The following is a 230,686-nucleotide window of genomic DNA, read 5'->3' on the forward strand; positions in this document are numbered from 1 at the left end:
ACCTATTGCACCGTTGTTTTCTTTTGAGCATCAATTTCGTAATTCGGAGTGGAATGTTGATGTCATTTTACCTCAGCGCTTCTTTATAAAAAGGCCTTTCCTACGCAATGGCAGGATTTCTCTTGGAACTGAATTGAATAGTGAAAACTACTATATCAATTTTAACAACAACGCTTTACAGGGCACTTATGAACTCAATCAGTTTGAATTGCGTTCCGGAGTAACATACGAGTATAGTCTGTATAAATGTCTTGTAGGAAGTTTTAGGTGCGGAATGCTAAACGTTGTCAATTCAAGGGTCACAAAGCGGGGCGAGAAGACAAGCGAGTATGTCATTGACTATAAACAGGATCCACAATATTATTTCAATGTAGGGTTTTCATACAACCCCTTTTAATATAAAGCATTTTTTCCTGTAACGTGTATGTCAGGTGGTTTCTTAATACCTAAACTAAAATTAACCAGATAAATAAAATACAGTAGTAAACAAAATAGAAATAAATTATATGGGCAAATATCGGATCTTTATGTTTATTACCCTGATCTCTTTCACTCTGAGTGCACAGGAACATTGGACATTGAAACAATGCATCGAATACGGGTTAAAAAATAACAGGAATAATACAATATACGCGAATCAGAAAAAAGCTGCTGATGCAAGGGCTAAAGAAGCACTCGCTGAATACTTGCCAAAGATTGCCTTGACAAGTACATTAGACGACAATTTAAGGGTACAGGAGACTATTATCCCGGCAGGCATCTTCAGTGATCAGGACATTAGGGTTGCATTTACCAAGAAGTTCCAGGCCAATAATACTGCCCAACTGGACCAGGTAATTTACGACCAGTCCTTATTAACCGGTTTAAAAGCAAATAAGTACAATAAGGAGCAGGCGCAACTGAATTTGAAACAGACCCAGGAGTCAATCATCTATAATATAAGCAGTGCCTATTTTCAAATTAGTGTGTATAGGGAACAACTCGAACTATTAATCGCAAATAAGGAAATCTACCGCAGGCAGATGGAAATATTCCAGCTGCAGGTAGATAAAGGAGTCACCCTGCAAAAGGACCTGGATAAGGTTACCGTAGATTATAATAATAATTCTTCTCAGATACGTGTAGCAGAAAGTAATTTAAAGCTTGCGGAAAATGAGTTAAAATTTGAAATGGGTTACCCTATCGAAAATACATTAATAGTAGATACCATTGACAGTGAAAAAGTTCCCCAAATAACCAGTAAATTAACTGATAATGCCTTTTCACCTTCTAAAAAAACTGAATTTCAATTGTCTGAAAATAAAATCAGGCTTCTTGAAATAGAGGCTAAACGAATTAGGCATGAAGCCCTTCCCAAATTATCTGCCTATGCGAGGTATGGTGCTTTAGGTTTTGGCGATACAGTGGGAGAGACCTATCGGGAACTCTCGATGTTTTCAGCAATTGGCCTGAAGCTTAATATACCTATACTTGATTTCTACCGCCGGGGTGCCCAACATGACCAGGCGGAAATTGAGCGGGACAATGCCCAGGAACAGTTGAAGATTGATGAAGGAAGATATAAGGTAGATTACCAAAACGCACAGACCAAGATTGTTGAAGCGCAGACTAATGTGGAAAACGACCGCCGGAATGTGACCCTGGCCGAATCGGTACTGCAGACAACCGACCTTCAATTTCAAAAAGGGGTAACAAATCTTACAGACTGGCTCAATACCCAGAGTTCTTTAAGGACAGCCCAAAATAGCTACCTAAACTCACTATACAACTTTTACCTTGCTACACTGGACCTTGAGAAAGCTGCCGGCACACTTACTGAATTTTATAACTCACTATAACTTAAATGAAAAAGAAAACGATTATCATAATTATAATAGTAGCAATTGTTGGACTGATCATATTTCAGCTTGCGAATAACAAAAGTAAGATCAACGAGAAAAACAAGCCCGTTGCGGTTGGTGATATCAGTATTCCGGTAACTGTTGCGCAGGTGAAATTGCAAAGGCAGGATATTAAAATAATTAAAACAGGTTCGCTGGCCCCTTTTAAAGAGGCAACGGTATTAGCCCCTGCCAATGGAAACATCCTTAAGTTGTCATTTGCTTTAGGGGACCAGGTAAAAAAGGGACAGTTACTCGCAGTAATTGATACTAAGGTACTTCAATTGGACCTGCAAAAGTCAGAGAGTAACGTAATAAAACAACTACAGGATTACGAAACCTACAGTGAGCTTTTGAAAGGTGGAGCAGCAACAAAGGAGAAGGTCAATGAAATAAGGCAAACCTACCAAGATGCCTTAAACCAGTCACAACAGCTAAAAAGGCAAATTAGTGATGCCAGTATTAAAGCATCGACCACAGGGGTAATTGCGACTAAAAAAATTGAAGAGGGTGTATATGTAACCTCTGGCGCAGAGATTACTACTATCGTTAACCTTTCACAGGTGAAAGTTCAGGTGAACCTTACCGAAAGGGAGGTATACCAAGTAGTGGAAGGACAGAAAATAAAGATTACTACTGATATTTTTCCGGACAGGATTTTTGAGGGTACTATATCTTACATAAGTCCTCGGGCAGACCAGACCCACAATTATCAGGTTGAAATTATAGCCGCAAATACGGGGGGAGTACAATTGCGCCCGGGAACATTTGTATATGCTGATTTCTCCCGCAAAACATCAAAGGATATTATAGTTATACCCCGTGAGGCACTTATCGAGAGTACAAAGGACGGTAGCGTATATGTTACTAAAGATGGTAAGGCTGTATTGCGTACAATTACTACAGGCGCAGACTTCGGAAACGGAATTGAGGTATTGACAGGACTAGAGCCCGGAGAGCAGGTAATAACCTCCGGACAGATCAATTTAAAGGACGGGGCGAAAATAAATATATCAAAGTAAACACTATGTCAATAACTGAAATTGCAGTAAAAAGACCGTTACTGATTGTGGTAATTTTTACCATCTTAATTCTTTTCGGTATACAATCGTACCTGTCATTAAATTATAAACTATTACCCACCATAGAAATTCCCACAATATCTGTAAGTACAATATACCCGGGTGCATCAGCGGGAGAAGTTGAAACCTCAGTGACCAAAAAGCTAGAAGACGCATTTTCATCTGTTGAAGGGCTTGATAAAATCAACTCTACATCACAGGAAAGCTTGTCCCAAATTACCATACAGCTTAAAAGTGGTACCAACATTGACCAGGCCGAGCGTGATGTACAAAGAAAGGCAGACCAGGCATTGAATGACCTCCCTGAAAATTCTGAGCGCCCTCAGGTAAATAAGGTTAACTTAGAAGAAACCCCTGTAATAAGCGCCGGCGTCACCGCAGAACTGCCGCCACGCCAACTGTACGATATGGTGGATAAAAATCTCAGGCCCCTGTTGCAAAATGTTAGTGGTGTAGGTGCCGTTAATATCATTGGTGGTGATGAGAGAACCGTAAAAATAAATATATTCCAGGATAAGCTGAAGGGATATGGCCTGTCTATAACTCGGGTCAGCCAGGCTGTGAACAGTGCCAACCTGTCTTTTCCTGCGGGAAACCTTGAAACCAAAAGCCAGCAATTATCAATACGGTTTGATGCAAACGTTACCTCTGTCGATCAGTTGCGTACCATTATTATCAGCCAGATACCCGGCCAGGGTAACATATATTTAAAGGATATCGCCGAGGTAGTAGATGCTACAGCAAAAACTACCGCTATCAATCATATCAACGGCATACCATCAATTGGAATCCAAATCATAAAGCAGACGGATGCCAATGCGGTGGAAGTAAGCGAACAGGTCAAAAAGACCTTTGAGTCAATCGAGGAACAGTACAAGTCGAAAAAATTCAAATTTAATATTGCTTCCGATCAAAGTGAATACACCCTGCATTCGGCTGATGCTGTCATGGAAGATCTCTTCTTGGCAGTGCTAATTGTGGGAATTGTTATGATGGCTTTCCTGCACAGCTTCAGGAGTTCGATGTTCGTACTTATTGCATTGCCTTCGTCAATAATACCAACATTTATTGCCATGAACCTCTTTGGGTTCTCCCTGAACTTAATGACATTAATGGCCATGTCATTAGTGGTGGGCATCCTTGTAGATGACTCAATTGTTGTGCTCGAAAATATATACCGCCATCTTGAAATGGGTTCCGATAAACGCACTGCTGCACTGGATGGGCGTAACGAAATTGGATTTACTGCTCTGGCTATTACACTTGTAGACGTTGTTGTTTTCCTTCCCTTGGCATTATCAGGAGGTATTATAGGCGCCCTATTGCAGGAATTTTCTCTAGTGGTTGTAATCTCAACCTTAATGAGCTTATTTGTTTCTTTTACCATCACACCCTTGCTGGCCAGCCGCTTTGGTAAAATTGAAGTTTTGTCCAAGGATACACTCTGGGGACGAATCAATCTTAAATTTGAGCATTTTATAGATGTTTTAAAGGATGACTATGCCTGGTTACTGGAAAAGGCATTGCGACGAAAAAGGTGGCTGCTTTCAGGTACAATTTTAATGATTATTGGTTCTATAGCCCTAGTAGCAACAGGATTTGTCGGTGCAGCTTTTATACCGCAGTCCGATCAGGGAGAAATAATGATCAGCCTTGAGCTTGAGCCATCAGCGGCAATATACCGCACAAATATGATTACCCAGCGTGCAGAAAAAATAATAATGAAAGACAGCCTGGTTAAAAACGTATTTTCGAATATAGGTTTTGTATCCGGCGGTGTGGCCGGAGCAACGGGTACAGCTAACCTTGCCGAAATTTTAGTAACATTAGTTGATAAGGGTGACCGTCCAATTTCTGCCGAAGAATTCGGTATTGAACTACAGCGCAAACTGAGTGAGGAAATACCCGGGGTTAAAATCAGTGCTGCACCCACGTCTATTGCAGGTGGCGGTAACCAGGCTCCGATACAGGTTGCAATTAAAGGCGTAAACCTAAAAGACGTGCGCTCGGTCGCAGAACAATATCAGAAAGCGATTGCAACCGTCCCTGGGACACGTTTTGTGAAACTATCGGTGAAAGACAGGAAACCCGAGGTTCAGGTAAATTTAGACAGGGAAAAAATGGCGCTATTAGGTCTCAATGCCAGCCAGGTAGGTGCTGCCCTACAAAATGCATTTAGTGGTAATGATGAAAGCCAGTATAAGGAATCCGGGAATGAATATGATATCTTAATTGGCTTTGACGAATATAGTAAAACCAATATTGATAATGTACGTAACCTTCCCTTCGCTAATAATGACGGGCAGTCATTCGTGCTGGGCCAGTTTGCAGAGGTACGCCAAGGGCTAGGTGAAACTACGCTTCAACGAATAGACCGCCTTAACAGCATCACAGTTGAGTCTGCAATCGCAGGAAGGCCATCAGGAAGTGTAACAGCAGATATCAGGGAAAAAATTAAGTCTATAAAGCTACCGCAGGGAATCAGTGTCGAACATTTGGGAGATGCTAAAAATCAAGGTGATGCATTTGGAAGTCTTGGCCTTGCGTTACTTACCGCAATAGTCCTGGTATACCTTATTATGGTAGCGCTGTACGAAAATGCTATTTACCCTTTTGTCGTATTGTTTTCAATTCCTGTAGCCTTAATTGGTGCATTGCTTGCCTTGGCACTCTCCTACGAGACGCTGAATATATTCTCTATCATCGGTATAATCATGCTCTTAGGCTTGGTTTCAAAAAATGCTATTCTAATCGTTGACTTTACAAACCAGCTAAAATCTGAAGGGTATGGTGTTAGAGAAGCATTGGTAGAAGCGGGTAAAGAAAGGTTAAGGCCTATACTTATGACAACCTTGGCAATGATATTGGGTATGTTGCCTATAGCCCTGGCAAGCGGATCTGGCTCAGAGGTCAAAAACGGCATGGCGTGGGTCATTATAGGAGGGCTTACAAGCTCTATGATCCTTACGCTTTTTGTAGTTCCATCAATGTACCTAATCATAGACGGACTGCGAAACCGTTTCTCTAAAAAAACTGTAACTATTAATAACCATCATAAGTAAAGTGATATCATTTTACAAAGTATTTAAAAGTCAATTCTGATTAGTGCACTAATTGGAGATAGTAAATTTTATTAAATCCTCTAACGCCAACCCATGAATAATACCAAGCAAACAAAATGGAATCAATTTATCCCATTGGCATCTGTATTTTTTTTCTGGGGATTCGTTGCCGCCAGTAACGACATCCTTATTCCCGTATTTCAAAAGGCATTTAACCTGCTACCATGGCAAAGTCAATTGGTATCATTCGCCTTCTATGTTGCCTACACTATCGGATCGATTATTTACATAGTTGTTTCAATCTTTAGCGGCAAAGATGTTATTGAACGGCTGGGGTATAAAAATTCTCTGGCACTGGGGCTAGCTGTTTCTGCCATAGGTACCATTTTGTTTTATCCGGCTGCGGAACAGGGTTCATTTGTGATTTTGCTATCAGGCCTTTTTATCGTCGGACTTGGTTTTTCTCTGCAGCAAACTGTCGCAAACCCTCTAGCAATTGCACTTGGCCCTACGAGTACAGGTTCTCAAAGATTAACACTGGCAGGGGGGATTAATAATTTTGGAACTACTATTGGCCCCCTCGCAATAAGTTACGCAATCTTTGGAAAGGTGTCATCGGCAAGCTCCGGAATAGACATTAATACCGTAAAGTTACCTTATTTAATCTTAGGGGTAGCTTTCTTAACCATAGCCGTTTTACTTAAGTTCTCCTCATTGCCAACGCATCCCGACGTTTCTGCTGTAGAGGTAAACGATAAATACCCCGGCGATAAAAAGACGGCTTTACACTACCCACAGTTAATCATGGGTATGGTAGCTGTATTTTTATATGTTGGGGTAGAAGTTTCTACAGCGAGTAACCTGCCGTCATATCTGATAGAAAAATTAAATTTTGATGAGAGCGCTGTCAGCCCTTATATATCATTATATTGGGCCAGCATGATGATAGGCCGTTGGGGAGGTGCTGTCGGAGCTTTTACAACAAACGCAGTGTTACAATATATTTTTAAAATAGTTGCGCCGTACCTTGCTTTCGGAATTTTTCTTGCTGCCAATGCACTCATGGGTTATGACATCGCACCATTTTACGTATATGCTTATATAATTGTAGTATTAATTGTTGCCGACTTTATCAGTAAGGGTAATCCGGCAGTAATGCTTGGAATCTTTTCAATACTAGGTATAATTGTAACGATTATAGGAATGGTCAGTAACGGCATGATAAGTGTATATGCATATACAAGTGTAGGGCTATTTTGCAGTACATTATGGCCGTGTATTTTTACACTTGCTGTGGCTGGTCTTGGGAAGCGAACAACCCAAGGAAGCACGTTACTCATTATGATGATTATGGGTGGCGGTATAATTAGCTTATTACAGGGGTATGTTGCAGGAATTGTTGGTATCCAACTAAGTTATATTATGGGAGTATTATGTTTTGCATATTTAGTGATATATGCCTTTGTGGTAAAGAAGATACTGAAAGATCAGGGAATCATTTATAATAAAGTTAAAAGTGGTGGACATTAAATATATCTAAACTGGACTGCAAATTTGTTGTTCTAAGCCTGTTTTATTCTAAAACTCTTATAAAATTTAAATTTTAGGTTGTAACTATATAAGTACTGTATTCATCCTGCAATAATTAACTTCAGGTTTGATTGCAGGAGACTTATCGATAGCAGGAAGTCACGGACCTTGATAAATATGTTCAGTTTAAGAAAAAATGAAAACACTTCCCTTACAAATAAAGCTTCGACATCAATTCCACTTCATACAGAGTGCCTACTAAGTGAATATTCAGAATTTACAATTGAGCAGTAACTGATATTTTCAGTATTATTAGAATGAGACAATTAAGTGTATAAATCACACTATAACGTTATAGTATAAATTCTTCACAAAAAACACCTATTAGTCATATTGACGTAATGATTTTAATTGTTTTTATATATTATTATGATTTTTAAATAAAAATTTTGATATAATACTTTTTTATATCAAAATAATTTTTAAAACCATACAATACTCATACCTTTACGTCTATAGAACGCAATGCTTTTTAGCTGTAACCTTAACTCTCTAATTAAAAAAAAATGACAAAAATTACTCTTAAAATTCCTCTGTTTTTAGGTTGTCTACTGTTTCTAAACAATATTGTCGTAGCTCAGACCGTCAAGGATTCCCTGACGACCGTTGTGCAGTCAGATTCCTTGATAAAAAATAAAGAAGAAAAAAACAGGAATGTGATGCTCAATGCAGATAGCAACAACGGCCCCAGGAATGTGAATATCGGCCTCCCGTTTCAGGGGGACATAATCATATTGGAAAATGACCTACCTGTAGTATATACATTCCAGCCACAAATTCCTACTACTGTCTGGAGATATGACAACAGTCTCGGTAAAATGGGATTATTATCATTTGCAGAGGGTGCTTTGATTTATGGTAAAGTTGGTTATGCTGTTAACAGCTACGACCGTGAGGCCGGAAAGAAATTTCGCGGCTATGCTTCCTTCTATACCAATAGTTGGGGGTCGTACCGATATGACGCAACACTTACCGGTCCCATTGGCGAGAAAGGCTGGGGCTACACAGTAAGTATGTTTCAAAACTATGACCACTACAATGGCACAAACTACATGTACACGCAATGGGGTGACCGTACTTCGATATTTAAGGCTGGTATTTCTAAAAAATATAAAAACGGAAATATCCGGGTGCTTTGGAAACATTCTGTGTCCAAGCCAATATTTAGTACATATTACCCATTAACATATAAAGGTAATGGAAAAACGGAACCACTTCCAAATTTTCAACTTGGACAAGACAGTTACCTAATAGGTGACGGAAATGTGCCTTACTACGATGCAAACACAGGGGCTCCCGGAATGATAAACATGGACAGCGATATAGCAAGTAAATATATTGCAAATACTTTTTATCTTACAGGAAACCATAAGTTCAATAATGGTTTAAATATGACCTACTCTTCAATGTATATGGATGCAAAAGCACCATTTACCATACAGTTCCCTATAAGCCTACAGATCCAGGACCCAGACCAACAGGCGGCAAACGGTTCAATTTTCCAGATTCATAATAGCAATACGGTGTATGACGGATCTGTACAACTTGTTTCCAATACATTCGTACCACAATCTGATATTACAACAATTACAACAAGGCTAGAATTTACAAAACAGCTTGGTAAACACGCAGCGCGTTTAGGTTTTACGCAGCAGTACAACGATTTGCCTATACAATTTAATAACGGCGTTTATTATCAAACTGTAGAACCAAACCCTAGATTACTAGACTTCTACGTTAATGTAGCGCCCGGTACAAATTATCAGGTTACCAACGCTTTTGGCTTACTTCCGTCTGCGGGTATCGGGGATTATGTACACACCAAAGTACAAAAATACGCCATTTACGGTTCAGACGATTTCTCTATTAATAAATGGTGGGATCTTGGCCTTGGCGCAAGGATTGAACTGCAAAATGATAAGGAAGAGCATAATCAATATATCAATCAGTTCATTAACGACAGACCGCTGATAAAACAGGATTTTAATAATAATTGGAACAAAGTTTTCATTGCAAGTACAGTCATCAAGGCAACTAATAAATTTGGTTTTTTAGGTGATATAACATATAACGAGTTTTATAACCGTTACTGGGATTACAGATACAAAGATGCCAATGGTAATCCAATTGCGGAGCCTGGTTCGGCAGAGGGCGCTCTCCCTCTCAACGATTTAGCGTTAAAAGGCTCAATAAAAGTTATAAATTATGGTGGGGGCATTTATTTTAATTATGGCAATGCTTTGAGTATTGTTTCTAAAGTCACTAAAATATCAAAGAGCAATAACACTACTACGGCAGATATAACCAATCCTGCCAATCCTGCAGAGCGGGCAAAATTTAACCCTCTATTCTATGATATTGAAACAATTGGATGGACTACAGATATCGTTGCAAACCCTTTTAAAGGTTTTAATGTTCATTATCTCCTAACCCTGCAAAATCCAAAATATAAAAATTATTCTTATAGTGCGTTTGGTGTTAATTATAACATCAGTAACAACATTATACCGGAACTTTCAAAAGTACTAATGGAATTTGACCCTAGTTATACTTTTATGGATAACAAGCTACGCGCATGGATAAGTTTTCGCTATTTTGGTAAGCAGTATGCTAACCAGACCAATGCGTTTTTCTACAAGGGTTGGGTTGAAAATTTTGGAGGAATTGATTATCGTGTAAGCAGAAACATTGATTTCAAATTACAAGTAACCAACTTTTTGAACCAAGAGGGTGTAAAAGGTGCAATACAGGGTGCTGATCAAATTACAGATGCTACGCCATTTGTAAACAGGAAAGTGGCAGCAGGTGCAATTCGTCCACGTACATTAGAATTTACAGTTAATATCAAATTCTAGGCAACTATAAAATTTCATTATCTTACATAAAGATGAATTAACGATTCCTTCTGAAGTAACTCGGGAGGAATTGTTATTCATATTAATTTGCTACAGGATTATTAATTAATTTAAAAAATACAACTAAGCATAACCATGGTAAAATTTTTAACGCTTTTAGCTTTTTGCTGTTTTCAATTAGCTTATCCCCAACAGCCCTTATATAAACAAGCTGAAATCCCCATAGAGAAACGCATTAAAGATCTTCTAAAGCGGATGACCGTGGAAGAAAAAATTTTGCAGTTAAACCAGTATAAGTTAGGGGCTAACACAAATATAAATAATATTGGAGCCGCCAGTAATGAAATCCCTGCTGGCATCGGTTCATTAATATACTTTGGTGGTGACCCTGAATTCAGGAATCAAATACAAAAAAAGGCAGTCGAGGAGTCACGTTTAGGTATCCCGATACTTTTTGGATATGATATCATACACGGTTGCCGTACATTATATCCTATTCCATTGGCACAGGCATGTTCATGGAACCTAGATTTGGTAAAAACAAACAGTAGCATGTCTGCTAAAGAGACGGTGCTTAGTGGTGTTGACTGGGTATTTTCGCCCATGATTGACGTTTCTAGGGATCCTCGATGGGGACGTGTGGCAGAAGGATATGGTGAAGATCCCTATGTGAACGCTGTCTTTGGTGTAGCAACAATTCAAGGATATCAGGGGACAAGCCTTTCCGATCCCTATTCTGTAGCTGCATGCCTTAAACATTATGTGGGTTATGGAATGTCTGAAGGAGGACGTGATTACCGATACTCTAATATATCAAAGCAGTCGCTATGGGAAACTTATCTTCCATCATTTGAAGCAGGGATCAATGCTGGTGCTGCAACCGTTATGAGTTCATTTAATGATATTAGTGGAATTCCCGCGACAAGCAATTACTACACGCTGACAGAAATATTAAAGAAACGATGGAAGCACGACGGATTTGTAGTCTCAGACTGGAATGCAATTGAACAACTTATAAATCAGGGCGTAGCTCAGGACAAGAAAGAGGCAGGAATGAAGGCTTTTTTGGCGGGTGTTGAAATGGATATGATCGATAACATATATTTAGAACATTTTAAGGAATTGCTGGCAGAGAAAAAAATATCGATACAGTCAATTGACGAAGCAGTTACGCGCATCTTAAGAGTAAAGTTCAGATTAGGACTTTTTGAAAACCCATATACAACTATAATAGAAAAAGAAAAACGCTATTTGCAACCAGAAAGTATTAAAAACGCTGCCAAGCTTGCAGAAGAATCTATAGTATTGCTAAAAAATGAGAATAATATTTTACCTATTTCTCCACTGTTAAAAAAAATTGCACTTGTAGGCCCAATGGCTAAAGACAAGCAAAACCTAATGGGATCATGGAGTGGATATGCAAAGTCAGCTGATGTTGAGACTATATTTAGTGGAATGGAAAAAGAGTTTAGTAATAAAGCACAGCTAAACTATGCAAAGGGCTGTGATTTTGACGGCGATGATGAGTCGGGGTTTGAAGAAGCGATTAAAGTAGCAAATCAGTCGGACATCATTGTTGTATGTTTGGGTGAAAGAAGAGTTTGGTCAGGAGAAAACGCTTCAAGATCTACGTTATCGTTGCCGATAATACAAGAAAAATTGGTCGAAGAGTTAAAAAAAACAGGAAAACCAATTGTGCTTATTTTATCTAATGGGCGCCCTATAGAGTTGGAAAGACTGGAGAAATTTTCAGATGCGATACTGGAAATATGGCAGCCAGGTGTAGCTGGAGGAACTCCTGTAGCCGGCATTGTATCTGGGAGAATTAACCCATCCGCTAAGCTAGCAATTACTTTTCCACTGGTAACTGGACAAATACCAACTTACTACAACATGCGTCCAAGTGCAAGGGAAGCTAAATTGGGAGCTTATCAAGATAAGCCTACAGAACCATTATACTGGTTTGGGCATGGTTTAAGTTATACTACATATAAATACAGCGAAGCCACGCTATCATCTCCTCGCATTAAGCCATCAGAAAAACTTACAGTGCAGGTCAAAGTTACCAATACCGGGGATGTTTCAGGTAAAGAGAGCGTCTTGTGGTACATTTCAGATCCGGTGTCTTCAATATCAAGACCTTTGAAAGAACTTAAATTTTTTGAGAAGAAAGAAATCCCGGCAGGTAATGAAGTTGTGTACACTTTTGAGATTGATCCAAATCGCGATCTTGCCTATTATGACGAAGAAGGACATAAAATTTTAGAACCAGGTATTTTTTACGTTCATGTTGACGACCAGAAAATCAAATTTGAACTTTTAAAGTAATACTTATGATTAAATTGGTTTGGACTCTTTCAAATGACTCATCATTTAAAAAGTCCAAACCGGTTGATCAGGTAATAAAAATACCTTCACTTAATGCAGATTTGTATGCCGCTTTGTTAAACGCGTACAGGTAGGGCGATCTGTGGCCAGGGGTATACCTGACCTCGTCTAATTTCACAATGATATCCTGGGACAGTAATTTTCTTGCAAAGTTACGGTCGTCCATTTCTTTGCCTAAAATAGTCTGGTAAAGCACCCTGATTTCAGGCAACGTAAATTTTTCGGGAAGCAATTCTAAACCAATTGGAAAGTGATAAATATTGTTTCGCAATGCTTCCAATGCTTCAGCAATTATCTGTGAATGGTCATAGAGTAGAGCTGGCAGGTTATTCACATCCCACCAACAGGTTTCCTCATCCTGGGTGTTGCCATTGATTACTACTTTAGAAAACTCAGTAAGTGTATAAAATCCAACAGTTGCAATTTGATCAAAAAGCCAGTGTGTATGGTCAAATTTGATTCCCGTAAGGGCAGTTAATGCCTCAGGGGTGATATGAGGATCAATATTCCGACCGGGCTCGCTAAATATTTTAAACTGTTTCAGGAACAGATTACTACTAATACCAGTACGCTGAACCGCTACCCGCATTGCAGCTGATTCAACATTTTCCGTTTTTTTGATGTAGCCTCCTGGAAGCATCCACGGTTCGATATAGGGATTGCGGATAAGAAGCACTTTTAGCTCTTTTTCGTGATACCCGAAAATAACATTATCGACAGCCAGGTTACTTAAATAATCTTTATTGCTTTGAGTAAAAAACTCATAAACATGGTAAAGCTTGTGGGATTTATTGATCATAAAACAAATTTATGACTTTTTAGTCAAAATAACGAACTGGGCATTTACCAGTATTGAAAATCCCGCTCCTGATCAATCTATAAATATCTTGTTTCGCACTATGCTTTGTCAGGATAAAGTAAAGTTTGATCCATTAATTAATTTAATTGCTATTTGAGTAGACAAATCAAGAAAATAAAATATCTTTACGTCATTATAACTAAAAGGTTTTTCCTGCTTAAATTTTTAAATTTTCTTTACTATAAGGAGAAGTGATGCCATTTTTTGCCGGTTCACTTTTTTGTTATATCAATTCACGTATCAACTATTTTATTTGTAAATGAGAAATTATACTCCGTTAATGAAAGTTATGTTTTGTTCGTTGCTATTGGGTACTTTGCAACTTAGTGCCCAAACCATGTCCAACGAATGGGAAAACCCTCAGGTTTTTGAAAGAAATAAAGAGACCGCACGTACTGGTTTTATAATTAAGGAAAGTAACGGTACTGACTCGAATCTTATAAATCAAATTAGTCTTAATGGAGATTGGAAATTTAGCCTGGTTAAAACTCCGGCAAAGCGCCCTGCTGATTTTTATACGAAATTATTTGACGATTCTAAATGGGCCACTATACCTGTGCCTTCAAATTGGGAGCTGCACGGTTATGACGTCCCGATATATACAAACTATAAATACCCATTTCCTGCAAACCCTCCATTTGTAGATAATGGCTACAATCCGGTTGGCAGCTACAGGACAAAATTTAAGGTCCCTGCCAATTGGAGTGAAAAGGAAATCATACTCCATTTTGGATCAATTAGTGGATACGCTACTATATTTATCAATGGTAAAGAAGCCGGGATGACCAAGGCCTCAAAAACCGTTGCGGAATTTAATATCACACCATTTTTAAAAGATGGAGAAAATCTGCTGGCGGTACAGGTATTCCGCTGGCATGATGGAAGTTATTTGGAGGATCAGGATTTTTGGCGTTTAAGCGGTATTGAACGTGATGTCCAACTGATTGCATTACCGCATCATAGTATTTGGGATTACGAGGTGATTGCTGGTCTTACAGACAGTTATCAAAACGGAAAACTTACCGCAAAAGTAAATTTTAAAGACTTTAAAAAAAACACTATGCGTTTAAGTAAAGTAGATTTTGAGCTTACTGATCCGCAGGGCAAACTTGTTAAAACAATATCGCAAGAATTGAAAGCCGGAGAAACTGAAATGAATTTTAGTCTATCGCTAAAAGATGTTCAGAAATGGAGTGCGGAAAACCCTCAACTTTATACGTATAAAATTAAATGGGAAACGCGTAAAGGAGTTTTCGCGTCGATTAGTGGGCGCACGGGATTCAGAAGTGTTGAGATTAAAAACGCGCAACTATTGGTTAATGGCAATGCTATCATTGTGCACGGTGTTAATGTGCATGAACATGATCCAGTCCATGGGCATGTACCCAATAGGGAATTAATGCTAAAAGATGTTGCATTAATGAAGCAACACAATATTAATACAATCCGCATGAGCCACTATCCGCACGACCCTTATTTATACGAGTTGTGTGACCAATACGGTTTATATGTAATCGATGAAGCAAATCTTGAAACGCATGGCATGGGTGCGGAATTGCAAGTCAGCTTTGATAAAAGCAAACATCCGGCATACCTCCCAGAATGGTTTGCGTCCCAGACAGACCGCATTAAAAGAATGGTAGAGAGTAATAAAAACCATCCCTCAGTAATTGTCTGGTCAATGGGGAATGAATGCGGTAACGGACCCGTGTTCTATGATAATTATAAATGGCTGCACCAAAGGGATCCGGGAAGGGTTGTGATGTTTGAACAGGCCGGGGAAAAGGAAAATACTGATATTGTCGCGCCAATGTACCCCACAATCAAAAGGATGATAAAGTATGCCAATGCAACCGTTGACAGGCCTTACATAATGTGTGAATTTGCACACTCGATGGGAAACAGCACAGGTAATTTCAAGGAATACTTTGACATTGTAGACTCAAGCCCACATATGCAGGGAGGATGTATATGGGACTGGGCTGACCAAGGCATCAAAGCAAAGGATGAAAATGGGCGTGATTATTGGGCATATGGTGGGGACTTAGGTGGAGCCGACCTTCAAAATGACCTTAATGGCTGTGCCGATGGATTAGTTAGCGCCGACAGGATTCCTGAACCGGCCCTTGAGGAAGTTAAAAAAGTGTATCAGGATATCAGGTTTGAATTGCAGGACGGTAAGGTACTAACAACAAAAAACCGTTATTTTGACACCTCCCTAGAAGCATTTAATTTTAAATGGGAGCTGATAAAAGATGGTGAAAAAATTCAACAGGGAAATTTTAAAGGTACAGCAGCTCCCAGGAATATTCAAAGTAACATACTCCCCTTTGAAGATTTGGATAACATCGGGGAATACTTTGTAAATATTTATGCTACCACAGCAAATGCTACAGATATGGTACCACTGAACCATGTGGTAGCAAAAGAGCAATTTTTTATCAAAGGAAACTATTTTAAAACTCAAAACATTTCAAAGTCAGTTGAGGGACGCTTTAGGTATAAGCAGGATAAGAGTTCCTTAACTTTTGAAACGGACGAAATAACTGGAGAATTTAACCTTCAAAGCGGGATTCTCCAAAGTTATAAGTATAAAAACGATAAGGTACAACCAATAACAAGTTTTCCAATCCCTTATTTCTGGAGGGCACCCACCGATAATGATTTAGGAAGTTACTCAGACAAACATTTGGGAGTCTGGAAATTTGCACATAAAGACCCCAAGGTTGTTAGTGTTTCCGTAGATCAGCAGAACAATGACGGTTTATCAATTACTGTTAACTATTTATTATCAGATTCTGCCGTACCCTACCGACTTACATATCTCTTAAAGACTGATGGAGGAATTAAAATAACCGCACATATAAATACAAAAGGTATGAACCTTCCTGAACTTCCCCGATTTGGCATGCGAATGGAATTATCCGGAGACTATAGCAATCTATCGTATTATGGGCGTGGTCCTTTTGAAAACTATTCCGACAGAAATACTGCTGCCTTTATTGGTGCATATAATGATACAGTGGCCAATCAGTTCAACTGGAATTATGTGCGTCCACAGGAGTGCGGTTATAAGACGGATGCCAGGTATATTTCCCTAATGGATAAATCAGGAAATGGCCTAAAAATTATCGGTGCACAGCCTATTAGCTTTAGTGCCCTTAATGTTTCAACCGAAAATTTGGATGTGAACAAAGATGGCAGGTTAAAACACATCAGTGATATCCATCCAGAAAATAAGGTCTTTTTACATATCGACTCCGCACAGCGCGGCCTCGGAGGTGACAATAGTTGGGGTGCACAGCCCCACGCAGAATATAGACTTGATAGTGAAGAATATACATACTCCTATATAATAAATTTATTGCCAAAAAAATAGTACGTGCAGTACGATATATAATTGTAAAGTAAATACGGCATACATCATGAATATTGAACACTCTATCGTTTTAGTGAAATATTTAAATTTTTTACAATGTATAATTACATTTAATCAAATTCAAGGCTAAATATTCATATTTAATTGAAATTATTGTAAAAATGTATAGATATTTTGACAATCTAAACTAAAATTTTTGAAATTAATAAAAACAATGTATCTTTACGTTATATTAACGAATAGCTTTTATGCGATTTTATTTTAACTATTAATAACTAAGATTTAGTACTATGAAAAGATTTTCATTATTTATTGGCTGCATTTTTATGTTTATGCTTTCACTAAGCGCTTCGGCACAGTCGAAGAATTTTTTTACCGGTAAATGGAATGTTTTGGTTGAAGGAACTCCTCAGGGTGATGCAAAGATGATTCTTGTCTTCGAAGATAAAGACGGGAAACCAAGCGGGTACATACTCGACCCCGCCACCAAAAAAGAAGTCAGCAAGCTTAATAAGGTTGAACTAAAAGGGGATACGGTTTCAGTATATTTTACATCGCAGGGTTACGAAGTCTACTTATTCCTGGAAAAGGAAAATGAGCACAAGGCAAGTGGCAGCATGATGGATATGTTTGATGCGACAGCTGACAGGATAAAAGAATAAAAATAAACGGGCCGCTCTTGCAGCCCGTTTTTTATAACGTTGTATTGACATAGCCATAGCATAAAACGCATATAATTCGTGCTATCATCATTATTTATATTCATCGCTGAGTGCGTTTTTTCATAGTCAACTCTTTTTATCGATCCATATTGCTGTTTAATATAAACCACTATTTCTAAAGATTTTTATGAAATATAAACTACTACGTTTAACATGTGTCGTAGCGTTGCTATTTTCCATTCATATGCAGGGGCAGCTAAAGAAAGATGCTCAGAAACAAATGGATACATATGTATCCTCGTTATTGAAAAATATGACCCTTGAAGAAAAACTTGGGCAACTAAACTTAGTTACACCTATCGCCAGGACCGGGCCTTTTGCTACTAAGAATGCATCTGATAAAATGAAGGACGGATCCGCAGGCAATATTTTTGGTCTGCATGGGAGTCCTTCCAGCATCCACATGCGGCTCGCCCTCAGTGAAAATTCTAGATTGAAAATCCCGCTATTATCAGGTTTGGATATTGTTCATGGATTTAAAACAGTATTTCCTATACCATTAGGATTATCATGTTCCTGGGATCCTGCACTCATCGAGAAAACAGCAAGAATTGCTGCGGTGGAAGCCTCTGCATTAGGATACAACTGGACATTTTCGCCCATGGTTGACATTACCAGGGACCCACGCTGGGGAAGGGTTATGGAAGGCTCAGGTGAGGATCCTTACCTTGGTTCGCTAATTGCCAGGGCTATGGTGAAAGGCTACCAGGGCAGTGACTTAAACGATGATACTTCACTTATTGCGTGTGTAAAACATTTCGCACTTTACGGCGCGCCGGAAGCAGGCCGGGACTATAATACAGCGGACATGAGCAGGCTAACAATGTATCAATATTACCTGCCCCCTTACAAGGCAGCGGTTGATGCCGGCGCAGGAAGCATCATGGTGTCGTTCAACGATATTGAAGGCATCCCTGCAACCTCCAATAAGTGGCTGCTAACCGACCTATTGCGAAAGGAATGGGGCTTTAAGGGTTTTGTTGTAAGTGATTTTAACGGCATTCAGGAGCTAATGAATCACGGGGTAGCGGCAGACCTTAAAGAAGCAGCAGAATTATCCCTTACAGCTGGTGTAGATATGGATATGGTCAGTGAGGCGCTAATAGCCTCGCTAAAGCAATCTGTAAAGGATGGCCATGTGAGCATGGATCAAATTAATGCCGCATGTAGAAGGGTTTTGGAGGCTAAATATAAGCTAGGCCTCTTCACTAATCCTTACAGGAATTACGACCCCGCAAAAGCCGATCTTGTATCGCTTACAGAAGAGAACCGAAAAGTCGCAAAAGATGCAACCTTAAGGTCTATCGTACTTCTCAAAAATGATAAGGCTACCCTCCCCCTGAAAAAAAACGCGAAAATCGCACTGATAGGCCCATTCGCAAATAACCAGAACGAAATGTTTAGTTCCTGGACTTTAAAAGGTGATGTTCCAAGTGTCGTTACAATTTATGAAGGACTTAAAAAACAAAATCCGGATATTACCTATGTACAGGGTACACAGGTCAGCGGTGACCCTGGGTTAAAACTAAAAGGAGAACCATTTGATGCTGCCCTGCAAGAAGAATTAGTTGCAGCAGCAATGAATGTAGCCAAACAAGCTGATGTGATCGTGGTTGTTCTGGGAGAATCAAGTGCCATGTCAGGAGAGGCACGCAGCCGGACCGATCTCTCGTTGCCGAATTGCCAGAGTGAACTCTTAAAGCGCTTAAAAAGTATTGGGAAACCCGTTGTCCTGCTGCTTGTAAACGGAAGGCCCATGACATTAGCAGATGATTTACCGTATGCAGATGCGGTACTGGATATTTGGCGCCCAGGTACAGAAGCAGGCAGTGCAGTTGCAGATATTTTATTCGGGGCGTACAACCCCACAGGGAAATTGACCATGACCTTTCCACGCAGCGTAGGCCAGATCCCCATTTATTACAATACTAAAAACACCGGAAGGCCATACACCGAAGGGACTGAAGGCTTTTTTTCAAGCTATATCGACCAGTCCAACACCCCCCTCTATCCTTTTGGATACGGCTTAAGTTATACTAAATTTATTTACGGTGCCATTACACTCAACGCTTCAGTGCTCAAAGGAAATAATGCTAACCTCACAGCTAGTATTACTATCACCAACAGCGGCAGTTATGCAGGTGAGGAAACGGTGCAGTTGTACATAGCTGATCCGGTGGCCTCAGTATCAAGGGCAGTAAAGGAATTGAAAGGTTTCCAGAAAGTGTTTTTGCAGCCCGGAGAAAGTAAGAAAGTTAACTTCACGATCACTACGGAAGAATTGAAATTTTTCAATAGCGATTTAAATTGGGATTGGGAAAGTGGAACTTTCCTAGTCTATATAGGGGGCAATTCGCAGTCGTGTGAAAAAGCAGAATTTGTCTGGAAGAAATAGTTCAAAATAATATCCTAAACGATGATTAAAAAATTACTGTTCATTTTTGCCGCAATCAGCCTCCAGTGTGGCTATGCGCAACAGAAAGCATCTAAAACACTAATACGCGAATATACTTTTGATAAAGACTGGCTATTTTTCAAAGGAACAGTTAGTGATGCTCAAACAATATCGTATCAGGACAAAAGTTGGAAAAAGGTTGAGTTACCCCATGACTGGACGATAGAAGACCTTCCCGAACAGAAAAATGACTCTGTCGTTGGTCCATTTAAACGGACTACAAACTCTCTCACAACGGGTTACACAATTGGTGGGACAGGTTGGTACAGAAAACATTTTAAAACCTCTGAACTAGATAAGGGTAAAATTGTCAGCATCTATTTTGACGGTGTTTATAATAATTCTGATATATATATCAATGGTCAACACTTGGGCAGGCACCCTCACGGATACACCGCTTTTTATTACGATATCACGCCCTATTTAAATCCACAAGGTCAGGATAATGTCTTGGCTGTATGTGTCAGGAACGAAGGCAGTAATTCCCGTTGGTATAGTGGCTCAGGATTATACAGGCATGTCTCGCTAATCAGAACGGATTATGTGCATGTAGCTCCGTGGGGAATCGCTATAACAACGCCAAGGGTAAGTAACAATAGTAGCGATATTGCTATGACAACTGTAGTAAATAATTATGGGGGTGCTCCGGCAGATATTACAATTCATTGTACTATACTCGATACGGGAGGGAACAAAGTTTCAGAAAAAGTTAAAAGCCTCGCGATTACAGGAAATGGAACCGGAAATACCAGCTTCGTCTGCACCGTTGACAGGCCTGAATTATGGTCAGTTGACAGGCCATATCTCTACAAAGCAGTTACAGAACTAAGGGTTGGAAAAAAGGTTATCGACAAAGTAGAAACACCTTTTGGTATCCGCAGTATTTCTGCTAATGCCAAAACCGGTTTTCTGCTTAATGGCAAGAAAGTTATTTTAAAAGGAGGATGTATTCATCATGATAATGGTCCTTTAGGTGCCGCTGCGATAGACAGGGCTGAGGAGCGGAAAATAGAACTGCTGAAACAAAATGGCTATAATGCGGTGCGTATGAGCCATAACCCCCCTTCAAAAATCATTCTTGATGCCTGCGACCGCTTGGGCATGCTTGTAATTAACGAAGCATTTGATCAGTGGGAAATACCAAAATCGAAAGATGATTACCATTTGAATTTTAAGGAATGGTGGAAAAGCGATTTGAGATCCATGATTTACAGGGACAGAAACCATCCCAGTATCATAATGTGGAGCATAGGCAATGAGATTACCGAGCGTGTGGATACTTTAGGTCTTAGAATTACAAAAGAACTTGCACAAGAAACTAGGCGGCTTGATCCCACACGCTTTGTAACGGAAGCACTTTGCGAATATTGGGAGCCGGCAAATAAAGGAAAAGATTGGAGCCTTACGGCTCCGGCCTTCGAACTGCTGGACATTGCTGGGTACAATTACCTATGGCAGAAATATGAAGCTGACCATAAGAAATTTCCAGAACGCATAATTGTTGGTGCAGAAACACTGCCAAGTGCCGCTCTGGCTAACTATACTATGGCCGAAAAGTTTCCATACGTAATAGGTGACTTTGTCTGGACTGCTTTTGAATACATTGGTGAAGCCTCTGTAGGCAATACCATCTACGACTCAAAAAAAAGAAAAAGGCCCGTATTAGGATGGCCATTTTATACCTCCGGATGTGGCGACCTCGATATCACAGGACAAAAAAAGCCACAATCGTACTACCGCGATGTCGTATGGCGAAACAAGCCCATCGCGATTCAGGTGCACAGACCAATCCCTGAAGGTAAGGTTGAAAACATAAGCCGATGGGGATGGCCTGACGAAATACCAAGCTGGAGCTGGGCCGGGCACGAAGGCAACCCCTTCGAGGTAAGGGTCTTTTCCAGGGCCCCGCTTGTAAAACTACTGCTCAACGGGGAGGTAGTTGGGGAACATATCATGCGCGAACAGGATAGTATCACTGCCACATTTACTGTTCCATACAAAGCAGGTGTGCTAAAGGCCGTAAATGTAGAAAATGGCCGTGAGACCGCTGAAATTATACTAAAGAGTACAGGCGCGCCTCATCACCTGCGCCTGAATGCTGACCGCAGTAAAATATATGCCAATCGTAATGACCTTTCATACGTAACTTTGGAAATTCTGGATCATGAGGGCAATGTAATCCCTGAAGCTGCGGTAGATGTCGAATTCTCTATTGAAGGTGGTGGTGAAATTGTCGCAGTCGCAAATGGGAACCCCAGGGGTGTAAGGAGTTTTAAATCCTTTAAATGCACAACATTTCAGGGTAAGTGCCTTGCAATTATAAGGCCTTTTGAAAAAAAGGGAAAGATAATATTGCATGCAAGCGGTAAAGATATTAAAGAATCAAAAATATCTATTACAGTCAATTAAATTTATTCAGGAACAAACATATCACCATAAGCCTACCACAGGAATTTTGGCATGGGCTTCGAACTTCTAATTCAATTATGCTATGACAAAAATGTCTTCTTTAAAAAGCAGGGGCCTATTTGCTGTCGGTTTTCTAGCTATACTATATAGCCTAAATGCACAGCACGTATTTTTTAAAAATATATGGCCGGGCAAGATAGATTGTAACGCCGGGCAGGGAGATGCGCCCTTGCAGAATACGGTGTTGCAAGTGCAGGTTAATGACACTACAGAGCGTTTTATAATATCCGATAAAATTAAGTTTCGGGATTTTAATAAAAATGGTAAGTTGGATGCCTACGAAGATTTTAGAAAACCTGTTTCAAAAAGAGCAAAAGATCTTCTCTCCAAAATGACACTTGAGGAAAAGATTGCGCAGCTTCAATGTACATTTAATAAAAAAACCAAGATCTTCCCAAATAACACTTTTGACCAGGATCAGGCTAAATTACGCTATGCGAATGGGCTGGGCGGAATTCTAAGAGCCAGTGATGGGGGATCTATCGATACACCCGATAAAGATCCGAAACCCAAAGAACTGGCAATGCTAACCAACCAAACGCAACGTTTTTTTATTAATCAGACGCGTTTAGGGATTCCCGTTGTTTTTGTCGAGGAAGGCCTCCATGGCATGATGATGAGAAATGGCACACTATTCCCGTCCTCGTTAGGGATGTCGAGCTCATGGGATGAGGATCTGACAAGCGAGGTATTTGCAACTATTGCAGCGGAAGCAAGGGCTGTTGGGGCTCACACAGTGTTAGGCCCGGTTATCGACCTGGGCCTCGATCCACGTTGGGGGCGTACTGAGGAGACCATGGGAGAAGACCCCTACCTCACGGCGCGCATGGGAGTCGTAAAAGTAAAAGCACTACAGGGTAACGCGGCCTTACCGGACAGTAGCCATGTAGCATCAGTATTAAAGCACTTTGGTGCCCATGGAGATGGAGAGGGTGGTGGAAATACCAGTCCTATAATAATATCAGAGCGGCAGCTTAGGGAAGTGAATTTCAAACCCTTTGCCGCTGCCATAAAAGAGGGCCATGCAATGGGGATTATGCCAAATTATAACGAAATTAATGGGATACCTGCACATGCAGACCCTTGGCTACTCACTGTAGTTCTCCGCAAAGAGATGGGGTTCAAAGGGCTGGTGATCTCAGATTATAATGCAACCCAGGAAATTTTCGACATGCACCATATAGCCGCCGATACCTTAGAAGCAGCAGTTAAGGCAATACGTGCCGGTGTGGATATGGAACTAACGGATAATGTAACCTACAGGCAGTTGCCAAAAGCAATCAAGCAGGGGAAAATCGCTATTGCTGAAGTGGATAAGGCTGTCCAGCAGGTCCTGGAGCTTAAATTTTCTTTAGGAATCTTTGAACACCCCTACATTGACTTTAGCACTTCCGATATAGTAGGGAGTGATAAACACCGTGAAACTGCCCTTAAAGCAGCCAGGGAATCCATGGTGCTTTTAAAAAATGAAAATAATGTGCTGCCCTTCAACCGTAAAAAATATAAAAAGATTGCCATCATCGGTCCAAATGCAGATCAGTGTATATTAGGTGGATACTCAAAAGCACCGGTAGTACAGGTTACCCCATTACAAGCGATAAAGGAAAAATATGGTAATGATGTAGAGATTGTCTACGCGCTAGGATGCAGGCTGGGTGTTCAAAAATCCAAATCGATATATGCCGCGGTAAAACTTCCTACAAACGAAGAAAATGCGAAATTGACTGCTGAAGCAGTTGAAGTAGCCAAAGGGGCTGATGCCATAGTGCTAATGCTTGGAGGTAACGATAAAATATCGCGCGAGGCAGTAGCAACCGGCATTGGAGGGGACCTTACCAATTTAGACCTTCTTGGAGGCCAAAATAATCTGATCAACGCGTTAAAAGCATTAAATAAACCCACAGCGGCTTTTGTATTTAGCGGCCCCCCTATTGCATTTGAAAATCTCGATGAGTCCGTCCCGGCGATCGTACAGTGCTGGTACCTGGGCCAGGAAACGGGCTATGCGGTGGCAGAAACGCTTTTTGGCGATAATAATCCCTCAGGCAAATTGACCATTACAATACCCCGCTCAGCAGGCCATCTGCCCGTATATTATTACCAAAAACCCTCTTCAAGGGTCAGGGGATATAATCTTTCAAATCCAAAACCGCTGTATCCATTTGGACATGGACTGAGCTATACTACATTTGAATACACCAAGCCGAAACTATCGGCAAATTCAATAAAACGAGGGGAAAATGTAACCGTTTCCTTTGATGTCAAGAATACAGGAGACCGTAATGGTGATGAAATAGTGCAACTTTACATCAGGGACGAGGTAAGTTCTGTGACCAGGCCCCTTAAGGAACTTAAAGACTATACCAGAATTAGCTTATCTCCCGGTGAAATCAAGACCGTTACTTTTACAATTAGTCCTGATAAATTGTCCTTTTTTACTTCTGATTTTAAGGAAATAGTAGAGCCGGGAGATTTTACGATTATGGCGGGCCAATCCTCAGAAAAGCATCAGACAGTGCGGCTTACCGTCAAATAAATCCTCAATATCTGGAATAGTATTTGTAAAGTAAAAGAATCGCTATTGCCAATTTATAGTTACGCTCCTGTGTCGCTCCGCTGCAAAACGGCTGTCTTTCCTATTATGAAGTTCTTCAGTCGCTTTGAAACAGATATATTTTTTTTCATGTTTCAATATGGATACAACCTTATCCGTTACGGATACATTTTATCTCATTGTCAATCCGAAATTTGTACCATAATTAATACGACAAAAATGAAAAAGACAATTTTTATTACCGGAGCATCTTCCGGACTTGGCAAAGCCACCGCAAAGCTGTTTCATGATAAAGGATGGCATGTAATTGCGACCATGCGCAACCCAAATCAGGAAACAGAACTTAATAGCTTGGAAGATATAACGCTGCTGCCGCTGGACGTCACTAATCCTGAACAGATTACAGAAACCGTAAACAAGACTGTAAAAGAGCATAACGTTGATGTTGTGTTTAACAATGCGGGGTATGGATTAATGGGTTCACTTGAAGCATTAACGGATGAACAGGTGCTAAGGCAAATCAACACCAACCTATTAGGGGTAATACGGGTAACCAAGGCATTTATTCCGTATTTTAGGGAAAAGAAAAGCGGCCTGTTTATAAGTACAACCTCCATGGGTGGCTTCCTGACTTTTCCATTGCACAGCCTGTATCATGCAGCTAAATTTGGTATTGAGGGCTGGTCTGAAGGTATGTCATTTGAATTAGGGCTGCACAACATTCGCATTAAGACCATAGCTCCGGGCGGGATAGCAACTGATTTTTTAGGGCGTTCGCTCGATACAGCTTCGCATTCCGGATACAAAGATTTGGAAGACAAACTCTTTACCATTGTGAATGCAATGATGGACGCTGCCGCAAAACCCGAAGATATAGCAACAGTGATTTATGAAGCTGCTACCGATGGTAAAGACCAGATACGCTATATAGCAGGCCAGGATGCTAATGCTATGTATAAAAGGCGCCTTGAGATAGGCAATGAAGCCTTTAGGAAAGAGATAAGGGAGCAGATTTTAGGGAATTAAAATATTTTTCAGGGAAGCATAGTGTTGCTACCCGGCTATAAAGCATAACAGACGTATGGTTACCATTAATTCTGTAACGGAATTTCACCGTTTGGTGGGTTTGCCCGACCCGCTGCACCCGCTTATAAGTGTTTTTAACGTATCTGAAATACAGGTTGAAGACACGAGGATATGGAAACAGTTTAACCTGAACTTTTATTGTATATCGCTTAAAAAAGGGGTTGACAGTAAAGTGCGTTATGGTGGGCAGTACTATGATTATGACAAAGGTGTTATGACCTTTATTGCGCCAAAACAAGTACAGTCGGTAGCTATCCCTCATGCCGAAATATTGGGCAATATCGCCGGAAATGGCTACACATTGGTCATCCATCCGGATTTGTTATTCACCTATCCGATTGCCGAGAACATAAAGCACTATGGTTTTTTTTCTTATGAAGTTAATGAGGCCTTGCATCTTTCGGAAAAAGAAGAGCGCTACATAGCTGATATATTTGAAAAAATAAGGGAAGAGTACACCCACATAGACCGCACCACACAGGATATTATTATAGCGCAAATAGAGCTCCTGCTTAACTATAATTAGCTTCGTATACTATGGATAGCGTGCCCTTTTGCTCGTCGAATAAAAGATTATTTATCAGGGCTCGCACATCATTGAGCTCCGATTCAGTATAGGACCTCCCTGATTTTAAAAAAAATTCTAAAAGAGAACCTGTAAAGATATCATAATGGTTCTTGTTTTTACTTTTCTCATTGCTATCTGCCCGTTTTAAAATATATTTTGGGGTTTTACCCTGCGCTCTATTTAAATCTTCAAGTGTCAGGAGGTCTTCCTTGTAGCTAAATAAAAAGCTATAAGCTGTGTAATACTTAAATTTCAATAGTTTAAGGATAAAATAATCTTGGAATAGGACCTCGTTTACAACTGCATTGTAATCAGGAATAAAACTGTTCATAAACCGCTCAACATCGCGGATATTCCGAAGTGAGGCAGTTACGTTTCTGAGAGTTCCCAACTTGGCGAGCAATTTATACCGTTCAATGAAAAAAGCGCTTATTTCTCTTTCACTACTGGGAAATGCCCCGGTTAGTATCTTAATGACATGACCGTGTATCTGTTCAGTAGTGGCAGGCAATATTTCAACTTCGATTTGGAATATTTTATCCGAAAATGTGTTTGCCTTTGGAATGCCATACCGTTCCAATGATTCAACAAGATAGTCTCTGTCATAAGCAACAACATACGTAAATGAGTCAAATCCGGCAGTATTGCGTATAAGTTTAAGAGTCTCAAAGATTTCATTGGGCTGGAGCCGATCAAAATCATCTATAAAGATATATACCCGCCTGTTTAGTTTTTTAAGTAAATTATTAAGCAGGTTAAACCGTTCAATAAGACTTAAATCCAAGATCAAATCACTACCCTTGAGTAGCGCATCAGCAAAATTGTTCTTATGAAGACCTACTACATTATGCGCATATTCCCTTACTGTTCTGGCGATGTTAAGGCTGTATCCCTCAAGCGACTTTTCAAGGGTCTTGAAAAAATCTTCTACAATGGAATCTATCGATATGTTTAACCAGGGGTTGAAATCGATTATTATATTTCTATCATTACCCTCCACAATCGATTCCTTAACCATATAAAAAAAAGAGGTTTTACCACTTCCCCATTCGCCTACGACACCCACGGCTAACGATTCAGAAGCTTTGTAGTTTCTAATCTCCACAGACAGTCTCTGCGCGCGTGATGCCCTGCCTAAAACATCTTCGCTTTTGCTCTTGATTGGGTTAACTGCTGAAAAAGATCCAGCGGAGCCCGCTAAAGGCACTGATGCTTTGCTCTTAAAAAAAGAAAAAAGCTTCAGTAAAATTGGATGGGCAAGCAAAAATAAAAATACATCGGTATACTTTAAAGAATCGATGCTATAAAACGGTCTGAAAAGGTTGGTAAGGGTACAGAAACGGAAATAAACGTAGAAAAACAAACCAATGGTACACATGACAACATGGCTTCCCTTCACATAATAGCCTTTCCTAAATTTAGTGATTAAAGAAACAATCACATAAATGGCAATTCCAAAAAAAAGTCCATCAGCAAATACCGAGCTTGTAAATTTACTTAATATCGGATTAGCAATATAATCAAGATATATCCTCGTGAGTGCATCAATAAACAATAGAGCAGCTAAGGAAAATAATAGGGGATATTTCAGCTCACTAAGTAAACGAAACAGGCGGGACTTAACCGATGTAAGTAAATTATAGTATCTCATAAAGCACAGTTCTATTGTAAGAATTGCTGATAACGTTAAGGCAATATCCTGATCCTGAGAGAGCGCCTGCAATTCAAAAGAATAACAAAGATATTAAAATTGCAATGCCCGCTGGAACTCAGTTATCGGGTGCAATATCGGAAATTATTTAGGTTTAATGATTTACAATATTGGCATCCTATCGCTGTTTTTAAAGAAAAATAGTACTTTTATAATAAGACATGATATTGATGCAATACACAATTACACCATATACCGCGGGAATCGAAAAAGTAATCTTTGACCAGATCGATGCCGCCAGAGAATCTGTCTATATAGCCGTGGCATGGTTTACCAACAGCCGTATAAAAGACAAACTAATAGAGGTAAAGCCGCAAAGGCCTGCGTTGCGTATTGAAATACTAGTCTACGATAATCAAGTCATGCTGTTTAACGAAAGAATAAAATTCAAAATTGATTTGGGGAACCAGGAATTCACTTACCCTATTAAAAAAATCAACTTCAGGAATGGACAATTGTCAGAGACGAAAATTATTTTTTATTTTTATCGCGATCAGCCCTATCTATATGATTTTATTACCGATGACCTCAATGAAAACAATAAACTCGTACTTGAACAATTCATCGTAAAGCTACGAAAGATCGTAACGGGTAAAGATTTGGAAACTCTCATAATAAGTAGACCCGAAATCATTATTGAAGACTATATATGGATAAGCAATTTCCTTCCTTTTATTACAGACAAATTTGTTGAATCTTTCTTTGCTGACCTGCCTATTCTCGAACCGACAAACCTATTTCACTGGCCTCAGTAATCTGGCGCTCGGCTAACTGTAGCTGTGCCAAGAGATAGGTTCCGAACTCCCTTGTCAGGCGTATTTTATCTGCTCCCTGCATTAAGCTGCCGAACGTATTTTACCGCTTGGAGTGATGTCGAAAAGTTTTTTATTGAGCACATTTAGGCGCTGTTGGGATATAGTTAGGTTTGCAGCTGCCCAGTTACCGCCATAAACAGGTGTAAGATTTTCCGCAAAGACAAAATAGGGCCATCGATCATCTGGCAACTTAGTATTATCACTTTCAGACGACACACGATAAGCTGCTAAAAGGTTAAGGTGACCGACTGCATAGCAAATTAAGATGTCATTTTTTTTGACTCCTGCCGGATTTCGTGCAAAATGCATTTTATCTTCTGTCCGGTCATAATTCCAGTCGGTAGGTATCGGGTTGCTTGACACGCCAATAGGCTTCAGCCAAAATGTTGCACTTTCTGATACCCCAATCGGCTGTCGCTTTAGTTTTAAAAGAGATTCAAGATTTAATTCGATGCCACAGTATGGCTGGTCAGGCATGGGATTCTCCTTTATCTTGAGTAGGCATTCATCAATAAAACTCTCACCTACAGGTTCGTGCAGCACTTTATTTGATATGCCTTCCTTAATTTTAAGTATATCGTCTTTGTTAGACAGCGCGTTTCCCCATTCATTATTCTTCATTAGCCCAAGCCTCGTAAAATTAGCAGATGTGACAATCGCCTTGAGGCTACCGTCGGTATAATCTGCAATATAGATTTTGCCGTGTAGTGAATTTTCTATTAAGATAGTAATTGTAACACCTGAATGACGGAGCTTATCATACAAACTCTTTAAATACCGGACTTTTGAGTATTGAAACCTGTCGTAACCCATCATAGTTGTAACAAAAGTTATATGCTTAAGATTTCTGAAAGTCTCAAATGGCATCAGGTCGGAAAATTGTGTTATAAAAGGGCTGATAACTGTAACTTCTACGGCGTCCTTGAATAACTCTACAATATGAAAATGATGATTTTTCGAAGTCAGGTTATTTACGATCATAATAATTTGTTTACTCTATTAAAATATTGACAATTAGGATTAATATTTTTACCGCTTGAATTCATTCGGTTTATGCTTGCTTATTCGACCATTTGAAATCAATTTTTACTAAAAAATTTAAATTTACAATTTCAGAATCTTGTCTTTTACAAAAGACCTCGCTATTTCCATATCTCGAGAATTTAAGATACCTTGTTGTAAAACTTCATTAACCCATTTGGGACCATGCCCTCCAACATTTTTATTAAAAGCTTCAATTTCACCTATTTCCAGTATTAAAATACCAAGCTTCTCAAGTTGAGACTGTACGCGATTAAATGCTGATGTAATTTCACCTGCCGGGAGATAAAATCTGCCAGAGGATTTTGCCTGTTTCCACGCAGACGGCTGTTTTATTAAACTTTGCAATTCTTTAATTGTATCTTGCGGAACATCCCTTTCCGTCATTTTAGATAAAATAGTTTCCAATTTCTTCTTGAACTCCTCGGTCTTTAAGCTGACTATTTTTTCATCAATCCCTTTCTTAACTTTCTTTACATCTTCTTTAATTTCATCAAAATTACCTCCCAATTCTTCATACATCTTGCGTAATGGATTTTCATTCTGGTAGAGATCAAAATCTCCAATTATAGTGAGAGGAACATTTAATGCTTTTAAAGCCTTAATAATTACCGGAAATCTCTCTTTACCGCCAGCTGGTACAAATAATATATCAGGAGATGACAATTTATAATCATCCGTAATAGCACCAGTTAAAGCACTATAGAAACGGCAATCTGAATCACTTTCTACTAGAACAACTCTTTTGTGAAATAATCCATCAAGTATATTAGAATGTCGAAGCAAAGTGTCGTTCCAGACCTTCACTATTTCTGAATTTTCTAAGACATGAATATCATTTGTATTTCCCATACGTTGTATACGAACAATTATTAAGCGTTCAGAGGCACTGTCCAAAAGCCCTTTAAGAAAATGTTCGCTATGGGTCGCCGCTAATAGTTGTTTACGAGAATTCGTGGTCTGTGCTATCATCTGACCGAGAAGAAAACTCTGTGGAGGATGTAAAAATGCTTCAGGCTCATCAACAAGGTTAATAGAAAAATTCTCGATAAAAAGACTCAGAAATACTCCCGCGAAACTTTTCATTCCATCCCCTTGCTCGTGAAGAAACGGTAATTTTCGCAATTCCATCTGATATTGCTTAGAAACTCTGTCATTTTCTGTAGAACTAGTTGGTGGAGTACCGACATGAAGTGGTACAGAAGCACCATAGCCATGATTAACAATGATATCTTCTCCAAAAGCGGCTCTGAAAAATTGTGAAAAAGTTCTTTCTTTTTCTTGATCTTGTTTTAAGTCATGTATAGGATGAGTTTTTAGTTCAGTCATAATATCAATATTGCCCGCAGGTGCTACAAGGTTTAATCTACCAATTGTGTCATGCTTTTTTAGAAAAAAATTAGCAACAGCTGGTGCTCCAACCTTATTATTTCCGCCAATTAAGCTTGACCAATAACTCTTTAAAGTCGTTGCATCCATCCCTGAATTATAATCATGATAATACTTATAACCACCATCTTTTAGTCTATGCTCAATTCTTTTAAGAAAATCCTCTGCACTTCCCTCTGCTTTGATTACAATATTTTCGATGATCTTGGAGGACTGGTTGCTACCATTGGAAGTTTTTTCAATTTCTTTAAGAGCTAAACTTTTTCCACTATTATTGGGCCCGACAAAAAGAACTACCGAATCTTTCTTTAACTGAATTGTAAGACCTGTTTTGAATATAATTTGACTTATAAAAATGTTTGCTGTCATGACAAATGTTAATTAGATAGTAAGTAAAAAATAACCAAAATGAGATAAATGGTGATTTCACTAAAGATTAAGATACTAAATTATCAAATTAAAAGGAAGTGCAAATACAAAAGCTAACTTCTTTAAATTTCAGAGGAAGCAATTTATTAAAATTAAATTTTAAGATCGCCCTCTTGCAGTGAATCAAAGATTTTAGCAAAATCAGAGAGTTTGAATCCCATAGCTTCTATAATTGATACCAAAGTAGAACTTGCTGGAGTTGTTTTAGCATTAAATATGTTGGAAACAGTCGCTTTTCTGATATCAGCAATGTTAGCAATCTTGTTGTAACTGCTAACATCATCATCGTGTTTACCGTCTACCTTTTCAATTTTCTTCTTTTTTTCTAAAAGATATTGAAGGGTTACGGCAATTTTAATCTTGATATGTTCTTCAAGTTGCTTTTCCACGACTGCAAGTAACTATTTTAGAAATAATTAATCGGTACGCTTTGGCGTACCGATTAATTATTATATATTTGAAAATCCACTTAAATAAGTAGGAGAAAAAGTTTATTTTTGCGAAACTTCTTATAATATATATGAAGCGTTCGCTTGGAGTCTCGTTTCCGAAAACTGCTAATTTAAAGACACGCGAGATGACTAAGTGTAAATGCTCACGCCATACGGCGTGGGCTCACTTATTCGTGTGTTGGTTCTTAGCAGTACCGCGGAAACGAATATGTTGAGTTTAAACCCACGCCTCCTTTTTAGGAACTACACTCGCTGATTCTAAGCAAACCGTTTCTTGGTTTCGCAATTCATTTGATTTTTTGCCATAATGGTCCTAAGATAGTCCTGCGCCCAATCCGTCTGAATTCACATTGGGTTAGTAACCTTGGAGGGAAAGGTGCAGGATGTTTTAAATTAAACCGATTGTTGAATAAATACCTGAATTGCGTATGGGGAAGGAAAATCTACAGACTTACTATACTATTTAACAAGAAAAGCCTTCTGATTTCTACTTGGCGGTCGATCACAGAAGGCCGTATGCGACTAACAAAACAATTGTTTTATTAACCTTTACCAATATTATGAAAATTTACATATTGGGCAAAGGCAGGGAGTGTATTTTTTATTTTTTAATAATCTTTCTCCCCGCTACAGTAAATGCCCATATAACAACACATCCTCTTTTGTTTGCAGTAGTGCAACAGGAAACCCAAGGCATCATCACCGACGCCACAGGGCCGCTACCGGGTGTATCGGTCTCCATTAAAGGGACAACCACCACAGCCCTCACCAATACAGAAGGCCGTTTTGCAATCCATGCCGCCCCCGGCGATGTGCTTCTGGTGCAGCTTTTGGGATATGGCCGGATCGAAATAACGATAACCGGGTACGACCTAGGCACCATTGTGCTGGAACCGGAGGCCACAAGCCTTGAGGAAGTTGTTGTAAATGCCGGGTATTACAGCGTCTCCCAAAAACAAAGTACCGGCAGCATATCCCGTGTTACAGCCAAAGAGATAGAAAAGCAGCCTGTAACAAATGTCCTGGGCGCCCTGCAGGGGCGTATGGCCGGGGTAGATATCGTGCAGAATACCGGGGTGGCCGGTGGGGGGTTTAACATACAAATACGCGGGGTAAACAGCCTGCGCCCGGAAGGCAATGCCCCACTCTACATTATTGACGGGGTACCATACGCCTCCCAAAGCATGGGTGATAGCAATACCTCAAATATCATCCAGGGCTCGCTTAGCCCCCTTAACAGTATAAACCCTTCGGACATTGCCAGCATAGAAGTGCTCAAAGATGCCGATGCCACGGCCATCTATGGCTCACGGGGGGCCAACGGCGTTGTCCTGATCACTACCAAAAAAGGACACGCCGGCAAGACCGAATTCAACCTTGGGGTCAGCAGCGGTTTTGCAGGCGTTTCGCACTTCATTGACATGATGGACACATCGCAATACCTCGCCATGCGCGCCGCAGCATTCGCCAACGATGGGGTCACCCCCTATCCGGCTGCCGCCTACGACATCAACGGCATCTGGGATCAGGAGCGCTACACCGACTGGCAAAAAGAGCTCATTGGTGGCACGGCCACCTATAACGACCTCACAGCCTCAGCCTCCGGTGGAAGCGGGCAAACACAGTTCCTTGCCTCGGCCTCCTACCATAATGAAACAACCGTTTTTCCCGGCGATTTTAAATACCGGAAAGGCAATTTCAGGGCTTCGGTGAACCATACCTCGCAGGACCAGAAGTTCACCCTTGGCTTTAGCGCGGGATACACAGCGCAGCAAAACAACCAGCCCGGTACCGACTTTACAAGGACTTCCCTGCTTTTGGCACCCAATGCCCCGGCATTGTACAATCCTGACGGGACCCTTAACTGGGAGGGCAGTACCTGGACCAATCCATTGAGCAACCTCGAAAGTAAATATATCGCTACTACGCAGGACCTCATATCCAACATGACCCTGAGTTATAATATCGTGCAGGGGCTTTCCCTAAAAACCAGTTTTGGCTTCAGCGACACGCGCACGAGGGAAACCAAAACACTGCCCTCTACTATGTACGACCCGGCGTGGGAGGCTACTAGTGAGTTTTCTACATTATACCTTAACAATGCACGCAGGAGTTCATGGATTATAGAACCGCAACTCAACTGGACGCAATCCCTTGGCTCGGGAACCTTAAACGTGCTTTTGGGAAGTACTTCCCAAAAGCAGGCCGACAGTCAACTCGTACACATGGCGGAAGGTTTTACATCCAACGCCTTGATCTATAACCTCTCGGCGGCAACATTGCTTTTTGCCTTGCGCGATACTGAGACGGTATACAAGTACAACGCAGGATTCGCACGGGTGAATTATAACTGGAAAGAGAAGTACTTTATCAACCTTACCGGGCGCAGGGATGCCTCAAGCCGTTTCGGACCAGAAAGGCGTACTGCAAATTTTGGCGCTATCGGTGCGGCATGGATCTTCAGCCAGGAGGCACTGCTAATGGATAATGTGCATTTCCTAAGTTTTGGGAAATTGCGCGCAAGCTACGGAAGCAGTGGTAACGACCAGATTGGGGACTACCAGTATCTGAATACCTACGGGATTGGCAGCAGCAACTACTCCGGTGTTGTCGGGCTGAACCCTACAAGGTTATACAATCCGGATTTTGGCTGGGAAAAAAACACAAAATTTGAAGCCGCCTTGGAGCTGGGTTTCTTAAATCACCGGATTTTTGCTACCGCAAGCTGGTTTCGCAACCGCTCATCCAGCCAACTGGTGGGCATACCGCTTCCCGCCACAACAGGCTTTAGCGCCCTGCAGGCCAATCTGGATGCAACCGTAGAGAACAGCGGTCTTGAGCTCACCCTCCGCGCCGTTAATATCGACACCGCTTCCCTGCGATGGGTCAGCAGCATAAACCTCACTGCGGCAAACAATAAGCTTATTGAGTTCTCTGGCCTTGAGGCATCTACTTACGCCAGTCAATACGTCATTGGGCAACCCCTTAATATTGTCCGGTTATACAAATACACAGGTATAGATCCCACTACAGGGTTGTATACCGTTGAAGATGTAAACGGTGACGGGGCTATTACACCGACCGAGGACCGGCAAACCATCCGCAACCTGAATCCCCGTTTTTTCGGTGGGCTGCAAAACCAGCTTACCTATCACAACTGGCAGTTGGATTTTCTTTTACAGTTTGTAAAAAAGGACGCGTATAAGGCTGAAACCCAGTTAGGTGCACCCGGTAGCTTTTCCAACCAACCTGCCGCCATGGCCAGAAGTTGGCAATCGCCCGGCGATACCGCCCCGTACCAGCTTTTCACTGCAGGATACAGTGGCCCGGCTGCTACGGCCTACAGTAATTACATGATCAGCGACGGGGCCATTACCGATGCCTCGTTTATACGCCTTAAGAATATTTCAGTTTCCTACAAGATACCCGAAAAATGGCTCAGCGGTCTGCAATGCACCGCGACCCTTAGGGCCCAAAACCTCTTAACAATTACCCCATACAAAGGTGCCGATCCCGAATTTGCCATTATAGGTTATTTACCGCCACTGCGCACCATAACCGGCGGGCTTCAATTTACTTTTTAAACATTCAAACCATGAAAAAGATTAAGATACGAAACTACCTGAGCCGCACAGCATTGCTTTTAGCGTTATGCCCGATACACACCGGTTGTGAAAGTTTTACCGAAGTAGACCTCCCGTCCAACCAGCTCACCGCAACAGTCGTTTTCCAGGACCGTGCGACAGCGAATGCCGCCCTTGCAGCTGTGTATGCGAAAATTCGGGATACGGGCTTCCTACGCGGGGGCACTAACGGTATCGGCAGCAGAATGGGGTGCTATACGGACGAGCTCGACTTTTACGCGGGAGCCACCGACAACACCAGCACCTTCTACACCAACAGCATACTGCCGACAAACTCTGACATTACCGGTTGGTGGGCTGATGCCTACCAGATCATCTACAGTGTAAATGCTATAATCGAAGGTACAGATGCCTCCCAGGCACTTTCACAGCAGGACAAGCAGGTATTAAGCGCAGAGGCGCTTTTTATACGGGCCTTATTACATTTTTACCTGGTAAACCTATATGGTGAGATTCCATATATCACCACCACAGACTATCGCATCAACATGCAGGCCACCCGTATGCACCAGCAGGAAATATATGAACGCCTGGAGGCAGACCTTATCGAATCCGTGCAAAATTTACCGGAAATATACACAAACCCGGAAAAGACACGCGCAAACAAGGCCGTGGCCCGGGCATTACTCGCCCGGGTCTACCTCTTTAGCCAAAATTGGGAGGCAGCAGCCGATACGGCATCGCTTGTAATAGCAGACCCTTCCGCTTTCTCAATCCCGGATGACCTCGATACAGCGTTCCTTAAAGAAAGTACCGGTACGATATGGCAGCTCACACCTGCCGGTGAGGGGCAGAATACAGAAGACGGTGCACATTACATTTTTACAACAACCCCTCCCCCAACCGTAGCCCTTACCCCTGGATTGGTTGCAGCTTTCGAGCCAGGCGATCTGCGAAAGCAACATTGGATCGCAGAAATGGGGGAAACGGGTAACCTTTGGTACTATGCCAGCAAATACAAACAGCGCGGGCTCACATCCGTTTCCCTGGAATACCAGATCGTTTTACGTCTTTCAGAACAGTACCTGATTCGGGCAGAGGCGAACCTGATGTTGGGTAACATCTCCCAGGCAAGGCAGGACCTTGACGTTATACGGCAAAAAGCAGGGCTTGCCCCTACAGCGGCGCAGTCGCAGGGACAGCTCCTTGCTGCGATACAGCAGGAACGCAGGGTTGAGCTCTTTACCGAATACGGCCACCGCTTTTTTGATTTGAAACGTTACGGAATAATTGACACGGCGCTAACCGGGGTAAAGCCGGGATGGGATACTACCGATGCCTTACTACCACTGCCGCAAAACGAATTACTACTCAACACGCACTTAGCACCACAGAATCCGGGATATTAAAATGAAAAAGTTCATAACAAGGCCCTTGCAGGGCATGATTTTTAGTTGTGTAATGCTATTGGGCATAGGCACAGTACCTGCTCAGGAGAAACCATGTCTGACCCAGGATGATTATTCCCTCTGGGGGACGACCCAACTTTACGGCGCATCGGACGATGCCCGATGGGCTGCGTACCACACGCGCTTTGAAAACGGGAAGGATACCCTCACCCTACAGCAGACCCAAACCGGTAAGAGGTACCATTATCCGCAAGGGGCATCCGTGCTTTTTGCCGCTGGCGGGCTTGCCCTTGTGCGTGATGCGCTGGCAACGTTATACCTGAAGCACCTGGATAGCGGTTCCCAGCAAGCCTTCAAAAATGTAAAATCATATGGGCTAAACGCGGATTCTTCCCACCTTTTTATGCTGCAAAACGATACCTTGTCGGTTATACGGTTAACTACCAACATCAAAAGGGTAATACCGGGCGTAACGGCATACACCTATAATACTACGGCCGATGCTCTGGCATATACGGTAGGTCTCTCTAATCAAAACCAGGTAGGAGTGTTACATCTCTCGCCAAAGGGGTCTACTAACCCCATAATTGCTGCCGAAAGCACCGGGCATGTATTTGCCAACCTGGTGTGGTCCAAACGTGGTGGGGAGATCGCATTTGAACGACATCCACTCAATGTGAGAGGTAGCGGAACTAAAGGTACAATAGGTTTTTACCACCTCAAAGGCAAAGCATTTTTTGAATTTGATGCGGCACGGCATCCGGATTTTCCAAAGGATAAAATAATCTCATGCACATTTCTAAAGCCGTTATCGATTTCCGATGACGGCTCGAAAGTGTTCTTTGGCATCGTAGCCGATACAATTGAAGAGGGTAACCCAATCGTTGATATCTGGAATACAGCGGATAAATTCATACATCCGGCGAAAGAAGAAATCCGGAACTGGGATGCTGTAGCAAAAGTAGCCGTGTGGTGGCCCGCGACCGGCCGGTTTTATACCCCGGTCCACAACGATCCTGCAACTATACTGACCGGTGACCAAAAGGCTGTGTTGAGCTTTGACCCGGGGCAATACGAACCCCAAAATAATTTCAGGGGGCCCGTGGATATTACACTCACATTTCTGGAAACGGGAGAGCAGAAAAAAATCTTGGAGAAATGGGCCTACAGTCCTCCTTATTTGCAGGTGTCGCCCATGGGCAGATGTATATTGTATCAGAAAGGAAACCATTGGTGGGTATACGATATTACCAAAGACACGCACCGCAACCTGACGTTAGCTGTAGCGGATTCCGGACCAGGCTCGGGTCACCAGCGCGCAGGTACACCTGCGTTAGGGTTCGCGGGCTGGAGCAGTGACGATACGGCTGTCTTTGTATACAGTCCTCTCAACATTTGGAAGCTGGACACAGATGGCAGCAGCGCCATCCGTTTAACAAAAAGTAACGGGGCCTCCATCTTCAGGTTTGCCTCAAAACCCGAGGGAAAGGTTAACATGGATGGTTATGCACCTCAGGTTATTGATACCGGTGGGCCCATAGCGGTCAAAGAATACGCACACGCCTATACCTCATTCTACACATGGCAACAGAAGAAAGGGCTCACGAAGATAGTAACCGAAGCCGGAGAAATCGCGAATGTAATTCCGTGCAAAACAAATAAAAGCTGGATGTATGTTTTTCACAATTATCAGGTAGCCCCAACAGTGCGGTTAACGGGTAAACATACCCCAAAAACCGTTTATAGCAGTAATACCCAACAGGAGCATTTCGCGTGGGGCCGTGCAGAACTAATTGGTTATGAAGATTCTTCAGGAAACAAACTAAAGGGTATCCTTTATTATCCTGCAGGTTACAACCCGAGCCGGAAATATCCGATGGTCGTCCACATTTATGAAACACAATCCCATGGCTTTTTTGATTATATCAATCCATCGCTTTACAACCACACTGGTTTTAACATAACAAACCTCGTGGCGCAAGGGTATTTTGTATTGCTACCGGACATTACCTATCAAATAGGAGATCCGGGATATAGCGCCTTAGATTGTACACGAGCAGCAGTCCAAAAAACATTTGAAACTGTGCCTGTTGAGCCCAACAGGGTTGGGCTTGTAGGCCACTCGTGGGGAGGTTACCAAACCAACTATATTATTTCAAAAACCGTGATGTTTAAAACCGCTGTGGCAGGGGCTGCCATCACAGACCTCAGGTCGAATTACTTCACGGTGGCATGGAATAATTATATACCTAATTATTATCAATCCGAGTCGGATCAGGTACGCCTAGGAACTGGGTATTATGATAATCCTGAATTGTATATAAAGAATTCGCCCCTCTCCAGTGCGGACAAAATTACCACGCCTTTACTTTCCTGGGCGGGAAAGCAGGACAAGCAGGTGGATGTCAACCAGACTATCCAGCTTCATATGGCGCTAAGGCGGCTGGGGAAGAGAAACATTATGCTATTGTACCCACACGAGCGGCATGTGCTGATGCAAAAAGAGCATCAGGAAGACCTCACGTGGCGCACCGAATCCTGGCTCGCCCATTATCTTAAAGGGGAAGCCGAGCCTTCATGGTGTAAAGCAGATAAACTTAAATAATGGCAAAGCAGCTCCTATAGGGAAGCTGCTTTGTTTTTAATCCTTTAAGGGATTTTATGCAGCTCAACGGTGCATCGGCCGGCGGCCGTCTTGCCCCAAAGTTGTTGCCCAAAATAAGGGCCACTTGCGCTAACCGTACAGATTGGTCCTGCTTCCACCATACAATCGGTCTGGTTGTTACAGACAGTGCCCAGGTCATTACCTTTCACAAAACCGGGCTGAACGGTAATAAAGGCTTTCGGGCTTTCTGCTTTATGTTGTGTTGCATACGCCCCGATGGTAGCGATAGCCATAGCAGCAATCGGAACCAGATTTTTAATAGATAATTTCATAATATAACGATTTAAATTATGGCTTACTCTCTTAGCAGGTTTTCAGCCTTCCCCCTGATACCGCGCAGTATGTCTTCATTTCTTTTTAATTAATTGCTGTTGGGTTTCATGAATGCCCTTTGGCAAAAGGTATTTTACGATATGGGTTCCTATAAAACCGTAAAATACTCCTTGGTGTATGTGAAAACCAGTAAGCTTTTTACCATCAATATCATAGATGTAAAAGCTTTGTAAGTAGGCGCCATTGCGAAGGTCATACACATCGATGACACTCGCCTGACGCCACATTTCTCCAGGCTCAAAACGACCCCTTACGTCAGAATTTACAAAGAGGTGGTTGCCCGAGAGTGTACAGGATTTGTTTACCACAGCCGGGGGTAATGCGAATTTCCGCTCATTTCGGCTCTTTACATAGGTTAACTTTATGTTGGCAATCTTAAAGGTATCAATTGTAGTAAAGCGCCTGGGCGAAGTAAGCTCGGGACCGGTTAAAATTATGCCATTCCTATATCTGTAGACATAGGCAAACGTGCCGGAAGCAGGGTCAAAAGCAAAGGTGCCATCGACATCGAAATTACCATCTACCTGTTTCTCAAGTAAATTTGTAAATAACGCCTCTCTGCCGGCGTCTCCCAGCAATACCTTTCCTATGGCACCCTGGCCGTCCGCCTCATTAATGGTTTTGGTTACAAGGCTAAGCGAATCAATAAATTCGAAATATGAAAAAGGGCGCTTCCCACGCCAACGCAACGCAAGGGTTGGGTTACCAAGCTTACCCCTGTATACAGCCGGAACACTCCCGTCGACAGCGTAAAATGTGGAGTCACGGAATTTGAGGTGCAATGCCTGTAAAGGCAACGAGTAATCATCCAGTTTGAGTAAGAAACGTTTCGTCGGTTTTAGATTATAGTTCAGCTGTGTCACTAACAAAGGGTTCGTGTTATTTCCAAGATAAATAAAGGAACTGTCAGCGCCTACCCAGTAATACGAATTAAACGACAAATCAGTGTCGGAAACCTTCCGCGCATCATAAGGGAAGCGTCTCACAAAGTTGTTATGATAATGACTGAGGTTTTCTGAGTACAGATACAGCGCAACGATAAAAGACACCGATAATGCACTTAACAAAATTAGTTTTGTAACAAGAAGTACTTTTTTGGCCTCGGGCAGCTCCGCAAACACAATCCCGATAATTGCCACTGCTACATAGCAGAGATTAAAAATTATATGTTGCTGCCAGCTTAACTTCTCCAGGATACCGCCACAAGAACACGGAACAAAAGCAGCGTACTTCAGGACAATGTAGATATAGGCCGAGAACATCACCATAAGCGATAACGAAGCGTAAAGACCAAATCTTCTAAATTTAGGTATCAATAGTACAACTGCAAGCAGCAACTCGGCCAACGGCACCACGTAAGAAATCACACCTGCAAAACTGCCAAGTATTGGTGACTGCCCAAGTTGGACTTGGAAATTTTCGAAGTCCAATAACTTGCTCACAGCCGCATATACAAATAGGACAATGTAAAAGATGGATGTAGTAAATACTATGGACCTGTTATTATATTGAAGGTTCATGGTTAAGTTTTTTGCTAATTTCCTTCTTTAATAAACTCAACCTATTGCAATTCAGGAATTAAAAAAGTAAATACGGGAATTATTTACCGGTTTCCCGTATTATAGCAGGGTTGCTGCCAAACTGTTTTCGAAATGCCCTTGCAAAGGTGGAATAATCATCAAAGCCACTTTGGCGCGCAACCTCTAAAAGTGCCAGGTCGCTTCCGATAACAAGCACATAGGCGCGCTTTAGGCGTTCCTGAATATAGCATTGGTAAATACTGGTACCCATCCGTTTTTTGAAATCCCTTTTGAGCTCGAATTCATTAGTCCCAAATTGCCGGGCCAATGCCTGTGTCGTAGGGAAAGGGCCATCGCGGTGGGCCAGGATCAAATCGTAGACCTTTTGCACTGTATCATGCTGCTTTGGGCGGTCTTTTTCTTTTAACTTGTTGCTAAATAGATGTAAGGGCTTAAGGCCGAAGAGGTTTACCGCAAACCGCTGCTTACCGTAATGTACCGGGGTTAAAAAACAATCCGCCTGCAAGGCTACCCCCCTATTACTTTTAAACCTTAACACTAAAAGCTCGCCCGGAGAATCCGTTTTCTCATCCAGCACCGATACTGCCTTATTAAACTCCTGCTGCGAGGTTTTGTCCAGCAGAGCGACAAAATCATTCCTGTAAAGGGACACTTCCGAGCATCCGAGAAATAATGCTGCTCCACTGGTAAGGCCACGGATTAAAAAATCCCCATCAAGAAGGAAAAGGCCGTTTTGGACAAAGCCATACTTCTTATGGGGATTTACAAAGGCCTTATGAAGCACAAGGCTACGCAGCTCCTCGCCAAGTAGTGCCGCTAATAGGCTTTCGGATTCCGGGCGGGCAAACTGATCGCCTTCAATGGCTGACGCACCGCCTGCCGTAACTGCCAACCGTGCATTCCACTGCCCGAGTGCCAACTCAATAAGAAACCGTAGCAGGGTATTTCCTGATGTTATATTTTCCGCTTCCATACTGCTTCTATTTGCGCAGTACGCTAACAGCAGGCTTTCAAAAGGCAGAAGCGACTTGTGGCAATTCCACTTAATTCAAACCTGTTTTTTAAGCCATAGGCTGTCTTTACGTGCTGCATCGATTACAATCCGCAAGGGTAACAATAAGGTGGTTCGAAGAAAGTGTAATTCAGGAGTAATTAAGGGTAATTCGGGATTTTTAACCCGACTGGTTTACATTGATGAATTTGGCATTAAACTCAACCAGCGACGATTTCTCCAGGAACGCCCCGCCAAGTTCTTTAAGCCCCCTGAATAAATCCCCATCAATGTGTTTGAGTAGTTCCGAGGCCTTGGATAAATCCGGCAGGCTTAAAATGTGGTTGAGTACCAGGAGTTGTTTCCTGGGGATTTTCATGTCAATTCGAACCGCATCTTCCATTCCCGGTGCGCTTAAAAGTGTATCGTACACACGCGCTCTTTCTTCTGCATTCATAACGATCATGTTTTAGTTAATATCTTCATTACAAAGTTACTAAACCTTTACCAAACGATCCCCGATGAAATTCAGCGGGGATTGGAAATCCGAAAGCCTCCGCCGTAACTTTGTTATTGTTGTCACGAATTCTTGGGGATTGTAAGAAATGAACAAAGTACCACTAGGCATTGCCGACGGGATTTAAATGCACTACCTGCTACTGTTTCGAATGCGTTGTTTTTAAAGGGCGATGGAGGTTTCTGAGGATACCTTCTTTGAGGTTTTTACTGCACGTATGTTGCCTGAAACCGGAACGGCGCTCAGGAGGGCTTTTTTTGGGATTGCAGTTTTTTTTCGCAATCGGCAAGATGTCCGGTTGTGATACAACCGTGAATCTTGCTGCCCTTTACTCGGAACTCGTGGGCAGTGGACTAAATGATGTAGATAATGATGTTTACGAAATGAAAAAGATATATTATGAAAGAGAAAAACACCATCACGCGAAGCCGCTGGATACACCTGCGCCTGCGACCTGAAGAACACGAGAAACTAATGCAAAAATACCACTCTACTACGTGCCGGAAAGTAAGTGAATTTGTAAGAAATTGCCTTTTTGAAAAACCGATAACAATACTACAGCGCAATGCTTCTTTAGATACCGGGCTACAGGAACTGACGGCGTTGCGTGAGGAACTTAGGGCAATTGGCCAAAACCTCAACCAGGTCACACACAAGGTCAATGCCAACCCACTGCTCGCCACAGATTCTAATTGGCAGGCGTCCTTCACTGTGCAGCGGCAGTCGTTGGATTTCAAGATTGAGGAATTGCTTACCAGTCTGAATACACTCGCCCAGACATGGTTGCTGTAATTAAGACTGGCGTTTCGCTTTCCCGTATTCTTCGCTATAATGAAGACAAATTGAGTAGCGGTGCCGCAAGGTTATTAGGTGAAAAAAATTGCCCGTTCCAGGGAGGTGCAGTGGGGCTGATGACCAAACTTAACTTCATGGAACGCATGGCCGCCCTCAATAGCCGCGTGACACGCAAAAGTGTACACATTTCACTAAATTTTGCGCAAAACGAGGAAAAGCTTTCAGACATAAAGTTATTGGAAATTGCCGCAGAATACATGGAACGGATCGGCTTTGGCAACCAGCCTTGGCTTGCCTATCGCCATTTAGACGCGGGCCATCCGCATCTGCACTTGGTATCACTGAAAGTACGCCCTGACGGCAGCCGAATCGACATGCAGAATATTGGGCGCAACCAATCCGAAACCGCGCGCAAAGCAATCGAAAACACCTATGGCCTCACTCCCGCTGAAAATCAAGGTCAATTGCATTCGTACAGGCCAGATCCTGTCAGTGCTGGCAGGCTTCATTATGGGCAGCGGCCTACCAAGCAGGCCATTGGTAATGTACTTCAGTTTGTCTTGCAGAAATACCGATTTACCTCCCTTGCAGAACTAAATGCAGTTCTTGGGTTATATAATGTAAAGGCCGACCGTGGTAAAGCCACCTCCCGAACGTACGTTTCCGGTGGCTTAATGTACCGTGCGCTAGGCCCTTCAGGCGAGCCTTTGGGTGTACCGCAGAAAGCCAGTACATTTCATTTCGCGCCTACGCTGGGTAAACTAGAACAATTGTTTAAAAATTCAGAGGCTCACGCTATGAAAGGACAGATGCATACAAGGGCTGCTGTTGACGCAGTGTACCTTCGGGACCGGCCCAAAAACCTTTCCGCTTTAATGGAACTGCTAAGGCCTGCCGGAATTGACCTTGTACTTCGGGTAGCAACCACCGGCCAGGTGTACGGCGTTACATTCGTAGACCATACGAACTACTGCATTTTCAATGGGAGCACCCTGGGCAGAAAATACAGCGCTAAAAGCCTTTCAGACCGATGCAACGAAAACCTGCGGGACTCTGCCCTGGGGCAGCAACCCTCGGCCGCGATAGGCACGAAGCATCCCGCTGGCGGGGAGGCCTCGTTGCAGACACACTCATCGCATAGTAGGCCTAGTGAAGGTACTACTCCAAACATCGTAAACCAGTTACTAAATCCTGAAAGCATTCAAGAGTACACATCAGGGGAATTTAAAAAGCAGAAGAAAAGGAAAAAAAGGCGTTAAAAATGCCCGAAACAAAAAATATTTATACAATGGGAACAGGAGAAAACGAACAGGCACTGCGTAAGATCGCAGACCTTTCAAGGATTATAAGCATCACATTTTTACTCTTGCATTTTTATCATGGATGTTATGTGTTTTTTCACCAAATGGGTTGGTATGCTGGGATTACCAATAGCATACTGAACCACATTAGCCAAACGGGACTGTTTAAACATTATAGCACTGCAAAAATAGCTGCATTACTATTCCTTGTGATCTCACTACTGGGTACCAAAGGCAGGAAAGATGAAAAGATGGACTACAAGCGTCCCTTGAAGTATATAGCCATCGGCCTACCTTGCTTCTTTGGAAGTGTGTTAATGAACTATGTAATTGCTACACCAAATGCGCTTGCTATTACCTACATGGCATTAACCATTTTCGGCTATATCTTTATCCTCACAGGTTCGGTATGGCTAAGCCGCATCCTTAAGGACCGACTTGACGACGGCGATGTGTTCAACAGCGATAATGAAACATTCCCACAGGAAGAGCGCCTTTTGGAAAATGAATATTCCATCAACCTACCGGCTATCTATAAGCTGCAAAAGAAAAAAAAGAAGTCCTGGATCAACATTATTAATCCCTTCCGTGGATTAATAGTTTTGGGCACACCCGGTGCAGGTAAAAGCTACTTTGTCATACGACATGTAATTACCCAGCACCTCCGCAAGGGCTTTACCATGTTCGTATACGATTTCAAGTTTGATGACCTTTCGCGCATTGCCTACAATGCATGGCTACAAAACCGGCACCACTATCCTAAGGAATGCAGCTTTTATCTCATCAATTTTGATGATCTTGCCCGCTCACACCGATGTAACCCTTTAGAGCCTTCAGGAATGACCGACATAACAGATGCGGCAGAATCAGCCCGGACAATCTTACTGGGGCTCAACCGTGAATGGATAAAAAAACAAGGGGACTTTTTTGTGGAATCACCAATTAACTTCGTTACTGCAATTATCTGGTACCTGAAGAAATACAATGGTGGCGAGTTCTGCACTTTACCGCATGTCATTGAATTGATGCAGGCAGAATATAACGATCTCTTTACCCTGCTACGCAGTGACAAAGAAATTGAAGTGCTCATCAACCCTTTTATCAACGCGTACGTGAATAATGCTATGGAGCAGCTGGAGGGACAAATTGCTTCTGCTAAAATTGCAATGGCGCGGTTATCGTCTCCACAGCTTTATTATGTGCTTTCCGGCAACGATTTTACCCTTGACATCAACAATCCCGAGGCCCCTAAGGTGGTGTGCATGGGTAACAACCCGCAGAAAATACAAATATACGGTGCCGTACTATCCCTTTATGTGTCGCGTTTGGTAAAACAGGTCAACAAAAAAGGCCAGCTTAAAAGCAGCCTGATATTTGATGAATTCCCAACACTGTATCTTAATAACATGGACAGCCTTATAGCCACAGCGCGTTCCAATAAGGTTGCCACATGCTTGGGCATTCAGGACTTTAGCCAGCTAAGGAAAGATTATGGGAGGGAACAGGCCGATGTAATCGTAAACATAACAGGAAATATTATATCAGGACAGGTTAACGGGGATTCGGCAAAGCAGCTCTCGGAACGCTTCGGGAAAATTATGCAAAAACGGCAGAGTCTTTCTATTAATAGTAATGATGTTTCGGTTAGTAACTCCCGCCAGCTTGATAGTGCCATACCGCCGTCAAAGATCGCCAAGCTGAGCTCCGGTGAATTTGTGGGTATCGTTGCAGACGAACCGGATCGCCCAATTGACCTCAAAGGATTTCATGCCGAAATACAAAACGATCACGAAGCCCTTAAGAAAGAGGAACAATCCTATCGTGATATTGAGCCGGTCAGGAAGATTACAGTAGAACAGGTACAACAAAGTTACCTGCAGGTGAAGCAGGATATCCGCGAGGTGATCGACAGCGAAATACACAGGTTAATGAATAATCCGAGTTTAAGCTGGATGATCGTGAAAAAGTAAATTGATGGATGATTTTTAAAATGATATTAATTTATATTTGTGATACTTATAGATAAACCAACATGGCAAAAAAACAGTCTTCAGAAAGTACCCCTCAGGAATATATGGAATTAGCGATTGCTGTAATGAATAAATCTATACAGGAGCCAAGGTCTGATAAAGTTAGCCCAAAAGTTGGCGCGGTACTGATCAAAACCGATGGTATGGTTGAAACAGCATCACGCGGTGAACTCCGCCATGGCGACCACGCAGAATTTACGCTTCTTGAGCGAAAGAACCGGAGCACCAATCTTGATGGGGCAATACTATATGCAACACTTGAACCTTGTGCTCCGGGAGCGCGTAAACATCCAAAGTTATGCTGTGCAGAACGGATTGTGAATGCAAGAATTAAAAAAGTCTATGTAGGTATTGAAGATCCGGACCCTACGGTGGATAGAAAAGGCATAAAATATCTTCAGGATCACGGTGTCGAAGTGGAAATGTTTGATCTGGCTTTTCAAGAGCAAATTAGGCAGGAAAACAAACAGTTTATAACTGAAGCCGAAGAACGGGCCAAAAAAGTTAAGGAGCCCTATCAGCCAGTACTCCTTTCAGAAAAAGAAAGGGCTGAAGTTAATGCCGATCTTGATGACCTAAATGAAAATGAAATCAACAATTTTATCAACCAGGCAAGGATTGATGTCCAATATGGCACTCCCTCCTTCTTCAAAGTATTTCAGCAATTAGGATTGGTAGATCAGCATGACGGTACCTATATCCCGACAGGTTTGGGCATATTGCTTTTTGGAAAGCATCCGCAGCTACTTTATCAAAATGCCACAATACGTGCTACCTATAAAACTACGGGAGGAAAAGAGCAAATAGAGAATTTCAATGGCCCTCTTGTGAGCCAGACAAGCCAGGCTATGGAGTGGTTTGAAAGGGTAATCGGCCATCAGGTAAATCGCAATAATGCCCAAAGGCAAATGGTTCTTGATTATCCTGGAATTGTTATCCGTGAAGCATTAAGTAATGCTGTAGTGCATCGGGATTACGATTTGGCAGGTGCACCGATTTTTTTTGAAATTAGCGATGATGCTATTACAATTAAAAGCCCCGGAGAACCAGTACCCCTCTAAAATTAGATCAGATTCAGGACTTTACAGCCCCATCATTAAGCCGAAATCCTAAGATCATGTATATCTTTGACCAACTCGGATTAGTGGAACAACGTGGCTTGGGTTTTCGCTCCATAAAAGAATTACCCTTGCGGCATAACCTTCCTTTACCGGTTGTTACCTACAATGCACCGTACATGGTCATGACGTTCCCAAGGAATACGGAGGCACTGCGTAAAGCCATCCCCAACCGTGGCCTTGATGAACTAACTGCTTCGGAATTAAAGGGTTTTGAATGGCTCCGAACACAGGATGAAATTTCAGCCAGCCAATACGCAGAGCACATGGGTTACAGCCAGCGTACCGCCAATAGGCACTTGAGTTCCTTTATAGAAAGAGGCCTTGTGACGACTAATGGCGATAGCAATAACTCTAAGAACCTTAAATATATCGCTGTTATATAAGTAATTTATTTTCCGCAAACAAGATGCATTTGCGACACGATCTTGAGAAAGATGATGCAGATTTGTGCTAATGCTGTAAGTGCCGATAATCTGCGACATGATAACACACAAAATGATTAAGATTTTTGAATTTCAGGCAATTATAATTCAGTAGATTATTATAGAAATAAAACAACACCAACAAACGAACTGCGACATGTACCAGGACATAAAAGCGCAGGTAGAGTACCAATAGCATGTCCTGATAACCATCCGCGACATGGTGCTGCATAAGATTATACTATACTTTAAATTCCAGATACCATCAATTTACCTGATAGTAAATCCGATAGAGGTAACATATCAATAAAAAAAGGAACTGCGACATGAACTGGGAAATGATGTCGCAGATATATTAAAAATAGTAATTACAGATAATAATCCGCGACATGATGGCGCACAAGTTGGCGCAGATGCATAAAAACCTATAGTAGCAATATTACCGACAGAGAGCTGGAAAAAGATGTAAAATTAATATCCGGCAGTAAAATATAAACATTAATAAGTAACTGTAAATGGAACCGGCACCAAAACGAAACAAAGGGTCACAAATAGACGATGCTGAATTTGACGGGCTTATCAAAGTTTTGGAAGACACTTTTTCCCTTACCTGGTTAAAGCAAAACAACGGCAACCCTGTGCAAAATCTCTGGCAGAGGACAGACAACCTTGCCAGCAATGAATTAATCACTCTGGCTACGGCGATACAGAATTTAAATCAAATTGATGCAAATTGGGTGAAGGGACAGGTTAAGCATGTTAAGGGTAAAGACGCCAATAATTACCGCGGGGCACTCTTTGAGTTGAATTGCCTTAACATCCTCCACAGTGAATTACATCCTGTAAAACCGGCAGTGCGGAATCAGGCAGGTTACGATGGGATACTGCAGGGAAGCCATGAAAACTATCGTGTGTCTATCAAAAACTATGGTAAGTCAACTTTTCAGAAGCAGTTTCAAACCCAGGCCAAGACCATGGAAAGCATGATGAAAATCCTGCTGAAAAAATACAATTACCCACCGTCGCACATCATTTTAGATTTCCCTGACGAATATCCCGAAAAAAAGCACTGGAAATTATTAGAAGATAATATGGATCGTATATTCAAAAGCCAAAGGACCTCGAAAGAACCTTTCTCGGCATTTGTTGAAGCCATAGACCCGGCACTTCCACAAGGCCCTGGGAATATCCGTACCTTATTCCTGATATTTATCTACCCAATAAAACATCCGGCTCAACCATTTCATCCACATTATACCAGCTATACGGTAATGATATCTGGGGCATATCATGCCAATGAAGAAAAAAACCTTTTCAGCAAGCTTGAGGATGCCTGTATCAATCTCACCAGACACGCTGTAACGGAGGATGCCCAAACTCGGAACAGCCTTTTTCTAAGGCTGCCCGAAACGGTTTCCCTTGCCAAGTGCACCGAGTGGCTTGATAATTATTTTGCAACGTACCCTACAAAACCAATCAGCATGGTTATACTTTATCAACCTGTAGTGGCTACCGACCTCGCTAATAACTCTTCGGACATCACCCATTGCGTAAGTTTTTACCATCGCAATACATACCAGCCCCAAAGCAGGTTTACATTCCAGATACCTATCGGTAAGGTTAGTAACAAGTCGACCGACCTTATATATGTTGCTAATTACCCGGATGGAAAATCGGAAACGGTCGCGTTGACAAACCGGTATGTATACCAGCACGGAGAACATTTCGTTCAGATGACACAAAAACCGGACGGCAGCCTGGCTGCGGATATCAGTTATCCGGCGGATGGGGTTACAACGAATGTCATCGTACAGCTTCCCGGACAAAAAAAAGCCGCAATTATGAAGGGGAAATTTCCGCCATCCAATGAGTTATTGATTTTGTAATTGAAATCAATTCGAAAACCAACTAATAGTAATTGCAATATAAAAACTGATTATTCAGATCCTGCCAGCGATGCAAAAGCGAAAGGCAGCTCCAGCCCCAAGCCCGCCCAGGGCAAACGCATCATTCTTTGATTAGTTTTTCGAGATAATTGTTATCCCATCCTGCTTTAAGGCGTTTTCCTTTTAAACCTACTTTGGCTGTTTTTTCATTTTTCAGTAAGTTAAGGGCTATTTTGGTTAATATTGATAAGTTTTGCGCGGCATTGTCTTGCCTCTTTCTACTTTGATCTTCCATAAACGCTACATCCAGGCTCCAATGCAACTTGTTTTCAATGTTCCAGTGTGAGCGAATAATATATTGAAATTCTATTGCCGCCACAGCCAGGCTTGAAATGTAATACCGGATGGCTTTTTCTATAGGTTTATCACTGTTTTTAAATTCACGTGTGCTTTCTATTTTGATTATCGATTTTAGTTTAGCCCAATGTGTTTGGTCTTCAATGTGTTGAAAATCATTTATGACACTGCATTTTCGGGTTTCTATACGACCATGCCCCAAATCTGTATCTTCAATAACTTCCATTGCCTTTGAAAATCTAAACTCATCTTCAATATTTTCAAACAGTTTTTCTTTATTCTTTTTTACAGCCAGGACATAATCGGCTTCTTTTTCTATAATCATTTCAGCAATAGTCTTTTGGCAGCCCATCGCATCAATGGTAACAATACTGTTTTGTAAACTTAAAGCTTCCAGTAACTCTGGGATGGCTGTAATTTCATTACTCTTTTCATTAACCTTTACCTGGCCCAATACTAAATTGTTATGGCTGGCCCATGCACTTACCATATGAATGGGCGATTTTTTGCCTTGGACTTTCGCACCGCGTATGGTTTTACCATCAATGTTTACAATTTCCTTTACATCGGTAACTTTTATTAGTTCGCTAACCCACTCGGTGAAACAACGTTCAAAACAATTGCTGTCAATAGCACTGATTACCCTGTTAAAAGTATCATGAGAGGGAATCCCATTCTTCAGGTTCAGGAATTTAGAGAGCCAATCAGACTTTGCCTCGCAATATTCTTCGATATTATTCCAGGTATCCGCCCCACAAATCACCGCAATAATTGCCATAACAAGGATGTCATTCAAGTCATGAAGTTTGCTTAAATCACGCCTATTGTCTTCTATCTGCTTAAAAATACTGAATAACTTGTTTGTCATAAAAAAATCGTATATCACATTGAAAATCAATATAATATACGAAAAAATAAAATCACAAACAAATATATGTCAAGCTTTTACATGTATTAAAGTGCGATATAAATGATGCGTTTGCCCTGCAAGCCCGCCAGAAATGCTAATAAATCCCAACCCTTTTTCCAGCGATCATCAAAAAGGTAACTAACCGTATCTTAAAAATCTGGGGCTAAATGATGATTGATTTATTTGCATACAGGTGGTTTTGTAAGACAAGTAAGTTTACGTTCTTAGGTTCGTTATACATGTCGTATGCATTTTTCTATCGGAGGATTGTAGGAGAAGAAAGCCCGGAAAGTCCAAAATAAGGGAATTAAAATTATTTTAAACATCGTGAGTACCTGCAAAAATTGAAGTTTATATCAAATTTTATCCTGTATTAATTTGGTTAGCTTCTGAAAAAACTTGATGACGTTTTGAGCGTAGCGGTCGTTAAGTGTTTTTGATGAAATCTCAATTTCATACTCTTCATTTTCTTGCATAGGTTCATGTACATTGTCAAATAAACGATTGATTTCCGGTATTGTTTCAATCAGTCGTAGCATTTCTTTGTCTTTCAATGTATAGTGACCGTTATAATGAACAATTTGGTTGCGTAACTTTCTCATGTCATTTAAAAAACTCCAAAAAGGTTCTAGATCCCGAAAATTTATATTACATAGTTTGCTAATATATATTTTACCCCGCTCCAAATCGCTATTGCCTTTTAAATCGTCAATATCAAACGGTGATTCAAAAAATAATTGCAATCTTTTACAAAGCCCTTTCATATGCTTTTCTAAAACAACCTGTGTCTGGATTATCAGGTAATAACGTATGCGATTAGGAAATTCGCTGTCGTAATAAAAAAGGTCAGTGCCATGTGCCTCGTCGAATTTTCGGAACTCAATATTGTACTGTTCAATATCCTCTATTTCGTCGATGCTATCGTAGATTGTATTAAAATGAGCTTGTTTCTCCTCAATGTTGGATTCTATAAATGTTTGCATTGCCAGATAATTTTCTAGCTTCACCGTTAAATCGGCTTCAAAGAATTCGCAAAACCTGATGAATTTTTGTTTTTTATCAGTATTTCCTGCTGTGGCACTCATGTTTATAGGTTGGCTAATAGTTTAAAAATAATAGAAGTGCTTGTATTGGTAATATTAAATCTCGGAATACTTGTCGCCAAGAATGAAGCGGTTAGATTTTGTAAAGACAGCTTTAGCATAATCATGAAGGTCGAAGTCCAATAGCTCCAGCGATTCACTGTCGAACTTATCGCTGTTTAAAGTAAGTATATATTGAAATTTGCTTGTATCTTGAGAGTATAGATAATTAAGACTTCGTAATAATGTATCTTGATCAACGTCGAAAATATTGTCGTGAATAAGAAGATTAGGATGTTTTAGTTTAGTATTTTCATTCAATAAAAGTGCCAGATCGTAGATAAAGACTTTTACCCTTTCAACGCTGTGACTGCCACCATAATCAATAGTCATGTTGAACCTGACAATATCCTTATAAGTATCTTTGTTAACGGTCACAATATCAAAAGAACAACCTCGATTGCCCATTATGTATTCATGAATATCAGATATAGTCAAGTTAAAACTTTTGACTTTATCTTCATTTTCAACAATACATTCATCTATTTTAGTAACTAACTTAGACTTGTTGGCTTTTTGTCTGTTCTTGTCAAGGTTGTTAGCATCATAGTTTTTAAGCTGTGTCCTGATTAGGCTTGACTCTTCGCTTCGCTGATGGTAAATAGCCAAACTTTGCTTTAAATTTTTGAAAACCCCCTTTTTATCGAAAACATTTAATATTCCCGCCCTTTCGTCGTCCAAGGCTCGGATATCACTATTTACTTGTTTATGTTTAGAAATAAGGCTTTTAAGCTTTTCATCAATTATATGATTCTGAAAATTTTCTATTTTTGTTTTAAACTCGTTTACTTCATCGAACGATTTTTTTAATTGTTTACCCAATCCATCTTTGAACTGCTCATATATAAATAAAACGTCTTCCTCATCTATTTTTTCGACTACTGGCAAGGAGCGTATTTTTTTTATACTGAGTTTAAGAAATGTGTGCTCTGCTCGCAAACTGTCCAGTGCGGTATCAATATCTACAAGTTGATTTTCGATTGCGTCAAATGATTCAAAAGTCTTCAATTCTTCTAACTCATCCTCCAGTTTTTTAAGCTCACCGTCCATCGAGTTAACTTGTGCACGAACATCGCTCAGGTTTCTAAGTCCATTATGTGTAAGACTACTTCTCAGTTGGCTTATTATAGATGCCAAACGCTCAATTTCCCTGATGGTTATCTTAGCGAGACGATAGGCAGCGATATCAAAATCGAGTAAATACAAGGTTGGCGCAAAATCGGGTGGTATTCTGCTCTTAGTGTCAAAATAGCTAACGATATCCTTGAACTCAGAACGTTCGTCGCGGATAGATGGGTTCATTAGTTCCCTAAAAGACGGATTTAAATTTATATTGGATTCGTCAGTGTAGTATAAATCATTCAAATAATACAATGCATTGTCTAAAGTATCAAAGGTAGTTCTATTTCCATTTACGATTATTTCAGGGCGGTCCGCATTTTTAATAGATCTTAAAATGGTTAACTCTTTACCATGGATGGACATATCCAAACAGATAAGGGTATCAGGCGATAGAACATTTCTTGGGATTTTTAAAACCCTACTTCCGTCTTTTTTACGTAACAAACAAAAATTAATAAACTCAATCGACATCGACTTACCTACACCATTTGTCTTATTTGAAGAGCCGTCGCGTTCACCCAAAATGAAATTTAAGCCCGTATCAAAATAGATTGGCTTGGTATTCTCAGGATAGGTATATAATTTTTTTAATTTAATCATTTATGTAAATGTAAGGCTCTTCAAAATCGACTATACCAGCAGCATATAAAAACATTAGGGAGTAATGCAGTTGTTCGCCATTCAGCAAATTTTCTCTCTTCAAAATGCCAGCAATATCGTAGATAGAAATTTTACGCTCCTTTCTCATACTTATTTCCTTAAGTATTAGGTATCCGATATAGACTATTGAGTGCCTGATATGCTCATCTTTTGAAATTATACCCATAGCGTATTAATTTGGAAATACATTACACCTGATCAATTGATGCAACAGGTAAAACTTAATTGCCATCTCATCAAAGTCAAGTCCATCATCAGAACACAATTTTTTAAAAAAGTCACATAGGTTTTCCAGTGCCTCTTCGGGGTTATCATTGCTGCTTTTCAGGTACTTTCTGCTAATATCTTTAAGATAGGTGCCAATTTTTCGGATTTTTACGGAGGAAATTTCCGGACTTTCTTGTATGACCTCCAATGCGTATGCGTATTCGATGTAAAGTTCGGAATAAAGATTCTTTAAAAAGGGCGCATAGTCCTTAAATCTTTGTTCAATTTTATATTCCGGGTCTGGTTCGGCTTCTGCTTCATACGCTTTGTGATTATCTTCATTGCTTAAGATGTCGATTAAGCACATTATCGTATTTATCTCGTTAGGCTTGGAAGTTAATTTACTACCATAATATTTTTGAATCAATTCGTTACTAAGCCATTTTTCGATATCCTCTAATTGCCCGAGGTCATCTATACTTGAAATTATACTTATAATGTACTTCACGTCCATTACGTCTTTATCCATATCAAACGAAAAATCTGCATGTGTAATGATATCGTTTCTCTTAATTCTGCTTTTGATTATTAAGATTTTGAGGGTATTATACTTTTCAAAAAGTTTCTTTTCATTAAAAGAATTGACTGTTTCTAAAATTTTGCTTTTAGAATTATTAGAGGTGACCTGAAAGGCAATCTTTCTCCCAGCATCGGCAAGGTCTATTACAGCCGCATTTGGTTCTGTGATATTTACATTAACCAAGTCGTAACTAAAGATTTTATTAAGCAAAATTTTATAAAATTGCTCTGCATGTACATTTATATCCTGAAGATTTAATTTACTTCTTAATTCAACCTCTGTTTTTAAAACAGCAAAGTGGCTGGTAATGCTCTTTATAATTGATTCGCGGTTTCTCATTAATTATTGTCTGGCTTGGTGTTTCAAAATTAACGATTGAAACTTCTTGATAGCGAATATTTTATTTTTTTTGTAAATTTTTTAGAGGTTGCTTCATAATTTCGTACAGCGCGATTAAGCATTATAAATGTCATCAATCTAATTATAAAAACAGCGCCTTGATATTGTATTAAACTTTAAGTATGGTATAGGAAGTGAGCCGGGTTACAAACCGCTATTTGTTTAAAGTCGGCATCACACAGGTGTTCAAGGGATTCTGCCAACATATTCTTTTCCGACTTGTGGTTACGTACCACATAAAAATCAGTCCCAAAGAGCACTTTTTCCCGTAATAACGGATTGAGCAATGTTTGCCGGAGCAAGGGTTGGATTGCATTGTTGTGGATGATGTAGCTCAGGTCGGCGTAGACATTATCATACTGTAGCATCATACTGCATATTATAGAATACCAATCGGTATACTTCCAAAGCTGCTCTATTTTACCTGGCTTTGGAAGTCCTTTTGTGTTGGTTCTGAAACGTATGCCAATATTGGGGTACTTGACAAGGGCGTTACAGTACTGGTCCCGGTCCGATTCAAGGAACTTTGTCCACTCATCGTCACCGCCAAAATGCCCAAAACACACTTTCAGGTGGCTCAGGTTATGCTGTATTGTTTTTGCCTTCTCATCGTAACCAAAAAGATCACGGATGCGCTTGTCTTTTGCTCTTCCAACAAGCTTCGCCAGGAAGAACTCATCAAGGAGGCACAGGAAATTCAACGGGTGCGTAAAATTATTTATGAACTCACTGTTCTTGATCTGGCCAAGCATCAAAGGGGTTTTCTCGTCTGCCTGCGTAAATACCGGGTGGTAGTCCCACTCTTTTTTCTTTGTACCACGGTAAAATATTGTACCGCGTATACAGTGTGTCATAATAGGTAAACCCTTATCGGCAGCAAATTTCCACAAGGGCAATAGTACTTCATCGAAGGGGTAGTAACCGAGTGCCGGATAAATTTTGAAACCACTAAACTGCTCCCCTTCAATATAATCTTTTATAAAACATGGTTCTAGTACTACTTGGTTAGCGACCACCTTATAATCAAATTGTTTTGCACCTTCTTCAACCATACGCCTGGGATCCGCAAAAACAAATGGAAAAACGGCATCAGGCTTACTTTCTTTAATTTTTGAAAGCTTTGCCATTTGTGTAGCATAGTCCTCCTTGCTTTTTCCTGCATCCATATACCCCATATCCATAGGCAGTACAACAAATCCGGTGCCGACGGGGTACTGGTCCTGTAATTTTGTAAAAATACCACTCTGCCCCTGATAGGCAGCGAAACGGCCAATATTAATGTACCTACTGGCTAATTCCTTAGTTTTCTTACCGGGCAATATCCCCAAGAAAGACCATATCCTCTTAAGGACAAAGAAGACCAGGTTACGGCCGGCTTTGTAGAAAAGTAAAAACAGGAATACAAATACAACAGCAACGGCAGGTGTAGCACCACTGTATAAAAGGTGCCGGTCTATCAGCCAATTTTCTATTTCCTTCAAAAAAACAGAAAGGCTGCCCGAAGGCGATTCAACCACCGACAGCCAGCCTGCTATAATGAAAAAGACCTGCAGGCTTAAAAACAAACCTATCATGAATACTAAAATGGAAAGTATTTTACTACGGGCAATGAACATCTTGAAAATGTAGAGCCTTTTTGCAGCCAGTTTACCCAAAGTTCCAAACCGGTAACTCTTAAGCTGCCCGTAGTAGAACCTGAAAGCACTGACAATCAGATTCACAGATACCAGATAATAAAAAGGCCATGGCAGGAATGTCTTTGCAATATATGGCGGCACATGGTCTCCTGTAAATACATGAGTATGGCAATTGATTATTCTGTTGTAAGGTAGGTGTTTTTTAGTCATATCGCGAGATGTCTGCGTAAATAATCGCCTGTAGTCTTAATGTAAAGGGCGTGTCAAATTAACAATTTTTAACAATTTAAAAAATACCCATTAGTAGGTATTTTTTATGGTAGTACACTACCGGATAATCTTTTAAATATCAACATGGCTGCCCGCAAGCGCCGGGCTTTCCGCTGTATCTGCCTGTAGGCAGGATGCCGCTACACTCCCTGGCAGTGTAGTGATTGAGGAACCGCGGTGCATTAAAAGGACATTTCCCTGTAAGAAAAGGGGCAAAAAGGGCAGCTAAGTTATCAGGATTTTTCACTCGGGTGGCCCTTAATGGCTGCGCCACCCCCACAAGGGGGGACTTATACCCCCCCGAGTGAAAAATCCTGCTGGCCACTTGCTTTCTTTTTTCCCCTTTTTTCTTTTGGAAAATGTTTATGGGTGGGATTTGTGAAGAAATCGTATTGGATTGTACAACTTAAATACAAGCGTATGGAAATTACTGGAAGGCTGACACGCGACGCAACAGTGCGGGCGGTTGGCGAAAAGGAGGTGGTAAATTTCTCGGTAGCGGTAAACAATACCTACCGGGATAAAAGCGGGGAACGAAAAACCGACACGGAATACTTTAACTGTTCCTATTGGATAAGCCCGAAGGTAGCGCAATTCCTTACCAAAGGCAGTGTGGTGCAGGTATCGGGATGGCTGAAGGGTCGTGCCTATACAACCAGTGATGGGCAACCCAAAACATCATTGGATTTACGGACAGACCGTATCATTTTCCACGGTAGTGGGCAGCCACGTGGGCAGCAGGATACAGCAGGCATAACCGTAAACGAAGCGGAAGTGATAACACAAGGCGAAGAACACGATGACCTGCCTTTTTAATACAACTAAGCTATGGAAACACCATTTAAAACCTATACCGCCCTGCTGTGCCACGATAAGGGCAAAGTAAAAATAAAAACGGTAGCCCAAAACCCGGGGCAGGCGGTAGCAATTATTGCAGCAGCCGAAGGCTGCCCACCACAGGCGGTGGTACTTATCTGACATTATAAACTATTAAAAAACTGAAATCATGGGACATAATCTTAATTTCAACGTGCAGACAGGGGAATACTCATTCTTCAGCGTGCAGCAAAAGGCATGGCACGGGCTTGGGCAAATCGTAAGCGACTACCCCACAAGCGCAGAAGCGATTGCATTTGCAGGGCTTGATTACGAAATCGCCAAAGCCCCCAACACCCACAATTTGCCGAGCGGCAACAGCATCCAGTCCAAAAGCAGCTTCTTTACCTACCGTACCGATAACGAGGCGGTACTCGGGGTTGCTGTGGGCAAGGACTACCATATCGTACAGAACCGTGAGGCATTCGCCTTTTTTGATGCCATTGTAGGCGGCGGGGATGCTGTCCTGTATGAAACCGCAGGGGCACTCGGGCAAGGGGAACGCATCTTTATAACCGCGAAACTGCCCGGCTATATCCGTGTGGGCAGTGGGGACGATATTACCGAAAAGTACATTTTCCTGACCACGGCACACGATGGCTCGGGGAGCATAACCGCTGCCTTTACCCCCATACGTGTAGTGTGCCAAAACACCCTGAACGCAGCACTCAAAGGCATGGCTAATGTGGTGCGCATCAAACATACCGCAGGGGCAAAGCAGCGATTGGAGGATGCCCACAAAGTAATGGGGCTTGCCGATAGCCTCAGCACACAACTGGAAGGGATATTCAACAACTGGGCGAATATTAAGGTAAGCGATGCGCAAGTACGCAAACTCATCGAACTGGCATTATGCCCGAACAAGGAAACTTTTGACCTGCTCAAAAAAGGGGCGCAGGACGAACTCTCTACCCTTTTTAAAAACACGGTGGACAGTGCGTTTTCCTATGCCATGATGAGCGACACCCAACAAACAGCAACTACCAAAGGTACGTTGTTCGGGGCGTATAATGCCGTAACGGGTTACTACCAAAATGTACGAAGCTACAAAGATGGGGAAGCCAAATTGCAATCCCTCATACTGGGAGGTACAGCACAGGGCAAGGCACAGGCAGCCTTTAACCTGTGCGGGGAATTTGCACAGGTCGGGGCTGATATTTTTAAATTCAATTAAATAAAAGGGCGGTTGCCTACGGGCAACTGCCATAAAAAAAATACTATGGCAAACTGGTGCAGCAACAGGGTAGCCTTTACCGGGAACGGTAATGCCCTACAGCAACTACACAAATTATTCCTGTCCATGCAGGAAAGGGAAGAAACGACAGGGAATGGTCAACTTCCTGATTTTATTGACACCGAGAACAGGTACTTCTTTAACCTGTACTACAACGAAGGCGATGTAGGGATTTTTGAATACGAAACACGTTGGTCGCCCAATACCGAAGTAATCAGGCTTATTGCAGACCGCTACGGGCTTGGCGTGCGCCATGAGTATGAGGAAGCAGGTAATTGCATTTATGGGGTAACCGAGTACCGAAATGGACAGGAAACCGAAACCGACCTCGACTGGGCAGATTTTGACCGCTATGAATACCATGAGGATGAAGGGGTGTATTATTTCGAGGGCGAAACCTACGAAAGTGACTATGAGATTTTGGAAATCTTATTACAACGAAAGCTACAAACGCAAAACGCATCGTGATGAAAGCACTGGAAAAATTAAACAATGTAGAAAAAGGCAGGCTGCTCGCAGGGTGGTTCCCTGAACTATTGCCTGAACTCGTGGATACCATAAAAGGGACGCAGCAGTATTTGGCAACCCATGAAACAGAAGTACGGGAGCAATGGGACAACGGCTTCTTTAAGCCGAACTTTTGGCTACGGCTTGCTGCTGATGTAGGCAGGGCTATTGATACAAATGGCAAAAAACTGGCGAAAAGCCCACGCCTTTTTGCCGATGAACTCTTTGATGGATACAATGCGCTCTTTACAATTGACTGCATTGACAAATACAAATTTGCCGTGCAAAACGTGAAATTTACCCAAGCGGTACGCCTGCTCTTTGACAGGGGATAATAACTACCCCCTGCCTTTTGGCAGGGGCATAAAACATACAGCTATGGAAGCTAATTTTTTTAAGCAGCTTGCGGGAATTGACTTTGCAGGCAGTGTACAGATAACCATTGCCCACGGTATTCAGGGCAGCCTAATTGTATCGGTACTGGTACGGAATGAGGGATGCAGCGACAGCGCAAAAAATCTTATACGCCCCATGAACCTGCGGGGTACAGCGGAGGATATTGACGAAAAATTCTTTGAATATATTGCCGCACCCCTTGAAGCCGCTTCAACGCTGATGGTCGAAATGCAGGGTTATATGCAGCATCTTGACACTGTGAAAAAACAGTCGGCAATGGAAAAGGAAAAAGGCGACAAAGAAAAAAAGGAAGCCGATACGAAGGAAAAGAAATACAGGGAAGCCATCGAAAGGTCGCAAACCCTTGAAGGCGAAGGTAAGTTCCGTGATGCCTATTCTAAAGTACCTAACCCGCAGGACTACCCTGAACATGCTTTGGAAATCAAAGAACGAAGGTCTGCCCTTTCAGCACGTTTTGACGAGGGCGGCCTATTCGATAGCGGCAAAACGGAGAACACATAACTTAAAAACGCATCACTATGTTACTGGCAACACCATTAGAACGGGTATTCATACTCAAAGAAAACGGGCAGGACATTCTCCTCCCTGACCCTGAACCGGCATGGGCAGCAGAGCGTGTCCTGAATTTCTATTCAGCGACCTACCCCATACTGACCACGGCAAAGATAACCGCACCCGAAATTAAAGATGATACGGTACAGTATCGTTTTGAAAGCGTCATGGGTACAAAAGGATAACGATAACAGATAATACTATGGACTATGCAATCGCACATTATAACAAAGGCAGCCACGCCCGAAGAAAAACAGCAGGCAGCCCTGCACAAGAACCTCGGGGAGTTTTTGGTTTTTATGAAACGTCCCAAAGATGCGCAGCAACAACTGCGGGATACCCTCCAACCTGTCCCGGTAGCGCAGCTGCCGATGGTTTTCTAAGGGCGGTGTTTCCTGCTACCCTGAAAGAAAATAAAACGATGCGGGACAGCAGGGAAATAGCCCGTATTGGCAAAGGGTTCTGTACATCACTTGCGCAGCTTACAGCCCATTATGGGATTGCCCTGCCCTTATCCGAACCATTCCATTACCCTGAAACCATTACGACACTCCTGCCCCTCTTACAGGAAACCCTTAAAGGGGAAGTTAAGGATTTTTACAGCCTGCGTTTGGTACAGGCCAAACCTATCGCTTTCCTTGTAAGTGAAGAACGGCACAGCACCGGACAGTCGCTCTACTATATCCCTGTAGTACCGATTTATAAAATGCTGCGAAGCAAAAGACATAAAAAGGCAGGGATATTACTCCTATCGGTATGCTCATGGCTTTACCGCATTGTGGACGTACCCTATTACAGGCAGGAAAACGCCTATCTCTATTACCAGTATGATATGATTAAAGACTGGGTGGAGCAGGATACCGATAATGAATATGAAGGGGGAGAAAAACAGGACTTATACACCGCAATAACGATTGGCGACCATATAGAAAAGAAGTTGAGCAATGCTGCCAACCTTGAACAATTTACCTGCCGGCTAAATAGTTTCAGGGCAATGGACGATGTAGACCAGGAATGTTTTGTTGTCGCCACCCAGGCGCATGCCCTGTTTTCCCAATACCCCAACGAAAGCATCTTCCGCAATACGCCTTTCAGGGAAGAATCAGAAGATGATTATTATGACAATGAAACGATTAGCATGGACAAATACATAAGCTTCTCTGCCGATACCAAAGGATGGCTTTTTGACACCGTTGCCGACACCGTAAACAATGAGTTTAACGAATGTGGCGAGATAGAAGAACCAACCTTAGTAAAGTGCTTCAACGGTACTCCCACAACAGGTTCGTTCGATTTTGAACGCAGGGTATTTAACCTTATGGACAGGCTTTGCGATATACTCTACAACTATAAAATGCAATGACTATGGAAACCCTAACCGATATTACCGGAAACTTTACACAGCACTATTTGCCAAAATGTGCGCTTGTTTTCTACGAAACCGACACCGAGGAAAAACAGTGTTATGTAGAATACTACGATATGGACGCTACGGGGCAACCCCGTAACGCACACCCCCTTTCGGTTTTGGAAACGGAAAGGCTTCACGCCTGCCTCGAAACGCAAGCCCGCGCCAAACAGGCATTTTTAAAGCCCGATGGGCTATTGTCCCAAAATGTCCTGCACATTGACCCCAGTGGGGGAAGTGTGATGTGGTACACAAAAGCCCGGATACGCCCGATGTTTTTTATCCCCAAACTCGGCATCCCCAACGGCAAAGCACACACCCCTGCCCTGCTTTGGAAGGCAAGCCGTGAAGGGGTAGCACTATACGGGCTGTCTTCCGACAGAGTGCCAAACATAAATACACCTCTCTACCACGCCCCATTTTTCAATATTTATAAAGGTGGCAGGGTGTGTATGGGTACAGTAGATGTGGCCATAAAATCCTCAGCTTCGCTTGAAGAGTTCATCGAAGCGTGGGAAAACTGTTTTTTTAACAGCTATTTCAGCCACCTTTTGGACAGCTACAATCCTGTAAAAGGAAACTGTGTAAGCCTGTGGAAAAGGCTTATACAATCAGGGGATGCTTTCCCGAAATCAGAACTGGTACGAAACAAAATGACACTTAAAAACCTATTGCCATGAAAGCGGAAAAAACAAGGGTACATTTTACCCACCAAAGCCTTATCAATCCCTACAACCCCGTTAGCGTGAACCTCATCGGTGCAGGGGGTACAGGCTCAAAAGTGCTTACCGCACTCCTTGAAATGAACCACAGCCTTATCGCTCTTGGGCATCCGGGTTTGCAGGTGCGGCTGTGGGACGATGATATCATATCCGAAGCCAACCTTGGGCGGCAACGTTTTGCCGCCTGCGAGGTCGGGATGTTTAAATCCGTAGCACTCATCAACCGTATCAACCGGTTTGCAGGCACAGCGTGGAAAGCCGAAACCGTGAAATTTGAACGGGACAAAAACCAAAGGCTCCCTGAAAATACGGATGCCACGTTATACCTCTCGTGCGTGGACAGTGTGGCAGCACGTTTTGAAATTGCAGCGATACTTAAAGGAAATACGGCACGCAGCTACAATCAGCCGCTATACTGGATGGATTTCGGGAACAGCCATAAAACAGGGCAGGTCATACTCTCCACAATAGGAAAACTACAGCAGCCTGACTCAAAAAAACACGAGCCGGTTCGTTACCTCCCTTTTGTGACCGATGAATTCCGTGATGTTTTACAGCAATCAGAAACAAATGACGACACACCAAGCTGCTCCCTTGCAGAAGCCCTGCTGAAACAGGACTTGTACATCAATGCTGCCCTTGCACAACTCGGATGCAGCCTTTTATGGAATCTCTTCAGGGAAGGCATGACCCCCTACCGTGGCTTTTTCCTGAACATAGCGGATTTCAGGACGCAACCGTTACAAGTATGACCACACTACCTATCAGGTGGCAGTGTATTTAGACCACAGGGATATAAAGCCTTTTCATAAAAACATGACCTTTGGCAAATAATCATCTATAATAGTATCTTTAAGCCCAGTAAGTAACTAATATAGCACTATGCAGTTTTTAAAACCAAACAATATTTCGGGCGAGATTATGAACCTCTTTGACGAAGCTAAGGAAAAGGTAGTCATTGTTTCCCCTTACTGTAAATTTGACAAATGGTTTAAGCTCGTAGCAAAGATTAAAAAGCTCCGCGAACGTAATATCGAAGTCGAATTCTACATCCGCGATAACGAAAAGGAAGCATACGACCAGGTTATGGAACTGGGCATTACGCCCATAACGGTCGCAAACCTGCACGCCAAGCTTTATTTTAATGAAAATAAAGCCATTGTTACTTCCATGAACCTACTTTTAAGTTCAGAAATAAATTCAATAGACATCGGCTACTTAACCGAAAGCCACAAAGAGTACAACGAAATTACCGACTTTTATGCAACCTACCTTAAAAAACAGGATAGCCCACTATCAAATGATTTTTACACTGACTGGCGCGAACTTCTCAATACACAGCTTGCCTCCCGGTTTTCAAGGGTAAGGATTTACGAAAATGAAGGGGTAATTCAGGTAAAAACATCTTCAAATACGTACGAAATATTTGTATGGAATAACAACAGGCGAAATATCCTGCGTATTTGCGGCATCGTGTCGGGAAAGGAATTCGAGTATGCGAATACCATAAAAAATACGCTCGGCACCGATATCTTTAGCGTTGAACTGCAACCAGCAACACAAGGTTACAATACCATTTGGGCGACTTCAAAAAAGGAATTGCGCTCAGTAACTATTAATTTTCTTGAGAACCATGACACACAGATAGTTGTCAATACCATAGTTGAATTTATAATTAAAGTTGAGGATATTAAAGAATACTGTTACCTCAACAGAAAAACACTATAAGCCTTTAAATACATCATACAATACCGACAGTACTATGGGAACGATAATGCTCGCCAGTACCCATTTCATGGCGTTTCTTTTTTTTATAGTTGTGCTGAAATGGTGTGGCCCTGTCTGTAGTTCCACGGCAGGCCATAAAGAATCAATATAGCTGCTAAGCTTAAAAGCTAAAACGAAGGAAGTAGCTGGTCCCAAGAAAACAAGCATCTCCCCGAGCCACTGATTGCCCACATGAAAAAATGTTTTAGACCCAAGCCTGAAGTATTCAATATTAAAAGCAACCAACAGGGACAAAATGAAGAATCCTTTGTAATAACTGTTGACTTTGAGCTGGCTTTCCGACCCTTTAACAAGGGCAGTCAAACGGCTTAAAATCCCATTAACCCATGTCGAATCTTCACCGCTGACCATAATAAAATTTTCCGAATTTTCATTCTTAACGGAATGTACAATCTGTATTTCAATACTCCTGGAATTGTCCAAGGTATAAAACCGCATTGCTACCTTGTGGATATTATGGTTGCCGACAACCTCAGTATCCTTGAAAATTACGCTCGATGCACTTTCAAAAGAAGTGTCACCGCTGGCATCAACACTATACATGAGGTAATAAGAAATATCACGGGCTGACGATGCCTGTACCTCCAAGTCAATTACCTCCGACAGCGCAGTAATAGTTGTGTTTGTTATCCTTTTAAAACTGAAGACAACCTTCCTTTTTTCTCGTATTAATGGGTTCATTGAATGATCATTTTAACAAATGTAAACAAAGTCCTGTTCTGAAATATGTAGTGTCACCCTTTTAATTAGTATGTTATCCCGAAACTACACTTTAGCTTATCTTTACTTTGCGTAAGTTTTATCACTATTTTTGAAATAGCATTCAAAATTTTACAGCGTACAGATACTTGCAGTTAACTCCTAATAGTAAAATTCCTACTGCCATTATTTTTTGCAATATTTAAAGTTAAATTCCTCCTCATTACCATGGGCAATTTTACAGAGGCAGCATTACGGGATTATCTCGCCGCGCAACTAAACATAATCGAATTTGGGCTAACCCTCCTTGAAAAAGAACATTATCTCCGGAATGTTTCCGGAGCAAACGGCTATATAGATATACTGGCAAAAGACCTCCTTAATAATTATGTTGTAATTGAGATTAAACGCAGCCAGCAGTCTTCAAGGCAGGCAATTCAGGAGCTTCTAAAATACATTGCCTTACTCAAACAGAATTATCACGCCAGGGATAGTGAAATCAGGTGTATTATAATTTCAACACACTGGGACGAATTGTTAGTACCATTCTCTGAACTACATTATCAAACTACACTTGATATTAAGGGACTAAAACTAAAAGTAGACGAATCCTTTAACGCCTTGAGCTGCTGTAAGCTCCCCCAAAAATAGTACAGTTTAAAAGTAGAATTTTTATTAACTTTAAACTGTAATTATGAAGACTAGTAAATTTAATCCCACCCAGATCGCCAAGATCCTCAAAGAGTTTGAATCGGGCAAAGATGTTGATACCATAAGCCGTGAGCATGGAGTCAGCAAAGCTACTTTTTATAAATGGCGGCAGCGTTATGGCGGTATGGAAGCCAGCGAACTTAAGCGGTTAAAAGCCCTTGAAGAGGAAAATGCCAAGCTTAAGCGTATGTATGCCGACCTTGCCCTTGAACTGGACATGGCAAAATATATCATCGAAAAAAAGCTTTAAAGCCTTGCCATAAAAGAACCATTGTAACCGACCTGGCTTGTGTTTACCCTAACGGCAAAAGCAAGGCTTGCCGTCTCTTACAGACCAGCCGGAGCAGTTTATCGTACCTCTCGGTAAAAAATGATACAGGTCTTATTGAACGCCTTGAAGGCTTTGCAAAAGACCATCCCCGCGAAGGCTTTTGGAAGTGCTATTACCGCCTGCGCAATGGTGGTGATAAGGTAAACCATAAACGCCTGCACAGGGTGTATAAGCAACTTGGGCTTCCGTTACGCAGGAAGGTAAAGAAACGCCTGCCTGCAAGGGTTAAGGAAGCTATAGTTATACCTGAGAGCTTTACCCACACCTGGAGCATCGACTTTATGAGCGACAGCCTGATGGGCGGCAGGAAGTTCCGCAGCTTTAATGTAATTGATGACTATAACAGGGAAGTTTTGTTTATTGAGACAGATTATTCTTTGAAGAGCAGCCGCATAATATGGGTTTTAAAACACCTCACAAACCGGCATGGCAAGCCAAAACGGATACGAATGGACAACGGGCCGGAATTTGTTGCTAAATTGGCTCAGGAATGGAGTGCTATAATGGATATTGAGTTTAAGTATACCCAGCCTGGGAAACCTACACAGAACGCCCTTATAGAACGCTTCAATAAAACCTACAGGGAGCATGTGCTGGATGCACATCTTTTTGAGAGTATCGATGAGGTAAGGGATATCAGCCACCAATGGGTGGAGGACTATAACAACCACCGGCCTCATGATGCCCTGGGGGGAATCAGCCCGAGCGCCTATAGAATAAAAAACAATACAGTTGATGGGCTTCGTTCCGCTACGGCTACGCCTTCACTACACTCAGCCCATCAACTGTTAGAAACATAAGATTGGAAATAACAGTATTTTTTATACTTTTAAATCGTACTAAAAAAGGGAAGCCTACACATTACCTAAGATATAATCAACCAGCCGCTGCGCAGTGATGAATTGGCCACTTAATATAACCTCTGCTTTAAACTGTAAAATCTTATTGGTTAACGTATCAAGGTAGAAATTTAACGTCCTTGCATCTTCCTTATTACCAATTGCCCTACAGGCTTCCTGGTCCCATCTCCTTACATCCCACTTCTGCTTAGTGGATGTTTCCTTTGCAATTCCATCTACGGTAATCCTTAGCTGGATAATCCTTTGTAAGGATTCATTTTTTGGCTTCTTTAGAAAGAAAGTCAATCTAAAACTGTTCTCTAACATAATTCAACTTTTTAATTAAACATAAAGGTCGAATTATAATGTTTTCAAATCAAGTCGTTAAGCAGCTTTACATGTTGAAAATCAAATTGTTACATCAATTTCTGTGGCACTTTTTTTAAGAAAAGTAAAGTGCCACACTTTTGCCATGGTATAAATGCCATCTTTTACAAATTTTGCCATAGCAAAGCCAAACAAAAAATCCTGAAAAACAGCCGTTTCTCAGGATTTACACCTTTTTTAAGGAAGTAAGATGCTCTAAATAGAGCTTCTGGTGACCCCATCGGGGTCGAACTTCCCTATAAAAGCCTTGTAAATCCTGGCTTTTTCAACATGTCAATTTCAAAAGTGCCACAAAAGTGCCATTAAAATGCAAAAGGCCTATTTTACTGGTGCTTCCACCGTAAAATAAGCCCCTGTGACTTCATCGGGATTCGAACCCAAATCTTCAGAACCGGAATCTGAAATTCTATCCATTGAACTATGAAGCCAATTTTTGTTTCAGGTTTCAGGTTTAAAGTTACTTACTCAATCGAAAAACTGTACGATACAAATCTCGAACTTTCAAAAACTTTAAACCTGAAACTTTAAACTAAGCCAGACTCTTCTTAACAAGTGTAGATATGGTTTTACCATCGGCGCTGCCTGCAAGTTCTTTGCTGGCTATGCCCATAACTTTACCCATATCGGCCATGCCGCTAAAGTTATTCTCAGCAATGATTTTCCTGATAACCGCCTCAACTTCCTCTTCAGAAAGCTGTGCCGGAAGGAACTTTTCTATCACGGCAGCCTGTGCAATTTCCGGGTCAGCCAGGTCCTGCCTGTTTTGTTGTATGTATATAGCAGCACTGTCTTTACGCTGTTTTACAAGCCTTTGAAGCAGTTTTATTTCTTCTTCCTCAGATATTTCTTCTTTCGCTCCACTTTCTGTCTGTGCCAGTAGTATTGCTGATTTAATAGCCCTTAATGACTCCAGGGCAACGGTATCTTTTTCTTTCATGGCTGTTTTCATAGCATCCATGATCTGTGTTTGCAAACTCATAAGCAGTGATTTAAAATGTGGCACGAAGATAAAAAAAATAACCCGAAAATATCATGATATTTTCGGGTTAAGGTTCACATTTGGATTAGTTAATCTACGTTATCATGCAGGAAAGAATTGTTCGACCTTAATTGCAGGTCGTTATTGCTATCCGTCCCTAATGAAAGGCGCGATTTACTGTTATCAGTACGTGAGTCATGCAGGTCTATCCCCATCCTTTTGTAGGCAGGCTCCTTTTCATACTCATCAATTTTTGCTGAATTGTTGTGGAATTTATAGTTAAACTCCTTCATTTTCCTTCTACGCTCTTCAGCCCTCATCCTTAGCGTTTCCTCAATGGTAAGCTCTACCGGAGAAGCCTCATCTACCATAGGTGTAAACCTTGCCGGTTGCGGTACTGCTTGTGGCTGCTCCATACGTGGCTGCTGTACTACAGGCTCCTCTGCCTTAGGTGTAACCGGTGCAGCAGGCGTTGCCGGTGCAAGAGTATCCCTAAAGGTAAAGTTAAGCGCTTCTTCTATAGGCTCAGGCATTTTAGCCGCAGGCTTAGAGTTAAGCAGTTCATTCTCTTTTTCAAGGTAATCTTCAAGAGAGTAACGTATAACGCCTGTTTCATTAAGCTCTGTAACCGGTACTACCTGTACAGGCTCTTTAACTGTAATGTCGCGCATTTCGTCATTAAGCGTAAACAGCAATTTCTCTTCGCTGCGTGCATTATCTGCCGAAAGGTCAAAAGAAAATGCAAACTGCTCCTCTTTTTTCTCTACAATTACAAACTCAGGATCTATAACTACGATATCCCTTATATCTTTTACCACAGGGGCAACATAAGTAACAGGGGCAAGCGTTTCTATTACCGGGGCTACGATCTCAAAAAACACGTCAAGGTTGTTAATGTAGTCTGAAGTGGGCAGAACCTCAACTTCAGCTACCGGCTTTTTTTCCTCAACCTCCTCCTCAAGCGAAAACACGATTTTTTCTTCAACAACCGGCTCCACCCTCACTTCTGTTTTCGGCTCTGACGGAGCTGAAAAATCAAAAGACGGAACTATTGGCCTTTGTGTAAGGTCGCGCACCATTTTCTGGTCTTCCTCCAGGGCGTGAACGATCTTTTTAGGTTCAGTATTAACTATTTCGTTTTGCTGCTCTACGTTAAAGCCTGTAGCAATAATGGTTACCGCTACGGCATCGCCAAGGCTTTCATCTTCGCCAACACCCATAATGATGTTTGCGTTGTGGCCTGCTTCGCTTTGTATATGGTCGTTGATCTCGCCTATCTCGTCAATAGTGATCTCTGTAGTACCAGATACGATAAGCAATAGTACGTTTTTAGCACCTGTAATTTTATTATCGTTAAGCAACGGGCTGTCCAGTGCAGATACAATAGCATCTTTAGCACGGCTTTCTCCGTTAGACAGTGCACTACCCATTATAGCAGTACCACTGTTGCTTAGTACGGTCTTGGCATCTTTTAAGTCGATGTTTTGTGTGTAGTGGTGTGTAATAACCTCTGCAATACCACGAGAGGCCGTTGCCAACACTTCATCTGCTTTAGAGAAACCGGCTTTAAAGCCAAGGTTACCATACACTTCCCTAAGCTTGTTATTATTGATAACAATAAGAGAGTCTACCTGCTTGCGTAGGCGTTCTACACCCAGCAATGCCTGCTCGCCACGTACCTTGCCCTCAAACTGGAAAGGAATAGTTACAATGCCCACTGTAAGGATATCGCGCTCCCTGGCCAGCTGTGCAATTACCGGTGCGGCACCGGTACCGGTACCACCACCCATACCTGCTGTTATAAATAACATCTTGGTATTGGTATCAAGCATTTTCTCTATATCGTCTATACTTTCAAGTGCAGATTGTTGCCCTACTTCAGGATTGGCACCTGCGCCAAGGCCTTCTGTAAGGTTAACCCCCAATTGAATTTTATTTGGAACCGGGCTGTTTTGCAGCGCCTGGCTGTCTGTATTGCATATAACAAAATCTACGCCTTTAATTCCCTGCTTAAACATGTGGTTTATCGCGTTGCTACCGCCACCGCCTACACCAATAACTTTGATCACGTTTGACTGGTTCTTAGGCAGGTCAAACGAAATACTTCCAAATTCTGCGTTCATCATAATCAACGGGTTTTATTCTGCGTTATCTAAAAAATCTTTAATCTTATCTATATACTTGTCAAAAAACGACCTCTTTACCTTCTTTTCAGTAGATTCAGATGCCCTTTCTGTTTCCCTTGCCACCGCTACAGTTTCAAGTTCAGGTTCAGCTACCGGGGCCACCGGCTCAGCCACAACCGCATTAACTACAGGCTGAGGCTGCTGCCTTACAGGTGCCTGGTAAACCGGTTTTTGCAATTCTACCATTGGCGTAGCGCTAAGGGTATTGTTGCGCAGGCTGTTCATTACAAGACCTACTGCCGTAGCAAATAACGGGCTTGAAATTTCTTCGCCCGATGCGCCCGCAAGGTGCTCGTTAGGATAACCTATACGGGTATCCATACCGGTAATGTATTCTACAAGTTGCTTTATGTGCTTAAGCTCTGCACCACCACCTGTAAGTACAATACCTGCTATAAGTTTTTTGCGCGGGTCTTCATGCCCGTATGCTTTAATTTCAGCAAATACCTGCTCTATGATCTCTACCACGCGTGCATGGATGATCTTAGAAAGGTTTTTAAGCGATATCTCTTTTGGCTCGCGACCGCGAAGACCCGGAATTGAAACAATTTCGTTGTCTTTGTTTTCACCTGGCCATGCAGAACCAAATTTTACTTTTAAAAGTTCAGCCTGCTTTTCAATAATAGAGCAGCCCTCTTTAATATCTTCGGTAATTACATTACCACCAAAAGGAATTACTGCTGTATGGCGAATGATGCCATCTTTAAAAATAGCAAGGTCTGTAGTACCACCACCTATGTCGATAAGCGCTACACCAGCCTCTTTTTCTTCCTGGCTAAGTACAGCATCGGCAGATGCCAATGGCTCCAGCGTAAGGCCAGAAAGGTCTAAGCCTGAACTTTTGATGCAACGGCCCACGTTACGGATGGATGAAGCCTGCCCCACTACTACGTGGAAGCTGCTCTCAAGCCTGCCGCCATACATGCCTATTGGTTCTTTAATTTCGTTTTGTCCGTCTATTTTAAACTCCTGCGGGAGTACATGTATAATTTCTTCACCCGGCAGCATTGCAAGTTTGTGCACCTGGTTTATAAGCATATCAATATCAGCATCGCCAATTACCTCTTCAGGATTGTTCCTGCTTATGTAATCGCTGTGCTGTATACTGCGTATGTGCTGGCCGGCTATACCCACCACCACATCATTAATACGGTAACCGCTGTTTGTTTCTGCCTCCTGTATGGCCTGCTGTATGCTTTGTATGGTTTGGGTAATGTTATTTACCACACCCCTGGCCACACCCAGGCTTTTAGATTTCCCTATACCAAGGATCTCCAGCTTGCCGTACTCATTTTTCTTGCCTATCATCACAACAATCTTTGTCGTTCCGATATCCAGTCCTACTGCAATGCTCTCTCTTTCCATATGCTTCATTTTTTGGTGCCCACCACCTGTTGCGTAAACTTCAGGTTAATTGTTTTGTAATTTTCTGTCAACGTATCCTTAATCGCGTCCTGCAAAAACGCCTTGTAATTTTTAAACTTCCTGTCGATATTTATCGGTTTTCCAAAGACAACCTCAAAGTCATAACCCCGTATATCCATCATTATGTCTCCCCAAGGCATAACGGCCAGGCCGGTGATATTCTTCTTTAAAAAATCGTCATCATAAATATAATTCAGCAACTCGCTCAGTCTTTTTTTATCCGTTCTGTCGATGCTACCGGACACAAGCGGAACCCGTGCCGTTTCGCTTTCGCTAAGAGGCATTTCATTCCCTTTATAATCTAGATAGTACGATTTAGAACCGCTGAAAATTCTGGCTACAGGCTTTTTCTGGACAACAATGGCTGTAAGTTTACCGTCGATTGTAGCGTAAACCTCTGCCTTGTCGACCATAGGATTTGTGTCGATACTTTTTTCCACCTTATTCAAATCTAGCTGAACTTTCTTTATGCCCGTAACTGTGTCAAAATTTTGTTTCAACAACTTATTAACGTCCTTCTTTGTAATAAAATTCTCATTATCTACAAACACAACCTCTGCCTGTTTTATCTTTCTTCCCTCATTGCGTATGCCCGAAAAAGAGTACAGGAAAACTGCTACTCCTACAATCAGGAAAAGGCGAATGTTTGTCCAGTTAAAATTTTTCATTTAATACCGCTTTAATTTCAGGAACCATCTCTCCTATATCGCCCGCCCCTATGGTTATAAATACCGTAGCATCGCTACCTTTTAAAAGTGGCAGCAAATGCTCTTTACTTACCAGTTTTTTGCTCGGGTTCTCTATCATATCCAGCAGCCACTGGCTGGTAATGCCCTCAATGGGCTGCTCCCTTGCCGGATAAATATCCAGCAACACTATATTTTCAAACTTACCCAGGCTCTTTGCAAAACCTTCGGCAAAATCGCGGGTGCGGCTAAACAAATGCGGCTGAAAAACCGCCAGCACCTTTTCATCAGGGTACAACTCGCTTACCGCCTGGTACACCGCGTCTATCTCTGTAGGATGGTGTGCATAGTCATCTATATACACCAGCTCTTTTTCTTTGATCTGGTAACTAAACCTGCGCCTTACTCCCTGAAAGCTTTCCAGCGCCGCTTTTATAGCATCGCCTTCAAGACCGTAGGTCTTAGCCATAGCTAACGCCAGTGTGGCATTAGTAAGGTTATGGTGGCCCGGAAGCCCAAACCTTATATCAGTTATTGTATCATCCGGAGTGGCTACATCAAACACATACCATCCATTATCTATACGGATGTTTTGTGCTGAGAATTGCCCTTTACCCACGCCAACAGTTACACCATTTAACGGAAGGCCATCTACTACAAACAACTGTTTTTTATCTTCTACCTTATCTGCAAATTCCCTGAACGATGCCTCTATCGAAGCTGTATCGCCATAAATATCTAAATGGTCTGCATCCATTGATGTGATGCAGGCAATATCCGGGTGCAGGTGCAAAAACGAACGGTCAAATTCATCAGCCTCTGCTACGGTCACCGTCTTGCCGCTACCTATAAGGTTTGTATTATAACCTTCTACAATACCACCTAAAAACGCTGTAACATCTACGCCGCTTTGGTGTAGTATATGCCCCAGTATGCTGCTTGTGGTAGTCTTACCGTGTGTGCCAGCTACCGCAAAGCAAAAAGTACCTTTTGTAATGATACCAAGCACTTCTGCACGCTTTTTAACCTCAAAGCCATTTTGCAGGAAATAGTTCCATTGCAGGTGGTTTTTAGGTACGGCCGGGGTTACAACAACCAGCGTATTTTCTTTATCAAGGAATGGAAGCCCTATAAGCTCTACCTTATCGTCAAAATGGATACTGATACCTTCTGCCTTTAACTCATCGGTAAGATGGGTGGGTGTTTTATCATACCCGGCTACATTTTTACCAATGAAGGTAAAATAGCGTGCCAGGGCACTCATGCCGATGCCACCGATACCAATAAAATAGACGTTATGTATTTTTTCTAGTTCCATACTTTGAGACTTTGAGACTTTGCTACTTTTTCAGCAGCTTTACAATCTCTTCAACTATATCATTTGTGGCATTTACCTTTGCCAGCTTTTTCATATTCTCTCCCAGTTTTTGCTGCTTTTCTTCGTTAGCGATCAAATCGCCAAAAAGCGGCTGGAACTGCGTATCCAGTTGCGACTCCTTAAGCATTAATGCCCCGCCTTTGTTTACAATGGCATCTGCATTTTTTGTCTGGTGGTCTTCGGCTACATTGGGCGACGGGATAAACAGTGTTGGCTTACCCACAATGCACAATTCTGAAACCGATGACGCGCCTGCCCTTGAAATCACGATGTCTGCCGCGGCATATACCAGATCCATCCGGTCTATAAAAGACAACACCTGGATTCCATCTTTATCGCCGTGGTGACGGTATTCTTCAAAATAGAACTTACCACACTGCCAGATGATTTGTACATCCTGCGCCTGTAGCCATGTAAGCTCTTTTGCAATAAGCTGGTTAATGCGGCGCGAGCCAAGGCTGCCACCCAGTACCAGTAGTGTTTTTTTATTCGGGTCGAGCCCAAAACGTGCTATACCTTCTTCTCTTTTACCCTCAGTATCCATCAAATCCTGCCTTACAGGGTTACCCGTAAAAACGAGTTTTGATGCCGGAAAAAAACGTTCAAGGTTATCATAAGCAACGCATATTTTCTTTGCGAATTTAGACAGCCACTTGTTGGTAATGCCCGGATACGAGTTTTGCTCCTGTATAACTGTTGGCACTCCCATGCCTGCTGCTGCCCTTAGTAACGGACCGCTGGCAAAACCGCCTGTGCCTATAACCACATCGGGTTTAAATGCTTTTACAATCTTTCTCGATTTTATAAGGCTGCTTACCAGCTTAAGCGGAAACATGGCATTATCTAATGTAATTCTGCGTTGTATGCCCGCTATCCACAAACCCTCTATCTTGTAACCGGCCTGCGGCACCTTTTGCATCTCCATTTTATCGCTGGCCCCTACAAATAGTATCTCACTATCAGGAAAACGAACTTTAAGCTCATTAGCAATAGCCACCGCCGGGTAAATATGCCCGCCTGTACCACCACCGCTTAATATGAATTTTTTGTTTCCCATGATTTGCAAAGTAACTGAGCAGCAAATTTTCAAAGTTTAGCTACACAGGTCTATTATCTATTATCTTTTTTCTAACTGTTTTATCAAAAAATCTATTTTCCCATTACCGCCCGCATAGGGTTAGCTGCGTCTTCTATAGAATAAGCTGCCGGTTCTGCTATGCCCAGAGCTTCTGCTTCCTCGCGTTGTTTTTCGCGAAGGATGTGTTCATCTATCAATTGTTGCAGGGCGGCTTCACGGTCTTCTTTCTCCTGAAGCTCCTGCGCTACTTCTTCTTCTTTTTTAGTAACACTAATGATGATGCCTATAGATATACACGTCATCCAGATACTACTACCACCACTACTTATAAGTGGCAAGGTTTGTCCCGTTACCGGAAGCAACTCTGTAGCTACCCCCATATTGATAAGCGCCTGAAATATTATCGGGAAACCGAGCCCCACAATAAGCAGCTTACCAAACATGGACTTTGCTTTATGTGCCGAAACCAGAAACCTGAAAAACAACATGAGGTACATAAACAGCACTACAAGCCCTCCCAGTAAACCATACTCTTCTACAATGATCGCGAAGATAAAATCTGACGACGATTGCGGCAGGAAGTTCTTCTGAACGCTTTTGCCCGGACCAAGGCCATAAACCTGACCTGTTGCAATAGCTATTTTGGCTTTTTCTATCTGGTAATCGTCCTCGTTAGGCTCATCAGATGTAAAACGTTCTATACGGTTCATCCAGGTGTGTACCCTGTTCGGCATCGCTTTAGGGAACGCCATAGCAAACGATACAAACAATACCAGCATGGTTATACCCACACCAACAATAACACCCAAGTAACGCATAGGATAACCGCCTACAAAAACCAGCATGCTTACCATACTAAAGATAAGCGCCGCTGTACTAAAGTTAGCCGGTAATATAAGTGCCAGTATAATAAATACCGGCCCCCATAGCTCTATAACCGAAGCTTTAAAATCCCACTCCTTACCTTCGTTTTTTGCAAGGTAGCGCGCTACATATACCATAAGTACAATCATGGCCAGTGCCGAAGTCTGGAAGGTAACGCCTATAAACGGCACCTTTATCCAGCGGCTGGCATTAGCCCCATCGATAACCGTACCCTGAAAAAAGGTATACACAAGAAGCAGCGCAACCACCGGTAACAGCAGCTGCGAAAGCCCGCGGTAGTAGTGGTATGGCACCTTATGCACCATGTATATAAGCCCAAAACCAATAAAGATATGAACGAGGTGCTTAACCAAATACCCTATAGTAGACCCCTTGCCAATAACATACACCAGGTTAGAGCTTGCGCTAAAAACCGGCATAAACGATATAAGGGCAAGCAGCATCACGAATGACCAGATGCCTTTGTCTCCTTTCAGGTTTGTGATTAATTCTTTCATTTTCTATTCTTTTGTCTTTATGACTTTCGACTTTAAGACTATTCTATAAATTTTGTACAGCAGCCTTAAACTGCTTGCCTCGGTCTTCGTAGCTTTCAAAAAGGTCAAAACTTGCACAACATGGCGAAAGCAACACCGTGTCGCCTTTTTCTGCCAGTTTAGATGCCGCTATAACAGCTTCTGTCATACTGGTTGCTTCAACCAGCACATCTACCACATTACCAAAGGCGCTTATAATTTTATGGTTGTCTACACCAAGACAAACAATGGCTTTTACTTTTTCGTTAACCAGCCCCATAAGCTCGTTATAATCGTTGCCTTTATCTACACCGCCCACAATCCATACGGTTGGTGCGCTCATGCTATCTAGTGCATAGTAGGTAGAGTTTGTATTGGTAGCCTTGCTATCGTTAATATACTCCACTCCCTGTATTTTAAGCACTTTCTCCAGCCTGTGCTCCACACCCTGAAAGTTAGACATACTCTCCCTGATGGTATTTTTCCTTATGTTTTTTAGCTGTGCTACCGCTATGGCAGCCATTGCATTTTTAACATTGTGTTTCCCGTCAAGAGATAGTTCGTTTATAGGCATGGTAAATTCGTGTTTCTTTATATTACTAATAATAGTGTCGTCTTCTACATATATCCCTTCTTTATTATTTCCTGAAAGCGAAAAAGGGATAAGTTTCGCTTTGGTTTTATTTTTGCTGAGCCAGTCATTTATCATTTCATCGTCGGCATCATACACCAGGTAATCCTCCTTAGTCTGGTTCATCGTGATCCTGAACTTGGCCGCTATATACAATTCATACTTGTATTCGTACCTGTCCAGGTGGTCCTGGCTTATGTTTGTTATCACGGCTATGTGCGGGCGATAATCTACTATGCCATCCAGCTGAAAACTGCTCAGCTCTAAGACATAACCTTCAACCTTATTTTCTGCAACCTGCCAGGCAAAGCTTTTACCTATGTTACCGGCAAGCCCTACGTTCATTCCGCCCTGTTTTAGCAGGTGGTGTACAAGCATTGTGGTAGTGGTCTTGCCATTACTACCGGTAATACCTATGGTTTCGACCTCGTTAAAAGGATTGGCAAATTCTATTTCAGATATTACCGGAATGCCTTTTTCCCTGATCTTTTTTACAATGGGCGACTTATCGGGTATTCCCGGGCTTTTCATTACAAGATCAGCATTGAGTATTTTTTCCTCGGTGTGCTGCTCTTCTTCCCAGTCAAGTTTATTAAGTGCAAGAACTTCTTTGTAATTATTTTTTATTTTCCCGAAATCAGATACGAAAACATCGTACCCTTTTTTCTTTGCCAGGATAGCAGTACCTACACCGCTTTCTCCTCCACCCAATACTACTAACCTCATAACTATCGCAGTTTTAATGATACTAATGAGAATATTGCTAAAAGTATCCCTATGATCCAGAAGCGGGCTACGATCTTACTTTCGTGATAGCCTTTTTTCTGGTAGTGGTGGTGCAGCGGCGCCATAAGGAATATCCTGCGGCCTTCGCCAAATTTTTTCTTGGTGTATTTAAAGAAACCAACCTGTGCCACTACCGAAAGGTTTTCTGCAAGGAAGATTCCACACAGTACAGGAACCAGCAATTCTTTTCTAACTGCCAAGGCAAGTACCGCAATAATACCACCTATGGTAAGGCTGCCCGTATCGCCCATAAAGACCGATGCCGGATAAGTATTGTACCACAGAAAGCCAATGAGTGCCCCAACAAAAGCTGCGATATATACCGTCATTTCGCCGGAGTTAGGGATGTACATTATGTTCAGGTAATTACTGAAGATGATGTTACCCGATACAAAGGCAAATATTCCGAGGGTGAGCACCGCAATGGCACTTGTACCCGCCGCGAGGCCGTCTATACCATCGGTAAGGTTAGCACCGTTACTTACCGCCGTAATGATAAATATTACTACAGGGATAAATATCAGCCATGCCCATTTCTCATAACCGTCTCCCATAAAGGAAAGCGCCTCAGCATAGTCAAATTCATTATTTTTAAAGAACGGAATGGTAGTCGCTGTCGACTTTTCTTCGGCAGGCGTCTGTGTTATCACGTTGCGCCCTTCCTGAAAGATGTCTACCCTTGAGGTATCTGTCCTGATGGTAACACCCGGGTGAAAGTACAGTACATAACCTACTATTATACCCAGGCCTACCTGGCCTACAACCTTAAATTTACCTTTAAGGCCCTCTTTATCTTTTTTATGTATTTTTAAATAATCATCTATAAAACCTATAGTGCCCATCCAAAGGGTGGTAACTACAAGCAGCATGATGTAAATATTATCAAGCTTGGCAAGCAAGAGCACCGGTACAAGCGTACTGAAGATGATGATAAGCCCACCCATAGTAGGCGTACCTGCTTTTTGGGTTTGCCCCTCAAGGCCAAGGTCACGCACTGTTTCGCCTATTTGCTGGCGGCGCAGGAAGTTGATGATTCTCTTACCAAAAATGGTAGATAACAACAGTGACAGTATTACTGCCAACCCCGAGCGAAACGTGATGTACTGGAAAACTCCTGTACCCGGCACATCCCATTGTCTGTCTAAAAACTGAAATAAGTAATACAGCATATTTCCGCTATTTGTTTAATTGGCTTAAAATTTCTTTCACTATCTCCATATCATCAAAATCATGCTTCACTCCCTTTATCTCCTGGTATGTTTCATGCCCTTTTCCGGCAATGAGTATAATATCATTAGGGCGGGCAAGCTGGCAGGCAAGCTTTATTGCTTGTTTACGGTCTACCATTGCCACCGTTTTTTTATAGTTTTGGGGCTCAACACCTTTCTCCATATCTTCTAAGATATCCTCAGGCACTTCGCTGCGCGGATTATCGCTGGTAAAAATGGCGCGGTTGCTCATGCTGCTTGCTATGTGTGCCATTACCGGGCGTTTGGTCTTATCCCTGTCGCCGCCGCAACCCACTACCGTTATAAGCTGCTCATTGCGCGTGCGAATGTTTTCTATAGTACTCAGTACATTTTCCAGCGCATCGGGCGTATGTGCATAATCTACAATAGCGGTAATACCACCCGGCGATACTATAAACTGGAACCTGCCACTAACGCTCTCAAGCTCGCTAAGCAGGCGTAGTACTTCACGCTCTTCAAGTCCAAGGTTAACTGCCGTTGCAAAAATTGCCAGCAGGTTGTAGGCATTAAATGAACCTATAAGCTTTACCCATACTTCTTCCCCATTTATCTTAAGCAGTAAGCCGCTAAGCTGGTTTTCCAGTATCTGCGCCCTGTAATCTGCATAGGTCTTAAGTGCGTAGGTAAGCTTTTTAGCTACCGTATTCTGCAGCATTACAAGGCCATTTTTATCATCTACATTTACTAATGCAAAGGCTGATTTTGGCAAATGGTCAAAGAACGATTTCTTTACATCCCTGTACTCTGCAAACGTAGCATGGTAATCAAGGTGATCGTGAGACAGGTTGGTAAATATCCCGCCTGCAAACAGCAAACCGCTTGTCCTGTGCTGGTGTATGCCGTGCGAGCTTACTTCCATAAAGCAGTAATCGCAACCGGCATCGGCCATTTCGCGCAGGTATTTATTTATTGTCAAAGAATCTGGTGTGGTGTGCGTAGCTTTATACTCCGTTTCATCTACCATTACCTTAACTGTACTAAGCAAACCGGTTTTAAAACCTGCATTTTTAAACAACTGGTACAATAATGTAGCAATAGTAGTCTTACCATTAGTACCGGTTACCCCTACAAGTTTTAAGCTTTCAGACGGATTACCGTAATAATTAGCCGCCATAAAGGCCAGTGCCGCATGGCTGTTTTTTACTACTATACATGTTACGCCCTCAACTGTTGCCTCCGGCATTTGTTCACACACTATAGTTGTTGCACCAAGGCTTATTGCTTTTTCTATATAAGTATGTCCATCACTTAGTGTACCCTTAATGGCTACAAAAGCATCGGCAGCTGCTACAGCACGCGAATCAAACTCAATTTTAGACACAGCGATATCGGTAGGCCCTTTAACCTGTTCTATAGAAACTTTATATAATATATCGCGCAGCAGCATTATGATAATTCGAGTGTTATTATTTGGTTTTTCTTAAAGGCTTGTCCCGGGCTTAACGATTGCTTTTTAACCTTGCCCATACCGTTTACCTGTACTTTAAAGCCCATGTTACCTAAAAGGGCCACGGCATCCATACCGGACATACCCACTATATTAGGCACTATTTTATTTACTGTATTTATTTTTGCGTCATAAGCAGCATATAGCTGTTCCTGTTTTTTAATGTTCTTATCCAGTTGCTTTACCTTATTGGTAGAAGGCACATCGGTAAAGATCTTTTGCGCTATCCTGCGAAATACCGGGCCCGAAACGTCTGCACCAAAATATCCTTTTGCAACGTGCGGCTTGTGTATAACTACAATACAACTGTACTGTGGCTCATCTGCCGGAAAATACCCCACAAAAGATGACGAGTAGTACATATCACCATTTGTCTTGCCACCTCCGTAATTAACCTGTGCTGTACCTGTTTTACCTGCCATGCTAAAATTAGGTGAGTATAGCTTTTTACCCGTACCCTTTTTAACCACATTCTCCATCACGGCCTTAACCTTATTTATGGTTTCCTGAGAGCACAGCTTAGGATTTATAACTTCTTTATCAAACTTCTTTATCGTTTTGTCCCAAGCCTTAATTTCCTGTACAAACAACGGACGCACTAACTCGCCATTATTAGCAACACCATTATAGAATGCCAATGTTTGCAGCGGCGTAAGCTTAAGGCCGTAGCCAAACCCCATCCATGGTAACGATACGCGCGACCATGATTTATCTTCCGGTTGCGGTATGCGTGGCACACCTTCACCTTTTAGGGTAACACCCAGCCTATGGTTAAGCCCAAAATCATTAAGGTGCTTTACAAACTGCTTAGGATTATCTTTATAATTTTCATACACCGCCTGCACCAGTACCGTATTACTCGAAAGCTCAAAACCCCTTGCCAGCGATACCTTGCCATAGCCACCCTTGTGCGAGTCGCGCACATGCTTGCCGTGAATAGTTATATCGCCACCGTGGCTGTCATACACATTACTGGTATCTACCTTACCGTCTTCAAGCAGTGCCACAAGGCCTGCAAGCTTAAAGGTAGAGCCCGGCTCCTGGCTTTCGCCCACCGCATAGTTTATCGTCTCATAATAAGATCCATCTGTAGCACGCCCCAGGTTGCTTATGGCTTTTACATAACCGGTTTTAGTTTCTAAAACTACTACACAACCGTGGTCTGCCTCATAATACTCCAGTTGCTTAAGCAACGCGTGGTGCGCAATATCCTGAATGTAAACATCTATGGTACTTACCACATCAAGCCCGTCTACAGGATCAAGCTCATTAATATCGCTTATAGGCTTCCACTGGTTTTTTGCTATCTTCTGCATCATGTGGCGGCCATCTTTACCCTTAAGGTAATCTGCATACGCACCCTCTATACCTACATATAACATTTCGCCATCATGGTCTACACGCTCATACCCCACGGTACGCTCGGCAATTTTACCTATCGGGTGTTCACGCACTATACTCTGCTCAGTGATGATGCCTCCTTTATAAGCACCCAGCTTAAATAGCGGGAAACTTTTAATACGCAGCAGCTCTGTATAAGTAAGCCCTTTAGCCACCAGCATGTAGCGGTTTTTATGGCTACGTGCCTTTTTGAAGAGTTGGTAATAATCTTCAGACGGTTTACCAAACATTACTTCAAGCGAGTCGCACAACCCTTCAGTAAACTCTTTAAAATCTTCGGCCTTTGGCGCTACAGCATCAAACCTTATGGTATAGTTAGGTATAGATGTTGCTAAAAGACTGCCATCGCTACTATACACATTACCCCTGTTTGCAGGTATGGTAACATTCTTTACCGTGCGCTGACGGGCCAGGTTGCGATAAAAATCGCCCTCTACCCATTGTATGTTAGCAAGCTTTATAGAAACAAGAAGAGCCATCACAAAAATTGCGAAGGCCACGATATAGATCCTGAACGAAATCTTTTTATCTTCTGCTCCTACTCCCATAACTTTTCCCAAAAATTTTTCTCTTTGGCTTTTGCAACCACTATTTTTTTCGGCGGTACCGGCGAAGGGAAAATCCCTCTCGGCTCCATCTTTGCCGACACCGTACTCTCCATTTTCAATTCCATCAGTTCGCTGCGTCTATCTACAAACTCTGCACGAAGCGATTTTATCTCACTCTCCAGCGCCGTGATCCTGTACAGCTTTTGCTCATAATTGTGAGAATTGGCAATCATTACCATCGCAACCAGTATAAGGAATACTATAAAGCGCCAGTTCTTCATAGACCCGTCGTCTACAAGATATTTTGCCTTTAATAAACTGTATACTCCGCCTTTCATCACTATATTTTCTCTGCCACCCTTAGCTTAGCACTACGGGCCCTGTTGTTTTGTTTTATTTCTTCATCCGTTGGGATAATCAGCTTTTCGATACTTTTAAAAGGAACCTCAAACCTGCCAAACATATCACGCTCCGGCTCCCCTTCAAACATACCGTTTCGCATATAGCGTTTTACAAGCCTGTCTTCCAGCGAATGATAACTTATTACACTCAGCCTGCCTTCAGGCTTTAACACCTCCAGCGACTGCTCAAGGAAATCTTTAAGCACATCCATCTCACGGTTTACCTCTATACGTATAGCCTGATAGATTTGCGCCAGTATCTTATTACTCTTATGAGCCGGTAAAAATCTTGATAGCACTTCTTTTAACTCGCCTGTGTTTTTTATCGGGGTATCTTTTCTGGCCTCTGCAATCCTGGCAGCAAGCGCACCAGCATTTCTAAGATCACCATATTCAAAGAACATTCTTTTAAGGTCTTTCTCTTCATATTCATTCACCACCTTAAAAGCATCAAGCTCATTTTTCTGACTCATCCTCATATCGAGTGCCGCATCAAAACGGGTACTAAAACCACGCTCTGCAACATCAAACTGGTGTGACGACACCCCAAGGTCTGCAAGTATGCCATCAACCGCCTTTACGCCATGAAACCTCAGATACCTTTTTATGAATCCAAAATTCTCAGGTATCAGCATAAAACGAGGGTCATCTATTACATTAGCCTGAGCATCCTCATCCTGGTCAAAAGCAAAAAGCTTTCCGTTTGGCCCCAAACGCTTCATGATCTCGCGGGAGTGGCCACCACCACCAAAGGTTACATCTACATACACCCCATCAGGCTTTATATTTAACCCATCAACTGTTTCTTTTAACAATACGGGATTATGATATTCCATCTTCGTCGTCCATTATATTACCCATTACATCTTCAGCAAGGCTCGCAAAATCTTCGTCAGACACATTGATCGAAGCTTCGTAACGCTCCTTATCCCATATCTCTACGATTGTTACCGCAGACGAAAGCACTACCTCACTACCAATACCTGCAAAAAGCGCAAGGTCTTTTGGCACAAGCAGCCTTCCGGCAGCATCCATTTCTATCACCCTTACCCCTGCTGTAAATGCACGGATAAAATCATTATTTTTTTTAACAAAGCGGTTCAGCTTGTTAATCTTTTGCATCATTTTATTCCACTCCGCCATAGGATAAAGCTCCAGGCATTGTTGAAAAACCGACCTCTTCAGCACGAATCCTTCGCCCAAACCTTCGTGCAATTGCTTCTTCAAAGGAGCAGGCAGCATTAGCCTTCCCTTGTTATCAGCCTTACATTCGTATGTTCCTATAATGGTATTCAAGCAGTTAGATTTCAGGTCATTCAAAAGCAAATATAAAATAATTTTTACCATATTCTCCCACCATCTACCACTTTGTTGATAAGTTTTAACCCACTCTTCCCACCACCCCATTTTCTACCACTCTTAAAATTTTCTTAGAGCCTTATTAAAAATTCATATTCCACAAGCATTACAATGCGTTTGGTTTAAATAATGCAACACTTTCAGTAAATGATTTGCAATCTTTCAAGAAAGAAAAATTAGCATCAGAGTATAATTTTGTGTGAATTTTAACAAAACGGCGGTGGGAGAAAAAATCGGGGCAGGAAATGCCAATATGAAATTTAAGCCAAATATTACAGGGCAAAACGTGTTGTTAGGTATTATATCATATATTTGCGTTGTTTGAACCGATTTTAAAGCCACAGATGGATAGCAATCATGACGAGGGAAAATATCACTACTACGAAGCTGGTGAAGGAACCCCGATAATAATACTACACGGCCTTATGGGAGGGCTAAGCAACTTTGACGGAGTTGCTAATTATTTTCCGCAACACGGATTTAAAATAGTAATACCACAGTTACCCATATACACACAAAGCCTGCTAAAAACTAATGTAAAAGCTTTTGCCCGCTGGGTAAAGGATTTTATAACCTACAAGGGGTACGACCGCGTTATACTGCTGGGCAACTCGCTGGGCGGCCATATAGCACTGTACCATACAAAAATGTATCCCGAAAAAATGCTTGGCCTTGTTATTACCGGTAGCAGTGGCCTGTATGAAAGCGCAATGGGTGACAGCTACCCGCGCCGCGGCGACCGCGAATACATTAAAAAGAAAGCCGGTGATGTTTTTTATGACCCCGCTATAGCTACTGATGAAATTGTAGACGATGTATATGCCGTTGCCAACGACCGCATAAAACTGATAAAAACCCTTACCATAGCCAAAAGCGCCATTCGCCACAACATGGCTAAGGATTTACCAAAGATGCACGTGCCTACCGGAATTATCTGGGGCAAACAGGATAGTGTTACACCACCCGATGTAGCCGAAGAGTTTCACAGCCTGCTGCCAAACAGCAGCCTGTACTGGATAGACAAGTGCGGACACGCTGCCATGATGGAGCATCCGGACGAGTTTAACCGCCTTATGCACGAGTGGTTAAGAAAAACCGGACTGGCTAAATAGAAGTCAGAACTAGAAGCTAAACACAAGAATTTACCCATTGTGGTAAAAAGTGGAGCATAAAACACATGAGCCACGAATTACACCCATCATCACTAATTTAATTGTGAGATTTGTGTAATTCGTGGCTTTTCTTTTGGTATTTAAAGCCAAATTTAAAATACCTACCTTTGCACTTTAATATATAAGCTATGAAAATAAATACCGCCGAGTTCGTAGTCAGCAATTCTGACGTAAGTAAATGCCCCAAGGAGCCCTTACCGGAATATGCCTTTATAGGACGCAGTAACGTAGGCAAGTCATCGCTTATAAATATGCTAACCGGGCGCAACAGCCTTGCTAAAACATCTGGCCGCCCCGGAAAGACGCAACTTATAAACCATTTTAAGATAAACGAGAACTGGTTCCTGGTAGATTTACCCGGCTATGGTTATGCCCGCGTATCTAAATCAGCCAAGGAAACGTTCCAGAAATTTATAACCGATTATTTTGAAAGGCGAGAGCAGTTAATGTGTGCTTTTGTACTGGTTGACATTCGCCACGAAGCACAAAAGATAGACCTTGAATTTATTAACTACCTTGGCGAAGCAGAGGTGCCTTTCTGTATTATCTTTACCAAAGCAGACAAGATAAGCAAAAGCAAAGTGCAACAGCATGTAGCTGCTTACAAGAAAAAGGTAATAGAAAACGGATGGGAAGAAATGCCGCAGCATTTTGTAACCTCATCTGAAGCCGCAACTGGCCGCGAAGATGTACTGGCTTTTATAGACGAGGTAAACGACGGTATATTTAAAAACCAGGGATTTGTTTAATCCGTCAGAATACACATAAAATAAATAGAGCGGCAAATGCCGCTCTATTTATTTTTGCTTTATCTCAAGCTTTTCTGCGAAGTAGTCGCAAAAGTCTTTCATAGTTTCACTCATCTGGGTATCGCCTGTAGCACGCTCAAAGGTTTCGCTCATGCTTACCAGCGTTTGGTGAAAAAACACCTTCATTTCGTCTACCGGCATATCTTTTGTCCAAAGGTCAATACGCATACTCTCCTGTTTAGGGCTATCCCACACACTAAGCATTATTGCTTTACTGGCTTCATCTTTCACACCACCATCAGGAGCAGTCCACATCAGGTTTTCCGGCACGCGGTTTTCATCAAGTTCTACTATTATTTTTATTTCAGATTTTAAAGTATCCTTAGCCATTACTTTGCGGGTTTGTATTTAGAATTATCAAAAATAGTTTTGGCATCTATCGCCATTAACTCCTGCAAAGTTACATTTTTATTGTTTTCCATGTATGCCCTTACAATTTGCCAGCCTACCCACTGCCCCACGCGCCCCGGTGTCTCATTATCAAAACCTAAGTAAAATTTACTGAAAGGCGCAGGGTTTATAAAGCGATTCAGCAACTTAGGGTCGGTATCAAAAAATGCTTTACTCTCAACAAAAAAGCGCCACATTTCGGCTTCATTTTCTTTTACCCATTTCAGCTGCTCTTTTGTATAACCTATTTTTTCATTATCTGCCACCCCGGGTATCAGCTTATCTTTTAAGTACAACTGCTTACCAAAATAAATCATAGATGACAGCAACGTATAATCTTTAGACGCGCCAATTTTAGAGTGCGAAAATGCCGAAACAAGATCAGGCAATATCTGGTTGGGTTCAAAATTCTGCTTCTGATACGACGGGAAATCCACATAAAACTTATGCTTATTGCCCAAGTAAAGATCTAAAGAAACCAGTACAAGCGTATCCGCATAAATTGCCCTCGACTCATAGTCCATTTCACTAATAAGTGTTACCACATGTGGTACAGATGCTTTAGGGTAGTAATATTTTATATGCTTTACGAGCTCTTCGATATCGCCCGCCAGTTTCTTGTCATTTGGAGGATATACCTTATCTACCTCAGCGTGTAACTCCTGCAAAAGCGGTGTCTTAATTTTATTGATCCATGTAGTATCCTGGTATTCCCTCGGGAAAAGGTATGGGAACTGTTTTTTTAACGCAGGCAAATCTTCGGGTTTTGAATTATAGAACAAGTCATCAAAACGCGAAACCTTTATTGTACCCACTTTTACCTCAGCTACTTTATCTTCCACCACGTTTTCATCCTTGCACGAAAACAGTACCAGGGCAAGCAGCGGGAGCAGTATATATTTTTTCATTTTAAGTTTTATTACTTATTTCTTTAAACAGGATTCTCTAATTTTATGGCAAATATAGCACAACCATTAATTTATATTTATATAGACATGGATATACATCCTAAATTTGAAGCACAGGCCATAAACGACCATATTGTTAACTGGCTGGGCGAATATGCAGCTAACGCAAAATCAAAAGGATTTGTTGTAGGCATTTCCGGCGGTATAGACTCTGCCCTTACCTCTACACTTTGCGCACAAACCGGCCTGCCTACACTATGTGTAGAAATGCCCATACACCAGGCAGAAAGCCATGTAACCCGCGCTAAGGAGCACATTAAATGGCTTAGCGAAAAATACAGTAACGTATCTGGCGCAGATGTAGACCTTACCAGCACCTTTACGCATTTTAAAGAACAGGTTCCTGAAGGCGCCACACAAGCCATTACAGACCATGCTCTGGCTAATACCAGATCTCGTATACGCATGATAACCCTATATTATTTTGCAGGCATACACAATGCTATAGTAGCCGGCACCGGAAACAAGGTGGAAGATTTTGGCGTAGGCTTTTATACTAAATATGGCGACGGCGGCGTAGATGTGAGCCCTATTGCCGACCTTACCAAAACCGAAGTGCGCATACTTGCCAGGCACCTGGGCGTTACAAACTCTATTTTAGTAGCAAAACCTACCGATGGGCTTTTTGGCGATGACCGTAGCGATGAAGACCAGATAGGCGCATCTTATGAAGAACTGGAGTGGGCTATGCAGCAGGATGCCTTTGGGAAACAGAGTACTGAATTTAGCGGACGCGAAAAAGAAGTATTTGACATCTATAAACGATTTAATACAAATAACCAGCACAAAATGCTACCCATTCCAATTTGTAAAATTCCCTTAAAATTGAAATAAAATTCTTTCATTCACAATACTTTAAGAAACTAATGGCTAACTTTACTACTATATAAACCCGTAAAAACGCAATTATGATCAAATTATGCCTTGCGGATAATCATCCTGTGGTGCATTATGGGATGAAGTCGTATTTTAGCGATAATCCGCAGATTAGTTTTGTGGGTGTGGTAAATAACCTGGAGAGCCTCCTGGATGTATTGAGTAAAAAAACGGTGGATGTAGCCGTGATCGACCTTGAATTAGAGGGACTTACCAGCATTAGCAGCGTAAAGAACCTGATAAAGGAATTTCCGGAAACCAGGATCGTGATATTTACCAATCTCGCCGAACAGATTTATGCCCCAAATGCACTTAAAGCCGGCGTTTCGGCCTATGTGCACAAAAGCGCCAAGATGGAAGAGCTGGAGAGCGCCATTAAAAAAGTTAATGAAGGCGACGTAGTGTTTAGTGAAGCGGTAAAGAAGAACCTTGCATTGCTTAACAAAGGAAAGAAAAGCGAACGCTTGTACCGCAAGCTTTCGTCGAGGGAAATTGAAGTATTGCGCTATCTTAGCGAAGGAAAGAAAAACAAGGAAATTGCACGGCTGCTGGACCTCAACGAGAAAACCATCAGTACTTACAAACTCCGCCTGCTTACCAAACTGCATGTTACTAACCTTGTAGACTTGGTAAATAAGGCAAAAACACTGGACATTGTATAAACAAAAACTACTTACACGCAGTACAACACTACACTAAACACCGTTTTACATACCGGCCCTCCGGTTTGCCTTACAAGACACAAAACGCCCGCTACTCACCGGGCGTTTTTGATTTTATGGGGGCTTCAGGAATTTCATCGTATATTCGCCTTCTTCAGGCATCGTCATCGCAGGAAAGAACAATGAAGCCAGCCTTATGAGCAAACTTAAATATAAGATTACCACGCTTCACTGCGTTGCGCTCGTAATGACAAACCCGATTGGTGATCTCTTTCTTCACGCACCGTCTTTGCGAGGAGGAACGACCAAGCAATCTAATCAAGCGAACTAAATTATGAGATACCGCGCTATACTCACAATTACAGCTCGAAAAAAACAACAGTCACAGCAATCCTAATAAAAACCACTCCTTAGCCTGTTTATTTTTCTTGACAGGTAATTAACCAGTGTATTGTAATCGTTTACACTCATTAGTATTTCCATATTATCTGCATCGGGGCTTACCTGCATTTTAAGATCCTGTATAAGGCGTCCCAAAAGCAGCCACCTTAAGTCAATAATATGTTCTGTAGTATAAGCACTAACCGACTGGCTTTTGCTCTTAACGGGTATTTGCTGCTTTTCTTCCCACTCATGCAGGTGGTATTTTTCATCCTGCATAAAAACATCGGTAGCTTCATATTGCAACTCCTGTGGTAATATATTCAGGAACTCATCTACAACCATAGCCTGTTTGGCCACATAAAAATCGATTATAGCCTTATAAAGATCCCTAAAGACAGGGTTTGTAAAAAGGATTTCATCTTCCTGAAGGTTCAGGAAAATACGTTCGTATACCTTATAGGTTTTCTTTTCGGTAAACTCAAATTCTTTACCAAACTCATCATACTTAATATAGACATCTTCAAAATCCTGCTCAGTACCTCCGTAAAGCAGTAAGATCTCAACGATCTTTCGTTCTAAGCGGTCTAGTATATTAATACGCGCCTGCGCAGGGGTTTCTTCATCCTGCACGGGCTTCATGGTTTGTTCCCAGCGTTCTTCTTTATGCTTTTTGTCAGCATCGGCTACATCTTTAGATACCAGCTGTGCAAGCGTACTTACCAGTACCTGCTCGCCAATGTCCATAATACGTGAAACCTCCTGTATGTACACCTCACGCTGAATACGGTCTGGTATCTTGGCAATACTGCCCACCATATCGCGTATCAGTCCGGCTTTCTTTACAGGGTCGGCTTTAGATTCATCCATTAAAAGGGAAGCCTTAAACTGTATAAAGTCTTTCGCATTATTATCAAGATAGGCCACAAGCTCATCATGCGGCGTGCGCTTTGCAAAGCTATCAGGGTCATCGCCGTCAGGAAAAGTACAAACCTTTACATTCATACCTTCTTCAAGTATCAGGTCAATACCCCGCACGGAAGCTCGAAGTCCCGCTGCATCGCCATCAAAAAGTACTGTAATGTTTTTTGTAAGGCGGCTTATTAAACGGATTTGATCTGGTGTTAACGCCGTACCGCTCGATGCCACTACGTTTTCTATACCGGCCTGGTGCAGCTGTATTACATCGGTATAACCTTCAACAAGGTAGCAATTGTCTTTTTTGGCAATGGCCTGCTTGGCATGAAAGATACCATACAACACCTTACTCTTGTGGTAAATATCGCTTTCTGGGGAGTTTAGGTACTTGGCAACCTTTTTATCATTGCCCAGTATACGTCCGCCAAAGCCCAGCACCCTGCCACTCATGCTTTGTATGGGAAACATTACACGCCCGCGAAACCTGTCGGCCAGGCGGCCATCTTCACGCACTATGGTAAAACCGGTTTTTTCAAGGTACTCCAGTTTATATGCTTTACCTATGGCGTGTTTACTAAAGGCATCCCATTCTTCAGGAGAATAACCCAGACCCCATTTTTTGATGGTATCGCTTGTAAAGCCACGCTCTTTAAAATAGCTGTAGCCTATAGAACGTCCCTCATCGGTATTATGCATTACATCCTGAAAATATTGCTGCGCAAATTCAGACACCAGGTACATACTTTCCCGTTCGTTGGCCTGCTCCTTTTGCTCGTCGCTTTGCTCCGTCTCCTCTATCTCAATATTATATTTTCGGGCGAGGTAACGTATGGCTTCGGGGTAGCTAAAATGCTCGTGCTCCATTAAAAAGGCCACGGCATTGCCTCCCTTGCCCGAGCTAAAATCTTTCCATATCTGTTTTACAGGAGATACCATGAATGATGGCGAGCGCTCGTTACTAAACGGGCTCAGGCCTTTCATGTTGGTACCCGAACGTTTCAGGACAACAAAATCGCCGATTACCTCCTCTACACGGGCGGTTTCAAAAACGGTATCAATGGTGTTTTTAGAGATCAAATCTTATAATAGTTGCAAAGTTGCTAAGCCACAAAGTTACAAAGTTTACAGACATGAGTCTATACACAATATGCCTGTTACAAACGTTTACTATCAAAACCATCTTAAAACAAAAAAACCTCCCAAATTGGGAGGTTTTTCGTTGGTCTACTAGGACTCGAACCTAGAACGACTGAACCAAAATCAGCTGTGTTACCATTACACCATAGACCAAGTCACTTGCTCATTGCGGGTGCAAATGTAACACATATTTTTAGTTTTCCAAATCCTTAAACAAAAAATATTTAAAAAAATTTTGCGTTATACTACTGCAAAGCCCGCTAATAATGGCTATTTTTACCTTAATCAATTGCTTACCAACATGAAACATTTCGACTTTAAAAGATGGAATAACATTGCCGGATGGTGTATTTTTTTTACTGCACTACTGGTTTATAGCCTTACCGTAGAGCCATCGCTCAGTTTTTGGGATTGCGGCGAATATATTTCTACTAGCGCCAAACTGCAGGTAGGCCATCCACCGGGTGCTCCCCTCTTCCAGATGCTGGGTGCCGTTTTTGCAACTTTTGCATCATCGCCGTCACAAATAGCCTTTACCGTTAATATGGTTTCGGTGCTTTCGAGCGCCTTTACTGTGTTGTTCCTGTTTTGGTCACTTACAATTGTACTAAGTGAGCTTACCGTAAACGATACGTCTGTAGACAAACGAAATGATTTTATGATACTGGGGGCAGCTGCCGTGGGCAGCCTTGCTTTTTTATTTTCAGACAGCTTTTGGTTTAGCGCTACCGAGGCAGAGGTTTATGCCATGGCATCGCTTTTTATAGCCCTTATATTATGGGCAGGTCTGCGCTGGGGTAAAGAAATGCACACACCTAACGGTAACCGCTGGCTACTTTTAATAGCATTGCTTGTAGGCTTATCTTTTGGCGTGCACTTTATGGCACTGCTTACCATCCCCTCTTTAGGGCTTATCTATTACTTTAAGAACTATCAAAAAATCACGATAAAGAATTTCATCATTGCTAACATTGCTATAGTAGCCTTGCTGTTCTTTGTTTTTGCGTTCCTTATGCCATACACCATGGCATTGTTTGGCAAAACCGAAATTTTTATAGTAAACAGCCTTGGCCTGCCTTTTAACTCAGGCACCATCTTTGTTTTTGCAGCACTTATAGCGGCATTTTACTTTGGGCTACGCTTTACGCGCAAAAGACAGCTACCACTTTACAACACCGCATTACTGTGCGTGCTGTTTATACTTATTGGCGCATCTACATGGCTTATGCTGCCTATACGTGCCAATGCCCACGTGGTACTTAACGAAGACAACCCCTACAACGCTGCCGAGCTTCTTGCCTACTACAACCGCGAGCAGTACCCGGAGCAAAAAACATTATACGGCCCCTTATATACTGAGGTATATGCTGACCTTGACAAAAACCAGCCGTATGCAGACGATAAGCCTAACTACGAGCGCAACTACACTACCGGCAAATATGAGATTGTAAACAATTACAAAAACGCACGCCAAAATTTTGATGACGCCCAAAAAGGCTTTTTGCCCCGCATGGCAAATGAAAAATCGGCGGCGAATTATATGGCATTTGCAGGAGCTCCTACGTTTAAGATCAACCTTGACTACGATTTTAGCCGCGACCTTGCAGAAGGTGGTATCGACATTAACAAACTTACCGATGAGCAAGCAGGTATTGCTTTAGCACAGGCACGTACGCAACTGGAAAACATCATTACCGAATTTAAAGCTGCTTACGCTAAAGGCGACATAGGCAATAAAGAGTACGACAAGTTTTTGCGCAGCTATAGCCGCTACCTTGTTGTAGACAAGCCTACGTTTGCGCAAAACATGGCCTTTATGTTCGATTACCAGTTTGGCTATATGTACCTGCGTTACCTTATGTGGAATTTCTCTGGCCGCCAGGGCGATGAGCAGGGACTTTATGACCGCATGAACGGGAACTGGATGAGCGGTATCGATTTTATAGACGAAGCAAGGCTTGGCCCACAAACCAACATTACCCAGGATATGCTTAAAAACAAGGGGCGTAATATTTACTATATGCTTCCGCTGATACTTGGCATTATCGGTCTGGTGTACCACGCCCGAAAAAACGCCAAGAGTTTTTATGTGCTACTGGTATTGTTCCTGTTTACAGGGATAGCACTTAAGATATTCCTTAACGAAAAGCCGTTTGAAGTGCGCGAACGCGATTATGCCCTTGTAGGGTCGTTCTATGTGTTTGCCATCTGGATTGCTTTTGGCGCTTACGCATTGTACCGTGCTGCCCAAAAATATGCAAAACCCGCAATTGCCCTGCCTATGGTTTTAATCACTACGGTATTTGCTGTACCTGTACTTATGGCCACACAAAACTGGGACGACCACGACAGGTCTGACCGCTACACTGCCGTAGCCATGGCTAAAGCCTACCTAGACAGTTGCGATGAAAATGCCATACTGTTTACCATAGGCGATAACGACACTTTCCCGCTATGGTATGCACAGGAAATTGAAGGTTACCGTACCGATGTGCGCATTGTGTGCACTACGCTGCTCCATGCAGACTGGTATATCGACATGATGAAGCAGCGTGCCTACAAATCGGCACCCATGCCCATATCGTTTACACATGAACAATACAGGGCAGGTACCCGCGATTATATGATCTACGACCCACGCACCGACAAGCGCATAGACGTTAATGATTTTATGAAGTTTGCCCACCTGGATGATGAGCGCGCCATGGCACAAATGCAAAGCGGGCAATGGGCACACATTTACCCTACTAATAAAATTAGCTTCCCGGTTAACCGCGATAAGATTATTAAAAACCATGTTGTAGGGCCCGAAAAATATGACTCTATTGTAAACACTATAGATGTAGACCTGCCTCAAAGTGCCATTTACAAAAGCGGCATGGTAATGCTTGATATTATCCGCAACAACAACTGGGACCGTCCTGTTTACTTTGCAGGCCGTACCGCTGATGATGCTGATTTTGCATGGATGAAAGATTACCTGCAGGTGCAGGGCATGGCTTATAAGCTGGTTCCTGTAAAAACACCACTGCCGGAAGACGGCAGCATGATGGACATGGGCTATGTAGACAGCGAAAAAAGCTACGACAGCGTTAAGAAATGGGACTGGGGTAACAGCGGCAGCCCTAAAATTTATCACGACCCAGAAACGCGCCACAACGGCATAGCCTTCCGCAGTACAATGGCACGCCTTATGGATACGCTGATTACCGAGAATAAAACATTAAAGGCAAAAGAGATTATTGAGCTTGCGATGGAAAAAATGCCGGTAGATGATTTTGGCTTTTATACACTAGCAGAACCATTTGCCGATGGCTATTATCGCGTGGGCGAAAAAGAAAAAGCCCGTGCGCTGCTTGCTAAGCTTACTACAAAATACCACGACAGTCTTAATTATTACAAATCGCTGCCAATGGCAATGCAAAACGACGAAGCCCGAAGTATTGTAACCGAGATAGAGCGCTACCGCAGCCTGCTCTGGGTTATGAAAGAAAATGGCGACACCGCATTTTATAACGTTGCCAAAAAAGAGTTTAACGACCGCAACAGATGGTTTGCACGTTTTGGGCGGGAAAACGAGATATAAACAGATTATGACGGCGGCACTTAATGCCGCCGTTTTTTATATAAAATACAGCAATACACTTTCTCATTGGTAAAAAAATAGTTTCTTTGCAGTTAGAATTTATATCCAGGATAATTCACCATACATGACACAATTCGATTTCAAAAAATGGAATACCATCCTTGGGTGGTCTGTTTTTGCCATTGCGCTACTTGTTTATTCGCTTACCGTAGAGCCTACCCTTAGTTTTTGGGATTGCGGTGAGTACATTCCCACAGCAGAAAAACTTGAAGTAGGCCACCCGCCGGGAGCACCACTGTTCCAGATGCTGGGTGCCGTATTTGCTATGTTTGCTTTTTCTAAAGAAAAAATAGCATTAATGGTTAACATGGTTTCGGTATTTTCGAGTGCATTTACCATACTTTTCATGTACTGGTCAAGTACCATTGTCCTGAAAAATGTAGTTGCAAAATTCTCTGAATTAAACAAAGACAACTATATCGCCATCCTTTGCGCATCAGCCGTAGGGTCATTAGCCTTTACCTTTACCGATAGTTTTTGGTTCAATGCCACCGAGGCAGAGGTATATGCTATGGCATCGCTATTCATAGCACTATTGTTATGGCTTGGCCTGCGCTGGGGCGAAGATATGGGTACACCACGCGGCAATAAATGGCTGCTGGTAATATCGCTGGTAATAGGCCTTTCTTTTGGTGTACACTTTATGGCAATACTTGCCATACCAAGCATAGGTTTTGTTTACTTCTTTAAAAATTACAAAACCGTTACGGTTAAGAGCTTTATCATTGCAAACATTGTAATTATTGCAATACTGCTGTTTGTATTCAAGCTCCTTTTACCTTACACGCTTGCCCTTTTTGGTAAGACAGAAATCTTTATGGTTAACTCACTTGGCCTGCCATTTAACTCGGGTACCATATTTGTTTTTGTTGCCATAATAGCGCTGTTTTACTTTGGCCTTAGCTTCACAAAAAAGAAAGGCTACGGGCTTTACAACACCCTGATTCTTTGCATCCTGTTTATATTCATCGGTTTCAGCACCTGGCTTATGCTGCCCATCCGCGCTAATGCAGATGTGGTTATTAACGAAAATAAACCAAGTGATGCTGCTGAAGTACTTGCTTACTATAACCGTGAGCAGTATGGCGAGCAAAAGCTGTTTTTTGGCGCTATGTATACAGATACTTACAGTGGCCTTGATGCAGAGCACCCGTATGAAGATGAAAAACCTAACTACCAAAGGGATTATGCTACAGGCAAATATATAATTGTAAACGATTATAAAAACGCCAAGCAAAATACTGACGATAACCACAAAGGCTTTATGCCACGTATGTGGAACCCTGACAATGCTGCTAACTACATGAGTTTTACAGGCCCGCCATCGTTCAGGATAGACCCTAATTACGATTTCTCTGAAGACCTGTACCGCATGGGGCTTCCGCTGGATAAGCTGAGCGAAGAAGAACTGGGCGGTGCAATTGCCGAAGCCCGTGGAAATATTGAAGGTGTTATAAACGAATTCAGGGCTTCTTTCCACAGTGGGCAGATGGATTATGATGATTATAACAAATTCCTGAACAGCTACAGCCGTTACCTTATCATCGAAAAGCCATCGTTTACAGATAACATGAAGTTTATGTTTGAGTACCAGTTTGGCTATATGTATGGTCGTTACCTGATGTGGAACTTCGCCGGTAGGCAAAATGACATACAGGGGCGTTATGATGACCTTGACGGCAACTGGATATCGGGCATTAAGCCGCTTGACGAAATCAGGCTGGGCAGCCAGGACAACCTGCCGTCTGACCAGGCAGATAACAAAGGGCGCAATACTTATTACCTGATTCCTTTTATCCTTGCCTGTATCGGCTTAGGATGGCATGCAAGCCGAGATTCTAAAAGCTTTTATGTATTGCTTATATTATTCCTGTTTACAGGTATTGCCCTTAAAATATACCTGAACGAAAGGCCATTTGAACCACGTGAAAGGGATTATGCACTGGTAGGATCATTCTACATTTTTGCTATGTGGCTTGGGTTTGGCGTATATGCCATTTACGACTGGATAAAACAATTCATGTCGGCTAAAATAGCTACACCGGTGGTTACTGCGGTGTGCCTTTTAGCGGCACCAATACTACTGGCGAGTCAAAACTGGGACGACCACAACCGTTCTGGCCGCTATACTGCCCTTGCTATGGCCAAGGCGTATCTTTCGTCCTGCGATCAAAATGCAATACTATTTACCATCGGAGATAATGACACCTTCCCGCTATGGTATGCGCAGGAGGTAGAAGGTTTCCGTACAGACGTGCGTATTGTAAACACCAGCCTGTTTATGACCGACTGGTATATTGACCAGATGAAACGCAAAGCTTATGAAAGTGAGCCAATGCCTATAAGCTTTAAACACGACCAGTACAAGCAGGGTACGCGCGATTATATGCTGCACATTCCTAACACCGAGAAGCGTTGGGAAATGAAAGATTTCCTTAACTTTCTGGGTAGTGATGACCAGAGACTTAAGCGCGAGCTTAACAACGGCCATTTTGTAAACTTCTACCCTACTAATAAAGTAAGGCTTACGATAGACAAAAATGAAATAATTAAGAACAAGGTGGTTTCGCCTGCGCTTAATGATAGTATTGTTCCATATATTGACATTGATATTAAAGGTGATGCATTGTACAAAAACCGCCTTATGATGCTAGATATCGTTTACAACAACAACTGGAAACGCCCTATCTATTTTACAGGCGGCAGCTTTGGCGACGACGATTACCTGTGGATGAAAGATTACCTTCAGCTGGATGGCCTTGTGTACAAACTTGTACCGGTAAGAACAGCAATACCTGAAGACGGCAGCCCACTTGATATGGGCCATATTGACACCAACAAGATGTACGACATCGTGATGGGTTGGGAATGGGGCAACAGCAACAGCCCGGACATTTACCATGACCCTGAAACGCGCAAAAACAGTATTACCTACCGTACAAACATGGCAAGGCTTATGCAGGCGCTAATAGACGAAGGTGATAAAGTGCGCGCCAAGAAAATTATAGACCTGGCTATGGATAAAATGCCGGTACAGTACTTTGGGTACTACACACTACTGGAGCCATTTATTACAGGCTATTATGAGCTTAATGACAAAGCAAATGCACACAAACTTTTAGATCAGCTGATAACAAAATATCAGGAAAACCTCAAGTTCTACAGCGGTGTTTCGCAGTCTGACCAGCAGTACATAAGGATAGATATTGTTACTGACATAGAGCGTTACCGCAGCCTGCTGCTTATCGCTAAAGAAAATGGTGATGACGCTTATTACAACAACGCGCGTAAAGAGTTTAACAACCTTAACCAGAAGTTTGCCCGTTACAAACGCGAAAACGAATAGATAAAATATTATTAAGTATATTTGGGATGCAGCTTACGGGCTGCATCTTTTTTTAGAAGTATTATGACATTTTACTGGGTAAAAACACGTTGGTTTATTAAGAAGTTTTTCGGCGGCTTCATCTGGAATGTGGCACGCCGCGAAAAAACTGTGTATCTTACTTTTGACGATGGCCCCATACCTGAAGTCACCCCATGGGTGCTGGATATCCTTAAAAAACATGACATTAAAGCCACATTTTTTTGCATAGGTGATAACATAGACAAAAACCCCGAAACCTTTAAACAAATACTGGAAGCGGGACATGCCGTAGGCAATCATACCTACAACCACCTTAACGGCTGGAGCGCAGACGACACTATTTATTTAGCCAATACTGACCTGTGCCAGGAAGCTATTAAAAAGTACAAAGGTAATGGCACATGCCTGTTTCGCCCACCCTACGGCAAGATATCAGGCAGGCAGGCTTCTGCCTTAAGGCATAAAGGATTTAAGCTTATAATGTGGGATGTTTTAAGCGCTGATTTCGACCAAACGATTTCGCCTGAAAAGTGCCTGAAAAATGTTATAGACAATACCACAACAGGCAGCATCATTATTTTTCACGACAGCCTTAAGGCACAGAAAAATATGCAGTATGCATTACCGCGCGCTATAGAATATTTAAAGAAGGAAGGTTACCGGTTTGGGCTGCTGCCCTATTAAACCTGCTCGCGTACCAGGCCTATAATAGTATTGGCATCCAGTTCGCCGCTTTGGCGCCAAACCATCTGTCCGTCTTTATAGATCATTAGTGTAGGCAGGCCTTTAATGCGCAGTGCATCGGCAAGTTCCTGGTTTTTATCAACGTCAATTTTAATAACCTTAGCCCTGTCGCCAAGTGCAGCCGCTACATCCCTGATAACAGGGTGCATAGAAACCGATGGCTCATTCCACTCTGTGTAGAAATCAATAAGCACCGGAACAGTCGAGTTAATAAGTTCTCCGAATTTTGACATATTTGGCAGTATTTGGTGTACTCTAAAAACCTATTTATTGGTAAATTTTCATACAAATATAATATTTTTAGAACACGGTGGTGCTAATTAACCTTTTTTTAGTGTTATAACAGTAATTTCTGGCCAGATGCCCACACGCCCGGGAAAGGCATGAAAGCCAAACCCACGGTTTACATAAATGTAACGCCCCATGTGTTCATACAGCCCGGCCCATTGTTTATAAACATATTGCACAGGGCTCCATTTTAAAAATCCGGGTATTTCTATCCCAAACTGAAAACCGTGTGTATGCCCGCTTAGGGTAAGATTCATGTTTGTAGGACTGTCCTTTACCTCTAGGTCCCAATGGCTTGGGTCGTGGCTCATCAATATTTTAAAATCTTCAGGCTTCAGGCCGGCATCAGCCTTTTTAAGGTCGCCCGCTTTTTTAAAATTATGCCCCCAGTTCTCAACACCTACAAGAGCAATCTCGTCATCGCCCCTGCGCAACTTTACGTGTTCATTAAGTAAAAGTTTAAAGCCTATATCACCATACAGGTTTTTTATGGCTTCAAAATTATCGTCTTTGTCTTTTTGCGTAGGCCACTCTATATATTCGCCATAGTCATGGTTACCCAGTACTGCATATTTACCCAGCGGTGCACTTTCTATACGGTTAAAGGTTTCCAGCCACGGGTACATCTCCTTGGCATGAGTATTTACAATATCTCCGGTAAAAAGAATCAGGTCGCTGCTTTGCTCATTGATAAGATCTATCGCATAAGAAATTTTTTCAGGATCATCAAAACTACCGCTATGCACGTCGCTTATTTGCGTAAGCGTAAAGCCGTCAAAGGCATCCGGCAGGTCAGGGAAAGTAATGGTTGTTTTACGCACTTTAAAGTTGTATTTACCCTTAGTCATACCATACAATAGCGACAAGAATGGTATTGCGGCAATACCCAGTGCGGTAAGGCTTACAAACCGGCGGCGCTCCGGCAGAAATGGCTGCCCACTCTGTCCTGCAAATGCACGGATACACCCGCCTATAAACCTGATAATATCTTCACCCAGCATAATAAGGGCTATGATAAGTTTAGGCACTACGGTAATAAGAAGCAACCCAATGGTAAAAAGGCTTTGGCGTGTTTGACCATTGCGGCGGTCAAATTGCGTAAAGGAATAAATGATGTAAGCAATGATAATTATTGAAAGGGCAAGGTAAACCCAGTGTATCCATCTGGTTTTTGTGGCCTCTTTAACTGCTATAAAGGTATAAAACTCGGCCAGTACAACTACAATAGCCGTTATAATGAGAATGAGCGGAAAATTAGGACGCATAATTTTAATGTGTGTGTGATGGTGTGTGTAATAAAAACACACGCTTCAGGAAGCATCACAAAACGTGCCATATTATAGTGTGTCAGGTTTTGTGTCAGTACGGGCCTCACCCCTAGCCCCTCTCCAAAAGAGAGGGGAATAGCTGCACTCAGATGTTCTTGATTGCTATTAACTACGATTTCGCCAATTGTTTTCGGTACTGAACCCGGCCTCACCCCCAACCCCTCTCCTTCGGAGAGGGGTTGGGGGTGAGGCCGTTGGGGATTCTCAAACTTTAGCACATCCCTATAATTTCCTTAAGCTTTTATTCACTAAACAACACGTAGTTTTGTAATGTACCAAACAAAAACTATTAACTCCATATATACAGCGCCCTGAGGCTTTTATAGCAGCGGGGCGCTGCCTTTTTTTGATTTAACCTGTAGCCGTTTTTTAATGTGGGTGGGTTTGTTTATTTTTACATCCAAACAAAAAACGATCATGTCTCAGCAAAAACGACTTTTCCTGCTTGATGCCTATGCGCTTATCTTTCGCGGCTATTATGCATTTATAAAAAATCCGCGCATCAACTCAAAAGGCATGGATACCAGCGCCATTTTTGGGTTTATGAATTCGCTGCTTGATGTTATAAAGCGTGAAAAGCCAGACCACCTTGCCGTAGCATTTGATAAAGAAGGCAGTGCCGTGCGTACCGAAATGTATGTGCAATATAAAGCCAACCGCGATGAGACACCCGAAGCCATTAAGATAGCAGTACCCTATATACAGGCCATACTTAAGGCGATGCACATTCCGGTAATTGAGCAAGCAGGCTGCGAAGCGGATGACCTTATAGGCACTATAGCCAAACAGGCAGAGAAACAGGGATACCAGGTTTTTATGGTAACGCCCGATAAAGATTTTGCACAATTAGTATCTGAAAATATATTTATGTACCGCCCTGCGCGTTTGGGTAACGGTATCGAAATTTGGGGAGTACCTGAAGTTTTAGCCCGTTTTGAGATAGAGCGTCCTGAGCAGGTAATAGACTTTTTAGGAATGATGGGCGATGCCGTAGATAACATTCCGGGACTGCCTGGTGTGGGCGAAAAAACCGCTAAAAAATTCCTGAAAGACTATGGCAGCATGGAAAAACTGCTGGAAAGCACGCACGAGCTGAAAGGTAAAATGCGCGAAAATATTGAAGCTAATAAAGAACTTGGGATACTCTCTAAAAAACTGGCGACTATAATTATAGACTGCAACGTTACTTTTGACGAGCACGATTATGAGCTAACAAAACCTGACACCCCAAAAGTAGAGGAATTATTCAATGAACTTGAGTTTCGCCGCATGGCAGAGCAGTACCACAAGCTTTTTGATGGTGGCAATACATTTATTGAACCAGGTTTTAATGATGGAGATACACCAACTGCATTAGCTAAAAAAAGCAGCAAAAAGGATGAAAACCAGACAAACCTTTTTGGATTTGAGTCCGATGACACACCTGCTACAGAACATAACTCGTTTTACAACACTCTCGAAAATACCGACCACCACTACCAGCTGGCAGAAGGCATGGCAGTAAAATTTTTAATAAGCAACCTGTTAAAACAAACCACAGTAAGTTTTGACACCGAAACTACAGGTGTAGATGCACTTACAGCAGAGCTGGTAGGATTGTCATTCTCTTGGGAAAAAGGCAAAGGATTTTACGTTCCCGTTCCGGCTGACAGAACCGAAGCACAGGAACTGGTTGATAAATTCCGGCCCTTCTTTGAGGCTGAGCATATAGAAAAGGTGGGGCAAAACCTTAAGTATGACCTCGAAATACTGGCTAATTATGGTATTGTAGTAAAAGGCAAGTTTTTTGATACTATGATTGCCCACTACCTCATCAATCCGGATATGCGCCACGGCATGGATATTCTTGCCGAAACTTACCTTAAATATTCGCCAATGCCTATTGAGGCGCTTATTGGCAAGAAAGGCAAAGGCCAGAAAACCATGCGCGATGTAGATGTAGAAATAGTAAAAGAGTATGCGGCTGAAGATGCTGATGTTACACTACAGCTTATGGAAATTTTTGCCCCGATGCTGGACAGCAGCGGCACGCGCGAATTGTTTGATAATATAGAAATTCCGTTAATGCCGGTACTTGCCGCCATGGAAACTGAAGGTATTAATCTAGATGTGCCTTACCTTAAAGAACTTTCGGCAGAGCTTGCCGCAGAGAGTAAAGTTTTAGAGCAGCGCATATACGAAACTGCAGGACAATCGTTCAACCTTGGTTCGCCAAAACAGCTTGGAGAAATATTATTCGACAAGTTACAGATAGGCGGCACTAAACAAAAGAAAACCAAGACCGGGCAATATGCCACCGGTGAAGAGGTGCTTTCTTACCTGGCTGTAGACAACCCTATTGTTCAGGATATATTAGAGTGGCGCCAGGTAGTAAAATTGCAGAACACTTATGTAGATGCGCTTCCGCTACAGGTAAAACCGGTAACCAATCGTGTGCATACCGATTATATGCAAACTGTAGCCGCTACAGGCCGCCTGAGCAGTAACAATCCTAACTTACAAAACATACCGGTGCGCACAGAGCGTGGCCGTAAAATACGCCAGGCTTTTATAGCCCGTGATGAAAACTACACTATACTAAGTGCTGACTACTCGCAAATAGAACTGCGTATTATTGCTGCGCTTAGTGGCGACCCTGAGATGATTCGCTCATTCCAGAACGGGGAAGACATTCACGCCAGTACGGCAGCCAAGGTATTTAATGTGGCACTGGAAGAAGTATCGCGCGAGCAACGCAGCCACGCCAAGACCGTAAACTTTGGTATTGTGTACGGTGTTTCGGCATTTGGGCTAAGCAACCAGACATCGCTTACCCGTTCAGAGTCTAAAGACCTTATTGACGCCTACTATAAAACCTACCCCCGCCTGAAAGAATTTATTGGTGAGCAGGTAGAAATAGCGCGCGAAAATGGCTACGTAAAAACCATAACCGGCCGCAGGAGGTATCTTAAGGATATTAATTCGGCTAATGCCGTAGTACGTGGCGCCGCAGAGCGTAATGCCGTAAACGCACCTATACAGGGTAGCGCTGCTGACATCATTAAAATAGCGATGATAAACATCCAGAAACGACTGGTTGATGAAGGCTGGAAAAGCAAAATGTTGCTACAGGTACACGATGAACTTGTTTTTGACGTTTATAAAGAAGAACTGGAGCGCATTAAACCCATGATAAAGCACGAAATGGAAAATGCCTTTACGCTTGATGTGCCTTTAGAGGTTGACATGGGCGAAGGTGTAAACTGGCTTGTAGCGCATTAATTGGGTAGTTTGTGAATGCGGTGATTCGCAGGTCTTGTCATTGCGAGGGAGGTACGACCGCGGCAATCGGAATGACAAAGCCTAACATTATCCTTAGCTTGCAATGACTCAGATTTGTTTGTCATCCTGAGCGCAGCGCAGCGGAGTCGAAGGATCTCAATAATTATATTCGCTTAATGCAACATCGCTTTTATATGAAAAAACCACTTGTACTACTTTTACTTTTAGCTACTGTTTTCTCTTTTGGGCAGGAAACAGAAAAAGGCCGCTTTGCCAAGATTGACAGCCTTATGAACTATCTGTATGCAAACGGTAAGTTTATGGGCAGCATTGCACTGCGCGAAAAAGACAAAGTAGTATTTAGTAAAGCCTACGGATATAGCGATGTGGAGCACGAAACCAAAGCCACACCACAAACAAAATATAAAATTGGCAGTATTACCAAGACTTTTACTGCGTGTGTAATCTTCCAGCTGGTAGAGGAAAAGAAGTTAAAACTGGAGAGCAAGCTTTCAGAGTTTTTCCCGAAGATTAAAAATGCTGACAAGATTACCATTGCACAGATGCTGGGCCATAGCAGCGGTATTTACAACTATACGACTGACAGCACATTTGTATTTACTTCGCAAATGTTCCGCCGCGATATGCTGGAACGTCTTTACAGCTATAACGCCGCCTTTGAACCGGGCACTAAAGCCGAATACAGCAACAGTAACTATATACTCCTAGGCTACATTATACAGGATGTTACACACAAATCCTATAAAGAAAATGTTACCACACGTGTCATAAAAAAAGTGGGGTTAAAAAACACCTACTACTATGGCAAAATAAACCCCAAGAAAAAAGAAGCCTATTCCTATTCTTACGAAACCGGAGCATGGGAGCGCGTGCCTGAATGGCATGAAAGTATAGCAGGGGCCGCAGGGGCATTAGAAAGCACACCCGAAGACCTTACCCAGTTTATTACCGCATTATTTAACAACAAGATTGTTTCGGCGGAATCATTAGCATTAATGAGCCTTTTAGATAATGGCTATGGTAAGGGGCTGGTTAACTTTCCGTTTGGAGAGCGCAAGTTTTTTGGGCACAATGGCGGTATTGAGGGCTTTACCTCAACAGTAGGTTACTATCCTAAAGAGAATTTTGCGGTGGCAATGATTACTAACGGCCTTGATTTTGATTTTAACGAGATAATGATGGGTGTACTGAGCAGCTACTATAAACTGCCCTATCGTTTTCCGTCATTCAATGCGATAACGCTTGATGATGCCATCCTGAAAAAATATGAGGGTAACTATACTACTAAAGATTTACCTTTTACCATAAACGTTACGCTTGTAAAAGGACAGCTACGTGTTCACGCTGATGAGCAGGGTACTTTTTATATAGCGCCGGTTAGCGAAACAGAGTTTATACACGACGCATCGGGCGTAAAGATGACATTTAGCCCTACCGGTTTTACACTGGAACAAAATGGCACCAGTACCTTTTTTAAAAAGCAGTAGATAATCTTATTCTAACAACAAAAAGCCCGGAAAGCATAATACTTTCCGGGCTTTTTGTTATTAAAAACAGCTATACAGACGCGCCTTCTCCGCCAAAGAACTAGCCCAAGTATAGACAATACCAGCGTAGTTATAAAAAACAACCTCCAGAAAGTAGCCGGTTCATTAAAAAAGATGATGCCCATAACTACAGTACCAAAAGCGCCAATACCTGTCCATACTGCATAGGCCGTTCCTAACGGCAGGGTTTGCGTAGCTTTATTTACAAAATAAAAGCTCAGTAATATACACGCTATAAAGGCTGCAACCCATTTATAATCGGTAAAGTTTTTAGAAAGTTTCATTGATGATGTAAAGCCTATTTCTAAAAGGCCGGCAAGGATAAGATAGATCCAGTTCATTTGTCTTACATTTAAATTAAGGCAAATGTACAGGTAGTAAACGGCAACAAATTTTACATTTGTTAAATAGTTCCTTTAGCAACATTAGCCCTTATGCGGCTAAGGGAAACCTGGCTTATACCAAGATAAGAGGCAATGTATTTAAGAGGCACCCGATTAGGCAAAGACGGTATACGCTCCAGTAATTCTATATAAAGCTGTGATGCGGTTTTAAACTGGCGCTTAATAAACATTTCTTCCAGCTTTAGCAATTCGCGCTCGGCGAGTTTCCTGCCCCAGTTGGCCAGGGCAACATTTTTTTCAAAAAGGGCAATAAGGTCTTTTGACTTTACTTTGTACATAATACTGTCTTCAAGCACCTCAATACTCTCATATCCGGGGCGGTTATTTGCAAAACTATGTGCTGATATAATATAATCTCCGGGCATCCCGAACCAGAAGGTAACCTGCTTATCGGTAGCATCGCTATAAGCACGTGCAATACCCTGTTCTATAAAAAACAAATGGTCTTCTACATAACCTTCGCGAATTATTATCTCGCCGCGCGATAATTCTACCCTACTGAATAAAGCAACAAGCCCGCTAAGCTCATCCTGGCTTAGCGGGTATAATGTTGTTATTGTATTTAATATATTGACCAAAGTAAGGACAATGCCTTAAAGTTTCTTAGTAGATTCTCTTTGGCGTAATTCGGTTTTTATAATGCGTGTAGTAAACTCAGGTGCTACCTCATCTTTATTTTCAAGCCTGTCGATAAGCAAATCGGCAGCAGCCTCACCAATCTCGGGGCCGTGCTGGCTTACTGTACTAAGGCTTGGCGTAAGCCTGCGCGACCATACACCATCGGCAAAGCCAATAAGCTGTACGTCTTCCGGTATACGGAAACCGCCTTTTAATACCGCTTTGTGTGCCGCTACAGATGCAGACTCTTCAAGCGCAAAAACGCCGTCAATCTTTTTCCCTTTAATATCAAAAAATGCTGCAAACTTTTCTTCAAGCTCCTCAGTGCTCTCGCATCTAAGGATAAGGTTTTCATTAATAGGAATATTGTTTTGCCTAAGCGCCTCCATATACCCTTCGGCACGCAGGCTACCTATATTCATATTATCTATGTTACTAAGCAATGCAATATTTTTACAGCCTGTTTTTATAAGGTGGTTTACAGCATGTACTGCAGAATCATAATCATCTACAATAACTTTATCACAACTAACCTCATCAGATATCCTGTCGAACATTACAATAGGAATATCATCGGCCATCGCCTCTTTAAAGTGCTTAAATTCGTGCTCCTTTTGCGTTTCATCGGCAGTAGAAAGTATAAAACCGTCTATAGTACCGTTGCTAAGCATATCCATAGTATCAATCTCTTTTTTAAGCGACTCGTTACTAATACATGTAATTACATTATAACCACGTGCGTTAGCGCCTTTTTCTATACCGCTAAATACTTTTGCAAAAAACGGGTTAAGGATATTAGGTATAATAACACCTATGGTTTTAGAGCGTTTACTCTTAAGATTTACAGCAATATTGTTAGGCTTATAATTTTTAAGCTTTGCAAATTCCTGTACTTTTATTTTTGTAGGCTCGCTAATCTCCGGGCTGTTGCTCAGCGCCTTCGATACGGTAGAAACAGATACATTTAGTTCTTTTGCGATTTGTTTTAAAGTTGCTTTTGGTCTCATATCCGGGAAGATGTTTTATATGGTAAAGTAACGAAAATTTCACGAAATTCTTATCGTTAGATTTACGAAATCGTATTTTTTTTACAAAAATCCACATTCTACTTACAATTTGATTACAAAGCAACCGTAGAATTATCTTACGAAAACGTTTTTAGGCACCTAAGAAATCGTTAAAGTAAACGTAATTTACATTTTTTTATTCCTGTTAAATTTCAGCAAAAAAATATATCCCGAATCTAATTTTAACCAGTACACACACCAACTTAGCTTAATAAACCATTGGGTATAATTAATAATTTTTTGTTAATTATTAAAAAAATCTCAATTTCACGCAAAACCATTAACATTTAGTTGGCGTATATAAAGTAGAAATTTGGGTGATAACAAATATGCTTACCACACCTGTACACTATTAACCACTTAAATGTTACATTATGAAAAATGACAAAGTAACGGTATCAGAGATAGGGACTCAGACCGCAGGCTTAGCCAGCCGTAGGAGTTTCCTTAAGCTTAGCGGCCTTGCCCTTGCAGGAACCGGACTGCTAATTGCCGGCTGTAGCGATGACGACGACAGCGGTAGTACTAATGACGACAAACTACCGGGCGTAAGAGACGGTAAATTTGACCTTGGCGGCGGCGATGCGGGCATACTCACTTATGCCTATGCGCTAGAACAACTTGAAGCTGATTTTTATACACGTGTGGTAAATGGCAGCAGTTTTCGTTCGGTATTTAGCACCGAAGAACAAAATGTACTTGTAGACCTCTATTCTCACGAGGTAATACACCGTGAATTCTTTAAGAGGGCATTAACAGCTGCACTAAACAATACCAGTGGAGAATTACTGCCGGATCTTCAGTTTGCTTATGCCAGTGTAAATTTTAGCAACCGCGACAGCGTACTGGGTACTGCAAAAGCACTTGAAGATACCGGAGTAAGGGCATACAACGGGGCCGGACAGTTTATTACCACTCCTGATTACCTTGTTGTTGCCGGCAAAATAGTATCGGTAGAGGCACGCCATGCTGCCGCCATACGCGATCTTATAAGCCCTAAAAGTGCAAGCTTTGCAGGTAACGATGTGGTAGATACCAATGGTCTTGACCTTGCTGATAAGCCAAGCAAAGTAATACCGGATGTTGCAGCCCTTAACTTTATACAAACAGCTTTTACCGCGAAGTATTTACCATAATGCTAACATTTAAAAACACGAAATCATGAATATCATCAAATTTATAGAATCGTTTACTAATGAAGGCATTATACAAAGCCTACATACAAAAGGATCACGCCGCGACAGCCTAAACCAGTTTGGTAAGGCAGGCGCTACCGCAGCCCTGGCAGCTGTACCATTCATATCAATGTTTTCACAAAAAGCTAATGCAGCCAGTAGTGCTTATACAGCAGCAGCAGACAACAGTGCAACAGCTGCACTACAGCTTGCCCTGACACTGGAATATCTTGAAGATGAATTTTATGCTATGGCACTGGACAAATCAGGATTAATACCTACCACAGATCGCACCATTTTTGCACAAATAAGCCAGCATGAAGCTGCACACGTTGAGTTCTTAAAAAAAGCATTAGGCAATAATGCACCTGATAAGCCTACATTTGACTTTACTGGACGTAAAGGCGGTACCGGCACACTTGTTTTCGACCCGTTTAATGACTATCAGCAGTTTCTTGCTCTTTCTCAGGCGTTTGAAGATACCGGTGTTCGTGCCTACAAAGGCCAGGCTGTAAATCTTATGGGAGATAAAGCAACACTAACTGCTGCCTTGCAAATACACAGCGTAGAAGCAAGACACGCATCTGTAGTGCGCAGGCTTAGGGGAAACAGGGGCTGGATACCAGGCGTTGACGGTATGCACCCTGCCGCGGCAGATGCAGTTTATGCGGGTGAAGGTAATACTACACATGCTACTATAAATGTGGCTACATTTACACCTACACAAGGTAACCCGGCCTTTGGAGATGCCGCAGATTCTGCCTCATTTGATGAACCATTAGATGCTACAGCATCAACTAATATTGCAAAATTATTTTTCGCGCAATAATAAAAAAATAAATGTTGATTATTTATACCCGCCTGTGGCAGCTTCTGCGCCACAGGCTTTTTTTATGTATAACGTTTTTGCATCGGTTACTTTAACAGTAGCGCATCTTTGCTGCAAGGTATGGTTTTAGTACTTTTATTCTCCAAATAAAACACTATGAATGAACTCGCCGCCGAAACCAGTCCTTACCTGCTGCAACACGCTAACAACCCTATCTACTGGAAAGCCTGGAAGCCGGAAGTATTGGCCGAAGCCGTAAATCAGGACAAACTTATAATAGTCAGCGTGGGTTACAGTGCCTGCCACTGGTGCCATGTTATGGAGCACGAAAGTTTTGAGGATAACGAGGTGGCAGCCGTAATGAACGCGCATTACATTTCGATAAAAGTAGACCGCGAAGAACGCCCGGATGTAGATGCTACTTATATGAAAGCCGTACAGCTAATGACCAGCCAGGGCGGGTGGCCCATGAATGTAGTACTGTTACCCGACGGCAGGCCGGTTTGGGGTGGCACCTACTTTCGCAAAGCACAATGGATAGAAACACTACAGCAATTGCAGGACCTGTTTATTACAGGCCGTGACAAGATGGAAGACTATGCCGTGAAACTTTTAGAAGGCATAAACCAGCTGTCGTTGCTTCCGCCTAATGAGGAAGAGACTTTAAAAGATCCTTCAGCCATAAAGCCACTGGTAGAAAAATGGGCTAAAAGTTTTGACTGGGATTTTGGCGGGTATGCCCGTGCACCTAAGTTTATGATGCCTAACAACTACCAGTTCCTGCAACGTTACGGTTACCAAACCGGCACACAGGAGTTGCTTGATTTTACCAATCTTACCCTTACCCGAATGGCGTGGGGTGGCTTGTTTGATACCATAGGTGGGGGATTTTCACGTTACTCGGTAGATATGCACTGGCACGTACCCCACTTTGAAAAGATGCTGTATGACAACGGCCAACTGATGAGTTTGTATGCCGAAGCTTACAAAGCTACCGGTGATACGCTCTATAAAGAAGTGATAGAAAAAACGCATTTTTTTATTGCTACAGAGCTCACGTCTCCCGATGGCGCCTTTTACAGCGCGTGGGATGCTGACAGTTTTACCCTTACCGGGCATAAAGAAGAAGGCGCTTTTTATACCTGGGAAAAACAGGATTTAAAAGATTTACTGGGCAGTGACTTTGAACAATTTGCTGTAGTCTTTAATATTAATGAATTTGGTTTTTGGGAAAATGGTCAATACGTTTTAATCCAAACCAATGCTACAGAAGAACTGGCTAAAGAATTTGGGATCACTACCGAAGTTTTGCAAGAGAAGAAAGCACAATGGGAAAAGATGCTTTATACCGAAAGAGAAAAACGCCACAAACCAGGCCTTGATGATAAAGTACTTACTTCCTGGAATGCCATAATGCTTAAAGGCTATGCCGATGCTTACAAAGCCACTACAGATGAAGTATATCTTAAAGCCGCACTTGGTAACGCCCATTTTATATGCGATAAACTTTGGGACAGCGTAGGCCACCTTTGGCGCACCTACAAAAATGGTATTGCAAAAATTAAAGGCTTTCTTGAAGATTATGCCCATACTGCAGATGCCTTTATATCCTTATACCAGTGTACGCTTGATGAAAAATGGCTGCTGTATGCAAAACAGCTTACAGATTATAGCCTTGAGCATTTTTACGACAGTAAAAAACAGTTTTTTTCTTTTACCGAAATAGCAGATAATCAATTAGTGGCTCCGCATTATGAAACGGAAGACAATGTAATACCGGCATCAAATTCGGTTATTGCCAACGTGCTGTATAAACTGAGCATTTTGTTTGACAATGCTCATTACGAAAAAGTAGCACTGCAAATGCTTTACCAGATGATACCCGCCATGGATTATCCTTCGGCGTTTAGCAACTGGCTTAACCTGTGGCTGGATCTTTCGGCACAAAACAAAGAACTCGCCGTATGCGGAGAAAATGCTGCTGAGACAATTAAAGAGATCAACGCACAGTATATGCCCCATGTGTTAGTGGCAGGAACCGTGAAAGATTCTGTAATACCTTTTTTACAAAACCGCTTTGTTAAAAATAGTTTAATGTTTTATGTTTGTCAAAACAAGGCTTGTAATTTGCCAACCGACAATGTAGAAACCGCGATTAACGATTTGAAATTTTAATATTAGATGGAGACTGAAACTCAATTTGACAGCTATTTAGAGTATTTTACAAATAAACTTGTAGGTTATGTTCCAAGTATATTTGGGGCACTCTTAGTACTAATTGGTGGTATTATACTTATAAAGATTTTACGTAAAATACTGACCGGTATACTTACCAAGCGTCCTGATCATGACCCAACCGTTTTGAAATTCTTACTCGATGTTCTTACATGGATATTAAGAATATTACTTTTTGTTCAGGTTATAGAGCAGCTTGGTGTAAAAACAACATCTTTTGCAGCAGCCATTGCAGCCGCAGGTTTGGCAATTGGTTTATCATTACAAGGGTCGCTTAGTAATTTTGCCGGCGGTTTGCTTATCATCTTATTTAAACCTTTCCGCATAGGCGACTATATCGAAGCACAAGGGCAGGCCGGTACAGTAAACAGCATACAGATATTCAGCACCCGCATAATAACCCCGAACAACCAGGTAATATATATGCCAAACGGAGCACTGTCTAACAACACCATAAAAAACTTTTCGCAGGAGCCACTACGCCGTGCCGAAATAATACTCTCTGTAGATTACAGCAGCGACCTTAAAAAAGTAAAAGAAGTTATTTTTAATGTACTAAAATCTGATTCAAACATACTAACAGAACCAAAACCGGGCATTGAAGTAAAAGCACTTGCAGACAGTTCTGTAGACCTGGTAGTATTTATGTGGGCAGAACGCGGAAATTATGGTGCCATGGTATCTGATTTTTATGAAAATATAAAAATGGCTTTTGAATCGGCAGGTATCGAAATTCCGTATCCGCACCAGGATGTTAAACTAATATACCCGGAGAGCAAAGGATATAAGATACAATAAAAAATTAAGCAGTTGCGTTTATAGGGTGGCATTGTTTTTGTTAAATATTTAAAAAAGAAAGATGTAATTCTTTAAGAAGCATTAATAATTTTATCTTTGCCGTCTATTAATACACACTATTACATTAAATTTAAAAAAATGAAAAAGCTTAGCTTACTTTTTGCCGGCACCTTTGCAATTACCACTTTTACGGCCAGCGCACAAATTAACCAGACTCCTGTTCAGGCAGGGCAAATTACAGCCGGTAGGGAGAAGGGATTAGCGACAACAGGAACAATGTACATAATTGACAAGCACCTGCCTGCAAAAGTTTCTAACAGCGATATTGTACAATTACTGCGTTATAATGCTTATGCTGACTACTTTGAAATCAGCAATCCACAGGAGCAGCAATTAAAAATATTACCAAAACAAAATGGGGTTATAGTTACCTTTAGCAATAGCGGCGAAGCCTATACACTTGTACCTTATGTTACAGATGAAGGCGACCAGCACAACGGCTACCTTAATATTATAAGCAGCACCCCAAAGGTAAAAATATATAAAAGAGAGCGCATATATCTTCAGCCGGGCTCTGTAGCAACTAACAGCTACCAGTCTTCTAAAGCTCCTACTTACCGCAAGGCAAAGGATGAATTTTATGTGCAGATAGGCGAAGAAGAAGCTAAATATTTTTCGGGCAAAAAAGATTATGCTAAACTTGTACCAGGAAAGAGCAAAGAAATTCTTGACTATATTAAGAAAAACAGCATAGATCTTGATGAGGCTACCAGCCTGCAAAAGCTTGCAGATTACACAGCTTCTATACTATAAGCTATTTACCGGCAATAAAATCTTTCAAATAAAAAGGTTCAAAATAAGCGACATCTACGGTGTCGCTTTTTTTGTAGGCATCAAAAGACAACGCGCACATTTCTATCGAAGATGGGTACAACACTTCCTGATGATAAACAAATTTAGCATCTGTAAGAATAGTAGCGCATTTAGCTGCACCATCGCCTATTAAATGTACAACTCCCGGCTGGCCGGCAAAAAAATCTTCTGTAATTATCTCTGCTTTTGTTTCACGCACTTTAGTATAGTCATGACTATACACAGCTGTGTAAGCCTCCATACGGCGTGCATCTATCATTGGCACGATAATACCTTCTGTAATTTTTATCTTTCGGGCAAGAAGCTCCAGTGTGTCTACAGCAATAAGCGGAATATTGAGCGCGTAACAAAGACCCTTAGCCGCAGATACACCTATGCGTAACCCGGTATAAGAACCCGGCCCTTTGCTTACGGCTATAGCAGTAAGATCGGCAAAAGCAATTCCGGTTTCTTTAAGCACCTCTTCTATAAAAACATGCAGCTTTTCGGCATGGGCATAGCCTTCGCCCGCATATTCTATTACCGCACGGTTAATACCATCTTCCGCTACAGCAACTGAGCAGTTTTTTGTAGCGGTTTCAATATTCAAAATAAAAGCCATAAATTTATCCTTTTGCCTTAACCGTTATTTTATCTCCGGGGTTCAGGTCCTTAGTAACTGTTGCATAAGGCCCGGTAATAATTTCATCTCCCTTTTTAAGACCCGATAATATCTCTATATTAGTATCATCCTGTATACCGGTTTTTATTACGCGTAATACTGCCTTGTCGCCAGATTTTACAAACACGCACTCAAACTTTTGTCCGGCTTTTCCACTTGCTTTCTCCTGCTCTTTTTCCTTGAGTTCTTTTACCGCATCATGGCTTGCCGACAGGGTGTCAGATTTTATGACTACTGCGCTGATAGGCACTGCAAGTATGTCTACCCTTTTTTCTGTAATAATATCTACAGTAGCGGTCATACCCGGCCTGAATGGCGAATAGTTAGCCGGTTTACCTTTTGTCATCTCTTCGTAAGACTCTTTAAGTATACGTACCTTAACTTTAAAGTTTGTAACCTGGTCTGCGGTAATATCGCTACTTGCAGAATTAGATATGCTGGTAACAACACCTTTAAATACACGCTTCAGGTAAGCATCAACTTCTATGTTAGCTTCATCGCCTATGTCTATCTTTACAATATCATTCTCGTTAACATCAACTTCAACCTCCATATTGTTCAGGTTAGCCACCCTTAAAATTTCGGTACCCGTCATTTGCTGTGTACCCACTACCCTTTCACCAAGCTCTGTGTCAAGCTTAGAGATGGTACCGTCTACCGGAGAGTAAATGGCAGTACGGTTAAGGTTATCTTTAGCTTCGGTAACGCTCGCACCGGCACTCTCTACCTGATAGAAAGCTGATTGTTTAGCCGCCTGTGCCACTTCGTAAGCAGAAACGATCTTATCCCATTCTGACTTAGATATTACACCTTTATCAAAAAGCGTTTTATTACGGTTGTAGTTAGCCTTGGCTTCCTTAAGCTGTGCTTCAGACTGGCTAAGCCCCGCACGCGCGGTAGACATTGCTGCTGAACTACGGCTCACACCCGACTCATAAAGATCGGGGTTAATGCGCACAAGCAGGTCACCTTTTTTAATAGCCTGCCCCTCTTTAATAGGCAATTGTATAATCTCCCCTGATACTTCAGATGATATTTTTACTTCTACTTCCGGTTGTACCTTACCGGTAGCCGAAACAGTTTCGGTAAGTGTTACAGCTTTGGCAGTAGTAATTTCTACCTCCTTACCTTTATCGTTATTTCCTAATGTACCGTTTTTCTTAAGCACAACAAGCAGCACGATCAATACAATAATCGCACCCAGTAAATAGTAAATGGCTTTTTTTGACATGGTTATTCTTTTTCAGTAATTTGAGAAATTGGTACACCAAAGTAGAACTCCAGTATTTTTACCTTAAATATAAAATCGTATTTGGTTCGCAGTACTTCGCTTTGAGCATTTACATAAAGTGTTTGGCTTTGGTTATAATCAAACACATTTATAAGACCCACCTCATAGCGCTCCCGGGCATAGTTCATAGAGCCTTCACGTGCCGCGAGTGTAGTTTTAGCAGCCTCATATGTATTAAGCGCGCCCTGTGCATCAGTATATGCCTTATACACCGTTTGCTCCAGATCCAGTTCCTGCTGTTGCAATGTAATGCGCGAACGCTCTAAAGCTATTTTGGCACGCTCTACCCCGTTACGGGCAGCAAAGCCATTAAAAATAGGCACATTTAACGATATACCAAACGAGTGACCTTTATTTTGGTCGAACTGGTCGAGTATCGCTTCTCTTTTCCCCAGTATAGGCACAAAGTTATTTTGTACCACAGCCTGGTTAGTACCGTCTATATACCCTATCACCGATGTTGGCGTAGTTAGGTTAGGCCCATACCCCACAACTCTGTCTGCATAGGCAGCACGCGTTGTAAAACTGTAAAAACCCTGTATTGTAGGCTGATAGACACCCTTAGCTATTTTCACATCTTTTTCGGCAACCTCTACATCTGCACGCGCTATTTTAACCACAGTTCGCTCTTCTCTTGCCTTGTTATAAATTTCGGCAGCAGAGCGTAACAATACACCCGTATCATCGGTTGGATAATCTTTATCATCAGTATCAAAATCCTGGAAATTTTCCAGCTGCATCAACTGTGCAAGGCTTAGCTTAGAGATAAGCAGGGCATTTTCTGCCGTTATCCGATTTTGGTTGTCAGTAGCTACTGTAGCCTTTACATCAAGCAGATCACCTTGTGGAACCACCCCTGCATCTACAAGCTGCTGTGTGCGCTCCATTTGCTTTGTATCTATTGCGAGTTGCTGCTGCTGTACCTTAAGGTTTTCTTTGTTAAACAAAATCTGAAGGTAAGAGTTGGCAATATTTAGCGCTACATCTTCCTGCATTTTTGTAAGCTGGTACTGTGCCGCAACCATAGCCAGGCGGGCACGGCTAAACCTGTTTTGGTTTTGAAGGCCTTTGTAAATATCAACGCCTACCGTACCCCCTATTGATGTAAACTGGGTAGTCTGGTTTTGCAGCAAACCCGTGGTAATGTTTTGGTTAAGACCAATATTCCACGAATGTGACCCCTGCCCGTTTACCGTGGGTAAAAAAGCCATACGCGCATCGCTTCGGGCAACATCTGCCGTTTGCACATCCAGAGTGGTAAGCTTTATAGATATGTTGTTTTTTAGCGCATACTCTACACATTCTCTCAGGCTCCATTTTTTCTGCTGCCCAAAACTGGGCAAAGAAAGCAGGGCAAAACCCGAAACAAAAAATATGCTTGTTAGTTTTTTCATAAAACTGTGTTGGTTTCAAAAACAAATTTATTAAAAAAATTCCCACCTTATAGCAGGAATATCCTGCTATAAGACAACCAACTTTGTTTTTTGTTACAATTTAGTACTACATTTGCCGCAAAATTTGAGTTTATACCTTATGAAAACCCTACTAATTAGCCTTTTGGGCTCAGGCTTGCTACTCACAAGCTGCTCTACATCAAAGCGCATTAATGCCCTGAAACCAGAACCCGGCAATACTACCGATGTAGTCTACCAAAAAAGCACTTCGTTTATCAGCCTGCCTGTTACCGTTGCTGTTGCCGACCTTGAAACACAAACCAATAAATTTGTGAATGGATTGGTATATGAAGACAACAATATTAAAGATGATGATGTAATGCTTAAGGTATGGAAAACCGCACCGATAAAATTTACAGAAAAGAACGGCCGCCTGCAAATTGTTATTCCTGTAAAGGTTAACGGGCAGGTACGCTATGGCACCACTGCTATGGGAATAGACATGCACGACACCCGCGAGTTTGACCTGGCTGCAAACATTACATTCAACAGCAGCATAGGCCTTAAGAACTGGCAGATGACCAGCGACACCAAGCTGGAAAACCTGGAATGGACCGAAAGCCCATCTGTTACGGTGGCAGGAAAGAAAATCCCGGTTACATACCTGATAAACCCAACGATTAAGCTATTCAAAACCCGTATTGAAAATGAGCTTGACAATGCTATTAAAGAATCTGTAAACCTAAAGCCGCAGGTGCTTGATGCACTGCAAACCATGAGCAAGCCTTTTAAGGTTAATGAGCAGTATGAAACATGGTTCCAGATGATGCCAACAGAGCTTTATGTTACCGACGCCAAGCTGTCTAAAAAGCAGATAACAATGAACATGGGACTTAAGTGCACTATGGAAACCACAGTAGGCCAGCCACCAAAAGGCGCTTTCAAAAAAGAGTCTATTGTACTGAAAGCCGTTTCTGCAATGCCGGAAAAAGTAAACGCTGTTGTTGCGGCAGTATCTACTTATTCAAGCGCATCTGCCATGATAACCAAAAACTTCCAGGGGCAGGAATTTGGCGATGGCAAGCGCAAAGTTGTCGTACAAAAAGTTGACCTATGGAGCAAAGACAATAAGATGATCGTAGCTCTTGAAATGACAGGCAGCATTAACGGAACAATTTACCTGACCGGCATACCGAATTACAATGCCGTTACAAAAGAGATCTTTTTTGACCAGATGGATTATATCCTGGATACAAAAAGCGCGCTTATGCGTACCGCAAACTGGATGGCAAGTGGCATCATCCTGAAAAAAATACAGGAAAACTGCCGCTATTCTATTAAAGAAAACCTTGAGGAAGGCAAAAAGAATATGCAGCCTTATCTTAACAACTACTCGCCAATGGCTGGTGTTTACCTAAATGGTACGCTGGATGATTTTGAATTTGATAAAATAGAACTTACCAATAACGCAATAATAGCATTTATTAAAGGCTCAGGTAAAATCAACCTGAAGGTGGATGGCATGAAATAGTTTTTCTTTAGATTGTGGATAGTTAGACAGCCAGAATTTTGGACTGCATAAACTATCCTACCATAAACAAAGAAGCGCAGTAATTACTGCGCTTCTTTGTTTTGTATGGCTTTCTTTCTTAACCTGTAGACCGCAAAGCCTACAAGGCCGATTAGAAGATACGGAAAGATCATAAGATATACAATACCGTCGTTTACGGCTTCAGGCTTTACACCTTCTTCATTGCTTGCCAACGCAGCGCGGCACATGGCACACTGGGCGTTAGCTCCAATTGAAGATAACAGCACCAACACAATAACTATTTGTTTTAGAAATAACTTTTTCATTAGTATTTGTAATAAGGAGAAATCATAACATATACAACAACACCTGTTACAGCTACATAAAGCCACATAGGATATGTTATACGGGCTATTTTGCGGTGACGCTCATAACTACCCGTTATACCTCTTACATATGTTACTAATACAAAAGGTATGATAATAACAGACAAAGCGATGTGCGTAATGAGAATAAAGAAATACAGGTATCTTAAAAACCCTTCGCCTCCATAAGGTGTAGAATCAGACGTCATGTGATAGGCTACATACATTACCAGGAAAGAAACCGAGCAGGCAATGGCTGTTTTTATAATACGTTCGTGCAATATGCGGTTACCATATTTTATGGCTTGTACTGCTACCACGAGTAATACGGCAGTTACACCGTTAATGGCGGCATATATTGGCGGCAGGAATGAAAGAGGCTGTACATCAAAACCCAGTTTCCTTAAATTTACACCAAATAGTGCTGCCACAGCCAGCGGTATAACAACCGAAAGTGCTACAATCCATTTATTATATTTTTTTTCTGCGTCAAGCGAATGTTCCATTATTTTACTCTTCTATCAGTTTTTTAATATCTTCTTCTATTGCGTTAAGGCCCGCCTCATCCAGTCCGTCATAATATAGTATTGGGTTGCCAAACGTATCTTTACGGCTACGGATGTTTCCATCTTTATCTATAAGCGCAAACATTCCGGAATGTTCAAAACCACCTGCCGCACCCGGATTTACACCCGCATACAGCTTAAATTCTTTCGCAAGGTTGTAGATGTAATCTTTATCACCGGTAAGAAAGTGCCAGTTATAATGCTTTACACCCAGCAGGTCGGCGTGTGCTTTTAGCACCTGTGGCGTATCGTGCACAGGGTCTATGGTAATAGAAGCCAGCCCAAAATTTGGCTTGCCATAATAAGCATCCTGAAGCTTAAGCATATTGGCATTCATCTTAGGGCAAATTGTAGGACACGTACTAAAAAAGAATTCCAGCACATATACCTTCCCCTTATAATCATCGTTAGAAATTTGCTTCCCGTTTTGGTCTGTAAGTTCAAAAGATGGCGCCGGGCCTATTTCTACTAAGTCAGACTTCTGGAAACGGCCAACAATTTTTGGCACTGCCCATATACCGAATATCAGTACAATAAATGATATCCCTATGTATGCTTTATTCTTCATTTATATTTCTCTTTTAACGCCCTTAGGCAAGTTTCTTTTAAGCTCAAGGCGATACTCACGCAATACAATCTTTACGTCGTCTGTAAGCTCATTATGCAGTTCAGATACTATAAAGGTATTATACCCATCCTTAAACTCATGTTCTCCTTTAAGATCCTTTCCCTTACGCCCACGCAGGCTACGGTTTTTATCTACAATAAAAACATAATCGTTACCGGCATGGCTATCCAGTTGTTCTTTTACTTTAAATGAGCTATAGAATGTTTTAATATCAGCCGGACTGGCAAACAAAAAACGCCAGTTGCTAATATCGCCCATGCGCTTAAGGCTTTCCTGAAGTTTAGTAACTGCTTCCTGGTCGCCGTTTGGCACAAGCATAACCATCTGGAAATCGTCAAACTCCTTATATTTTGCGTTGATTTTTTGATTGAGGTTAAAAATAGCCTCTTTACGTTTATTGATGTCATCACCAAAAAAACCTACAATAGATATTTTTCCGTCAAGCGTCAGGGGCTTACCATCTAGCGTGGTACCAACCGGAAGTTCATTAAGATTTTTAGTAAGTACAGGGAGAAAAAGCGAATTGTGCTTAACCATAGAGAAGTAAATGTACAGCACTAACGGAAGTACAAGAAGGCCAAGCAATACTATTTTACGTTTCATAATAAGAAGATGCAAATGCTTTGCAAAATTAAAAAAGGCGGTTTAATAAACCGCCTTTTTTATGAATTAATATGCCTTAGAAGATCCACTTATATTGGCTTTGATGAAATACATCAAAAACATAGTTTCCTTCTACAAGCAAGATGAACACTAAGTAGATAATTAAGAACACTAACGGAGCTACTATAGACCACCTGAAACTGCTTTTTTCGCCTTCAAGGTGCATAAATGCCCACATAATATAATATGCCTTAAATATAGTAAGGATGATAAATATCCAGTTAAGATAATTTAAACGGAAAAGGTCGTGTAGAAAAAGCGCATCAGGCTTTACAATTCCTAAGAACACCTCAACTATGGTTACAACAGACAGAAGTCCGAAAACAAACCATATCCTTTTCGTATTAGATTCGTGCGTATGTGCCATGACTCTATATATTTTTTAATTGATGATTAAACAAGGTAGAAGAAGGTAAATACAAATACCCACACAAGGTCTACAAAGTGCCAGTAAAGACCCACTTTTTCAACCATCTCATAGCTCCTTCTTTTTTCATAAGTCCCCGCAAGCACGTTAAGGAAAATAAGGATATTGATCATTACACCAGAGAACACGTGGAAACCGTGGAAACCTGTAATGAAGAAAAAGAAATCAGCAAACAGCTTGTGGCCATATTCATTGTGCTGAAGGTTTGCACCCTCTACAACTAATGCAAAATCTTCGATTTTTTTAAGCGACTCTTCTCTGTTAAGAACCGTTTTCTTTTTATCAGCCCCTATAGTCTCTGTCCTTATCACAACATTTTCATGTGTTTTAAGACCTTCAGCTACTTCAGCTACAGAGTATGTAGGAAGTGCATCAGCTTTTTCAAACCAGATACCATTGCTTTTTCTTTTCTCAACCCTGTCTGTATGTATATGAGCCGCAAAATCTGCAAGCGCCACCCTCTTACCGGTTGTAGCATCTACAAACTGAAATACAGACCCACCTTTGCTTTCTACAGCACCAAACTCACCTTTGATAAAGTTTTTCCATTCCCAGGCCTGAGAGCCAAGGAAGATAAAACCACCTACAATGGTAAGCAGCATATATACAGCAACTTTAGTTTTTTGAAGTTTGTGCCCTGCGTCTACGGCAAGTACCATAGTTACAGAAGAGAAGATAAGGATAAACGTCATCAACGCTACGTAGTACATAGGAGCCTCTTTACCATGCATAAACGGAAAGTGAGTAAACACCTCGTCTGCAATAGGCCATGTGCCGATGAATTTGAACCTTGAGAAGCCATAAGCGGCAAGAAATCCTGAAAAAGTAAGAGCATCAGAAACGATGAAGAACCACATCATCATTTTGCCATAGCTTGCTCCCATTGGCTCATTTCCGCCGTCCCATGTTTTGCCAGTAGTGGCTGTAGTAGTAACTGTAGCTGCCATAAAACGTTATTAGGTTTAAAAAGTCCCCAAATTTACATTTTTTTATTTTAATAAAAATAGAAAAACAAAAACAAATAAACCCACAGAATATCGAGGAAATGCCAGAACATTGCACCTAACTCTATACCAAGGGTTTGTGTAGGGGTATACTTATGTTTAAAATGATTATAAATTACAACTAAAAGCACAATAAGCCCTGCAAAAAGGTGGGCAAGGTGCGCCATAACAATTACATAGATAAACTGGGCTGTTACAGAGCTTCCTGCCCCTGTAAGGTAAAAGCCTGCATCTATAACCTGGCCGAAACCGTAAAACTGAAAACCTACAAAACCCACACCAAGAGCAAGTGTAGTAAGTAACAGCCCGGTAGCACCATTGTGGTTGCCTTTTTTTACTGCATTCTTAGCAAAATGAAAGGTAAAGCTGCTTAGAACAATCAATATGGTACTGATTAAAAAAGCATCAGGTATTTTAAAATCTTTGAGCCAGTCAGGGCGCGATGCACTAACCACATAAGCACTGGTAAGCCCGGCAAACGTCATGAATATGCTTACCATAGCAAACCACATCAACATTTTTTTAGACCTCGCACTCCTTTCGGCATATTCTCCTGCCGACATTGTTAACTTTTCCATTTACTATTTATCGTATAAATTTATCTAATATGTAAATTACCTGCAGCAGCGATATATAAGACACACTTACAAGCATCAGTCTTTTAGCAGCAGGGGCATCCATTTTGTTATATAGCTTAACGGCATATACCAGCATCCACACACCCAGCAACAGCACCAGTCCGGCAGAAATGTAGCTCAACCTCAATTCACCTGTAAGTCCCGTAACCGGCAATACAGAAGCTACCGTAAGCCACACCGTATATAGTATAATTTGAAGGGCTGTTTTTTTATCTTTCTTGCCTGTAGGCAGCATAAAAAAACCGCCTTTTTTATAATCATCAAACAGGAACCAGCCTATAGACCAGAAGTGAGGGAATTGCCAAAAGAATTGAATAAGAAACAGTGTTCCTGCCTCGATACCAAAATTATTAGTCGCCGCAACCCATCCTAGCATATAAGGTATAGCACCGGGAAAAGCCCCTACAAACACCGAAAGTGGCGTAATGGTTTTTAGCGGCGTGTATATGCTTGTATATAAAAAAATACTGATAGCGCCAAACATTGCTGTTTTAGGATTGATGCTGTATAATATAGCAATACCCGCCACAGTTAGCACCACCCCAAGAATAAAGGCATTTCTAACAGAAACCTTACCAGCCGGCACCGGACGGTTCTTTGTCCTGTCCATCAATACATCAAGGTCTTTTTCTATGATTTGGTTAAAAACGTTAGAGGCACCTACCATACAGTACCCTCCTATAGATAGCATTACCAGGGTTATCCAACGGAAAGGATTATCATCTGAAACACCAAGCAAATAGCCGGCAACAGAAGAAAACACTACGCTGATAGCCAAACCAGACTTTGTAAGTGCTTTAAAATCTGCAAAAAGTGAAGTTATGGAAATGCTGTTATCTGAAGCGTTCAAAGTAATTTTCATGGTATTTAAAAACTGGCGCAAAGATATGCCAAAATATCTACCCCAAAAAAACAATTGTCTTAAAACCTGTTGCCTAAATATTTTTATTTTTTTCTGCAACCCTACGCAACCCTTTTACATTTACAGCATCTATGTAATAGAATAAATCGGTAAACGGCCTTTTCTATTGCTATGAAAAAGAAAACTATCGATTGAATTGCTATGAAAAAGAAGCCTTCTCTCTTAACCGGGAGAAGGTTTTTTGGTTTAATAGCCTTCAGATACGGCCGGACCACCATCGGCAATAGCCTTTGCAGATGATGTACCTATGCGCTTTACACCCATATTAATCATTGCTATAGCCTCCTGGTAGTTGCGCACACCACCCGCAGCCTTTACCGCAAGCGGAGGAGCGCACTCCATCATTATCTTTATGGTTTCGGGCGTAGCACCATTAGGCAGGCCATCGGCTGTTTTATAAAAACCTGTAGACGATTTTATAAAAACACTGTTATAATCTGTAACATCGGCATTAGCAGTAACCACCCCTTTAATCAGAGCACAAATACCTTTAATTTGTTCCGGAGTGAGGGCAGCCACTTCAATAATCCATTTTACGACACGCCCATAACGAAGCCCAAGGCGTGTACACTGCAATATTTCAGCTTCTACAGCAATAAGATCTCCATCTATAAAAGCTTTATAATCTGCAACAAAGTCAAGATCATCGGCACCATTTTTAATCGCCTCTTCAGCTTCAGCAAGTTTAGCATCAAGGCCACCGTCGCCATCAGGAAAATCAATTACAGTACCCACATCTACAGAAGATTGTGCCGCTGTAATCATCTGGCATGCCATATTTACCATATCAGGGCGCACCATAACCAGCTTAAAACCCTCGGTAATAGCCTCATTTATTACACTGCGCACCACCTCGCGATTTGCCTCATCAGTAAGGTTTGCCTGCGCTGCGGTTTTTAAATACGTAGAATCTAAATATTGCCTGATATCGTCCATGCTATAAAAATAAGAAATCCCGGAATAATCCGGGACTCTTTATGATTTTTTTAATTTTGACAATAACCATAGCACTACAGTTGCGAGTAATGCCCCCGAACTGTTTGCTATAATGTCATTAAAGTCGGCACTACGGTCTTTTGTAAAAGCCCCCTGGCAAATTTCGATAAACACTCCATATAAAAACGCCCATAAAAAAGTATAAAGGCGAATTTTAAATTTGGGTGTATCAAGAAACTTTCTTACCAGATACTGGTACCATGTAAAAGTAAAAACAAAATAAAATGCAAGATGCACATATTTGTCTGTATCTTCTACAACTTCAAGGTCATCAAAATTGCGCATACTTACAAGGCAGGCCACAGTAATAAATACAGTTAATGATATTGCTGCCCAAAAGTATAATTTACGCACCTATAAGTTCTTTATATTGTTCGCTGCTTAAAAGTTCAGATACTTCAGAAGCGTCAGATATTTTAACCTTAACCATCCATCCTGCGCCATAAGCATCAGCATTTACACTTTCCGGAGTAGTTTCTAACGCATCATTAAATTCGATGATCTCGCCTGAAAGCGGAAGAAAAAGGTCAGATACGGTCTTAACCGCTTCTACCGTACCAAAAACTTCATCTTTAGCAAGAGTCTGGTCAAGCGTCTCAACCTCTACATATACAATATCTCCCAGTTCTTTCTGGGCAAAATCAGTAATACCTACAGTGGCGATATCGCCATCTATTTTAACCCACTCGTGGTCTTTGGTGTACTTTAATTCAGCAGGAATGTTCATGTTGTTTGTTTTTTAGCAAATATATGTTTTACAGGTCAACTGTAAAAATGTTTTTTTTAACGTTAGTTACCAAAATTATACCTTAGCGTAAAGCCTGTACGAATGGTAGTTAGCGGATATGATGTAGATATAACCGCCTTACTAAATGAGTGGTCATAATAGAAAATAGCTGTCAGGTTTTTACTAAACGAATAATCTCCCGTCAGTTTTAGCGTCCAGATATCCTGTCCGCCGCCCAGCTGGTTATTGTCATAATCCAGGTAACGCACTATTGTAATGTTTTTCCTTAGCGTAATATCTGCTTTAAGGTTTATATCACTCTTAATAGTATTTGTAGGATTATCTGCCAGGCGCGAATTAATAATCACATCCTTTATACGGTAGCCAAGTCCTAAAGTGTAGTCATTACCTTTAACCTCAGTAAGCAGGTTATTGTCAAAACTAAGGTTAAGCGTACGGTCTTTTTTCACCTCTGCAACTACTTTCATCGAGTTTTTCATCTCTACGTCAAAGCGTATAAGCGGATTAAACTGCTCAGTAAGGTTAACATTGCTTATTACATATTTATTATAGAAGTTACCCACCCCACCGTTATCCTGCATTACTAATGCACGATTGTCTTCATTTCTTTCAGGGCTTGTATAGTTATAATTTGTTGTATAAGAATTTATGTTATATGATGCCCTGTAGCCACTTTGTAACGAGAAACGCTTAAACCTGTCTTTAAAGAATTTATAACGCATAAGCCCGGTGTATTTAACTACCCAGCTAGGCAGCGGCGTGTCGCGGAACATACCTGTCTTAGCATCATTGGCATCCTTGCCCTGATAAGCTGCAAGAAAAGCTGGCAGCATTACCGACTGGTTATTACGGCCAAAACCTACCGGATAGCCCGCATTTGCTGTAGCGAAATCGCCACCTCCTGCCGCATACCTCGGAAATTCTGTAGTACCATAATACTGTGCAGCAAGCCTGTTGGCTATTACCATCCTGTTCTCCCTAAATTGGTCAAACGCGGCACTACCATTAACATCACTGGTACTAAATGCTGTTTTAATTAGTATTGTAGATATCTGGAAATTACCAAATGTATTTGGCGAAAGCCCTGTATAATCATTTATCAAACCATCGCGGTCGCGGTCATAAGGATCATAAGCATTGTACTGCTCAGAGTAATTCATGGTACTTAGCCTTTCTCCCCTAAGGTCGATAGTAAGATCCGGGAACAAGTCTACCCTTGCTGTAAGCTCAAGATTTTTAGTAGCCGACTGTTGGTAACTTTGGTTAAACTGGTCGTATTTTGTAAGATAACCCAGTTTAGCGGCCTCGTAACGCACATCGCTATCCTGGCTACCCAATATAAATCCTAATGAAGGCTTTGTAGACCCGAGGAATCCTATGCCCGGCACAAAACCGGGAAGCACAATACCATCTGTTTCGGTATAATTTATCTGCATGGTTTTTACACTGGTAAGCACACCTACCAGCCTGTCTAAAAACACGTTGCCGTCCTGTGTGGTTTTAGGTGCAGCTGTAATCTTCTCACCCGGTTTCGGGGCAACTTTTGCAGGTGCATTTTTAGCAACAGCCTTCTTTTTTTGACCCAGCCCCAGGTATTTATAGAACAGGTCCATACTAAGGGTAGTGTTCAGTTTGTGCGAGCTTGAATTCTGAATGGTGTTACCAAGGTCTATTCTATCTCCTCCATCATCCGGAATTACATATCGCAATGCGTCTGTACTACGTGTCCAGCTATAAGTACCATTATAACTATAGGTACTTTTTACAAAACTCAGGAATGGCAATTTGTTTATCGGCAGTTCGTAGTTTACAACAAACTGCTGCGTATGGGTATTTGCCTCACCTGTATCCCAAAAGCCCTGAAACACAGTATAATCTTCGATAGGACGCTGGTCTTCATCCAGATAATTCCTTACTATATTACTTGTGGCCACCGCATAGTTAAACTTAAGCGACTTAGTAATGTTGTAATTAAAACCATACTGGTAATTAAAGAAATAGTTTCTCCTGTACAACGGGCTTATAGCTATACCTTCAACTTCTACATCGCGGTACTGCTGCCTGTTATATTGCCTTATGATATTTGTGCTAAATGATAAGTTGCTTGGCAGGTAGTTAAAGTTAAAGTCGCTCAGCATTTTCCAGTACTGGCTCTTTTTCATAAAGGCCGAGTTTTTAAACGGCTCTACCGGCTTGTTCTGAAAAGCAAAGTTATAATCTGCAGTTGCCCTTACCTGCTGGTCCAGCATATCCTCAATCTGGAAATCATGATGGTTTGTCTGATTATAAGAATACGACAGCGTTATGTTTTCAGGGTCATAAACGTGTGGTTTTTGTTCTGCTCCACGCTCCTTTTTGACTCCTATAAAGTTTATGCTCTTTGTTTTTGTATAATCTATAGCACGATTGCGTATCACATCCTTTTGATCTTCAGATGATGCTACAGATAATGCCTGATCTACAGTTATATCCTGATAATACGGGTCATATTTTGGCGTAATACTCGTCTCTCCCACACTGTAGTTAAACGGTATGTTCATATGCCATTTTTTTGGCATTAGCTTACCGGCATTAATATTTGTTACAAGCGCATACTGATAAGAATCTTCCCTGCTACGCTCATTTGGCCCCTGCTCTATGGTTCCAAAGCCTATAGTACTCATATTACCCGTAGCAGAAAGCGTAGCCAGGTCTGCAAAGTTAGTATCAAGGCTGGCTACAGCTGCCATACCACCTTTGTTATCCATATCGCTAAGACGAAGCTCATTAAACCAAACTTCTCCACGCACATGCCTTACCGCTACAGTATTATCTGTATCATGAAGGCTTTGTGTATTGTTTCTTACACCTACCATAAGGGTACGCACATAACCAAAGTTAGGGTTACCCTTTACCCCTATAACCATACCGGCCGGCAATGAAGAGTCCAGAAGGTTAGCATCCATACGGTAAATATTATCTGTTCCCGGTTGAATTTGCCCTCCAAGCGCCATCAGCTTAAGCTTGGTAATGGCACCTAATGTTACTACGATCTCATTATCCTCCATCCATACATCGTCAGCATTTACTGTTGCATTGCTTGAATATGGCGTTACCCTTAGTGGTTTTTCTACCTGGTAAAAGTTATCTGTAAAGTCGGTACCAAAACGAAGGAAACCACTCATTTCATAATCCTGTAATGCTCCGCTTTGAGGCCCTGTTCCTGTTGTACTCGGCAATGCTTCGGCATGTAAAAACATCCTCAGTTTTTTAAACTGCCTCATATCTACGTTTACATTCTTGAACACCGCGCGCGAATCGCCCGGTTCAAGCCCCGCGTCGTTAGAGGTAGAAGCATTAGTAGCATATACCCTTAAAGACAGTGCCTGCTCATTTTGGTTAATCACCGCATTGTTACTGTATAACTGCTCACGCTGTACGCCCGGTGGCGACACATAATTAATAGGGCTGCGCTGCGCGTTTTCCTGTATGTTTAATGACGTAACATCAAAACCTGTAAACGAGGTAGACTCATCATTCTCAATGTCCGCCTCAGAATCAAGCGCATTTTCATAACGTCTCCATTCGCTTCTTACAAGATCTAAAGCTCCAAAACGAAGTGTAACGTCGCGGCGGAAACCTGCCACAACCATCCTCATGAAACGTATTGATCGTATACTGTTAATACCACCTACACTGTCAGTAGCATTTTTAACCGGAATTTTATAAAGCAGCCAGCGGCGTGGTGTAGTACCCTCTTCCATTTGCTCTCTCTCATTGTAACGTGCATCTACAACATAACCTGTACCCGGAACGGCGTTAGGCCCAATAGGAATTTGATACTTAAAATACGCATCAATGGTATTCATGGTATTATCCTTATTGATATCTTCAACATCCGGCAATGTGGTAGAACCACGGTTTGTATCGCCTACATCTATTGGCGAGTTACCCTGTGTACCATTATAATTTTTATAGCGGTCTACAATACTGCCCCTTGCACTTAAATAAAACTGGTAGTTATCTGCTGCCGGGTCATCTCCTGTAAATCCGGGAAACATTGCAGCTTCTTCAGCATCGCTCAAGCCATCAAGACCCACGTCCTGTAGCGCACGGTTGCCGCCTTCAGTATCAAAAGCGTAAATAAGGGATTGCGAAACCGGAACTTTACCCCAGGCAGTTGTAAATACAGGAGATGTGCTGTTAGCTCCCGGTAGTCCGTTCTCATACTGCTTCCTGTTATCTTTTAATATATCTTCAGACATTTCGCCCAAATGTACCTCCAGCATACCGGTGTTATCAGCATCTGCTGCATCTCCGCTATTGCCAATATAAGGATCGAGTAACCAAAACTGTATATATTCTACGTTAGTCTGTTCAAAGTTTGTAGATGTTATAGAGCGCATAATACCACCCCAGTTTTGCGATGCGCGTGCCTCTGTAAATCCGGCAGCACCATCAGGGCTATAGTTGTACGGACCACGTTCCTGCGGAAAGTAAGAAAGATCCAGCGTACTTACAACACGGCTCTGTCCCGGTACTACATCAGTATCCGGATAAAGCTCTGCATAATAAATACGACGTGTTTTGTTAGTTGATATAGAGCCCGCATTAATACCATCCGGCCTCGAAGCCGAAGCATAAAATATAGGGTCGATGCTGTACCATGCAAGCTTACTTCTGCGGAAACCAGAATTAATACCATCAAGTTCTCCACCAAACCCTACAGGCGCACTAGATAACGACCAGCCCGTAGCGCCGCGCATATCTATAGTGGTTTGCGAGCCTTCAAAATCTTCTACATAAGTAGTAGCCTCACCATTAAACTGGTCTGCTTTACTGGCTCCCGGTTTAAGATATGCAATTTCTCCCCTAAATGACAGGTTTGATGGCACATCGGTATCTACAAATGGTAATTTATTTACTAGCCTTGTAAAGAGCGGCACCTCTGTACTAAAGTTGGTATTCATACCCACAATAGTATTATTTACAGATTCCTGGCCGTAGTTGGTCTTACTGGTAAAAGGGCGCTCTGACATTCTAAGCAATGTAGCCCCTACCAAAAATTTATCATTGAACTTATGCTCAACATTAACACCAAAGAAACGTCGTGTTTGCTGCCCAAAAGTATTATTGTTTTCTACTGATACTTCTATATTGGCATTTTGTAATGATGTATCAAGTATCTGCACAGTACCTGCCTGATAGTTTACAGTATAGTCTACCCCCTCTACAAGAGTACGCCCACCTGTTGTTACCACTACTGAACCTTGCGGAACGTTAAACGCGCCAAGCGAAATATCGCCACCGCCACTACTTTTAAAGCGGCCCTTTAGCTGGAACTTGTTTTTATTACTTTGCTGCGATGCCTCTGCCTGTGTAGTGTTATACAATGTTTTGTACACATACCTGGACTGGTTACCATTATAAGTAACGTTATTACTATAATCACTGGCATCTCCGGTATTCTTTAGTTTATCAAACAGGAAATTACCAAAAGGCTCTACGGTTGTAAATATGATGCGCCCATTCTGCGAGTCAATTGTTATACCTTCTTGCCAGTCAAAAAATCCGTCTCCACCAGCTTGCGGGTCACCCGCATAACTCAGCCTGTCCAGATTAAACACCCGTAACAACGGCGTGTCAGACACGGTATAATCTTCTGCATCCGGCCCTGTTGGGGTAGGAAAACCCACACCCGGCACCGGCCTTATATAATTTATAGGAGAAGGATCTGTATAAAGTATGTTAAATGTAAAATCTTCCTGGCTTAGCTGGTAACCGCTTGGTATCTGGTAGATGTTTTTCATCATCAGGTTCCACGTAGGCTCTTCAACATTTACCAGGCTGCTCTTTAAAAGTTTTAGTATGAGGCTCTGTGTAGAAACATTAGTAACCTGCCCCGTATTTGTATCCGTAGTAGCAGTAGTAGCTTCTACACCATCTGTACCAAATTCACCTACCTGATATACCTGTCCGCCCACAGTATACTGGTAAGCTACCGCAAGGACCTCATCATTACTAAGTTTTTGGTTAAGGGATATATAACCTAATTGGTCATGCAGTGTATATTCGCTTGTTGTAAGCTTGCGTGCATTTTCAAGCTTGGCATAGTCACGCCCCTCTGCCGCAGCAAGCGGAGACACAAAGCTGGCGTTTGTGGTAGTAACAATTTCGCGTATGCTTGGCGCAAGTAAGCTACCTGCCCCACCCACTTTTGTTGGGTCAAGGTTGTTATTACCGTTATCAGGAAAGTTATCTGCACCACCTTTGATAAAGAAATTTGCAGGTTCTCCCTCTGATGCAAAACCAACAGTCTGTGCTGTAATATCTACAGATGCAATACCCGGAACAGTAGGCTCGCTGGTAAGGCGCCCTTCACCTAAATCCTGGATTGCAATAACATTTCGGGAGTTGTTTTCAGCAGCATTAATCCTGTTTTGCTTATTGGTAACCCAAACTTCAATACGGGTAATTTTTATTTGCTGCGATATAAGAGGATATCTTTTTAAGGCATCGTCATAACGGCTGCGGAAATACTGCGAAAGAAAGTAGTGCTTGTCTGCATCATACTCCAATGCAAAAAGCGAGAAATCCTGAACAACACCACTACCCTGCGCCTGCACGGTCTTGGTTTGCGATTTCTGCTCAGAGTATACACCGGTAATGGTTGTTTTACCAAACTGAAACTGTGCCTTAACACCAAAAAGGCTTTGTGCACCCCTTATCAGCGAGTTTGAAAGCGGGAAACTTACGTTACCCACTTCTATCTTCTGGATGATATCATCTTCGGTAGGGGTATAATCCAGCTTTATAAGATTTTGGAAAGCAAAGGTACTTTGTGTATCATAGTTGGCATTTACGTTTAGCCTTGTACCCACTTTACCCTGAAGGCTCATACTAATACGCTGATCAAAATCAAAGGTAAAAGTACGCCTGTTTCGCGGCGATAGTGATGGATTATCCTGCTTGGTAAAACGCACACCAAGATCCATTTCAACAGATCCTTGTGGTTTAATATCAATGGTATTGCCTCCAAAAAGAGTTTCAAAAAGACCTGAATTCACATAATACCTGGGCAAAAGATCGCGCTGCTGCTCCGGCGTTGCTTTAGCATCCATTGCCTTATTTTTTTGCCTGTAGTAATCACGCATCGACTCGCGCAATACCAGCTCCTGGTACTGCTCCGGCGTCATTACAACCGGATAGGTAATATTAAACCCCTCAAACTTATTGGTATAAATATAAGTATTGGTTACCGGGTCGTAGGTATATGCCTCTACAATACTGGTAGGATTTTTAAGTTCAACCTTACCTGAATTGTAGCCCTTTATGGTATCGCGGGATGCCTCACTTTCTTCCTCCTCTTCTGTTACCTGTGCCTGAGCGCAAAGGCCTATAACAAGGAAAAGTATCGAGAGGGAATATTTTAAGTTTTTATAAAAGTCTTTAGAGTACTCTGTTTTCAAGGACTTATAAATTTTTTAATGCTTGTTTTATAATTGCTTCTACAGTGGCACCGGGGGTTTCCCTCAACACTTTTTCGATAGCCTTTTCGGCCAGCTTTTTATTAAAGCCCAATACCTCCAAGGCAGATAACGCCTCATCCCGGTTTGTATTGTAACCCGGGGCAGAAACTTCTTCCAGATCGTACAGTTTTAACACTTTATCCTTTAGGTCGAGCAATACGCGCTGTGCTGTTTTAATGCCAATTCCTTTAATAGCCTGTATGGCACCTACATTACCGGATGCAATATAGCCTATTATTTGTCGTGGCTCCAGCGATGATAACATTGTACGTGCCGTACCTGCCCCCACCCCCGAAACCGAGATAAGCAGTTTAAAAAGTTCGCGTTCTGCTTTTTCGGCAAAGCCAAAAAGCGTGTGCGCATCTTCTTTTATCTGCAAAAAAGTATATAGTTTTATTTTTTCAGAATCCGGCAGCAAAGAAAACGTATGCAGCGATATATTAACCTGGTAGCCCACACCGTTGCAGTCTATAACTACTTCGGTAGGCGACTTCTCCACCATTCTCCCTTCAAGATGTGCTATCATAAATGTTTTTTAGCTATGCCCAAAAATAGCCAAAATTATTTAACCTGTAGCTAACTACACGTTTTTAGGCATTTTAAGGCGTTTTTCTTTTTCCTGTGCATCTACAACAGCAACGGCTGCCATATTTACCATTTCGTCTACACTGGCACCAAACTGTACTATGTGCACCGGCTTATCCATACCCATCATTATTGGGCCTATAGATATTACTTTATCCAGTTCCTTCAACAATTTATAGGTAATGTTAGCCGACTCCAGGTTAGGGAATATCATAACATTTACCTTTTTACCTGCAAGTTTAGAGAACGGAAATTTGTCCTGGTGCATGTCTGAATTCAGGGCAAAATCTGCCTGCACCTCGCCGTCTACAATAAGGTCCGGGTAGTTTTTATGCAGTATAGAAACGGCCTCGCGCACTTTTACCGCGCCGGCCTCCTGCGATGAACCAAAGTTAGAATAAGATACCATGGCAATAACCGGTTCCATACCAAAAAGCCTTGCCGTACTGGCAGTAAGCAGTGCTATTTTAGCAAGATCATCTGCAGTAGGATCAGGGTTTATGGCCGTATCAGATAAAAATATAGGGCCACGCTTTGTAAGCATCATGTTAGTGGTAGCAATACGGCTAATATTTTGCGCCCTTGGTATAAGCTGTAAAATAGGTTTAACAGAAGCCGGGTAATTACGCGAATAGCCTGTAATCATAGCATCGGCATCGCCCTGGTTTACCATCATGGCTGCAAAGTAGTTACGCTGCGTCATCATCTTCTCTGAATCCAGCTGGTTGATACCGCGACGGCGACGTGCTTTCCAGAACGCATCAGAATAGCGGTAAAGCCTGTCCTGCTCGCTTTCACTGCGCGGGTCTACAATAAGCACATCGGCATCAAAGCCTATACCTTCTTTAAGTTCTTCTATTGTTTGGCGGTTACCTAAAAGTATCGGTTCTCCTATACCTTCTTCTTTTACGATCTGGGCTGCCTTAAGTACATCAAGCTGGTCTGCCTCAGCAAATACTACACGCTTAGGAGCCGTCTTGGCACGGTTAGTAAGCAGGCGTGCCATTTTATTATCGTTACCCAGGCGTTCCAGTAACTCTTCATTATATTTATCCCAATCGGTTATGGGCTGTTGTGCCACACCGCTTTCCATAGCCGCACGGGCTACAGCAGGGGCTACAACAGCAATAAGCCTTGGGTCAAAAGGTTTTGGTATAATATAATCGCGGCCAAAAAGCAGCTTGGTTTCGCCATAAGCAATATTTACCTGCTCTGGCACCGATGCTTTTGCAAGCTCAGCAAGCGCATGAACAGCAGCCATTTTCATGGCTTCGTTTATTTTTGTCGCCCTTACATCGAGCGCGCCACGGAATATATACGGAAAACCAAGTACGTTATTAACCTGGTTAGGGTTATCGCTGCGTCCGGTTGCCATAATAACATCCTCACGCGTGGCAACGGCTACATCATAAGCAATTTCAGGAACCGGGTTTGCCATTGCAAACACAATAGGATCGTTTGCCATGGTAAGCAGCATTTCCGGCGATAACACATTACCTACCGAAAGGCCCAGGAACATATCTGCACCCACAACTGCTTCCGCAAGGGTTTTAGGTTCGCCAGGCTGCGCATACCTCATTTGCAGGTCGAGCAAATCGGTACGGCTTTGCACCAGCATACCGTTTACATCAAACATGGTAATATTCTCAGGCTTTACACCAAGAAGCACATACAGGTTAGAACAGGCCAGTGCCGCAGAACCTGCACCAGACACTACGATCTTCATCTCTTCCAGCTTTTTACCTGCAAGCTCGGCTGCATTAATAAGTGCCGATGATGATATAATGGCGGTACCGTGCTGGTCGTCGTGCATTACCGGAATATTAAGTTCTTCTACCAGGCGGCGCTCTATTTCAAACGACTCCGGAGCTTTAATATCTTCAAGGTTAATACCACCAAAAGTTGGTGCAATATTTTTTACCGTTTGTATAAATGCTTCAATATCTTTAGTGTCAACTTCAATATCAAAAACATCAATATCGGCAAATATTTTAAACAAAAGGCCTTTCCCTTCCATCACCGGCTTACTGGCTTCAGGACCTATGTCGCCCAGGCCAAGTACTGCTGTACCATTAGATATAACAGCTACAAGGTTTCCTTTTGCGGTATATTTATATACTTTGTTTACATCTTTTGCAATTTCAAGGCAAGGCTCTGCAACACCGGGCGAATATGCCAGCGAAAGATCGCGTTGTGTGGCATATGGTTTAGTAGGTACTACCTGTATTTTTCCGGGGTGCGGCTTGGCGTGATATAGTAAGGCTTCACGCCTTTTGCTGTATTGGTTCATGCTATAACGTTATTTAAAACAAGGTTACAAAGGTAAGCCTATGGTTTTAACTGAGAAATATTTAACCCGTTTTCTTTTATAAGGGCAACTGCTGTTAAATTTATCTATATTTGATAAATTTAACCAAACTAACAACATGAAAACACGCATTTTACTGGTTTTGAGTCTGTTTATAGGCTTACAATCCTGTCAAAAGAAAGCCACTGTTACCACACCAAATAAAGAACTTGCTAAAGTTTTTGAAAACTATCAGGAAGAAATACTAAAACTTTTTCCTTTTGAGGCTACTATGGCCGGCGATGACAGGTATAATAACATTTTTCCGAACACGCTTGATGACAAGTACATCCAGAAAGTGAAAGATTTTTTCAACAAATACAAAGAAGAACTATCCAAATACAAGGATGATGACCTTAATGAAAACGACCTTATAAGTAAACAGGTACTGGAATTTGAATGCAACAAAAGCCTTGAGCAGCTTAATTTTAGGGAAGACCTGATGCCAATAAGCCAGTTTTACAGCACACCGCTTGCCGTAGCACAGCTGGCAAGTGGCACCAGTGCGCAGCCTTTTAAAACCGTAAAAGATTATAACAACTGGCTGGAACGCCTTGAGGGCTTTAATATCTGGCTGCAAATGGCAGTACCAAAATTAAAAGAGGGTGTGGCAAAAGGATATGTATTACCTAAAGCGCTTACCGTTAAAGTACTGCCGCAGATGGAAGCCATGACTACAGCCGACCCAAAAAAGCACTTGTTTTACAGCCCCATAAACCTTTTCCCCATTTCGTTTACAGCTGCGGAGAAGAAAGAACTGGATGAAAAGTACACAAAGATGCTGGCCGAAAAACTTATTCCATCCTTTCAGGCTTTGTACAAATACCTGAGTACTGATTATCTTGCAGCAAGCAGGGCAACCAGTGGCATATCTGCCATTACCGATGGCGACAAGTATTATAAAACCCTGATAAAAGGTTATACTACTACCGATATGACCGCTGATGAGATACACGAGCTGGGGCTTAAGGAAGTGGCACGCATAAAAATAGAAATGGAAAAGGTAAAGAAAGAGGTTGGCTACACCGGCGACCTGATATCATTTTTTGATTATGTGCGAAGCAAAAAAGAGCTGATGCCGTATACCGATCCGCAGCAGGTTATCGACCATTTTAATGCCATACACGAAAAGATGAAACCCAACCTTGACAAACTTTTTGGCAAAAAACCAAAAACGCCTTTTGAGGTAAAACGCACAGAGGCTTTCCGCGAGGCCAGTGCAAGCGCTGAGTACAACCAGGGCAGTCTTGATGGTACACGCCCGGGGATATTTTATGTTCCTATACCGGATGTAAAAAAGTATAACGTTTTTGCCGACGAAGACTTGTTTCTACACGAGGCAATACCGGGACACCACTACCAGATATCGCTGCAACATGAAAACAAAGATCTGCCGGAATTTCGTAAAACAACATGGTTTAATGCCTATGGTGAAGGCTGGGCATTATATACCGAATCGCTTGGAAAAGAACTTGGCCTATATACCGACCCTTACCAATACTTTGGGATGCTGAGTGCCGAAATGCACCGCGCCATTCGTCTTGTGGTAGATACCGGCATACACACCAAAGGCTGGACGCGTGAGAAAGCCATACAATATTCGCTGGATAACGAGGCCGAACCCGAAGAAAGCATTGTAGCCGAAATAGAACGCTATATGGCAATACCGGGACAGGCGCTATCTTATAAAATAGGCCAGTTAAAAATACGCGAACTGCGCACCAGGGCAGAAAAAGAATTAGGCAGCAAATTTGACATTAAAGAATTTCACGACCAGGTGCTCAATGCAGGTTGCCTGCCGCTAAGTGTTTTAGAGAGTAAAATAAACCGCTGGATAGAAAGAAAGAAATAAGAACAACAAAGCCCCGCAAAAAAAAGCGGGGCTTTGTTGTTTAACAGATAAGCTTATACCCAAAACCTCTTACATTTAGTATTTCTATCTGTAGGTCATTTTGCAATTTTTTGCGTAGCTTGGTTATGTATACATCCATTGTACGGCTGTTAAAAAAGGTATCATCTCCCCACAATTCGAGCAGGGTTTCCTTTTTATTCAGCACCTGGTTTTTATGCTGAAGCAGCAGTGCCAAAAGCAGTGCTTCTTTATGCGATAGCTTTATCAAAGTTTCTCCCATCTTAAGTTCCTGCCGTTTGGGCAAAAACTGATAAGAACCTATTACCAGTTCGTCGGCTTTTTCAGTTTCAGGGCTGGCGCGCTTTATAAGCTCTGCAACGCGAAGAAAGAGTTCATCAAGGCTAAAGGGTTTACGCAGGTAATCGTTACCACCACTGGCATAGCCCGTTGTAACATCTTTAATATCGGCCTTTGCCGTAAGAAACATTAATGGTATGGTTTTGTTTGCCTGCCGTATTTGTGCTGCAAGGGTAAAGCCATCTTTATAGGGCATCATGACATCTAAAATACACAGCGAAAAACTTCCCGAAACAAACTCCTGCCACGCCTGCCTTCCATCTGGCACAAGTGTAACGGCATAGCCTTTTTTCTCCAGGCTCTCTTTTATAACTTTCCCTAAAAAGGGTTCGTCTTCGGTTAATAGTATTTTATAGGTACTCATAGCGGTAATGTAATTATAAAGCAACTACCTGTGGGTACATTATCTTTAATGCTTATACAACCTTTGTGCGCAGTAACAACTTTTTTGACATAGCTAAGACCTAAGCCATATCCTTTTACGTCGTGCACATTGCCCGATGGTATACGGTAAAAAGGCTCAAAAACTATTTCTTTAAGTTCATCATGAATACCAGGGCCGTTGTCTGATATGGTTATCACAAGTTTTTTATTGGCTGTGCCTGCTCCTATGGTTACGCACGGATTTACATTAGTGTTGTATTTAATGGCATTATCAATGAGATTGTTTAAAGCCCTTAACAGATTTAGTTTGTTTCCCCTTATTGCTATGTCGTTACTTAGGGGTTCAACATTCAATGTTACGCTTTCAGCAAAATGACTTTGGGCAACTTCACTTAAAATTCGGTTCACATCAATGGTGTCGGTTATGGCAGCATCCACATCTAATTTCGCCCCCGCCAGTATTTCATCAGCTAATAATGATAGTTTATCGCTTTGGTATAAAATGATATCCAGGTAATTATCCTGTGCTGCCTTGTCGTGGTTAAACTGTTTTAGTGCCTGCGCGGTAATGGTTATAGATGTTAGCGGTGTGTGTATTTCGTGCGTCATGTTGCTAATAAAGTCATCTTTAAGGGCATTAAGTTTTTGCTGGCTAAGTAACACCCGTGCCGTGTACAAAAAACAGCCCAGTGTTATGATCAGTAACATTACTGAGCCTGCTATAACCCAGCGCAGCCTGCCGAGGAGGAATGCATCTCCATTACTAAACTGCGCCAACAGTTTAGGCCCCATACCGTGTTTTAACCCCACATCTATAGTTACGGTAACATATTCTCCTTTACTAGTATATTTATCTGCCTCAAGTATCTTGAATTGGGTAGTAATAAATTTCCGACCCAAAGCCTTTTTATATTCTTCTGTAAAAACTTTACGGGGTATAGGTCGCCCAAAATAAGCTGTATCAAGCCGGTCGCCCAGGCCTTGGGTAAAGTACCAAACCACGCCTTTCTTCAGGTCTTTCTCAACATTACCTACAAGATGGTTTATAATAGTACTTCTGGCTGCTGCCGTAATGCTGTCGGTTTGCTTTTTATAGGTATCAATACTCAGGCTTACCTGGTTATTACCTTTTGCGCGCTGCATTTCTTTAAGATCAAAAACAGTAGCTTTATTTACAGCATCCCAACGCGATGTAATTTTTATGTACGTGGTATCGTTTATCCATGTCCTGAAAAGGTTTACAGCCTCCTGCTGATGCTTAGAAAAAGCACTATCAACGGCTTCTGCAAATGCCTCGTCTATCTCTTTCTGAAAAGTAGCACTTTCTACTTTATAATTAGTATAGCTATAGTAAAACTGAAGTGCAGTAATACCGCTTACGCTAATAAGCATAAGTATAAACACAAAGAGTATGTTTCTTTTTACAGCCATGCCCAAAAGTAAAATTTTAAAATTTTTGGAAGCCGATTTATTAACACTAATTAACCTTAATGTGTTTTGGTTAACTAAAGCACGGCTTTACATATACTACGTTTGCTAAAACTTAATACACCTATTTAATGAAATCTATTATCCTTACCGGTTTTGCATTACTACAAATATTGTTTTGCAACGCGCAACAAAAAGCCCAAGGCCCTATTGTTATGACTGCTAAAGTATATTCTGATAATAATGAAATCATGGATTTGATGCGGTTTGAAAACATCAATTATTTCAAAACCCTGTTTAAAGGTGACAGTCTTGTAAACAAAAAATTCACCATTACCTCAAAGGAATTCTGGAAAGGTAAACTTACCAAAACAGACACTATACTAAACAAAAGCATTTTTGAATACATTGGCGTAAACAAAGCCGATTCTATACCCTTAAGGGTAATAAGCAGCACCGCAGGCAAGGACATCAGGATAAAATTTATATTTGACCGTTTCGAAACCGAGCACACATTTAAAGGCCTTAAAACAAACGACTACAGTCTAAGAGACTTTGGCACCGCCCTGCCCATCTTGCCTAACAAACCGTTTTATGCCTTTGCTTATATACTACCTTATGAAGATAAAGAGGGTGCCAAATACTGGTGCGCCGTAGAAAGCAGCGGAAAAGACATTGAAACCTGGGGCAAGGAATTTGGCATAAAGCATTACATCTTGTTTGAGATGAACTTTTTTGAGTAGTTATAGCAGGGGCTTAAGGAAATTGATATTCCTCTTAAGCCCTTCATATTTTGTGCGCTTAACCGCAGAGTTTTTAAATACTGCCCTAAAGGTATCTTCGGTAATCTCCTCCCAGTCTTTTTTAGTCATGCTTAAAAGATCAGGGTGTGGGTTGAATAACGGTTCTCGGTGAGGTTTAGAGAAGCGGTTCCACGGGCACACATCCTGGCACACATCACAACCAAAAGCCCAGTCGCCAAAGCTGCCTTTCATGCTTTCGGGAATATTCTCTTTAAGTTCAATAGTAAAGTATGATATGCACTTGCTGCCATCTACCACATAAGGCGCTATAATGGCCTCGGTAGGGCAGGCGTCAAGGCATGCGGTACAAGAGCCGCAATGGTCGGTTACGGCATGGTCATATTCCAGTTCGATGTCTACAATAAGCTCGGCAATAAAAAAGAACGAGCCTGTTTTTTTACTCAGCAGGTTACTGTTCTTGCCTATCCAGCCCAGGCCACTTTTAGCTGCCCAGGACTTATCTAATACGGGAGCACTATCTACAAAAGCCCTTCCCCCTACTTCGCCTATATTTTCGTTAATCGAATGTAGCAACTCTTTTAATTTCTCCTTGATTACAAAATGGTAATCCTGCCCATAAGCATATTTAGAAATTTTGAAAGTGCCTTCGGTTTGTTTTTCTTCGGGATAATAATTCAGTAGTAAGGATATCACGCTTTTAGAACCTTCCACCAGTAAAGTCGGGTCAAGCCGCTTGTCAAAATGATTCTCCATGTACTGCATCTGACCATGGCGGTTTTGATTGAGCCAGGCTTCAAGGCGTGGCGCTTCTTCTTCAAGGAAACCGGCTTTAGAAATACCGCATGACATAAAGCCGAGTCTTTTGGATTCGTCCTTTATAAATTGGGAATATTTTATTTTATTATCAATCATACAACATCAGCCTCTTCAGATTTTATGAGGCGGCTGTCATTGCGAGGAACGAAGCAATCTAATAAATAAGACTACAAATTAACTCTGTAACAATAAGATTGCTTCGTTCCTCGCAATGACAGAGCGGGAGAGTGAAGCTGCTCCCTCTCCTTTGGAGAGGGCTGGGGTGAGGCCCTTAAAACCGTAAATCAAAAAAGACCACCCTGCACACCCGGCTGTACCCTGCCCAAGTGTTTATACGCTTTATCAGTCACTTCACGGCCGCGAGGGGTACGAATGATAAACCCTTCCTGAATCAGGAATGGCTCATACACTTCCTCTATGGTTTCGCCACTTTCAGATACTGCCGTTGCAAGTGTAGACAAACCAACCGGACCACCTTTAAATTTATCGATAATGGTTGTCAGGATTTTGTTATCCATCTCATCAAGGCCGTGTGCATCAACGTGCAGCGCCTTTAATGAGTAACGAGCTATTTCAATATCAATCTTGCCATTGCCTTTGATCTGGGCAAAGTCGCGCACACGACGCAAAAGTGCGTTGGCAATACGCGGCGTACCACGGCTGCGGCCGGCAATTTCGATAGCGGCTTCCATGGTAATGGGCATTTTTAGTATACCCGAACTACGCTCTACAATGGTAGTAAGTAATTCTTTTGTATAGTACTGCAACCTGCTCTGGATACCAAAACGGGCACGCATAGGCGCTGTAAGAAGCCCTGATCGTGTGGTAGCACCAACTAATGTAAACGGACTAAGTCCTATCTGTACCGAGCGCGCATTAGGCCCGCTCTCTATCATAATATCGATTTTGAAGTCTTCCATAGCAGAATACAGGTATTCTTCCACTACGGGGCTAAGGCGGTGTATCTCGTCTATAAAAAGGATGTCGCGTTCATCAAGGCCAGTGAGTAGTCCGGCAAGGTCGCCAGGTTTATCCAGCACGGGGCCTGATGTAATTTTTATACCTACGCCAAGTTCGCTAGCCAGTATATTGGCAAGTGTGGTTTTACCCAGTCCCGGAGGGCCGTGAAAAAGCGTATGGTCAAGGGCTTCACCACGCAGGTTAGCCGCCTGTACAAAAACCTTTAGGTTATCGAGCACCTGCTCCTGTCCGGTAAAGTCATCGAACGAGAGGGGGCGCAACTTCTTTTCAAGGTCGAGCTCTTCGGGGTTAAAATTATTAGCGGTAGGGTCTAAATTAGCATTCATCCGGCAAATATAGCGCAAATAGCGATAGCTTACATTTGATAACCTTCTGAAAGCACATCGTTCCACTCCGGGTGGTTATTTACATAATAAGCCACATAAGAGCAGGACGGCACTATGGTAAGGCCATTTTCGCGTGCATACTTCAGGGTATCCTGCACAAGGTGCGCCGCTACACCTTTGCCTCGCATTTCATGAGGCACTTCGGTATGGTTTAAATAGACTTTGTTACCCTCCCTGTAGTATTCAAGGAACGCGGTATTGCCATCGGCTTCCATTTCAAACTGGCTTTCGGTTTCGTTTATCCTGAAATTTGAAAGTATCATAACCTGCTTTTTATTAAAGGTACGTAATATTTATAAGATTAGGCCGCCTGCTTAGGTCGGGTAAGGTAATACACCGGGACACCTGCCAACATAATAAGTACACCCCAGCCGCAGGTTTCGGGTTTATCAATAAGCAGTGCAATACAAAAAGCACTCGCCAAAAGTATATATATAAATGGTAAAACCGGATATCCAAAAGCCTTGTAAGGGCGTGGCGCATCGGGCATTTTTTTACGCAAAATAAAAATCCCGAAAATGGTAAGGATATAGAATATAACTACGATTATCATAACATAATCAAGCAGGTCGCCATACTTACCCGTAAGGCACAATGCCGATGCCCAAATACACTGCAGCCATAACCCCCAACCCGGTACACTGGCCTTGTTAAGACCGCCTGCCTTTTTAAAGAAAAGCCCATCATTAGCCATGGTATAATATACGCGCGCACCTGCAAGGATAAGGCCATTATTACAACCAAAGGTAGAAACCATTATCATAACAGCGATGATGTATGTCCCAGTGGTTCCAAAAATGTACTGTGATGCTTCTACCGCTACACGTTCTGATGGTGCAAAGGCGATAGTTTCCATAGGCATCACGGCTACATACATAATGTTAGCCAGTATATAAATAACCGTCACGATAAGCGTACCGAAGAACAAGCTCAGGCCCACATTACGTTGCGGATTTTTAATTTCACCGGAAATAAAGGTAACGCCATTCCACGCATCGCTACTAAAAAGCGACCCCACCATACTGGCAGCAATGGCTGAAAGCAATACTGTACCACCTATGGTAGTCCATTGACCGGACTCTTCACTATATGACTTTGCCATCCAGGCATCGGCCCAGTTGGCATTCCATATTTCTGCTTTCGCGGCAAGCATAAGGCCAAAAATAACCAACCCAAAAAGTGAAGCTATCTTAGCCACCGTAAAAACAGTTTGTATGTATTTTGCATTTTTCACACCACGGCTGTTTATGTACGTCAGCAAAATGATAGTAGCTATCGATACCAGCTGTGCCGCATTGAGTTTAAAAGAACCCAATTCATAAAGTATATTCTGGTCGCCAAGTGACGGAACAATATAAGCCGCAAACTTACCAAACGCCACACCCACTGCGGCAATGGTTCCGGTTTGGATAACCGCAAAGAAACTCCACCCATATAAAAACCCAATAAGCTTGTTATAGGCTTCTTTAAGATATACATATTGACCACCCGCTTTAGGAAACATAGCACTGAGTTCGCCATAACTAATGGCAGCAATCATGGTCATAAGACCGGAAATAACCCATATTAGCGTAAGCCAACCGGCACTGCCAATGTTCTTTACCATACCGGCACTTACAATAAATATACCTGAGCCAATCATAGAGCCTACTACCAGCATCGTACCATCCAGCAGGCCAAGCTCGCGCTTAAGGTGTTTGTCTTCGTGTTGTTGTTCCATCCTTGTGTTTGGTTAATGCCTTAAAGATAGCTTTTTTAACGAAATATCATAAAAAAGAAATGGGACACCCTTTCGGATGTCCCATCTTATATTTAAATCTAAAAATCTTAGTGGTGAAGTTGCTCCTCACCTTCCCTGAACGGAACGGTTTGCGGAACGAAATCTTCTTCATAACCCGGCTTACTGTAGTCATACGGCCACCTGTAAACTTCAGGTATTTCGCCCGGCCAGTTACCGTGGATGTGTTCTACAGGAGTAGTCCACTCAAGGGTGTTAGCCCTCCATGGGTTTTGAACCGCACGTTTGCCTTTAAATATGCTGTAGAAGAAGTTCCAAAGGAACACCAACTGGAATGCAGCACCTATAAGAGCAAACATTGTGATGATAACGTTAACATCTGCAAGGTCATCAAACAGCGGGAAGTTAGAGTTAGTATAATAACGTCTTGGAAGACCTGCCATACCTACAAAGTGCATCGGGAAGAATACACCGTAAGCACATACCGCAGTTACCCAGAAGTGGATGTAACCAAGCGTTTTGTTCATCATCCTACCAAACATTTTAGGGAACCAGTGGTAGATACCTGCAAACATACCGTAAAGGGCAGATATACCCATTACAAGGTGGAAGTGAGCAACAACGAAATATGTATCGTGAACGTTAATATCCAGTGTACTATCTCCAAGGATGATACCTGTAAGACCACCTGTGATGAAAGTAGAAACAAAACCAATAGAGAACAACATTGCAGGGTTCATCTGAAGGTTACCCCTCCAAAGTGTCGTGATCCAGTTGAATGCTTTTACAGCAGAAGGAATCGCGATAAGTAATGTTGTAAAGGTAAATACCGATCCAAGGAACGGGTTCATACCAGAGATGAACATGTGGTGACCCCAAACGATAGTTGAAAGGAATGCAATAGCAAGTATAGAGGCAATCATCGCACGGTAACCAAAGATTGGCTTACGCGCATTTGATGTCATAATTTCAGATACAAGGCCCATCGCAGGAAGGATTACAATGTAAACCTCAGGGTGACCAAGGAACCAGAATAAGTGCTCAAACAATACCGGAGAACCTCCCTGGTAGTGTAGTACATCTCCTGCAATATAAATATCTGAAAGGAAGAATGAAGTACCAAAACTCCTATCCATGATAAGTAGCAATGCCGCAGAAAGTAGTACCGGGAATGATACGATACCAATAACAGCAGTAATGAAAAGCGCCCATATTGTAAGTGGAAGCCTTGTCATTGACATACCTTTTGTCCTTAGGTTAATAACTGTAACAACATAGTTAAGCGAACCCATTAGTGAAGACGCGATGAAGATAGCCATAGAAACAAGCCAAAGCGTCATACCTGTACCTGAACCAGGAATAGCCTGAGGCAGGGCACTAAGTGGTGGATAAATCGTCCATCCGGCAGATGCAGGACCTGACTCTACAAACAGAGAAAGGATCATGATAACTGCAGAAAGGAAGAACAACCAGTAAGAAACCATGTTCATGAAACCGGATGCCATATCCCGTGCACCAATTTGCAACGGAATAAGAAGGTTACTAAATGTACCACTCAAACCGGCTGTTAGTACAAAGAATACCATGATAGTACCGTGAATGGTAACCAGGGCAAGGTAAATATCATTTCTCATTACACCACCCGGAGCATATTTATCTCCAAGAAGTACTTTGAATATTGTAAATGATTCTTCCGGCCATGCAATCTGCATACGGAATAATAGCGACATCACAATACCAATGATACCCATTATAGTACCTGTAAGCAGGTACTGCTTGGCAATCATCTTGTGATCAAGGCTAAAAATATATTTTTCTATAAACGTCTGCTTATGGTCGTGGTGATGATCGTGGGCATCGTGGTGTCCATGTTCTTCGTGATCGTGCATATCGTGTCCTGCTGCTGACATATTTCTTTAATTTGATGTATTGTAAAAGAATTATTTTTTAATTAGTGTGCTGCTGCTACCGTTGCTGTGGTATCTTTTGCAGTCGTTGCGGTAGAATCTACTTTAGTTGCTGTAGACTCTCCCGCAGCCGGAGCTGCACCTTCAGCAGGAGCCGGAGCTGCTGCACCTTCTTTTTCTTTCTTTATAGCTGTGCCAAATGTTTCTTTAGCACCAAGCCATTTATTAAAGTCTGCTTCGTCTTCAACAACAATTTTCATTTGCATGTTGTAGTGAGAAGCACCACAAATCTTGTTACAAAGCAATAAGTAATCAAAAGTATAAGGATCTAATGCTGATTTACCATCTGCAACAAGCTCAGCACTCTTTTTAGAACGGATCTCGTTGATGTGGTTAACCTTTTGCATAATCTTAGGATCTTGACGCATCTCATCTGTAGTGATGGTAGGTATAAAGCCAAACTGTGTAACCATACCCGGCACTACGTTCATCTGTGCCCTAAAGTGTGGCATATAAGCCGAGTGTAGCACATCCTGAGAACGGAATTTAAAGATAATTTGTTTACCTTTTGGTAAGTGTAGTTCTGATGCCTGGATATCATCCTGAGCATTAGGATCTGATTCATCTACACCCAGTGTGTTTATGCCTTTTATGTAACGCACGTTTGCTTTTCCAAGCTTACCGTCTTTACCTGCATAACGCACTTCCCAGCTAAATTGTTTTGCATATACTTCTACATATACAGCATCTTCTTTAGCTTCTTCTTCAATAAACATGATGTTAGTCCAAGCATAAAGTCCGTAAAGGATAAGGCCTGCAAGAACAATAACAGGTATTATAGTCCAGATAAATTCAAGTTTATCGTTATCTGCATAGTAAAAAGCCACTTTACCTTTTTCGCCCCTGTACTTAAATGAAAAGTAGTGAAGCAAAAACTGCGTTATGAACTGTACTACAAAGATAAGCCACATAGATATCGACATAAGGTTGTCATACTGTGGGCCGTGTTCTGAAGCCGGAGTACCTAATACAAGGTGCCCCCATTTCCATAATGAAAAAATTGTAAATACATAGATAAACCCAACAAAAGCAAACATAAGGTAACCGTTTACGGTATTATCCCTTTCTGTAGCCACACCGGTATCTTCGGCTTGAGCAGCCGCACCCACCTGCGTAAGATGGAATATCTTGGTTAATTGCCATATGGCAACACCTAATAGAACTACAACTATAAATATCAATAAACTCGTCATCTGTTTATTTCTTTAAATATTAATAATGGAAATGCTTACTTTCTTCGATAAGCGGGTTACGTTTAGCCAGTAACGGTGCTTTAGTAAGAGCAGAGAATATTACTAGTATAAACAACCCAAGGAAGAACAATACCGCACCTATCTCACCTGCACCGATAAACCACTGGTCTCCCACGGTAGCCGGCATAATCATGTTAAAGAAGTCAATGTAGTGACCCGTAAGTATTACGATACCAGCCATAACAACGATCCATGAAAGGCGTTTGAAATCTGTATTAACAAGTATAAGAACCGGGAAAACAAAGTTCATTGCAACCATACCAAAGAATGGAAGGTTATAGTTCTCAATTCTCATTTTAAAGTATACAACCTCTTCCGGTATATCAGCATACCACATAAGCATGAACTGAGAGAACCAAAGATACGTCCAGAATACACTGATACCAAACATAAATTTAGCAAGGTCATGGATGTGGCTTGTATTAACATACTCAAGGTAACCTCTTGATTTAAGGTAAAGCGTAACCATAGCTATAACGGTGATACCGCTTACAAAGAAACTTGCAAACACATACCATCCAAAAAGTGTGCTGTACCAGTGTGGATCTACCGACATGATCCAGTCCCATGAAGAGATAGACTCTGTAACGATAAAGAACACAAGGAATGCAGCAGAAGCTTTAAAGTTTTTCTTGTAGAATGAGTTGTCTGTAGCATTATCCTGGGCAAGAGAGTTTTTAACGGCTATCTGACGGTATAATATCCATCCACCCATAAACACTACTGCACGGAAAAGGAAGAACGGTCCATTAAGGAAACCTGTCTTACCCTGTATAAGGTGATCTTTTGCAACTACCTCAGGATCCATCCATATAAATAAGTGGTGTACTTGCGCAACACCAAGAACTAACAATATAAGAACAATAATTGCACCTGGTATAAGGTATGCAGAGATACCCTCCATTACCCTGAACAATACAGGAGACCAACCGGCCTGTGCAGCATTTTGTATTGCATAAAAAGCAAGTGCCCCAAGAGCTATAAGCATAAAGAACAATGCAGCTACATATACAGCAGCCCAAGGCTTGTTTTGAAGCTGGTGGTACACATGCTCTACGTGCTCTTTGTGAGCTTCATGTTCAGCATGAGCATCAGCATCGTGGCCTTCGTGAGCAACCGCAGCTTCAGCATGGCTTTCTTCGTGGCCAGTTGTTGATGCGTGTTCTGTTGCAACTTCCGCAACAGCAGTAACAGTATCAGCAGTAGCTTCTGTTTCTGCAACAGCAGCCGTATCATGACCTTCGTGAGCAGCTTCTGCATGTGCAGCATGCTCATCATGAACCGCATGTACTTCTACAGCATCATGAGCTTCCTCATGTGCAGCTTCACCGTGCCCACCGTGAGCGTGCTCAGCATTTATTATTGCCTCAACTTCTTCAGCTGATTTTGGCGCAGTAAAAAAACTGTAGCCAATACCAAGGGCGCCAACCACCATCAGTACAAAAGCCAACGTTTTTAATTTACTAGAAAATGTATACATATTTTATGCTTTCAGTGTTCTACAATTATAATTCGCTCTTAAGTTTCATAACATAGTGAGCCACCTGCCAGCGTTCTTTCTGGCTAAGCTGGTTAGCATGAGAGCCCATCATGTTACGACCGTATGTTTCCACATGGAAAACACTACCTTCATTAATATCCCTGTCTTTATAGTTAGGAACACCGGCAAATTTTTCCCTTTTTGCAAGGTTTCCTTTACCATCACCTTTATCGCCGTGGCAAATAGCACAGTATATCGTGAAAAGCTCTTTGCCCTTAGCTTCGTCTACTTCAGCCGCAGCTAAAGGAGAAACAAGGCCAGCTTTTGCAGCGTTGTAACCTTCTTCTGTATTTGGATATTCATAAGGAGTGAATCCCCTTGGTATAGAACCTGCAGCAGGAAGCTGACCTTCTTTACCATTTTTAAAAGCGCCTGACTCTGAATATGTCTCATACCCTACAGACTCGTACATGTTTGGCATGTACTGGTAGTTAGGTTCTGATTTATTGAAGCATGAGGTAAGCGCCGCCGAGGCAGAAACCACAAATGCTATTTTATATAATGCTTTCATACTTCTTGTTAATGCTTTTCAATTACTTTTACTTCAACAGCTCCGGTTTCCTGAAAAAACGCAACCAGTTTATCTTCGTCGCCATGTACAGGCACCTCCATTAAAAAGTGGTCGTCTGTAGTCCTTACATCAGGATTTTCAGCCTGTTTAAAAGGCCATAATTTACTCCTCATATAAAATGTTATCACCATTAAGTGAGCACCAAAGAATACTGTCATCTCAAACATAACCGGTACAAAAGCCGGCATGTTTTGTATGTAAGTAAAACTTGGTTTACCACCAATATCCTGAGGCCAGTCAACAATCATGATATAATACATCATTGCTGTAGCAACAGATAATCCCACTAAACCATACAGGAATGCGCATATTGCAAGCCTTGTTGGTGCAAGACCAAGAGCCTTATCAAGACCGTGTACCGGGAATGGTGTAAAAACTTCTTCAATATGATGATGTGCAGCGCGGGTTTTCTTTACTGCATCCATAAGGATATCATCATCATTGTACAATATATGTAAAACTTTATTGCTCATGGTTCTTAGTGATGATTATTTTCTGAATGTGAATGATTATCGTGGGCTTCATGCAGCTTCTTGTATTTTTCGCTGGATGTTTTCATGATAGATTTTACTTCGGCCTGTGCAATTACAGGGAAACTCCTTGAATAAAGTAGGAATAACACGAAGAAGAAACCTATTGTACCAATATAGAAACCGGCATCTACAAATGTAGGCTGGAACATGGTCCATGAAGACGGAAGGTAATCTCTGTGAAGTGATGTAACGATAATTACAAAACGCTCAAACCACATACCTACGTTTACAACAATCGAAATGATGAAAGAAACTGTAATACTGGTTCTGATTTTTTTGAACCACATTACCTGTGGAGAGATAACATTACATGTCATCATCAACCAGTATGACCACCAGTAAGGACCAGTTGCCCTGTTAAGGAACGCATACTGCTCGTATTCTACACCTGAGTACCAGGCTACGAATAACTCTGTAATATAAGCAACACCTACGATAGAACCTGTAATCATAACTACAATGTTCATTAGCTCGATATGCTGTACTGTAATATAAGCTTCAAGATTTGATACTTTCCTCATGATGATAAGCAGGGTGTTAACCATTGCAAATCCGGAGAAGATAGCACCCGCCACGAAATACGGAGGAAGGATGGTAGTGTGCCAGCCCGGTATTACCGATGTAGCAAAGTCAAAAGATACAATAGTGTGTACAGAAAGTACCAGTGGCGTTGCAAGACCTGCAAGTACCAATGAAACTTCTTCAAAACGCTGCCAGTCTTTTGCACGTCCGCTCCATCCGAAGCTTAGTATTGAATAAACTCTTTTCGTAAAAGGAGTAATCGCCCTGTCGCGAAGCATCGCAAAGTCAGGAAGTAAACCTGTCCACCAAAATACAAGAGATACTGAAAGATAGGTAGAAATCGCAAATACGTCCCAAAGTAGTGGTGAGTTAAAGTTAACCCATAGTGAACCAAACTGGTTTGGTATAGGCATTACCCAGTATGCTAACCACGGACGGCCCATGTGGAATACAGGGAACATTGCTGCCTGTATTACCGAGAAGATTGTCATCGCTTCTGCCGAACGGTTAATTGCCATACGCCACTTTTGACGGAACAATAGCAGTACAGCCGAGATAAGTGTTCCGGCGTGACCGATACCTACCCACCAAACGAAGTTGGTAATATCCCAGGCCCAGCCTACAGTTTTATTTGATCCCCATGTACCGATACCAGTACCTACCGTATAGGCAACACACGCTACGCCCCAAAGGAAGGCTGCTGTGGCGATAGAAAACGCTATCCACCATTGCTTGTTAGCCCTGCCCTCTACCGGCCTTGCAACATCTACTGTTACATCGTGATAATTTTTGTCACCTATAATTAAAGGTTTTCTAATGGGTGCTTCGTAATGAGACGACATATTCCTTTATGTTTGTTTCTATTAATAAACTATTTAAACTATGTATTCCTTACTTTAACGTGGTAGAATACATTTGGCTTGGTGCCTATGTGGCCCAGTAGGTGGTATGCCCTTTCGTCTTCTTTAAGCCTTGCTATAGGATCTTCGGTGTTGTTAACATCACCAAAAGTCATTGCACCACTTGAACAAGCCGCAGAACAAGCACAAGCATCGTTAAATTCATTTGCCCCTACTACCCTGCCTTCGCGCTTAGCCTGAAGGATTACCGACTGAGTAGCCTGTATACAGAATGAACATTTTTCCATTACACCACGAGAACGTACTACAACATCAGGGTTAAGTACCATACGACCTAAATCGTCGTTCATGTTATAATCAAAGTCGCTGTTCTTGTTATAAAGGAACCAGTTGAAACGACGCACTTTATAAGGACAGTTGTTTGCACAGTAACGAGTACCCACACAACGATTGTAAGCCATGTGGTTTTGTCCCTGGCGACCGTGAGATGTAGCAGCAACCGGACAAACAGTCTCACAAGGAGCATGGTTACAGTGCTGGCACATTACCGGCTGGAATACTACCTGAGGATTATCCGCAGGGTCTTCCATTGATGTAAAGGTGTCGATAGAATTGAAAAGGCCTGAAGCTTTTTCTTTTTTCTCAACATCTCCCGCAAACGTATCTTCAGAAGAGTAATACCTGTCAATACGCAGCCAGTGCATATCACGGCTTCTGCGTATTTCTGACTTACCTACTACCGGAACGTTGTTCTCAGCATGACAGGCAATAACACACGCACCACAACCGGTACACGCATTAAGGTCTATTGAAAGGTTAAAGTGGTGGCCTGTACTCCTGTCAAACGACTCCCAAAGGTCGATTGAAGTTGCAGGAACCTCTTTATGGTCATAAGATACCTGAGCCATTTCATTCCACTCAGCAGCATCTTTTGTTGTATAATCTTTAAGGGTAGTTTCTTTTACGATGTCGCCACGGCCCATAAGGGTTTTCTGAAGCTGCACACACGCAAATTCATGTTCACCACCTATTTTTGTAAGCTTGGCAGTTTGTAAAGAATTAAGGTTGTTGTAAACCGCATAAGCGTTAACACCCACTACCATTTCATTCTTCATACCTGCTTTACGTCCGTAACCCAGCGCAAGGCCTATTGTACCTTTTGCCTGGCCCGGCTGTACAAGCACAGGTACTTCAATTTTCTTACCGTTTACCTCTAGTGTAGCAAGACTACCGTTAAGGCCACCGTTTGCCACGTTCCAGTTCTCAAGGCCAAGTGCATCTGCATCTGCTTTAGAAATAGTTACGTAGTTATCCCACGATGTACGGGTAATTGGATCAGGAAGTTCCTGTAACCAAGGGTTGTTAGCCTGCTGGCCATCTCCAAGACCTGTTTTTGTATAAAGAACAAGCTCAAGGCCACCGGCTGGTTTAGCAGCAGCAAGGCTTGCAGCAGCACCACTAAAGTTAGCAGCACCGGCAGTAACTGTAGCAGCAACTTCAGAAACAGTTACACCATCATGCACAAGCTGGTTCCAGGTTTTACCGGGAGCATAAGAAGGTGCAGTAGCTTTAATATAATCGTAGTAAGCAGTTGGGTTACCACTCCATGAAAGCAATGCCTCCTGGAATTGTTTTGTAGTAAACAGCGGACGGATCGTAGGCTGTGTAATAGCATAGTAACCTTTTGCCACACTTACATCACCCCAAGATTCAAGGTAATGTGGAGCAGCAGCAGCTACTGTAGTTATTGAAGCTGTTTCATCTTCCCTAAGGGTGAAAGAAACAGAAAGTTTTACTTTTTTAAGCGCCTCAGCAAACTCATCTCCGTTAGGAAGTGTGTAAACCGGATTAACATTATTCATGATAAGTACACTTACAGCACCTGCCTTGATATCGTTTACAAGCTGAGCAACCGCTTTAGCATCACCTTTACGAACGTAACGGGCACCGGCAGGGTTAAACGCCTGAGATTGCAACGCATTGTTAATAGCAATTACAAGAAGTTGCGCATTAACATCATCAAGACCTGTAACAACAACACCTTTAGATCCGGCAGCTTTAAGTTGCTGGGCAGCATTGTTAACAGCAGCAGCATAAGTCTTGTCTAAAGCAACACTTACATTAGCACCGGTTACAGCATTATATAAAGCCACAAGGGCATATTTTTGTTGAGTAACAGAAAGCGGGATACGCTTATCTGCATTAGCACCTGTGATAGACATATTAGCTTCTATCTGGATGTGCTTAGACATTAAACCTTTTTTAGTAGGGATACGGCCAATTGCGTAGCCTGAATCATACCCACCACCTTGCCAGTCGCCAAGGAAGTCAGCACCTACACCTACTATAACATCTGCCTTAGCAAAGTCATAATCAGCAAGAGCCCTTTCACCATAAACCGCCTGGAAAGCATCCAACGCCTCTGATGAAGAAACAGCATCATAAACAACATGCTTAAATCCGGCATATTTAGCACCAAATTCAGCAATGATCTTATCTGTTGAAGGGCTGGCAGTAGTAGCAGAAAGCACCACAACCTGACCACCAGCAGCCGCAGCCTGGCTTAAGCCCGCTTTAACTGTAGCATCAACCTCTGCCCATGTAGCATCTTTACCCTTAACCTTTGGCTGCTTAAGCCTTGAGCTGTCATAAAGAGAAAGCACAGAAGCATGAACCCTTGCGTTTGCAGATAGTTTAGCACCTGCAAGAGCATTCTTTTCAACTTTTATAGGACGACCCTCACGAGTCTTGATAAGTATATTCGCAAAATCAAAACCGTCTGCAATTGTAGTAGCATAGTAGTCTGCAACACCAGGAATGATCTCTTCCGGCTGCACAACATAAGGTATTGATTTAATAACCGGGCCCTCACACGCAGCAAGTGATGCAGCTGCTGTAGTAAACCCAACGTATTTTAGAAAGTCACGACGGCTTGTAGATGAAGATGACAAAGCTTCCTTGTCGCCAAGAAATTCATCTGTAGGAATCTCCTCAACAAACTCATTGTTTCTTAGCGTCTCAACAATAGAGCTATTAGGATTTAGCTCTTCAACACTTTGCCAGTATTTTTTGTTTGATGCCATGTTATATATAGATATTAGCTTCTTAGAAATTTATTAATAGTGACATTTACCACACTCAGTACCACCCATGTTAGCAGCCGTAAGTTTTTGAACACCATATTTCTTGGCAAGTTCATCGTGGATTTTTTTGTAGTAGTCATTGCCTTCAACCTTAACATCAGTTTCGCGGTGACAATTAATACACCAGCCCATTGTTAAAGGAGCGTTTTGCTTCATGATCTCAAATGTTTGCACCTGGCCGTGACATGTCTGACACTCTACACCTGCAACAGAAACGTGCTGAGAGTGGTTGAAGTAAACAAAATCAGGAAGATTATGTATCCTTACCCACTTAACAGGTTTTTGTTTGCCCGTATAAGCATTAGCAGTTTTATCCCAACCTACAGCATCATAAAGCTTAGCAATTTCTCCTGTATAGAATTCTTTAGAACGATCGTAGATAGAATCTTTATCACCCTCAAAAGAACTTATGTTTTTATGACAGTTCATACAAACGTTAAGCGCAGGTATACCCGAAGTTTTACTTACCCTTGCAGAAGAGTGACAGTATTTACAATCAATACCGTTATCTCCGGCGTGTATTTTGTGAGAGAAGTGTATAGGCTGCACCGGAGCATAGTCTTTATCAACACCTACCTGCATCAACCACCCATAAAGGAAGTATGAAGAAGAAAGTATCAAAAGAATAACCGTTACAAGCACAAGGAACTGATTCTTTACATAAGCCGCCCAAACAGAAACAGAAGGTTCTTTTTCTACCACAACACCGTTGTTAGCAGCAACCCTTCTAAGCGTCCTGTTTACAAGCACAAGCATAATAATAAGCACCGCAAGTACAAGTATAAGCGCACTTAATATAATAACCTGAGAAACACCATCTCCGCTACCGCCATCCTGATTAAGAGCAGCAGGAGCAGCACCGGCAGCAGCAACCTCTTTAGGCTGCGATGTATACGCCAGGATGTTATCAATATCAGCTTCCGCAAGTTGCGGGAAAGCCGTCATTGTAACTTTGTTGTTTTCATTGAAAAGTTTTACAGCAGCAGCATCACCAGATTTGATCATCTCACTACTGTTGTGGATCCACTTATAAAGCCACGCTTTATCATGTTTTTCTACAATACCCCTAAGCGCAGGGCCTGTCGACTTGTCATCAAGCTTATGACACGCAGCACAGTTAGCATTAAACAACTCTTTCCCTTTTACCGGATCACCAGCACCTGCGGCAGGAGCTTCAGCAGCCGGAGCGGCGGCAGCGGCATCTTGCGCAAATACAGAAACGGAAAAAGTTAGCGAGAGCGCCAGAAAGAACAATAAGATCCTTGAAATTGAAGTATGGTTACCCACTTTTTTCATATTAATAATGATTATCGACTATTTTGGTACGATTTTTAATGAGTATAATCTGTAAAAAACTATACTTTTTTAAAAACTCCCACAAAAATACGACTTAAGAGTTATTCTCAAACCTTAAATAAATCTTAATCCATAATTTATAACTATTCTAAATAAATCGCGCCATCACTGATAAAAAGAATAATCGTATTTTTGCATTAAAGACACTTCATTATGAGATTTTTAAGTTTTAAACACACACTTCCTGCGCTATTTTTTGCCCTCTCAGCCAATATTGACGTACAGGCGCAAACCGCAGGGAATGTACAGCAAGACGAACGCTTTGAACAATTACTTGCTGAAAAAAGAAAGATAAACAGCGCCATTACCGTAAACGACCGCTATAAAGTGCAAATTTTTTATGGTGATAACGAGAAAGCCCGCAAAACATTGCAGGACTTTAAACGTGAATTTAAAACCACTGATGGCACTATAATTTTTGAAAGCCCTACTTATAAAGTATGGGTTGGCAGCTATAAATCGAGAATTGAAGCCGAGAGGAATCTTACCGAGATTCGTAAAAAATTTCCTTATGCCCTCATAGTAAAGCCAAACAAATAAAGTTAAAAAACAAATCAGAAACCTATAGCTATTTAGCGTTTACTGAATTGTAAATACAAAAAAAACGGCTGCCATTGGCAGCCGTTTTTATTATAAACAAAATGTTATTGATTACTGAAAATCAGCAGGTGTAACACCCGCATTTATTTTAGCATCAACAACTTTAAACTCAATATCCATACCCATATTGATTACTATCTTGTAAGGCAGCTTAACACCACTTACAGCTTTGTAATCAGAGTAATATGTAGTTTGTGTCATTTTCTGACCGTTACCTTCAAGCTCAGTAGCCTCAGCAACTTTAAGACCTGTAGCAGCATCAAAATAATATGTTGTATCATCTAACTGCAACGCATAAGCATCTGCACCATTGATAGATTCAATACCTTTTAATTTAAGGTCTTTGTTTGCTACTAGAGAAAGCTCTTCAAACGGAACAGCAGAAGCCTGGGCTTTTTTAAGATCATCACCTGTGATGTCTTCTTTACCACCCTGGCCAGCCTGGTAACCGCCTTTATCTGTAACTACTTTCTTCATGATGCTCATACCGCCAGCTTTTATTTCCTGAACTTCTTTGCGGTCTGCACTTACTTTCTTGATCATTTCAAGCGGTGTACCTTGTATAGTACCCTCTGCCTTCATAGAAAGCGTTTTAACAGCCTTAACCGCTTTTTCGCCACCAATAGCTTTAATATAACCATCAAGTACCGTTTTAGCAGTAGTACCCGCAGGCACCGGCTTGTTTACAACAGGCTTAGCTGTTGGCGCACCCCACTTATCAAAGTAGTTAACCGGGATTTTGCTTTTTTCAAGAGCAGGAAGCACATCGGCAGCCTTACCTACAATTATAATTCTTGAATTATCTGCAGAGAAAAATTTCTTAGCCGCATTACGAACATCTTCAGCAGTTACAGCATTGATATTCTTAATATAATTTTGGTAAAAATCTGCAGGAAGTTTTTGTGTTTCTGTAAGTAGCGCATATCGGGCCACTGTAGCCGGCTTTTCAACCTGCATCACGAAGTTACCTATATATTTTGCTTTTGCATTTTTAAGCTCTTCTTCAGCAACAAGGTCTGTCCTTATTTTCTTGATCTCGTTAAGAATTTCCACAACAGCACTATCTGTAACTGCGTTACGCACTTGTGTAGAAGCGCTAAAATCGCCTACATATTTATTACCTCCAACAGAAGAATAAGCACCATACGTCCAGGCATGCGCCTCACGAAGGTTGTTAAACAGCCTGCCTTCGCCACCACCACCAAGAATCTGGTTAGCAAGAATTGTAGCAAAGTACTCTTTGTCTGTCAATTTAAGGTTTACAATATTTGCAACAGATATTTCACTCTGTACCGCATTTGGCATATCTACAAAGTTAACCTGAGTGTACTGTACGTCTTTAGGATCTGAGTAAGATACCGAAGGAGCGATACCCGGTTTCCATGAACCAAAAAGCTTAGTAACCTGTTTTTTTACATCTTTAAACTTAACATCACCTACTACGATAAGGTAACCATTACCCGGCACAAAGTATGTGTTGTAGTTTTTCTCTACATCGGCAAGAGTTACATTGTTTAGCGTTTCTTCGCTAAGGTACTCACCATTAGGGTGATTTTTACCGTATACAAGAACACCATTTACCCTACCGGCAACAGCTTCTACATTTTTCTCTTCAGACTTAAGATTTTCGATCATCTTAGCCTTTTGCTTATCAAACTCTTCCTGAGTAAATATAGGGTTAAGAGCGCCATCAGCCATAAGCTCAAGCATCCTTGAAGAATATTTAGAAAGTCCGCTTGCAGAAGCACCGCTCTCCCAGAAGTTGATGCTGGCACCAAGGAAGTCGATTTCTTCGTTAAACTTTTCTTTGCTTATTTTTTTTGTACCCTCACCTATAAGTGCACTTTCCATATCGCTAACACCTTTTTTAGCACCTTCTGCATATGGTGCATTATCTAGTGTAAGGCTATAAGAAACCCTTGGTAGCTTATGGTTTTCTACCACAAGCACCTTAAGGCCATTTTTTAGGGTAAATGTTTCAGGCTTACCTACGTTTACAGTAGGCGCAGGACCCGGCTTAGGCATCTGGCTCTGCTGTGCTTGTGTAGCAGTAGCAGTTAAAACCAAACCGGCTAACAGATATATTGTTTTTTTCATGATCTTCTTGGTATTCTTAGTTTTGTGCTTTGTCTTTAGCAGGTACATAATCTAAAATAAGTCGCTGGTTAGGGTTAAGATATTTCTTAGCCACATCCCTTATCTCTTCTCTTGTAATAGTGCGGTAAATTTCTACCTCAGTATTAATAAGGTTAGTATCACCATATAAAAGGTAGAATGTAGACAGGTTACTAGCTACACCTTCTACGCTGGCGTTGCTGTTTACATACTGGTTTTCTACCTCGTTTTTAAGCTTTTGGAATTCCCTTTCAGAAATAAGCTCTGTTTGTATTTTTACAACTTCAGCATCCGCATCAGCAAGGATTTCCTGAGGCGTGTGGCCCGGCATTGGTATACCATAAACAAAGTAAGTACCGTAGTCTTCTTCGCTGTAGCTGCCTGCACCTATCTGCATTGCTTTTTTGTCTTCGTCTACAATTTTCTTGTACATCCTTGAACTCTTACCACCGCTAAGTACTGATGAAATAAGATCAAGAACGCGGGCATCTCTTGTACTCATGGCCGGTGTGCGGTAAGCAGCAACGATCATTGGTAACTGAATGTTTGGATCCTCAAACGTAGCGTGTATTGTTTGCGTTATAGGAGCCTCCTCTATTTTAGTACGAGTTACAGCAGCACCTTTAGGTATGTGGCCATAATACTGTTCTACCCATTTTTTAACCTGAGCCTTATCAAAGTCTCCGGCTACAGTTAGCACTGCATTGTTAGGCACATAGAATTTTTTGTTGAATGCCTGGAACTCTGCAAGGGTAGCAGCATCCAGGTGATCCATAGATCCGATAGTTGTCCAGCGGTATGGGTGTGTTTTAAACAGGCCTTTTTTAATTTCCTGCATAAGCTGACCATAAGGACTGTTGTCATAACGCATCCTTTTCTCCTCTTTTACAACCTCATTTTGTGTATCTACACCTATCTGGTTAATAACCGGGTGCCACATACGCTCAGCTTCCATCCAAAGACCAAGTTCTACGTTGTTAGAAGGAAAAACCTCATAATAGTAAGTACGGTCATCTGTAGTGTTGGCATTATTGTTACCACCATTAGCAGTTACAATTTTAAACCATTCGCCTCTTTTAATGTTATCAGTACCTTCAAATAAAAGGTGTTCAAAAAAGTGTGCGAAACCGGTACGGTCTGTTTGTTCATCTTTAGAGCCCACGTGGTACATTACAGATGTAACGGTAACCGGGGCGCTCTTATCCTGTTGCAGGATAACATGAAGCCCATTGTCTAAGTTGTACTCTTCAAACTCCACCTTTTGTGCGTGAGCCGCAGCCCCCAGCACTAAAAGCGAACCTAAAGCCATTATGGATTTTTTCATAAAAAAGTGTTGATTATTTTTTAATTCAGATAATTGGTGTGCAATTTCGGTAAATTGTTACAATTATGCTAAAATTTTTCTGCGGAAAAGATTGCTAACCAATTAAAATTATGCAAAAACCACATTTTTAAACATACCTGTTGCCTGATAAATAATAAGTTGTATATTTGCAACCTTAAAAATTTATTTTAAACCATATTGTTATGTACGCAATCGTAGAGATAGCAGGGCAACAATTTAAAGTTAGCAAAGACCAAAAGGTATTTGTTCACCGTTTAGAAGGTAAAGAAGGAGATGCGGTTAATTTCGCAAAAGTTCTTTTACTTGATGATAACGGTAGCATTACTCTAGGCGCCCCGGCTATAGAAGGTGCTTCAGTAGAAGCCAAAGTTCTTCAACACCTAAAAGGAGACAAGGTAATTGTTTTCAAAAAGAAAAGAAGAAAAGGTTACAAAGTAAAGAATGGCCACCGCCAGTCGCTTACTCAAATTCAGATTACAGGCATTACAGGTGCAGGTAAAAAGAAAGCAACCAAAAAAGAAGCAGCTGCTAGCGCAGAATAATTACTAACAATTTAAAACCAAAACATCATGGCTCACAAGAAAGGTGTCGGTAGTTCTAAGAACGGTAGGGAATCAGAATCGAAACGTCTAGGTGTTAAGATTTTTGGCGGCCAGGCCGCTGGTGCTGGTAATATCATTATCAGACAGAGAGGTTCTAAGCACAATCCGGGTGAAAATGTTTACATGGGTAAAGACCATACTTTACATGCTAAAGTTGATGGTGTTGTTAAATTCCAAAAGAAGAGAGACAACAAATCTTATGTATCTATAGTTCCGTTTGAAGCTTAAGACATATTGTTAAACCCATCGGTTTAACTCCCTATATAAAAAGGCAATAAGAAATTTTCTTATCGCCTTTTTTTTGTTTGCCAATTCTACCACTTAGCCAACACACAATAATAAATTAATTCTGCTGCCGTTTAAATCCTTAACCAACCAGCAAATCAATTACAATGTTTAAGTTAAAAGCTTTAATAGCGTTGATGCTTATCACTTCAGTAAGCAACTATGCTCAAGATCTCAAAAATGACACTATACAATTACAAAATTTAAATATTAAAGCTAAGGAGCCAAAATTAAAAACTGTTAATTTAAATAAAGGCAATACCTTTTTAATCACCTACCAATATGAAACTCCTGAAGCAACCTACCTTGTAGAAAACCTGCCCTATGGCGAAGTACAGGAAATTACATTATATTTCTTTTACCTGGTAAAAAACTATAATGCCGTTTCTAAAATAGAAGAAACACGGTATGAAATGACACTATATGATATTAGCGAAAATGGCACTGCCGGAAAAAAAATAAACAGCCAGCCTATCCCCATCATTTTAAAAAAAAGCCGGAAGAGCGAGCTAAAAAACATCATAGACGTATCAGCATACAAGCTTAAAACGTCACGATTTCTAATTAACCTTGTACGCACTTCAGAGCTTCCATGTTACGAGTGCGGCCTTTATCTGCCCAGAGTAATAGGAAGCACGCATCGCTTATATTATATAGGGCCTATATCTGAATATAAGGTTAACATTGATTCTCATACTAAAAATAACGAAAATAGTTTTGAAGGCTTACAATGTAAAATAAAAACAATTACGAGATATTACTAATTATGTAAGAGTTCATCATACTCACTAAGAATAATAAGCTTCAACGCTGCCATTTATTTCAGTGAGCAACCTAAAACAAATATCATGGCTTACAAGAAACAGGAGGAAATCTAAAAAAAGCGATAAGAAATTTCTTAACGTCTTTTGTGTGCCATCTTTGTAACTTTATTCCTTAAAATAAAACATAATGGCGCGCTTATTATCCTGCTTTAAATTTACGGTATGGTGTTTACTCCTGCTGAGCACTCTTATTACTACGGCACAAAGCAGCATTAGTAATTACAAACCTTATTTTGCCACGGCAAAGTATAATGGGGCGGAAATTATTATTCTCCGGAAATTTGAACAGGGCGGCAAGGCCAGCTATCTATATACGAATCCGGCCACGCTTATTACCGGTACAGTCATAGCAAAAGAGATACATGCCGCGCAAACTTCGTTAGCGCAGTTAACCGCTTTATTTAAAGGAGCACCTTATTTCAGGGCATTAGCCGCATCAGAAGCCCAGTCGTTTACTTTACAGGATGCCGGCCTTATACACGGTTACCCAAAAGAGCAGGGCATTACACTTACCATAGACCTATGCCCATCGCACAAGCCGCTGGACCGCATAATTTTCACCTCGCTTATTTCGGCATTTGCAAAAACTGAAACACATGTACCTGTAGCACTCTCTATCACGGGAAGGTTTATGCTTACCCATGCTGACGATATACAATGGCTTAAAAACCTTGAAAAACAAAACAAAATTGACATTACCTGGATAAACCATACCTACAACCACCATTACAACCCAAAAGCACCACTTCCCGACAATTTCTTACTGGAACCGGGCACTGATGTTGACTTCGAGATTTTAGGTACCGAGATAGCACTCCTGCAACACGGATTGATACCGTCTGTATTTTTCCGTTTCCCCGGACTGGTATCAGATAATGCCGTAGTACAAAAAGTAACCGCTTACGGACTTATACCCATAGGCAGTGATGCCTGGCTGGCTAAAGGGCAGCAGGCAAACTCAGGCAGTATAGTACTCATACACGGCAATGGCAATGAACCTGTAGGGGTTAACGATTTTATCAAACTATTACAGTCTGAAAAAGAAAAGGTACTAAACAAAGAATGGCTACTCTATGACCTACGCGAAAGTGTAGAAAATGAGTTTAAGCAGTAATACTGAATACTGACCTTTATTAATAGCTAACTTCTCTTTCCCCTGTAGTACCCTACATAATAGCCTGCCACCCCACCCACTAAAAGCGGTACATAAAATATAACGTGAAAAATAAGGTTAACAATCCAGCCTGCAACCATACAGATTAAAATAAGGATCAGTATAAATTTGACATCAGCAAGTTTCATGAAGCAATTTAGGTTTGAGATAATTTCGACCAATATACAAAGATCACTGAACTTCAACCACAAACATAACCTTAAAGTTAATCGGACATTAGTAAAGCTGCTCACTCCCGTTTTTGGAGGGCTGGGGTAAGAACAATAAAAAACCCGAATCAATAATGATTCGGGTTTTAGCAGAGCGGAAGACGAGGCTCGAACTCGCGACAACCAGCTTGGAAGGCTGGAGCTCTACCAACTGAGCTACTTCCGCTTTTGTGAGTGCAAATATAAGTAATAATTTATTGCATGCGCAAACTTTTTTTCAAAAAAATTACAGCATTAAAAGCTTCAGCAATATAAGATGTTTAGCCTAAATTTGTTACCCTTATGTATACACTAAAACAAATTACATCTCAGGACACATTTGCCGTGAGGCAACCTGTACTTCGCCCCGAAAAACCTGTCGAATCCTGCGTTTTTGATGGCGATGACCTGCCCACCACCATACACTTTGGTATTTTTGAAGGCAGCACCCTTGCCGGCATCATTTCTGTTTTTAAGGCCGATCACGATTTCTTTACCGAAAATACCCAATACCAGATTCGCGGTATGGCGGTGTTAGACAATTTTCAGAAACGCGGACTGGGCGACAAATTAGTGCGTCATGCCGAGAAACACATTAGCAGCCTAAAAGGCGAAAGGATATGGTTTAATGCCCGCGAAGCAGCTGTAGGTTTTTATGAACGAATGGGGTATGCCATTATTGGCGATGCTTTCCCGATAGGAGATATTGGCTCACATTATGTAATGCATAAAAAAATAGCTGACAGTTAAGAATATAACAAAATATTATGTCTTGTTTTTAACATTTCACAAAACAGATTATGTACCTTTAATCTGAAATTTTTGTGGTCCAGCCTCAATACCCGGCAAACACAAAATCCTGCTCGCGGAGCACTATATAATACAAAATAATACAAACCGGGTAACTGCGGCAAGCCATCAGCATTTCGTTTTTTAAACCAATCTTAAAAAAAACATTATGCAAAAGGCTGCTTACATAGTATCGCTACTGTTGTTACTTACACTACCCTCTTGCCGCAATACCGCCGGGAGCAACCTAAAAACGGCCGAAAGCCAGGCAAAAACAGCACATCTCAAAGATTCTTCTCTTTGCTTTACGCAGGATATCTTAAAAGCCACATCAGCCGAGGTGCGCGACTTTTATCACGATCACGGCAATGTAACCGTGTGGACAACCAAGGCAGACCGCATTGCGCTACAGGAAACCATAGCGGGCGCAGAAGCCGACGGCCTGTTATCAAAAGAGTACAACCTTAACTTTTTAAAAGAGTTTGAAGCGCTTAACACCATAACCGAGGATGAAGCCCTGCGGTATGACCTGATGATGACAGAAGCATTTCGTAACCTGGCTACACACCTGTTTAAAGGACGCCTTAAACCATCGGGCGTGTATAGCGACTGGGCACTAAGCAGTAAACCTTTTGAAGCAGATAAACTTTTAAGTGATGCCTTAAAAAATCATGATATAGCTGATGCCATAAACCGTTGCCGTCCGCGCCATGAAATTTACAGCAGCCTGCGCCACAGCCTGGCTGTACTAAACAGCCTTGCTGACGACAGCACCTTACCCAAAATAATCATTGAAAAAAGCCTGACGTTTAAAGATTCGTCTGCCACGGTAGCCGCCATTAAGCAACGTCTTGCCTACTGGGGCGACCTTAAAGCTGATACCATTACCACTATTTATGATGAAGCAACAGTAATAGCTGTTAAAAACTTTCAGGAGCGCCACGGCCTGCATGCTGATGGTACCGTAGGCAAACAGGTAGCTAATCTTTTAAACATAAGCCGTAACGAACGCCGTGAGCAGGTAATTGCAAACCTCGAAAGATGGAGGTGGTTTCCGTATGACTTTGGCGAGAGGGCATTGCTGATAAACATTCCCACCTACCGTTTGGCGGTATTAGAAAACGGGAAAGATACTGTACAGACCTACAAAGTGGTTGTGGGTAAACCTGAACGCAAAAGCCCAATACTTGATTCGAAAATTACTAACCTGGTAATTAACCCTACCTGGACGGTGCCTCCTACCATTATTAAAGAAGACCTTACACCGGCAGCCACAAAAGACCGCACTTATTTTGCCAGCCACAACATGAAGATTTATCGTGGCGATGATGAAATACAACCTGAACAATGGAAACCCGAAGAGTTTGACAAATATAAATATGTACAGGGGCCGGGCAATCACAACTCTTTAGGCAGGATAAAGTTCAACTTTTACAATACCTTTAGTGTATACCTGCACGACACTAACCACCGCGAACTTTTTAGCAAAGGTTACCGCGCACTAAGCAGCGGGTGTGTAAGGGTACAAGATCCGTTTAAGCTCGCATCGTATCTTTTAGAAAAAGACAACCCAGACTGGAACGATAAAAAAATACAGGAAATCACAGATGCCGAAGCAACTAAAAACGTGTATATACAAAAATCCATCCGGGTGCACCAGCTTTACTGGACGGCCTGGATGGACAAAGGCGGGCTGCAGTTTCGTGATGATATTTACAGCCTCGATAAAATATTGTATAATAAATTAAGACAGGATCTTTGATTCGCGGTTATATTCCGGGTGGTAGATAAACAGGCATGATTTGCCTTTTATCAGGTTGATAACTTCTTTAGTAATAGCGCTTGGCAGTGCAGGGCATCCCTGGCTGCGGCCCAGCCTGTGGTGTAGTTTTATAAATGTCTCACTTACATAATCAGCAGCGTGCATTACCACTCCCCTGCTGCGTGCATTGCTGTTAAGTCCATTTTCTAAACCATCCAGCTTAAGGCTTTGTCCGTGCTTGCCATTATAAAGTTCGCCGGTAGCATAAAAACCAAGACTACTCATATTAGAGCTGTTAGTATTGCTAAAGCTTTGTGCAAACTCATCGCCACTATTACGTCCGTGGGCTACAAGCGTGTTGTAAACCACACTTTGCATATCCATATCAATAATCCATAACCTTTTAGTGTTTGATGACCTACTAAAATCGATAACGGTAAGCAGGTGTCTTTGTATCTTGCCCTGTGTTTTTAAAAGATTATACCCTTTAACGGCTTTTTCAAAGCACTGCATTGTAGGCATAACTGCATTGTGGGCACTTAGCGCATTGTACAACGATTCTGTTTCGGTAACCGCAGTTTTCTCAACAGGAGCTGAAATTGCTGTGTTTGTTTTTGGTGCATTGGTGTAAGAAAAGAACAAAAATAAAACCGACGTAAAAAAATTGTATACCATTATAAACTTTTGTTGTGTGTTTTTAACCTGGCGCTAAATAAGTTAAGAAAATCTTAATATCCAAGTAGCAACTGTGTTAAAATCAATAATTTAACATTTTCATTTAGCAAGGAAACCTCTCCTGTGCCGTTCTCACTTCATTAATCTCTATAACGGAAGCTTTAAACCGAATATTGCTTAAAGCCTGAAATCAATCCTGATTTTTTCGTATCTGCGTTTAAAGTTAACCTTTTTAAAACACTATGGTTTCGTAAAAAATAGTAACTTTAGCACGTTTTGGTATATACAAACCAAAACCATGCCAAGACACACATAATAGATTGAAAATGAACAAAAAAGTTATCCTTATGATACTTGATGGCTGGGGAAAATCACCAGATCCTAAAGTATCGGCAGTAGACAATGCCAATATCCCATTCATCAACAGCCTGTACCAAAACTACCCTAACGCATCATTGCGCACAGACGGCCTTAATGTAGGACTGCCTGAAGGGCAAATGGGCAACAGCGAGGTAGGACACATGAACCTGGGTGCCGGCCGCATTGTATATCAGGATCTTGTACGCATTAACCTTGCAGTAGAAGACAAATCTATCGAAAAAGAGCAGGCGCTTGTAGATGCATTTGCTTACGCGAAACAAAACAATAAAAAAGTACACCTTTTAGGACTGCTTTCAGATGGCGGTGTACACTCACACATTAACCACCTTAAAGGTCTGGTTAGCGCTACTAAAGATGCCGGGCTTGAAAACGTGTTTATACACGCCTTTACAGACGGGCGCGACGTAGACCCAAAATCGGGCATTAACTTTGTGTCTGACCTTGAACTGTTCCTTAAAGACACTCCCGCAAAACTGGCAAGTATTATAGGCCGTTATTATGCCATGGACCGCGATAAGCGCTGGGAGCGTGTAAAACTGGCGTATGACCTTTTAGTAAACGGTCATGGCACCATTACTACAAACGCTGTAGAAAGTATCCAGAAAAGTTATGCTGAAAATGTTACCGACGAATTTATACAGCCGCTTGCATTAAGCGCAGATGGCACTACACCACTAGCGGTTATAGAACCGGATGACGTAGTTATCTTCTTTAACTTCCGTACAGACCGTGGCAGGGAACTTACAGAGGTGCTGAGCCAGTTTGACATTCATGAGCAAAACATGCACAAGCTAAAGCTGTACTTTGTTACCCTTACTAACTATGATGATACTTTTAAAGACATCCATGTAGTATATGATAAGGACAACCTGACCGAAACACTTGGCGAGGTAGTAAGCAAGGCAGGTAAAAAGCAGATACGCATTGCTGAGACAGAAAAATACCCACACGTAACGTTCTTCTTTTCAGGAGGCCGTGAAGAACCTTTTGAAGGTGAGAAGCGTTTACTTTGCCCATCGCCAAAGGTGGCAACATACGACCTTCAGCCTGAAATGAGCGCTTTTGACCTTAAAGATGCTTTAGTGCCAGAACTTAAAAAAGGCGAGGTAGACTTTGTATGCCTTAACTTTGCCAATGGCGACATGGTAGGCCACACCGGTGTGTTTGATGCAGCTGTTAAGGCTTGCGAAGCGGTAGATGCCTGCGCTAAAGAAGTAATAGAAACAGCCCTTGAAAACGGCTATACCACTATAGTGATTGCTGACCACGGTAACTGCGAAACCATGATAAACCCAGATGGCAGCCCTAACACAGCACACACCACTAACCCGGTGCCTATTATTGTGGTAGATAAAGACATTAAGGCAGTCAACGATGGCGTACTGGGCGACATTGCCCCTACTATCCTTAAGATGATGGGTATTGCACAGCCGGAAGCCATGACAAGGCATTCGCTGATATAATTAGATTATTAGATTTTTGGATAGTTAGACTATTCCTCAAAATATCATTACCGCTGCACGTTTGTGTGGCGGTTTTTTTATGCCCTTATGCTTCATTATAAAAGCGCTAATGATAATTCTAATGCAATTCTAATGTAATTCTAATACAAAATTCAGGTTGTTGGAATAATCTTTGTAAAAATTAGCCTGTAAACACATTAGTACATCCTGATACAAATGCTAGGTAAGCACTGTATTTTATGGAAACTTGTTTTTACACATGATAGTAATACTATCGGTTTTGCAAAAAATAGTATCAATAATGAGATTTGTACTTTCAAATTTAAAGCTCCATATAAACCCGGGATTTATCTAAAAGATCCCGAAACCTCTGAGCTTGGCAAGAAAATATTGCAGCAAAGCATCCTGCTCATTGATGAGATAGGCTTTGAAGCCTTTACATTCAAAAAACTGGGCGAACGCATAGGCAGCAATGAAAGTTCTGTGTACCGCTACTTTGAGAGTAAGCACAAATTACTGCTTTATCTTTCTTCATGGTACTGGAGCTGGATAGAGTACCGCCTTGTTTTTGGCATTGCAAACCTTGTTGTTCCTGAAGACAGGCTGGCGCGTGCCATAACCATTATTACTGAAGAAACCATTGACCAGTCTGACACAGAGCACATCAATGAAGCCATACTGAAACAGATTATCATAGGCAACTTTACAAAAACCTTTCTTACTAAAGAGGTAGATGAAGAGAACCGCAGCGGATTTTTCCAGATATACATTCGCATCATACAGCGTGTGGCTGCCATTGTAAAAGAAGTAAACCCTGAGTATCCGTATGCCGAGAGCCTTGTAAGCACCATTATAGAAGGTGCACTGCACCAGCATTTTCTTAAAGACCACATTTGCAGCATTACTAATTGTAATGAGAAAGTAACCGCTACAGATTTTTACCTGAACCTTATTAACACCGTACTTAACCCCATACAATTATGACTCCCCTAAAAAGATATTATAACCTCCTGAAGCTGGACAAGAAAGATGTTTACCAAATTATATTTTACGCGGCCTTTGCAGGGCTTATAAGCCTTTCGCTTCCACTGGGCATACAAGCCATAATCAACTTTATACAAGGCGGGCAAATCAGCGTAAGCTGGATCGTGCTTATTATAATGGTTACAATAGGCGTAGCATTTGTAGGTATACTATCACTCATGCAGCTGCGAATAACCGAGAACCTTCAGCAAAAAATATTTGTACGCTCCTCTTTTGAATTTGCATACCGCATGCCTAAGATAAGCTTTAAGGGCATGCATAACCATTATGCCCCCGAACTGGCTAACCGTTTTTTTGACACACTTACCATACAAAAAGGCACATCAAAACTATTGCTTGATTTTTCGACAGCCTTATTGCAAATCATACTGGGCATTATATTACTGTCATTATACCATACGGTATTTATCATTTTCGGCCTACTTCTTTTAGGATTGTTGTATGCCATATTAAAGCTTTCTTATAATGAGGGTGTAGAAACCAGCATGAAAGAATCTAAATACAAATACAAGCAGGCATATTGGCTACAGGAAATAGCCCGTAACCGCAACAGCTTTAAACGAAAAGACGGCATGGAGTATGCCCTTGACAAAAATGACCACCTGGTGGGCGATTATGTAGGCTTTAGAGAGAAACACTTTAGCGTTATAAAAAGACAGTTTACCCAACTTATTGTATTCAAAGTACTAATTACAGCAGGGTTATTATCGGTAGGTGGTTACCTGGTACTAAGTCAGCAAATGAACATTGGGCAGTTTGTAGCCGCAGAGATCATCATTCTATTGGTTTTAAACTCAGTAGAAAAAACCATTACCGGCCTTGAAACACTGTATGACGTACTTACTGCTGTAGAAAAAATAGGCCAGGTAAGCGACCTTGAAATTGATGAGCAAAAAAGCCTGCAACCTATAGACAGCACGCATGGCGTAATACTGGAAACAGAAGAGGTTACTTTTAGATATCCTGATGCAGAGAAAGATGCTCTCCGAAACGTTAGCGTAAAAATAAATCCGGGCGAAAAAGTATTTGTAAGCGGACGCAACGGATCCGGCAAAACATCGTTACTACGCATACTTAGTGGCTACATGCACCCTACTTCGGGTATTTTCTATGTTAACGAAAACAATTACAACAAGACCGATAGCGACCAGTACCGCTCATTAGCCGGTATAGTGCTTCAGGGCGAAACGCCTTTTCACGGTTCGCTTTACGAAAACATCAAATTTAAAGATGCTTCGATTACCGATGCCGATGTAAGATGGGCCATTGATAAGATGGGGCTTTCCGGTTTTGTAAAAGATCTTCCTAAGGGGCTTGACACATCAGTTAATCCTGATGGCAGGCAGCTTACCGCATCAGTATGCCGAAAAATATTACTTGCCCGCGCCATAGCAGGCAGGCCGAAGGTATTGTTCCTGGAAGACCCTACCGAAAGCATGGATAACGAAAGTGCCCGCGAGATAATCGACTTTTTATTTGATCCAAAACATAACTGGACTGTAATAGTATCCTCTGTTAACGACTACTGGAAACAACGCTGCGACAGGTTGATTGAAATGGAAAAAGGAACTATTGTAACCGATACAAAAATATAAGCCATGCTAAACATAACAGAAAAAAATAACATAGCACTCGATGGCAAAAAGTTCAGCACCATGCGTGAGCTTGATAACAGGCCACATTATAAAACACTAAAAAAGATAATTATCCTTTTTTGTATTGTCATGGTTTTAGTATTGTTCCTGCCGTGGACACAAAACATTAAAGGCGGCGGTAATGTAACCACGCTTAAGCCAGACCAGCGTCCGCAAACCATACACAGTGTTATAGGTGGTCGTATAGAAAAATGGTATGTAAAAGAAGGCGACTTTGTAAACAAAGGCGATACCATCCTCTTTATATCTGAAATAAAAGAAGATTACCTTGACCCTAACCTTGTAGAAAATACCGGACAACAGGTAAATGCCAAGCGTATGGCTCTGGAATCTTACGATGGTAAGGTAGGCGCGCTCGAAACACAAATAGGCTCCCTTCAAAAAGAGCAGGGTTTAAAGCGGGAACAGGCCGAAAATAAAATAAAGCAGGCTGTTCTTAAAGTAAAAAGCGACAGTATGGATCTTGCTGCGGTGCGCACACAGCTTCGCATAGCAGAAACGCAGTTTAACCGTGCCGTAAACCTGAACAAAGAAGGCCTTAAGCCACTAACGGATGTAGAAGAGAAGCGCCTGAAACTACAGGAATCTGAAGCAAAAATAATTACTCAGGAAAACAAGCTCCTGGCTGCAAAAAACGACCTTTTAAATGCAAAGGTTGAGATAAACAGGCTTTCTGCAGAATATGCCGAAAAGATATCAAAGGCAAATAGTGATAAATATACCGCCCTTAGCAGCCAGTATGATACCGAAGCGCAGGTAAACAAACTGCAAAACCAGTATGTAAACTACAGCATAAGAAACGGATTGTATTACATAAAAGCTCCGCAAAGCGGCTACGTAAATAAAGCCATACAGGCAGGACTTGGTGAAACCATTAAAGAAGGCACACCCATTGTAAGCATTATGCCGTCCGGCTATGAGATTGCGGTAGAAACGTATGTGGAGCCGGTAGACCTGCCGCTTATACACCGTGGCGAAAAAATAAGGGTATGGTTTGACGGATGGCCTACCATAGTGTTTAGCGGATGGCCCGGCATTAGCTACGGTACCTTTGGCGGACGTGTGGTAGCCATTGAAAACTTTATAAGCCCTAACGGCAAATACCGCATACTGGTAGCCCCGGATAAAGACGAACAGGAATGGCCAAAGCAACTGAGTATAGGTGCAGGTGCACAAACCGTAGCATTACTAAATACAGTACCGGTATGGTATGAAATATGGCGTACGCTAAATGGTTTCCCTCCTAATTATTACCAGCCAAAAGGCGCTGACGGCGCAAAAGATAAAGCTAAAGACAAAAAATAAGAGAGACAAGATGGCAAAACTAAGGATATTAATGAGCACACTTGCCCTGATTTTTACAGGGCTGTTTGCCCATGCCCAGGATTTTGACAAAGAGGTGCTCACTTTTGATGAATATCTGGGGTATGTAAAAAAATACCACCCGCTGGTAAAACAAGCCAATATGGAACTGAGCCGTGCACAGGCATTGCTCTTACAGGCACGTGGGGCTTTCGACCCTAAAATTGAGGTAGATTATGATGAGAAGCAGTTTAAGGGCACAGAATATTATTCTGTACTTAACAGCAGCTTTAAAATACCTACCTGGTATGGCATTGAAATAAAAGCAGCTTTTGATAATAGCGAAGGGTATTATCTTAACCCGCAAAACACTACACCAAATTCGGGTTTAACTTCATTGGGTATTACCGTGCCTTTAGGGCAGGGGCTTTTTATTAACCAGCGCATGGCCGACATACGCACTGCAAAACTACAACAGCAAATAAGCGCAGCAGACAGGAGGCTAAAAGCCATTGCTGTGCTGTATGATGCTTCGGCAGCTTACTTTAACTGGCTAAAGAGTTACCAGGAAGCAGAGATGTACACAAACTATCTTAATTATGCAGAAACGCGATATAAAGGGATATTGAAACTAATAGAGCAGGGCGACAAACCGGCAATAGACAGTGTAGAATCTGGTATTACCATAAAAAGCAGAAAGCTGAGCGTTGTAGATGCACGCCTTAAGCTAACCAAAGCCCGCCTGGAGTTGAGTAACTATATGTGGATAGACAATGTACCGGTAGAGCCTGCCGAGGGGCTAAAGCCTGAAGCTGCATTATCGGGTACGATAGATAATTCGCTGCAAACAAATATGCTTACAGAAACAGATAGCTTGCTGGCATCGCACCCAAAAATACAATCGCTTGAAGGTAAGCTTTCTATATTGGATGTAGAGCGAAAACTAAAGGCTAATATGTTATTACCTAAGCTAAATGTAGGCTACCACTACCTTAGCGAGCCGTCTTACATAGACAATTACCGGTTTGAAGATTACAAGATAGGTGTAAACTTCTCCCTTCCCATCTTCCTGAGAAAAGAGCGTGGTGCGTTAAAGCTTGCCAAGATTAAGATACAGGACAGCCGTTTTCAGCTGGACCAGGAACGCCTGCAACTAAAAAACAAAATAGACGGGCAGCGTGCTGAGATCAATTCGGTTAAGGAGCAACGGGAAATTATTACGGCCCTTGTGGGCGATTATTCAACCATGCTAAAGAGCGAAGAAAGGTTGTTTTCGTTTGGCGAAAGCTCATTCTTCCTTATCAACACCCGGGAGAATAATCTTATCAGCGCAAAGCTTCAGCAAATAAGCCTTGAGAACCGCTATTTCTTCAGCAAGGCCGACCTTTTCAAAATACTGGCAAACCCAGACTAAAGTCATATAAATTAGTTACTTTTGTGGGCTGAAAATTTCATGAGATGATTATCCCTAAAACACGTGAGGAAATAGAACTTATGCGCGAAAGCGCCCTTATTGTTTCTAAAACCCTTGGCATGATTGCCACCGAAATAAAGCCGGGTGTTACTACCCTGCACCTTGATAAATTAGCTGAAGAATTTATTCGCGACCACGGCGCCCTTCCCGGGTTTAAAGGTCTTTACGGCTGCCCGAGTACGCTGCTTACCAGTGTAAACGAGCAGGTGGTACACGGCCTGCCTACACACCGCCCCATTGAAGAGGGCGATATTGTATCGGTAGACTGTGGTGCGCTTAAAAACGAATATTATGGCGACCATGCCTATACGTTTGAAATAGGCGACGTGGCACCTGACACCAAAAAACTTTTGCAGATTACTAAAGAGTCTCTTTATATAGGTATCCGCGAGTTTAAAGCCGGTAACCGTGTAGAAGATGTGGGCAGCGCCATTCAGCGCTATACCGAAGCACAGGGTTATGGCGTAGTGCGTGAGCTTGTAGGCCATGGCCTTGGCAAAAAAATGCACGAAGAGCCTAATATGCCTAACTACGGCAAACGCGGCCGCGGCAAGATGTTTGTTGAAGGTATGGTTGTAGCCATTGAACCCATGATTAACATGGGTACTAAAAATGTACGCACCCTTAAAGATAACTGGACCATTGCCACCCGCGATGGTAAGCCAAGTGCTCACTTTGAACATGATGTAGCCTTAGTAGACGGAAAGCCGGAACTACTGAGCACCTTTGCATATATTTACAAGGCATTGGGTATTGTGAGCGATGAGGAGGATGAGTTTAGGAAAGTGCCGTTAGTGGTTTAAGTTTTTTATTTCACAAAGTATCGCAAAGCAGGCGCAAAGTAGCACAAAGTTTTTATGGATGTTAATACTTTATCGAATAGAGTAATTGGACTTGCTTTAGAAGTGCACACTCAATTAGGCCCCGGCTTACTTGAATCTGCATATTGTGAATGTCTGGCATACGAGCTATATAACCATGGATACAAAGTAGAGGTTCAAAAACCACTACCGATTGTTTATAAAGAAATAAAACTTGAACATGGCTACAGACTTGACCTACTCGTAGAAGACAGACTCGTTTTAGAACTCAAGACAGTAGAATGTTTTACTGATGTACATTTTGCACAGATACTAACTTATTTAAGACTGGGGAATTATCCTCTTGGTCTACTAATAAATTTTCATACAAAAAGCCTTAAAGACGGCATCAAACGGTTTATCAATCAAAAAGCAACAAATATCTAAATCTAATCCTTTGCGGAACTTTGCGCCTGCTTTGCGATACTTTGTGTAATAACCCTCAATGAAGAAGCTATTTAAATTCATACTCAACACCATACCCCGCCCACTACTCATCCGTTTGAGTTATGTGGCGCGCCCAGTGCTGGCTTTTGCCCTTAAGGGCAACACGTATACTGACCCGATAGACGGGCGCAGTTTTAAGAACTTTTTGCCGTATGGCTACGGGCATCAGCGCAACAATGTGCTTTCGCCCAGTACGCTTTCGCTGGAAAGGCACAGGCTGCTATGGCTGTACCTTAAGAATGAAACCAACTTTTTTACGGCTCCTAAAAAGGTATTGCACTTTGCTCCTGAACAGGCTTTTTACAAGCTATTCCGTGGGATGAAAAACCTTGATTACACTACAACCGACCTTTACTCTCCCCTGGCAGATGTAAAGGCTGATATATGTAACCTGCCATTTAAAGACAATGAGTACGACCTGATATTGTGTAACCACGTATTAGAACACATACCAGACGATACTAAAGCCATGCAGGAACTGTACCGCGTACTAAAACCGGGCGGTATGGCTATACTGCAAATACCACAGGACCTGAACCGCGCCACTACTTTTGAAGACAACACGATAACCGATCCTAAAGAGCGCGCCCGCATTTTTGGACAGTACGACCACGTACGTGTTTATGGCCGTGATTATTTTGATAAGCTGCGCAGCATAGGCTTCCGCGTTGTGGAAGAAGATTATACCAAAAAGATAAACGCTGCCGATGTAGAACGCTATTGCTTAGCAAAAGGAGAGATTATTCCGGTTTGTTTTAAAGACTAAAAAATACAAAAAGTCATAAACTAAAAAGCCCCGGCAGATTACTGTCGGGGCTTTCTCTATTTAAAGTGGATACAATTACTTGGTTTCTTCAGGCATCAGCATACCGATAACCTTATCTTTAGTAAGATATTTTTTGGCTACCTCCTGTATGTCTTTTGCAGTAAGCGCATTTACCTTTTGCTCTACCGCCAGGATATTTTCTACGTTAGCACCGTTGTTGTAAGCCTGGGTAAAGTTATCCATCCAGAAGTTATTTTCGCGGATGTTCTTTTTATATTCCAATAGCTCCGCTTCCTTAAATTTAGAAAGGTCGGTTGCAGTAGGGCCATTGTCTACGATCTTCTGAATTTCGCGCAATGCAGATGCCGTTAGCTTTTCAGCATTTTCAGGCCCGCACGGAAAAGACACATTAAAGTTATATGCAGGATAAGGCACTTTGCTCATAGAACCGTATGCACCAATACCGTACACACCACTTTCGTTTTCGCGAAGCTCCTCAACAAGCTTAATACTTAGTATTTCGCCAAGAGCACTAAGGGCAGAAGCCTCTTTCTCGCTATACGGTGTTTCGCCATAGTACATAATACGTACAGAGCTTTTAGGCTCTGTACCTTTATTCACTACTTTTTTAAAGTCGCCTTTTGGTATGCGGTAGCCGGTATCTACAATCTTTTCTCTTTTGTCAGATGCTGGAAGTGATGCAATATATTTGGCTGCATACTCCTCCATTTTCTTGTCGTCAATATTCCCTACAAAGTAGAAATCAAAGTCGGCGGCATTAGCAAAACGCTCTTTATACTTATTAAAAGCAAGCTGGTAATCTGTTTTATCCCAGCTTTCTTTAGTAGGCACCAAACCATTAAAGCGTGGATTCTCTTTGTTAAGAAACGCCGAAAACTCCTGCATAAAATAATAGTTAGGCTCGCTCATCAGGTTGTCATAAAATGCAGACTGCTTTTGTTTGTAAGCCGTGTAAGCATCCGTATCATAATTAAGGTCGGTAAAATAAGCATACGCCATCTGGAACATATACTCCATATCTTTTGGCGTAGCGCTACCCCTAAGTCCTTCAGAAATACTGTATACATAAGGATTTACGTTAGCCAGTTTGCCGGTCATGAATTTATTGATGTCGTTTATCTTGGCACCGCTAAAGCCTGCTTCATATACTGCTCCATTAGCCCACTGCGTTTTTTTGTAGTCGTCATTACTATACATATTACTGCCTCCATGACTTACAGCCTCCATAAGAATTTCGTCGTTCTTAAAATCAGTTTTCTTATAGGTTACTTTAGCACCATTACTTAATGTAAGCGTAGTAGTACCCAGCTTAGCATTGGTTTCTTTTTTAACCACACTGCCGGGTTTTACCTCGTTGCGAAGCAGGCCACTAATAACCGCAGCATCGTTATATGCAGTAAGATCATCCCCGGTACTGTTTAGTATGGCAAGCACCTCTTGCTCTGTAGGCTTTTTAAGACCGTCTTTTTCAGGGCCTGTAAGAATAACCACACGGCTGTCATCCCTTATATACTCTTTTATAAGGCCATTTACATCTGTAAGGCTTATACCCGGTAATTCTTTTTGCAGCCTTTCATATTCCCATGCAATACCCGGCGAAGCCTCTTTAGTAAGGAAATGTTGCTGATAGCCATATACAAAATTTTCAGACTCTGTTTTGTCGCGGTCATTGTATTGGCTTTCTATCTGCGCCAGAAACTGGGTTTTGGCACGATCAAGCTCACTTTGCGTAAACCCGAATTTTTTAACCCTTAGGTTTTCCTCAACCAATGTCTTAAGGGCATCAAGCTGTTTACTGTCCTGTGTCATGGCATATGACTGGTAGGCCTCTTTAGGGCGCACCCAGCTGCGGCCGTGGTAGCTATAGCCAAAGGTGTATGGTGGTGTGGGTGTATGTGTAAGCTCTTCGAGCCTGTTGTTTAGCATGGTACTAAAAAGCCCTTCGCTAAGATAATGCCTAAAGTCGCCCAGGGTAACGTTTGGTTTCGGCAGCCCTTTATCTTTATACATCAATTGCACGTCTGATGATGAGGCTTCTTTATCTGTTTCGATAGCTACAAAAGTCTCAGCGTGGTTAGGCAGGTCAAAACTACCGCGCGGACGTTCTTTCTTAGGATTCTTGTACGATTCAAAATGATCTTTGATCTTTTTTTCCATAGCAGCTACATCAATGTCGCCTACTACAATAACTGCCATAAGGTCTGGCCTGTACCAGTCTTTATAAAATCGGGTAAGCACATCGTACTTAAAGTTTTCAAGGATATTCTTCTTACCTATCGGCATCCTGTCGGCATAGTGTGATTTGTACAGCATCTTAGGCATGTAGCGTTTTTCCATACGGTCGCTGGCGCCAAGCCCCAAGCGGTATTCTTCAAGCACTACACCACGCTCTTTATCAACCTCTTCCGGCGTTAGCACCGCATTAAAAGCCCAATCTTCAATAATCTGGAAACCTTTCTCCAGTTTTTCAGGATTATCAGACGGGATAGGCAGGAAATATACCGTTTCGTCAAAACTGGTATATGCGTTAAGGTGTTGCCCAAATTTTACCCCAATGCTTTGCAGGTAATCTACCAGCTTGTTCTTAGGAAAACGTTTGGTGCCATTAAAGTTCATGTGCTCCATAAAGTGGGCAAGGCCCTGCTGGTCGTCATCTTCGAGTACCGAACCGGCGTTTACCACAAGGCGAAGGTCGACTTTGTTTTCGGGCTTGCTGTTCTTACGAATGTAATACGTAAGGCCGTTTTTAAGTTTACCTGTCTTAACATTAGGATCGAAAGGGATGGGACTGTTCAGGTCCTGAGCCGTGACATAAATAGGCGCGGCAACCAGGAACATCCATAAGGAAAAATGTTTCATGATTGATTGAAATTAGAAATTGGTTGATAGTAAAACTACAAATTTTAAGTTTTATTTTACTGTTAAATAATTAAATATCATTACCTGTATTATTGGCATTACTATTGCATTACAGTATTTTTAGTATCTTTACACTTGACGATTAAAAAAACAAACATATAATGATGCAGCCCCTTTACCGGCTCGTTGCCCTTGCCTTACTGCTTCCGCTTTTTACCAATGCACAAGTGCAGCAGGAAGTGGCTCCGCCTTATAATATTAAAACTGTTTCTTTTATTCAGAACAACGAAAATGTATTCCCCTACTTTAGGCTGGGCGATACCTTTACGCTGGCATTTGACGACCTGTTTGGTAACGAGGCCAACTATTACTACTCACTGCAACATTGTAATTATGACTGGACACCCAGCACCCAGCTTAGCGTGAACGACTATGTGCAGGGTTTTGATAACCAACGCATACAAACCTATAACAACTCATTCAACACGCTACAAATATACAGCCGCTATACGCTGAGTTTCCCTAATCAGTTTACCCGCATACTACTATCCGGAAACTACATTTTAAACATACTTAATGATGATCGCGAAGTGGTTTTTAGCCGTAGGATGATTATTTACCAGGAGCAGGTAGGTGTGCCGGTTCAGGTAAAACGCGCCCGCGATGTTGAGAACATACAGGAAAAACACAACCTTGATTTTTCTATTAAAAGCGAATCAATATTGTTCCAGAGTCCGTTGCAAAACGTAAAGGTGGCATTATTCCAGAACGGACGTTTTGACAATGCTATTTACAACATTAAAGCACAGTACACCATAGGCAACGACCTGATTTATAAATACAATAAGGAAACCCAGTTTTATGCGGGTAACGAATACTGGTATTTTGAAAATAAAGATATAAGAAATGCTGTAAACAATGTAGCCCGCGTTACCGCAGGAGAAATTTACAACTCTATACTGTATACCAATGATGCACGCGCTAACAAGCCTTACACTTACTACCCCGACGTTAATGGTAACTTTGTAACAAAGAACATTAACAACAGCGTAAGTGACCAGACTTTGGAATCTGACTACAGCTGGGTGTTTTTTAAACTGAGCGCACCGGCACTTTTTGATAAGAAACCAATATATGTGGGCGGTATGTTTAATAACTATGTAAAGACCGACGAGTATAAGCTGGATTATGTAGAGAAAACAAATACCTACGAAAAAGCTATAATGATAAAGCAGGGTTTTACAAACTATATGTACATCACTACAACCAAGGACGGATCTGTAGACGGGAAGAATGCCGTAGACGGTAACTTTTACCAGACAGAAGACCAGTATGATATTTTTGTGTACTACCGCCAAAACAATGAGCGCTACGACCGCGTTATAGGCCGTGGATCGGCAAATTCGCAAAATATTATAAACTAGGAAACGAAGAGTTAAAATTTAGTTTGATTTAATTTAATGCTACGGTTGTAAACCTCAATTGCTTAAATTTGTATTTTTACAACACAACACCTTATATTTTGTATATGGTATCACAAATAACAAGAGGCATAAAAATATCTGTATCTACCAGTTTTGAAGGCACGTACTTTAAAAACTACAGGATACAATTTGCTTTTAGCTATGAGATTACCATAGAGAACCAAAGCAAAGATTCGGTACAGTTAAATTCCCGCCACTGGGAAATTTACGACTCCCTTAACGACCTTGAAATTGTAGATGGCGAAGGTGTAATAGGTAAAAAACCTGTGCTTAAGCCCGGCGAAAAACACACCTATAGTTCAGGCTGCCTGTTATCATCTCCCTTTGGGGCCATGAGAGGTCATTTTAGCATGGTAAACTTTACCACAACACGTGCGTTTAAGGTTATAGTACCTACCTTTAGGCTGAGTGCTCCTTTTGCACTCAATTAATTTTTTTTGCAAAGTCATACAAAGAAGACACCAGGTCTCTAAAAGGTTTTTCCTGATTCAGTATACAAATAAAATATGCTTAGAACCTTAAGCAGTCAAGCCTGTATATTATGTAAACTTTGTGAACCTTTGTCCTTCTTGGCGAAACTTTGCGAAATAGTATTCTGCAACAGCTTGTTCAAATTTCTTTGTACCTTTGTGCTGCAAATTATTTTTGCCATTCAAACAAGTGAGAACGAAAAACTAAAACAACATGCCTAAAGGAATTTACAACGTGCCTGTGGCCGTAAATGAACCGGTAAAAAGCTACGCACCCGGCAGCAAAGAACGCGAACAGGTGCTTACTGCGTTTAAAGAATTGTACAGTACTTCTGTTGACGTGCCTTTATACATTGGTGCAGAAGAAATACGCACCGGTAAGACCAAAACCATCAACCCTCCTTTCGACCATAAAAAAACCGTGGGTATTTACCACGAAGCAGAAAAACAACAAATAGAGCAGGCGATAGCCACAGCACTTGAGGCCCGTAAAAAATGGGCAGCGCTGGGCTGGGAGCACCGCGCAGGGATATTCCTTAAAGCTGCCGAATTGCTTGCAGGGCCTTTCCGTGCCAAAATAAATGCAGCAACCATGATAGCCCAGGCAAAAACTGTGCACCAGGCAGAGATTGACGCAGCATGTGAGTTCATCGATTTCCTGAGGTTTAATGTGCAGTTTATGCAACAGATATATGGTGAGCAGCCTATATCTTCTGAAGGGATATGGAATCGCCTGGAGTACCGCCCGCTGGAAGGTTTTGTATATGCCATTACCCCTTTTAACTTTACAGCAATTTCCGGCAACCTGCCTGCCGCACCTGCCCTTATGGGCAACGTTGTGGTATGGAAACCAAGCGCAAGCCAGGTATACAGCGCACAGGTAATCATGGAAGTGTTTAAACTTGCGGGACTGCCTGCAGGTGTAATAAACATGGTACATGGCGACCCGGTAATGATTACTGACACCCTTGTATCAAGCCCTGACTTTGCCGGTATACACTACACAGGTTCTACGCACGTATTTAATGATCTTTGGTCTAAAATAGGGCAAAACGTACCTAAATATAAAACATATCCACGCATAGTGGGCGAAACCGGCGGTAAAGACTTTGTGGTTGCACACCCAAGCAGTATTCCTGCAGAGGTAGCTACAGCACTAAGCCGTGGCGCTTTTGAGTACCAGGGGCAAAAATGTTCAGCTGCATCTCGTGCTTATATCCCGCAAAGCATCTGGCCACAGGTTAAAGAACTTTTAGTTAAAGATATCGCATCGTTTAAAATGGGTTCGCCGGAAGATACTACCAACTTTGTTTCGGCAGTAATACATGAGGGCTCTTTTGACAAGCTTGCGAAATACATTGATACAGCTAAAGCATCTGCCGATGCCGAAATTATTGCCGGTGGTGGTTACGATAAATCTGTTGGCTGGTTTATAGAGCCTACCGTTATTGTAACAACAAACCCTAAATACGAAACCCTTACTACCGAGCTTTTCGGCCCGGTACTAACTATATATGTTTATGAAGATGCCCAGTGGGCAGAAACGCTTAAGCTTGTAGACGAAACATCACCATACGCCCTTACAGGCGCTATATTCAGCCAGGATCGCTATGCGGTAGAAGAAGCTACTAAAGCACTTGAAAACGCAGCGGGCAACTTCTACATTAACGACAAGCCTACCGGTGCCGTTGTAGGCCAGCAGCCATTTGGTGGCGCGCGTGCTTCGGGCACTAATGACAAGGCAGGATCTGTACTTAACCTTTACCGTTGGGTATCGCCGCGTACTATCAAAGAAACGTTTGTACCACCTGTAGATTATAGGTATCCTTTCTTAGGGTAACCATTTACAAGTATAAATAACAGAAGCACGGATCATTTTATGGTTCGTGCTTTTTTCTTTGCTCAATTATTAAACAACTGCTACGTCTTAGCAACTGCGTAATTAAATACGCATTTAGAATATTACTTTCGACACATAAATAAACGCGTAACAAAAAACCCGAAATCCATTAAATAAAAAAAGGAGCAGAACATTAGTCCTCACCCCTTAATTGTTTGTTTCCCCAGAGCAGCAAAAGTATTATAACAAAGGGGAATAAAGTATTAACGTAAAGTTAAAAACAGTTATAACTTTTTACGCATCATCAGGTCGGTTTGCTCATCATTGCCTACTTTAAAAATATGCGTATCAAAAGCCACAAAACCATTTTTTTGATAGAACTTTATAGCCCTGATGTTCTCTTCCCACACGCCCAGCCATAACGATGTTTTATTACCAGCCAGCGCTACTTCCAGGGCTTTGTTATACAACAACTGCCCTACTTTTTTACCGTGGTATGCACTCTTAACATAAATACGCTCAATTTCTACCGAAGTACTTTCCTGAAGTTCGGTCTGCGCGCTACCAAAATTCAGTTTTAAATAGCCAACCATAACATTACCTTCACGGGCTATAAAAAAGAACGACTCAGGATTGCTTAACTCAGCAGTAATTTTCTCTTTGCCAAAGCTCCGCTCCAGATAGGCATTCATTTCTGCTTCATCATTCCGTTCTGAAAAAGTTTCAGAAAAGGTTTCCCTGCCAATTTGCCTTACGGCATCAACATCTGCTAAAGTAGCCTTTACAATTTCTATACTATCCATACCTTTTATGTAATCTACTTTCTTAATGGCGTAAATAAAATTCAGTTTTGGCGCTTCGCCAAAATAAGTTACCGTTTCTTCACCGGTTTTTATAGCACCCAGTCTTTCAATAGCCATTTGCGAACGTACATTTACCGCACCTACCTGAAAATATACCGTTGCAACAAATGTAAAGGCATAATCAAGCATGAGCCGCTTAACTGACGGATTAATACCACTACCCCAGCATTTTGTGTCATAAAAGGTATAGCCTATCATGATACTGCTATCAGCTACATCATGATTATAAAAACGTGTGCTGCCTATAACCTCATCCGTTTGTTTATCTATAATTTTAAAGGCACCTTTACTCTCTATCGCGCCCTGAAAGAAAACCTCAAATACATCTCTCTTCCAACGGTCTTTGTTAGGATGCTGCTCCCATATTGCAGGATCTGAAGCCACCCTGTAAAGCGCCTCAAAATCTGATTCTTCTAAGGGTTTAAGGATTACGCTGTCGTTTTCTAAAACAGGCTGTATAGTAAAACTCATGATGATTATTTAACTGATGAAGTACAAATTTATGGCTTAACCGGGACTTATAGAAATTGCCTGATAAAATTTGCAAGAAGTATAAAAACAAAAAAGCCTCAACTTTCGTTAAGGCTTTCAATTTCTGAGCGAAAAACGGGATTCGAACCCGCGACCTCCACCTTGGCAAGGTGGCGCTCTACCAACTGAGCTATTTTCGCAGTAAAAAACCTTTCCTTTCGGCAAGGTTTTATTTTTTGTACTCAAGGCGGGACTTGAACCCGCACGGGCATTACTGCCCACTGGATTTTAAGTCCAGCGTGTCTACCAATTCCACCACTCAAGCATAACAGGTAGTAACCGAGCGAAAAACGGGATTCGAACCCGCGACCTCCACCTTGGCAAGGTGGCGCTCTACCAACTGAGCTATTTTCGCATTATTTCAAAAAACCACTACTGTCATTGCCAGTAATTCGGTTGCAAATATACACAGGTTTTTGATACCTGCAAGGGTTTACAGCATAAAAAAATCCATTAAAACATAATCTATTGATAACGTTTACTTTGAAAATAGAGTTTTTAACAAAGTTACCTCTACGAATCATTCCGGACCATAACAGCATTGAGATTCCTCCTATCGTCGGAATGACATACGCGCCTTCATCTGAGCGCAGCCCAGCATAGTCGAAGGATCTATAAGATGCTTCCTAGTAAAATAGGAATGACAGAACAAAAAATCGCCGATCAAGAAATCAACGACCCAGCATCCTTTTTATTTCGTTTAGCTTCATCAGGGCTTCTACAGGAGTTAGCGTGTTGATGTCGAGGTTTATTATCTCCTGTTTTATTTCTTCGAGCAACGGGTCATCAAGGTTAAAAAAGCTGAGCTGCAATTCGTCTTTTGCCTGTGCTTTAATATTTGACAAAGCTTCGCCGCTGTGGTCTTTTTCCAGCTTCTTTAATAGCTTTTGCGCTTTTTGTATCACCGTTTGCGGCATACCCGCCATCTTGGCTACGTGTATACCAAAACTATGCGCACTGCCACCCTTAACCAGCTTGCGGATAAAAAGCACATTGTCTTTTAATTCTTTTACACTTACATTAAAATTCTGGATACGGTCAAAAATATCCTGCATTTCATTCAGCTCGTGGTAGTGGGTAGCAAACAGCGTTTTTGGCTGTGCGGGGTGCTCGTGCAAAAATTCGGCTATGGCCCAGGCAATAGAAATACCATCATAAGTACTGGTACCTCGCCCTATCTCGTCAAGCAATATCAGGCTGCGGTCGCTCAGGTTGTTAAGAATACTGGCCGTTTCGTTCATCTCAACCATAAACGTAGACTCCCCCATACTGATGTTATCACTCGCCCCTACCCTGGTAAAAATTTTATCTACAATGCCCATACGCACACTTTCGGCAGGCACAAAGCTCCCCATCTGCGCAAGCAGCACTATAAGCGCCGTCTGGCGAAGGATAGCACTCTTACCACTCATGTTGGGCCCTGTTATCATTATTATCTGCTGAGCACTTCTGTCGAGGAACACATCATTGGTAATGTAGGGTGTACCCACGGGTAGTTGTTTCTCAATAACGGGGTGGCGGCCTTCTTTAATTTCCAGCTCAAAGCTGTCATCTATTTCGGGCTGCACATATTTATTTTCGATGGCTAACTGCGCAAAACCGGTAAGGCAGTCCATTTGCGCCACAAGCCCGGCATTAAGCTGCACCGGTTTTATATAGGTAGATATCCAAACTACAAGCTGTTCGAAAAGCTGCGATTCTAAAGCATGTATCTTTTCCTCGGCACCTAATATTTTGGTTTCATATTCTTTAAGCTCTTCGGTAATGTAGCGCTCGGCATTTACAAGCGTTTGCTTGCGTATCCATTCTGCCGGCACCTTATCTTTATGCGTGTTGCGTACCTCTATATAATACCCAAACACGTTATTAAACGATATTTTAAGCGATGATATACCTGTAGCCTCACTCTCACGCCTTTCTATCCCTTCAAGATACTCCTTACCACTGTAAGCTATGGCACGCAGCTCATCCAGCTCCGGATGAATACCGTGAGCTATGGCGTTACCCTTATTAATGGCAACAGGCGCTTCAGGATGTAGTGTAGTTTTAATTTTTTCACGCAGCAGGTCGCAGGCGTGCAGGCTATCGCCAATGGCTTTCAGCGCATCATTATCACTCTCCAGTGCCAGCTGCTTTATAGGCACTATGGCATCAAGCGAATCTTTAAGGTAAATTACCTCACGGGGGCTTACCTTACCTGTAGCTATTTTAGAGATTAACCTTTCAAGGTCGCTTATTTGTTTTATCTGTGTTTGTATGCGGCTTAGTATGCTCTTATTGTTCTTAAGATAAGCCACTACCTCATGGCGGGCACGCACCTTATTTGCATCTTTAAGCGGCAGTGCAAGCCATCTTTTTAGCAAGCGGCTCCCCATAGGGCTAAGTGTGCGGTCTATAACATCGAGCAATGTAACCGCATTTGGGTTAGTGCTGTGGTATAGCTCCAGGTTACGGATGGTAAAACGGTCCATCCACACATAGGCATCTTCTGCAATACGCTGAATGCTGGTTATGTGTTGTACTTTGTTATGCTGGGTTTCGCCAAGATAATACAGTACCGCACCGCTGGCTATTACACCTTCGGCCAGTTCTTCTATACCAAAACCTTTTAGTGAGTTTGTACCAAAATGCCCTGTAAGGCTATCAAAGGCATAATCTTCTTTATACACCCAGTCCTCCAGATAGAAGGTGTGATGGTTTTCGCCAAAGGCTTGTTTAAAGGTATTTTTTTCATTCTTTGCAACAAGCACTTCGCTCGGGCTAAAGTTTTGCAACAGTTTATCGATATACTCTTCATTGCCCTGCGCGGTAAGAAATTCGCCTGTAGACACATCAAGAAACGACACACCTATTGTCTTACGACCAAAGTATACTGAAGCTAAAAAGTTGTTGCTCTTACTGTGCAACACCTCATCATTCATAGACACACCCGGCGTTACCAGCTCTGTAACGCCACGCTTTACAATGGTCTTGGTCATCTTGGGGTCTTCCAGCTGGTCGCATATCGCTACGCGTAGCCCGGCCTTAACCAGTTTAGGCAAATAGGTATTAAGCGAATGGTGCGGAAACCCGGCAAGTGCCGTTTCTGTTTCGCTGCCTGCTCCGCGTTTGGTAAGCACAATGCCTAAAATTCCGGCAGCGCGAATGGCATCCTCTCCAAAAGTTTCATAAAAATCGCCAACGCGAAACAGCAGGCAGGCATCAGGATATTTCGCCTTGATGGCATTGTACTGCTTCATTAACGGGGTTTCTTTCTGTATTTTTTCTTTTGTGGCTGCCAAGGCTAAACTGTTTATTTATGTAGTGGGCGAATTTATCAAAAAAAGCCCAAACGCCCGTTTATGGCAAGCGTGATAATATAAAAGATTATCAACAACTCACATTACTTTTAGACTAACAGAGAGAATAAAAGTTATTCCGTCTGCTAAAAACATCTGGCTACAATGCTCTTGAAAGATTTCACTCACAACCTTAATACAAACACCCCATAGTGAACAACTACAAATACCACTGCTTTATAAAATATAATTGTACATTTAACCCCGCATTTATTTAACCAATAACACCAACCAATTTGTATGAAAAAGACCGTAATGGCCGCATTTATTATAATGTCATTATTTTACCATTATAAAACCTTTGCACAAATAACCGTAAGAGAAACCAGCATTCAGGAGAAAGCGGTTTACAAACCTAAAACTTTTGACAGCCTTTCTAATTTTACCCAACAAAAAGATTTAATAAGCTACAAACAATACATTGGGTATAAATTGTATTTCATCCCGAATTCTAAAAAATACAAAAGCCAGCAAAAATATACAGATACGCTTATAAATTTTCTTTTCAATAAAAAGGAAACTGTTTTAATAAAGCCCGGAAAAATACCCTTTGACGACATATACCTTAGTGCTGTTTACAAAGACCCAAAAGTAAAAAAAGCACACAAAGAGCAATATCAAAGAGAGAAAGACAAATATGACGCAGCTGTTGATAAAGAAACCACGAATGCATACAGCCCATATTTCATAAATGAAAGCATAGATAAGGCAACTGGTAAGATTAAGGGTAAAATAGGTACAGACCCTAAAACGGTATCTGGTAAGTATTTCACAATTTTAGATATACAAGCCCAGAAATATGGCGAGAAACAATACTCTAAATTAGAATCGCTTGAAGATTTAGACTGGAGGGCATCGTTGCAGGTTGTTTTAAAAAATGACCAGACTAAAGACACTCTTTACTGGCAGATAGACCAGGCACGAAATATAGCAAACTATCCTTTTATGATTGTACCCTATTTTTCCAAGCAAAAACAATTGTACCTGGACAAAAAACTTGTAGCCACAAAAAATTTTAGCACACCTGTTATTGATGTAAACACTGCGCAGCCAGTAACCATAAAAAACGGAGACATATATACTTGTACCGATATTAGCTTTGCAGATATCGAAAAATCAAAATATCTCGCGCCCATGTATTTCCTTAAAAATGACAAAGGCAACGAGATATGTTTTGTTTTGGGATCTTTTGAAAATGAAGCATTTATTACTGAAGAAATCTTTTTAAAGCGTGAAGCTGAAAAAAAGAAGCTTGATGAGCAACGTAAAAAGGAAAAGCTGGAAGAAGAAAAGAGACACGCACAGGAACAACTTGCTTTTAAAAACGAATGCATTAAAAAGTTTGGGGTTAAAATGGGCACACTGGTTAATGAGGGCAATGTGGCTCTGGGCATGACGAAAGACATGTGCATATATGCCTGGGGTAACCCGATTGATGTTAACACGATACAATCTACCGGAAGGACGACTGAACAATGGGTGTATAACTGGGATACATACTTATATTTTGAGAATGGGACATTAAAAATTATCCAGAATTAATCACATATCTATTTAAAGAAATTGCTTATTTTGATTTAAATATATCACTACCAAAACACAATGAAGACATTCGCAATCTTTTCACACACCTTTTGTTAACATTGGCATTCTTTTTGTATTTTTGGCTTAATCATAAAAAATTAAGAATATGAAAAAACTTTTGTTAGCTGCCCTGCTTATGACAGGAATAAGCACTTTTGCACAGCAACTTACCAAAGCTGGTATTGACCAACCAAGGAAAGAAAAAGTAACAGTAGAAACCAGGGTAAAAAAACTTACCGATGAATTAAAACTTGACCAAAAGCAGCAACTTAAAGTTACAACGCTTTTAACTGATCAGGAAAAAACAAGAGAAGACATTAAGGAAAGAACTAAAGCAGCCGGTACCGATTTAGCAGCTAAGGCAGCATTGCGCAACGAAATGAAAGAACAGGGTACTTTGCTTAAATCAAAAATGAAAGAGATACTTACCCCAGATCAGTTTACTAAATGGGAAGCCTCTACAAAACCACAAAGGCGTTTACCCGCAAGTGCAGGCGCATTAAAAGAAGATGGCCCACAAATAAATGAAACAGATAAAAAAGTACTTAAGCCTACAAACTAATCTTACAGTATTTTATAATATAAAAAGCCGCCGAAAAATGTTTTTTGGCGGCTTTTTTTAATTCCACACATCAAAATAGCCACTGCTTTTACTCATGTTAGCACGGATATTTTTTTCGCTTTACCTTTGCAAAAAGCGACACAATGAGAAAACTGGAAAACAGCGAACTGGGACGGAAGAATACGGAAGAATTTAAAGACGCCGAAAAAACCCCTCTTATACTTATATTAGATGACATAAGAAGCCTGCACAACATAGGCTCGGTATTTCGTACGGCAGATTCTTTTTTGCTCGAAAAAATATACCTCTGCGGTATAACTGCCACTCCGCCTAACAAGGAAATTCACAAAACTGCCCTCGGAGCCACCGAAACTGTAGCGTGGGAACATTACAAAAACACAACAGATGTAATTACTGCCTTACAACAGCAAGGCATAGAAGTATATGCTGCAGAACAGGCAGAAGGCGCTGTTTTCCTACAGGACTTTACCCCTCAGAACGGTAAAAAATACGCCTTAGTATTTGGAAATGAAGTGAAAGGCGTTTCACAGGAAGCCATAAATCTTTGCAATGGCGTTATAGAAATACCCCAACTGGGAACTAAACATTCCCTCAACATTTCGGTTAGCGCCGGCATAGTAGTATGGGACATTTTCCAGAAGCTACATTACCATAAAAATTAATAATCTCGTAAATATATTTTTATATTTTTACGAAATGAAGAAACCTATATCGTTTTACCTGCAGGCATACATAATTTTTGTATTGTCTGCACTCCCTATATATGCTCAGTCTACAGCCGCACCCACACTCGCTGCCACCGGAAACCAGGTATATTGCCCCGGCACTCCCATTAACATCGTTACAGCATTTGGCATAACACCACCGGCAGGAGGGCCTACCGGGGCACAGGCGGTATACATACAAATTTCTTCAGGGTATGTAAACGGCCAGGATCGCCTTACTTTAAACGGCACCATACCAAACATAACATCTGCGTGGAACGCCACATCAGGAAAACTTACCATAAATAGCACTAACGGGCTTGATGTGCCTTACAATACACTCGAAGCCGCAGTACAAAATGTAGTATACAACAGTAGTAATGCAACACCAACAGGAACACGTACCTTTTCGATAACCATAGGCGAGGCAAACTACCTGCCCAGCACCCAGCATTATTACAGGTTTGTATCTTCATTAAACATAAGCTGGCAGGCAGCAAAAGCAGCAGCCGCAGCCGATACTTACTACGGCCTTACCGGCTACCTGGCAACCTTAACCAGTGCCGAAGAAGCACAACTTTGTGGCGAACAGGCCACAGGCACAGGCTGGATAGGCGGCACAGACGAAGATGTTGAAGGCGTATGGAAATGGGCTACCGGACCCGAAGCAGGCACAGTATTCTGGAACGGTGGGGCTAATGGCAGTACTCCAAATTTTGCATTTTGGAATACCGGCGAACCTAACAACTCTAACAATGAAGATTACGCACATATTACCGCTCCGGGGGTGGGCATTTTAGGTTCATGGAACGATTTACCAAACGTAGGAAGTACGGGAGATTTTGTTCCTAAGGGCTATATTGTAGAATATGGCGGTATGCCCGGCGATCCTGTTTTAAACATTTCTGCCAGCACCAAAATATCAATCAACAAAATAACCTCTATAACCACACCTACAGCGGTTTGTGGTACCGGAACCGCTACACTCAGCGCACAATCTGACGGAACGGCGGTTTATTGGTATGATGCCGCAACAGGAGGCAACCTATTAGCAACAGGCAACAGCTACACTACACCTGTAATTTCGCAGCCTACTACATACTATGCTTCTGCTTACGATGCAACCTGTACCACAGCAACGCGTACACCTATTGTAGCAAATGTAACCGCATTACCCACAGTTACGGTAACAAATGCCACTGTTAATGCCTGTGGCAGCGAAACACCTGTACTAGAAGCAACAGCCAGCAACGGCACCATAAACTGGTACACCAGCGCCACGGCAGCAACGCCAATAGGTTCAGGAAGCCCCTTTACTGCTCCTGCTGTAACAGGCACAACTACTTTTTATGCCGAAGCCCTTTTCAACGGTTGCCCATCTGCCACGCGGGAGGCTGTTACCGTAAACCATTATGAAAATCCGATATTACCGGAGACTACTACCACAATAAATTTTTGCGAAGGTACTGATGCCACACTTGATGCCACAATGGCAAATGTAACCTACCTTTGGTCTACCGGCGAGACAACAGCAAGTATTAAAGTAGTTACCGGAGGTACCTATACCGTAGACGTTACTAACCCTGCAACCTGTAGTGCCACCCGTACTTTTGAGGTTACCATGAAGGACTCCCCCGTAATTAACGACGTACTGGTAGATACAGACAGGGCAACGGTAGTGATGAAAAACAACGACCCCGAAAATTACGAGTTCTCTATAGACGGCGGCCCTTACCAGACATCTCCTGTGTTTGACAACTTAATTAGCGGCAGGCACCTTATTATGGCGCAGTCAATAAACGGATGTGGTGAGTATCCGTTTGTGGTGGTAATCTACCTTATCCCTAAATACTTTACACCAAATGGCGACAATACTAACGACTTTTTTACCCTTGCAGGGATGAGCGCATTGCCTCAGGCTACCGTTAAGATATTTGACCGCTACGGCAAATTGCTTACGGTACTTAACCGCTATAAACGCGAGTGGGACGGTACTTTTAACGGCAATCCGTTGCCGGCAAGCGATTATTGGTATGTAATTAAAATAGATAATGAAACCCCTGAAATAAGGGGACACTTCGCTATGATGCGATAGTTTAATACAAAGATTTTGACAGACACAACGCTTATAAAAGCCGTAAGGCTTATAAATACCCCCGATGGGAAATGTACTTTTGAATACGGCAGCATGGCCAATACCGTATTTATAGAAGCTAAAGGATTTTTTGCCCAAACCTATATAGAAGAATATCAAAAGGTAGCACACCCTGCCCCACGCCGGCAATATGTGGTAACGCTTAGCGGTACACTACGTTTTAAAGTAAGCAATGGCGATGCCTTTATTATAAAACCGGGCATTTTGCTTATTGCAGAAGATACTGAGGGCGAAGGCCACACCTGGGAGCTTATTGAAGGCGAACGCTGGGAGCGTATTTACATTGTACTTGCCGATGGCGCCGACGACCATTTTATTGCAGATAATTAGACCTCAAAACCTAATTACGGAATTAGCTTCATCAGCCCGCGTTTGTGCTCTTTAAAATTCTTAGACAGGTATAGTTTTTTAGCTCCTTCATTGTGCGGTTCTATTTCCAGGTAAACAACTTTTATTGAGAGCGCTTTGGCAGCTTCAGCAATAAAATTGAGCGCCTGCTTTGCAATACCCTGCCCACGCATAGTTTCAGACACAAAAAGTTCGTCCAGAAATGCAATGCGTCCGGCATATTCAAAACTGAACACAAAGGTCAATATTATATAACCAACAGGGTTTCCATCGGCAATAATTACCCAGCCTTTACCCAAACTTTCGTTCTCTATAAATTCGAAAAAAAGTCCTTTACTAACCACAGCATCCATAGGATACCCATCTATAGCATAAAACTGCTCCATCATGCTGACAACTGCCGGGGCATCGGCAGCTTCAAAAGGTTTAAATACGGGCTGTATCATTCTGAATATGGTTAATTATAATATTTATAGCACCACGGTTATTTCGCACAAAAGCACCGGCTATCAGGCCTTTTTCCTGCCTGTAGGCATCATTATATACTAAGTTACTAAGAGCCTCCTCCATTTCAGGCTTATCACTTACAGCAATAACGCCACCATCTTCAACCAGTGCAATAGCCTCGGGAAATTTAGTATGATTAGGCCCAATAATAATAGGCACACCAAAAGCAGCAGGCTCCAGTATATTGTGCAGACCAGATGAACCAAAGCCACCACCTACATAAGCCACATCGGCATAGCTGTATATTTTACCTAAAAGCCCAATGGTATTTACGATAAGTACATCGTATTCAGCCAGGTTTTCCCCATCCTTTTCGGTATAGAAAATCACGTTGCGTTTTATGTTCTTTTGCAGGTCAGCCATATGGCTTTCGCCAAAGGTATGCGGTGCAATAATGAATTTGGTATTAACAGCACTGTTTATAAAATCGGTAAACATACTCTCATCCTTTGGCCAGGAACTCCCAAAAACAACTGTTGTTTTGCCATCAATAAATTCTTCTATAAACGGCAGTTTATTATCCTGTTCTAAAATACGGCTCACGCGGTCGTATCGTGTATCGCCACTCACCGTTACATTAGTAAAGCCAATGGTAGCGAGCAGTGTTTTAGAACTCTCATACTGCACAAAAAAGTGTTTAAACACCTTAAAAGCATTGCGATAAGTACTGCCATACCATTTAAAGAACGCCTGATTTGGCCGAAAAAGGCCTGAAATGAGATAGGTTTTTGTATTGTATTTCTTGAGCTCGTTAAGGTAATTTGGCCAAAATTCATATTTTATAAAAAAGGCCATATCAGGGTGTGCGAGCTGTATAAACTTTTTGGCATTGCTCAATGTATCAAGCGGCAGGTATACTACCACATCGGCAGCCTTGGTATTCTTTCGGATCTCATAGCCCGACGGCGAAAAAAAAGTAAGCAGTATTTTATGTGCCGGGTATAGTTCGCGCATCTTTTCCATGATAGGCAAACCCTGTTCATACTCTCCAAGCGATGCAGCATGAAACCAGATCACTTTATCAGTAGCGTTTATTTTTTGTGCCAGTGTAGTAAAAACGTCTTTCCTGCCGGTTACAAAAAGTTTCATTTTGTGGTTAAAAAGCGCCACTATTTTAAGGAGGTATCCGGCAATGTGGGTAAGCAGGCTGTATACGAAAAGCATAGGCTGAATATTGGGGTGCTAAATTACGTATTTTTCATTGGCAGGGCGGCATTAAATTAGTAGTTTTGCGTGACTTTAATAATTTCACTACAATGAAAAAAATACAAATGGTCGACCTGAAAAGCCAGTACGACCAGATTAAAGATACCGTAAACGCTTCTATTCAGGAAGTGCTTGACACCACCTCTTACATCAACGGCCCACAAGTGCATAAATTTCAGAAAGACCTGGAAGACTACCTTGGTGCTAAGCACGTTATACCGTGTGCTAACGGTACAGATGCACTACAAATAGCCATGATGGGCCTTGGCCTGAAACCCGGCGACGAGGTTATAACTGCCGACTTTACCTTTGCTGCAACCGTAGAAGTTATAGCCCTGCTGCAACTTACTCCGGTACTGGTAGATGTAGATGCTGACACTTACAACATTTCTATCGAAGCTATTAAAAAAGCCATTACACCAAAAACCAAAGCCATCGTTCCGGTGCACCTTTTTGGGCAGGCAGCTAATATGGAAGCCATTCTGGCGATAGCCAAAGAACACAACCTGTATGTTATTGAAGATAACGCTCAGGCCATAGGCGCGAATTATAAGTATGCCGATGGTTCTAAAAAGAAAGCCGGGGTTATAGGCGATGTAGCTTCTACATCATTCTTCCCATCTAAAAACCTGGGGTGCTATGGCGATGGCGGTGCTATTTTTACAAATGATGATGAACTGGCACATACCCTGCGCGGGATTGTAAACCACGGTATGTATGTGCGCTACCACCACGATGTTGTGGGTGTAAACTCCCGTTTAGACAGCATACAGGCGGCAGTGCTTAATGCAAAGCTACCTAACCTTGACAGTTACAACAAAGCCCGTAGCGAAGCTGCTGCTAAATATAGTGCTGCATTTGCCGGCCATACAAATATTGTTACTCCTGTAATAACAGGAGATGAAGACAGCCACGTTTTTCACCAGTATGTAATGCGTGTACTAAATACAGACCGCGATGCCCTGCTACAGCACCTGCTGGACAAAGGCATACCATGCGCTATTTACTACCCAATACCGCTACACAGCCAGAAAGCATATGCAGATGCCCGCTATAACGAGGCAGATTTTCCGGTAACAAACCAGCTGGTAAAAGAAGTTATTGCCCTGCCAATGCACACGGAGCTTGACGATGAGCAAATAGCTTTTATAACCGGTGCAGTACTTGAATTCCTGAAATAATGGAAGAGGGAAAACGCAAAAAGATAACCGCAGGAGGCATTGCAGGTTTTGCAATAGCTTTTATAATTTCGTATTTTGCGGTATCTTACTTTACAGGGAAAGGTGATGACTGTACTTTTAAAAACCTCAGAAAAGATGAATAAGTCATTTCCCATGAAGGTTGATAACGACACAAGGCTTGATAGCACTAATGTACAAAAGGAGCCGCTTACCCTTAACTATTACTATACCATTGTAACCCTTGAAAAAGAAGCCTTTACCGAAAATTTAAACGACGTAGTGGCGCAACTTAAAAAAGGGACACAGGAAAACCTGGACAAATCGCCCCAGATGGCAGAATTCAGGGAGAAGAATATTTCCCTCAAATACTGCTACTATGATAAAAAAGGCGCCTTTGTGGTAGACTATACTATTAAACCAACAAAACAATAAAGAATGAAAATACTTGTAACCGGCGGCCTGGGCTTTATAGGATCGCACACTGTTGTAGAACTTCAGAACACAGGTTTTGATGTAGTGGTTATCGACGACCTTTCTAACGCTTCTATAGAAGTCCTTGAAGGCATTGAGGCTATTACCGGAAAAAAGCCTGAATTTGAACAGATCGACCTGCGCGACAAGGCGGCCGTACAGAACTTCTTTAAAAAATACAGCGATGTAAGAGGCGCCATACATTTTGCTGCAAGTAAGGCTGTAGGCGAAAGTGTGCAAAACCCGCTACTTTATTACGAAAACAACCTTGGCGCCTTAGTATATATTCTTCAGGAGTTACAGAAAAAGGATGCCGCTAATTTTATCTTTAGTTCATCGTGTACCGTTTATGGCCAGGCAGAAAAGATGCCAATATCTGAAAGTACGCCAGTACAGCCTGCCATGAGTCCTTACGGCAATACAAAAAAAATAGGCGAAGAGATAATACATGATGTTGCTAAAGTAAGCAACATCACTGCAATATTACTACGCTACTTTAACCCGGTTGGAGCACATCCGTCGGCTAATATTGGCGAGCTTCCGCTTGGTGTACCGCAAAACCTTGTGCCGTTTATTACACAAACCGCCATGGGGCTTCGCCAGGAACTATCGGTTTTTGGAAATGATTACCCAACGCCGGATGGCACCTGCGTACGCGATTACATACATGTGGTAGACCTTGCAAAGGCACACGTTATTGCGCTGAAACGCCTGGTTGAAAAGAACAATACCGAAAAAGTGGAGGTATTTAACCTTGGCACCGGCAAAGGCAACTCAGTACTTGAAGTAATTAATGCTTTTGAGGCTGCTACCGGCGAAAAGCTGAACTATAAAATAGTGCCGCGCCGCGAAGGCGACGTTACCGAAGCGTATGCCGACACTACTAAAGCCAATGAAGTATTAGGCTGGAACGCCGAACTTTCTTTAGACGAAGCGCTTGCCTCTGCCTGGAAATGGGAGAAGAAAGTACGCGGAGACGGTAAGTAGCGATTAGTTTTCAGTATAAAAAACAACCGTATAATAACAAAATCCCAAACGCAATGTTTGGGATTTTTGTTTTAAACACATACTTTAGCACAAACTTTTCTGACATGGGAAAAACCACACCACGCTTTGAAAACCTTAAGCCGCTTGCTACTAAAAACAGGTTAACTGCATTAACTATCGTATGGTCTTTTGGGGTATTGTGTCTTATGGCGGTGCAGACAGATTTGTTTAGGCACTATGACTTTAAGCCCGCATTTATAGCCGTATATTTACTCATGGCTATAAACACGTTATTCATTGGTAAGCTCTGGAAAATTTACATCGAAAACAGGCAGCAAAAATAACCTTATATCTTACGCTCAATAACGTAATTTACCATAAGTACGAGTGCATCTTTATAAGGAGAAGATGGATAGCCTGATAGCAACTGCAAAGCCTCTTCCTGGTACTGCGCCATTTTTTGTTCGGCGTAAGAAAGCCCGCCTTTGTTTGTTACAAAATCGATAACCTCCTTAACCCGCTTTTTATCTTTGTTGTGGTTTTTAACCGAATTTATTACCCATTTTTTTTCTGCTTTAGAGCAGTTGTTAAGGGCATAAATTAGCGGAAGCGTCATCTTTTGCTCTTTAATGTCAATACCTGTTGGTTTACCAATGGCATCATCAGTATAATCAAAAAGGTCATCTTTTATCTGGAACGCCATACCTATAAGTTCGCCAAATTTGCGCATCTTCTCGGTATCTTCACTATCAGGGTTTACAGATGTAGCACCCAGGGAACAACAGGCCGCAATAAGCGTAGCGGTCTTTTGGCGGATAATTTCATAATAAATATCCTCAGTAATATCGAGCCTGCGCGCTTTTTCAATTTGTAAAAGTTCGCCCTCACTCATTTCGCGCACCGCAACAGATATAATACGCAGCAAATCGAAATCGCCATGATCTATACTAAGCAGCAAACCTTTAGACAGCAGGTAGTCGCCCACCAGCACCGCAATCTTATTCTTCCACAGGGCATTAAGCGAAAAGAAGCCACGGCGGCGGTTAGAGTCGTCTACCACATCATCATGCACCAGCGTTGCGGTATGGATAAGCTCTATTACCGAAGCACCACGATAAGTGCGCTCGTTAACCAGCCCACCACTTACCATCTTGGCTGTAAGAAACACAAACATAGGGCGCATTTGCTTGCCCTTACGATTTACTATGTAGTAGGTAATGCGGTTGAGCAACGCCACTTTTGAAGACATCGACTCGTGGAACTTTTTTTCAAAAAGTTCCATTTCGGCCGAGATGGGCTGTTTTATTTGCTCGGTGATTTTCATTTACACCCCAAAGATAACAAAAGACTTTATAGTTGTAAACTTACAAAGTCATAAAGTTTGCAACTATAAATCCTGAACATACAACTACGAACCTTTTAGCGCATTCAGCGCCTGTTTTGTAAAGTCAGACAACACCAACTTACCACTCATTTCCGCACGTTCGGCAAGCAGTGCATCCCAGTTTTCGGTTCCCTCCCAGGCTACCTGCTTTAATAGCTTCATAGCTTCAGGATTGTAAGCTGACAATTTACCCGCAAGTGCAGCAACAGCTCCGTCAAGTGCCTCGATTGTGTCGAATACCTCTGCATACAGGTTTTTCTCGTGTGCCCATGCTGCACTGTAAAATTGGGTTGCATTAATACTCATGCGCATAAATGCAGACGTACCTATTTTACGCTCTACGGCAGGGCTAATTACAAACGGCCCTATGCCTATGGTCAGTTCGCTCAGTTTTACAGCAGCGGCTTCTGTCGCAAGTGTGTAATCAGCCGCAGCGGCAAGGCCTACACCACCACCCACTGCCCTGCCCTGTATACGGGCAATAACCAGTTTGGGCGCCTTTCGCATAGCATTGATAACATTGGCAAACCCGGAAAAAAACGCCTTACCATCAGCCTCATTGGTAATACTTAGCAGTTCGCTAAACGATGCCCCGGCACAAAAGGCTTTTTCGCCCCCGCTTTTAAGCACAATTACACGAACATCAGGATTGTCACCAAGGCTCTTAATCTCGGCAGCCAGGCGCGCCAGTTGTACACCGGGCATAGAATTGCCCTGCGGATGAAAAAACGTAACGGTACCTACACCTCCCGCAATTTCTGAAGTTACAAATGCTTCCATAATTATAAATGGGCGAGTATTTCTTTTTTAAGGGCATCGTATTCACCCTGTAATATCAGTCCGTTATCAAGCAGCCTTTTATAGCTTTGCAGCTTATCAAAAAGTGCCTCTTTAGTCAGGCTTTCAAGCCCTGCTTTTTCTTTGGCTACAAGCTTATCTTCTTTATCTGAAATAACCGGTACAGGCTCGGCAGCTTTAGTTTCTTCTTTGTAGCCATCACTTTCATTCTTAAAAGCACTGTTCATAAGAGATGAAAAATCGTTTACCTCTTCAGCCTCTATTTCTTCTATCTGCTCGTTAATATAAGCATCATTGATGTGCCCCGGCGGGTCAGATGGAATTTCTTTTTCCTCAACCTTATCTTCAGCTTTAACCTCAGTAGGTTTCGCAGCCTGCTTAAGTTCTTCAAGCTGTTCTTTGGCAAAAGTGTATATTTTGCGTGCCTGTATCTTGGGCAGGTAATCTATAGAAATAGTAAGATCTGTATTGGTATTGAACGAAAATTCAGAGCCCAGTATGTTCTCTTTTACAAAAACACCCGCGATGTTTGTCCACGGATAATCGGTAAAATCCATGCTCAGCCCCAGGTTTTTTGGCTTGCAGATGATAATACGCCTGTTGGTAAGCACTATACTGTCAGGAAAAACAGTAATGGCCGGTTTTTTCTGTACACCTATGTAGCCCACCTCTTCATTTCTCATAAGGAGATCGCTGAGTTTGGCTGATATTTTTTCGATGGCTTTAGGGTCCTGCTCTTCGTTAAGAAACTTTTTAAACTGCTCTTTCATCTTGAAAGGTTAATTGATTGAAATTCAAAGTTACCAAAGTAGCCTGAATTTCTTAGTTATCTTTTTGCAAAATTTCTGCCTGTAGTTTTTTGGTCAGGCTGTTAAATATAAGCTCGTAAGAATGCGTAATAAGTTCGCGCAGCAGCTTAACAGGCACATCGCTGTTTACTGTAATAGTATTCCAGTGTACCTTGCTCATATGGAAACCGGGATTAATACCATCATATTCGGCACGGAGTTCTAAAGCCCGTTCCGGGTCGCACTTAAGGTTCATAGACGGACTGCCTTTCTCCCATTCAGAAAGTGACGAGAGTGCAAACATCTTACCGCCCACCTTAAACACAAGCGTATCCTCATCAAACGGAAAATGTTCTGTAACACCTTTTTTGGCAAGGCAAAAATCGTAAAAGTCGGTTATGGTCATAAAGTTGAAAGTCTTAAAGTTTTTAAAGTAGCAAAGTTACAGAGTTGCAAAGTATCTGAGCCGCTCTGTCTTTCATCTATTATCTTATTGCATCTTCTAAAGAATCTATGTCTTCTTCCCTATCTCACCCAAATGGGTAAATTTAAATCCACGTTCATATTTAAGGCCGTAGCCAAACATCCTGTCCATACTCGAATGCGCAAATAGGATAACACCTGCAAGTTGGATTAATGCATTCCCTGTATAAATACCCAAAATATAAACTACTACAGCAACCGCCCTATGATGGAACAGATTGTATGCCCATGCCCCTACACGATTTCCTGCAAGGTAACCAAGCATGGAAAAATCAGGCACCAGTATAAGCACAGAAAACCACCACCACGCAAACGGCAACAGGCTAAACCCATAAATACCTAATGCAAATAATGCTGCTTCCTCTAACTGAATAAGCTGTTTCATGCCATTCAAAATTTAAAATTCATCATTTAAAATAATCTATAAAGAACAGGCTTACTCGGGCTGGCATCATTTTCAAAAGAAGCAATCTGAATATTTAACAGATACGTACCGTCAAGAACAGCATCGGGCACAAAGATCATTTCAGTAATCGTGGCATGACGGCGGGCATCTGCGTTTAATCCCTGAACATCGGTAATATTCCAGAAAGCTTTGTGTGCCCCCAGCCTGCCTTCATCTTCCTCGCGGTCTACACTAGGCAGGTCGATAAGCAGGTGATCAATACCGCATTCACGGATATAATCTGCCGCAGCGGCTTCAAGATAAGGCGGATTGGTATGGCTGTAATTTTTATGTTGCTTGTCGGCTTTATTAGGTAGCGTTCGGATTACAAGTGCCTCAGGGGTTTTACCGTTTAGCTTATTCTCTATCTGCGCTTTAGTTATAACATTGTCATCGCCCTGCACTTCAGGCGTAACCGATATCAGCTCTGCCATAAAGAAGAACTTGACCAGCGTTTTGTTGATGCTGTAAAAATCGTTGGTAATATGCCCCAGGCATTCGGTGTGTGTACCGTGCGCGTGCGGATTAAAGGCTATGTTATTAAAATTTGTTGATGCACCCTCGCTTACCTTGCCCACCCAGTTATCTATAGCTACGGGGCGTATAATAGGGTGTTCTAAATACCAGGCAATTGGGTTTTGGCTATCGCCGGTTAGTGGTATCGAAATATCAATGGGTTTAGAAAAGTCTACTTTATAACTTTTCTCTTTATGGTCTATAGTAGCAAGCATAATATTTTTAAAGACTATTTCACAGAGTTACACAGAGGTTTCACAGAGATTCACGGAGAATAAATCAACGACACCACACTGATTAAATCTCGGTGTTCATCTGTTACATCCTACTCCAAATTTACAAAAAACAAATCGCTGGCTATGCCATCGGCCAGGAACTTTCCGGCACGGGTGGTTTTAAGGATGTTATTTTCAAAAGAAAGCAGTTGCTGGTGTACAAAAGGCGTCGCCTCTTTAAGCAAATAATCTGAGAAGGCATTTCCAAAATTTTCTTGTACTTTCAAGACATCTACACCCCAAATGGTACGCAGCCCCGTCATTACATATTCATTATAACGATCTGTTACAGAAAGCTCTTCTGATTCAAGAGGCAAAACACCTTCTTGTACTTTCCGGAGATACAGGTTATTATTAGCTACATTCCAGCTGCGGTGGGTACCGTTGTAACTATGCGCCGATGGGCCTATACCCAGGTACTTTTTACCCAGCCAGTAGGCTGTATTATTCTTTGAAAAATATTCAGGCTTACCAAAGTTTGACAGCTCATAATGCACAAAGCCTTCCTGCTCCAGCCTATCAGCCAATAACAAAAACTGCTCATGCGCTGCTTCATCACTTGGTGCAGAAATAATACCTTTTTTAACCAGCGTATGCAATGCCGTTTTAGGCTCTACCGTAAGGGCATAACTTGATATGTGCGGAATGCCAAACGACAGCGCCTTTTCTACATTCTGCATCCATCGGTGGTTATCCATACCGGGAATACCATAAATAAGGTCGAGTGTAATGTTATCAAAATACTTTACAGCTTCTGTAAGACATTGCTCTGCCTGCGTGGCATTGTGCGCACGGTTCATCATTTTAAGGTCTTCCTCAAAAAAGGACTGCACACCAATGCTTAACCTGTTAATTTGTGAATTTGCTAATTCGGTAATTCGGGAGGGCGATAAATCATCCGGATTGGCTTCGAGGGTCACTTCAGGATTAGCAATAACCGTATGGTTTTGGTATACGGCATCTAATAAAAACCGTGTTTGTTCATTGCTAAGTACCGAGGGTGTACCACCGCCAAAGTAAATGGTTTCGATAACTTCACCGCCTAATTCGTCTTTGCGCAGGGCAATTTCTTTGGCTAAAGCCAAAACCATATCGTCCCGGTTTTTCATGGAAGTAGAAAAATGGAAATCGCAATAATGGCATGCCTGCCTGCAAAACGGAATGTGGATGTAAATGCCCGCCATGGGCGCAAAGGTACAATCTTTTCAGGCAGAAAATAATAGGCTGTAAAGCCCTACTTCACCTTATCGGGGTTTTGTTTTATAAAGGCATCCCAACCGGTGTAGCTTTTACCCGCCACGGTAGGTTTACCCGTATTAAAATGATGGCATACGGCTGCTGCAAGGCCATCGGTGCTATCCAGGTTTTTAGGCAGTTCTTTTAAACCTAAAAGCTGTTGCAGCATTTTAGCCACCTGTTCTTTACTGGCATTACCGTTGCCGGTTATGGCCATTTTTATCTTTTTTGGTTCATACTCTGTAACCGGGATGTCGCGCGAAAGCCCTGCCGCCATAGCAACGCCCTGAGCCCTTCCCAGCTTGAGCATACTCTGTACATTCTTACCAAAAAATGGCGCCTCAATGGCTATCTCATCCGGGTTATGGGTATCAATAAGTTCTATTGTACGTTCAAAGATGAGTTTTAGCTTTAGGTAATGGTCGTCATATTTACTAAGCTGCAATTCATTCAGCTGGATAAATTGCATCGATTTGTTAACCACCCTTATAAGGCCAAAGCCCATAATGGTCGTTCCGGGGTCAATGCCTAATATAATACGTTCGTTTGCCAAAGCTATTTTAGTTACTTTTGCCGGATGAAAGCCCTGCCCCACAAAACTAAGCAATTGTTTGTTTTTATCGCTAAACTTTTAGTTGTAAGCGGCGCTTTTTATTATATCTATAACCGCCTGGCTAATGGCGAGCAGTTTGACCCCCACCGTTTCAGCACGGCTTTAGCAAAACCTAATGCATGGTTTATTGTTGCAGCCATTATCATGCTTACTTTTTTAAATCGTTTTTTAGAGATCCTGAAATGGAAGGCACTGGCCAACACCCTACAACCGGTATCGCTGGGGCAGAGTGCCGCACAGGTACTTGCTGCGGTTACCGCCGCTATTTTTACACCAAACGGACTGGGCGAATATGCCGCCAAAGCACTCTACTATAAAAAACAGGACGCGAAAGAGATTGTGTTCCTGAACCTTGTGTGCAACGGTGTACAGATGATTATTGCAACCCTGGCGGGACTTACCGGACTGGTAGCTTTTAATTTTATATACAGTGTAATTCCAAACTCGCTACTGCTTGCAATTATTGCCGGGATAGGCATAGTAGCACTTATTGTTTTCGCGTCGCGAAATATTACGGTTAAAGGCTATTCGTTACAAAAGCTTTTTGAGAAGATAAATGCCCTGCCAAAAAGTGTACACCAAAAAAATATGGCACTGGCCTTATTCCGCTACCTGAGTATTGTAAACCAGCATTACCTGTTGTTTTTACTCTTTGGCGTAAGCATACCCTATCCGGTAATGATGGCTGCGATTGCGGGAATTTACTTTTTAGGCTCAGCATTGCCTAACTTTACGTTTATCGATTTTGCAGTACGTGGCAGCGTTGCGGTCTATTTCTTTGAAATTATTGGCGTAAACGAATGGATCGTTGTCTTGGCTGCTACACTGCAATGGTTATTAAATGTAGTACTACCGGTAGTAGCGGGAAGTTATTTTGTATTGACGTTTAAGCGGAAGTTATAAAGAAATCTTTGTAACACTTTATATGAAATTTCGCTAAGTTCCACAAAGGGACACAAAGCTGTTCAGAAGAAGTTGATCGCGCGGATTTGTAATCCGTGCGTAATAATAGCAACCGAAAGTAAATCACGGATCAAAGATCCGCGCCATCCGGTTTTCTTTTATTTGTGAAGATTCGTGTAATTCGCGGCAAAACAAAAGGCCTATTTCTTCACATCTAAAATCACGGGAAGTACAAACTGGCTGGTAACGGGCACGCCCTCTTTTTGTGCAGGCTCTACTTTAGGGAAATCGACCAGGCGGGCTTTAATGATACTATCTATTTTAACCGTATCATATTGCACGCTATCTTTTGGGAACTGGGGATCAAACTGCAGGCGGGCGTCGGCAAAAACCGTAACCTTAACCTGTATGGTATCCAGTTGCGGGTATAAGAGTGCAATGGTATCAGCCCCAAGCTTTTCCTGCACCAGGCGTGCCATGGCCGAGAAAAAGCATTCTTTTTTAAGGGCTTTATCGGTTATTACATCACACTCTGCCAGCGAGGGGTAACTACTTACTTCTTTCCAGTTAATTTCTTTCAGGCGTTCCTGCAACAGGGCATCCTCATCGGGCACCTGCTTATCAAAATATTGACAGGAAACCCCAAGGAGAGAAAAAAGCAATAAAAGACTTATTTTTTTCATGAAACGCTAACGATCATTTTTACTGACAGACCAAAAATAACGAAAATTTATTTAAGGAGATATCATCTGCAACTTCCGGTAATGCTATTATGTAGTTTCTTTACTAATCCATTTACCCACCTCAGGGGCTTTATAGCTACGCATTTTATCAAGCAGGGCATCGGCATTAGTATCTACCAGCAACATATCGCGGTTTACTGCCTTTAAAAGCCCTTTGCCAACCATAGTATCTATAAAGGCGATAAGCTCATCATAAAATCCGTTTACATTTAGCAATGCCACAGGCTTTTTATGCAGGCCGAGCTGTGCCCAGGTAAGTATTTCAAACAATTCTTCGAGCGTACCAAAACCACCTGGCAGGGCAATTACGCCATCGCTCAGGTCATTCATTTTTGTCTTACGCTCGTGCATGGTTTCGGTAAGTATCAACTCAGTAAGTCCGGCATGGGCTATTTCTTTGGTTTGCAAAAAGTGTGGCAATACACCGGTAACGGTGCCGCCTGCGCTCAACGCACCATTTGCTACAGCCCCCATAAGCCCTACCTGCGCACCGCCATAAACCAAACCTATATTATTTTTAGCCAATGTAGCCCCAAGCTGAAACGCCTCCTGCTCAAAAATAGCATCAGTACCAAAACTCGACGCACAAAAAACTGTTATATTCTTCATTATTAATAATCGTCCCTCAGCGCTCTATACTTCATGGCAAGGTGCACCACTTTTTTAGTTTCAAAAAACTCATCACTAAAATAATCCGGCAAATTAAACAACGTAACTTTTTGGAATACTGCCAGTTCCTCAGTTAAGTCGCCACCCTTTAGGTAAAGAATACCGTTAGGCAATGCGTGCTTTTGGTCCTTCTTAACTTTTCCGCGTACCCACTTAACAAAATCGGGCATATTGGTTACCGCACGGCTTACAATAAAGTCAAAATCCTCTTCAATATTTTCAGCACGCTTTTGTTCGGCACGCACATTTTTAAGGCCAAGCGCTTCAGCTACGCCCTGCACTACTTTTATTTTCTTGGCAATAACATCTACCAGGTAGAAATTAGTCTCCGGAAAAAGTATTGCAAGAGGTATTCCCGGAAATCCGCCACCGGTACCTACATCAAGCACGCTTGCTCCCGGCTCAAACGGCATTACTTTTGCAATACCTAACGAATGCAGTACATGGCGGGTATAAAGTTCGTCTATATCCTTGCGGGAAATAACGTTTATCTTGGCATTCCAGTCAGTATACAAATCTTTAAGGCTGGCAAACTGCTGCTTTTGAGTATCGGTAAGGTTAGGAAAGTAGTGTAGGATTTCCTCCATTGTTTTTAATTTTTTGACAAAAGTAAGCATTTCCGTTATGAAATTTCCGTTCAATTTTTGCGTTTACAACTTGATTAATAATTACCTTTGAAAATTAACTTACAGTTATATATGAATGTAACCCAACCCGTTTTCTCAAAACATGACTCTGTAAAGTTCTTCAGGACGCTTACTAAGCGTGTTAACGACTATTTTAAAGAAAACAATATAAAAAAAACCGGAAACTGGAAGCTGCACCTTAAAACAGCCATTATGTTTTCGCTTTACCTAGCTCCCTACTTTGTTATACTTACGCTCGACCTCCCGTGGTGGGCAAACCTGTTGCTTACCATAGTTATGGGTGTGGGCATGGCCGGCATAGGCATGAATGTTATGCACGATGCCAACCATGGCTCTTACAGCAGCAAGACCTGGCTCAATAAAATTATGGGCAGTAGTATGTACTTACTGGCAGGCAATGTAAACAACTGGCAGATACAGCACAATGTACTACACCATACGTACACAAACATACATGGGCATGATGAAGATCTTGAAGCGGGTCGTATTATCCGTTTCTCGAAATCGGCAGAGTGGATGAAGATCCATAAATTTCAGCACTATTACTCGGTTTTCCTGTACGGACTGTTAACTTTTAACTGGGCGATTACGACCGACATCAAGCAGATGCGCCGCTACATAAAGCGTGGGCTTGCTTACGGAAAATTCCAGAGCCCTGTTAAGCAATGGACAATTTTAGTGGTAACCAAGATAATATACATATCCATGTGGATAGCCTTACCTATAATTATAGGCATTGACTGGTGGAAGGTATTGCTGGGCTTTTTTGTAATGCACTATGTGGCAGGCCTTATACTGAGCATTGTGTTTCAGCTGGCTCATATTGTAGAAGAAACAGATAACCCACTCCCGAACGAAAATGGCGAAATGGAAAACACCTGGGCCATACACCAGCTGTACACCACAGCTAACTTTGCCCCAAAAAACCGGTTTGTAAACTGGTTTACGGGTGGGCTTAACCACCAGATAGAGCACCACATTTTCCCGAACATCAGCCATGTGCATTATAAAAGGATATCGCAAATAGTAAAGCAAACAGCTAAAGAGCACAACCTGCCCTACCACGAGTTTAAGAGCATGAGGGGCGCTATAGCAGCGCACTTTAAGCACCTTAAAGAACTGGGAATGGAGCCTAAAATGGCGTAAGTGCAGCTTAACCATTAACATTAAACACAACACATAACACAATTAAAGAAGAAATGAACGCGCTTTCAGACAGGATCAACAACTTATCTACATCGCAAACGCTGGCTATGGCCGCAAAAGCAAGGGAACTAAAAGCTCAGGGTATAGACGTTATTAGCCTTAGCCTTGGCGAACCCGATTTTAACACCCCCGATTTTATTAAAGAAGCAGCCATACAGGCCATAAACGACAACTACAGTGCTTACCCGCCGGTAGATGGTTATGCCGAACTTAAGGATGCTATAGCCCTGAAATTTAAGCGTGACAATGGCCTTGATTACAAGCCATCGCAAATTGTGGTTTCTACAGGTGCAAAGCAGTCGCTTTATAACCTGTGCCAGGTATTGCTTAACCCGGGCGATGAATGCTTACTGCCTGCCCCTTACTGGGTAAGCTATGCCGAAATGGCAAAGATGGCTGAGGCTACGCCTGTAGAGGTGCCTACATCTGTAGAAAGCGATTTTAAAATAACACCGGAGCAACTGGAAGCCGCCATTACCCCTAAGACCAAGGTAATAATGTTTAGCTCGCCATGTAACCCAAGCGGATCTGTTTACAGCCGCGAAGAGCTTACGGCACTTGCTGCCGTACTGGAAAAATATCCGAACATCTACGTTATTGCCGACGAAATATATGAGCACATTAACTTTAGCGGTAACTTTTGCAGCATAGCTACCATTCCGGGCATGTACGACCGTACCATTACCGTAAACGGTGTGGCTAAGGCATTTGCAATGACCGGCTGGAGGATAGGCTACATAGGCGGGCCAGAGTTTATTGCCAAAGCATGTACTAAAATGCAGGGGCAGGTAACCAGCGGTGCTAACAGTATAGCACAACGCGCTACCATTACTGCGCTTCAGGCAGACCCAAGCGTACTGAAAGACATGGTAGCAGCATTCCACCGCCGTCGTGATCTTGTAGTAGGCCTTATTAAAGAAATTCCGGGCTTTAAGATCAATGTTCCTGAGGGTGCATTCTATGTATTCCCGGATATCTCTTACTACTTTGGTAAAACGCTAAAAGGCATGGAAATAAAAAATGCCGATGATTTCTCAATGTTCCTGTTAGAGCACGCTACTGTGGCTACCGTTACCGGAGATGCTTTTGGCAACCCTGACTGTATCCGTTTTTCTTATGCTACGGCAGATGAAACACTTGTAGAAGCACTTAGGCGCATTAAAGCAGCCGTTACTGAATAAGTTACAATATTCTATATATACGAAAAATCCCGCCAAGGCGGGATTTTTTATTTTTAAGCAACTCCGTACAATGATTATCCCTGGGCTGTTATTGCTTCTTTGTTTATTTTCTTTACAAGGCCTTGTAGTACATTACCCGGACCAACCTCTGTAAACAGGGTAGCGCCATCAGCTATCATGTTCTGTACGCTTTGCGTCCATTTTACCGGAGCAGTAAGTTGTATGATCAGGTTTTTCTTGATCTCCTCTGCATCGGTAACCGCAGTAGCAGGTACATTTTGGTACACCGGGCAAACGGGGTTAGCAAAAGTAGTAGCCTCTATGGCAGCAGCAAGCTCTTCTCGGGCAGGTTCCATCATCGGGCTATGGAATGCACCACCTACAGGTAGTATAAGCGCACGCTTGGCACCCGCAGCTTTAAGGGCTTCGCACGCAGCTTCAACGGCCGTAGTTTCTCCGCTTATAACCAGCTGCCCCGGGCAGTTATAGTTGGCCGCAACTACCACTCCGTCGATGCTTTTGCATACATCTTCTACAATTTTATCTTCAAGACCCAATACGGCAGCCATAGTGCTTGGTGTTATTTCGCACGCCTTTTGCATGGCAAGAGCACGCTGGCTTACCAGTTTTAGTCCGTCTTCAAAAGTAAGGGCCCCGGCAGCAACAAGCGCACTGAATTCGCCCAGAGAGTGGCCAGCAACCATTTCAGGCTGAAAGCTGTCACCAAGCGTTTTTGCTTTGATAACTGAATGTAAAAATACGGCAGGCTGTGTAACGCGGGTTTCTTTCAGCTGGTCTGCAGTACCTTCAAACATGATATCGGTAATACGGAAACCCAGTATTTCATTAGCTTTTTCAAACAATTCTTTCGCTTCCGCAGCACTTTCATATAAGTCTTTACCCATGCCGGTAAACTGGGCTCCCTGACCCGGAAAAACGTATGCTTTCATATCTTTTGTTCTTTTTGCTTTTAGTTTGTGGCGCAAAAGTACGTTTTTTTCTGTTTATCGTAATCTGCACTGAATTTTGTATCTTCATAAGAAAGATGTGATTATGAAAATAGCCACCTATAATGTAAACGGCGTTAACGGCCACCTGCCTGTATTGCTGCGCTGGCTTGAAGAGGCTAGACCCGATGTGGTATGCTTACAGGAACTTAAAGCACCACAGGAAAAATTTCCTGTAGAAGCCATTAATTCCGCTGGCTATAACGCGATTTGGCACGGCCAGAAAAGCTGGAATGGTGTAGCAATATTAGCCCGTGGACATGAGATTAAAGAAGTGACTCGCAACCTGCCCGGTGACCCCGAAGATGAGCAAAGCCGCTACATAGAAGCGTTAGTAAATAATGTACTGATCGTATGCCTGTACCTGCCCAACGGTAATCCTGCGCCGGGACCTAAATTTGATTATAAGCTACAGTGGTTTGAGCGTTTTTCGGCACGGGCTAAGGTACTCCTTGATTCTAAAACACCTGTTGTACTGGCAGGCGATTTTAATGTGATACCCAATGAAATTGATGCTTATAAACCGGAACGCTGGGTTAACGATGCACTCTTCCGTCCCGAAACACGCGAGGCTTTTCAAAAACTTATAGCGCAGGGATGGACAGATGCCATTCGTAAACTATATCCTGATGAAACTATTTATACGTTTTGGGATTACTTCCGCAATGCTTACGGGCGCGATGCCGGCCTTAGGATCGATCATTTTTTACTTAGTGACGAAGCTGCTGCCATGCTTAAATCGGTTGCGGTAGACCGCCATGTGCGCGGCTGGGAAAAGACCAGCGACCATACACCGGTATGGATAACGCTGGGGTGATCAAATTCGAAGATATGGGTGTTGTTATTCCCCTCTTTCGGAGGGGTGCCCGCAGGGCGGGGTGGAAAAATTAACTATATTGCAATTGACCAACTACATTAAATGGAAAAAGAAATTCTCAGCATCATAAAAGGCACTTATATATATCGTAAGCACATAAGCAATTTACCCGCAAATGCGCAGCTAAAGGATAGGGCTAAAAAACTTCGAAAAGCAGGAAATTACCCCGAAGTAGTTTTTTGGAAACAGGTTAACAGGCATCAGTTTTACAATATTGATTTTGACAGGCAGCGTATCATTGGAAATTATATTGTAGATTTCTATATAAAATCATTAGGGTTGATTATCGAAATAGACGGCACAGTACATAATGAAAGGGAAGATTATGATGAAAAACGCACACTGTTCTTAGAATCTTTGGGACTTAGCGTATAAAGGATTTCTTATTTAAGAGTATTGCATGACCTTAACAATGTGATGAACGAACTTGAAAATTTTATTATTGCAAATTACTCTTGATTCCCACCCCGCCTTACAGGCACCCCTCCGAAGGAGGGGAATAGCTACACTCAATCTCTAAACAGCCAGCACGTGTAACAGATAAATTTCTTTATATACTTTTGACTTATCCAATAGTGCAATGAATAGGATTGGAGTATTATTGACTATCTGAATTCCCCTCCCCGCCCTATGGGCACCCTTCCGAAGGAGGGGAATAGCTACTCTCAAAATCAAGACCCTGTAAGGGTCACACCTAAAAACGTTGGGCACCGCCCAACGTTTCGTAACGCAGTTACGAAAAAAGCCCATCCCCGCTTATGCAGAGATGGGCCGCCAAAATACATAATAACCGGACCTAAACACTAAACACCGGATACTAAAAACTAAACTATAAAACTATAAAATAAAATACGGGTCTTTATATGGCTGTATATCATAGAGACTTTCATCAAAATCCTGTTTTTCATCTTCAAATTCATTATGATATTCGTTAACCATTTGCATCAGGTTTTTTTCTATCCCGTTAGATATGGTAACCATGGGCGTATCTGTAGGGCGGTCTTCAAAAGGATCCTGCAACTGAATTGCCATTTTCTCTATAAGAAAGCATGCCGCACCTATCATGGCAACCACCGGTATTTGCAGCCAGCCTAAAAAGTCTTTCAGCCCAAATGGCAGCAGCACAATAAACAGGCATAGCGTAAAACGTATGTACATACTATAAGTGGTAGGAAACACTGTATTTTTAATACGCTCGCACTTACCCATACTATCGCAAAGCTTTGTAAGAATACTGTCCATCTCTACCTGCTGATAGGCATTAATGTTTCCGTTCTCAAGAGCTTTCTTTAAATCTTTACCATGCAACATAAGCAATGCGTTAGGCACATGTTTAAAATTACTAACAAACCTGAGTTCATCTTCGGTAAGCAAAGTTGTTATGGGCTTAACGGCATCTTTGCCCCTTAGCGATTGTGCCAGGGCATAACACCAGGCAGCCTGCCTCTTAGCAAATCGTTCTTTAAACTCAACCGCCTCTTTACTAAAATCAGGGTCGCTGTAAAAAGTAATGACCTGCCTTACCAGCGATCTGGAATCGTTTACAATGGCTCCCCAAATAATCCTGGCTTCCCACCAGCGATCATATGCCTGGTTACTCTTAAAGGCCAGGAGCAGTGATATGATAGTTCCCAAAATTGCAGGTACAGCTATTGGGATATTAACCGAACCGGCATTGTAAAAATGATGGATTACTTCAAAACTTATGGTGTAGAGTATTACCAGAACAAGCTCTATTTTTATCTTGCCCAGCACATAGCTTAATGGTATTCTCTTTCTTAGCAGCATAATTCAGTTTTAAATCTTAAACATCATATAAAGGCTGTAGATACCGCCTTAACATACTCCATAATTTTGATTACCTCTTTTTAAAACCCTCCATAGCTGAATTACAGTATTAAATGCCCCTGTAAAATATATCTGCTGTACACCGTAAAAACAAAGTATTGCTCAGGCTGCTGCGTTAGGCAATGACACCCGTGAGGAGGATGGGATACTTACCCTTGAGAGCAGCCCTGTGCAATAATTATATTTTTTATGAATCTTTTTGTTTGACTTATAAATAACTCCCAAACGCCCCCTTAACAACATCATAAAAAATAAATCTTTATGCTGTGGTACCGGGCAGTTATATATGGCAATTATCATAACACTAAGCAATACTACCTGACTGACTTAAAACCATTAAGTCTATCATATAAAAACCTTTAATGTTAATTACAAATCAACCATATCCAGATTAAAGGAAGTTTAGATTTACATTAGAATTTTATAAGCATGAAGATTAAGCATTCTAATCTTACAGAAAGAAATAATTGACCGATTAACGCTATTTCAATTTATTTTTATGCCCAAAGGTTAAAGTTACCAACGTACCTTTTCCTTTTTCGCTAATCACGTTTATATTTCCGTTGTGCATTTTTATAATGCGTGACGCAAGTGGTAAACCAAGGCCATAGCCACTATAACGTGATGCCTCTTTACCTCTAAAAAATGGCTCATAAAGATATGGGATATCTTCGTCAGGTATACCTATGCCAATATCGCTTATCTCTACCGTTATGGCTTTTTCATCTGCCGAAAGGCTTACAAAAACCTCATCATTATTACTATACTTAACGCCATTGATAATGATATTGCTTAAGGCAAGCTCTAATAACGGACGGTTACTGGGTATGGTAAGAAACTTATCGTCTTCCGGCATGTCATTCATACTGATGTTTACACGGTTGCCGGGATATAGTTTGTCCAGCTCGGCTTTTACATCCATTAATAGTTCATCCATACGCACAGGGTCTTTAACCTGTTTATTAGTATCATAGCCTGCCTGTGTCATTTTCAGGAGGCTGTCTGTAAGATTGCCCAGGCGTGTAGCCTGTTTATTTATGTTTCTTATTACCTCTTCATACTCCGGCAAATCACGCTCTTTTAAAAGTGTAATTTCGGTCTCTGCAATAATGGTTGCAATAGGTGTTTTAAGCTCGTGCGATGCGTTGTTTATAAAATTAGCCTGAATATCAAAACTCGTCTGCAACCTGTCTAGCATACCATTAAAAGTTTGTGCCAGGTCATATATTTCATCTCCCTGGTTACCCTCAGGCATCGGCAGGCGGCTGTGCAGGTTACTGGCGCTAATGCGTTTTACTTCTTTATTAATCTTAGCCACCGGATTTATGACACGCCTGGCCAAAAAACGCCCAAACAGGTAGGCCAGTAATATAAAGCCCATTCCGCCAAAAAACAGTATACGTGTTATGTAAATGGTAGTAGTAGTACCACGGCTATCTCGCGCGCCCACAATAACTATATATTTTACACCACCTTCATCAAACACCTGTGCATAGTGGTAATAACCAGACTTATGCACATAACCGGATCCGTTTGCAAGAACCTCTTCAAAAAACTCATGAGGCAGGTGTAAGTGCGTATTGTAATCAAAAGAATCGGGGCCGTTTACCCTAAGCACATAATCTGTTTCCTCTATAAGCTCTTCGAGTCCGTTTGCCTTTAACTGGCGGTAATATGCCGCTTTTTCAGGATCGTGCTGATAATGGATTGACGATACTATTTTTGCCCTGTCTACCAGGCGTTTCACAAAATAATATTCATTATTATACTTGAAAAGAAAATATACGAGCACGCACAACATCAGGGTACTGATGCCGGAAAGTGCAATATAAGTAATGGTAATTTTCTTTCTTATCTGCATTATTATGCCTTTAGCACATACCCAAGCCCCTTCATGGTATGTATTAACTTAGTAGTAAAAGGCTTATCTACTTTATTACGCAGGTAGTTAATATAAACATCTACCACATTAGTGTTCATGTCAAAATTAATGTTCCAAACGTTATCCAGTATTTTTTCGCGGCTCAGTATAATACCGCTGTTGCGCGCCAGGTAATACAAAAGGCGAAACTCTTTTGCGGTAAGGTTTAGTGGTGTACCGCCCCGTTTTACGGTCTTTGCACGACGGTCTATTTCCAGGTCTTCGATAGTTATAAGTTCAGCCGGTTTATGGTCCTGCCCTGCCCTGCGTGCGAGTGCATTAATACGGGCTTCGAGCTCTGTAAACTTAAACGGTTTAGACATATAATCGTCTGCACCACTATTAAGCCCGCTTACTATATTATCGCTGCTATCTAGTGCCGTAAGCATTAGTATAGGTACAAAGTTTCCGGCAGCACGCACACGCCTGCATATTTCTATCCCATTAATATCGGGCAGCATTACGTCAAGCACCACAACATCATAAGTATTTTGCTCCAGCATTTGGAGCGCAGTAGTACCATCGAGTGCGGCACTTACTTCGTGATTTTTTTCTGACAGCCCTTTACGTACTACTGATAGCAAATTAGGTTCGTCTTCGACAATTAGCAGCTTCATAAAAACAAAAATAGGGAAAAAAGTCGGAAGTCAGTAATACAAAGCCAATGGGCACAGGGTAAACGCGCCATAAAATAAGCCACGGATTACTCAAATTTCAAAAATCATTAAATTCGATATATTCAAGGTGCTTAAAGCGGTATGTAAATTTTTGAAATTCGAGTAATTCGTGGCAAAAATTTTAACTAATGAAATTGCATCTTAGGGCATACCGATAGTTAATTAACAAAATACTGCGCAACCTTATACAGGTATCTTGCATCTAATGTTTATACAAACGCAATACTGCTATGAAACTTAATTTTATCTCTAAAATGATGCTGGGCACAGCCGCAGCAATTACCATGTTATCATGCAACATAGATGATGACAGTACTTACTACACACCCGATAACAACATTGCTTTTAGCATTATTGCTAATGCAAGCCCCAGCAGCGGCGATTTATATTTTTATGCCGATGCAAACCGGATAAACGCAACTCCATCTGTATATGGAACTGCTGAAGGTTATTTTAGGCTCTATACAGGAAAACGCGTACTGTCTCTAAAGGATGCCACGGGTACTTTACTGGACAGTACTACGGTAAACCTGAAAGCCGGAGATGTGTTTAGTGCCTTTGCCGTTAATACTTACAACAACGTAGAACTGGTTACTTACAACGATACCCTACAGCAACCCGAAGCAGGACAAGCACTTGTGCGCTTTATTAACTTAAGCCCGGATGCAGGCGCTGTAGACATTAGCGGACTCAACCAAACATTTGCCACCGGTGTAGATTTTAAAGAAGCAACAAATTATGTAAGTGTAAAAAGCGGTACTTATGATATTACTTTTAAAAACAGCACTGGGGCTGTATTATACACCGCTAAAGCTGAAGATTTTTATTCGGGCAGTATTTATACCATATACACTAAAGGTTTTGCAACCCCTCCTACAGGCAGTAACGACACCTTTAGCACTAAGAAGTTGCGCAATTACTAAGCCGTAATGTAAAAAATTAGAAAGGCGGGGTTTACTACCTGTCCCCGCCTTTCCTTGGAATTAAATATAAAACTACTGTTGTTGGATAATTCAGCTTAAAAGCCGGCAGGATTCGACCTGTAAAAAGATTCTGTTTAAATAAAATAGCGATTTATTTTTGGGCTAAAACATGAATCCTACATCCGTACCGGCTTTTTAGAATATTATGGTTAGCAAACCGTTGTTTTTAAACTCCACTTTAAAAAATTGAAATCCGGTTTTTTAATTTTTCTTCAAAATTAAAATTGCACTCCTTGGTTATATCCTGAAGCAAAATTGCAAATAACCCATAAAAAGGCACAGGTAGAAATTACCTGTTTTACAAATTCAGGTAATTTTACGCAACACTGGTTTTAGCTTATGGTTACTGGTTACAGCAACCTGGTTAATTAAATTACAGGTAAGTCTTCAACCCTTATAATCTGGTTTTGTATAGCATATATAACAAGCCCGGCAATATTTTTAGCTCCCGTTTTAGTAAAGAGGTTATTTTTATGGCCCTCAGCAGTGCGCTGGGTTATAAAAAGCTCATCTCCTATTTCCTTAGCGGTTTTTTGCAGGCATATAAGGCGCAAAACTTCTGTTTCGCGTTCAGAAAGTAACTCTTCCTGCTGTAATACAGGCCTTGGCGCTTTAGTGGTTATTTGCGCGCGAAGGGCATCAAGTTGGTCATCTTTAAAAAAGTATCCGTGTTTATTTACTGCACGTATAATCTCTACAAGTTCTAACGGCGATATGCCTTTTGGCAAAAAAGCCGCTACACCTGTTTTTATCATAAAACCCATAAAGCTTTTTTGATAATGCGATGATATTACAATAATGCGCACATAAGAATAATCTATTTTAAGCCGCTCTGCAACCGCAATACCATCCATACCGTTCATGCGCAAATCCAGCAACACAATTTGAGGCATTATGGCAGCAGTACTTAGCTTTTCCAGTAATTGCTCTCCGCTGGTAGCGGTAAACACAACATCTATATCTGGGCAGGTTTGCAGGTAATTTTCTAAAAGCGATACAATAAGGGCATCGTCATCGGTTATGGCTATTGAGATGTTTTCCATGGACGCAAGATTGGTTTAAACAAATATAATCATTTCAGAAATTAAATTCCGGAATTGAGAATCCAGAAATTAAGATTGGCTTTACGTATCATTTGCAGGTCAGTTAATTATGATCAAAGCCTGCAAACCACAAGTGCCCTTGCCCCACTACCGGGTTTAGATTTTATGCGGTACTGGCCATTAAGGTACTGGGCTCTCATTTCAAGGCTACCAAGCCCAAGTCCGGGTTTGTTAATGGTTGTATCAAACCCTTTACCATTGTCTGTAACACAAATCGAAAGTAATGTTTTGGTATGGCGCAGGTGCACAAGCACAGTTGTAGCGTTGGCATGCTTCATTATATTAGTTACAAGCTCCTGCACTATGCGCACCAGCTGTATTTTAAATTCAGGGGTAACATCGGCTTCCGTGCGTACATCAGCAAAAAGCCGGATGTCTAACTTACTCTCCCATGGTTCTATAAGGCGGGTTACAAGCTCCGGCACAGATGAAAACTCAAGCATTGGGGGCATCAAATCGTGCGATATTCGGCGCGCTTCGGCTATACTGTCTCCCAGTTCCTGTTCTATATCGGCGGGGCTTTGCCCTATCTGAGTTTTCATACGTATAACGCTCAGCTTGCCTATAAGACCATCATGAAGGTCTGCCGCAATACGGGTACGTTCTTTTTCCTGTGCGAGAAGCCCGGTTTCAAGTAGTTTTTTCTGGTGATCTATTTCAAGCCGTGCCTGGCGCAGGTTTGCTTCAGTCATGCGTTTATAACCGGCGTGCATAATTTTTACCACAAAAAGTAATATGGTAAAAATTAGTACGATAACAATTGCTATCCAAAGTGCTATAACCTTTGGGTCCTGCCATTTTTCCATCTGCCGAAAATATAAAATCGCTTTGCAAAAGTAGCAATTAGCCAGCAAATACAGGCACTTTGAATGAATTATTTATTTTTTGAATATTCCCATACTGTCTGCCGTAATGTTATTTATAATGCGCAATAGTAGCGGACGCTCCCTGGCATCAGTAGATAAAGCCTCGCGTTGCAACAGTGTTATGCTTCTGCCATACATAAAAATGCGAACACTTATAAAGCTATAAAACAATATTATGAGTACTACATTAAATGCCCAGAAATAAAAAATAACATCTGACGACGCATTAACCAGGAAATTAAAGGGTAAAAAGATGACGAGCGTAAACGTATAGAATACGAGTACCGTAAGATTTAGCCAAAAATTGTTGAAGCGGGTTTCGTCATAACGGCTCATTTTTTTGTGCAGGTAACTTAACGAGAAAATAATGATTGCAAAATTATCTACCACTTTACAATAAGGCTGAAACGTGCGAATATCTCTCACGTTAAGTATAAAATCAAAAATTAGCTCCCAACTAATATACAATCCTGCAGCAGCACCCAATAACAGCAAAGGTACTTTAGGTTTTGAAAATAACCTGAAATTGTAAAACCATGTAAAAAAGGCTAACTCTAAAAAGGCATATATGGGCAATACCACATGATTACTTGGAATGAATTTTAATATATAAACGCTAAGACGCTCTGTAAAAAACATCAGGAAAAGGTAAAGTAGCAGGCCACGGTGTAATGGAGAAAGTTTTTTATAGAAGTAGATACCTATCATTAACCCAGCAATATCTGTATAACGGCTTAAATCTGTAAGTAGTATAGAAAACTCTTTGACACCCATATTTTACACAATCATTAAACAGCATCATTGCATAATGATGCTACTACGTTTTAAAGTGAAGTGGATGCAGTACAAAAATAGTAAAACCCCCGAAAAATCAGGGGTTTCTAAAGTTAAATCTTTTTTCCTAAGATTATTTTTCAACTATCTTTTTAAAATCTTTACCTTTTACAAGCTTATCGTTCCAAATAAAAAAGATGATGTAGGCATAGAACACAATGTTAGCCACCATGTTTAAAAACCATACATAAAACTTTAAGCCCGAGTTTTCATTTACTAAAAAATTAAAAGGCAAAAACACTATTAAATTAACCGTAAAATAGATAAGAAACGCGATATTAAGATTAAAAATCCGCCATTCTCCACCAAGTTTTTTAGATATGTTTTCATAAAAAAACGTCAATGAAAGCAATATGACTACAAAATCATCTACCACTTTAGAGTAGGGCTGAAACTGCCCCACATCCGTTTTAATGTAAAGGGAAACAAATATTTCACATATAATATACAGCAAGCCAAAACCCACCAGTCCCTTTAATAGCTTATGCTTTAGGTCTGATAAAACTACCAGATAAAAATATCCGGCAAATAGCAATTCTAAAAAGCTGTACACTAAAAGTAAAATATGGTTATTACCAAATAATTTCCAGAACAGCCTGCTTATTACATCTACCAGTAACAGCATTAAAACATACCACACAATGGCCTTACTTTCTTTCCCTAAATTTTTATAAGAAAAAAGACCTCTTATAAGAGCAAGGGTTAAAAGTACCGGAGCCAGATAACTTAAATAAGATGTGAATTCAATAATCGACACAGGCCCTCTCTATAAGTTTAATAAATAAAAGCTTGAAGCTGTTGCTGAAGCTCCATATGGAGGAACAGGGAAAGAAAAATCATCATATACATCTTTACTATCTATAAGATTTGTAACAATCAGTTCAGCAGTAAATGCAACCACCGCCTGGCCATTGCTTTTTAATGCTAAATTTACATAGGTATCAAGTGTTTCAAAATCTTCCCTATCAACTACAAATGCCAGGAAAAGCCCATCTGTAGTTGCATTTTGGGCAGGTATAAATGTGCCGTAGTTTTTATCCCAGTTTGCAATACGCTGCTTGGCTTCTTTGTTTGGAATACGGTTACTACCAAGGTTCTTCTCTAACGGACATACTTTTGTGTACAACTGATAATCAGCAGCATGCGCCGGGGTATCATATTCAGCCGGTATAACATAAAAATTTATTCTTTCCTTTGTTGGATCAGGATCTTCAACAATCCCCAGGTACACATGCAGTTGCTGGCACGTTTGTGCGTAATCAGGAATGACGTAACGAAACGCATCGCCCTTATCAAAAAGGCCTACAATCCTACTATTTTGCTTACCATTAACCGCAGCCTTCCATGCGTTGATACCATCTGCTATGCTTGATGCCATAGTGTACTAAATTTTAATTAATAATTGATTATGATTTGGTTTTACAACCGTGTATCGTAAATGTACACTTTTTTTGACTAAAATAAAGTTAATTACGGGTAACCATATACTCAAATTAATGTAACAACCTGCCTTACTAAGGGTTTGTTAAATATTATAACCATAAATGTATAATTACATAACAAATAACCTGCTGTACAACAATACTTTTACAACGGGTGAAAACCTCTTCATAATTTTACATCAGGTTTTGGTAAAAGTTACCTGTAGGATTGATTCCCTTCCGCTTCCCCGGAAGGGTTTTATTTTTTTAAGTACATTTCTTAATTAGCTATTCCTGTCCTGCAATACTTTCTGCAGCTATAAAACCACCTGTCCAGGCATTCTGAAAGTTAAAACCGCCCGTAATGGCATCAATATTTATGACCTCTCCCGCAAAATAAAGATTATTATAAAGCTTACTCTGCATGGTTTTAAAGTTCACTTCTTTAAGATCTATACCACCTGCGGTAACAAACTCTTCTTTAAAGGTACTTTTACCGTTTACTGCATATTGCCCATTTGTAAGTTGGGTTGTAAGGTCTTGCAGCTGCTGTTTTGTAAGGTCGGCCCATCGGGCTTCAGTATTAATACCGGCTGCTATGACAAGGCTTTCCCACAGGCGGTTAGGAAAATCAAACGGCGACTTCTTGCCAATGGTTTTCTTAGCGTTTTCAAGTTTCAGTTCTCGCAGGATTTCCTCGCAATCTTCTGCATCTGTATCATTAAGCCAGTTAACCTGTAACGTAAAACGATACTCTTTCTCGGCAAGTTCTCGGGCTCCCCATGCAGAAAGGCGCAGTATACCCGGCCCACTCATACCCCAATGGGTAATAAGCAGCGGCCCCGATGCGTCTAGCTTACTGCCCTTTACATTTACTGATGCAAGTGCAGAAACCCCCATAAGATCTTTGATACGCGGGTCTTTAATATTAAAAGTAAATAACGAGGGTACCGGCGGTATTATAGAGTGGCCAAGTTCTGCCAGCATATCCCACATTTTAGGGTTACTGCCCGTAGCCATAACCAGGCTTGCTGCCAGATAGGTTTCTGTCTGGGTTGCTATTTTCCAATGGCTTTCGGCATTGTATAAAGATTGTATGCTTTGCCCGGTAAGTATTTGTATGTTGTATTTTTTGGCCGCAGCCAAAAAACAGTCTATTATGGTTTGAGAGCTGTCCGTTACCGGAAACATACGCCCGTCTTCTTCCGCTTTAAGTTCCACACCATGTCGTTCAAACCAGTCTATAGTATCGCCACTGCAAAAACGATTAAACGGTCCGCGAAGCTCTTTTTCGCCACGCGGGTAAAACTTTACCAGATCTGCCGGGATAAAACAAGCATGGGTAACATTGCACCTGCCCCCACCCGATACACGCACTTTACTAAGCACTTCTTTGCCACGTTCCAGTATGGCTATCTTAAGTGCCGGGTTGCGTTCGGCTATGTTTATTGCGGTAAAAAAACCTGCTGCCCCGCCACCGGCAATTATTACATCAAAACTCTTGCTCATATACGGTCTGGGTAATCAGTTATTATGCCATCTACGCCCAGCGCTTTTACGCGGGCTATGTCTTCGGGTTCGTTTACAGTCCAGGGATACACTTTATAGCCTGCCTGTTGTGCTTTAAGCACACTACTTTCTGTAAGTAAAGAAAAGTGCGGGTGCAGTGCCACCGCATTAAATGCCTCAGCCCATTCCCACGCCTGGTGAATGCTGGCCTGTGTAAGTATGCCCAGCGGCACTTTTGGGTTAATGCGGCTCATATTTTCCAGCTCTTCCCGCTGAAAGCTCGACACTATAAAATCTTTGTAAGTATAGCCTTTCTCTGCCACATAACGTTCTATAAAATTGCTTACAGGCTGTGCGGTGTGGCGGCCTTTCATTTCTATGTTTACAAAACAGTTTTTACCCACCGTTTCAAAAACCTCATCAAGCGTAGGTATGCTATGCCCTCCTGTTACGGTAAGGCTTTTCAATTCGGCAAGAGTAAGCTTATGCACTTCGCCTGTACCGTTAGTAACGCGGTCTACGGTAAAGTCGTGAATTACTACAAGCTCTCCGGTGGCACAAGCGTGCACATCGAGTTCTATAGCCTTAGCCCCAAGCGTCAAAGCCCGGGCAAATGATGCCAGGGTATTTTCGGTTACATGTCCCTTGGCCCCACGATGGCCTATATTGAGTATGGGCATTATAGAATGTTTTGGGCAAAGATAGTATTTGCAGCAATCAATGCCCAAAACAGTTGTAAAATCTACGGGTTGTAAGATAGCCCCAAGTTTACATAGAAATTGCCGTTAGGCGTAGCCTTAAAAACATAATCGGTAAACTTTTTATTAACGGCTACAATCCTGCTGGTAGGTGTATATTTATAACCTGTTTTTAGGGTAGCTATAAAGCCTTTAAAAATGCAATGCTCATAGGTAGCACCAGACATGGTTTCTAACTGGCTGAAAATATAAGTCTTTGATGTATTTCTATTAAACCCTTTTAAGTAAACGGTTGTATTATCAAGCTCTGTACCCAGAGAGAGCCTGCCATTACTAAACACATCTTTTTTCATAAACAGCCTCTTTGGCAAAATGATGTCGGCAATCCATCCGTTATCAAACTTATGCTCGTAAGAAAGGGTAACAAACGCCGGCACCTGCGAGCTGGGGTCTATAAGACCTAATAAACCTATAGTCATTTTTGTTTTAGCATTAGCCTTAAGTACCAATGTACCCGATACCATACCGGTTATGCGCTCAAAGCCATTTTCTCCGCCCGATGGCAGCGCAGTAGCCGTGAATAAAGCCATTTTACCAAAAAGCTTAGTAAAACGTGTAAGCGTTACTGTAGCTGCATAATAATGTTCATTGCTTTCGGTTTGCTGTAAATTAGCACCTTGGGTTTCGGCATGAATATAGTTATAAAACAAACCGGTACTAAACACCCACTTTGGCGACTTTATAAAATTGATATTTGCATTTACACGTTGCTGGTATAACCGGGTAACCCTGCCTTCGGGCTGGCTAACGCCGGGAATGCGTGCAGAAAAATCATAAGGCGCATCATACCGAAACTCCGTATTTATCATGCGGGTAAACGGAAATTTATCTGCAACAAATTTTATAGCTTCTTTAGGAATGCTGTCTTTAGCCTGGGCAAATGTTTTGTAAAAAGGAACAGAAAGTACAAACACGAATAATGATAATTTAGCGGGATGTAGCATGCGTAAGTTGTTTAATTATATAGCGCTTAATGATGACCTGAAAAAATCGAGCAGAAAAAGTTTTTGAAAACGGTGCCGTATACGGTGCTGCGCAATGAAGTTGTTTAGCCTTTCGGCAGAAAATACAGTTCTGTCTATAACAAATACAAACCAGAGTGCATTTGCTTCTTTTTCCGCAGGCAGGTGCAACAACCTTTTTTGCGTAAGATGGCTGCTGTCATAAAACACCAGCCCAGCCTTACCGGCATCAGTATCAGCAAAGCTTACGGTATCCTGCACAGGCAACTTATATTTAATGTAGCCGCTGTACGATTCTTTAAAGCGTATCATATCAGCCAGCCTTACTGCCATAACTTCAGACTCAGGCTCAGTAGCAAGCAGTACCTCCATATCGCCTCCTTTTTGCAACAATTCATTCATGCTCATATCAAAAGTTTTGGGCAAAGAACGCTTTACATTTACTACAGCATTTTTAATTTATACAAAACCGAAAATAATTTCTACCAAACCGCCACTATTACGATTTTGTATAATAAAACACCCGTTTGGTACAATTTTAAAAGCACTACCCTGTAACCCTTAGTATATTTGCAGCAGTTTAACAGCATAAAATGAGCATAGAGAACATTTGCAACCTGCATAAAAATCCTGTTATAAAGCTGCTTACCGAAGATCGCTTTCGCATACTACGCCATGTGTGCATGATAAGTGTGTTTTTCGTGATTTTTGCCAGTGCCCGCATCCTTTTTGTAAAAGATGGCGATGACTATAGCGGAAACGCCGGGTTCTATCACAGCCTTGCACCTTTTATTCTTTATATGGGAATATTATATATTAACATATACGTTTTAATGAATCTGTTTTTTAAGGGGCAATACTTATTATACATCATACTAATAATGGCACTTAGCCTTAGCGCACTACTTACGCTACGGTATGTTATTGATCCGTTTTTTGAACCTTACCTTATAAGGCCCCGCCGCCACGGCCTGGATGATGTGGTTACTTTTATATGCGCCACTATATTTACAACACCCATAATATTAGTAAGCAACACAATGCGCCTTATGCAAAAATGGATACAGGATACAGAGCGCCTTAACGAGCTGAATACACTTACCATAAACATGGAGCTCGCTGCACTAAAGAACCAGATAAATCCGCACTTTTTATTTAACATGCTTAATAATGTAAATGTGCTGGTAAAAACCAGGCCCGATACTGCATCTACTGTAATTATTAAGCTATCAGAATTTTTAAGGCATCAACTGTATGAAAACAATGAAGAAAGTACATCGTTAATGGCGGAAGAACAATTCCTGACCAACTTTTTGAATCTTGAAAAAATTCGCAGGGATAATTTTAGTTTTAGCATTAGCCACCAAACGCCCGAAAGTACTGCTAACATACTAATACCCCCAAACCTGTTTACCACTTTTGTAGAAAATGCCATAAAATACAGTGTAGACCTGGGCGACAATACTACTTATGTAAACATTGCTTTAAAGACTGAGGGCAACCGGCTGCACTTTAGCTGCATCAATTCTCAAAATCCTGACGAAAAATTCAGGGATACCGGGAGTGGTGGCCTGGGTTTGGCTAACATTAAAAGGAGGCTCGAAATTTTATATGGAGATAACCATACCCTTGAATGTACCGACCTGCAAAGCACTTACACCATTAACTTAACTATTCCGTATGACCTGTATTATAGTAGATGATGAACCGCTGGCCCGCGAAGGATTGCAGGCTCTAATAGAAGAAGTATCTGAACTGCGTGTATTGGGCAGGTTCTCTAATGCGCCTGTAGCGTTAGAATTCCTGAAAGACAACACACCCGATTTAATATTCCTGGATATACAGATGCCCAAGGTAACGGGACTTGAGTTTGCAGCGCAGCTACCTGTAAAGAGCCTTTTGATATTTACAACGGCTTATTCTCAATATGCACTTAAAAGCTATGAGCTCGATGCTATTGACTACCTGCTTAAGCCCATAGAAAAAGTAAGGCTCGAAAAGGCAATTAGCAAAGCAATACTGTATAAACAATTACTATCTGACGATACTGCAAAAAATACCATTGAGCAGGCAAACAATAATTTCCTGCTTATAAAGGCCGAAAGGCGTTTTCATAAAATAAGCCTCAAAGACATAAGGTTTATAGAGGGATTAAAAGACTATGTAGTAATCTATACTACCGGCCAGAAACTGGTTACGGCAATGAACCTGAAAACCATACACCAGAAACTAAACGGAGATAATTTTTTAAGGGTAAGCAAATCGTATATTGTAAACCTCAACGCGGTAGAATCTTTTGATACGCACAACCTGTACATATCCGATTTTGAAATTCCGCTGGGAGAAATTTATAAAGCCGACTTCTTTGAAAAATACCTGAGCGATTTTAATGAATAGTAGTGCATTATCTAACAAATCATAAATGAAATACAACAGCGTTAAAATAAAAACGCAAAAAGCCCGGACATTGCTGCCCGGGCCCTATCAATAAAATAAACAACTCCGATTTAGTTTTTTACCACTTTAATTACCGATGTACCTTCTGCCGAGTTTACTTTGGCAAAGTATACACCATTAGCAAGAGCTGATGCGTTTACTGTAGCCTGCTGCGCGTTAGCTACCTGGCTTGCTACAATTTTACCGGTAAGGTCTACAATCTGGATGTTAGTAAGTGTACCATTTGCAGTGCTAAACGTCCATGATGCGTTAGCAGGGTTAGGATAAGCCACCACACTGCCTTTAGTATAGGTTGTAACCGCTGCCGGAGCAGAGAAATCAAAAGCACCTGTAGTTCTGTTAAAAGTAACAGCATATGTACCTACCGGCACCGTAACGTTACCACCTCCCTGTGTCATTGTACCAGAAGGATATTGTGCTCCACCCCAGGTAACAGTCCATTCGTGGTTTAGGCGAAATTTCATTTCAGACAATCCTTCACCATCAACGGCAAATACTCTTGATGCATAGCTGTAGTTTACACCATCTGTAGTTGTCATATCAGAATCTGTACCCCAGCCGCCAACGCCGCTACCGGTAATACTAATCGTTACAAAATTAAAATGGTACTCGTGTGTAGTAAGGTTAAAAGTAACATTGTAGCTATTAGCCGGCACCGGTATTTCAACACCTTCTGCAGCTGTTCCGGTAGGAAAACCTACAGCACCCCAGTTTGCATTACCATTAGTAAATGCGACATTTGTCTGAGCTGTAAAAACTGCATTATTATAAAAATAATTTACACCGTCAGTAGTGACAAGGTTAATATTCGTACCCCCTCCTATTAATGATATGTGTTCAAACCCGCCTACATCTTCAAAGTTATATGCTTTAGTAGTAAGGTTAAAAGTAATATCATATTTTCCCGGCTGGCACTGTATATCCTGGCCATTCTGGTCCTGTAAGCCTACCCCACTTGGCCATGCCGCATTATTACCCCAGTTAAGGCCATTCCACGCATTATCCTGCCTGAATTTAAGGCCACCTCCTGTAAGGGTAACATTTTCTAAAGTGTAAGTTACCCCATCGGTAGTTGCCATATCAATATCCGGGCCATCCCAACCCACAGAAGTAGCGCCGCCTATAATCCCGATACTTGGAAATTGTGCAAACATCATTGCCGTGCCCGCCATGAACACTGTGCAAAGCATAAGTAATTTTTTGATCATAAAATAGAAATTTTTAAAATTAAGAAAACGTTATAGTAAATATAGAAAAAAATAGTCATCTTAAACGACGACTGATTTATGATAGAAAAAAATCAAAAATTAAACGATGCAACAATAACAAAAACAATTAGTTACACAATTACTGTAGTGTTTTTGTTGCATCGAAAAATAAGATTTATTTATTCTTTTATGCTATACAAAGCTTTTAAATACTTAATTAGACAGTATCCAATATTGCCACGGCGCAGCATCTATTACCTGATCCTTTTTTAAGGTTAGTTTTTCGCCTGTAAGTGCATTGGTAAATGTACCATCAACAGCTACTTTAAACTGGAGTATCTCCTTAGTAAGGTTGGCTATATAGTACACTTTTTTACCCTCTTTCTCTCTCTCAAAAGCCAGTATTTTTTTATCATCAGATGTTTTAAGCCTAATGTACGATGCCGGCTTTTTACCACCATTAAGGGCAACATCGGTATTTTTTAGTTTACCAAGTTTTTCATAAATGGCAAACATTTTACCGGTCTTCTTTTCTATAGTATCCTGCTCAAAGAATTTAAGCCTGCGGTTGTTATCATATTCCTGACCGGTATAAATAAGCGGCATACCCGGCATGGTATAAGTAAGTGCTGCAAAAGCTTCAGCGGCATCACCCATACGCTCATATTCACTACCGCTCCAGGCATTCTCGTCATGGCTGCTGGTAAGGTTCATCATAATGTCATCCTTTTCAAATTTTTCAGAAAGGTGTTTCATCGTGGCATCCCAGTCGGCTACCGTCTTTTTGCCCTGCGCAATGTCGTTCATCACATGGTGTGCCTCAAAGCCATACCCCATATCAAACTGCCCCTTAAGCAGATATTCTTTCTCGCTTTCCATAAGCATGAATAGCGGCTTAACCTCTTTAAGTTTCGGTATTGCAAAATTCCAGAAATCAGTAGGCACATTATCGGCCACATCACAACGGAAACCATCGATGCCCTGGTTTTTTACCCAATACATCATTTCATTAAGCATGGGCTCATACACTTTTTTGTTGGTGTACTCCAGGTGTGCAACATCTGTCCAGCCCCACGGCTCGCCCGTTTCAGGATTTAGCGGATCAGTCACCTCGCCTTTAGCATTGTGCTGGTAATATTCCGGATGTTCTTTTAT

At 41.8% G+C, this 230,686-nt stretch carries 194 protein-coding genes, 6 tRNA genes and 1 pseudogene (2 of these 201 only partly in view); 91 read left to right on the plus strand and 110 right to left on the minus strand.

Annotated features, from left to right (window positions below):
* From DYH63_RS14615 to DYH63_RS14645, 7 genes are all read left to right on the plus strand, one after another.
* Window positions 1-397, plus strand: partial view of a hypothetical protein gene (locus tag DYH63_RS14615; protein WP_162927043.1) — the 3' portion only. 581 nt of this gene lie to the left of the window's left edge; only the last 397 of its 978 coding nucleotides appear in the window; the start codon falls outside the window, past its left edge; its stop codon occupies window positions 395-397.
* Between the two features lie 130 nt (window positions 398-527).
* Window positions 528-1,838, plus strand: coding sequence for a TolC family protein (locus DYH63_RS14620; RefSeq protein ID WP_240409016.1), 1,311 nt, complete (start codon window positions 528-530; stop codon window positions 1,836-1,838).
* A gap of 5 nt (window positions 1,839-1,843) precedes the next feature.
* Window positions 1,844-2,902: an efflux RND transporter periplasmic adaptor subunit gene (locus DYH63_RS14625; RefSeq protein ID WP_116789499.1), complete on the plus strand. Its 1,059-nt coding sequence runs from the start codon at window positions 1,844-1,846 to the stop codon at window positions 2,900-2,902.
* A gap of 5 nt (window positions 2,903-2,907) precedes the next feature.
* The gene (locus tag DYH63_RS14630; protein WP_116789500.1) at window positions 2,908-6,024 is read left to right on the plus strand and encodes an efflux RND transporter permease subunit; all 3,117 of its coding nucleotides are present in this window, start codon (window positions 2,908-2,910) and stop codon (window positions 6,022-6,024) included.
* A 93-nt stretch (window positions 6,025-6,117) separates the two neighbouring features.
* Complete coding sequence (locus tag DYH63_RS14635; protein WP_116789501.1) at window positions 6,118-7,554, plus strand: MFS transporter; 1,437 nt, start codon at window positions 6,118-6,120, stop codon at window positions 7,552-7,554.
* A gap of 719 nt (window positions 7,555-8,273) precedes the next feature.
* Window positions 8,274-10,469 (plus strand): TonB-dependent receptor, encoded by a 2,196-nt coding sequence (locus tag DYH63_RS14640; RefSeq protein WP_162927044.1) that lies wholly within the window; start codon window positions 8,274-8,276, stop codon window positions 10,467-10,469.
* A gap of 135 nt (window positions 10,470-10,604) precedes the next feature.
* Window positions 10,605-12,797 (plus strand): glycoside hydrolase family 3 N-terminal domain-containing protein, encoded by a 2,193-nt coding sequence (locus DYH63_RS14645; RefSeq protein WP_205528257.1) that lies wholly within the window; start codon window positions 10,605-10,607, stop codon window positions 12,795-12,797.
* Between the two features lie 67 nt (window positions 12,798-12,864).
* Here the strand turns inward: DYH63_RS14645 and DYH63_RS14650 are convergent, their stop codons facing one another.
* Window positions 12,865-13,656 carry an NUDIX hydrolase gene (locus tag DYH63_RS14650; protein WP_116789503.1) on the minus strand — a complete coding sequence of 264 codons (792 nt, stop codon included), beginning with the start codon at window positions 13,654-13,656 and terminating at the stop codon, window positions 12,865-12,867.
* A 397-nt stretch (window positions 13,657-14,053) separates the two neighbouring features.
* On the opposite strand from DYH63_RS14650, the gene DYH63_RS14655 reads away from it, so the two are divergent.
* The 7 genes from DYH63_RS14655 (at window position 14,054) to DYH63_RS14685 (ending at window position 26,907) form a co-directional block, all read left to right on the plus strand.
* Window positions 14,054-17,095: a glycoside hydrolase family 2 TIM barrel-domain containing protein gene (locus DYH63_RS14655; RefSeq protein WP_240409018.1), complete on the plus strand. Its 3,042-nt coding sequence runs from the start codon at window positions 14,054-14,056 to the stop codon at window positions 17,093-17,095.
* Window positions 17,096-17,385: 290 nt separating this feature from the next.
* Window positions 17,386-17,757 (plus strand): hypothetical protein, encoded by a 372-nt coding sequence (locus tag DYH63_RS14660; RefSeq protein ID WP_162927045.1) that lies wholly within the window; start codon window positions 17,386-17,388, stop codon window positions 17,755-17,757.
* Between the two features lie 187 nt (window positions 17,758-17,944).
* Window positions 17,945-20,212 carry a beta-glucosidase BglX gene (bglX, locus tag DYH63_RS14665; protein ID WP_116789506.1) on the plus strand — a complete coding sequence of 756 codons (2,268 nt, stop codon included), beginning with the start codon at window positions 17,945-17,947 and terminating at the stop codon, window positions 20,210-20,212.
* 21 nt (window positions 20,213-20,233) lie between these two features.
* A complete protein-coding gene (locus tag DYH63_RS14670) occupies window positions 20,234-22,681 on the plus strand; it encodes a glycoside hydrolase family 2 TIM barrel-domain containing protein (RefSeq protein ID WP_116789507.1) in 2,448 nt (815 codons plus the stop codon).
* Window positions 22,682-22,763: 82 nt separating this feature from the next.
* Window positions 22,764-25,277 carry a glycoside hydrolase family 3 N-terminal domain-containing protein gene (locus DYH63_RS14675; protein WP_116789508.1) on the plus strand — a complete coding sequence of 838 codons (2,514 nt, stop codon included), beginning with the start codon at window positions 22,764-22,766 and terminating at the stop codon, window positions 25,275-25,277.
* A 237-nt stretch (window positions 25,278-25,514) separates the two neighbouring features.
* Window positions 25,515-26,321 (plus strand): SDR family oxidoreductase, encoded by an 807-nt coding sequence (locus DYH63_RS14680; protein WP_116789509.1) that lies wholly within the window; start codon window positions 25,515-25,517, stop codon window positions 26,319-26,321.
* A gap of 55 nt (window positions 26,322-26,376) precedes the next feature.
* Window positions 26,377-26,907: a hypothetical protein gene (locus DYH63_RS14685; RefSeq protein WP_116789510.1), complete on the plus strand. Its 531-nt coding sequence runs from the start codon at window positions 26,377-26,379 to the stop codon at window positions 26,905-26,907.
* On the opposite strand, the gene DYH63_RS14690 is transcribed toward DYH63_RS14685, so the two are convergent.
* A complete protein-coding gene (locus DYH63_RS14690; protein ID WP_162927046.1) occupies window positions 26,894-28,600 on the minus strand; it encodes a KAP family P-loop NTPase fold protein in 1,707 nt (568 codons plus the stop codon). The genes DYH63_RS14685 and DYH63_RS14690 overlap by 14 nt on opposite strands.
* A 230-nt stretch (window positions 28,601-28,830) precedes the next feature.
* Here DYH63_RS14690 and DYH63_RS14695 point away from each other — a divergent pair, with 230 nt between their 5' ends.
* A complete protein-coding gene (locus DYH63_RS14695) occupies window positions 28,831-29,415 on the plus strand; it encodes a phospholipase D-like domain-containing protein (RefSeq protein ID WP_116789512.1) in 585 nt (194 codons plus the stop codon).
* An 81-nt stretch (window positions 29,416-29,496) separates the two neighbouring features.
* Here DYH63_RS14695 and DYH63_RS14700 read toward each other — a convergent pair whose 3' ends face one another.
* The 3 genes from DYH63_RS14700 to DYH63_RS14710 form a co-directional block, all read right to left on the minus strand.
* Window positions 29,497-30,456, minus strand: a complete 960-nt coding sequence (locus tag DYH63_RS14700; protein WP_116789513.1) for a restriction endonuclease PLD domain-containing protein — start codon at window positions 30,454-30,456, stop codon at window positions 29,497-29,499.
* Between the two features lie 123 nt (window positions 30,457-30,579).
* The gene (locus DYH63_RS14705) at window positions 30,580-32,274 is read right to left on the minus strand and encodes an ATP-dependent nuclease (protein WP_116789514.1); all 1,695 of its coding nucleotides are present in this window, start codon (window positions 32,272-32,274) and stop codon (window positions 30,580-30,582) included.
* A gap of 152 nt (window positions 32,275-32,426) precedes the next feature.
* The gene (locus DYH63_RS14710; RefSeq protein WP_116789515.1) at window positions 32,427-32,723 is read right to left on the minus strand and encodes a helix-turn-helix transcriptional regulator; all 297 of its coding nucleotides are present in this window, start codon (window positions 32,721-32,723) and stop codon (window positions 32,427-32,429) included.
* Between the two features lie 623 nt (window positions 32,724-33,346).
* Between DYH63_RS14710 and DYH63_RS14715 the strand changes: the two genes are divergently transcribed.
* Genes DYH63_RS14715 through DYH63_RS14725 form a run of 3 tightly spaced genes read left to right on the plus strand, consistent with a single transcriptional unit; the run spans window position 33,347 to window position 40,384 of the window.
* Entirely contained in the window at window positions 33,347-36,370 is a 3,024-nt protein-coding gene (locus DYH63_RS14715; RefSeq protein ID WP_116789516.1) for a SusC/RagA family TonB-linked outer membrane protein, read from the plus strand.
* 11 nt (window positions 36,371-36,381) lie between these two features.
* On the plus strand, window positions 36,382-37,779 hold the full coding sequence (locus DYH63_RS14720) for a RagB/SusD family nutrient uptake outer membrane protein (RefSeq protein WP_116789517.1): 1,398 nt from the start codon (window positions 36,382-36,384) through the stop codon (window positions 37,777-37,779).
* Between the two features lie 34 nt (window positions 37,780-37,813).
* The gene (locus DYH63_RS14725) at window positions 37,814-40,384 is read left to right on the plus strand and encodes an alpha/beta hydrolase family protein (RefSeq protein ID WP_162927047.1); all 2,571 of its coding nucleotides are present in this window, start codon (window positions 37,814-37,816) and stop codon (window positions 40,382-40,384) included.
* Window positions 40,385-40,428: 44 nt separating this feature from the next.
* Here DYH63_RS14725 and DYH63_RS14730 read toward each other — a convergent pair whose 3' ends face one another.
* The 4 genes from DYH63_RS14730 to DYH63_RS14745 form a co-directional block, all read right to left on the minus strand.
* A complete protein-coding gene (locus DYH63_RS14730; RefSeq protein WP_116789519.1) occupies window positions 40,429-40,716 on the minus strand; it encodes a DUF6520 family protein in 288 nt (95 codons plus the stop codon).
* 75 nt (window positions 40,717-40,791) lie between these two features.
* Entirely contained in the window at window positions 40,792-42,297 is a 1,506-nt protein-coding gene (locus DYH63_RS14735; RefSeq protein WP_116789520.1) for a MauE/DoxX family redox-associated membrane protein, read from the minus strand.
* Window positions 42,298-42,376: 79 nt separating this feature from the next.
* On the minus strand, window positions 42,377-43,291 hold the full coding sequence (locus tag DYH63_RS14740) for a helix-turn-helix transcriptional regulator (RefSeq protein WP_116789521.1): 915 nt from the start codon (window positions 43,289-43,291) through the stop codon (window positions 42,377-42,379).
* A gap of 199 nt (window positions 43,292-43,490) precedes the next feature.
* A complete protein-coding gene (locus tag DYH63_RS14745; RefSeq protein WP_116789522.1) occupies window positions 43,491-43,775 on the minus strand; it encodes a hypothetical protein in 285 nt (94 codons plus the stop codon).
* Window positions 43,776-44,225: 450 nt separating this feature from the next.
* On the opposite strand from DYH63_RS14745, the gene DYH63_RS14750 reads away from it, so the two are divergent.
* The 7 genes and pseudogenes from DYH63_RS14750 (at window position 44,226) to DYH63_RS14775 (ending at window position 51,381) form a co-directional block, all read left to right on the plus strand.
* Window positions 44,226-44,618, plus strand: a complete 393-nt coding sequence (locus tag DYH63_RS14750) for a plasmid mobilization protein (protein ID WP_116789523.1) — start codon at window positions 44,226-44,228, stop codon at window positions 44,616-44,618.
* Between the two features lie 146 nt (window positions 44,619-44,764).
* Window positions 44,765-45,880, plus strand: a complete 1,116-nt coding sequence (locus DYH63_RS14755) for a relaxase/mobilization nuclease domain-containing protein (RefSeq protein WP_240409117.1) — start codon at window positions 44,765-44,767, stop codon at window positions 45,878-45,880.
* A gap of 29 nt (window positions 45,881-45,909) precedes the next feature.
* Window positions 45,910-47,892: a conjugal transfer protein MobC gene (mobC, locus tag DYH63_RS14760; protein WP_116790855.1), complete on the plus strand. Its 1,983-nt coding sequence runs from the start codon at window positions 45,910-45,912 to the stop codon at window positions 47,890-47,892.
* A 62-nt stretch (window positions 47,893-47,954) separates the two neighbouring features.
* A complete protein-coding gene (locus DYH63_RS14765; protein WP_116789525.1) occupies window positions 47,955-49,013 on the plus strand; it encodes a deaminase in 1,059 nt (352 codons plus the stop codon).
* A gap of 56 nt (window positions 49,014-49,069) precedes the next feature.
* Window positions 49,070-49,141 (plus strand): annotated as a pseudogene (locus DYH63_RS21800) (hypothetical protein); the annotation flags it as partial.
* Window positions 49,142-49,456 carry an ArsR/SmtB family transcription factor gene (locus DYH63_RS14770; protein ID WP_162927048.1) on the plus strand — a complete coding sequence of 105 codons (315 nt, stop codon included), beginning with the start codon at window positions 49,142-49,144 and terminating at the stop codon, window positions 49,454-49,456.
* 554 nt (window positions 49,457-50,010) lie between these two features.
* Window positions 50,011-51,381 carry a hypothetical protein gene (locus DYH63_RS14775; protein ID WP_116789527.1) on the plus strand — a complete coding sequence of 457 codons (1,371 nt, stop codon included), beginning with the start codon at window positions 50,011-50,013 and terminating at the stop codon, window positions 51,379-51,381.
* A 121-nt stretch (window positions 51,382-51,502) separates the two neighbouring features.
* Here DYH63_RS14775 and DYH63_RS14780 read toward each other — a convergent pair whose 3' ends face one another.
* From DYH63_RS14780 to DYH63_RS14805, 6 genes are all read right to left on the minus strand, one after another.
* A complete protein-coding gene (locus tag DYH63_RS14780) occupies window positions 51,503-52,606 on the minus strand; it encodes an ISAs1 family transposase (protein WP_116789528.1) in 1,104 nt (367 codons plus the stop codon).
* A gap of 398 nt (window positions 52,607-53,004) precedes the next feature.
* Window positions 53,005-53,733, minus strand: coding sequence for a hypothetical protein (locus DYH63_RS14785; RefSeq protein WP_116789529.1), 729 nt, complete (start codon window positions 53,731-53,733; stop codon window positions 53,005-53,007).
* A 54-nt stretch (window positions 53,734-53,787) separates the two neighbouring features.
* Window positions 53,788-55,512, minus strand: coding sequence for a DUF2326 domain-containing protein (locus DYH63_RS14790; RefSeq protein WP_116789530.1), 1,725 nt, complete (start codon window positions 55,510-55,512; stop codon window positions 53,788-53,790).
* Window positions 55,505-55,738: a hypothetical protein gene (locus tag DYH63_RS14795; protein ID WP_116789531.1), complete on the minus strand. Its 234-nt coding sequence runs from the start codon at window positions 55,736-55,738 to the stop codon at window positions 55,505-55,507. The genes DYH63_RS14790 and DYH63_RS14795 overlap by 8 nt, the downstream gene beginning before the upstream one ends.
* A 6-nt stretch (window positions 55,739-55,744) precedes the next feature.
* A complete protein-coding gene (locus DYH63_RS14800) occupies window positions 55,745-56,698 on the minus strand; it encodes an SMEK domain-containing protein (protein WP_116789532.1) in 954 nt (317 codons plus the stop codon).
* Between the two features lie 176 nt (window positions 56,699-56,874).
* Window positions 56,875-58,605, minus strand: a complete 1,731-nt coding sequence (locus tag DYH63_RS14805; RefSeq protein ID WP_116789533.1) for an amidohydrolase family protein — start codon at window positions 58,603-58,605, stop codon at window positions 56,875-56,877.
* A gap of 480 nt (window positions 58,606-59,085) precedes the next feature.
* Between DYH63_RS14805 and DYH63_RS14810 the strand changes: the two genes are divergently transcribed.
* The 11 genes from DYH63_RS14810 (at window position 59,086) to DYH63_RS14855 (ending at window position 66,109) form a co-directional block, all read left to right on the plus strand.
* Window positions 59,086-59,481: a single-stranded DNA-binding protein gene (locus DYH63_RS14810; RefSeq protein ID WP_116790856.1), complete on the plus strand. Its 396-nt coding sequence runs from the start codon at window positions 59,086-59,088 to the stop codon at window positions 59,479-59,481.
* A gap of 12 nt (window positions 59,482-59,493) precedes the next feature.
* Window positions 59,494-59,643 carry a hypothetical protein gene (locus tag DYH63_RS21355; protein WP_162927049.1) on the plus strand — a complete coding sequence of 50 codons (150 nt, stop codon included), beginning with the start codon at window positions 59,494-59,496 and terminating at the stop codon, window positions 59,641-59,643.
* A gap of 28 nt (window positions 59,644-59,671) precedes the next feature.
* Window positions 59,672-60,715, plus strand: a complete 1,044-nt coding sequence (locus DYH63_RS14815; protein ID WP_116789534.1) for a DUF932 domain-containing protein — start codon at window positions 59,672-59,674, stop codon at window positions 60,713-60,715.
* Window positions 60,716-60,760: 45 nt separating this feature from the next.
* A complete protein-coding gene (locus DYH63_RS14820) occupies window positions 60,761-61,243 on the plus strand; it encodes a DUF1281 family ferredoxin-like fold protein (RefSeq protein ID WP_116790857.1) in 483 nt (160 codons plus the stop codon).
* Window positions 61,243-61,617 (plus strand): hypothetical protein, encoded by a 375-nt coding sequence (locus DYH63_RS14825; RefSeq protein ID WP_116789535.1) that lies wholly within the window; start codon window positions 61,243-61,245, stop codon window positions 61,615-61,617. The genes DYH63_RS14820 and DYH63_RS14825 overlap by 1 nt, the downstream gene beginning before the upstream one ends.
* Window positions 61,618-61,660: 43 nt before the next feature.
* Window positions 61,661-62,200: a prtrc system protein e gene (locus DYH63_RS14830; RefSeq protein WP_116790858.1), complete on the plus strand. Its 540-nt coding sequence runs from the start codon at window positions 61,661-61,663 to the stop codon at window positions 62,198-62,200.
* A 17-nt stretch (window positions 62,201-62,217) separates the two neighbouring features.
* Window positions 62,218-62,436 carry a PRTRC system protein C gene (locus DYH63_RS14835; RefSeq protein ID WP_116789536.1) on the plus strand — a complete coding sequence of 73 codons (219 nt, stop codon included), beginning with the start codon at window positions 62,218-62,220 and terminating at the stop codon, window positions 62,434-62,436.
* 17 nt (window positions 62,437-62,453) lie between these two features.
* Complete coding sequence (locus tag DYH63_RS14840) at window positions 62,454-63,614, plus strand: hypothetical protein (RefSeq protein ID WP_116789537.1); 1,161 nt, start codon at window positions 62,454-62,456, stop codon at window positions 63,612-63,614.
* Between the two features lie 2 nt (window positions 63,615-63,616).
* Window positions 63,617-64,339, plus strand: a complete 723-nt coding sequence (locus tag DYH63_RS14845) for a PRTRC system protein B (protein WP_116790859.1) — start codon at window positions 63,617-63,619, stop codon at window positions 64,337-64,339.
* Window positions 64,336-65,133, plus strand: coding sequence for a PRTRC system ThiF family protein (locus tag DYH63_RS14850; RefSeq protein ID WP_116789538.1), 798 nt, complete (start codon window positions 64,336-64,338; stop codon window positions 65,131-65,133). The genes DYH63_RS14845 and DYH63_RS14850 overlap by 4 nt, the downstream gene beginning before the upstream one ends.
* Window positions 65,134-65,263: 130 nt before the next feature.
* Window positions 65,264-66,109 carry a phospholipase D-like domain-containing protein gene (locus DYH63_RS14855; RefSeq protein WP_116789539.1) on the plus strand — a complete coding sequence of 282 codons (846 nt, stop codon included), beginning with the start codon at window positions 65,264-65,266 and terminating at the stop codon, window positions 66,107-66,109.
* Here the strand turns inward: DYH63_RS14855 and DYH63_RS14860 are convergent.
* Window positions 66,104-66,850, minus strand: coding sequence for a hypothetical protein (locus tag DYH63_RS14860; protein ID WP_116789540.1), 747 nt, complete (start codon window positions 66,848-66,850; stop codon window positions 66,104-66,106). The genes DYH63_RS14855 and DYH63_RS14860 overlap by 6 nt on opposite strands.
* Window positions 66,851-67,096: 246 nt before the next feature.
* Here DYH63_RS14860 and DYH63_RS14865 point away from each other — a divergent pair, with 246 nt between their 5' ends.
* Window positions 67,097-67,519: an endonuclease NucS domain-containing protein gene (locus DYH63_RS14865; RefSeq protein WP_116789541.1), complete on the plus strand. Its 423-nt coding sequence runs from the start codon at window positions 67,097-67,099 to the stop codon at window positions 67,517-67,519.
* A 43-nt stretch (window positions 67,520-67,562) separates the two neighbouring features.
* Window positions 67,563-68,710, plus strand: a protein-coding gene (locus DYH63_RS14875) for an IS3 family transposase (protein WP_439952026.1) whose coding sequence is annotated in 2 segments (ribosomal slippage) — window positions 67,563-67,824 and window positions 67,824-68,710 — 1,149 coding nt in all. Because the reading frame shifts where the segments join, the coding sequence is not laid out codon by codon here.
* A 54-nt stretch (window positions 68,711-68,764) separates the two neighbouring features.
* On the opposite strand, the gene DYH63_RS14880 is transcribed toward DYH63_RS14875, so the two are convergent.
* The 16 genes from DYH63_RS14880 to mraZ all read right to left on the minus strand — a co-directional run bounded on the left by DYH63_RS14880 (window position 68,765) and on the right by mraZ (window position 86,028).
* Window positions 68,765-69,076, minus strand: a complete 312-nt coding sequence (locus tag DYH63_RS14880; protein WP_116789543.1) for a hypothetical protein — start codon at window positions 69,074-69,076, stop codon at window positions 68,765-68,767.
* Between the two features lie 416 nt (window positions 69,077-69,492).
* Window positions 69,493-69,564 (minus strand) — tRNA-Arg (locus tag DYH63_RS14885).
* A gap of 101 nt (window positions 69,565-69,665) precedes the next feature.
* Window positions 69,666-70,115, minus strand: a complete 450-nt coding sequence (locus tag DYH63_RS14890) for a GatB/YqeY domain-containing protein (RefSeq protein ID WP_116789544.1) — start codon at window positions 70,113-70,115, stop codon at window positions 69,666-69,668.
* Between the two features lie 89 nt (window positions 70,116-70,204).
* Window positions 70,205-72,241, minus strand: coding sequence for a cell division protein FtsZ (gene ftsZ / locus DYH63_RS14895; protein ID WP_116789545.1), 2,037 nt, complete (start codon window positions 72,239-72,241; stop codon window positions 70,205-70,207).
* 12 nt (window positions 72,242-72,253) lie between these two features.
* Window positions 72,254-73,666, minus strand: coding sequence for a cell division protein FtsA (gene ftsA, locus DYH63_RS14900; RefSeq protein ID WP_116790860.1), 1,413 nt, complete (start codon window positions 73,664-73,666; stop codon window positions 72,254-72,256).
* Between the two features lie 5 nt (window positions 73,667-73,671).
* Window positions 73,672-74,394 carry a cell division protein FtsQ/DivIB gene (locus DYH63_RS14905; RefSeq protein ID WP_116789546.1) on the minus strand — a complete coding sequence of 241 codons (723 nt, stop codon included), beginning with the start codon at window positions 74,392-74,394 and terminating at the stop codon, window positions 73,672-73,674.
* A complete protein-coding gene (gene murC, locus DYH63_RS14910) occupies window positions 74,381-75,730 on the minus strand; it encodes a UDP-N-acetylmuramate--L-alanine ligase (protein WP_116789547.1) in 1,350 nt (449 codons plus the stop codon). The genes DYH63_RS14905 and murC overlap by 14 nt, the downstream gene beginning before the upstream one ends.
* A gap of 22 nt (window positions 75,731-75,752) precedes the next feature.
* Window positions 75,753-76,847: an undecaprenyldiphospho-muramoylpentapeptide beta-N-acetylglucosaminyltransferase gene (gene murG / locus DYH63_RS14915; RefSeq protein WP_116789548.1), complete on the minus strand. Its 1,095-nt coding sequence runs from the start codon at window positions 76,845-76,847 to the stop codon at window positions 75,753-75,755.
* A gap of 92 nt (window positions 76,848-76,939) precedes the next feature.
* Window positions 76,940-78,250 (minus strand): FtsW/RodA/SpoVE family cell cycle protein, encoded by a 1,311-nt coding sequence (locus tag DYH63_RS14920; protein WP_116789549.1) that lies wholly within the window; start codon window positions 78,248-78,250, stop codon window positions 76,940-76,942.
* Between the two features lie 43 nt (window positions 78,251-78,293).
* The gene (gene murD / locus DYH63_RS14925; RefSeq protein WP_116789550.1) at window positions 78,294-79,625 is read right to left on the minus strand and encodes a UDP-N-acetylmuramoyl-L-alanine--D-glutamate ligase; all 1,332 of its coding nucleotides are present in this window, start codon (window positions 79,623-79,625) and stop codon (window positions 78,294-78,296) included.
* 2 nt (window positions 79,626-79,627) lie between these two features.
* The gene (gene mraY, locus DYH63_RS14930; RefSeq protein WP_116789551.1) at window positions 79,628-80,854 is read right to left on the minus strand and encodes a phospho-N-acetylmuramoyl-pentapeptide-transferase; all 1,227 of its coding nucleotides are present in this window, start codon (window positions 80,852-80,854) and stop codon (window positions 79,628-79,630) included.
* A 7-nt stretch (window positions 80,855-80,861) separates the two neighbouring features.
* On the minus strand, window positions 80,862-82,325 hold the full coding sequence (locus DYH63_RS14935; protein WP_116789552.1) for a UDP-N-acetylmuramoyl-L-alanyl-D-glutamate--2,6-diaminopimelate ligase: 1,464 nt from the start codon (window positions 82,323-82,325) through the stop codon (window positions 80,862-80,864).
* Window positions 82,322-84,331: a PASTA domain-containing penicillin-binding protein gene (locus DYH63_RS14940; RefSeq protein ID WP_116789553.1), complete on the minus strand. Its 2,010-nt coding sequence runs from the start codon at window positions 84,329-84,331 to the stop codon at window positions 82,322-82,324. Before DYH63_RS14940 ends, DYH63_RS14935 begins: the two co-directional genes overlap by 4 nt.
* The gene (locus DYH63_RS14945; protein WP_116789554.1) at window positions 84,322-84,669 is read right to left on the minus strand and encodes an FtsL-like putative cell division protein; all 348 of its coding nucleotides are present in this window, start codon (window positions 84,667-84,669) and stop codon (window positions 84,322-84,324) included. Before DYH63_RS14945 ends, DYH63_RS14940 begins: the two co-directional genes overlap by 10 nt.
* A 2-nt stretch (window positions 84,670-84,671) precedes the next feature.
* Window positions 84,672-85,568, minus strand: coding sequence for a 16S rRNA (cytosine(1402)-N(4))-methyltransferase RsmH (rsmH, locus tag DYH63_RS14950; protein WP_116789555.1), 897 nt, complete (start codon window positions 85,566-85,568; stop codon window positions 84,672-84,674).
* Complete coding sequence (gene mraZ, locus DYH63_RS14955; protein ID WP_116790861.1) at window positions 85,555-86,028, minus strand: division/cell wall cluster transcriptional repressor MraZ; 474 nt, start codon at window positions 86,026-86,028, stop codon at window positions 85,555-85,557. Before mraZ ends, rsmH begins: the two co-directional genes overlap by 14 nt.
* Window positions 86,029-86,435: 407 nt before the next feature.
* Here mraZ and DYH63_RS14960 point away from each other — a divergent pair, with 407 nt between their 5' ends.
* Together DYH63_RS14960 and yihA are read left to right on the plus strand one after the other, a co-directional pair.
* On the plus strand, window positions 86,436-87,203 hold the full coding sequence (locus DYH63_RS14960) for an alpha/beta fold hydrolase (RefSeq protein ID WP_116789556.1): 768 nt from the start codon (window positions 86,436-86,438) through the stop codon (window positions 87,201-87,203).
* Window positions 87,204-87,391: 188 nt separating this feature from the next.
* Window positions 87,392-88,012, plus strand: a complete 621-nt coding sequence (yihA, locus tag DYH63_RS14965; RefSeq protein WP_116789557.1) for a ribosome biogenesis GTP-binding protein YihA/YsxC — start codon at window positions 87,392-87,394, stop codon at window positions 88,010-88,012.
* Between the two features lie 48 nt (window positions 88,013-88,060).
* Here yihA and gldC read toward each other — a convergent pair whose 3' ends face one another.
* Complete coding sequence (gldC, locus tag DYH63_RS14970; RefSeq protein ID WP_116789558.1) at window positions 88,061-88,402, minus strand: gliding motility protein GldC; 342 nt, start codon at window positions 88,400-88,402, stop codon at window positions 88,061-88,063.
* On the minus strand, window positions 88,402-89,370 hold the full coding sequence (gene gldB, locus DYH63_RS14975; RefSeq protein WP_116789559.1) for a gliding motility lipoprotein GldB: 969 nt from the start codon (window positions 89,368-89,370) through the stop codon (window positions 88,402-88,404). Before gldB ends, gldC begins: the two co-directional genes overlap by 1 nt.
* An 87-nt stretch (window positions 89,371-89,457) precedes the next feature.
* On the opposite strand from gldB, the gene nadE reads away from it, so the two are divergent.
* Complete coding sequence (gene nadE, locus DYH63_RS14980) at window positions 89,458-90,264, plus strand: NAD(+) synthase (RefSeq protein ID WP_116790862.1); 807 nt, start codon at window positions 89,458-89,460, stop codon at window positions 90,262-90,264.
* A 74-nt stretch (window positions 90,265-90,338) separates the two neighbouring features.
* Window positions 90,339-90,968 (plus strand): response regulator transcription factor, encoded by a 630-nt coding sequence (locus DYH63_RS14985; protein ID WP_116789560.1) that lies wholly within the window; start codon window positions 90,339-90,341, stop codon window positions 90,966-90,968.
* Window positions 90,969-91,361: 393 nt separating this feature from the next.
* On the opposite strand, the gene dnaG is transcribed toward DYH63_RS14985, so the two are convergent.
* Together dnaG and DYH63_RS14995 are read right to left on the minus strand one after the other, a co-directional pair.
* A complete protein-coding gene (gene dnaG, locus DYH63_RS14990) occupies window positions 91,362-93,344 on the minus strand; it encodes a DNA primase (protein WP_116789561.1) in 1,983 nt (660 codons plus the stop codon).
* 142 nt (window positions 93,345-93,486) lie between these two features.
* Window positions 93,487-93,557, minus strand: a tRNA-Gln gene (locus tag DYH63_RS14995).
* A 148-nt stretch (window positions 93,558-93,705) separates the two neighbouring features.
* Here DYH63_RS14995 and DYH63_RS15000 point away from each other — a divergent pair.
* From DYH63_RS15000 to DYH63_RS15010, 3 genes are all read left to right on the plus strand, one after another.
* Complete coding sequence (locus tag DYH63_RS15000; protein ID WP_116790863.1) at window positions 93,706-96,990, plus strand: protein O-mannosyl-transferase family; 3,285 nt, start codon at window positions 93,706-93,708, stop codon at window positions 96,988-96,990.
* A 124-nt stretch (window positions 96,991-97,114) separates the two neighbouring features.
* Complete coding sequence (locus DYH63_RS15005; protein ID WP_116789562.1) at window positions 97,115-100,396, plus strand: glycosyltransferase family 117 protein; 3,282 nt, start codon at window positions 97,115-97,117, stop codon at window positions 100,394-100,396.
* 63 nt (window positions 100,397-100,459) lie between these two features.
* Entirely contained in the window at window positions 100,460-101,101 is a 642-nt protein-coding gene (locus tag DYH63_RS15010; protein ID WP_116789563.1) for a polysaccharide deacetylase family protein, read from the plus strand.
* On the opposite strand, the gene DYH63_RS15015 is transcribed toward DYH63_RS15010, so the two are convergent.
* Window positions 101,098-101,394, minus strand: coding sequence for a thioredoxin family protein (locus tag DYH63_RS15015; protein WP_116789564.1), 297 nt, complete (start codon window positions 101,392-101,394; stop codon window positions 101,098-101,100). The genes DYH63_RS15010 and DYH63_RS15015 overlap by 4 nt on opposite strands.
* 87 nt (window positions 101,395-101,481) lie before the next feature.
* Window positions 101,482-102,714, minus strand: a complete 1,233-nt coding sequence (locus tag DYH63_RS15020) for a metallophosphoesterase (protein WP_116789565.1) — start codon at window positions 102,712-102,714, stop codon at window positions 101,482-101,484.
* A 480-nt stretch (window positions 102,715-103,194) separates the two neighbouring features.
* Between DYH63_RS15020 and polA the strand changes: the two genes are divergently transcribed.
* Both polA and DYH63_RS15030 read left to right on the plus strand, forming a co-directional pair.
* Window positions 103,195-106,038 carry a DNA polymerase I gene (gene polA / locus DYH63_RS15025; RefSeq protein ID WP_116789566.1) on the plus strand — a complete coding sequence of 948 codons (2,844 nt, stop codon included), beginning with the start codon at window positions 103,195-103,197 and terminating at the stop codon, window positions 106,036-106,038.
* A gap of 194 nt (window positions 106,039-106,232) precedes the next feature.
* Window positions 106,233-107,546: a serine hydrolase domain-containing protein gene (locus tag DYH63_RS15030; protein WP_162927050.1), complete on the plus strand. Its 1,314-nt coding sequence runs from the start codon at window positions 106,233-106,235 to the stop codon at window positions 107,544-107,546.
* Window positions 107,547-107,557: 11 nt separating this feature from the next.
* On the opposite strand, the gene DYH63_RS15035 is transcribed toward DYH63_RS15030, so the two are convergent.
* From DYH63_RS15035 to DYH63_RS15045, 3 genes are all read right to left on the minus strand, one after another.
* Window positions 107,558-107,947: a DMT family transporter gene (locus tag DYH63_RS15035; RefSeq protein ID WP_116789568.1), complete on the minus strand. Its 390-nt coding sequence runs from the start codon at window positions 107,945-107,947 to the stop codon at window positions 107,558-107,560.
* 62 nt (window positions 107,948-108,009) lie between these two features.
* Window positions 108,010-108,588, minus strand: coding sequence for a Crp/Fnr family transcriptional regulator (locus DYH63_RS15040; protein ID WP_116789569.1), 579 nt, complete (start codon window positions 108,586-108,588; stop codon window positions 108,010-108,012).
* 15 nt (window positions 108,589-108,603) lie between these two features.
* On the minus strand, window positions 108,604-109,635 hold the full coding sequence (locus tag DYH63_RS15045) for a LacI family DNA-binding transcriptional regulator (RefSeq protein WP_116789570.1): 1,032 nt from the start codon (window positions 109,633-109,635) through the stop codon (window positions 108,604-108,606).
* 434 nt (window positions 109,636-110,069) lie between these two features.
* On the opposite strand from DYH63_RS15045, the gene DYH63_RS15050 reads away from it, so the two are divergent.
* The 5 genes from DYH63_RS15050 to DYH63_RS15070 all read left to right on the plus strand — a co-directional run bounded on the left by DYH63_RS15050 (window position 110,070) and on the right by DYH63_RS15070 (window position 115,545).
* Window positions 110,070-110,831, plus strand: a complete 762-nt coding sequence (locus DYH63_RS15050) for a ferritin-like domain-containing protein (RefSeq protein ID WP_116789571.1) — start codon at window positions 110,070-110,072, stop codon at window positions 110,829-110,831.
* Between the two features lie 25 nt (window positions 110,832-110,856).
* A complete protein-coding gene (locus tag DYH63_RS15055) occupies window positions 110,857-111,699 on the plus strand; it encodes a ferritin-like domain-containing protein (protein WP_116789572.1) in 843 nt (280 codons plus the stop codon).
* A 156-nt stretch (window positions 111,700-111,855) separates the two neighbouring features.
* Entirely contained in the window at window positions 111,856-113,874 is a 2,019-nt protein-coding gene (locus tag DYH63_RS15060) for a thioredoxin domain-containing protein (protein ID WP_116789573.1), read from the plus strand.
* A 6-nt stretch (window positions 113,875-113,880) separates the two neighbouring features.
* Window positions 113,881-114,732, plus strand: coding sequence for a mechanosensitive ion channel family protein (locus tag DYH63_RS15065; protein WP_116789574.1), 852 nt, complete (start codon window positions 113,881-113,883; stop codon window positions 114,730-114,732).
* A 138-nt stretch (window positions 114,733-114,870) separates the two neighbouring features.
* Window positions 114,871-115,545 (plus strand): hypothetical protein, encoded by a 675-nt coding sequence (locus DYH63_RS15070; RefSeq protein ID WP_162927051.1) that lies wholly within the window; start codon window positions 114,871-114,873, stop codon window positions 115,543-115,545.
* A 1-nt stretch (window position 115,546) separates the two neighbouring features.
* Here DYH63_RS15070 and tsaB read toward each other — a convergent pair whose 3' ends face one another.
* Genes tsaB through DYH63_RS15085 form a run of 3 tightly spaced genes read right to left on the minus strand, consistent with a single transcriptional unit; the run spans window position 115,547 to window position 118,951 of the window.
* A complete protein-coding gene (tsaB, locus tag DYH63_RS15075) occupies window positions 115,547-116,206 on the minus strand; it encodes a tRNA (adenosine(37)-N6)-threonylcarbamoyltransferase complex dimerization subunit type 1 TsaB (protein WP_116789576.1) in 660 nt (219 codons plus the stop codon).
* Window positions 116,207-116,210: 4 nt separating this feature from the next.
* The gene (locus DYH63_RS15080) at window positions 116,211-117,497 is read right to left on the minus strand and encodes an efflux RND transporter periplasmic adaptor subunit (RefSeq protein WP_116789577.1); all 1,287 of its coding nucleotides are present in this window, start codon (window positions 117,495-117,497) and stop codon (window positions 116,211-116,213) included.
* A 2-nt stretch (window positions 117,498-117,499) separates the two neighbouring features.
* On the minus strand, window positions 117,500-118,951 hold the full coding sequence (locus DYH63_RS15085) for a TolC family protein (RefSeq protein ID WP_116789578.1): 1,452 nt from the start codon (window positions 118,949-118,951) through the stop codon (window positions 117,500-117,502).
* A 139-nt stretch (window positions 118,952-119,090) separates the two neighbouring features.
* On the opposite strand from DYH63_RS15085, the gene DYH63_RS15090 reads away from it, so the two are divergent.
* Window positions 119,091-120,482 (plus strand): DUF4403 family protein, encoded by a 1,392-nt coding sequence (locus DYH63_RS15090; protein WP_116789579.1) that lies wholly within the window; start codon window positions 119,091-119,093, stop codon window positions 120,480-120,482.
* A gap of 83 nt (window positions 120,483-120,565) precedes the next feature.
* Here DYH63_RS15090 and DYH63_RS15095 read toward each other — a convergent pair whose 3' ends face one another.
* From DYH63_RS15095 to DYH63_RS15165, 14 genes are all read right to left on the minus strand, one after another.
* Window positions 120,566-120,808, minus strand: coding sequence for a hypothetical protein (locus DYH63_RS15095; protein WP_116789580.1), 243 nt, complete (start codon window positions 120,806-120,808; stop codon window positions 120,566-120,568).
* A complete protein-coding gene (locus DYH63_RS15100; RefSeq protein ID WP_116789581.1) occupies window positions 120,808-121,353 on the minus strand; it encodes a DUF420 domain-containing protein in 546 nt (181 codons plus the stop codon). The genes DYH63_RS15095 and DYH63_RS15100 overlap by 1 nt, the downstream gene beginning before the upstream one ends.
* A gap of 4 nt (window positions 121,354-121,357) precedes the next feature.
* Window positions 121,358-121,981: an SCO family protein gene (locus DYH63_RS15105; protein ID WP_116789582.1), complete on the minus strand. Its 624-nt coding sequence runs from the start codon at window positions 121,979-121,981 to the stop codon at window positions 121,358-121,360.
* A complete protein-coding gene (locus DYH63_RS15110; protein WP_116789583.1) occupies window positions 121,982-122,644 on the minus strand; it encodes a hypothetical protein in 663 nt (220 codons plus the stop codon). It lies immediately after the preceding gene.
* 76 nt (window positions 122,645-122,720) lie between these two features.
* On the minus strand, window positions 122,721-123,071 hold the full coding sequence (locus DYH63_RS15115) for a cytochrome C oxidase subunit IV family protein (RefSeq protein ID WP_116789584.1): 351 nt from the start codon (window positions 123,069-123,071) through the stop codon (window positions 122,721-122,723).
* A 26-nt stretch (window positions 123,072-123,097) separates the two neighbouring features.
* Entirely contained in the window at window positions 123,098-124,078 is a 981-nt protein-coding gene (locus DYH63_RS15120) for a cytochrome c oxidase subunit 3 (protein ID WP_116789585.1), read from the minus strand.
* Between the two features lie 47 nt (window positions 124,079-124,125).
* Window positions 124,126-124,713, minus strand: a complete 588-nt coding sequence (locus DYH63_RS15125) for a cytochrome c oxidase subunit 3 (RefSeq protein WP_116789586.1) — start codon at window positions 124,711-124,713, stop codon at window positions 124,126-124,128.
* A 7-nt stretch (window positions 124,714-124,720) separates the two neighbouring features.
* Entirely contained in the window at window positions 124,721-125,623 is a 903-nt protein-coding gene (cyoE, locus tag DYH63_RS15130) for a heme o synthase (RefSeq protein WP_205528328.1), read from the minus strand.
* A 258-nt stretch (window positions 125,624-125,881) separates the two neighbouring features.
* Entirely contained in the window at window positions 125,882-126,631 is a 750-nt protein-coding gene (gene deoC / locus DYH63_RS15140; protein WP_116789589.1) for a deoxyribose-phosphate aldolase, read from the minus strand.
* 39 nt (window positions 126,632-126,670) lie between these two features.
* Window positions 126,671-127,045 (minus strand): VanZ family protein, encoded by a 375-nt coding sequence (locus DYH63_RS15145; RefSeq protein ID WP_116789590.1) that lies wholly within the window; start codon window positions 127,043-127,045, stop codon window positions 126,671-126,673.
* The gene (gene gcvH, locus DYH63_RS15150; RefSeq protein ID WP_116789591.1) at window positions 127,038-127,418 is read right to left on the minus strand and encodes a glycine cleavage system protein GcvH; all 381 of its coding nucleotides are present in this window, start codon (window positions 127,416-127,418) and stop codon (window positions 127,038-127,040) included. Before gcvH ends, DYH63_RS15145 begins: the two co-directional genes overlap by 8 nt.
* Before the next feature lie 62 nt (window positions 127,419-127,480).
* Window positions 127,481-134,887 carry a T9SS outer membrane translocon Sov/SprA gene (sov, locus tag DYH63_RS15155; protein WP_116789592.1) on the minus strand — a complete coding sequence of 2,469 codons (7,407 nt, stop codon included), beginning with the start codon at window positions 134,885-134,887 and terminating at the stop codon, window positions 127,481-127,483.
* A gap of 4 nt (window positions 134,888-134,891) precedes the next feature.
* Entirely contained in the window at window positions 134,892-135,473 is a 582-nt protein-coding gene (ruvA, locus tag DYH63_RS15160; protein WP_116789593.1) for a Holliday junction branch migration protein RuvA, read from the minus strand.
* A 54-nt stretch (window positions 135,474-135,527) separates the two neighbouring features.
* Window positions 135,528-137,822 (minus strand): NADP-dependent malic enzyme, encoded by a 2,295-nt coding sequence (locus DYH63_RS15165; protein ID WP_116789594.1) that lies wholly within the window; start codon window positions 137,820-137,822, stop codon window positions 135,528-135,530.
* Between the two features lie 136 nt (window positions 137,823-137,958).
* On the opposite strand from DYH63_RS15165, the gene DYH63_RS15170 reads away from it, so the two are divergent.
* Entirely contained in the window at window positions 137,959-139,731 is a 1,773-nt protein-coding gene (locus DYH63_RS15170; protein ID WP_116789595.1) for a DUF885 domain-containing protein, read from the plus strand.
* 40 nt (window positions 139,732-139,771) lie between these two features.
* Here the strand turns inward: DYH63_RS15170 and DYH63_RS15175 are convergent, their stop codons facing one another.
* Window positions 139,772-140,452: a response regulator transcription factor gene (locus tag DYH63_RS15175; protein ID WP_116789596.1), complete on the minus strand. Its 681-nt coding sequence runs from the start codon at window positions 140,450-140,452 to the stop codon at window positions 139,772-139,774.
* The gene (locus tag DYH63_RS15180) at window positions 140,449-141,903 is read right to left on the minus strand and encodes a sensor histidine kinase (protein WP_116789597.1); all 1,455 of its coding nucleotides are present in this window, start codon (window positions 141,901-141,903) and stop codon (window positions 140,449-140,451) included. Before DYH63_RS15180 ends, DYH63_RS15175 begins: the two co-directional genes overlap by 4 nt.
* Before the next feature lie 128 nt (window positions 141,904-142,031).
* On the opposite strand from DYH63_RS15180, the gene DYH63_RS15185 reads away from it, so the two are divergent.
* Window positions 142,032-142,643, plus strand: a complete 612-nt coding sequence (locus DYH63_RS15185; RefSeq protein WP_116789598.1) for a hypothetical protein — start codon at window positions 142,032-142,034, stop codon at window positions 142,641-142,643.
* On the opposite strand, the gene queG is transcribed toward DYH63_RS15185, so the two are convergent.
* The 12 genes from queG to DYH63_RS15245 all read right to left on the minus strand — a co-directional run bounded on the left by queG (window position 142,644) and on the right by DYH63_RS15245 (window position 158,270).
* Window positions 142,644-143,576, minus strand: a complete 933-nt coding sequence (gene queG, locus DYH63_RS15190) for a tRNA epoxyqueuosine(34) reductase QueG (RefSeq protein WP_116789599.1) — start codon at window positions 143,574-143,576, stop codon at window positions 142,644-142,646. It lies immediately after the preceding gene.
* A gap of 188 nt (window positions 143,577-143,764) precedes the next feature.
* Window positions 143,765-144,787, minus strand: a complete 1,023-nt coding sequence (ruvB, locus tag DYH63_RS15195) for a Holliday junction branch migration DNA helicase RuvB (RefSeq protein ID WP_116789600.1) — start codon at window positions 144,785-144,787, stop codon at window positions 143,765-143,767.
* A 29-nt stretch (window positions 144,788-144,816) separates the two neighbouring features.
* Complete coding sequence (locus tag DYH63_RS15200; protein WP_116789601.1) at window positions 144,817-145,110, minus strand: GNAT family N-acetyltransferase; 294 nt, start codon at window positions 145,108-145,110, stop codon at window positions 144,817-144,819.
* A gap of 38 nt (window positions 145,111-145,148) precedes the next feature.
* Complete coding sequence (locus tag DYH63_RS15205; protein ID WP_116789602.1) at window positions 145,149-146,567, minus strand: APC family permease; 1,419 nt, start codon at window positions 146,565-146,567, stop codon at window positions 145,149-145,151.
* A 107-nt stretch (window positions 146,568-146,674) separates the two neighbouring features.
* On the minus strand, window positions 146,675-148,495 hold the full coding sequence (locus DYH63_RS15210) for a cytochrome c oxidase subunit I (RefSeq protein ID WP_116789603.1): 1,821 nt from the start codon (window positions 148,493-148,495) through the stop codon (window positions 146,675-146,677).
* A gap of 41 nt (window positions 148,496-148,536) precedes the next feature.
* Window positions 148,537-149,745, minus strand: a complete 1,209-nt coding sequence (locus DYH63_RS15215) for a cytochrome c oxidase subunit II (RefSeq protein WP_116789604.1) — start codon at window positions 149,743-149,745, stop codon at window positions 148,537-148,539.
* 19 nt (window positions 149,746-149,764) lie between these two features.
* Window positions 149,765-151,285: a quinol:cytochrome C oxidoreductase gene (locus tag DYH63_RS15220; RefSeq protein ID WP_116789605.1), complete on the minus strand. Its 1,521-nt coding sequence runs from the start codon at window positions 151,283-151,285 to the stop codon at window positions 149,765-149,767.
* 25 nt (window positions 151,286-151,310) lie between these two features.
* Complete coding sequence (locus DYH63_RS15225) at window positions 151,311-151,856, minus strand: c-type cytochrome (RefSeq protein WP_116789606.1); 546 nt, start codon at window positions 151,854-151,856, stop codon at window positions 151,311-151,313.
* 8 nt (window positions 151,857-151,864) lie between these two features.
* Complete coding sequence (locus DYH63_RS15230) at window positions 151,865-152,389, minus strand: DUF3341 domain-containing protein (RefSeq protein WP_116789607.1); 525 nt, start codon at window positions 152,387-152,389, stop codon at window positions 151,865-151,867.
* A gap of 5 nt (window positions 152,390-152,394) precedes the next feature.
* A complete protein-coding gene (gene nrfD / locus DYH63_RS15235; protein ID WP_116789608.1) occupies window positions 152,395-153,813 on the minus strand; it encodes an NrfD/PsrC family molybdoenzyme membrane anchor subunit in 1,419 nt (472 codons plus the stop codon).
* 38 nt (window positions 153,814-153,851) lie between these two features.
* Window positions 153,852-156,914 (minus strand): TAT-variant-translocated molybdopterin oxidoreductase, encoded by a 3,063-nt coding sequence (locus DYH63_RS15240; protein ID WP_116789609.1) that lies wholly within the window; start codon window positions 156,912-156,914, stop codon window positions 153,852-153,854.
* A 33-nt stretch (window positions 156,915-156,947) separates the two neighbouring features.
* Window positions 156,948-158,270 (minus strand): cytochrome c3 family protein, encoded by a 1,323-nt coding sequence (locus DYH63_RS15245; RefSeq protein ID WP_116789610.1) that lies wholly within the window; start codon window positions 158,268-158,270, stop codon window positions 156,948-156,950.
* A gap of 213 nt (window positions 158,271-158,483) precedes the next feature.
* Here DYH63_RS15245 and DYH63_RS15250 point away from each other — a divergent pair, with 213 nt between their 5' ends.
* Complete coding sequence (locus DYH63_RS15250) at window positions 158,484-158,870, plus strand: SPOR domain-containing protein (protein ID WP_116789611.1); 387 nt, start codon at window positions 158,484-158,486, stop codon at window positions 158,868-158,870.
* Window positions 158,871-158,981: 111 nt separating this feature from the next.
* Here DYH63_RS15250 and DYH63_RS15255 read toward each other — a convergent pair whose 3' ends face one another.
* Window positions 158,982-161,027 (minus strand): insulinase family protein, encoded by a 2,046-nt coding sequence (locus DYH63_RS15255; RefSeq protein WP_162927052.1) that lies wholly within the window; start codon window positions 161,025-161,027, stop codon window positions 158,982-158,984.
* A 16-nt stretch (window positions 161,028-161,043) separates the two neighbouring features.
* Window positions 161,044-162,369, minus strand: a complete 1,326-nt coding sequence (locus tag DYH63_RS15260; RefSeq protein WP_116789613.1) for a M16 family metallopeptidase — start codon at window positions 162,367-162,369, stop codon at window positions 161,044-161,046.
* 203 nt (window positions 162,370-162,572) lie between these two features.
* On the opposite strand from DYH63_RS15260, the gene rplU reads away from it, so the two are divergent.
* From rplU to DYH63_RS15280, 4 genes are all read left to right on the plus strand, one after another.
* The gene (gene rplU, locus DYH63_RS15265) at window positions 162,573-162,932 is read left to right on the plus strand and encodes a 50S ribosomal protein L21 (protein ID WP_116789614.1); all 360 of its coding nucleotides are present in this window, start codon (window positions 162,573-162,575) and stop codon (window positions 162,930-162,932) included.
* 27 nt (window positions 162,933-162,959) lie between these two features.
* The gene (gene rpmA, locus DYH63_RS15270; protein WP_116789615.1) at window positions 162,960-163,220 is read left to right on the plus strand and encodes a 50S ribosomal protein L27; all 261 of its coding nucleotides are present in this window, start codon (window positions 162,960-162,962) and stop codon (window positions 163,218-163,220) included.
* 164 nt (window positions 163,221-163,384) lie between these two features.
* Complete coding sequence (locus tag DYH63_RS15275) at window positions 163,385-164,041, plus strand: hypothetical protein (protein ID WP_116789616.1); 657 nt, start codon at window positions 163,385-163,387, stop codon at window positions 164,039-164,041.
* A gap of 187 nt (window positions 164,042-164,228) precedes the next feature.
* Complete coding sequence (locus DYH63_RS15280; protein ID WP_205528258.1) at window positions 164,229-165,215, plus strand: polysaccharide deacetylase family protein; 987 nt, start codon at window positions 164,229-164,231, stop codon at window positions 165,213-165,215.
* Between the two features lie 362 nt (window positions 165,216-165,577).
* On the opposite strand, the gene DYH63_RS15285 is transcribed toward DYH63_RS15280, so the two are convergent.
* Window positions 165,578-165,650 (minus strand) — tRNA-Gly (locus DYH63_RS15285).
* Window positions 165,651-165,766: 116 nt separating this feature from the next.
* On the opposite strand from DYH63_RS15285, the gene DYH63_RS15290 reads away from it, so the two are divergent.
* Together DYH63_RS15290 and DYH63_RS15295 are read left to right on the plus strand one after the other, a co-directional pair.
* On the plus strand, window positions 165,767-166,213 hold the full coding sequence (locus DYH63_RS15290) for a GNAT family N-acetyltransferase (protein ID WP_116789617.1): 447 nt from the start codon (window positions 165,767-165,769) through the stop codon (window positions 166,211-166,213).
* 208 nt (window positions 166,214-166,421) lie between these two features.
* Entirely contained in the window at window positions 166,422-168,014 is a 1,593-nt protein-coding gene (locus DYH63_RS15295; RefSeq protein ID WP_116789618.1) for a L,D-transpeptidase family protein, read from the plus strand.
* On the opposite strand, the gene DYH63_RS15300 is transcribed toward DYH63_RS15295, so the two are convergent.
* Window positions 167,997-168,689: a murein L,D-transpeptidase catalytic domain family protein gene (locus DYH63_RS15300; RefSeq protein ID WP_116789619.1), complete on the minus strand. Its 693-nt coding sequence runs from the start codon at window positions 168,687-168,689 to the stop codon at window positions 167,997-167,999. The two genes, DYH63_RS15295 and DYH63_RS15300, sit on opposite strands and share 18 nt — an antisense overlap.
* Before the next feature lie 326 nt (window positions 168,690-169,015).
* On the opposite strand from DYH63_RS15300, the gene gpmI reads away from it, so the two are divergent.
* The 8 genes from gpmI (at window position 169,016) to DYH63_RS15340 (ending at window position 178,081) form a co-directional block, all read left to right on the plus strand.
* On the plus strand, window positions 169,016-170,533 hold the full coding sequence (gpmI, locus tag DYH63_RS15305) for a 2,3-bisphosphoglycerate-independent phosphoglycerate mutase (RefSeq protein WP_116789620.1): 1,518 nt from the start codon (window positions 169,016-169,018) through the stop codon (window positions 170,531-170,533).
* A 390-nt stretch (window positions 170,534-170,923) separates the two neighbouring features.
* Window positions 170,924-171,517: a TetR/AcrR family transcriptional regulator gene (locus tag DYH63_RS15310; protein WP_240409020.1), complete on the plus strand. Its 594-nt coding sequence runs from the start codon at window positions 170,924-170,926 to the stop codon at window positions 171,515-171,517.
* Window positions 171,514-173,172, plus strand: coding sequence for a peptidase domain-containing ABC transporter (locus DYH63_RS15315; protein ID WP_116789622.1), 1,659 nt, complete (start codon window positions 171,514-171,516; stop codon window positions 173,170-173,172). Before DYH63_RS15310 ends, DYH63_RS15315 begins: the two co-directional genes overlap by 4 nt.
* Before the next feature lie 3 nt (window positions 173,173-173,175).
* Window positions 173,176-174,537, plus strand: coding sequence for an HlyD family secretion protein (locus DYH63_RS15320; RefSeq protein ID WP_116789623.1), 1,362 nt, complete (start codon window positions 173,176-173,178; stop codon window positions 174,535-174,537).
* A gap of 10 nt (window positions 174,538-174,547) precedes the next feature.
* Window positions 174,548-175,948, plus strand: coding sequence for a TolC family protein (locus DYH63_RS15325; protein ID WP_240409021.1), 1,401 nt, complete (start codon window positions 174,548-174,550; stop codon window positions 175,946-175,948).
* Window positions 175,949-175,992: 44 nt separating this feature from the next.
* Entirely contained in the window at window positions 175,993-176,811 is an 819-nt protein-coding gene (gene map / locus DYH63_RS15330) for a type I methionyl aminopeptidase (RefSeq protein ID WP_116789625.1), read from the plus strand.
* A gap of 54 nt (window positions 176,812-176,865) precedes the next feature.
* Window positions 176,866-177,255 (plus strand): GxxExxY protein, encoded by a 390-nt coding sequence (locus DYH63_RS15335; RefSeq protein ID WP_116789626.1) that lies wholly within the window; start codon window positions 176,866-176,868, stop codon window positions 177,253-177,255.
* Window positions 177,256-177,313: 58 nt separating this feature from the next.
* Window positions 177,314-178,081: a class I SAM-dependent methyltransferase gene (locus tag DYH63_RS15340; protein ID WP_116789627.1), complete on the plus strand. Its 768-nt coding sequence runs from the start codon at window positions 177,314-177,316 to the stop codon at window positions 178,079-178,081.
* Window positions 178,082-178,156: 75 nt separating this feature from the next.
* Here DYH63_RS15340 and DYH63_RS15345 read toward each other — a convergent pair whose 3' ends face one another.
* Window positions 178,157-180,961, minus strand: coding sequence for a M16 family metallopeptidase (locus DYH63_RS15345; protein WP_116789628.1), 2,805 nt, complete (start codon window positions 180,959-180,961; stop codon window positions 178,157-178,159).
* Between the two features lie 161 nt (window positions 180,962-181,122).
* On the opposite strand from DYH63_RS15345, the gene DYH63_RS15350 reads away from it, so the two are divergent.
* The 3 genes from DYH63_RS15350 (at window position 181,123) to pruA (ending at window position 184,755) form a co-directional block, all read left to right on the plus strand.
* Complete coding sequence (locus DYH63_RS15350; RefSeq protein WP_116789629.1) at window positions 181,123-182,385, plus strand: type IX secretion system plug protein; 1,263 nt, start codon at window positions 181,123-181,125, stop codon at window positions 182,383-182,385.
* A gap of 104 nt (window positions 182,386-182,489) precedes the next feature.
* Window positions 182,490-182,876 carry a Co2+/Mg2+ efflux facilitator ApaG/CorD gene (gene apaG, locus DYH63_RS15355; protein WP_116789630.1) on the plus strand — a complete coding sequence of 129 codons (387 nt, stop codon included), beginning with the start codon at window positions 182,490-182,492 and terminating at the stop codon, window positions 182,874-182,876.
* Between the two features lie 253 nt (window positions 182,877-183,129).
* Entirely contained in the window at window positions 183,130-184,755 is a 1,626-nt protein-coding gene (gene pruA / locus DYH63_RS15360; RefSeq protein ID WP_116789631.1) for an L-glutamate gamma-semialdehyde dehydrogenase, read from the plus strand.
* A gap of 284 nt (window positions 184,756-185,039) precedes the next feature.
* On the opposite strand, the gene DYH63_RS21805 is transcribed toward pruA, so the two are convergent.
* The 5 genes from DYH63_RS21805 to mutS all read right to left on the minus strand — a co-directional run bounded on the left by DYH63_RS21805 (window position 185,040) and on the right by mutS (window position 189,388).
* The gene (locus DYH63_RS21805; RefSeq protein ID WP_116789632.1) at window positions 185,040-186,089 is read right to left on the minus strand and encodes a GNAT family N-acetyltransferase; all 1,050 of its coding nucleotides are present in this window, start codon (window positions 186,087-186,089) and stop codon (window positions 185,040-185,042) included.
* 127 nt (window positions 186,090-186,216) lie between these two features.
* Window positions 186,217-186,289, minus strand: a tRNA-Gly gene (locus tag DYH63_RS15370).
* A gap of 39 nt (window positions 186,290-186,328) precedes the next feature.
* A tRNA-Leu gene (locus DYH63_RS15375) sits at window positions 186,329-186,414 on the minus strand.
* Between the two features lie 17 nt (window positions 186,415-186,431).
* Window positions 186,432-186,504: transfer RNA gene (locus tag DYH63_RS15380), tRNA-Gly, on the minus strand.
* Between the two features lie 316 nt (window positions 186,505-186,820).
* Window positions 186,821-189,388 (minus strand): DNA mismatch repair protein MutS, encoded by a 2,568-nt coding sequence (mutS, locus tag DYH63_RS15385; protein WP_116790864.1) that lies wholly within the window; start codon window positions 189,386-189,388, stop codon window positions 186,821-186,823.
* A gap of 339 nt (window positions 189,389-189,727) precedes the next feature.
* Here mutS and DYH63_RS15390 point away from each other — a divergent pair, with 339 nt between their 5' ends.
* The 5 genes from DYH63_RS15390 (at window position 189,728) to DYH63_RS15410 (ending at window position 194,843) form a co-directional block, all read left to right on the plus strand.
* Complete coding sequence (locus DYH63_RS15390) at window positions 189,728-191,029, plus strand: hypothetical protein (protein WP_116789633.1); 1,302 nt, start codon at window positions 189,728-189,730, stop codon at window positions 191,027-191,029.
* Window positions 191,030-191,177: 148 nt separating this feature from the next.
* A complete protein-coding gene (locus tag DYH63_RS15395) occupies window positions 191,178-191,633 on the plus strand; it encodes a hypothetical protein (protein WP_116789634.1) in 456 nt (151 codons plus the stop codon).
* A 143-nt stretch (window positions 191,634-191,776) separates the two neighbouring features.
* On the plus strand, window positions 191,777-192,316 hold the full coding sequence (locus DYH63_RS15400) for an RNA methyltransferase (protein WP_116789635.1): 540 nt from the start codon (window positions 191,777-191,779) through the stop codon (window positions 192,314-192,316).
* Window positions 192,317-192,350: 34 nt separating this feature from the next.
* The gene (locus DYH63_RS15405; RefSeq protein ID WP_116789636.1) at window positions 192,351-194,453 is read left to right on the plus strand and encodes an Ig-like domain-containing protein; all 2,103 of its coding nucleotides are present in this window, start codon (window positions 192,351-192,353) and stop codon (window positions 194,451-194,453) included.
* A gap of 15 nt (window positions 194,454-194,468) precedes the next feature.
* Window positions 194,469-194,843: a cupin domain-containing protein gene (locus DYH63_RS15410; protein ID WP_116789637.1), complete on the plus strand. Its 375-nt coding sequence runs from the start codon at window positions 194,469-194,471 to the stop codon at window positions 194,841-194,843.
* Window positions 194,844-194,857: 14 nt separating this feature from the next.
* On the opposite strand, the gene DYH63_RS15415 is transcribed toward DYH63_RS15410, so the two are convergent.
* The gene (locus tag DYH63_RS15415; protein WP_116789638.1) at window positions 194,858-195,307 is read right to left on the minus strand and encodes a GNAT family N-acetyltransferase; all 450 of its coding nucleotides are present in this window, start codon (window positions 195,305-195,307) and stop codon (window positions 194,858-194,860) included.
* Window positions 195,288-196,532, minus strand: coding sequence for a 3-deoxy-D-manno-octulosonic acid transferase (locus tag DYH63_RS15420; RefSeq protein WP_116789639.1), 1,245 nt, complete (start codon window positions 196,530-196,532; stop codon window positions 195,288-195,290). Before DYH63_RS15420 ends, DYH63_RS15415 begins: the two co-directional genes overlap by 20 nt.
* Before the next feature lie 92 nt (window positions 196,533-196,624).
* Here DYH63_RS15420 and DYH63_RS15425 point away from each other — a divergent pair, with 92 nt between their 5' ends.
* From DYH63_RS15425 to DYH63_RS15440, 5 genes are all read left to right on the plus strand, one after another.
* Window positions 196,625-197,755, plus strand: coding sequence for a DegT/DnrJ/EryC1/StrS family aminotransferase (locus tag DYH63_RS15425; RefSeq protein WP_116789640.1), 1,131 nt, complete (start codon window positions 196,625-196,627; stop codon window positions 197,753-197,755).
* Window positions 197,755-197,898 carry a hypothetical protein gene (locus DYH63_RS21360; RefSeq protein WP_162927053.1) on the plus strand — a complete coding sequence of 48 codons (144 nt, stop codon included), beginning with the start codon at window positions 197,755-197,757 and terminating at the stop codon, window positions 197,896-197,898. Before DYH63_RS15425 ends, DYH63_RS21360 begins: the two co-directional genes overlap by 1 nt.
* The gene (locus tag DYH63_RS15430; protein ID WP_116789641.1) at window positions 197,891-198,187 is read left to right on the plus strand and encodes a DUF8479 domain-containing protein; all 297 of its coding nucleotides are present in this window, start codon (window positions 197,891-197,893) and stop codon (window positions 198,185-198,187) included. The genes DYH63_RS21360 and DYH63_RS15430 overlap by 8 nt, the downstream gene beginning before the upstream one ends.
* Before the next feature lie 3 nt (window positions 198,188-198,190).
* The gene (gene galE / locus DYH63_RS15435) at window positions 198,191-199,213 is read left to right on the plus strand and encodes a UDP-glucose 4-epimerase GalE (protein ID WP_116789642.1); all 1,023 of its coding nucleotides are present in this window, start codon (window positions 198,191-198,193) and stop codon (window positions 199,211-199,213) included.
* A 104-nt stretch (window positions 199,214-199,317) separates the two neighbouring features.
* Window positions 199,318-199,557: a hypothetical protein gene (locus tag DYH63_RS15440; RefSeq protein ID WP_116789643.1), complete on the plus strand. Its 240-nt coding sequence runs from the start codon at window positions 199,318-199,320 to the stop codon at window positions 199,555-199,557.
* Window positions 199,558-199,559: 2 nt separating this feature from the next.
* On the opposite strand, the gene DYH63_RS15445 is transcribed toward DYH63_RS15440, so the two are convergent.
* The 8 genes from DYH63_RS15445 to ruvC form a co-directional block, all read right to left on the minus strand.
* A complete protein-coding gene (locus DYH63_RS15445) occupies window positions 199,560-200,537 on the minus strand; it encodes a polyprenyl synthetase family protein (protein WP_116789644.1) in 978 nt (325 codons plus the stop codon).
* 84 nt (window positions 200,538-200,621) lie between these two features.
* A complete protein-coding gene (locus DYH63_RS15450; protein WP_116789645.1) occupies window positions 200,622-201,377 on the minus strand; it encodes an enoyl-CoA hydratase/isomerase family protein in 756 nt (251 codons plus the stop codon).
* Window positions 201,378-201,379: 2 nt separating this feature from the next.
* Window positions 201,380-202,165, minus strand: a complete 786-nt coding sequence (locus DYH63_RS15455; protein WP_116789646.1) for a PH domain-containing protein — start codon at window positions 202,163-202,165, stop codon at window positions 201,380-201,382.
* 52 nt (window positions 202,166-202,217) lie between these two features.
* Window positions 202,218-202,589 (minus strand): MmcQ/YjbR family DNA-binding protein, encoded by a 372-nt coding sequence (locus tag DYH63_RS15460; RefSeq protein ID WP_116789647.1) that lies wholly within the window; start codon window positions 202,587-202,589, stop codon window positions 202,218-202,220.
* 105 nt (window positions 202,590-202,694) lie between these two features.
* On the minus strand, window positions 202,695-203,051 hold the full coding sequence (locus tag DYH63_RS15465) for a DUF4260 domain-containing protein (RefSeq protein WP_116789648.1): 357 nt from the start codon (window positions 203,049-203,051) through the stop codon (window positions 202,695-202,697).
* Between the two features lie 26 nt (window positions 203,052-203,077).
* On the minus strand, window positions 203,078-203,842 hold the full coding sequence (locus DYH63_RS15470) for a cyclase family protein (RefSeq protein WP_116789649.1): 765 nt from the start codon (window positions 203,840-203,842) through the stop codon (window positions 203,078-203,080).
* A 110-nt stretch (window positions 203,843-203,952) separates the two neighbouring features.
* Window positions 203,953-205,086: a radical SAM family heme chaperone HemW gene (hemW, locus tag DYH63_RS15475; protein WP_116789650.1), complete on the minus strand. Its 1,134-nt coding sequence runs from the start codon at window positions 205,084-205,086 to the stop codon at window positions 203,953-203,955.
* A gap of 50 nt (window positions 205,087-205,136) precedes the next feature.
* The gene (gene ruvC / locus DYH63_RS15480; RefSeq protein WP_116790865.1) at window positions 205,137-205,691 is read right to left on the minus strand and encodes a crossover junction endodeoxyribonuclease RuvC; all 555 of its coding nucleotides are present in this window, start codon (window positions 205,689-205,691) and stop codon (window positions 205,137-205,139) included.
* Between the two features lie 24 nt (window positions 205,692-205,715).
* On the opposite strand from ruvC, the gene DYH63_RS15485 reads away from it, so the two are divergent.
* A complete protein-coding gene (locus tag DYH63_RS15485) occupies window positions 205,716-206,654 on the plus strand; it encodes a lysylphosphatidylglycerol synthase domain-containing protein (RefSeq protein WP_116789651.1) in 939 nt (312 codons plus the stop codon).
* Between the two features lie 200 nt (window positions 206,655-206,854).
* Here the strand turns inward: DYH63_RS15485 and DYH63_RS15490 are convergent, their stop codons facing one another.
* The 3 genes from DYH63_RS15490 to rsmG all read right to left on the minus strand — a co-directional run bounded on the left by DYH63_RS15490 (window position 206,855) and on the right by rsmG (window position 208,653).
* Window positions 206,855-207,337, minus strand: a complete 483-nt coding sequence (locus DYH63_RS15490) for a hypothetical protein (protein WP_116789652.1) — start codon at window positions 207,335-207,337, stop codon at window positions 206,855-206,857.
* An 87-nt stretch (window positions 207,338-207,424) separates the two neighbouring features.
* Window positions 207,425-208,006 carry an LOG family protein gene (locus DYH63_RS15495; RefSeq protein WP_116789653.1) on the minus strand — a complete coding sequence of 194 codons (582 nt, stop codon included), beginning with the start codon at window positions 208,004-208,006 and terminating at the stop codon, window positions 207,425-207,427.
* A gap of 2 nt (window positions 208,007-208,008) precedes the next feature.
* Window positions 208,009-208,653 (minus strand): 16S rRNA (guanine(527)-N(7))-methyltransferase RsmG, encoded by a 645-nt coding sequence (gene rsmG, locus DYH63_RS15500; protein ID WP_116789654.1) that lies wholly within the window; start codon window positions 208,651-208,653, stop codon window positions 208,009-208,011.
* A 111-nt stretch (window positions 208,654-208,764) separates the two neighbouring features.
* On the opposite strand from rsmG, the gene DYH63_RS15505 reads away from it, so the two are divergent.
* The gene (locus tag DYH63_RS15505; RefSeq protein ID WP_116789655.1) at window positions 208,765-209,859 is read left to right on the plus strand and encodes a fatty acid desaturase family protein; all 1,095 of its coding nucleotides are present in this window, start codon (window positions 208,765-208,767) and stop codon (window positions 209,857-209,859) included.
* Between the two features lie 53 nt (window positions 209,860-209,912).
* On the plus strand, window positions 209,913-211,100 hold the full coding sequence (locus DYH63_RS15510) for a pyridoxal phosphate-dependent aminotransferase (RefSeq protein WP_116789656.1): 1,188 nt from the start codon (window positions 209,913-209,915) through the stop codon (window positions 211,098-211,100).
* Window positions 211,101-211,174: 74 nt separating this feature from the next.
* Here DYH63_RS15510 and fabD read toward each other — a convergent pair whose 3' ends face one another.
* Entirely contained in the window at window positions 211,175-212,050 is an 876-nt protein-coding gene (gene fabD, locus DYH63_RS15515; RefSeq protein WP_116789657.1) for an ACP S-malonyltransferase, read from the minus strand.
* Window positions 212,051-212,153: 103 nt separating this feature from the next.
* Here fabD and xth point away from each other — a divergent pair, with 103 nt between their 5' ends.
* A complete protein-coding gene (gene xth, locus DYH63_RS15520; RefSeq protein ID WP_116789658.1) occupies window positions 212,154-212,924 on the plus strand; it encodes an exodeoxyribonuclease III in 771 nt (256 codons plus the stop codon).
* Between the two features lie 102 nt (window positions 212,925-213,026).
* Window positions 213,027-213,359, plus strand: coding sequence for an endonuclease domain-containing protein (locus DYH63_RS15525; protein WP_240409023.1), 333 nt, complete (start codon window positions 213,027-213,029; stop codon window positions 213,357-213,359).
* A gap of 462 nt (window positions 213,360-213,821) precedes the next feature.
* Here the strand turns inward: DYH63_RS15525 and DYH63_RS15535 are convergent, their stop codons facing one another.
* From DYH63_RS15535 to DYH63_RS15545, 3 genes are all read right to left on the minus strand, one after another.
* Window positions 213,822-214,772 carry a bestrophin family protein gene (locus DYH63_RS15535; protein WP_116789660.1) on the minus strand — a complete coding sequence of 317 codons (951 nt, stop codon included), beginning with the start codon at window positions 214,770-214,772 and terminating at the stop codon, window positions 213,822-213,824.
* Window positions 214,773-215,313: 541 nt separating this feature from the next.
* Window positions 215,314-216,693: a sensor histidine kinase gene (locus DYH63_RS15540; protein WP_116789661.1), complete on the minus strand. Its 1,380-nt coding sequence runs from the start codon at window positions 216,691-216,693 to the stop codon at window positions 215,314-215,316.
* Window positions 216,694-216,695: 2 nt separating this feature from the next.
* On the minus strand, window positions 216,696-217,370 hold the full coding sequence (locus tag DYH63_RS15545; protein WP_116789662.1) for a response regulator transcription factor: 675 nt from the start codon (window positions 217,368-217,370) through the stop codon (window positions 216,696-216,698).
* Between the two features lie 290 nt (window positions 217,371-217,660).
* Between DYH63_RS15545 and DYH63_RS15550 the strand changes: the two genes are divergently transcribed.
* A complete protein-coding gene (locus DYH63_RS15550) occupies window positions 217,661-218,353 on the plus strand; it encodes a DUF4397 domain-containing protein (protein ID WP_116789663.1) in 693 nt (230 codons plus the stop codon).
* A 428-nt stretch (window positions 218,354-218,781) separates the two neighbouring features.
* Here the strand turns inward: DYH63_RS15550 and DYH63_RS15555 are convergent, their stop codons facing one another.
* The 9 genes from DYH63_RS15555 to DYH63_RS15595 all read right to left on the minus strand — a co-directional run bounded on the left by DYH63_RS15555 (window position 218,782) and on the right by DYH63_RS15595 (window position 226,274).
* Window positions 218,782-219,456, minus strand: a complete 675-nt coding sequence (locus DYH63_RS15555) for a response regulator transcription factor (protein WP_116789664.1) — start codon at window positions 219,454-219,456, stop codon at window positions 218,782-218,784.
* Between the two features lie 113 nt (window positions 219,457-219,569).
* Complete coding sequence (locus DYH63_RS15560) at window positions 219,570-220,322, minus strand: sensor histidine kinase (RefSeq protein ID WP_116789665.1); 753 nt, start codon at window positions 220,320-220,322, stop codon at window positions 219,570-219,572.
* A 72-nt stretch (window positions 220,323-220,394) separates the two neighbouring features.
* Window positions 220,395-221,156, minus strand: coding sequence for a hypothetical protein (locus DYH63_RS15565; protein ID WP_116789666.1), 762 nt, complete (start codon window positions 221,154-221,156; stop codon window positions 220,395-220,397).
* Between the two features lie 133 nt (window positions 221,157-221,289).
* Window positions 221,290-221,973, minus strand: a complete 684-nt coding sequence (locus tag DYH63_RS15570; RefSeq protein WP_116789667.1) for a hypothetical protein — start codon at window positions 221,971-221,973, stop codon at window positions 221,290-221,292.
* A 9-nt stretch (window positions 221,974-221,982) separates the two neighbouring features.
* A complete protein-coding gene (locus tag DYH63_RS15575; protein WP_116789668.1) occupies window positions 221,983-222,594 on the minus strand; it encodes a hypothetical protein in 612 nt (203 codons plus the stop codon).
* A gap of 331 nt (window positions 222,595-222,925) precedes the next feature.
* A complete protein-coding gene (locus tag DYH63_RS15580) occupies window positions 222,926-224,146 on the minus strand; it encodes a BaiN/RdsA family NAD(P)/FAD-dependent oxidoreductase (RefSeq protein WP_116789669.1) in 1,221 nt (406 codons plus the stop codon).
* Entirely contained in the window at window positions 224,143-224,826 is a 684-nt protein-coding gene (locus tag DYH63_RS15585) for a glycerophosphodiester phosphodiesterase (protein WP_116789670.1), read from the minus strand. Before DYH63_RS15585 ends, DYH63_RS15580 begins: the two co-directional genes overlap by 4 nt.
* A gap of 62 nt (window positions 224,827-224,888) precedes the next feature.
* Window positions 224,889-225,848 (minus strand): hypothetical protein, encoded by a 960-nt coding sequence (locus DYH63_RS15590; RefSeq protein WP_162927054.1) that lies wholly within the window; start codon window positions 225,846-225,848, stop codon window positions 224,889-224,891.
* Window positions 225,849-225,863: 15 nt separating this feature from the next.
* Window positions 225,864-226,274, minus strand: a complete 411-nt coding sequence (locus DYH63_RS15595; RefSeq protein WP_162927055.1) for a hypothetical protein — start codon at window positions 226,272-226,274, stop codon at window positions 225,864-225,866.
* Between the two features lie 185 nt (window positions 226,275-226,459).
* Between DYH63_RS15595 and DYH63_RS15600 the strand changes: the two genes are divergently transcribed.
* The gene (locus DYH63_RS15600; protein ID WP_116789673.1) at window positions 226,460-227,569 is read left to right on the plus strand and encodes a sensor histidine kinase; all 1,110 of its coding nucleotides are present in this window, start codon (window positions 226,460-226,462) and stop codon (window positions 227,567-227,569) included.
* Window positions 227,547-228,263, plus strand: coding sequence for a LytR/AlgR family response regulator transcription factor (locus DYH63_RS15605; protein ID WP_116789674.1), 717 nt, complete (start codon window positions 227,547-227,549; stop codon window positions 228,261-228,263). Before DYH63_RS15600 ends, DYH63_RS15605 begins: the two co-directional genes overlap by 23 nt.
* 110 nt (window positions 228,264-228,373) lie before the next feature.
* On the opposite strand, the gene DYH63_RS15610 is transcribed toward DYH63_RS15605, so the two are convergent.
* A complete protein-coding gene (locus DYH63_RS15610; RefSeq protein WP_116789675.1) occupies window positions 228,374-229,531 on the minus strand; it encodes a T9SS type A sorting domain-containing protein in 1,158 nt (385 codons plus the stop codon).
* A gap of 213 nt (window positions 229,532-229,744) precedes the next feature.
* A protein-coding gene (locus DYH63_RS15615; protein WP_116789676.1) for an alpha-amylase family glycosyl hydrolase crosses the window boundary here: on the minus strand, window positions 229,745-230,686 show its 3' portion. Its footprint extends 495 nt past the window's final position; only the last 942 of its 1,437 coding nucleotides appear in the window; the start codon falls outside the window, past its right edge; it ends in the stop codon at window positions 229,745-229,747.

Source organism: Flavobacterium psychrotrophum, from assembly GCF_003403075.1.
GTDB classification, from domain to species: domain Bacteria; phylum Bacteroidota; class Bacteroidia; order Flavobacteriales; family Flavobacteriaceae; genus Flavobacterium; species Flavobacterium psychrotrophum.

What these genes read in the sequence shown, in the direction of transcription:
- DYH63_RS14620 (WP_240409016.1), top strand. Translation starts at nt 528, where the DNA reads ATGTTTATTACCCTGATCTCTTTCACTCTGAGTGCACAGGAACATTGG.
- DYH63_RS14625 (WP_116789499.1), top strand. Translation starts at nt 1,844, where the DNA reads ATGAAAAAGAAAACGATTATCATAATTATAATAGTAGCAATTGTTGGA.
- DYH63_RS14630 (WP_116789500.1), top strand. Translation starts at nt 2,908, where the DNA reads ATGTCAATAACTGAAATTGCAGTAAAAAGACCGTTACTGATTGTGGTA.
- DYH63_RS14635 (WP_116789501.1), top strand. Translation starts at nt 6,118, where the DNA reads ATGAATAATACCAAGCAAACAAAATGGAATCAATTTATCCCATTGGCA.
- DYH63_RS14640 (WP_162927044.1), top strand. Translation starts at nt 8,274, where the DNA reads ATGCTCAATGCAGATAGCAACAACGGCCCCAGGAATGTGAATATCGGC.
- DYH63_RS14645 (WP_205528257.1), top strand. Translation starts at nt 10,605, where the DNA reads ATGGTAAAATTTTTAACGCTTTTAGCTTTTTGCTGTTTTCAATTAGCT.
- DYH63_RS14650 (WP_116789503.1), bottom strand. Translation starts at nt 13,656, where the DNA reads ATGATCAATAAATCCCACAAGCTTTACCATGTTTATGAGTTTTTTACT.
- DYH63_RS14655 (WP_240409018.1), top strand. Translation starts at nt 14,054, where the DNA reads ATGTCCAACGAATGGGAAAACCCTCAGGTTTTTGAAAGAAATAAAGAG.
- DYH63_RS14660 (WP_162927045.1), top strand. Translation starts at nt 17,386, where the DNA reads ATGAAAAGATTTTCATTATTTATTGGCTGCATTTTTATGTTTATGCTT.
- bglX (WP_116789506.1), top strand. Translation starts at nt 17,945, where the DNA reads ATGAAATATAAACTACTACGTTTAACATGTGTCGTAGCGTTGCTATTT.
- DYH63_RS14670 (WP_116789507.1), top strand. Translation starts at nt 20,234, where the DNA reads ATGATTAAAAAATTACTGTTCATTTTTGCCGCAATCAGCCTCCAGTGT.
- DYH63_RS14675 (WP_116789508.1), top strand. Translation starts at nt 22,764, where the DNA reads ATGACAAAAATGTCTTCTTTAAAAAGCAGGGGCCTATTTGCTGTCGGT.
- DYH63_RS14680 (WP_116789509.1), top strand. Translation starts at nt 25,515, where the DNA reads ATGAAAAAGACAATTTTTATTACCGGAGCATCTTCCGGACTTGGCAAA.
- DYH63_RS14685 (WP_116789510.1), top strand. Translation starts at nt 26,377, where the DNA reads ATGGTTACCATTAATTCTGTAACGGAATTTCACCGTTTGGTGGGTTTG.
- DYH63_RS14690 (WP_162927046.1), bottom strand. Translation starts at nt 28,600, where the DNA reads ATGAGATACTATAATTTACTTACATCGGTTAAGTCCCGCCTGTTTCGT.
- DYH63_RS14695 (WP_116789512.1), top strand. Translation starts at nt 28,831, where the DNA reads ATGCAATACACAATTACACCATATACCGCGGGAATCGAAAAAGTAATC.
- DYH63_RS14700 (WP_116789513.1), bottom strand. Translation starts at nt 30,456, where the DNA reads ATGATCGTAAATAACCTGACTTCGAAAAATCATCATTTTCATATTGTA.
- DYH63_RS14705 (WP_116789514.1), bottom strand. Translation starts at nt 32,274, where the DNA reads ATGACAGCAAACATTTTTATAAGTCAAATTATATTCAAAACAGGTCTT.
- DYH63_RS14715 (WP_116789516.1), top strand. Translation starts at nt 33,347, where the DNA reads ATGAAAATTTACATATTGGGCAAAGGCAGGGAGTGTATTTTTTATTTT.
- DYH63_RS14720 (WP_116789517.1), top strand. Translation starts at nt 36,382, where the DNA reads ATGAAAAAGATTAAGATACGAAACTACCTGAGCCGCACAGCATTGCTT.
- DYH63_RS14725 (WP_162927047.1), top strand. Translation starts at nt 37,814, where the DNA reads ATGATTTTTAGTTGTGTAATGCTATTGGGCATAGGCACAGTACCTGCT.
- DYH63_RS14730 (WP_116789519.1), bottom strand. Translation starts at nt 40,716, where the DNA reads ATGAAATTATCTATTAAAAATCTGGTTCCGATTGCTGCTATGGCTATC.
- DYH63_RS14735 (WP_116789520.1), bottom strand. Translation starts at nt 42,297, where the DNA reads ATGAACCTTCAATATAATAACAGGTCCATAGTATTTACTACATCCATC.
- DYH63_RS14740 (WP_116789521.1), bottom strand. Translation starts at nt 43,291, where the DNA reads ATGGAAGCGGAAAATATAACATCAGGAAATACCCTGCTACGGTTTCTT.
- DYH63_RS14745 (WP_116789522.1), bottom strand. Translation starts at nt 43,775, where the DNA reads ATGATCGTTATGAATGCAGAAGAAAGAGCGCGTGTGTACGATACACTT.
- DYH63_RS14750 (WP_116789523.1), top strand. Translation starts at nt 44,226, where the DNA reads ATGAAAGAGAAAAACACCATCACGCGAAGCCGCTGGATACACCTGCGC.
- DYH63_RS14755 (WP_240409117.1), top strand. Translation starts at nt 44,765, where the DNA reads ATGGCCGCCCTCAATAGCCGCGTGACACGCAAAAGTGTACACATTTCA.
- mobC (WP_116790855.1), top strand. Translation starts at nt 45,910, where the DNA reads ATGGGAACAGGAGAAAACGAACAGGCACTGCGTAAGATCGCAGACCTT.
- DYH63_RS14765 (WP_116789525.1), top strand. Translation starts at nt 47,955, where the DNA reads ATGGCAAAAAAACAGTCTTCAGAAAGTACCCCTCAGGAATATATGGAA.
- DYH63_RS14775 (WP_116789527.1), top strand. Translation starts at nt 50,011, where the DNA reads ATGGAACCGGCACCAAAACGAAACAAAGGGTCACAAATAGACGATGCT.
- DYH63_RS14780 (WP_116789528.1), bottom strand. Translation starts at nt 52,606, where the DNA reads ATGACAAACAAGTTATTCAGTATTTTTAAGCAGATAGAAGACAATAGG.
- DYH63_RS14785 (WP_116789529.1), bottom strand. Translation starts at nt 53,733, where the DNA reads ATGAGTGCCACAGCAGGAAATACTGATAAAAAACAAAAATTCATCAGG.
- DYH63_RS14790 (WP_116789530.1), bottom strand. Translation starts at nt 55,512, where the DNA reads ATGATTAAATTAAAAAAATTATATACCTATCCTGAGAATACCAAGCCA.
- DYH63_RS14795 (WP_116789531.1), bottom strand. Translation starts at nt 55,738, where the DNA reads ATGGGTATAATTTCAAAAGATGAGCATATCAGGCACTCAATAGTCTAT.
- DYH63_RS14800 (WP_116789532.1), bottom strand. Translation starts at nt 56,698, where the DNA reads ATGAGAAACCGCGAATCAATTATAAAGAGCATTACCAGCCACTTTGCT.
- DYH63_RS14805 (WP_116789533.1), bottom strand. Translation starts at nt 58,605, where the DNA reads ATGACTAAAAAACACCTACCTTACAACAGAATAATCAATTGCCATACT.
- DYH63_RS14810 (WP_116790856.1), top strand. Translation starts at nt 59,086, where the DNA reads ATGGAAATTACTGGAAGGCTGACACGCGACGCAACAGTGCGGGCGGTT.
- DYH63_RS21355 (WP_162927049.1), top strand. Translation starts at nt 59,494, where the DNA reads ATGGAAACACCATTTAAAACCTATACCGCCCTGCTGTGCCACGATAAG.
- DYH63_RS14815 (WP_116789534.1), top strand. Translation starts at nt 59,672, where the DNA reads ATGGGACATAATCTTAATTTCAACGTGCAGACAGGGGAATACTCATTC.
- DYH63_RS14820 (WP_116790857.1), top strand. Translation starts at nt 60,761, where the DNA reads ATGGCAAACTGGTGCAGCAACAGGGTAGCCTTTACCGGGAACGGTAAT.
- DYH63_RS14825 (WP_116789535.1), top strand. Translation starts at nt 61,243, where the DNA reads ATGAAAGCACTGGAAAAATTAAACAATGTAGAAAAAGGCAGGCTGCTC.
- DYH63_RS14830 (WP_116790858.1), top strand. Translation starts at nt 61,661, where the DNA reads ATGGAAGCTAATTTTTTTAAGCAGCTTGCGGGAATTGACTTTGCAGGC.
- DYH63_RS14835 (WP_116789536.1), top strand. Translation starts at nt 62,218, where the DNA reads ATGTTACTGGCAACACCATTAGAACGGGTATTCATACTCAAAGAAAAC.
- DYH63_RS14840 (WP_116789537.1), top strand. Translation starts at nt 62,454, where the DNA reads ATGGACTATGCAATCGCACATTATAACAAAGGCAGCCACGCCCGAAGA.
- DYH63_RS14845 (WP_116790859.1), top strand. Translation starts at nt 63,617, where the DNA reads ATGGAAACCCTAACCGATATTACCGGAAACTTTACACAGCACTATTTG.
- DYH63_RS14850 (WP_116789538.1), top strand. Translation starts at nt 64,336, where the DNA reads ATGAAAGCGGAAAAAACAAGGGTACATTTTACCCACCAAAGCCTTATC.
- DYH63_RS14855 (WP_116789539.1), top strand. Translation starts at nt 65,264, where the DNA reads ATGCAGTTTTTAAAACCAAACAATATTTCGGGCGAGATTATGAACCTC.
- DYH63_RS14860 (WP_116789540.1), bottom strand. Translation starts at nt 66,850, where the DNA reads ATGAACCCATTAATACGAGAAAAAAGGAAGGTTGTCTTCAGTTTTAAA.
- DYH63_RS14865 (WP_116789541.1), top strand. Translation starts at nt 67,097, where the DNA reads ATGGGCAATTTTACAGAGGCAGCATTACGGGATTATCTCGCCGCGCAA.
- DYH63_RS14880 (WP_116789543.1), bottom strand. Translation starts at nt 69,076, where the DNA reads ATGTTAGAGAACAGTTTTAGATTGACTTTCTTTCTAAAGAAGCCAAAA.
- DYH63_RS14890 (WP_116789544.1), bottom strand. Translation starts at nt 70,115, where the DNA reads ATGAGTTTGCAAACACAGATCATGGATGCTATGAAAACAGCCATGAAA.
- ftsZ (WP_116789545.1), bottom strand. Translation starts at nt 72,241, where the DNA reads ATGATGAACGCAGAATTTGGAAGTATTTCGTTTGACCTGCCTAAGAAC.
- ftsA (WP_116790860.1), bottom strand. Translation starts at nt 73,666, where the DNA reads ATGGAAAGAGAGAGCATTGCAGTAGGACTGGATATCGGAACGACAAAG.
- DYH63_RS14905 (WP_116789546.1), bottom strand. Translation starts at nt 74,394, where the DNA reads ATGAAAAATTTTAACTGGACAAACATTCGCCTTTTCCTGATTGTAGGA.
- murC (WP_116789547.1), bottom strand. Translation starts at nt 75,730, where the DNA reads ATGGAACTAGAAAAAATACATAACGTCTATTTTATTGGTATCGGTGGC.
- murG (WP_116789548.1), bottom strand. Translation starts at nt 76,847, where the DNA reads ATGGGAAACAAAAAATTCATATTAAGCGGTGGTGGTACAGGCGGGCAT.
- DYH63_RS14920 (WP_116789549.1), bottom strand. Translation starts at nt 78,250, where the DNA reads ATGAAAGAATTAATCACAAACCTGAAAGGAGACAAAGGCATCTGGTCA.
- murD (WP_116789550.1), bottom strand. Translation starts at nt 79,625, where the DNA reads ATGAGGTTAGTAGTATTGGGTGGAGGAGAAAGCGGTGTAGGTACTGCT.
- mraY (WP_116789551.1), bottom strand. Translation starts at nt 80,854, where the DNA reads ATGCTGTATTACTTATTTCAGTTTTTAGACAGACAATGGGATGTGCCG.
- DYH63_RS14940 (WP_116789553.1), bottom strand. Translation starts at nt 84,331, where the DNA reads ATGGGAGTAGGAGCAGAAGATAAAAAGATTTCGTTCAGGATCTATATC.
- DYH63_RS14945 (WP_116789554.1), bottom strand. Translation starts at nt 84,669, where the DNA reads ATGAAAGGCGGAGTATACAGTTTATTAAAGGCAAAATATCTTGTAGAC.
- rsmH (WP_116789555.1), bottom strand. Translation starts at nt 85,568, where the DNA reads ATGGAATATCATAATCCCGTATTGTTAAAAGAAACAGTTGATGGGTTA.
- DYH63_RS14960 (WP_116789556.1), top strand. Translation starts at nt 86,436, where the DNA reads ATGGATAGCAATCATGACGAGGGAAAATATCACTACTACGAAGCTGGT.
- yihA (WP_116789557.1), top strand. Translation starts at nt 87,392, where the DNA reads ATGAAAATAAATACCGCCGAGTTCGTAGTCAGCAATTCTGACGTAAGT.
- gldC (WP_116789558.1), bottom strand. Translation starts at nt 88,402, where the DNA reads ATGGCTAAGGATACTTTAAAATCTGAAATAAAAATAATAGTAGAACTT.
- gldB (WP_116789559.1), bottom strand. Translation starts at nt 89,370, where the DNA reads ATGAAAAAATATATACTGCTCCCGCTGCTTGCCCTGGTACTGTTTTCG.
- nadE (WP_116790862.1), top strand. Translation starts at nt 89,458, where the DNA reads ATGGATATACATCCTAAATTTGAAGCACAGGCCATAAACGACCATATT.
- DYH63_RS14985 (WP_116789560.1), top strand. Translation starts at nt 90,339, where the DNA reads ATGATCAAATTATGCCTTGCGGATAATCATCCTGTGGTGCATTATGGG.
- DYH63_RS15000 (WP_116790863.1), top strand. Translation starts at nt 93,706, where the DNA reads ATGAAACATTTCGACTTTAAAAGATGGAATAACATTGCCGGATGGTGT.
- DYH63_RS15005 (WP_116789562.1), top strand. Translation starts at nt 97,115, where the DNA reads ATGACACAATTCGATTTCAAAAAATGGAATACCATCCTTGGGTGGTCT.
- DYH63_RS15010 (WP_116789563.1), top strand. Translation starts at nt 100,460, where the DNA reads ATGACATTTTACTGGGTAAAAACACGTTGGTTTATTAAGAAGTTTTTC.
- DYH63_RS15015 (WP_116789564.1), bottom strand. Translation starts at nt 101,394, where the DNA reads ATGTCAAAATTCGGAGAACTTATTAACTCGACTGTTCCGGTGCTTATT.
- DYH63_RS15020 (WP_116789565.1), bottom strand. Translation starts at nt 102,714, where the DNA reads ATGCGTCCTAATTTTCCGCTCATTCTCATTATAACGGCTATTGTAGTT.
- polA (WP_116789566.1), top strand. Translation starts at nt 103,195, where the DNA reads ATGTCTCAGCAAAAACGACTTTTCCTGCTTGATGCCTATGCGCTTATC.
- DYH63_RS15030 (WP_162927050.1), top strand. Translation starts at nt 106,233, where the DNA reads ATGAAAAAACCACTTGTACTACTTTTACTTTTAGCTACTGTTTTCTCT.
- DYH63_RS15035 (WP_116789568.1), bottom strand. Translation starts at nt 107,947, where the DNA reads ATGAACTGGATCTATCTTATCCTTGCCGGCCTTTTAGAAATAGGCTTT.
- DYH63_RS15045 (WP_116789570.1), bottom strand. Translation starts at nt 109,635, where the DNA reads ATGAGACCAAAAGCAACTTTAAAACAAATCGCAAAAGAACTAAATGTA.
- DYH63_RS15050 (WP_116789571.1), top strand. Translation starts at nt 110,070, where the DNA reads ATGAAAAATGACAAAGTAACGGTATCAGAGATAGGGACTCAGACCGCA.
- DYH63_RS15055 (WP_116789572.1), top strand. Translation starts at nt 110,857, where the DNA reads ATGAATATCATCAAATTTATAGAATCGTTTACTAATGAAGGCATTATA.
- DYH63_RS15060 (WP_116789573.1), top strand. Translation starts at nt 111,856, where the DNA reads ATGAATGAACTCGCCGCCGAAACCAGTCCTTACCTGCTGCAACACGCT.
- DYH63_RS15065 (WP_116789574.1), top strand. Translation starts at nt 113,881, where the DNA reads ATGGAGACTGAAACTCAATTTGACAGCTATTTAGAGTATTTTACAAAT.
- DYH63_RS15070 (WP_162927051.1), top strand. Translation starts at nt 114,871, where the DNA reads ATGAAAAAGCTTAGCTTACTTTTTGCCGGCACCTTTGCAATTACCACT.
- tsaB (WP_116789576.1), bottom strand. Translation starts at nt 116,206, where the DNA reads ATGGCTTTTATTTTGAATATTGAAACCGCTACAAAAAACTGCTCAGTT.
- DYH63_RS15080 (WP_116789577.1), bottom strand. Translation starts at nt 117,497, where the DNA reads ATGTCAAAAAAAGCCATTTACTATTTACTGGGTGCGATTATTGTATTG.
- DYH63_RS15085 (WP_116789578.1), bottom strand. Translation starts at nt 118,951, where the DNA reads ATGAAAAAACTAACAAGCATATTTTTTGTTTCGGGTTTTGCCCTGCTT.
- DYH63_RS15090 (WP_116789579.1), top strand. Translation starts at nt 119,091, where the DNA reads ATGAAAACCCTACTAATTAGCCTTTTGGGCTCAGGCTTGCTACTCACA.
- DYH63_RS15095 (WP_116789580.1), bottom strand. Translation starts at nt 120,808, where the DNA reads ATGAAAAAGTTATTTCTAAAACAAATAGTTATTGTGTTGGTGCTGTTA.
- DYH63_RS15100 (WP_116789581.1), bottom strand. Translation starts at nt 121,353, where the DNA reads ATGGAACATTCGCTTGACGCAGAAAAAAAATATAATAAATGGATTGTA.
- DYH63_RS15105 (WP_116789582.1), bottom strand. Translation starts at nt 121,981, where the DNA reads ATGAAGAATAAAGCATACATAGGGATATCATTTATTGTACTGATATTC.
- DYH63_RS15110 (WP_116789583.1), bottom strand. Translation starts at nt 122,644, where the DNA reads ATGAAACGTAAAATAGTATTGCTTGGCCTTCTTGTACTTCCGTTAGTG.
- DYH63_RS15115 (WP_116789584.1), bottom strand. Translation starts at nt 123,071, where the DNA reads ATGGCACATACGCACGAATCTAATACGAAAAGGATATGGTTTGTTTTC.
- DYH63_RS15120 (WP_116789585.1), bottom strand. Translation starts at nt 124,078, where the DNA reads ATGGCAGCTACAGTTACTACTACAGCCACTACTGGCAAAACATGGGAC.
- DYH63_RS15125 (WP_116789586.1), bottom strand. Translation starts at nt 124,713, where the DNA reads ATGGAAAAGTTAACAATGTCGGCAGGAGAATATGCCGAAAGGAGTGCG.
- deoC (WP_116789589.1), bottom strand. Translation starts at nt 126,631, where the DNA reads ATGGACGATATCAGGCAATATTTAGATTCTACGTATTTAAAAACCGCA.
- gcvH (WP_116789591.1), bottom strand. Translation starts at nt 127,418, where the DNA reads ATGAACATTCCTGCTGAATTAAAGTACACCAAAGACCACGAGTGGGTT.
- ruvA (WP_116789593.1), bottom strand. Translation starts at nt 135,473, where the DNA reads ATGATAGCACATCTTGAAGGGAGAATGGTGGAGAAGTCGCCTACCGAA.
- DYH63_RS15165 (WP_116789594.1), bottom strand. Translation starts at nt 137,822, where the DNA reads ATGAACCAATACAGCAAAAGGCGTGAAGCCTTACTATATCACGCCAAG.
- DYH63_RS15170 (WP_116789595.1), top strand. Translation starts at nt 137,959, where the DNA reads ATGAAAACACGCATTTTACTGGTTTTGAGTCTGTTTATAGGCTTACAA.
- DYH63_RS15175 (WP_116789596.1), bottom strand. Translation starts at nt 140,452, where the DNA reads ATGAGTACCTATAAAATACTATTAACCGAAGACGAACCCTTTTTAGGG.
- DYH63_RS15180 (WP_116789597.1), bottom strand. Translation starts at nt 141,903, where the DNA reads ATGGCTGTAAAAAGAAACATACTCTTTGTGTTTATACTTATGCTTATT.
- DYH63_RS15185 (WP_116789598.1), top strand. Translation starts at nt 142,032, where the DNA reads ATGAAATCTATTATCCTTACCGGTTTTGCATTACTACAAATATTGTTT.
- queG (WP_116789599.1), bottom strand. Translation starts at nt 143,576, where the DNA reads ATGATTGATAATAAAATAAAATATTCCCAATTTATAAAGGACGAATCC.
- ruvB (WP_116789600.1), bottom strand. Translation starts at nt 144,787, where the DNA reads ATGAATGCTAATTTAGACCCTACCGCTAATAATTTTAACCCCGAAGAG.
- DYH63_RS15200 (WP_116789601.1), bottom strand. Translation starts at nt 145,110, where the DNA reads ATGATACTTTCAAATTTCAGGATAAACGAAACCGAAAGCCAGTTTGAA.
- DYH63_RS15205 (WP_116789602.1), bottom strand. Translation starts at nt 146,567, where the DNA reads ATGGAACAACAACACGAAGACAAACACCTTAAGCGCGAGCTTGGCCTG.
- DYH63_RS15210 (WP_116789603.1), bottom strand. Translation starts at nt 148,495, where the DNA reads ATGTCAGCAGCAGGACACGATATGCACGATCACGAAGAACATGGACAC.
- DYH63_RS15215 (WP_116789604.1), bottom strand. Translation starts at nt 149,745, where the DNA reads ATGACGAGTTTATTGATATTTATAGTTGTAGTTCTATTAGGTGTTGCC.
- DYH63_RS15220 (WP_116789605.1), bottom strand. Translation starts at nt 151,285, where the DNA reads ATGTATACATTTTCTAGTAAATTAAAAACGTTGGCTTTTGTACTGATG.
- DYH63_RS15225 (WP_116789606.1), bottom strand. Translation starts at nt 151,856, where the DNA reads ATGAAAGCATTATATAAAATAGCATTTGTGGTTTCTGCCTCGGCGGCG.
- DYH63_RS15230 (WP_116789607.1), bottom strand. Translation starts at nt 152,389, where the DNA reads ATGAGCAATAAAGTTTTACATATATTGTACAATGATGATGATATCCTT.
- nrfD (WP_116789608.1), bottom strand. Translation starts at nt 153,813, where the DNA reads ATGTCGTCTCATTACGAAGCACCCATTAGAAAACCTTTAATTATAGGT.
- DYH63_RS15240 (WP_116789609.1), bottom strand. Translation starts at nt 156,914, where the DNA reads ATGGCATCAAACAAAAAATACTGGCAAAGTGTTGAAGAGCTAAATCCT.
- DYH63_RS15245 (WP_116789610.1), bottom strand. Translation starts at nt 158,270, where the DNA reads ATGAAAAAAGTGGGTAACCATACTTCAATTTCAAGGATCTTATTGTTC.
- DYH63_RS15250 (WP_116789611.1), top strand. Translation starts at nt 158,484, where the DNA reads ATGAGATTTTTAAGTTTTAAACACACACTTCCTGCGCTATTTTTTGCC.
- DYH63_RS15255 (WP_162927052.1), bottom strand. Translation starts at nt 161,027, where the DNA reads ATGAAAAAAACAATATATCTGTTAGCCGGTTTGGTTTTAACTGCTACT.
- DYH63_RS15260 (WP_116789613.1), bottom strand. Translation starts at nt 162,369, where the DNA reads ATGAAAAAATCCATAATGGCTTTAGGTTCGCTTTTAGTGCTGGGGGCT.
- rplU (WP_116789614.1), top strand. Translation starts at nt 162,573, where the DNA reads ATGTACGCAATCGTAGAGATAGCAGGGCAACAATTTAAAGTTAGCAAA.
- rpmA (WP_116789615.1), top strand. Translation starts at nt 162,960, where the DNA reads ATGGCTCACAAGAAAGGTGTCGGTAGTTCTAAGAACGGTAGGGAATCA.
- DYH63_RS15275 (WP_116789616.1), top strand. Translation starts at nt 163,385, where the DNA reads ATGTTTAAGTTAAAAGCTTTAATAGCGTTGATGCTTATCACTTCAGTA.
- DYH63_RS15280 (WP_205528258.1), top strand. Translation starts at nt 164,229, where the DNA reads ATGGCGCGCTTATTATCCTGCTTTAAATTTACGGTATGGTGTTTACTC.
- DYH63_RS15290 (WP_116789617.1), top strand. Translation starts at nt 165,767, where the DNA reads ATGTATACACTAAAACAAATTACATCTCAGGACACATTTGCCGTGAGG.
- DYH63_RS15295 (WP_116789618.1), top strand. Translation starts at nt 166,422, where the DNA reads ATGCAAAAGGCTGCTTACATAGTATCGCTACTGTTGTTACTTACACTA.
- DYH63_RS15300 (WP_116789619.1), bottom strand. Translation starts at nt 168,689, where the DNA reads ATGGTATACAATTTTTTTACGTCGGTTTTATTTTTGTTCTTTTCTTAC.
- gpmI (WP_116789620.1), top strand. Translation starts at nt 169,016, where the DNA reads ATGAACAAAAAAGTTATCCTTATGATACTTGATGGCTGGGGAAAATCA.
- DYH63_RS15315 (WP_116789622.1), top strand. Translation starts at nt 171,514, where the DNA reads ATGACTCCCCTAAAAAGATATTATAACCTCCTGAAGCTGGACAAGAAA.
- DYH63_RS15320 (WP_116789623.1), top strand. Translation starts at nt 173,176, where the DNA reads ATGCTAAACATAACAGAAAAAAATAACATAGCACTCGATGGCAAAAAG.
- DYH63_RS15325 (WP_240409021.1), top strand. Translation starts at nt 174,548, where the DNA reads ATGGCAAAACTAAGGATATTAATGAGCACACTTGCCCTGATTTTTACA.
- map (WP_116789625.1), top strand. Translation starts at nt 175,993, where the DNA reads ATGATTATCCCTAAAACACGTGAGGAAATAGAACTTATGCGCGAAAGC.
- DYH63_RS15335 (WP_116789626.1), top strand. Translation starts at nt 176,866, where the DNA reads ATGGATGTTAATACTTTATCGAATAGAGTAATTGGACTTGCTTTAGAA.
- DYH63_RS15340 (WP_116789627.1), top strand. Translation starts at nt 177,314, where the DNA reads ATGAAGAAGCTATTTAAATTCATACTCAACACCATACCCCGCCCACTA.
- DYH63_RS15345 (WP_116789628.1), bottom strand. Translation starts at nt 180,961, where the DNA reads ATGAAACATTTTTCCTTATGGATGTTCCTGGTTGCCGCGCCTATTTAT.
- DYH63_RS15350 (WP_116789629.1), top strand. Translation starts at nt 181,123, where the DNA reads ATGATGCAGCCCCTTTACCGGCTCGTTGCCCTTGCCTTACTGCTTCCG.
- apaG (WP_116789630.1), top strand. Translation starts at nt 182,490, where the DNA reads ATGGTATCACAAATAACAAGAGGCATAAAAATATCTGTATCTACCAGT.
- pruA (WP_116789631.1), top strand. Translation starts at nt 183,130, where the DNA reads ATGCCTAAAGGAATTTACAACGTGCCTGTGGCCGTAAATGAACCGGTA.
- DYH63_RS21805 (WP_116789632.1), bottom strand. Translation starts at nt 186,089, where the DNA reads ATGAGTTTTACTATACAGCCTGTTTTAGAAAACGACAGCGTAATCCTT.
- mutS (WP_116790864.1), bottom strand. Translation starts at nt 189,388, where the DNA reads ATGAAGCAGTACAATGCCATCAAGGCGAAATATCCTGATGCCTGCCTG.
- DYH63_RS15390 (WP_116789633.1), top strand. Translation starts at nt 189,728, where the DNA reads ATGAAAAAGACCGTAATGGCCGCATTTATTATAATGTCATTATTTTAC.
- DYH63_RS15395 (WP_116789634.1), top strand. Translation starts at nt 191,178, where the DNA reads ATGAAAAAACTTTTGTTAGCTGCCCTGCTTATGACAGGAATAAGCACT.
- DYH63_RS15400 (WP_116789635.1), top strand. Translation starts at nt 191,777, where the DNA reads ATGAGAAAACTGGAAAACAGCGAACTGGGACGGAAGAATACGGAAGAA.
- DYH63_RS15405 (WP_116789636.1), top strand. Translation starts at nt 192,351, where the DNA reads ATGAAGAAACCTATATCGTTTTACCTGCAGGCATACATAATTTTTGTA.
- DYH63_RS15415 (WP_116789638.1), bottom strand. Translation starts at nt 195,307, where the DNA reads ATGATACAGCCCGTATTTAAACCTTTTGAAGCTGCCGATGCCCCGGCA.
- DYH63_RS15420 (WP_116789639.1), bottom strand. Translation starts at nt 196,532, where the DNA reads ATGCTTTTCGTATACAGCCTGCTTACCCACATTGCCGGATACCTCCTT.
- DYH63_RS15425 (WP_116789640.1), top strand. Translation starts at nt 196,625, where the DNA reads ATGAAAAAAATACAAATGGTCGACCTGAAAAGCCAGTACGACCAGATT.
- DYH63_RS21360 (WP_162927053.1), top strand. Translation starts at nt 197,755, where the DNA reads ATGGAAGAGGGAAAACGCAAAAAGATAACCGCAGGAGGCATTGCAGGT.
- DYH63_RS15430 (WP_116789641.1), top strand. Translation starts at nt 197,891, where the DNA reads ATGAATAAGTCATTTCCCATGAAGGTTGATAACGACACAAGGCTTGAT.
- galE (WP_116789642.1), top strand. Translation starts at nt 198,191, where the DNA reads ATGAAAATACTTGTAACCGGCGGCCTGGGCTTTATAGGATCGCACACT.
- DYH63_RS15440 (WP_116789643.1), top strand. Translation starts at nt 199,318, where the DNA reads ATGGGAAAAACCACACCACGCTTTGAAAACCTTAAGCCGCTTGCTACT.
- DYH63_RS15445 (WP_116789644.1), bottom strand. Translation starts at nt 200,537, where the DNA reads ATGAAAATCACCGAGCAAATAAAACAGCCCATCTCGGCCGAAATGGAA.
- DYH63_RS15450 (WP_116789645.1), bottom strand. Translation starts at nt 201,377, where the DNA reads ATGGAAGCATTTGTAACTTCAGAAATTGCGGGAGGTGTAGGTACCGTT.
- DYH63_RS15455 (WP_116789646.1), bottom strand. Translation starts at nt 202,165, where the DNA reads ATGAAAGAGCAGTTTAAAAAGTTTCTTAACGAAGAGCAGGACCCTAAA.
- DYH63_RS15460 (WP_116789647.1), bottom strand. Translation starts at nt 202,589, where the DNA reads ATGACCATAACCGACTTTTACGATTTTTGCCTTGCCAAAAAAGGTGTT.
- DYH63_RS15465 (WP_116789648.1), bottom strand. Translation starts at nt 203,051, where the DNA reads ATGAAACAGCTTATTCAGTTAGAGGAAGCAGCATTATTTGCATTAGGT.
- DYH63_RS15470 (WP_116789649.1), bottom strand. Translation starts at nt 203,842, where the DNA reads ATGCTTGCTACTATAGACCATAAAGAGAAAAGTTATAAAGTAGACTTT.
- hemW (WP_116789650.1), bottom strand. Translation starts at nt 205,086, where the DNA reads ATGGCGGGCATTTACATCCACATTCCGTTTTGCAGGCAGGCATGCCAT.
- DYH63_RS15485 (WP_116789651.1), top strand. Translation starts at nt 205,716, where the DNA reads ATGAAAGCCCTGCCCCACAAAACTAAGCAATTGTTTGTTTTTATCGCT.
- DYH63_RS15490 (WP_116789652.1), bottom strand. Translation starts at nt 207,337, where the DNA reads ATGAAAAAAATAAGTCTTTTATTGCTTTTTTCTCTCCTTGGGGTTTCC.
- DYH63_RS15495 (WP_116789653.1), bottom strand. Translation starts at nt 208,006, where the DNA reads ATGAAGAATATAACAGTTTTTTGTGCGTCGAGTTTTGGTACTGATGCT.
- rsmG (WP_116789654.1), bottom strand. Translation starts at nt 208,653, where the DNA reads ATGGAGGAAATCCTACACTACTTTCCTAACCTTACCGATACTCAAAAG.
- DYH63_RS15505 (WP_116789655.1), top strand. Translation starts at nt 208,765, where the DNA reads ATGAATGTAACCCAACCCGTTTTCTCAAAACATGACTCTGTAAAGTTC.
- DYH63_RS15510 (WP_116789656.1), top strand. Translation starts at nt 209,913, where the DNA reads ATGAACGCGCTTTCAGACAGGATCAACAACTTATCTACATCGCAAACG.
- fabD (WP_116789657.1), bottom strand. Translation starts at nt 212,050, where the DNA reads ATGAAAGCATACGTTTTTCCGGGTCAGGGAGCCCAGTTTACCGGCATG.
- xth (WP_116789658.1), top strand. Translation starts at nt 212,154, where the DNA reads ATGAAAATAGCCACCTATAATGTAAACGGCGTTAACGGCCACCTGCCT.
- DYH63_RS15525 (WP_240409023.1), top strand. Translation starts at nt 213,027, where the DNA reads ATGGAAAAAGAAATTCTCAGCATCATAAAAGGCACTTATATATATCGT.
- DYH63_RS15535 (WP_116789660.1), bottom strand. Translation starts at nt 214,772, where the DNA reads ATGCTGCTAAGAAAGAGAATACCATTAAGCTATGTGCTGGGCAAGATA.
- DYH63_RS15540 (WP_116789661.1), bottom strand. Translation starts at nt 216,693, where the DNA reads ATGCAGATAAGAAAGAAAATTACCATTACTTATATTGCACTTTCCGGC.
- DYH63_RS15545 (WP_116789662.1), bottom strand. Translation starts at nt 217,370, where the DNA reads ATGAAGCTGCTAATTGTCGAAGACGAACCTAATTTGCTATCAGTAGTA.
- DYH63_RS15550 (WP_116789663.1), top strand. Translation starts at nt 217,661, where the DNA reads ATGAAACTTAATTTTATCTCTAAAATGATGCTGGGCACAGCCGCAGCA.
- DYH63_RS15555 (WP_116789664.1), bottom strand. Translation starts at nt 219,456, where the DNA reads ATGGAAAACATCTCAATAGCCATAACCGATGACGATGCCCTTATTGTA.
- DYH63_RS15560 (WP_116789665.1), bottom strand. Translation starts at nt 220,322, where the DNA reads ATGGAAAAATGGCAGGACCCAAAGGTTATAGCACTTTGGATAGCAATT.
- DYH63_RS15565 (WP_116789666.1), bottom strand. Translation starts at nt 221,156, where the DNA reads ATGGGTGTCAAAGAGTTTTCTATACTACTTACAGATTTAAGCCGTTAT.
- DYH63_RS15575 (WP_116789668.1), bottom strand. Translation starts at nt 222,594, where the DNA reads ATGGCATCAAGCATAGCAGATGGTATCAACGCATGGAAGGCTGCGGTT.
- DYH63_RS15580 (WP_116789669.1), bottom strand. Translation starts at nt 224,146, where the DNA reads ATGAGCAAGAGTTTTGATGTAATAATTGCCGGTGGCGGGGCAGCAGGT.
- DYH63_RS15585 (WP_116789670.1), bottom strand. Translation starts at nt 224,826, where the DNA reads ATGCCCATACTCAATATAGGCCATCGTGGGGCCAAGGGACATGTAACC.
- DYH63_RS15590 (WP_162927054.1), bottom strand. Translation starts at nt 225,848, where the DNA reads ATGCTACATCCCGCTAAATTATCATTATTCGTGTTTGTACTTTCTGTT.
- DYH63_RS15595 (WP_162927055.1), bottom strand. Translation starts at nt 226,274, where the DNA reads ATGAGCATGAATGAATTGTTGCAAAAAGGAGGCGATATGGAGGTACTG.
- DYH63_RS15600 (WP_116789673.1), top strand. Translation starts at nt 226,460, where the DNA reads ATGAGCATAGAGAACATTTGCAACCTGCATAAAAATCCTGTTATAAAG.
- DYH63_RS15605 (WP_116789674.1), top strand. Translation starts at nt 227,547, where the DNA reads ATGACCTGTATTATAGTAGATGATGAACCGCTGGCCCGCGAAGGATTG.
- DYH63_RS15610 (WP_116789675.1), bottom strand. Translation starts at nt 229,531, where the DNA reads ATGATCAAAAAATTACTTATGCTTTGCACAGTGTTCATGGCGGGCACG.